The organism is Pigmentiphaga aceris (genome assembly GCF_008119665.1).
Lineage (GTDB): Bacteria > Pseudomonadota > Gammaproteobacteria > Burkholderiales > Burkholderiaceae_B > Pigmentiphaga > Pigmentiphaga aceris.
On the sequence record NZ_CP043046.1, the window covers coordinates 862,526 to 1,093,211 of the forward strand.

The following is a 230,686-nucleotide window of genomic DNA, read 5'->3' on the forward strand; positions in this document are numbered from 1 at the left end:
GGCAACTCGTATCGAACCACTCGACCGCCTGGCAACGCGCCACAAGCAGCGTCCGCCAGAACCAAGCCCCCAGATTCGGAGAATCCATGAGCGAAGCCCTCGTCCTGATTGAAACCCGCGGCCGTGTCGGCCTGCTGACCCTCAATCGCCCCAAGGCGCTCAACGCGCTGAACGACGCACTGATGGACGAACTCGGCGCAGCCTTGCTGGCCTTCGACGCCAATGCCGATATCGGCGCAATCGTTATCACCGGATCGGAAAAGGCCTTCGCAGCAGGTGCCGACATCTCGGCCATGAAGGACTGGTCCTACATGGAAGTCCACACCACCGACTTCATCAGCCGCAACTGGGAAACTCTGAAGCGCATCCGCAAACCGGTGATCGCCGCCGTATCGGGTTACGCACTGGGCGGCGGATGTGAACTGGCCATGATGTGCGACCTGGTCATCGCCGCCGACAATGCCAAGTTCGGTCAGCCTGAAATCAAGCTCGGTGTCATCCCCGGTGCTGGCGGTACACAGCGTCTGACCCGCGCAGTGGGCAAGGCCAAGTCCATGGACCTGGTGCTGACTGGCCGAATGATGAATGCCGATGAAGCAGAGCGCGCTGGCCTGCTGTCGCGCGTGGTGCCTGCCGAACGCCTGATGGAAGAAGCGCTGGATGCCGCCACGATCATCGCGTCGATGTCGCTGCCGTCGGTATTGGTGGCGAAAGAGGCGGTGAACCGTTCGTTCGAGTCTTCGTTGAATGAAGGCCTGCTGTTTGAACGCCGTGTCTTCCACGCGCTGTTCGCAACGGAAGACCAGAAGGAAGGCATGAACGCCTTCGCCGAGAAGCGGAAGCCGAATTTCCAACACCGTTGAAGATTAATCGGCGTGACTTGCGCACGCCGATTTTTCCGTGCTATATTCATTGGCTCGACGAAGCAAACGCGACGTCGGGCAGAAACAGCGAGTCAGTGTGGTGGCGAAAGCCGCAATTCTGATGAGCAAGCAGCGTGAAGTTTTTTTAGTTCGAAAGTTTGAGCAAAGAAAATTTCACGTAGGCGAAACAAGCCTGGATTTATCGTGCTATAGTTTCTGGCTCGGCGCTGCAAAAGCGGCGGTGAGCAAACAGCGAAGCGGTTCAGAATAAAAATTCTGAATTGGCCAAGCGACACCCGATCTGCTGGAGGTTCAGTGGATCAGCTGAAAAGACATTTCAGCTTGCGGTGTGAAGTTTTCGTGTTATAGTTTTGGGCTTGGCGGTGCAAAAACAAGTCGGCGGTTAGCGAGCAAGGTTGGCGAAAGTTGATCTAGTTGGCGAAACAAGTTGATGAGTTAGAAACTTTGCAACGACGAGTTGAAAGCGGTAACGAAAACAGTGTAGAATGCACGACTCGCTGATCGCGACGCAGTAAATAGCGAAGCGGTTAGCAAGTAAGTAAGAATTAGCAAGAAACGGCAGCGATGCCGGGTGCGATCGAGTCGATGGCTTGATTGGCCGAACGCTCTTTAACAACTAAACAGCCGATAAGTGTGGGCGCTTGAATGATGGCGCTGCCGGCAGATCGATCTTCGGATTGGTTTGCTGGCTAGCGAACAGAAATTAAGTGCTCACTTGAGAAATAAAGAGTAAGACCAGAGACGCAAGTCTCGATCCCAATCTTCATTTCCTTTGAGCAAGCGACCTACTGGGAAGCTGTCGTAATCTTCGGATTGCTGCAGTCCCCTTAAGTAGGAAAAAAACTAGAGATTAAACTGAAGAGTTTGATCCTGGCTCAGATTGAACGCTAGCGGAATGCCTTACACATGCAAGTCGAACGGCAGCACGGACTTCGGTCTGGTGGCGAGTGGCGAACGGGTGAGTAATGTATCGGAACGTACCCAGTAGCGGGGGATAACTACTCGAAAGAGTAGCTAATACCGCATACGCCCTGAGGGGGAAAGCGGGGGATCTTCGGACCTCGCACTATTGGAGCGGCTGATATCGGATTAGCTAGTTGGTGAGGTAAAGGCTCACCAAGGCGACGATCCGTAGCTGGTTTGAGAGGACGACCAGCCACACTGGAACTGAGACACGGTCCAGACTCCTACGGGAGGCAGCAGTGGGGAATTTTGGACAATGGGGGAAACCCTGATCCAGCCATTCCGCGTGTGTGAAGAAGGCCTTCGGGTTGTAAAGCACTTTTGGCGGGAAAGAAACGGCGTCGATTAATACTCGGCGTAACTGACGGTACCCGCAGAATAAGCACCGGCTAACTACGTGCCAGCAGCCGCGGTAATACGTAGGGTGCAAGCGTTAATCGGAATTACTGGGCGTAAAGCGTGCGCAGGCGGTTCGGAAAGAAAGATGTGAAATCCCAGGGCTCAACCTTGGAACTGCATTTTTAACTACCGGACTAGAGTATGTCAGAGGGGGGTGGAATTCCACGTGTAGCAGTGAAATGCGTAGATATGTGGAGGAACACCGATGGCGAAGGCAACCCCCTGGGATAATACTGACGCTCATGCACGAAAGCGTGGGGAGCAAACAGGATTAGATACCCTGGTAGTCCACGCCCTAAACGATGTCAACTAGCTGTCGGGACCTTCGGGTTTTGGTAGCGCAGCTAACGCGTGAAGTTGACCGCCTGGGGAGTACGGTCGCAAGATTAAAACTCAAAGGAATTGACGGGGACCCGCACAAGCGGTGGATGATGTGGATTAATTCGATGCAACGCGAAAAACCTTACCTACGCTTGACATGTCTAGAATCCCGAAGAGATTTGGGAGTGCTCGAAAGAGAACTGGAACACAGGTGCTGCATGGCCGTCGTCAGCTCGTGTCGTGAGATGTTGGGTTAAGTCCCGCAACGAGCGCAACCCTTGTCATTAGTTGCTACGAAAGGGCACTCTAATGAGACTGCCGGTGACAAACCGGAGGAAGGTGGGGATGACGTCAGGTCCTCATGGCCCTTATGCGTAGGGCTTCACACGTCATACAATGGTCGGGACAGAGGGCTGCCAACCCGCGAGGGGGAGCCAATCCCAGAAACCCGATCGTAGTCCGGATTGTAGTCTGCAACTCGACTGCATGAAGTCGGAATCGCTAGTAATCGCGGATCAGCATGTCGCGGTGAATACGTTCCCGGGTCTTGTACACACCGCCCGTCACACCATGGGAGTGGGTTCTACCAGAAGTAGGTAGCCTAACCGTAAGGAGGGCGCTTACCACGGTAGGATTCATGACTGGGGTGAAGTCGTAACAAGGTAGCCGTATCGGAAGGTGCGGCTGGATCACCTCCTTTCAGAGCGAAATGCGCCTGAAGCAAGCGTCCACGCTTATCGGCTGTTGCAGTAAATCAAGTTGAAGTCTGAGGGTCTGTAGCTCAGTTGGTTAGAGCACCGTCTTGATAAGGCGGGGGTCGTTGGTTCGAATCCAACCAGACCCACCAGTTCTTTAGACGAAATTTGATTGAAATACTGCGCGGCAATTACGCAAGACCCTGGGGGGTTTAGCTCAGCTGGGAGAGCACCTGCTTTGCAAGCAGGGGGTCGTCGGTTCGATCCCGTCAACCTCCACCAGTCTTACTGATCTTCACGATCGCAGCATCATCGGATGTGTGATCGAAGTCTTGTGTACTTATCTGCATAGAGTTCAGGCTTGAACGATGACGGCAAATTATTTGCTGACTGCGTTGAAGGCTGAATTTTGTTCAGCGGCTGTTATGTTCTTTAACAATTTGGAAGAAGCACAACAATAAAGTGTGTTTCGTGAATCTCGAACCTCTAGGTTAACTCCTTGAGTGTGACAGATCTTGCGAACATAACGGGTTGTGATTGCATATATAAATCCGGCTGCGGTCGCGATGTCTAACCTACATCGTGACCACGCAAGCGGCCGGAGCACAAACGCTGTAAGACCAAGGTTCTATAACCCCTGGCGCTGGAAGTCAGCCAGCCGCTACGGTTATAGGATCAAGCGACTAAGTGCACGTGGTGGATGCCTTGGCGATTACAGGCGATGAAGGACGTTGTAGCCTGCGATAAGCTGCGGGGAGCTGGCAAACAAGCTTTGATCCGCAGATTTCCGAATGGGGAAACCCACTCCGCAAGGAGTATCTCTAGCTGAATACATAGGCTATTGAAGCGAACCGGGTGAACTGAAACATCTCAGTAGCTCGAGGAAAAGAAATCAACCGAGATTCCGAAAGTAGTGGCGAGCGAAATCGGATGAGCCTGTACGTTTTAGCGTTAGTCATAGTCGAACAGTCTGGAAAGTCTGGCCATAGCAGGTGATAGCCCTGTAGACGAAATGTCTTTCGTGGAACTAAGCGTACGACAAGTAGGGCGGGACACGTGAAATCCTGTCTGAATATGGGGGGACCATCCTCCAAGGCTAAATACTCGTAATCGACCGATAGTGAACCAGTACCGTGAGGGAAAGGCGAAAAGAACCCCGGAAGGGGAGTGAAATAGATCCTGAAACCGCGTGCATACAAACAGTAGGAGCCTCCTTGTGGGGTGACTGCGTACCTTTTGTATAATGGGTCAGCGACTTACATTCAGTGGCAAGCTTAACCGATTAGGGAAGGCGTAGCGAAAGCGAGTCCGAATAGGGCGTCCAGTCGCTGGGTGTAGACCCGAAACCAGATGATCTATCCATGGCCAGGTTGAAGGCACGGTAACACGTGCTGGAGGACCGAACCCACTAATGTTGAAAAATTAGGGGATGAGCTGTGGATAGGGGTGAAAGGCTAAACAAATCTGGAAATAGCTGGTTCTCCCCGAAAACTATTTAGGTAGTGCCTCAAGTATTACTCCAGGGGGTAGAGCACTGTTATGGCTAGGGGGTCATGGCGACTTACCAAACCATTGCAAACTCCGAATACCTGGAAGTACAGCTTGGGAGACAGAGCACCGGGTGCTAACGTCCGGACTCAAGAGGGAAACAACCCAGACCGCCAGCTAAGGTCCCCAAATATAGCTAAGTGGGAAACGAAGTGGGAAGGCATAGACAGTCAGGAAGTTGGCTTAGAAGCAGCCATCCTTTAAAGAAAGCGTAATAGCTCACTGATCGAGTCGTCCTGCGCGGAAGATGTAACGGGGCTAAGCTATATACCGAAGCTGCGGATGCGTGGATCATATCCATGCGTGGTAGGGGAGCGTTCTGTAAGCCTGCGAAGGTGACTTGTAAAGGTTGCTGGAGGTATCAGAAGTGCGAATGCTGACATGAGTAGCGATAAAGAGGGTGAAAAGCCCTCTCGCCGTAAGTCCAAGGTTTCCTACGCAACGTTCATCGGCGTAGGGTGAGTCGGCCCCTAAGGCGAGGCAGAGATGCGTAGCTGATGGGAAGCAGGTTAATATTCCTGCACCATTGTTTAATGCGATGGGGGGACGGATCGCGGAACGTCATCGGGGTGTTGGAAGTCCCCGTTGCTGCATCGAAGATGGTACTTAGGCAAATCCGGGTACGTAAATCAAGGGTGTGGCACGAGCAGCTTTTAAGCAGCGAAGTGATCGGAAGTGGTTCCAAGAAAAGCCTCTAAGCTTCAGTTAAACAAGACCGTACCGCAATCCGACACAGGTGGACGGGATGAATATTCTAAGGCGCTTGAGAGAACTCGGGATAAGGAACTCGGCAAATTGATACCGTAACTTCGGGAGAAGGTATGCCCTGGTAGCGTGAAGCACTTGCGTGCCTAGCGTGAAAGGGTCGCAGAGAATCGGTGGCTGCGACTGTTTAATAAAAACACAGCACTCTGCAAACACGAAAGTGGACGTATAGGGTGTGACGCCTGCCCGGTGCCGGAAGGTTAAGTGATGGGGTGCAAGCTCTTGATCGAAGCCCCGGTAAACGGCGGCCGTAACTATAACGGTCCTAAGGTAGCGAAATTCCTTGTCGGGTAAGTTCCGACCTGCACGAATGGCGTAACGATGGCCACACTGTCTCATCCCGAGACTCAGCGAAGTTGAAGTGTTTGTGATGATGCAATCTACCCGCGGCTAGACGGAAAGACCCCATGAACCTTTACTGTAGCTTTGCATTGGACTGTGAATCGGTCTGTGTAGGATAGGTGGGAGGCGCTGAAGCGATGTCGCTAGATGTCGTGGAGCCAACCTTGAAATACCACCCTGATTTATTTGCGGTTCTAACCTTGGTCCGTTATCCGGATCGGGGACAGTGCATGGTGGGCAGTTTGACTGGGGCGGTCTCCTCCTAAAGGGTAACGGAGGAGTTCGAAGGTACGCTAGGTACGGTCGGAAATCGTGCTGATAGTGCAATGGCATAAGCGTGCTTAACTGTGAGACTGACAAGTCGAACAGGTGCGAAAGCAGGACATAGTGATCCGGTGGTTCTGAATGGAAGGGCCATCGCTCAACGGATAAAAGGTACTCTGGGGATAACAGGCTGATACCGCCCAAGAGTTCATATCGACGGCGGTGTTTGGCACCTCGATGTCGGCTCATCTCATCCTGGGGCTGTAGCCGGTCCCAAGGGTATGGCTGTTCGCCATTTAAAGAGGTACGTGAGCTGGGTTTAAAACGTCGTGAGACAGTTTGGTCCCTATCTGCCGTGGGCGCTGGAAATTTGACGGAGCCTGTTCCTAGTACGAGAGGACCGGAATGGACGTACCTCTGGTGTACCGGTTGTCATGCCAATGGCATTGCCGGGTAGCTATGTACGGAAGAGATAACCGCTGAAGGCATCTAAGCGGGAAACTCGTCTGAAGATAAGATTTCCCAGAGACTTGATCTCTCTGAAGGGTCGTTCGAGACCAGGACGTTGATAGGCTGGGTGTGGAAGCGCAGTAATGCGTTAAGCTAACCAGTACTAATTGCCCGTGAGGCTTGATCCTATAACCCTGGCGGTTGTAGCGTTCGTGTCTTTATATGGTCACAACCCGAACACCTGCAAGACGCTCTGTATATAACGATATACACAGCCTCGAAACACACGTATAATTATGCTTCTCTCCAAATTGGGCAGGTTGCTCATAGTTGTCGGCTAATCGAAAGATCAAGCCGACACGAACAACCCGCCAACCAGTTATGCCTGACGACCATAGCAAGGTGGAACCACTCCTTCCCATCCCGAACAGGACAGTGAAACGCCTTTGCGCCGATGATAGTGGACGGACGTCTGTGAAAGTAGGTCATTGTCAGGCTAGTTATACGCAAAACCCCATCTGTGAAAACAGGTGGGGTTTTGTCATTGGGCGACGGGAAAACAGATTACATGCAGAGCAACGCGGTACAGAAAACCGCGTCTCATCCTCCATCCTCTGCAAATCACGACCGCGCCGAGCCCGAAAATAGGCTGACATACCCCGTCGCATTGAATGTCCGTTGAATGTTTCATGCATTAAGCCCCTCATCGGAGGGGTTTTTGTTCGTCTAAATCCTGATGCGCGTGTTGCAATGCAGCGTTTCTTCACACATTTCACAAGCATTCGGCACCAATTCTGATTGGAAGCTGAAACCTTCCTTTCTTTTCCACGGTCCTATTGGCAATCCATCCCAGGAATTGCCATGCCCGTATCCACCCAACTTCCTCAAGCTCGACTGCTTCGTTCAGCACTGGCTGCCGTGCTGGCAGTGTCCTTCAGTGCTGCCTCTGGCTTGGCCTATGCCCAAGCAAAGCGACCTGGCAGTGAAATATCCCCAACCAAGGCTGCGTTGCCTGCGGGCGTGCAGTCGGTGGTGTGGGCCAAAGGCTTGGTCAATCCGTGGGCTGTTGCGTTGCTGCCTGACGGCAGGGCATTGGTGACTGAAAAGCCGGGGCGCATGCGAGTCATTGCGGTCGACGGCAGTTTGTCTGCACCGATTCAAGGCTTGCCGCCGATCGCGGCGGGTGGGCAAGGCGGCTTGCTGGACGTGGTCCTCGATCCCGACTACGAAAACAACCGTCGGATCTTCTTCAGTTACTCCGAGCCGGGGCAGAACCGTGGTGAAAACAGTACAGCGGTGGCCAGTGCCGAGCTGACGTCGGAGGGCTCGAACTGGGCGCTGAAAGACGTGAAGGTCATCTTCAGCCAGGAACCAAAAGTTTCAAGTACTGCACATTTCGGCTCGCGATTGGTCTTCGGCCGTGATGGCAGCTTGTTCATCACCTTGGGTGATCGCTTCTCGCGTCGTGATGATGCGCAGTTGTTGAACCAACATCACGGCAAGATCGTGCGTGTTCGCGCAGATGGGGGCGTACCCAGCGACAATCCGTTTGCACGACAGAAAGATGCCAAGCCTGAAATCTGGTCGCTGGGTCATCGCAACGTTCAGGGGGCAGCGATTCAGCCGCAAACCGGCGAGCTGTGGATCAACGAACACGGCCCGCAAGGCGGTGACGAGATCAATGTGATCGAACGCGGTGCCAATTACGGTTGGCCCAAGTTCACCTATGGCGAAAACTATGGTGGTGGCAAGATCGGCGAGGAAAGCTCTGCGCCTGGCTTTACGCCGCCTGAGTATTCCTGGGTGCCGTCGGTCGGGACAAGTGGCATGGCCTTCTACACCAGCGATCGCATCCCCTCATGGAAGGGCAGTCTGTTCGTCGGTGGCTTGAGGGAACAGGCTTTGATCCGCTTGACGGTGCGCGAGCGCAAGGTAGTGGCTGAAGAACGCTTGCTGAGCGGCGAGGGCATGCGGATTCGGGATGTACGTGCGGGGGCCGATGGCGCGCTGTATGTGGTTACCGATGCGGCGGATGGCAAGGTCTTGCGTATCTCGGCACGCTGATACGTGACCGCTGAGTCGTAGCCACCAAAAACAAACCCCTGCCGCGTTTTGCGCGACAGGGGTTTTGCACACCACTCGTGGCCTTTCGACGTCAGGCCTGCTTGAATTACGCAGGCCCGTTGTTTACTTCAGATGGCCGCTGACGATCTTGGTCAGTTCGAACATCGTGACCTGATCCTTGCCGAAGAGTACTTTCAGCTTGGCGTCGGCGTTGATGTTGCGGCGGTTTGCTGCGTCTTGCAGGTTGTGCTTTTTGATGTAGTCCCAGATCTGACGTGTCACTTCGGTACGCGGCAGCGGGGCTGCGCCGATGACTGCGGCCAGTTCGGCGCTCGGGGTCAACGGCTTCAGGAATGCGGCGTTGGCTTTGCGCGGGGCTTTCGCCGGTGCGGCGGCTTTCTTTGCGGGTGCTGCAGCTTTCGTTGCAGGAGCGGCTTTTTTCGCCGGCACCTTCTTAGCAGTGGCCATGCTCTTCTCCAGGATTGGAAGTGATGTTGTAGCGCAGGGTCACACCGCAGTCCCGCTTGACGTCTGTCAGCACTGCGGAATAACCCCGCGAGCGCAGCATACTGGCTCGCCTCACGCCCCACAACTAAATTTCGTGGCTGTTACTGGCCATGTGACTTCGCGCAAAGCCCTGCTGCGATGCGGCTTGCGCGCTTTCGTCGTTAAAAAACATCCTGTTGCCCGACTTCACTGTTACCGGGCTCTGCCTTGGTGGCATCATTGTTGGGTCCTGGCGTTTTCCTCTGCTCGATCACTGGCGTAGTCGGCCAGTGTCGATGCAGGCGCGCAGGACGTGTTTGCAACCCCGGAGATTTGCATGGAAGGCGCTGTTGCGCTGCGTTCGCCACTCGAGGCGATCCGACAGTTTCACGATGAACTCACCCTGCTGCGTCGCGACCTGCACGCGCATCCCGAACTTGGCTTCGAAGAGGTTCGCACCTCGGGCATCGTTGCCCGCCAGTTGGAGTCCATGGGCATCGAGGTACATCGCGGCATCGGCAAGACAGGTGTGGTTGGCGTGATTCGTGGCCGACGCAGCGACAGTGGTCGCATGGTTGGACTGCGCGCCGACATGGATGCGCTGCCCATGCTGGAAGAGAATGATTTTTCACATCGTTCGACCAAGCCTGGCCTGATGCACGGCTGTGGCCACGATGGCCACACGACCATGTTGCTGGGCGCGGCGCGTTATCTGGCTGCCACGCGTAATTTCGACGGCACTGCGGTGTTGATCTTCCAGCCGGCCGAAGAAGGGCGCGGCGGCGCGCGTGCCATGATCGAAGATGGTCTGTTCGATACCTTCAAGTGCGACGCGATCTTCGCGCTGCACAACTGGCCTGGCCTGCCAGCGGGCCACATCGGCATCAATCCTGGTCCGATGATGGCCGCTGCCGATCGCTTTGAAATCACCATCGAAGGGCGTGGTGGTCACGGTGCGCATGCTTACCAGACGATCGATCCGGTGGTGATTGCAGGCCACTTGATCACCGCCATCCAGTCCATCGTGTCGCGCAACGTCAACCCGCTGGATTCAGCGGTGGTGTCGGTCTGTTCGCTGCAAGCCGGGCATCCGGGTGCGATGAGCGTGATCCCGCGCGAAGCTACCTTGGTGGGCACGGTGCGCAGCTTCCGCAAGACGGTGCAGGACATGGTCGAGACGCGCTTGCGTGATCTGTCGGCCGGTATTGCGCTGTCCTTCGGTGCTACGGCTACGCTGAAGTACGACCGCCTGTTCCCGGCCACCATCAACACGCCGAACGAGGCAAATTTCCTGGCCGATGTCGCGACTTCCGTGGTCGGCAAGGAAAACGTCACGCGTGACCTGACGCCGTCGATGGGGTCGGAAGACTTTTCTGTCATGCTGCAAGGCCGCCAGGGCGCGTATTTCCGCGTTGGTCAGGGCGGTGCGGAAAGTGGTTGCGTGCTCCACAGCTCGGGCTACGACTTCAACGACGCGATCATTCCGGTTGGTGCAGCAGTCATGGCCAGCGCGGTTGAGCGCGGTATGCCGGTCATCGACTGATCGACAGGTCGTAGATTCGCCACACTGGCTGCGCCTCGTGCAGCCGCCTCTGTAATGGAGGCGGCTCGCACCGTAAAATGAGGCATGGAAACCAGCTCCCCCTCTGCTGCCGCCGATACGCCGGCACGCCTCTATATCCTCCGCCCCGACGACTGGCATCTGCACCTGCGTGATGGTGATGCGCTGGAAGCCGTGGTCGGCCATACCGCCCGTCAGTTTGCGCGCGCCATCGTGATGCCGAATCTGCGTCCGCCGGTCACCACGACCGAGCAGGCACTGGCCTATCGCGCTCGCATCATGGCTGCACTGGCCAAGACCGGCATTGCGGCCGATCGCTTCACGCCATTGATGACGCTTTACCTGACCGACAACACGCCGGCTGACGAGATCGTTCGTGCGCATGCGTCGGGCATGGTGCACGCGGTCAAGCTGTATCCGGCCGGTGCCACCACCAATTCGGATGCAGGCGTGACCGACTTGCTCGGCCGTTGCGCGCCAGCGTTGCAAGCGATGGAAAAGGTCGGCATGCCTTTGTTGGTGCACGGTGAAGTCACCGACTCCGACATCGATCTGTTCGATCGCGAAAAAGTCTTTATCGACCGCGTGATGATCCCGCTGCGCAAGGCCTTCCCGGGCCTGAAAGTGGTGTTCGAACACATCACGACTGCCGACGCTGCCCATTACGTGCGCGATGCCGAAGGCCCGATCGGTGCCACTATCACCGCCCATCACTTGCTGTACAACCGCAATGCGCTGTTCATTGGCGGCGTGCGCCCGCACTGGTACTGCCTGCCGGTGCTCAAGCGCGAAACCCATCGCCAGGCGCTGGTGGAAGCGGCTGTCAGCGGCAGCCCGCGTTTCTTCCTGGGCACCGACAGCGCACCGCACGCCCGTGGTCTGAAAGAGCACGCTTGCGGCTGCGCCGGTTGCTACACCGCGCTGCACGCCATCGAGCTGTACGCCCAGGCCTTCGACTTGGCCGGCAAGCTGGACAAGCTGGAAGGGTTTGCCAGCCTGTTCGGTGCTGACTTCTACGGTCTGCCACGCAGCACGGAGAAGGTCACGCTGGTTCGCGAGGACTGGACGATCCCGGCTGAATTGCCTTACGGCGCGACGACGGTGGTGCCGCTTGCCGCCGGCGAGAGCCTGCCATGGCGATTGGAGGCCTGATCAAGCCCGATTGGCGGCAAGCCTGGTTTGCGCCGGTGGCGGAAACCGGGCGGGCTGCCCTGGCCGATGACCATGAAGCACCGGTACATCGGCGGCTTGATCGATTGCTGACCCAATCCCGCCCGTCGGCCTTGTTGACCGCCGGGCGGATGCAGCGCCCGGAACTCGGGCAAGGCTGCCGCTTGCGCTTCGTGCCGCAAGAGGACTTGCCGCCCGGCGTCGCCTACGAGACGCATATCTGGGAAACGGGGTGCGTGCCCACGCGTGACAATCCCCACGATTTCTTCAATGGCCTGGCCTGGCTGAGTTTTCCGCGCATCAAGACGGCGCTGAACCGCCTGCAGGCAGGTGCGCTGGCCGCCGCTGACGTCGGTGCGCCGGTACGCGGGGCCTTGCGCGACGCAGCAACCTTGTTCGACGAGAATGGTTTGGTGTTTGCCTGCGCCAACGACACGCTGGCTGCAGCCCTGCGCCGTTTCGACTGGCAAACGCTGTTTGTCAGCCAGCGCACTGCGACCTTGATGCAGACCGAAGCTTGCGTGGTTGGTCACGCATTGATGGAAAAACTGTGCGCGCCGTACAAAGCGATCACGGCGCATGCCTTGATCGTGCCGGTCGACAGTCATTACTTCAGGGCACCGCTGGCCGAGCGTGTCGACACGCTGGATCGGCGTGCCAGCGAATGGCTGGAAAACTGGCCCTTGTTCACGCCGCGTGATCTGGCACCCTTGCCAGTGCTTGGCTTGCCTGGATGGTGGCCGGACAATGCCGATGCCGGCTTCTATCAGGACACCAAGGTCTTCCGCCCCGGGCGCATGCACCGTCCGGCGGATTCGGGCGACGAATGACGTATCGGGCAGCAAGCCCGGTGCATTCAGGCCGTTACTGGTCATCCCTCTGTTATAGTGCGCCCCGCAAGGCAGATCAGGCAGTCGCGAGGCGCGCAAGCGTTTCGAGGAAGGTCCGGACTCCATAGAGCAGGATGGCGGCTAACGACCGCCCGGCGAGTCAGGTGGGCGCAAGCCTGTCGGCGAAGCCGAGGAATAGGGCCACAGAGACGAGACTGCGTCGCGGGCGGGTCGCAAGATCCGCACTGGCACGGCCACTCCGTGCTGTGCATCGCGCAAGCGGTGCGGCGAAGCAGGGTGAAACGCGGCAACCTCCATCCGGAGCAACACCAAATAGGCATACGTACGGCTTCGGCCGCCCAGGGTGGTTCGCCCAAGTATGCGGGTAGGTGGCTTGAGCATGTGGGTAACCACATGCCTAGAGGAATGATTGCCCGCCCGGGTCAGCGAGAGCGCCCGAGTGTACAGAATCCGGCCTATCGATCTGCCTTGCATTACTGCTTCGTCCTACGATCGACGCCTGGATGAGCATCAAACTCCCCCTAGTTCGCCGCTAAATTCGCCTAAAAATAGCCATATGTCCTCTGTAACAGGACGTGACCTTTTCTGGGCAGGATGCGCTTGGACGCTTCTTCATACGCCACATTCACAAAGCCATACAAGACGCTGATTTATTGAAGAATTTCTACATCAAGCAACTTTAGAAAGTGCGCGTAAGTCCTTGTTACTACGGGATAAATCTGGATTCGGCGGCTTGACCGGTCTTGGGGGTTCCCGTAGAGTGGGAAAAAGTAGGGTTTTGTGTAAAAACGTGGGGATCAGCCATCGTGTTTCAGGGGAGCAGCGCACTCACGCTGGATGCGAAGGGACGGGTTTCCGTGCCTACGCGTCATCGTGACGCACTGACCTCGCAGGCTGACGGACGCCTGACACTGACCCGACACCCCGACGGTTGCCTTTTGCTCTACCCCCGCCCGGTGTGGGAACAGAAGCGCGATCAAATTGCCGCCTTTCCGATGCAGGCGCGCGCGTTGCAACGTTTGCTCCTCGGTAACGCGCAAGACCTTGAACTCGACTCTGCAGGCCGTATTTTGATTGCCCCTGAACTGCGCACTGCTGCTGGCCTGACTCGGGATGTGATGCTGCTCGGCATGGGCGCGCACTTCGAGTTGTGGGATGCAGCCACCTATACCCGTCAAGAGCAGGAAGCGCTCGAGCAGGGTATGCCTGACGTTCTCAGCCAATTCTCGTTTTGACAGTGCAAACCGAATTCACTCATCGGCCAGTGCTGCTGACGCCGACGCTGGATGCGTTGTCCGAAGTTGCCGGCGACCTGGCGCAAGACGGCGTCTGGGTCGATTGCACCTTCGGTCGTGGCGGTCATTCGCGCGGCCTGTTGGCGCGCCTGGGCCCGACCGCTCGTCTGGTGGTCTTCGACAAAGACCCGCAGGCGATTGCAACCGCAGAAGCGCTGGCACGTGAGGACGCCCGGGTAACGGTCGTCCACGAAGGCTTCGAAACGCTGCAGTCTGAATTGGCTGCACGTGGAATTACCAAGATCAATGGCGTGATGCTGGACCTCGGCATCTCGTCACCGCAGATCGATGACGCGTCGCGTGGCTTTTCCTTCATGCGCGACGGTCCGCTCGATATGCGGATGGACACGACGCGCGGCCTGACGGTCGCGCAATGGCTTGCTGATGCAAGCATCGACGATATGCGGGAGGTCATAGCACGCTATGGGGAAGAACGGTTTGCTCTCCAGATTGCAAAGGCGATTGATGCTCGCCGCGCGGAACGGCCTATATCCACCACGGGCGAGCTCGCCGAACTCGTTGCTGGTGCAGTCCGCACGCGGGAGAAAGGCCAGCATCCGGCCACCCGGACCTTTCAAGCTCTACGGATTTTCATCAATCGGGAACTCGAAGAGTTGCCGCACGCGCTCGCGGCTGCTCTGAACTTACTCACGGTTGGGGGGAGGCTGGCGGTGATCAGCTTTCATTCGCTTGAAGATCGCATGGTGAAGCAGTTTATTGCTGCTGGTGCCAACCCGGGGGCGGCCATGGCACGCTTGCCCCTGCGCGAGTCCGAATTGCCGCAGCCTGTCGTCAAGGCAGTACGCCGTGTACTGCCCGATGATGAAGAAGTCTCCGCTAACCCGCGCGCACGCTCTGCCGTGCTGCGCGTGGCTGAACGCACCGCCACACCTTTGTCGGACGCCGGTGGTGAAGCGTTCCTGAGCGACATTGCACTGGTTGTGCTGGGCAATAGCCCGACGTCAGCCTCCGCCCACGCTCGTCGGCCTGCACCCCGTGGTGCAAAGTCGGCACGTACCAGCCGTCGTTGAGACAGCAGCATGGGCCGCCTGTCTTTTCTTCTCGCCGTTGCTCTGATGGTGAGCGCCATGGCACTGGTTACCAGCCAGTACCAGGCGCGTCGCCTGTTCGTGCAAATGGAACGCGGCAAGAACGAGGCACGCGAACTGGACGTTCAGTGGCGTCAGCTTCAGCTCGATCAGACTGCCAACGCCAAGCATTCGCTGATTGATGAGGTCAGCCGAAACCAGTTGAAGATGGAAGCGGTGACTCCCGGTCATACCGTCTACCTGGCTCGTCCTCGTGAAGCCAATGGCGCACCGATAGTGTCTGGCGCACCCCTGGCCGGAGCCGTGCAATGAAACGCGTTGCTTTCAGCACCAATCCGATGCTCAGGCTGGGCTTGCCCGCCTGGCGTTCGCGTTTTGTCCTCTTCCTGTTGTTCGCAGGTTTCCTGGCACTTGGCGCGCGCGCCATGTACTTGCAGGGCTTGTTTACCGATTTCCTTCAAAAGCAAGGCGAGTCGCGCTACGCCCGCACGCTTGAATTGCCGCCGACGCGTGGAAAGATCAGTGATCGCAACGGTGTGGTTCTAGCATCAAGTGTGCCTGCACGTGCGATCTGGGCAATTCCAGAAGACGTGAAGGCGACACCGGCCAAACAGGCCGAGTTGGCAAATCTGCTTGGTCAGCCGCTGCGCGATGTGCAGCGGCGTTTGTCCAATGAAGACCGCACTTTTGTCTATCTGAAGCGGCAGGTGCCGCTCGACATTGCGGAAAAAATTGCAGCGCTTGGTATTGAAGGGGTTCACCAGCAACGGGAAACCCTGCGTACCTATCCGGAAGGTGAAGTCGTTGCCCACCTGCTGGGCTTCACCAATATCGAAAGCCACGGTCAGGAAGGCATGGAGCTTGAGTACGACTCGCAGCTTGCCGGCCAGCCGGGCAGTCGCCGAGTGATCAAGGACCGGATCGGCCGCGTGGTGGAAGATGTGCAGGCAGTGCGTGAGCCTGTGCACGGTCATGACATCACCCTGTCGATCGACAGCCGTATTCAATACCTGGCGTTTTCGCAGTTGAAGGCCGCTGTCGAGGAACACAACGCCAAGGGGGGCGCGGCCATTGTGGCCGATGCGCGCACGGGCGAAATCCTGGCGCTGGTCAATCTGCCCACCTACGATCCGAATCAGCGTGCCGGCCTGACTGGCGCGCAACTGCGCAATCGTGCGCTGACCGACACCTTCGAGCCCGGCTCGACCATGAAGCCGTTCACGGTGGCGCTTGCGCTGGAACTTGGCCGCATCAAGGCCAATTCCACCTTCGATACCGGCAACGGCCGCATGAGCTTTGCCGGTGCCACGATTACCGACGTGAGCCGCAATGGCGTGCTCGACACCACGGGTGTGCTGCGCAAGTCCAGCAACATCGGCATGACCCTGATCCAGCAGAACCTGGAAGCCACGGAAATGTGGCACAAATTCAATGCGCTGGGCATCGGCCAGGCTCCGCGTCTGGGCTTCCCGGGCGCAGTCGCTGGCCGTCTGCGACCCTTCGAGCGCTGGCGCACCATCGAGAAGGCCACCATGGCCTATGGCTACGGCCTGTCGGTGTCGCTGGTGCAACTGGTCCATGCCTATACGGCGTTTGCACGCAATGGCGATACGGTGCCACTGACATTCATGAAGCAATTGTTGCCGCCGGCATCTACCCAGGTATACCGGCCCGAGATCGCGCGTCTGGTGCGCGGCATGCTTGAAGAGGCGGCGGGTGTCGATGGCTCGACGCTGGCCCAGGTGACGGGTTATCGCGTGGCGGGCAAGAGCGGTACGGCGCGCAAGATCGTCAACGGTGCTTACAGCACATCCAAGTATGTCGGCTCCTTCGTTGGCCTGGCACCTGTATCGAATCCGCGCATCATCGTCGCCGTCATGCTCGACGAGCCCAGCTCGGGTGGTTACTACGGCGGCCGGGTGGCTGCGCCGGTGTTCTCTTCGATCACCAGTGGTGCGCTGCGCCTGCTGGCTGTCGAACCCGATGCGCCCTTCAAGTCGCTGGTGGTGCCCGAGGCCCCGCTGACCACGATTTCCACGCCTCCGCCACGTGCGCCGGCCAAACCGGCAGGGCGGACATGAGCCGTCAGCTTGCCGCAATGAACTCCGTGCACGAGCAGATCCTCGGCTGGTTGCGTGCGTGCGTGTCGCCCACCGCGCACTTGAGCCAGGATTCGCGCGCGATCCAGCCCGGTGATGTATTCCTGGCCTGCGCCGGGCAGCGCAGCGACGGCCGTCTGCATATTCGTCAGGCGATCGAGCAAGGCGCGGTTGCCGTCATCTATGAAGCCGATGCCGGCGAAGCTGTCAACGCTGACGATGTGCAGGCCTTGCTTGCTGCCAAGCAGGTTCCCGGCCTGGCGGTCAGCGGCCTGAAGGCTGCCTTGGGCATGTTGGCCTCGGCCTGGTACGGACACCCCTCGCAGGAAATGGCGGTGATCGCGGTCACCGGTACCAACGGCAAGACTTCGTGCACCCAATGGCTGGCCACGGCATTGACCGCTGGCGGCATTCGTTGCGGCGTGATCGGCACGCTTGGCACCCGCATGAGCGGTGGTGTTCATCTGGCGACCGGACTCACCACCCCAGACGCCGTGCTGCTGCATCGCACGCTGGCCGACATGCACGCGCAGGGCGCTGCCGCCGTGGCCATCGAAGCTTCGTCGATCGGCATCGTCGAAGGGCGGATGGACGGACTGAAGCTGCGCGCTGCCGCGTTCACCAACCTGAGCCGCGATCATCTGGACTACCACGGCGACATGGAGGCCTATGCCGCCGCCAAGCGTCGCCTGTTCGCCTGGCCCGGTATCGACACCGTGGTGATCAACCAGGACGACGTGGTCGGTGAACAGATTCTGCGTGGTTTGCATGACACTGATCCGAGCGTGGTGGCAGTCGGGTTTTCGCTGCGTGAAGCGCAAGCCGATGCGGCCGCGACGACCTATGCCAGCCTGCGCGCCATCGACCTGAATGCGTCCAGCCAGGGCATGGTCTTCACCTTGGTGGCACCCGAAGGGTCGGCACAGGTTGCCACCCATCTGCTGGGTGAGCACAACGTGGCCAACCTGCTGCTGGTAGCTGGCGTGTTGCGCGCTTTCGGCTGGACCTTGCAACGTGTCGCCAGCTCGCTCAATGCGGCGCAGGCTGCGCCGGGCAGGCTGGAGCCTGTCTCTACCGACACGGCACTGCCGATGGTCGTGATCGATTACGCACACACGCCCGATGCCTTGCAGCGTGCGCTGGAAGCGCTGGCACCGTTGGCGCGTGCGCGCCAAGGTCGCCGGGTGTGTCTGTTCGGATGTGGTGGTGACCGTGATCCGGGCAAGCGTCCGATCATGGCGCGTATCGCGCAGGACAACGCCGATCGCCTGGTCATCACCAGCGACAACCCGCGCAGTGAATCACCGCAGCGCATTATTGAAGAAGTGTTGGCAGGTCTGACTGCTGCGACGCCGGCCGTGACGGTCGAGGCCGATCGCGCACAGGCAATTCGTACCGCGATTCTGTCTGCCGCGCCTGGCGATGTGATTCTGATCGCTGGCAAGGGTCACGAGACCTATCAGGAAATTGCGGGCGAACGTCATCCGTTCTCGGACCTGTCGGAAGCGCGCCGCGTGCTGGCCGCTTATCCGCGTCCTGCCCCTCACAAGGAAGTCATGGTTTCGCTCGCCGAAGCCGCTCGCATCATGGGCGGCGTCTTGCATCAGGCCGATGATGTCTATAAAAACCGCGGATTCAGCGGCGTCAACACCGATACGCGCAGCACCCGGGCAGATGATTTGTTCTTTGCCTTGTTGGGCGAACAGTTCGACGGTCACGACTATGTAGCTGCGGCTGCCAAGGCAGGTGCCGTTGCTGCGGTGGTCAAGCATCCGGTGGCTGACGCTCCTGGTCTGTTGCAGATCGTGGTGAAGGACACCCGGCGCGCGCTTGGCCGTCTGGCTGCCGACCATCGTTCGCGTTTTGCCGTGCCGCTGATTGCTGTTGCCGGCAGCAATGGCAAGACCACGACCAAGGAAATGATCGCGTCCATCCTGGCTGCCTGGCATGGTGAGCCAGGACGCCTGGCCACGGCCGGCAACCTGAACAACGACATCGGTGTGCCGCTGACCTTGCTGCGCTTGAGCGCGGCGCATCGCAGCGGTGTGATCGAACTGGGCATGAACCATCCCGGCGAGATCGATGGCCTGGCGGCAATGACGGGTGCGCAGGTCGCGCTGGTCACCAACGCCCAGCGCGAACACCAGGAGTTCATGCACTCGGTCGAAGCTGTCGCACTTGAAAACGGTGCGGTCATCTCGCGTTTGCCGGTCGATGGCGTGGCGGTGTATCCGGCCGATGATGAATACACCCCGGTATGGGATGCGCTGGCCGATACGCGCCGCCGCCTGCGCTTCGGCCTGGATGACACCGCCGACGTCTACGCGACCGATCTGGTGCGTGACGCATTCAACGCCCGCTTCACGCTTAACAGCCCGGCCGGTTCGATTGCGATCGAGTTGCCCGCTGCCGGTTTGCACAATGTGCGCAACGCCTTGGCCGCCGCCGCGTGTGCGCTTGCCATCGATGCGCCGTTGGCTGTGATCGCCGCTGGCCTGGCGCACTTCGCACCGGTCAAGGGCCGCATGCAACGGCAGACCCTGCCGACCGGCGAGCTGCTGATCGACGATACCTATAACGCCAATCCCGACTCGGTTCGCGCTGCGATCGATGTGCTGGCCGCCTTGCCTGCGCCGCGTGCGCTGGTGCTGGGCGACATGGCCGAGGTTGGCGATCAGGGTCCGGCCATGCACCGCGAAGTGGGCGACTACGCCCGCGTGCACGGTATTGAATCTCTGTTTGCTTTCGGGCCGGCTACCGCCGACTCGGTTGCGGCCTTCGGCCCGGCCGGTCGTCATGCCGATTCGATTGACGCCGTGGTGGACGCCCTGCGCGTTGCCCGGCCTGCTTCTATTCTCGTCAAAGGCTCGCGCTCCATGAAAATGGAACGCGTGATCGCTGCATTGCGTGTTGCCACCGACCCGTCTTCCCCTGTTATCGGTGGCCCCAATGCTGCTTGAACTGACTCAATGGCTGGCCAAGGACTACCGGTTCTTTGCCGTTTTCAACTACATCACGCTGCGTGCCGTGCTGGCGTGCGCCACCGCATTGCTGATCGGCCTGGTGGCCGGACCGCGCGTGATTCGCAAACTGACCGCGCTGAAGATCGGTCAGGCCGTGCGCACCTACGGTCCTGAAACGCATCTGGTGAAAAACGGCACGCCCACCATGGGTGGCTGTCTGATCCTGATCGCCATCGCAATCTCGACCTTGCTGTGGGCCGATCTGACCAACCGTTTTGTGTGGGTGGTGCTGCTGGTCACGCTGGGCTTTGGCTGGATCGGCTGGGTCGATGACTACCGCAAGGTGGTGCATCGCAACCCTGAAGGCATGCGCTCGCGTGAGAAGTTCTTCTGGCAGGCGCTGATCGGCATCGTGGCGTCCGTGTATCTGGCTTTCTCGGTGTCCGCACCTGACAGCCTGGGCGTCTGGCACCTGTTCATGGAATGGGTCATGAGCGGCTTCACGCTGGAGCTGCCCGGCCGTTCGGACTTGATCGTGCCCTTCTTCAAGAGCGTGAGCTATCCGCTGGGCGTGACCGGTTTCATCGCACTGACCTGGTTCGTGATTGTCGGCACCAGCAACGCGGTCAACCTGACCGACGGTCTGGATGGCCTGGCGATCATGCCGACCGTGCTGGTCGGTTCGGCACTCGGCGTGTTCGCCTACGTGGTGGGCCGCGTCGACTATTCCAAGTATCTGCTGTTCCCCTACATTCCCGGCGCGTCCGAAATGATGGTGATCTGCGCGGCGCTGGCCGGGGCCGGCCTGGCGTTCCTGTGGTTCAACGCCTACCCGGCGCAGGTGTTCATGGGTGACGTCGGTGCCTTGGCGCTGGGTGGCCTGCTGGGCACCATCGCCGTCATCGTGCGCCAGGAAATTCTGCTGTTCATCATGGGGGGCGTGTTTGTGGTCGAAACGCTGTCGGTGATGTTGCAGGTCAGCTGGTTCAAATACACCAAGAAGCGTTATGGCGAAGGCCGGCGCATCTTCCGCATGGCTCCTTTGCATCACCACTTTGAAGTCAGCGGCTGGAAGGAAACGCAGGTTGTCGTGCGTTTCTGGATCATCACGATGATGTTGGTGCTGATTGGCCTGTCTACCCTCAAGCTGCGATGACTGAAGCACTCGAATCCATCGTGCCGGCTCCGCTTACCCTGATCGTCGGTCTGGGTGAGACGGGGCTTGCGTCCGCCCGCTGGTGCCTGCGCCAGGGTGATCGGCTGCGCGTGGTCGACACGCGCGCCGAGCCGGGTGGCCTGGACGCACTGCGTGCCGATGGTGCCGCGATTGAATTCGTGTTGGGCGACAGCGCCTTGGTGCCCGGTGCGGCCGAGCCGATGCTGGACCCGCGTCTGCTGGATGGCGTGGCGCGTCTGGTGATCAGCCCGGGCCTGGCACCGCAACGCGCACCGGCCAAGGCACTGGTCGACGCCGCCAACGCTGCGGGTATCCCGGTCGTGGGCGAGATCGAATTGTTCGCGCAGGCGCTGGCCGCGCTGCGTACTGACAACGCTTATGCACCGCGCATGCTGGCGGTGACCGGCACCAATGGCAAGACCACGGTCACGGCCATGGCCGCGCAGTTGGTCGAGGCATCTGGCTTGTCGGTGCGTGCTGCTGGCAACATCAGCCCGGCCGCCTTGACCGCGTTGATGGACGCGCAAGACGCCGAAGCGCTGCCGCAAGTGTGGGTGCTGGAACTGTCCAGCTTCCAGCTGGAAACCACGCGCACGCTGGCGGTAGATGCAGCAGTGGTGCTGAACCTGACGCAAGACCATCTGGACTGGCACGACAGCATGGCGGACTACGCGGCTGCCAAGGCCCGTCTGCTGACCGCTGCGCGCGTGGCCATCGTCAATCGCGACGATCCGGCCGTGGTGCGCATGGTCGAGAAGCTGGAAGACCTGGGTGTGCGCAGCTTCGGTCACGACCTGCCAGTGCTGGAAGGCGACATGGGCGTGGACCACGGCCATGGTGTGGCCTGGTTGGCTGAATCTGCCGACCGGGGCTTTGATGCCGAGCCGGTCAAGCGCAAGAAGAATGAAGTGATCCCGCGCGCCGCAGGTCGACTCAATCGCCTGATGCCCTCGGATGCCTTGCAGGTTCGTGGTGCGCACAATGTGTTGAACGCCCAGGCGGCGCTGATGCTGGCGCGCGCCATCGACCTGTCGTGGCCGTCTTTGCTGCGTGCGCTGCGCGCGTATCGCGGCGAACCGCATCGCGTGGAATTCCTGCGCAATATTCTTGGCGTCGATTTCATCGACGACAGCAAGGGCACCAACGTGGGTGCCACCGTGGCCGCGCTCGAAGGTCTGGGCCAGCGCGTGGTGCTGATCGCTGGTGGCGTAGGCAAGGGCCAGGATTTCTCGCCGCTGGTGCGACCGGTTGCCTTGCACGCTCGCGCCGTGTTGCTGATTGGCCGTGATGGCCCGGTGATCGGCGAGGCCCTGGCAGATACCGGTGTGCCGTGCATCACCGCCGACAGCCTGCCGGCAGCAGTCATTGCCTCACTGGACTACGCTCAGGAAGGCGACGCCGTGCTCTTGTCGCCGGCCTGCGCCAGCTTCGACATGTTCCGCAGTTACGCCCATCGCGCGCAGGTATTTGCTGACGCGGTGACCGAGCTTGCCAACGACAAGGGTCAGGTCTGAGCCAATGAGCCTGTTTGCCGAACTCACCAGCAGCGTCAATGCGGTCCGCCCGGGCCGCACGCGCATGCTCGACTACGACGCGCAATTGGTCGTTGCCGTGCTCGGCCTGCTGATGTTCGGCCTGGTGATGGTGTACTCGGCGTCGGTTGCGCTGCCTGATTCACCGAAGTTCTCCAGCTATTCGCCTTTCCATTTCGTGGCGCGCCACGCGATCTTCATCACCATCGGCATGTTGTGCGCGGTGATGGCGTTCTCGGTCAGCATGGAGCGCTGGCAGCGCTTTGCGATGCCGCTGTTCCTGGTGGCGGCGTTCTTGTTGATCGTGGTGTTGGTGCCGGGCATCGGTCGTCAGGTCAATGGTGCAAGCCGCTGGATTCCGCTTGGCTTCTTCAACGTGCAGCCATCCGAGATCATGAAGTTGGCCGTGGTGATCTACGCCGCCGACTACACCGTGCGCAAGCAGGAATACATGCACGAGTTCTTCCGGGGCTTTGTGCCGATGGCGTTTGCCATGGGCGCAACCGGCATCTTGCTGCTGCTTGAACCCGACATGGGTGCGTTCGTGGTGGTCGTGATGATCGCGATGGGCACCTTGTTCCTGGGCGGCATCAACGGCAAGTTGTTCGGTGGCCTGGCGGCAGTGGTGATCGGCACCTTCGGGCTGCTGATCTGGCTGGCCCCGTGGCGTCGTGAGCGCTTGTTCGCTTATCTCGACCCGTGGACCGAGGTCAACGCGCTGGGCAAGGGCTACCAGTTGTCGCACTCGCTGATCGCCTTCGGTCGTGGCGAATGGTTTGGCGTGGGCCTGGGTGCCAGCATCGAAAAGTTGTACTACCTGCCCGAAGCGCATACCGACTTCTTGATGGCCGTGGTGGGTGAAGAACTGGGCTTCGTCGGCGTGATCGCCGTGATCGCCACCTTCTATTTCATTGTTCGCCGGGGCTTCGAGATCGGCCGCCAGGCCATTGCCATGGACCGCACCTTCAGCGGCCTGGTCGCCAAGGGCGTGGCCGTGTGGTTCGGCGGACAGACTTTCATCAACATGGGCGTGAACCTCGGTTTGCTGCCGACCAAAGGACTGACCTTGCCGCTGATGAGTTACGGCGGCTCGGGTGTGATCATGAATATTGTGGCGCTCGCCATCTTGCTGCGTGTGGACTACGAAAACCGCGTGTTGATGCGTGGAGGACGGCCATGAGCCAAGTCCAGGCAAATCACACCAGGCAGCGCACGCTGATGGTGATGGCCGGCGGCACGGGCGGACACATCATGCCGGGCCTCGCGGTTGCCGGGGTGCTGCGCGATCGTGGCTGGAAGGTTGTCTGGATGGGCAACCCCGAGGGCATGGAAGCCCGACTGGTGCCTACGCATGGTTACCCGCTTGCGCCGGTGCGCTTTGCCGGCCTGCGCGGCAAGGGCCTGGCTACCGTGTTGCGCCTGCCCTTTGTAATGGCACGCGGTTTTGCGCAAGCCTGGGGCCAGTTGCGCACCCATCGTCCCGATGTGGTCTTGGGCATGGGCGGCTACGTGGCATTCCCGGGCGGCGTGATGGCTGCCTTGCGCGGTGTGCCGGTGGTGTTGCACGAACAGAATTCGGTCGCCGGGTTGACCAACCGTGTGCTGGCGCGTCTTGCGCGCCGCGTGCTCACGGGTTTCCCGGGAGCCTTGAAAGGCGAACATACCGGCAATCCGGTGCGTGCTGAGCTGACCGTCTTGCCGACACCGGCTGCCCGGTTTGCCGGTCGCAGCGGTCCGCTGAAAATTCTGGTGGTGGGCGGCAGTCTGGGCGCGCAGGCGCTTAATATTGCGGTCCCGCAGGCCTTGGGTCGCATGCCTGCTGCAGCGCGTCCCATCGTCATTCATCAGGCGGGCGAAAAGCATCTGCCTGCATTGAAGACGGCTTACGGCGTGGCAGGGGTAGACGCGGATTGCCGCGCCTTCATCACTGATATGGCGCAGGCCTATGCCGATGCCGATCTGGTGATCTGCCGGTCGGGGGCCATGACGGTTGCCGAGCTGGCAGCCGTGGGGGCTGCTGCGCTGATGGTGCCGTTCCCGCATGCGGTTGACGATCACCAGACCACGAACGCGGCTTTCCTGGTGAACGCACAGGCTGGCTGGATCAAACCACAATCGGTGTTGACCGCCGAGTGGCTGGCCGAATGGCTGGCCGGACTCGACCGCGACACCTTGACTGGGGTGGCGACACGCGCACATGCGCTGGCGCGCCCCGACGCGACGACGCGCATCGCCGACATCTGCGAAGCCGCCGCCGGCACGGAAAAAGCATGAGACATCGGATTCGGAACATTCATTTCGTTGGCATCGGCGGCGCGGGCATGAGCGGCATCGCCGAGATCATGCATAACCTCGGTTATGCGATCAGCGGTTCCGACCTGGCCGACAACGCGACCACACAGCGCCTGGCGCGGCTGGGCATGCGCATCGTGCAAGGCCATCAGGCCGAGAACATCGAGGGCGTGGACGCGATCGTCACGTCGACTGCCGTTGCCAGCAACAACCCGGAAGTGATCGCGGCGCGTGCGCGACGTATTCCCGTGGTGCCGCGTGCGGTGATGCTGGCTGAATTGATGCGCCTGAAGCGCGGCATTGCCGTGGCCGGCACGCATGGCAAGACCACCACCACCAGTCTGGTGGCCAGTGTGCTGGCTGCCGGTGGCCTGGACCCGACCTTCGTGATCGGTGGACGACTGAATTCGGCCGGCGCGAACGCGCAGCTGGGGCAGGGCGAATACATCGTGGTCGAAGCCGACGAGTCGGACGCATCGTTCCTGAATCTGTTGCCGGTGATGGCAGTGATCACCAACATCGACGCCGATCATATGGATACCTATGGTCATGACTTCGCGCGTTTGAAGAGCGCTTTCGTCGAATTCACGCAGCGCATGCCCTTCTATGGCACTGCAGTAATCTGTTTGGATGATGCGAATGTCCGCGAGATTATGCCTTTCATCTCGCGTCCCGTCACGACTTACGGTTTCCATGCCGATGCACAGGTTCGTGCCGTCAATGTGCGCGCCGATGGCACCACGATGTGCTTTGACGTCTTGCGCCGTGATCGCGAGGTCGAACTTGCACCGATCAGCATCACTTTGAACCTGCCTGGTCTGCACAATGTATTGAACGCATTGGCGGCCATCGCGGTGGCAACCGAGCTGGGTGTCGACGACGCCGCCATCGCAGAAGCGCTGGCCGCTTTCCGTGGCGTGGGTCGTCGCTTCACGCAACTGGGTGACTTCCCGGTGGCTGCCGGTGGCAAGTTCACCCTGATCGACGACTACGGTCATCACCCGGTCGAGATGGCGGCAACGCTGTCGGCGGCACGCGGTGCCTATCCGGAACGTCGCATTGTGCTGGTGTTCCAGCCGCATCGCTTCACGCGTACCCGTGACTGCTTCGAAGACTTCGTGAAGGTGCTTGGCACGGTCGACGCCGTGCTGCTGGCCGAAGTCTATTCCGCGGGCGAGACGCCGATCGTGGCCGCAGATGGCCGTGCCCTGACACGCGCCGTGCGCGTGGCGGGCCGCACCGAGCCCGTGTTTGTGGAAGAAATCGGCGACATGCCCCAGGCCATCCTCGACTTCGTGCAGGACGGCGACGTGGTGATCGTGATGGGTGCCGGGTCTGTCGGTGCCGTGCCTTACAAGCTGGCAGAGCGCTTCAACTCGGCAGAGGTATCGGCATGAATGCAAAGACGGCCAAGCAAGCTGAAAAGCATGACTTCGGCAAGGTCGGCGTGCTGTACGGCGGTCGTTCGGCCGAGCGCGATGTGTCCTTGATGTCGGGTACGGGCGTGCACAAGGCCTTGCGCAGCCAGGGCATCGATGCGCACCTGTTCGATACCGGCGAGCGCTCGCTTGCAGAGCTTGCCGACGAAGGATTTGCGCGCGTGTTCATTGCGCTGCATGGTCGTTATGGCGAAGACGGCACGATTCAGGGTGCGCTGGAATTGCTGGGTATTCCTTATACCGGCAGCGGCGTGCTGGCCTCGTCACTGGCAATGGACAAGGTGGCAACCAAACGCGTGTGGATCTCGCAAGGCATCCCCACGCCGGACTTCGTGCTGCTCGATGCCGACAGCGATTTCCTGCCGGTTGCCGGCACGCTTGGCCTGCCGCTGATCATGAAGCCGCCGCATGAAGGCTCGACGCTGGGCGTGGTCAAGGTCATTGCCGCCGAAGACGTGCGCGCCGGTTTCGCGCAGGCTGCCCAGTTCGAAGATGTGGTGCTGGCCGAGTCCTTCATCACCGGTCGTGAACTGACGGTCGCCATTCTGGGTACCGGCCGCAGCGCACATGCGCTGCCGGTGATCGAGATCGTGGCACCCGAAGGCAACTACGACTACCAGAACAAGTACTTCACCGACGACACGCAGTACATCTGCCCGGCCGAGTTGCCTGCAGACCTGACCGAGCGCATTCAAGCAGTGTGCGTGCAGGCCTACCGCGCGCTTGGCTGCGAAGGCTGGGGCCGCGCAGACGTGATGCTCGACGCCGACAATCAACCCTATCTGTTGGAAATCAATACCTCGCCCGGCATGACCGGGCATTCGCTGGTCCCGATGGCTGCACGCGCCGCCGGCATGAGTTACGAAGCGGTCTGCGTCGAGATCCTGCGCGGCGCGCGCTGCAAGGTGTCGGCGGCGCACCCGCTGCAAGCCTGAACCGGAGCTTATGTGTGGAACGACTCGCGCGCCCTGAACCTGCTGGCCAACACGATCTACGTGTTGGTGGTGTCTGCGTTCGGGCTGTCGACCGTGTACTGGCTGGTGCAACGGCCAGTATTCGCATTGCAGAGCATCGAACTGGATGGCGTGCAGACGCGCCTGCAGCACGTCACGCCCGCCGCCGTGCGGGCAGCCGTGGCCGGTCGGCTGGAAGGCAACTTCTTCACGGTCGATCTGGATCAGGCACGGCAAGTATTCGAATCGGTGCCCTGGGTTCGCCGGGCATCGGTGCGTCGCCAGTGGCCCAACGGGCTGGTGGTGCAAGTGGAAGAACAGCAGGCCATGAGCCTGTGGAACGAAAATCGGTTGCTCAATATCTATGGCGAGCCGTTCACGGCCAACCTGGGCGAAGCCGAGGACGGCGGCGATCTGCCGGCCTTGGCGGGGCCGGACGGCGCGGAACGGCTGGTTGCGCAGCGCTATGCAGAGCTGCGCAAATGGTTCGAGCCGCTCAAGGCCGAGCCGACGGTCGTGACCTTGAGCAATCGTTATGCATGGCAGGTCGAATTGTCGAACGGATTGACCGTCGACCTGGGGCGCGAGCCGAGCGCTCAGTTCGGAACCGATTCACTGCCGCTCGACGCGCGTGTGACGCGTCTGGTGCAGTCGCTGCCTGTGCTCGAAGCCAGGCTGGGACGCGGCATCGAACACGCCGACCTGCGCTATCCCAACGGCTTTGCCGTTCGCGCTGTGCCGCCACCTGCTCCGCCGCCTCGCGCGGGTGCACGGCCGCAGTCTTCAAATCAGCAAGCTCCTAAGAAACCACAATGACACGAGAAACCAAGGACCTGATCGTCGCGCTGGACATCGGCACCAGCAAGGTGGTCGCCGTCGTCGCCGAGATGCTGCCCGAAGGCCGGTTTGAAGTGCTCGGTCTGGGCCAGCACGAATCACGCGGCATGCGCAAAGGGGTGGTGGTCAACATCGAGACCACCGTCAATTCCATTCAGCGTGCGCTTGAAGAAGCCGAACTGATGGCCGACTGCAAGATCCGCGATGTCTTCACCGGCATTGCGGGCAGTCACATCCGCAGCTTCAACTCCAGCGGCATGGTCGCGATCAAGGACAAGGAAGTCACGGCGACCGATGTCGCGCGGGTGATCGAGACGGCCAAGGCGGTCAACATTCCGACCGACCAGCAAGTGCTGCACGTGCTGACGCAAGAGTTCATCGTCGACGGCCAGGAAGATATCCGCGAGCCGATCGGCATGAGCGGCATTCGCCTGGAAGTGCGTGTGCACATCGTCACCGGTGCGGTCAGCGCGGCGCAGAACATCGTCAAGTGCGTGCGTCGTTGCGGCCTGGAAGTGCAGGATCTGATCCTGCAACCGCTGGCCTCCAGTCTGGCCTGCCTGACTGCCGACGAAAAAGAATTGGGCGTGGCGCTGGTCGATATCGGTGGCGGTACTACGGATATTGCCATTTTCACCGGTGGTGCAATCCGCCACACTGCAGTCATCCCGATCGCTGGCGATCAGATCACGGGCGACGTGGCGGCGGCACTGCGCACACCGACTCCCGATGCGGAAGAAATCAAGCTGCGATATGGCGTGGCCAAGCAAGTGTTGGCAAGCCCTGATGAACGCATTGAAGTGCCGGGTCTGGGTGACCGTGGTCCGCGTCAGTTGTCGCGTCAGGCACTGGGTGCCGTGATCGAGCCGCGCGTTGAAGAACTGCTGACTTTTGTGCAGCAGGTGATTCGCGAATCGGGCTACGACGAACTGTTGTCATCGGGCATCGTGCTGACCGGCGGGACCTCGCAGATGCCCGGCATTGTCGAGCTGGCGGAAGACATCTTTTTGAAGCCGGTTCGCCTTGGCGGACCGGAGTACGACGGCAGCCTGGCGGACGTGGTGCGCAGCCCGCGCTTCTCGACCGTGATGGGCTTGTTGGCAGAAGCGCGCATGCAACGCATGCGTGGTCGTAGAGTTGCTCAGCAGACCGGCAATTTCAAGAGCGTGTTCGCACGCATGAAAGAGTGGTTCCTGGGGAATTTCTAACACTTTATTTATGACAAGAACCCGCCTTGAACGCGCAGTAATTGGCAGTATTGCTGTCCACTGTAATTAGTCGTGCGTCTGGCAGTTGCCCAGTACCAAAAAACGATCGTCACCTATTAAAATTTATCGCTGGCGGAGACCAGAGTGAAGCAGAGAAGATGAAACGTGAAGCGTGAACCTGCTGGCAGGTATCACGGCCGGCCCACCCCGGATCACTTTTCACCTTTCACGTTTTCTGCGCACCCACTCTCCGCCCGCAACCCAGGAGGCACAACATGAACTTTGAAATGCTAGAAACCGACACCAAGAGCACGGTCATCAAGGTCGTGGGCGTGGGCGGCGCGGGTGGCAATGCAGTTGCACACATGATCGGTCGTGGCGTGCAAGGCGTGGATTTCATCTGCGCCAACACTGATGCACAAGCGCTGTCGCGCACCGGCGCGCCGGTCCAGATCCAGCTCGGCAAGTCGGGCTTGGGCGCGGGTGCCAAGCCGGCTCAGGGCCAAGCCGCTGCTGAAAGCGCACGCGATCAACTCCGTGAAGCGCTGCAAGGCGCCAACATGGTCTTCATCACTGCCGGCATGGGCGGTGGTACCGGCACCGGCGCAGGCCCGGTCGTCGCTGAAATCGCCAAGGAACTCGGCATCCTCACGGTTGCTGTGGTCACCAAGCCTTTCGGCTTCGAAGGCAGCAAGCGCATGCGCATGGCCGAAGAAGGTATCGAGGCGCTGTCGCAGCACGTGCACTCGCTGATCGTCGTGCTGAACGAAAAGCTGTATGACGTGATGGGCGAAGACGCGACGCAAGACGAGTGCTTCAAGAACGCCGATGACGTGCTCAACAACGCTTGCGCAGGTATTGCCGAAATCATCAACGTCGACGGCAACGTCAACGTCGACTTCGAAGACGTCAAGACCATCATGAGCGAGCAAGGCAAGGCGATGATGGGCACCGCGCTCGCATCCGGCGTCGACCGTGCACGTGTGGCGGCCGAAGAAGCCATCGCCTGCCCGCTGCTGGAAGGCATCGATCTGAACGGCGCGCGCGGCGTGCTGGTCAACATCACTGCCAGCCGTTCGCTGAAGATGCGCGAAACGCGCGAGATCATGGACACCATCCGCGGTTATGCAGCGGAAGAAGCAACCGTGATCTTCGGCGTGGCCTACGACGAAGCCATGGGTGAAAACCTGCGCGTGACCGTCGTGGCAACCGGCCTGGGCCGTGCCAAGGCCAAACCGCAACTGGTGCAAAGCGCCATGCCGCAACTGCGCACGGGTACCGACAACATGTCGGTTCACCTGGGCGGTGGCGGCGGTGGTGGTGGCAACGTTGGCGGTTCGCCCAACTACCACGACTACGACACGCCGACGGTGTTCCGCAATCCGCGCGACGCTGTGCAACGTGTCCAGGCGCTGGAAAGCTCGGGCATGGAACACCTCGACATCCCGGCCTTCCTGCGCAAGCAAGCCGACTGATTCTTGGTCAAGGCCACGACCTGGCAGCCCGTTGATCTTGACGGGCTGTTTCCGCCACGGCGGACAGGCATCGATTGTCTGAGGTACTCATTTTTTTCAACGCGCGCCTGACACCAGTCTGGCGCGCGTTGTCATTTTCAGGAGCAGATGCATGACGATCAAGATTGGCGACAACGTTCCCGACGCAACCCTCACCGAATTCATTCCGGTCGAGACCGAAGGCTGCGCGCTCGGCCCCAACGCCTTCCAGGTGGCAGACCTGGTGCGCGGCAAAAAGATCGCCGTGTTTGCCGTGCCGGGTGCCTTCACGCCGACCTGCTCGGCCAAGCACTTGCCGGGTTACGTGCAGCAGATCGATGCATTCCGCGCCAAGGGCGTGGACGAAGTCTGGTGCGTGTCGGTCAACGACGCATTCGTGATGGGTGCCTGGGCCAAGGAACAGGGCGCACAGGGCAAGGTCCGTCTGTTGGCAGACGGTTCGGGCATCTGGACGCGCGCACTGGGTCTGGAACTGGACTTGAACGCACGTGGCATGGGCACCCGTTCGCAGCGTTATTCGATGGTGCTGGAAGATGGCAAGGTGACCCAGCTGAACGTGGAAGCAGCAGGCAAGTTCGAAGTCAGCGACGCCGATACGTTGTTGGCGCAGGTCTGAGCTTGCATGGGTCTGGTCAGGGGATGACCGGACCTGGCAGGACTTGGGTCAAGACCATCGCAAGTCACACGGGCCTGGATCGATCAGGCCCGTGTTGTCCTGGTGACACGATGCAGGGTCAAGCATGACGCGGCATCGACCGCGCCTATCGGTGCCATCGCGTAAAACCATTGGCCCGACTGTGACAGCGACGCTACAATGCTTGATTGCTGCTCAGGCAACCATTGTTTGGCGCAAGCTCGGTATTCCCGAAGCCTGTCGCCGGTTTTCGCGGCGCTTTGTCGGTCGCGATCACCCGATCTAACAATTGCCTAACATCTTGTGGCTAAGCTCACGAGACCACGTGCAGCATCAGCGGTAAAAACAAAGGTCAGCGTCGAGATGCGTTCGCACTAGCGTTTGCATCACGGCCAGCACCAAAGCAGGCGGCAAGTCCTGCAAAAAAATACGCTTCCTTGAACTACGCTTGTCTTCAAGCGCTCTGTGACGACGATACATGCTGCGCCAACGCACGATTAAAAGCATCACCCGTACGACCGGTGTCGGACTGCATTCAGGACGACGGGTCGAGCTTACGCTGCGCCCGGCGGCACCCAATACGGGCATCGTGTTTCATCGTGTCGATCTTGAGCAGCCCGTGGACATTCCGGCAGATGCGCTTGAGATCGGCGACACCCGTCTGGCGTCGGTCTTGCAGCGTGGCAAGGTGCGCGTATCGACCGTCGAACATCTGATGTCTGCGTGCGCGGGGTTGGGCATCGACAATCTGCATGTCGACCTGACGGCCGAAGAAGTGCCGATCATGGACGGCAGTGCCAGCACCTTCGTGTTCCTGATCCAATCGGCAGGCATTGAAGAACAGCCGGTCGCCAAGCGTTTCATCAAGGTCTTGAAGACCGTTGAAGTCCGTGAAGGCGAGGGCGCAGCTGCCAAGTGGGCGCGTCTTGAGCCGCATGACGGCTTTGCCTTGGCGTTCTCCATCGATTTCCGTCACCCGGCCATCGATGCCACCGCCAACTTTGCCGAGATCGATTTCGCTCAGCATTCCTATTCGCGTGAAATTGCACGTGCGCGCACCTTCGGCTTCGTGCAAGACGTCGAAACCTTGCGTGCTGCGGGTCTGGCGCGCGGCGGCAGCTATGACAACGCCATCGTGCTGGATGAATACCGGGTGCTGAACGCGGAAGGTCTGCGCTACGACGACGAGTTCGTCAAACACAAGATTCTGGATGCCATCGGTGACCTGTACCTGATCGGCAGCCCGCTGATCTCGCGTTATGTGGCGCACAAGTCTGGGCACGGCATGAACAACCAACTGGTGCGCGCCTTGTTGGCCCGCCAGGATGCCTGGGAATACGTCACCTTCGATTCGGAGGCCGCCGCACCGCGTGCCTTCCATCAGGAATGGGCGCTCGCTTGAGCGTCGGCTTCCACCCCTTGTGTGTTCATCGTCTGTGCGCTGATCGCGGGCACAGACACTGCGCGCGCCTGGGCTGCTGAACGATGGTCGTTGCTCGCCTGATCGTCGTATTGCTTGCACTGGCCATCGCGCTTTGTGTGGGCCTGGGTTTCATCACCGGCAACCGGGCGCACTACGACCGCGCCTGGCGCTTCGCCAAGTTTGGCTTGGCCGCGCTTGTCATCTTCTTCGCGGTGCTGATCGTCAGTGAGTTGATGCGCTAGGGCGTATCGGCATTGGCAACGGCCGCCAGCAGCGGTTCAAATCAGTCGCAGTTCAAATCAGCCACCACCTAAGGTCGGCAACAAGCCTGTCTGGCATGCCCTGGACGCTGATTCGCCGTCCTTGATCTATGGGCGTGCCAATTGAAAACGCGCTTACCGTCGAGCGTTTACCACCCTGTTTTACGCCGCTCGTCGTTCACGTTTCACGCCTGCGTGCCACCAAACGGGCCACGGCCTGCGCCAGCGGACCATCGCTGATCTTGTCCTGCAGATCCGCGAAAGCCTGTATGCCAGGAGAGCCGATCTGGTTTGGCCGGCCTACCGGATTGGGGGCTACGACCCCGCCCAATGGGCGCGATAACGTTGCTTGGACACGTACCGCGATCCCATTAACCTGCCATCCACGCTTTTCCAGACTGCTTGCGATGCGCGGGGCCAATTGTCTGAGTTTTGCCGAATGCGCGGCAGCCGGCACACCGATGGTCAATTGCCCGTCTTCGAAACGCAGGACGTGACACGACGACTGCAGCGCGGCAGGCAATGCCGCGCGCAGATGTTGTTCCAGGTCCATGTGCTGGTGGGCAGTGGCCAGCAAACCGGCAGTACGACCGTCATGACGCAGCCATGCTAATGCGGCAGTCTTGGTGGCAGGATCCTGCGGTGCCTTTTGGCCTTTCCGTGGGTGTTTGTACAGCGGACGCATTGTCTGTCTGGTTCCAGAGCTTCGGTGGAGCACCTCTGTCTTGCAGATAATCATAGTGCACGCGCGTGATGCGCTCAGGCCAGGCCCCGCAATCGGTACGGTTGCCGGGCACGGCTGTGCAATCCGCCGGGCCGTCCGGGCTGGCTTGCGTCGGGCCGTGTGCTTGATGCTCTCGGTCAGTGCGCTATCAATCGGCGCGCTATCAGTTGGTGCGCTATCAATCAGCACCCCTGCATTGGCTGGCCCTCCCGCGGTGGGCGGGCCGATGATGACGGCTGCACAACTCAGTTATGAACGCGAACGGCTGGAGGGCCTGGCCCGCCGAAATGCGCCCGTGCGGGTGTTGGACATCAAGCAAGGTTTCGAGGCGGCTGCGCGCCCTGCTCTTGGTGCCAGCCCAGGACCGGTAATAACCGTGATGCCGATCGCCTTCGGGTTCATCACCTCGACCTTTGGCATGCGCACCGATCCGATCACGCGTTCACAGGCCATGCACGAAGGGCAGGATTTTGCCGCGCCGATGGGTACGCCGATTCTGGCTGCGGCCAGCGGCATCGTGATCGATGCGCGAATGCACTCGGAATACGGGCAGATGGTGGAGATCGATCATGGCAACGACCTGGTCACGCGTTATGCGCACGCATCGGTGTTGCTGGTGAAACGCGGTGACCTGGTGCGGCGCGGGCAGCAGATCGCGCTGGTGGGCAGCACCGGGCGGTCCACCGGGCCGCATCTGCATTTCGAGGTCAGGACGGTTGGTGTGGCGGTCGATCCCGTGCGTTTTCTGGGGGATCAGGCGCGTCCGGCCACCTTGGCGAGCATGAGTGCCGGGGCAGGCGGCAGGCCCTGATTCAGCGCGGTTTCAGCGACAGGATGAGGGCCGGAGCGGGGTCCGAATCACCTTGGTACAGGGCTTGAATATCAAGGGATTGACCCGATGCTAAACTGGTTAATCAGCCCTTTAACAGAACGCGATGGTTTCCTCTCTGCTCAAGAAGATTTTCGGTAGCCGAAATGACCGGCTCCTGAAGCAATATCGCAAGACGATCGAGCGCATCAATGAGCTCGAACCTCAAACGGCCGCGCTCACGGACGAGCAGCTTGCTGCGAAAACCGTCGAATTCCGCCAGCGTTTCCAACAGGGTGCCACCCTGGACGATCTGCTGCCAGAAGCCTTTGCGGTTGTTCGCGAAGGTGGCAAGCGCGCCCTCGGCATGCGTCACTTCGACGTGCAGTTGCTGGGCGGCATCGTGTTGCACAGCGGCCGTATCGCGGAAATGCGTACCGGCGAAGGCAAGACCCTGGTCGCCACGCTGCCCGCCTACCTGAACGCGATCGCCAGCAAGGGCGTTCACGTGGTCACGGTCAACGACTACCTCGCGTCGCGCGATGCCGAATGGATGGGGCGTCTGTATCGCTTCCTGGGCATGAGCGTTGGCGTGATCGTGTCGCAGCAGCCCAACGAACAGAAGAAAGAAGCCTACGCTGCCGACATCACCTACGGCACCAACAACGAATACGGCTTCGACTATCTGCGCGACAACATGGAGTATCAGCTCGGCGATCGGCGTCAGCGCCCGCTGTTCTTTGCCATCGTTGACGAGGTGGACTCGATCCTGATCGACGAGGCGCGTACCCCGCTGATCATCTCCGGCCAGGCCGAGGATCACACCGAGCTGTACATCCGCATGAACGCCGTGCCGCCGCTGCTGACCCGCATGGCCACGGAACCCAAGCCGACCGAACCCGAGCCGCCTGGCGACTTCTGGGTCGACGAGAAAGGCAATCAGCTGTTCCTGTCGGAAGCCGGCCACGAAAACGCGGAAGCGATTCTGGGTCGTCTGGGCATGTTGCCGGAAGGTGAGTCGCTGTACGACCCGCGTCACATCTCGCTGATGCACCACCTGATGGTGGCGCTGCGCGGCCACAACCTGTTCTTCCGCGACCAGCACTATGTCGTGCAGGACGGCGAAGTCGTCATCGTCGACGAGTTCACCGGTCGCCTGATGACCGGTCGCCGCTGGTCCGACGGCCTGCACCAGGCGGTGGAAGCCAAGGAAGGCGTGAAGATTCAGAACGAGAACCAGACGCTTGCGTCGATCACGTTCCAGAACTACTTCCGCATGTACGAAAAGCTGGCTGGCATGACCGGTACGGCCGACACCGAAGCCTTTGAATTCCAGGAAATCTACGGTCTGGAAACCATCATCATGCCGACCAATCGGCCGATGGCGCGTAACGACCAGAATGACCAGGTGTTCAAGACCGACCACGAAAAGCATGGTGCGATCATCGCGGATATCCGCGAGTGCCATGGACGTGGACAGCCGGTGTTGGTGGGTACCACCAGCATTGAAAATTCGGAACTGCTGTCCGATCTGCTGACCAAGGCCAAGATCAAGCACGAAGTGCTCAACGCCAAGCAGCACGCCCGTGAGGCCGAGATCGTGGCCGAAGCCGGCAAGGCGGGTCACATCACGATCGCCACCAACATGGCCGGTCGCGGTACCGACATCGTGCTGGGCGGCAGCCTGGAAAAGCAGATCGACCTGATCCGCCACGACGAATCGCTGACGGAAGCCGACAAGAACGCGCGCATCGACACCATCCGTCAGGAATGGAAGCCGGCGAACGAGGCGGTCAAGGCGGCGGGTGGTCTGCGCATCATCGGCACCGAGCGTCACGAATCGCGTCGTATCGACAATCAGCTGCGTGGCCGTGCCGGTCGCCAGGGTGACCCGGGTTCGTCGCGCTTCTACCTGTCGCTGGAAGATCCGCTGATGCGCATCTTCGCGGGTGACCGCGTGCGCGGCATCATGGAACGCCTGAAGCTGCCCGAAGGCGAGCCGATCGAGGCAGGCATGGTGTCGCGTTCGATCGAGACCGCCCAGCGCAAGGTCGAAAGCCGCAACTTCGACATCCGCAAGCAATTGCTGGAATACGACGACGTCGCCAACGACCAGCGCAAGGTGATCTACGCTCAGCGTAACGACGTGCTGGAAGCGTCGAGCATTGCCGACACCGTCAGCAACCTGCGCGAAGCTGCCTTCACCGCACTGGTGCGTGAATACGTGCCGGCCGATTCGGTCGAAGAGCAGTGGGACATTGCCCGCCTGGAAAACGTGCTGGCATCGGAATGGCAACTGGAAGTGCCGCTGGTGAAAATGCTGGAAACCGAAACCACGCTCAGCGACGAAGATGTCGTGGAACGTGTGGTGGCGGCCGCCAATGCAGCCTACAACGCCAAGGTCGAGCAAGTCGGTGCCGAGATGTGGGGCCAGTTCGAACGTTCGATCGTGTTGCAGTCGATCGATACGCACTGGCGCGAGCATCTGTCCTCGCTTGATCACCTGCGCCAAGGTATTCATCTGCGTGGTTACGCGCAGAAGAATCCGAAGCAGGAATACAAGCGCGAGGCATTTGAGCTGTTCTCGGGCATGCTCGATCGCATCCGCGACGATGTGGTCAAGGTCTTGATGACGGTGCGCGTGCAGTCGGCCGAGCAGATGGAGCAAGCCGAAGCGCAGGCTGCCCAGCCGGCGCAGGTGCAGTACCACCACGCCAATTACGACGAGGCGCTGGCTGCGGCTCCGGCCCCGGCAGATGCCGAGACGGTGCGCAATCTGCTGCCGAAGGTCGGCCGCAACGATCCGTGCCCGTGCGGTAGCGGCAAGAAGTACAAGGTGTGCCACGGCAAGCTGACCTGATTTTTCGGTCTGCTTGATGTGACAAAGCCCCGCGATCTTTGGATCGCGGGGCTTTTTTCATGGTGTGTTCGGAATGCGTCCGGGCTTGTCGGTGCGGGTATGTGGGCTACCCGCGACTGGCCATGGAAATCAACGGCAGGCTGCAAACAACAATCACGACTTCCAGACCGGTTTGCGCTTCTCCAGGAAGGCATCCACGCCTTCGCCAGCGTCCTCTTCCATCATGTTGCGCGCCATCACATCGCCTGCGTACGCATAGGCCTCGGCCAAGTCCATCTGACGCTGCCGATAGAACATCGCCTTGCCATAACGGATGGCTGCTGCGCTCTTGCCCAGGATGGCTGCCACCTTGTCGGCAATCGCATCATCCAGATCGGCATCCGGCACGGCATCATTGATCAGGCCCCAGTCGGCAGCGGTTGCCGCATCGATGAAGCGGCCGGTGACCAGCATGTCGAACGCCCGTTTGGTGGGTACGTTGCGGGTCAAGGCCACTGCGGGCGTGGCGCAGAACAGGCCGACATTGATGCCCGACACCGCAAAACGCGCGCTTTCGCTGGCGATGGCCAGGTCGCAACTGGCGACCAGCTGGCAGCCCGCTGCCGTGGCCACGCCGTGCACACGCGCGATCACCGGCACTGGCAATGCCTGCACGGCTTGCATTACCCCCGCGCAACGCGAGAACAGGTCCTGGTAGTAATCAAGACGGGGGCTGCCACGCATCTGGCGCAGGTCGTGCCCGGCGCAAAATGCCTTGCCGGCCGCCGACAGCACCACGCAACGCACGCTGGTGTCGCTGGCAATTGCCGCCAGTTCGCGCTGCAAGGCGTCCAGCATGGCCTCGGACAAGGCATTGAACTGCAGCGGGCGATTCAGGCAGAGTGTGGTCACGCCCTGCTTGTCCTCGCGCAGCAAGATGGGCTCTGCGCTGGCGTCGGTCGGTGCTGAACTGCTCGCGGTGTTGAGGGTGGCCTGCGCCATGTCGGGTGCGTTCATCTGAATCTCCCGGGGTTCTGTGACCCCATGTCGGTCATGTAGCGCGGCGTAGCGACATACCTCTTACAGCAGGAAGATCGTCGCCAGGCCGAGAAAGATCAGGAATCCTAACGTATCGGTGGCGAAGGTCAGCAGCACGGACGATCCCAGCGCCGGGTCTTTGCCGAAGCGGTCACGCAGCAGCGGCACCAGAATGCCCACGCCGGAACCGATCATCATGTTCAGGATCATCGCGGCCATCATCACCAGACCAAGCGTGAAGCGGCCCGAAATTGCCCATGCAAACGCTGCTGCCACCAGGCCGCCGCCCAGGCCTACCAACAGGGCGATCAGGAATTCGCGCTTGACCAGCCGGACCAGATTGGCCGACGACACCCGGCCGACGGCCAGCGCGCGGATGATCAAGGTCATGGTCTGATTGCCGGTGTTGCCGCCAATGCCGGCGACGATCGACATCAAAAATGCCAGTATCACGATCTGGCCCACGGTTTCTTCAAAGCGCGAAGCCACGAACGACGCAAAGCCCGCCGTACAGAGGTTCACCAGCAGCCAGGGCGTGCGGTTGCGGATGGCGCTTTTGACCGGCGCGAAGATGTCTTCTTCCTGCAGACCGGCTTTCGACAGGGTCTGTTCGTCCGAGGCCTCGCGGATGTAGTCCACCACCTCGTTGACGGTCAGCCGGCCGATCAGGCGGCCCAGGCCGTCGACCACCGCGGCCGACACCAGGTCGTAACGCTCGAAGGCCGCTGCGGCTTCGTCGGCTTCGTCCAGCGGTGCCAGTGACAGGATGCCGGTATCCATGGCGTCGGACACCTTCACATCCGGGTCGCTGATCAGCAGCTTGCCCAAGGACAGGCTGCCCTGCAGGCGGTCCTGGCGGTCAACGACAAAGATCTGGTCGGTATGGTCGGGCAGTTCCTGCAGGCGGCGCAGGTAGCGCAACACCACTTCCAGCGTGACGTCGTCACGCACGCGCACCATCTCGAAGTCCATCAGCGCGCCAACCGAGTCTTCCGGGTAGCTCATCACCGCGGACAGGCGCGCGCGCTCTTCGTCGGTCAGGCCTTTCTGGACCTCGGCCACGACTTCGGGCGGCAGGTCGGGGGCCAGATCGGCCAGCTCGTCTGCTTCCAGGTTTTCGGTCGCCGCGACCAGTTCTTCCTGGTCCATGGTGGCGATCAGCGACTCGCGCACCCAGTCGGCGACTTCCAGCAGAATTTCGCCGTCGTAATCGGCGCGCACCAGGCGCCAGATGGCCTGGCGTTCGTCGGTGGGCAGCGATTCCAGAATGAAGGCGATGTCGGCCGGGTCGAGCGCGTTCAGCAGCGTGCGCAGCTCGGCATCGTGCTGGCGATGCACCAGCGATTCGACGACATCGGCGCGTGCGTCGCCTTCTTCCTGGCGATGCACCAGGTCTTCGACCATGCGCTGCCGGCGCAGCAGTTCGTGGACGCGATCCAGGGCTTCCTGGGCGTCTTCTGGGTCTAGCCCGCGTTTGCGGACCGGGGTATCTGGAGAGGTATCGACCATCGCGCGAGAATGCAAAAACAGGCCCCGCGCGGGCCAGCGATCAGGCGGCCGACGAGGTCGGCGCGATCAGCGAGACACGTGCATGAGGCCGTGAGTTGACCAGACAGCTAGTGCAGCAATATGGAGTGGGTCGTGGCGGTAAGGCCATGACGATGGCGCGGAGGGCTAGCCCCGCTGAGTTCAGGATGCCGGGATTGTACGCGTCCGGCCCCTGGGCGTCATGGCCTTTGACCACCTTGCAACGTCCGTTTTCGACTGCGTGGTTCGCGGATGTAAGTGCGTGCATTCGTGTCTGCATTGCGTGCCTGCGTTCAGGCTTTGCCGGCAGCGCGATGCACCTGCGGATTGCGCGGCACATCCAGATAGGTCTCGACATCCAGCACCGGCTCGCCCGGCAGATGCAGATCGACATAGCGTCGGTACACGCCGCTGCGCAGGAACAGCGCAAACAGGTCTGCATCGATGTGGCCGGCGCGCACCATGCCCTGCATGGTCTCCAGGGTCTGGGCAAGCGAGTAGGGCGGCTTGTAAGGACGATCGTTGGCGGTCAGCGCTTCGAAAATGTCGGCGATCGCCAGAATGCGGTCAGGAATGCCAAGCGCATCGCCACGCAGGCGGCGCGGGTAGCCCGAGCCGTCAGGGCGCTCGTGGTGATTGGCAGCCAATGCGGGCAGCGCAGCGAAGTCGCCGGACAGCGGCAAGGTGCTGAGCATGGTCATGGTGTGCACCGCATGCGAGTGTGCGTGGAAGCGCTCGGCGTCATTCAGGGTGCCGCGCAGCACGCCCAGGTTGTGCAGTTCTCCGTGATGCGCCGCATGGGGCGGCAACTGCATGTCGAAGCCCCAGTGATTGCGCGGGTCGTCGCGGGTCACGGGTGGCGCGTCGTCCCCCCAGGGCACCACGTGTTCGGGGCGGTCGGCCAGCAGGCGTTCGCGCGCGGGCAAGGAGGCAATGCCACCTTCTGCCTGGCGCATCTGCTCTTCGCGTGACAGGCCCAGGCTGCGGTCGAAATAGGGCGTCCAGGTGCGGGCACCGATTGCGCGCAGTCGGGCATGGTCACCGGCGTGCAGCGGTTTGTTGCCGGTATTGACCCGGGCGATGAAGTCGAATTCTTCCTGCAGGGTCTGCTGGGCGTTGCGGCGTTTGGTGTCCAGGGCCTGCGCATCGCCACCGGCATGCAGTTCGCGCCAGTAGTCCAGTTCGATATCGCGCCACAGCACTTCGAAGCGGGTGCGGATCTCGTGGATGCGGTTCTGCACCGCTTCCAGTTTGGTGGCCTTGTCCAGAATCGGGTCGGCACACAGCAGCTTGCCGCAATCGTGCAACCAGGCGGCCAACCGGAAGGTTTCGCGTTCGCTGGCGGTCAGGGCGAAATCGGCAAACGGGCCGGTCTGGGTGGCGATGGTGGCGTCGAGCAAGGCCAGTGCAATTTCCGGCACCCGATCGCTGTGCCCACCGGTGTAGGCCGACCGGGTACGCGTGGCCTCGGCCAGCAGTTTTGCCAGCGCATCGAGAATGGGCAAGGACATGGGGGTGTCCGTGCCCGCCTGTAAATCTTCCTGCTGTTGCATTGCCTGATCCATTACTGACGCGTCCGACATCACGCATCCGACATCGCACGCGCGGGATTGTCATGGCATCCCGGGGGCATTGTAGCGAGCGTGTCACCGCGTACGCGCGCCCTTAGATTTTTATCGCATAAGGGTAAGGTTGAACTATCGGGGCAACCCGCTGCATGCTGCGCGTTTTCCGTCTTTCGTGGCGGCCGCGTCGCGGTCCCGGAGGCCGGGTCTTTCTTGGAATCGTCCGTGAGCGCTGCGCTGAACATTCTCTGGTTTCTTCCCACCCATGGCGATGGCCGATATCTCGGAACCAGCCATGGCGCTCGACCGGTGTCGCTGTCTTATCTCAGGCAGGTGGCGCAAGCCGCCGACAGCCTGGGGTATTACGGCGTGCTGATTCCCACTGGCCGGTCTTGCGAAGATTCCTGGGTGGTGGCGTCGGCGCTGGCACCGCTGACCGAACGGTTGCGTTACCTGGTGGCGATTCGCCCCGGCATCATTTCGCCCACGGTGTCGGCGCGCATGGCCGCCACGCTGGACCGCTTGTCGGGTGGGCGGCTGCTGATCAACGTGGTCACAGGCGGAGACCCGGATGAAAACCGGGGCGATGGCCTGCACCTGGATCACAGCGAACGCTATGAGGCTGCGTCTGAGTTCCTGAAAATCTGGCGTCGCGTGTTGCAGGGCGAAGCCGTGGACTTCGACGGCAAGCACCTGAAGGTGGAAAACGCCAAGGCGCTGTACCCGCCAGTGCAGAAACCTTACCCGCCCCTGTATTTCGGTGGGTCGTCCGACGAGGCGCATGCACTGGCTGCCGAGCAGGTCGATGTCTACCTGAGCTGGGGCGAGCCGCCTGAAGCAGTGGGCCGCAAGATTGCCGATGTGCGGGCGCGTGCCGCAGCGCTGGGGCGCACGGTGAAATTCGGTGTGCGCCTGCACGTGATCGTGCGCGACACCAATGAACAAGCCTGGGCTGCTGCTGCCGAGCTGATCGAGCATGTGTCGGACGACACCATTGCATCGGCACAGGCCTCGTTCGCCCGGTTCGATTCGGTCGGCCAGCGTCGCATGGCCGCCTTGCATGGCGGACGACGCGATCAGCTTGAGATCTATCCGAACCTGTGGGCAGGGGTAGGGCTGGTGCGTGGGGGCGCAGGCACGGCCCTGGTGGGTGATCCGCAGACGGTGGCCGCGCGTATTCGCGAGTATGCAGACCTGGGCATCGACAACTTCATTTTCTCCGGGTATCCGCACCTGGAAGAAGCCTATCGGTTTGCCGAACTGGTGTTCCCCTTGCTGCCCGAACCTTACGCAAGCCTGGCACGTGGCGGCACGACCAATATCACCGGGCCGTTTGGCGAGATGATCGCCAATGATGTGCTGCCGGGAAGTGGGGCGGCGCGCGCTGCTGGTTAAAGCTTGGCAGGGCTGCGGAGGCAGCCCGTTCTTGGGGCTGCTTGAAAGTCTGTTTTCAAGCCCGGTCTTAAGCCCGTTTTAAGCCTGGTTTCAAGCGCTTTCGTACGCTTCCCCTAAGCTCGCTCTCAAGCCCACCTGTAAGCCCTTGCAGCACTTTTCTTGATGCTGCCCGCCACGTGCGCCCACGCTACAGTGGATAATCGCCGACGGTGTGTGTCCCCATGGGCGTCTTCATGGCTGTCTCCATAATTCCTACGCATCCGATTGCTAGTCTTCGGAACTAGTCTCCACCACTAGTATTCAGAACCAGCCTTCGGATCTTCCAAACGGACCGCGTAGGGCTCGTCACACGCCTACCCCCTGTCTGCACAGTGCCCAGCCGCCCCCACACCGCCGCCGCCTGACTTTCGGCGTGCGCCCACTCGGAAGCCCGCTCGACTCATGCGTACTGCCAAGAAAATTCTGCTGCTCCTTCTCCTGGTTGCCATCGTCGGGGGCGGCATCGCATATGTGAGGCATAAAACAACACCGGTTGCCGCCACCGGGACGGGTGGCCCAGGCGGTCGCCCGGCAGGTGCGCCGGCCGCTGGCAGTCCCGCCGCAGGTGGGGCACCGCGCATGTCGCAGGTCACGGTAAAAGCAGCCACCACCGAAGTCGCCGACGTGCCGACTTTTCTGACGGGGCTAGGTACCGTCACCGCCATGAACACGGCAATCGTGCGTGCCCGGGTCAACGGGCAGTTGATGAAGCTGCACTTCACCGAAGGGCAAGAGGTCAAGGCCGGGCAACTGCTGGCTGAGCTCGACCCGCGCACTTTCCAGGTGGCCTTGGCGCAGGCCGAGGCCGAACTGGGCACCAGCCGCGCAACGCTGGCCAATGCCCGGGCCGACCTGGCGCGTTATCGCACGCTGCTGCAGCAGGAATCGGTGGCCAGCCAGCGTGTCGATACCCAGGCGTCGCTGGTGCAGCAACTGGAAGCCTCGGTGAAAGGGGGCGAAGCTGCGGTGGCGGCTGCGCGCCTGCAGCTGGAATTCAGCCGGGTGACCGCACCGATTTCGGGCCGGGTGGGCTTGAAGCAGGTGGACATCGGCAATCAGGTGAGCACATCGGACGCCAATGGCCTGGTGATCATCACCCAGGTGCAGCCGATCAATGTGGTGTTCCCGCTGCCCGAAACCCGCCTGCCTGAAATCGTCACGCCGTTCTATGCGGGCAACGCGCTGAAGGTCGAAGCCTGGAATCGCGAGAATTCCAAGGTGCTGGCCACGGGCAAGCTGGCCAGCATCGACAATCAGGTGGACACCACCACCGGTACCTTCCGTCTGAAAGCCGTGTTCGACAATGCCGACCACGGCCTGTTTCCGAATCAGTTCGTGAATGCGCGCATTCAGACCGGTGTGATTGCGCAAGCCGTGGTGGCACCGTCTGCGGCAGTGCAAATCGGTACCAAGGGTAGCTACGTGTGGGTGCTGGGCGACGACAACAAGGTGAAGATGCAGATCGTCAAGACCGGCCCGCGTGAAGGCGAGAAAATCGTCATCACCGAAGGGGTGGCGGGTGGCGTGCGGGTGGTCACCGACGGTGTGGATCGACTGACCGATGGCATTGCCGTGATGCTGGCCGAGGCCCCGCCGCCGGCCCGTACCGCACCGCCTCCGGGTGCCCCCCGCCGCGCACGTCCGGCGCAGTGAGCATGGCCATGCATGTCATGTACATCAGTTCCTGTTGTGTGATCGGACAAGCTTCATGAATCCGTCACGCATTTTCATCGAACGGCCGGTCGCCACCACCTTGCTGATGCTGGCGCTGCTGCTGGTCGGCATCATCGGGTATCGCGGGCTGTCGATCTCGGCCTTGCCCGAGGTCGATTACCCGACCATTCAAGTCGTCACCTTGTACCCGGGAGCAAGCCCCGAGGTAATGACATCTGCCGTGACGGCACCCCTGGAACGTCAGTTCGGCCAGATGCCCGGCCTGACCCAGATGTCTTCGCAAAGCTCGGGGGGCGCATCGGTCATCACCTTGCAGTTCGGCTTGGAACTTGAACTCGATGTGGCCGAGCAGGAAGTGCAGGCCGCGATCAACGCAGGCAGCAACTTGCTGCCTTCCGATCTGCCGGCCCCGCCGATCTACAGCAAGGTCAATCCCGCCGATCCGCCGATTCTGACGCTGGGTGTGACGTCTGTGACCACACCGCTTACGCGGGTGCAGGATTTGGTCGATACCCGCATGGCGCAGCGCATGTCGCAGGTGTCGGGAGTGGGCTTGGTCAGCCTGTCGGGCGGGCAGCGTCCTGCTGTGCGCATTGACTTGAACGTGCAGGCATTGGCCTCGTATGGCCTGACCAGCGAGGCGGTGCGGGTGGCCATCACCAACGCCAACGTCAACAGTGCCAAGGGCGGTTTCGACGGCCCGACGCGTTCTTCGTCGATCTCGGCCAACGACCAGCTGCGCTCGCCCGAGGAATACCGGCGCATCATCGTTGCCTACAAGAACGATGCGCCGGTGCGCCTGAGCGACGTGGCCAGCATTCGTGACGGCGCGGAAAATGCCAAGCTGTCGGCCTGGGCGAACCGCAATCCGGCCATCATCGTGAACGTGCAGCGCCAGCCGGGTGCCAACGTGATCAGCACGGTGGACACGCTGCGCGCCTTGCTGCCGCAGTTGCAGGAAGGCCTGCCGGCCGATGTGAAGGTCACCATGCTGACCGACCGCACGTCCACCATCCGCGCCTCCGTGAAAGACACGCAGCTGGAACTGCTGCTGGCCATCGGCCTGGTGGTGGCAGTGATCTTCGTGTTCCTGCGCAGTGCACGCGCCACCCTGATTCCGGCGGTGGCCGTGCCACTGTCGCTGGTCGGTACCTTTGCGGTCATGTACCTGGCAGGTTTTTCGATCAATAACCTGACGCTGATGGCGCTGACGATTGCCACCGGCTTTGTGGTCGACGATGCCATCGTGGTGGTCGAGAACATCTCGCGCTATATCGAGGAAGGCGAGTCGCCACTGGCTGCTGCCATCAAGGGCGCGGGCGAGATCGGGTTCACCATTATTTCGCTGACGTTCTCGCTGGTGGCAGTGTTGATTCCGCTGCTGTTCATGGGCGATGTGGTGGGACGGTTGTTCCGGGAATTTGCGATCACGCTGGCGGTAGCGATTCTGATATCTGCGGTGATTTCGCTTACGCTTACCCCCATGATGTGCGCCAAGCTGCTGCGTCACGAACCGGCAGAAAAGCAAAGCCGCTTCAGCCGCTGGAGCGAGCGTTTCTTCGACGGCGTCATTGCGCAATATGGCCGTCTGTTGACGGTGGTGCTGCGTCACCAAGTGCTGACCCTGCTGGTGGCCTTCGGTACGCTGGTGCTGACCGTGGTGCTGTTCATCGCGATTCCGAAAGGCTTCTTCCCGGTGCAGGACAACGGGGTGATCCAGGGCGTAACGGAAGCTTCGCAAAGCATTTCATTTGCGGCCATGTCGGCGCGTCAGCAGGAAGTGGCCGATGTCATTTTGCGTGACCCGGATGTGGAAAGTCTGTCGTCGTTCATCGGGGTCGATGGCAACAACGCCACGCTCAATGCCGGTCGCCTGCAGATCAATCTGAAACCGCTGGAAGACCGCAGTGCACGTGCGCCCGAAATCATGGCGCGTCTGCAACCCGAACTGGCCAAGGTGGCGGGCATCACCACCTACTTGCAGCCGGTGCAGGATCTGACCATCGAGACCAGTGTGTCGCGCACGCAGTATCAGTTCACCTTGCAGGCCAGCACGCTGGAGGCGCTGGGCGAGTGGGCACCGAAACTGGTGGCGCGCATGGGGCAGGAAGCGTCGCTGCGCGATGTCACCAGCAATCTGCAGAACCAGGGCCTGGTGGCCTATGTCGATATCGATCGCGATGCGGCAAGCCGTCTGGGTATTTCGGTGGCGGCGATTGGCAGCGCACTGTACGACTCGTTCGGTCAGCGCCTGATTTCCACGATCTTCACGCAAGCAGCGCAGTACCGTGTGGTGCTGGGCATTGCCAATGTGAACGAACGCGGCTTGAGCGCGCTCGATGGCATCTACCTGGCTTCTACCGGTGGCGGCATGGTGCCGCTCAGCAGCATTGCGAAAGTGTCTGAACGCAATGGCCCGCTGTCGATCAACCACATCGACCAATTCCCATCGACCACTGTGTCCTTCAATGTGGCCGATGGCGTGTCGCTGGGCGAAGCGGTGGAACTGGTGCGCCAGGCCGAATTGGATATCGGCTTGCCTACCGACATTCAGACGCGCTTCCAGGGCACTGCGCAGGCTTTCGAGTCGTCGCTGGGCAATGAAGTGTGGCTGATCCTGGCGGCCATCGTGGCCATGTATATCGTGCTGGGCGTGCTCTATGAAAGCTACATTCACCCGGTGACGATTCTGTCTACTTTGCCGACGGCAGGTGTGGGCGCATTGCTGGCCTTGATGTTCGCCGGCAAGGACCTGAGCGTGATCGCCATCATCGGCATCATCTTGCTGATCGGCATCGTGAAGAAGAACGCGATCATGATGATCGACTTCGCCCTCGCCGCCGAACGCGGGCAGGGCATGGCACCGCGCGAAGCCATCTACCAGGCTTGCCTGCTGCGCTTCCGCCCGATTCTGATGACGACCATGGCAGCATTGCTGGGTGCCTTGCCGCTGATGTTGAGCACGGGTGTAGGTGCCGAATTGCGTCAGCCGCTGGGCATTGCGATGGTGGGCGGGCTGATCCTGAGCCAGATCATTACGCTGTTCACCACGCCGGTGATCTACCTGGCCTTCGATGGGCTGTCGTCACGTCTGCGCCGTCGTATGCATGACGGCAAGGACGGCGACAAGCATGGTGGTCACCATGGCGACAAACCCCAGGACCTGCCCGCATGAGGGGCTTCTCCGACATTTTCATCCACCGGCCGATCGCCACCGTATTGCTGACGATCGCGGTGGTGTGTGCCGGGGTGCTGGGCTTCCGGCTGCTGCCGGTGTCGCCGCTGCCGCAGATCGACTTTCCGACCATCATGGTGTCCGCCACGCTGGCCGGTGCCAGCGCCGACACCATGGCATCAACCGTGGCCGCGCCCTTGGAACGGGCATTGGGGCGCATCGCCGGCATCAACGAAATGACCTCGTCCAGCTCGCTGGGTTCGACGCGGCTGATTCTGCAATTCGAACTTAAGCGCGACATCAATGGCGCGGCGCGTGATGTGCAGGCCGCGATCAACGCGGCGCGTCCGTTGCTGCCCAGTTCCTTGCGGCGCAATCCCACGTATCGCAAGGTCAACCCGTCGGATGCGCCGGTGATGGTGATCGCGCTGACGTCCGACGCATTGACGCAGGGCCAGATGTACGACGCCGCCAGCACGACGCTTGCGCAGCGGCTGTTGCAGATCGACGGCGTGGGCGATGTGAACATCGGCGGTAGTTCACTGCCCGCTGTGCGCGTGCAGCTGAACCCCGATGCATTGGCGCGCCAAGGCGTGTCGCTGACCGCCATCGGCACCGCCATTTCCAACGCCAACCGTTCACAACCCAAGGGCGCGGTGGAACAAGGCGATCATCGCTGGCAGATCGAGGCCAACGATCAGGCCAAGACGGCGGAAGACTATCAGCCCCTGATCATCAGCTACAAAAATGGCGCGGCGGTGCGGCTGTCGGACGTGGCCACGGTCTTCGACTCGGTCGAGAACCTGCGCAATGCCGGACGTGCCGGCGGCAAGCCGTCGGTGCTGGTGACCATTACCCGCGCGCCCAACGCCAACATCATCGAAACCGTGGACCGCGTCTACGCCACGCTGCCGGAAATGCGCGAGCTGATGCCGGCCAGCGTGGACCTGCAAGTCACCATGGATCGTTCGCCAACCATTCGTGCATCGCTGCATGAAGTCGAGCGGGCGCTGGTCATTGCGGTCGGGCTGGTGATCCTGGTGGTGTTCCTGTTCATCGGCCGTGTGCGTGCCACCCTGATTCCTGCAGTGGCCGTGCCGGTGTCGCTGATCGGCACTTTCGGGGTGATGTACCTGTGCGGCTTCAGCTTGAACAACCTGTCGTTGATGGCCTTGACGATTGCAACCGGCTTTGTGGTGGACGATGCCATCGTGGTGCTGGAAAACGCCGCGCGCCATGTTGAAGAAGGCTTGAGCCCGATGCAGGCGGCGCTGAAGGGCGCACGCGAGGTCGGCTTCACGGTCTTGTCGATGAGCTTGTCGCTGATCGCGGTGTTCATTCCTTTCCTGTTCCTGAGCGATCTGGTGGGCCGCTTGTTCCGCGAATTCGCCGTGACGCTGGCAGCATCGATTGCGATTTCGCTGCTGGTATCGCTGACCACCACGCCCATGATGTGCGCGCGTCTGCTGCGCGCCGAGCGTGACGAAAAGCGCCCGCCGATCTGGGTGGTGCGCAAGTTCAACGACGGCCTGGCAGCAGTGCAGCGCGGCTACGGCAACAGCCTGCGCTGGGCGCTGAACCACGGCGTGCTGATGATGTTGTCGCTGCTGGTGGCGGTGGTGCTGAACGTGTACCTGTTCGCGGCCTTGCCCAAGGGTTTCTTCCCGGAACAGGACACCGGCCGCATCCAGGGATTCATGCGCGGTGACCAGAGCGTGTCCTTCCAGTCCATGCGCGACAAGCTGGAGCAGTTGATGGGCATTGTGATGGCCGACCCGGCCGTGGCCACGGTGTCTGGTTCGACGGGCTCGTCCGGCTTTGGCAGCAGCAATAGCGGCAGCATGCAGATCACCTTGAAGCCGGTGGGTGAACGTGCCAAGGAAAGCTCGCAGCAGGTGATTGCACGCTTGCGTGCCGCATCGACCAAGGTTGCAGGTGTCAACCTGTTCATGAGCCCGGTGCAGGACTTGCGTGCAGGCGGGCGCTCGTCCAACGCCACCTATCAATACACGCTGCAATCCAACGATTTGCAGGCGCTGCGTACCTGGGAACCCAGGTTGCGCCAGGCGCTGATCAACGAGCCTTTGCTGACCGACGTGAATTCCGACCAGGAAGACAAAGGCCAGGAAATCGGTCTGATCTACGACCGCGATGCGATGACGCGTTACGGCATTACGCCCGGCATTGCCAACCAGACCTTGTATGCCGCACTGGGGCAGAACACGGTGTCGACGATCTACCAGGATCGCAACCAGTACAAAGTTGTGGTCGAAGCCGAACCGCAGTACACCCAGCAGCCCGACACGCTGCGCAAATTCACCGTGATCAACACCCGTGGCGAAGCCGTGCCCCTGTCGGCCTTCACCAGTTGGGCACCGACCAATGCGCCTTTGTCGGTGAATCACCAGGGGCAGTTTGCCGCTGCCACGATTTCCTTCAATTTGCCGGAAGGTGTGGCGCTGGCGCAGGCGCAGGAAGTGATCGACCGGGTGGTGGTGCAGATCAGCATGCCCAATACGGTGACCGGGAGTTTCCAGGGCACGGCGCGCAGCCTGCAGGACAGCCAGAAAAGCCAGGTGCTGCTGCTGGTGGCGGCCGTGCTGGCCGTCTACCTGGTACTGGGCGTGCTGTACGAAAGCTACATTCACCCGCTGACGATCTTGTCCACGCTGCCCTCGGCCGGGTTGGGGGCCTTGCTGGCACTGTGGACCGTGAACATGCAGTTCACGCTGATTGCGTTGATCGGCATCTTGCTGTTGATCGGCATCGTGAAAAAGAACGCCATCATGATGATCGACTTCGCCCTGGAGGCCGAGCGCAAGCGCGGCATGCTGCCGCGCGATGCCATTTATGAAGCATGTCTGTTACGCTTTCGGCCGATCATGATGACCACGCTCGCCGCGATGTTCGGCGCAGTGCCGCTGGCCCTGGGCAGCGGTGATGGCGCAGAGCTGCGTCAGCCCCTGGGCATCGCGATTGTCGGTGGCTTGGTCATGAGTCAGCTGCTGACGCTGTACACCACCCCGGTCGTCTATCTATACCTGGATCGCGCTGGCAAGCGGGTCGCGCGTTGGCGCGGCAAACGCGGGCCGGACACGCACGCGGTCCCCTCGGAGCCTGCATGAAATCGTCTCGTCTTGTCCTGTCCCTGCTGGCCGCCGCGATACTTTCCGGTTGTGCTGCAGTAGGCCCGGACTACCAACGGCCGGCGATGTCAGTACCCGCGCATTTCAAGGAAGCCGCTCCGGGGTGGAAGGTCGCCGCACCTGCCGATACGGTGCACAAAGGTGAATGGTGGCTGGTCTATGGCGATCAGGTGTTGAACGATCTGGTGACCCAGCTCAACGCCAACAACCAGAACGTGCAGGTATCGCTGGCCAACTACCGTCGCGCGCGCGCCGCAGTCGAAGGCGCACGGGCAGGCTATTACCCCACGGTGTCGGCGTCCGGCGGTGCCACCCGCAGCCGCACCAATCAGAACAGCGGTGTGAACAACCGCCAGACCTTGTCGCTGGACGCAAGCTGGGAACCCGATCTGTGGGGCCGGGTATCGCGCTCTGTCGAAGCGGGCGACGCCAGCACACAGGCAAGTGTGGCCAACCTGGTCAATGCGCGCCTGTCGGCCCAGGCCGAGCTGGTGCAGAACTACACCTTGCTGCGGGTTACCGACGAACAATCGCGGGTCACACGATCCACCATCGATGCCTATCAGCGCACCTTGCGCGTCACGCGCAACCAGTACGAAGCAGGCTTGGTGACGCGGGTAGATGTGGCCACAGCGGAATCACAGGTGCGTTCGGCTGAAGCCAACTTGCTGGGCTACGAGTTGACACGTCGCCAGTACGAGCACGCGATTGCCATTCTGGTGGGCCGTGCGCCTGCCGAGTTCGCGCTGGTGCCGAACGAGGTCATGCCGGTCTTGCCGACCACGCCCGAAGCTTTGCCTTCCACCTTGCTGGAACGTCGTCCGGACGTGGCCGCAGCCGAGCGTCTGGCGGCATCGGCCAATGCCAACATCGGCGTGGCGCAGGCGGCGTTCTATCCCTCGCTCACCTTGTCGGGGGCGATTGGTGGCAGCGCCAGCACCATCGGCAATCTGCTGAGTGCGCCCGCACGCACGTGGTCGCTGGGCGCGGCGCTGGCTGCGTCATTGTTCGATGGCGGCCTGCGGCAATCGCAGGTGGACCAGGCCGTGGCGTCTTATGACAGCGCTGCGGCGCAGTATCGCCAGACCGTGTTGCAGGGCTTCCAGGAAGTCGAAGACAACCTGTCGGCGCTGGACCTGCTGGCGCAGGAAGCAGAGAAACGCCAACAGGCCTTGGATGCCGCCCGCGACGCCGAACGTCTGGCCTTGAATCAGTACCAGGCGGGCCTGGTGGACTTCACCACGGTAGCCAATGCGCAGATCACGCGCTTCCAGGCCGAGATCGCCACCTTGCAGGTGGTGGGACGCCGTTATGCCGCCAGCGCCTTGCTGGTGAAGGCACTGGGCGGTGGCTGGGATGGTGCACTGGATGCAACGGCGGTGACGGCAGGGTCTTGATCTTCGGCGTGGCGTCGTGTGGATGACACCACGGATGACGCCACGATTGTGCTGACTGCGATGGTGCGATTAGCCCGCGCCCTTGATCGCCGGCAAGTCCAGCCTTGCACCTGTTCGTATCACCTCGAACGTTGCCGCATCCACGCCTTGATCGGCCATGGCGGCTGCCAGCGCTTCGGGCGGTGCGTCCAGCGCATCGTCGGCAAGCTCAAAAGCGCCCCAGTGGATGGCAAAGCTGTGACGGCAGCGTAGCTCTCGGTGAATCTGCACGGCTTGCGACGGGTCGATGTGCTGCGTCTGCATGAACCAGCGCGGCTCGTAGGCACCAATCGGAATAGCGGCCAGATCGAAGGGGCCAAGCCGATCCCCGATCTCTGTCAGATGCCGGGTGTAGCCGGTGTCGCCGGTAAAGTAAAAGCGGAAGTCCCCGCGCCTGACCACCCAGCCACCCCACAAGCTGCGGTTGCGGTCCCACAAGGTGCGCTGCGTCCAGTGTTGGGCGGGCACAAAGGTGAAGGTGCTGCCACCAATCTCTGTGTTGTCCCACCAGTCCAGTTCCTGCACGCGGCTAATGCCACGCGCGCGCATCCAGGCGGCCAGGCCAATCGGCACTAGATAGGTTGCGTCGGGAAAGCGCGCCAGCAGTTTGCGGATGCTGGGCTTGTCCAGGTGGTCGTAATGGCTATGCGAGATCAACACGATGTCGATGCGCGGCAAGGTCGCCACCGTGGCACCCGGTGGCAGCAGGCGGCGCGGCCCGGCGAAGCTGACGGGCGATACCCGATCCGACAGGGCAGGGTCGGTCAGGATGGTCTGGCCATCCAGCCGAAGCAGCAGACTGGCGTGGCCGAGCCACCACGCGGCATTGCCAGTGCCCGAGAAGTCTGCCGCCTGCCACCACTGCGCACGAAAGGCCTCGTAGCCCTGTGCGGGTGCCTTGGGCAGCTTGTTGGCGCGGCGCTCGCGCTGCCAACGCCGCACATCACCGAAGCGGCGTGCGTTTTCATCCAGATTCTGAAATCCACTGGGCGTGTGATGCGGTTTGTTGGGGTCGTAGTACGGATTTTTCCAGGGCATGCATGACTCGTGGAGATGCTGCTTCGCGAACCGCGAATGCTTCAGACAGCTTACCGTTTTGCCGATGCCGTTCGCGTAATAGGCCTGCTCGGAAAAAACGAACCCCAAGAAATCACAAAAAAATGTCAAGAACAGCTGACAAGTTTCTGACTGACACGTTCCTGAAACCTGCGCTTCTCATCATGTCGCATCTTCACGCAGCCGCGTGACGCCACTGCCATGGAAACCACGATGAGCGCGTTCGACCTGGATGACATCCCGACCAACCCCACTGCCAACCCGCATTTCAACGATGTCGTGAAGTCTGCGGTTTCGCGCCGTGGCTTCCTGAAGACCGGTCTTGGCCTGGGTGCCGTGAGCTTCTTCACGATCCCGCTGGCAGCCTGTGGTGGCGGCGACGGTGACGATACCCCCGCCGTCACGCCGCCGACCACGCCCGCACCCGTCAAGCCGCTGCTGGGCTTCAAGGCTGTTGCCACCAATTCGGGCGACGGCATCACCGTGCCCGAAGGCTATCAGTCACAAGTGTTCTGTCGCTGGGGTGACCCGCTGTTCTCGAACTCGCCCGCCTGGACTGGCCGCGCGACCGAGGACGCCGCCGCCCAAGCCCTGCAGTTCGGCGACAACAACGACGGCATGCATTACTTCCCGTTGACCGGCACCTCCAGCACCGAAGGTCTGCTGGTGATGAACCACGAGTACATCAACCCGGAATTCTTCTTCACCGCCGCGATTCAGGACGGCACGCAAGCCTGGTCGGCTGACAACGTCAGGAAGAGCCAGGCTGGTCACGGCATCTCAGTCGCTCACGTGAAGCTGGAAAACGGCCAGTGGAAGGTTGTGGTCCCGTCGAAGTACAACCGTCGCCTGACCGCCTACTCGCCCTTCACGCTGACCGGCCCGGCTGCTGGCCACCCGCTGTTGCAGACCTCGGCAGACACCAGCGGCACGCTGGCGCTGGGTACCTTCAACAACTGCGGCAACGGCTTCACGCCCTGGGGCACCTACCTGACCTGTGAAGAGAACTTCAACGGTTACTTCGGCACCTTGTCGGGCACCGACACCCGCAACGCCAGCCAGCGTCGCTACGGCCTGAGCGCCGGTGTCAGCGGCAACCGCTGGGAAGAGCACGATGCGCGCTTCGACTACGCAAAAGAGCGCAACGAGTCGTACCGCCACGGCTACATCGTTGAAATCGACCCGTTCGATCCCACCTCGGTGCCGAAGAAGCGCACTGCGCTGGGCCGTATCAAGCACGAGAACGTGGCACTGACTTTCTCGACCGACAAGCGTGTCGTGGCCTACATGGGCGACGACCAGGCCAACGACTACGTCTACAAGTTCGTGTCCGAAGGCAAGTACGATGCGGCTGCACCGAACGCCGATCGCAACCTGCTGGACAACGGTCGTCTGTACGTGGCGCAGTTCAACGCAGGTGCCGCCACGGGCGACGCCATGGGCACCGGCCGCTGGATTCTGCTGGATCGCGGTACGCCGATCAGCGGTGGTCGCAACCTGGGCGATCTGTTCGCCACGCAGGCTGAAATCCTGATCAACACCCGCCTGGCTGCTGACGCCGTGGGTGCCACCCCGATGGATCGCCCGGAGTGGGTCACGGTGCATCCGAAGACGGGTGAGGTCTACCTGACGCTGACCAATAACAGCAGCCGCGCTGCTGACAAGGTTGACGATGCGAACCCGCGTGCCGCCAACGTCTACGGCCAGATCGTGCGCTGGCGCGAAACCGGCAACGATGCGGCTGCGATCACTTTCGAGTGGGATCTGTTCGTGTTGGCCGGCAACCCGATCCGCACCCCGGATCGCGGCAACCTGGCTTCGGGTTCGGCGAACGTGACGGTCGACAATACCTTCAACAGCCCGGACGGTCTGGCGTTTGATGCGGATGGTCGTCTGTGGATTCAGACCGATGGCAGTTTTGCCAATACGGGTGTGTATCAGGGCCAGGGCAACAATCAGATGTTGTTGGCTGACCCGGTGACGAAGGAGATTCGTCGTTTCCTGGTGGGTCCGTCGGGTTGTGAGGTGACGGGTATTACCTGGACGCCGGATCAGAAGTATGTGTTTGTGAACATTCAGCATCCGGGTGAATATGGTAGCCACCCACGCCGTCCGGCGGCTGATCCGGCGGTTGATCCGCTGGCGTTTTCGAAGTGGCCGGAGGCGTCGGGCGGTCGTCCGCGCGCGGCTACGGTTGTGATCAGCCGTATCGACGGTGGTGTTGTGGGTACCTGATGTTTGCATGCGTTCAGCGCACGTTTTTTGTGCGCTGAAGCGTTGTGCTGAACCGCTGATCTTGTCGCGATTTTTTGCGATGGGGTTGGCGGTTTTTTGGTTTTTGGCTGTGGGTGTTCTTTTGCCAGTCGCGGGTGGTGGGGCCGGCTCGTCTGCCCCGCTGGACTTTGGCGTCGGGTCTCCCGCCCTCCACCTTGTCCAGAAGGGCAGCCAATCCGGCCCCACCACCCACGCCTTCACGCTTTCTTGATTAAAAACGTATGCCGCCTTTGGGCGGCTTCTGTTTTTTTGGCTGCTTGGTGCTGGAGTCGGTTCTCGGCATTCATTGGCCACCATGCTTGATCGCCACACGGCTGGCCTTGGGGATTAGCTGCCCAGGTCGCCACGAAGCGGTTTCTCCGGCTCGCGATTCGATAGATTCTTCAGCAGCCTTTTACCGCAGCGATACTCAAGAAAATTTGCGCGCCTGCTTGGTGGTGGGGTGACACCGAAGCGGGTGGCCGCACGGCAATAGCATGCGGAGAATGGCTGTCGGGGGCTGGCGGCTTTAAAGCGGCTACGCCATCGCTCGGTGCGTTGTGTGCGTCGTCAGATCAGGTGGCGTTCGAAAACCGCTTGTTCGTCGGCATAGTGGGATGACTGTCGAGACGCTCGATTCAATGCTACCTAGTTAGTTGCGCGTAAACGGCCTGCTGGAGAAGGGCCGGAAGGCTGGCGGCTTCAAGCTGCTATTCAGCGTACGGTGCGTGCGCGCTTTTAGTTCGCCAATGCGTTAAAAGACGCTCGATCCAACCCTATCTGGCCAGCGACCGTCAGCGCCTCAATCATTCTCCGCATGCCATTGCCGTGCGGCCACCCGCTTCGGTGTCACCCCACCCGTGGACGGATGGGTGACGTACCGAACTGCCGCAATGTAAAAGGCCCCTGAAAAACGGCCCGAGACGTGAGCCGTTGACTCGCTTCGTGGCGACCTGGTCAGCCGATCCCCAGGGCCAGCCGCATGGCGTTCAAGAATGGTGGCCGTCGAATGCCGAGAACCGCTTCCAGCACCTGGCAGCCAGCAAAACGGCAGACGCCCAAAGGCGGGATCTGCTTTTAACCAAATGACTTTGAAGGCGTGGGTGGTGGGGCCGTGGTGGCTGCCCTTCTGGGCGAGGTGGAGGGCGGGAGCCCCGACGCCTAGGTCCAGCGGGGCAGACGCCGCGGCCCCACTGCCCGCGACTGACTAAAGAACACCCAAACCGTCACAACAAAGACCCCATCAAGGAATCTCTGCACTCCCAATGCGTCGCGCCAACACATCCGTTCGCGACGCCAGATAAGCAGAATTGCGATTCTTGTCATAGAAGCGCGGCCGGGGAAGCATCGCCGCCAATTTTGCCGACTGATACGCCGACAACTTCGAAGCAGAGATACCGAAATAGTGCTGCGCCGCCGCCTCAGCACCGAACACCCCTTCCCCCCACTCAGCCACATTCAAATAGAGTTCCAGAATGCGCTGCTTGCTCATCACCAACTCGATCATGTAGGTAATGACCAACTCTTGCCCCTTGCGCACATAACTGCGCTCATTGGACAACAACAGATTTTTCGCCAACTGCTGCGTAATCGTCGAGCCACCCCGCATTGGACGCGAAGACGGCTTGCGGCCACGGGCAATCGCCGCCTCACGCGCCTCTGCCAATTCACGATTGTGCGCATACGCACTCTCGATCGCATCCCAGTCGACACCACCGTGCTCGACGAAATTACCGTCTTCCGCCGCCACCACCGCCTGCTTCAACCGAGTGCTGATCTGCGCGTAATCCACCCAACGGTAATCAATGCCAGCTTGCGGGTCCGTATCGCGCAAACGGCTGATCTCTTCGCGCATGACCGCACTGGACTGCGGCGGCTGCCAGGCGTACCAGCACACCCAGCCAAACAACCACAGTTGATACAGGAACACAGCGGCAATCAGCAGGCCGATGCCCTTCAGCATCCACACCGAAATCTGCCGCGCGCGCGATGCCATCTCAGGTCCGCAACGCGGCGCGCAGGGCCGTCAGTACGGGTTCGGTCTGGGGCAATACGCCATGCCAGATCTGGAAGCTCTCTGCGGCTTGTTCCACCAGCATGCCCAGGCCGTCGGCCTGCATCGCTGCGCCGTCGGCGCGGGCCTGTTCCATGAAGGCCGTGGGGCGAGCGCCGTAGACCATGTCGTAGGCAATGGCACCGTCGGCGTACAGGCCGCCGGGCAGGTCGGGCGCGGCGTCTTGCAGGCCGCTGGCCGTGGCGTTGATGACGATCTGCCAGCCACCTTCGCGCCACGCATCGGACAGGCTGCCGGCTTCGACGCGCACGTCGGTGGCGGCAACTTCCGACACCAGTTCCAGCGCACGCGCCTGCGTGCGATTGACCACCCGGATCTGCGCGGCACCGGCGCGGCGCAGGGCGTCTAGCGCACCACGTGCCGCACCACCTGCACCGACCAGCAGAATGTGGGCACCGGCAAGCTCGGCACCCAGGCGCGTCAGGTCGCGCACCAGGCCCACGCCGTCGGTATTGCAGCCGTGCAGTGCACCGTTGACGGTCCACAAGGTGTTGACGGCACCCGCCGCACGGGCGCGTTCGGTCAGGTTGTCACTGGCCAGGGCCAGTGCTTCCAGCTTGAACGGCACGGTCACGTTCAGGCCTTGTCCGCCCTCGGCGAAGAAGGTATTGACTGTGTCGGCAAAGCCATCGATTGGCGCTTGCAGACGGGTGTAGTCCAGGGCGATGCCGGTCTGCGCGCCGAAGCGCGCGTGGATGTCCGGCGAGCGGCTGTGTGCGATCGGGTTACCGACCACCGCAAAACGAGGAAGCATGTCGGTCAACCAGCAGTGGCCGTGAGTTTGTCGTTGGTGAAACGCCAGGTGCGCGTGATCGCCAGCACGTCGGTGTCTTTGGCAATCGACGGCGGGAAGGGCGCAAAGGGCGCGGCAAGCTGAACCGTGCGACGCGCGGCGTCGTTCAAGATGCTGTGTTCAGAACTCTTGTCGAATTCGATCCGCTCGACCGATCCGTCGCTGCGGATATACACGGTCATGCGCAGCGATCCGTAGACCTTGCCGCGCGCGGCCGCTGGGTAATTCAGGTTACCCACCGCCTCGATGCGCTGACGCCAATCTTCCACGTATTGCGCAAAGCGGTATTCAGATGTCGACGGCGCAAAGAAGTGTTTGCGCGGACGTTTGTTGTAGTCCTCGATGCGGCTGGCGATTTCGGCCAGTTGGCGTGCCATGGGCACCGAGGTATCGCGATTTGCGGCGGTAGGCGGCGCGTCAGGTTGTGGTTCTGTAACCGGCTTGGCCGGCGCGCTTTGTTCGGTCTTTTTCAGCTGCGCCATCAGTTCACGCTGGCGGGCTTCAAGTTCTGCCTGACGACGTTGCGCGGCAGTCACGGAATCGCCGTCGAGCGTTGCCGACGAGTTCGCCAGCGGCGATTTGGCACGTCCTTCCGCGTGGTCACCACCGCCGTCGATGTTGGCCTGCGCCAGCACTTTCTGTTCGACCGGGGCGGAATCCGTGCGCCCATTGACGAGAATCACTTCCAGCCCGGTGTCCTTCGCGGGCTGGCGCGGCGGGGTCGGGTGGGTGAAGTGGACCGCGGCCAGCACAGCGTGCAAGGCCAGTGACACCGCCAGCGCAATCAGCAGAAAGCGTTGCTGCGGATCGCTGAACCAGCTGTAGGCCGGGTCTTGGGGCGCTGCGGGCACCACATCGACCGGACGAGTGTCTTCCTCCGGGGCCGGCGCGGCGCGAGAAGCGGGCGGGGCTGCAGGAGGCGTGGCCCGGGCGGGCGAAGGGGGGGAGGGTTTGCGCGTCGACACCCGTCGATTGTAAGGGCTAACGCCCAGGCGTCGACCCTTCCGGCAGCAGGCTTTCTCCCGGGTAGACACACCAGATACACAGTCAGCCTAAAAAATGCGACTGATTCCCGTTTAGTTGCTTGTAAGCGACCCCCTGAAACAATAGCGACTGTCCAAATCAAGAGGTGATGTCGTCATGGGTATGTTGATTCGTTCGGCGCTGGTACTGGGATGCGCGGTCGCGCTGGCGGGTGCTGCCAACGCGGCGGAATATCCGATCGGCAAGCCGCAGATCGCGCATGGCGTCGAGGTGGGCGCGGTCTACCTGCAGCCCATCGAGATGGACCCGCCGGGCATGATGCGCGACGCCAAGACGTCCGATATCCACCTGGAAGCCGATATTCATGCCGTTGCCAACAATCCCAACGGCTTTGCCGAAGGCGAATGGGTGCCGGGTCTGTTGATCCACTACACGCTGGTGCACCAGGGCGGCAAGACCATCGAAGGCGACATGATGCCGATGGTGGCCAGCGACGGTCCGCATTACGGCGACAACGTCAAGCTCGACGGCGCAGGCAAGTACACGGTCAAGTTCACCGTGATTCCGCCCAGCGAAAACAAGCAGGGCCACTTCGGCCGTCACGTCGACAAGGAAACCGGCGTCGCGCCGTGGACCCCGCGTTTCGACCTGAACTACGAGTTCGTCTACGCCGGCACCGGCAAGAAAGGCGGGTACTGATTGAACGCCATGATTGCAGCGTTGATCCGGGGCGGTAACGGCCGGGCACGCGTTTTTGCGGCGGCATGCCGGGCCGCATGCACTGCTTCACGCAGCGCCACGCGCATGTTCGCGGCGCTGGCCGCAGCCTTGGTCCTGCTGGCGATGCCTGCGTATGCCGACGAGTTGCACACCGTGTCGCTGGAGATGAACGACGGCAAGTTTGTGCCGGCCCGGCTTGAGGTACCTGCCGGCGTCAAGTTCAAGATCGTCATCCGCAACGTGGGCAAGACGGCGGCTGAATTCGAAAGCCTGCCGCTGCGCAAGGAAAAGGTGCTGGCACCCGGCGCGGAGTCCTTTGTGGTCGTGCACCCGCTGCGCCCTGGTGAGTACGGTTTCTTTGATGACTTCCATCAGGAAGCCCAGGGCATCGTCGTCGCGAAGTAAGGATAGGGGACCGGCGCACACGATCGCTGCGCACCGGCCCCGTCACTGGAAGAGTCATGGGTCAGGTCTTGTTCGTCGTCTGGCGCGAAAGCGTCGAGGCTTTGCTGGTGATCGGGATTTTGTTCACCTGGATCGTCGGTCGTCCTGACAGCCGCCGCTGGCTGCCCTATCTGTGGGGGGGAGTCGGTCTGGGGCTGGCGGGTGCGGTGGCGCTGGGCATGCTGATCCTGTTCGCGGGCGAGGCCATGTCCGAATCGGCACAGACCTTGTTTCAGACCGTGCTGATGCTGCTTGCCTGCGCACTGATCGTGCAGATGGTGGTGTGGATGCGTCGCCACGGGCGCACGCTGAAACAGGAGATGCACACGGCGCTGGCCGACGAAGTAGGGCGCTCGCACGGCTGGGGCGTGTTGCTGCTGGCAGCGATTGCCGTCGCGCGTGAAGGCAGCGAAACCGTGGTGTTTCTGTATGGCATCGGTCAGCACCTGGTGCTGTTCGAGTTTGTGCTGGCCACGGTGGCTGGCTTGGCATTGGCTGGCGTTACTTTCGTGCTGCTGCAACTTGGCGGCAGGTACGTGTCCTGGCGCTGGTTCTTCCGCGTCACGGAAATTCTGTTGTTGCTGCTGGGCGCAGCCATGCTGATGTCTGCCGTCGACAACCTGCTGTCGCTGGACATCCTGCCGGCGATTGTCGATCCGCTGTGGGACAGCTCGGCCTTCATCAACGATGGCACGGCAATGGGTGGCCTGGTGGCGTCGTTCACGGGCTACCGCGCGTACCCGGCGCTGACCAGCTTGCTGATCTATCTGGCCTATTGGGTATTGGTGCTTGGCCTGTTGCGCATGCCGCGTGCCACGCGGACGCCGGTGGGCGCATGATCGAGCAGATTGCCGTGCGGGTGGTGCATAACGGGGCAGCGACGCTGCCGCCGACACCACGTTCGCGTGCGGCGCGGGTGCTGTCCCGCATCGGGGCGTTTCTGCATGCGCATGGTCGTGCCATCCGCACGACGCAGTGGATCATCGTCTTGGTGTACGTGGCCTTGATGGTGCTGCCGCTGATTGCGCCTTTGCCCGACCGGCACGCGCGCATCCTGAATCACATCACCTTGTTTGCGCAGTTCATGTTCTGGGGCATCTGGTGGCCCTTCGTGTTGCTCAGCATGGTCTTGTTCGGCCGCATCTGGTGCGGCGTGCTGTGCCCGGAAGGGGCGCTGTCGGAGTTCGTCAGCCGACATGGTCGGGGTGGTGCGATTCCGCGCTGGATACGCTGGGGAGGCTGGCCCTTCGTGGCCTTTGCGGGCACCACCATCTACGGGCAACTGGTCAGCGTCTATCAATACCCCGGTGCGGTGCTGGTGGTGCTGGGTGGGTCCACCGTGGCGGCCATGATCGTGGGTTATCTGTATGGCCGCGACAAGCGCGTGTGGTGCAAATATCTGTGCCCGGTCAATGGCGTGTTCAACCTGCTGTCGCGACTGGCACCCGTGCACATGAAAGTCGATGCGGCCGCCTATGTTGCCTCGCCCCGCACGCAAGGTGTGAACTGTGCGCCGCTGGTGCCGCTGCGCCATATGGTGGGCGCGTCGGACTGTCATGTCTGTGGCCGCTGCGAAGGTTATCGGGGCGCGATTGCGTTGAGCCCGCGTTCACCGACGGAAGAAGTGGTGATGTTTGGCGGGCCGGGGGAACAAGCGCTAAGTGGACAGGCGCATGGCGGCATACATCACAACAACAGTGGCTGGTATTCGGCGCTGATCGCGTTCGGCATGCTTGGCCTGGCTATGGGTGCCTTCCACTGGACAGCCAGCCCTTGGTTCGTCGCAGCCAAGATCGGCGCGGCGCAATGGCTGGCGGAACACGATATTGCCTGGATGTTCCGCGACGATATTCCGTGGTTCATTCTCACCCACTACCCAGACCAGAACGATGTCTTCAACTGGCTGGATGGTGCCTTGATCCTCGGCTACATCCTGGCAACCGCATTGGTAATGGGCGGCGCGATATCGCTGACCATTGGCGCAGGCAGCCGCTTGCTGGGCAAGGGCTGGACGGCCGCGCGTTACCACCACCTGATGCAGTCGCTGATCCCCATCGGCGGCTGTGGGTTGTTCATCGGCTTATCGGCCAGCACGGTGACCCTGCTGCGCAGCGAGGGCCTGCGCATGGCCTGGGTGCCTACCACCCGCATGGCGATGCTGGCGGGTGCAACAGCTTGGTCGTGTTGGCTCGCGTGGCGTATCAGTGGGCGATATGCGCATTCACTGTTCGCCCGAGTGGGTGCCCTCGCCGGCGTCGTCGCCGCGTTGGCGCTGGTGAACTACGCCTGGGCGTTGATGTTCTGGATCTGGTGAGGCCCGGGCGTCAGGGTAGATCAGTCGGCATTCAGCGCGACATCCGTGGTCACTGCAGGCTAGTCGGGGATGTAAAACAGCGTAGTGAAAAAAAGCAGTAAAAAAAACGGGGCACCCAAATGGATGCCCCGTTTTTAGTACCGATCAAACTATCGATCAAGCCGGTTTGTTCTGATCGTCAGGCAAAGGTGCGTCCGTCAAGTCTGGGCCGTCTGCCGCATCCGTTTCTGCAACCAGTACGGCATCTTCATTGGTCGGCACAGGCTCGCCTTCAGCTTGTGCCGCCTCTGCGCCTGCGCTGTCGACTTCTGCGGTTTCAGGTTCGACTTCGTCCTCGATGGCGTCCGGGGTGTCTGTCTGGATCACGTCGATGAACTTCGCTTCCAGGCGCAGTTCCAGATCGTCGATGTCGATGATCTCCAGCATGACGTGCTGGCCACGTTCCAAGGTCGGCAGACCACCGACGCGCGTGAAGAAGGGCGCATCTTTCAGGCGCACCAGGTCGTCACGCAAGACCACGGCTTCCAGGCGCGTGAGCTGCTCCTGCTGCAACCAGCGCAGGCACCAGTAGCGTTCCATGGTCTGCTGGAAGTCGCTGTAGGCCGAATACTTGCCCTCGAACGCGCCGATCACGCCGAACAGTTCCGCTTCGCGCGGCTTGTACGGAGCCACCAGGCGTGCCGACACACCGTGGTCGGCCACCGCGATCAATTGCCACTGATTCACCAGGTCAACATAGCGACGCAGCGGCGAGGTGTGCCATGCGTACTGCGGCACGCCCATGGCTTCGTGCGGCAGGGCGGCGGTGCTCATGCGCACCCGGCCAGCCTGTTGCGAACGATAGATGCCCGGCACGCCAGCGGCAGCCAGCTGGCCGCCCCACAGGCTGTTGGCCATGATCATGTATTCGGCAACCATGCGGTCCAGCGGCGCATTGCGCTTGCGCTGAACAATGCGCACCACGGCCTCAGAAGGCTCGTCCGGATTGCCGTCCACGTAGAAGCTGAACTCCACGCGGTTGTTCAGTTCGGGCTTGCCACGAACTTCCGCGCGCTTGTTGTTCAGCACCTGCGCAAACTGCCACAGCGGACGCAGCAGCTCGCCGTGCGGCATCTCGGCAGTCGGGTCGTCCAGCGCCACTTCCGTGACGTGTTCGTCCAGCAGGTTGTGGCGCAGGTTTTCCTTCACCACCACACGTTCGATACGCGTTTCGGTCTCGAAGATTTCACCGCTGACCAGGTCAGCCGTCACGTACAAGGACAGGGCAGGCACCGGTTTGCCGGCGTCCAGCGAGAAGGCGGCGATCACCTCGTCGGGCTGCATCGGGATCTTGTCGCCGGGCATGTACACCGTGGACATGCGGGCGCGCGCCAGCAGGTCGTAGGGTGAGTCACGCGTCACGGCCAGGCCAGGCGCAGCAATGTGGACACCGACGCGAATGCGCCCGTCGTCCAGCATGCGCACCGACAGCGCATCGTCGATTTCCGTCGTGGTGATGTCGTCGATCGAATAGGCTTCTGCGTCGGACAGCGGCAGCTCGCGTTCCACCGTCGGCAGCGTGCCGGCCGGGAACGCAATGCCACGCGGGAATTCTTCCGACAGGAAGCGGCGCTTGTGGATGGCGAGTGCATGCGGGAACGCGCCCAGGTCAAGCAGCAGACGTGCAGGCTGAGTGCGCAGTCGCTGGCAGGCCAGGTCCAGCGCCTTCCACTCCTGCGTGTTCTTGTCGGGTTTGCACAGCAAGGCATCGACATGGCTGCGCAGGGCGTCCGGCAGCACGCCGTTGGCCATTTCTTCCACCCAGATTTCAAGCTGTTCAGCCTGACGCTTCTTCTTTTCTACCGCAGCCAGTGCGGCGGCCAGAATGTCTGCAGGGGCAGGGCGATAGCGGCCCTTGCCACGACGATGGAAATACACCGGCGAGCCGTGCACGCGCAGCAGCAGGGTGGCCTGCTCGGTAGGCGAGGGCTTGTGGCCGAAATACTCTTCGGCCAATTGCGGCACGTCGAATTCTTCCTTCGGCGCGCATTCCCACAGGAATTCAAGGTCGATGTCATTGGCGGCCGTTTCGGCCTCGCGCATCAAGGCTTCGGGCGAGGGCTTCTCGAAACGGAACAACGCGCTGGTCTTCTTGACCTTGCTGCGTTTGCCGCTCGCGGCCTCGACTTGCAGGCTGGCATCGGTTTCGCTCAGGATCGACCCGGCCTTGAAGCCGCCGTCATCCTCGTAGAACACATACATGGATCAGCATCCTGACCACGAGCCAAGGCTCGCGGCATCATTCGTGGGGGGACGGACGCTCTTCAAGCGTCCGGCGAGCCGGGAAGGCCCATGAAGGCACGCAACTCAGGCAACCAGCGAGGATAGTCGCCCAGCCCGTGATCGCTGCCTTCGATAATGTGTTGGTGCGCACCCGCGTAGTAGTCGCGCATTTCGCGCCAGTCCAATACCTCGTCGCCGGTGGCCGCCACCAATAGATAGCGGTCGGGACGGGTCATGCCGGTGCGCATGGCCTGCAATTCGTCAACGTATTCGGGCAGGAACACAAACGGCGAACCGTCGTGCCATGCCGTGTGGGTACCTACCTGGGTGGCCAGGTCACGCGGTGCATACACGGCGGGATTGAGCATCGCCGCGCGGCAGCCCCAGCGCTCGGCCAGCCAGTTGGCATAGTAACCGCCGAGCGAGGAGCCAATCAGCACCAGTTCACTGGCAATGCGGTCTGCCGGCAGGTGTTTTTGCACCAGGGCTTCGGCAATCGCCACCGATTCACGCGGGCTGGCGGGCAACTGCGGGCAGAACCAGGAGCCGGCCAGTGCCGGGTCGCTGAATTGATCGGCCAGCAGCTTCGCCTTGAACGACGATGGCGAAGAACGGAAACCGTGCAGATACAGGATCATCAGACGCCGCCGTCTTGCAGTGCGGCCAGCAGCTTGTCGTGCACGCCGCCGAAACCGCCGTTGCTCATGACCAGCACATGGTCGCCATCCTGGGCCGCGGCACTGACTGCGGCGACCAGGGCGTTCAGGTCGCCGAAACTCTGCGCGCGATTGCCCAGCGATGCGAAGACCTCTGCCGGGTTCCAGCCCAGCGCGTGTTTGCCCTGCGTTTCACCGAAGATGAATACTTGATCGGCTTGGGCCAAGGCATCGGGCAGGCGTGCGCTCATGGCACCCAGCTTCATGGTGTTCGAGCGAGGTTCCAGTACTGCCAGAATGCGACCGCTGCGTTCACGTTTGCGCAGGCCATCGACTGTCGTGGCGATGGCGGTGGGGTGATGGGCGAAATCGTCGTACACCCGCACGCCGCGCACCGTGCCGCGCAATTCCATGCGGCGCTTCACGCCGACGAATCGATTCAATGCGGCCAGGCCATCAGCCGGGGCCACGCCCACGTGCTCGGCAGCGGCCAGGGCGGCCAGGGCGTTCATCTGGTTGTGGCGACCGCTCAGGCTCCAGGTCAGTGTGCCAAAGGGCACGCCATCCAGACTGAGCGTGGCATGGCCGTTCGCATCTTCTTCGCTTGCCTGCCAGCGGCCATCTTCGCCGAACGTGACGCTTTCCGACCAGCATCCGCGCGCCAACACCCGATCGATCGCAGGGGTATGCGTGGGAACAACCAGGCGTCCGCTTTTCGGCACGGTGCGGACAAGATGGTGAAACTGCGTCTCGATAGCCGCAAGATCCGGGAAGATGTCCGCGTGATCGTATTCAAGATTGTTCAGAATCGCCGTGCGTGGGCGGTAATGCACGAACTTCGAGCGCTTGTCGAAGAATGCCGTGTCGTATTCATCGGCTTCGATCACGAACAGATTGTCTTCGCGGTTTGGTGCCAGTGGCAGCAGTCGCGCCGACACGCCGAAATCCTGCGGCACGCCGCCCACCAGGAAGGACGGCTTGCGCCTGCATGCTTCCAGCACCCAGGCCAGCATGGCGCTGGTGGTGGTCTTGCCGTGGGTGCCGGCAACCGCCAGTACGTGGCGGCCCGTCAGGCCATGCTCGCCCAGCCACTGCGGGCCCGACACATAGGGCAACCCGGCTTCCAGAATCGCTTCCATCAGCGGGTTGCCGCGCGAAACCACGTTGCCGATCACGAACAAATCGGGTTTGAGCGCGACCTGAGACGGATCGAAACCTTCGATCAGGTCGATGCCTTGTTCGGCCAGCTGAGTGCTCATCGGCGGGTAGACACCCGCGTCGCAGCCGGTCACGCGGTGGCCGGCCGACCGGGCAATAAGTGCCAGGCCCGCCATGAAGGTGCCGCAGATGCCAAGAATGTGAAGATGCATGGACGCGCGCAAGAGGAAGAGTTCCTTATTGTAGAAGGCATGGCGATACGGCGCTGATGGCGATGTCGGTCACCGGCAGCCGGAAGGCCGGTTCCCTGTGGCCGCCCCAGGTATCATGTTCAGGTCTGTATTCAGGGAGGTGCACGTGTACCGATCTTTGCGCGAAGAAATCGCGGTGGCTGCGGCCCGCATGATCGCCGAGGATGGCATCGACTACAGCACAGCCAAGCGAAAGGCCGTCAAGCAGCTGCTTGGCACCAGCGCGTTGCCGCGTGGTGAATTGCTGCCCGACAACGGCGAGATCGAAGAAGAAGTGCGCGAATACCAGGCTTTGTTCATGGGCGAGACGCAGCCCGCCAGGCTGCGCCACCTGCGTGAACTGGCCGTCAAGGTCCTGGCGTGGCTGGCCCCGTTCGATCCTTACCTGACTGGCCCGGTATGGACAGGCACGGCAGGTGAGCACACCGATATCGCGATTCAATGTTTTACCGATTCGTCCAAGGATGTGGAAATCTTCCTGTTGAACGCGGGCGTTGAGTACGAAGTGGGCGAGCGTCCCGATTTCCGTGGTCGGGGCACGGTGGAAGCGCTGTACTTCATGCGAGACAAGGAAGGGGTGATGGTCTGCATCTACCCGCCCGAAGCCCTGCGCGGTGCGCTGCGGGCAAACAGCGATGGCCGTACCGATCGGGGTAATGCCCAGGCACTGAAACGTTTGTTGGCGGCAACCGAAGTGGCCGCGAATCAGAAAGGTGAGGAATGAAGCGACGCAGTCTGCTGATCTACGGGGCAACCGGTCTGGCGGCCGCAGGTGCGGGCGGCCTGATTGCGTGGCGACGTCAGGGCGGCGGTGGAGACCCCGCCGTGCGCCTGATGTTCGATCAGACCATGGCAGCCCCTGACGGCACGCCGGCGTCGATGGCAACCTGGCGCGGCAAGGTAATGGTGGTGAATTTCTGGGCGACCTGGTGTCCGCCCTGCGTGGACGAGATGCCTGACCTGGATCGTTTGCAGACCCAGTTCGGCACACGCGCCCAGATTGTCGGCATCGGCATCGATTCCGCCAAGAACATCAACGAATTCACAAAAAAAGTGCCGGTGTCGTATCCTCTGCTGGTGGCGGGGGTAACTGGCTCGGAATTGTCTCGTGAATTGGGCAACACCACGGGCGGACTGCCGTTTACCGTGCTGATCGACGCCAATGGACGAGTAATCGAGCGTATTTCCGGCCGGATCAAACCGGAAGCGATCTTGGCTTCGGTGAACGCCGTCACAGCTTGACGCAGCCTCGATCAGCGCGGCCTTCCGGAATCTGGGAAAATGGCGCGCTTTTCGACTTTTTTGTGTAACCGATAGACAACGTGCCGCGTTCTGCGTGAAAATCGCGGCCTTCGGCACTCGACCTGCAAGTATGGCTACACGCATCCTGGTTCTGCACGGCCCCAATCTCAATCTGCTCGGCACGCGCGAGCCCGCCATCTATGGCGCGCTCACTTTGGCCGACATTGAAGCCAGATTGGTCGAGCAAGCCCAGGCACGCGGCGCGACCCTGACCTCCTTCCAAAGCAATCATGAAGGGGTGCTGGTCGATCGTATCCAGCAGGCCCGCCTCGATGGCACTGAGTTCATCGTCATCAATCCTGCTGCGTTCACCCATACGAGCGTGGCAATTCGCGATGCATTCGCCGCAGTGGCGTTGCCCTTCATCGAAGTGCACCTGTCCAACGTACACAAGCGCGAGCCATTCCGGCACCACTCCTATTTGTCTGACCTGGCGGTCGGCGTGATTGCCGGACTGGGCGCCGACGGCTATGAAGCCGCGGTGCGTTTTGCGCTCGACCATTGAATTTGAATGTTGCTGGTGTGGCTTCGTGGCGCTATAAGCGGATGCGTGGCCCTGCCCAACGGTTTTTTTTGGGAATAAACCCATGGATCTCAGAAAGCTCAAGACCCTGATCGACCTCGTGGCCGAATCGGGCATCGCCGAACTGGAAATCACGGAAGGCGAAGGTAAGGTCCGTATCGTCAAGTTCCCGCAAGGTGGACAAGTCGGTGGTGTCGGCGCTGCTACGGCTGCACCGCTGCCCGTGGCACCCGTTGCCGAAGTCGCACCGGTTGCTGCTGCACCCGTCGCGCCTGCTGCCGTTCAAGGCCACGTCGTGAAGTCGCCGATGGTCGGTACCTTCTACCGCGCCCCGAACCCGGGCTCGCCGGCCTTCATCGAAGTCGGCCAGTCGGTCAAGGAAGGCGATCCGCTTTGCATCATTGAAGCGATGAAGCTGCTGAACGAGATCGAAGCCGACAAATCCGGCACGATCAAGGAAATCCTGGTCGAAAACGGCCAGCCGGTAGAGTACGGTCAGCCGTTGTTCGTGATCGGCTAAGACGCCAATACCGATTCCCATGGTCCGGGCAGGAGACACGCTCCCGCAGCCAGACGCCGATCCGGCGTCGCTCGGCGAAGCTGTGCCTGCGCCACCTTCAGGAAAGCCATTCATGTTCGAAAAGATCCTGATTGCCAATCGGGGCGAGATCGCGCTGCGTATTCAGCGCGCTTGCCGCGAGATGGGCATCAAGACCGTTGTCGTCTACTCCGAAGCCGACCGCGACGCCAAGTACGTCCGACTCGCTGACGAGGCGGTGTGTATCGGCCCCGCGCCTTCGCGCGACAGCTACCTCAATGTCCCCGCGATCATCTCGGCCGCTGAAGTCACCGATGCCGAGGCAATCCACCCCGGTTACGGTTTCCTGTCCGAGAACGCCGACTTTGCCGAACGTGTCGAGAAAAGCGGCTTCGTCTTCATCGGCCCGCGCCCGGAAACCATTCGCCTGATGGGCGACAAGGTCAGCGCCAAGCAGGCAATGATTGCCGCTGGTGTGCCGGTGGTGCCAGGTTCCGAAGGCGCGTTGCCGGAAGATCCGAAAGAAATCGTGCAGATTGCACGTCAGGTTGGCTATCCGGTCATCATCAAGGCAGCAGGCGGCGGCGGTGGCCGTGGCATGCGCGTGGTGCACACCGAAGCTGCACTGCTGAACGCCGTCACCATGACGCGCTCAGAGGCCGGGGCGGCGTTCAACAACCCCGAGGTCTACATGGAGAAGTTCCTCGAGAACCCTCGCCATGTGGAAATCCAGGTGTTGGCCGACGGCCTGCGCAGCGCCGTCTGGCTGGGCGAGCGCGATTGCTCGATGCAGCGTCGCCACCAGAAGATCATCGAAGAAGCACCGGCACCGCACATTCCGCGTCGCCTGATCGACCGTATCGGCGATCGTTGCGCGGAAGCCTGCCGCAAGATGGGTTATCGCGGCGCGGGTACCTTCGAATTCCTGTATGAAAACGGCGAGTTCTATTTCATTGAAATGAACACCCGCATTCAGGTTGAACACCCGGTCACCGAAGCCATCACTGGCATCGACCTGGTGCAGGAACAGATCCGTGTAGCCGCTGGCGAGAAATTCCGTCTGCGTCAGCGCGACATCCAGTTCAAGGGTCATGCGATCGAATGCCGGATCAACGCAGAAGATGCGTTCCGCTTCACGCCCAGCCCTGGCCGCATCACTAACTGGCATGTGCCGGGTGGTCCTGGCGTGCGTGTCGATTCGCACGTCTACAACGGCTACTTCGTGCCGCCGAATTACGACTCGATGATCGCCAAGATCATCACTTACGGCGACACCCGCGAGCAGGCCCTGGCCCGCATGCGCATCGCCTTGTCGGAAATGGTGGTGGAAGGCATTTCGACCAACGTGCCGCTGCATCGCGAGCTGATGGTCGACGCGCGTTTCGTTGAAGGCGGTACCACCATCCACTATCTTGAGCATCGTCTTGCTCAACGTCCGGCGTAAATCGTGCGCGAACTGGTTCTAGATTGTCCTGAAGCGCTCGCTGAGTCGCTATCCGATGCCTTGCTCGACGCCGGCGCGCTGTCGGTGTCGGTGGAAGACGCCGACGAAGGTACCCAGGCCGAACAGCCCTTGTTCGGTGAACCCGGCCTGGAGCCTGACGTGCAGGCGTGGTCACGCAATCGTGTGGTTGCGCTGATCGCCGACGGCGACGACCCGGCACAGCTGATGGATCAGGCCAGCGGCGCGTTGAGCCTTGACGCAGCGCCCGCCTGGACGCTGCGTGAGGTGCCGGACGCCGACTGGGTGCGCTTGACCCAGTCTCAGTTCGAACCCATTGCGGTAGACGGCCGGATCTGGATCGTGCCCACCTGGCACGATGTGCCGGGTGAAGCCCGCGTTGCCTCGCCTGCGGGCGTGGATGGCGTGGTGATCCGGCTTGATCCGGGCCTGGCCTTCGGTACCGGCAGCCATCCCACGACGCACCTGTGCCTGTCGTGGCTGGCCAGCAACCTGCAGGCCGGCCAGCGCGTGCTGGACTACGGTTGCGGGTCCGGCATTCTGGCGATTGCCGCGCGCAAGCTGGGCGCAGGTCCCACGGTAGGTATCGACATCGATCCGCAGGCCGTTCAGTCGGCGCATGACAATGCGCAGGCCAACGATGTGGAAATCGATGCTGGCTTGCCCGACACGCATGCCGGATGGCGTGCCGATGTCGTGGTGGCCAATATTCTGTCCAACCCTTTGAAGGTGTTGGCACCGATGTTGTGCGAACGTGTGCTGCCGGGTGGCCACTTGGTCTTGTCCGGCGTGCTCGAACGTCAGGCCGAAGAGGTCGCGGCCGTGTATGCAACGTGGTTGAATATCAGCGTCTGGCAAGCTCGCGACGGCTGGGTCTGCCTGCACGGGCAACGCCCCGCATAAGTGGTGCGGCCGACCGGCCGCACCACGTTTCTTTACAGAGTCCAGGTGACCATGGCTCTTGCTACCCGGTGTCCGCAGTGCGGCACCGCATTCCGTCTTGTTGCCGACCAGCTCCGCCTGCATGACGGGCTGGTGCGCTGTGGCGCGTGTTCGGCAATCTTCGACGGTCGGCAAAATCAGTTCGAAGTCGATCCGATGGCCTTGCCGGCCAGTGGCAGCACGCCCATCGTGCCGCCACCGATCGAACCGATGACCCCGACGTTTGTCGACGCGCCGCCGCCGACACCGATCGTGCCGCCGATTCCCGAACGTTTGCCGGAACCCGATCCCGAGCCTGTACCAGCGGCCCCGGTCGCTGAACCGGCCGCATCGCCCTCGCCGGAAACGCTGAGCGAACCGGTGGACCCGGCCTTGCTCGGACCGTCTACGCGCCTGGTCTTGCCGCAGACGCCACCCGCGTCAGAACCGCCCGCGCCTGCCGATACTGCACCGCCGAAGCCGGTTGTGGATACACCCGTCAAGTCGTCCAAGGATGGTTTGTCAGGGGCGTCGGCAGTTGGGGCTGCGTCTTCGGCCCTTGGTGGCGTGCCGAGCGCAGGCCCGGGTGCCGTGCCCGATGTGGCATCACCCAAGCCCGCGCCTGTCAACCCGCCGTTGGCAGACAGCAAACCCGCAGAAAGCAAACCCGCAGCGCCCGCGTCGTCCCCGACAGGCACGGTGCCGCCTGCGCCCGTCGCGCCCAAGCCGCCTGAGCCTCGGCCGAGCTTCCGTCCCTCACTGGCCCAGCCCGTGCGGCCGATTCCTGCGCGCTCTGCCGCTGCTGCGCCAGCACCTGCCCCCGCATCGAGCGCCGCGCGCGACCTTCCAGACGTGAAGGCTGACGATGCATCCGCCCACGGTGTCGGCGCACGCGAACCCAGTTTGCACGAACCGATTCCGCTTGCACCCAGTGGCGATGCGAACCTGTTGCATGCTCCGCAATCCTTCGGTGCACGCGATGTGCCAGAGGGTGTGGACCAGCGTCGCGAGCCGCGTTTTGTCGACAGCAGTGACACCTTGAATCCGGCCGCTGCGCCGGCTGTGATGCGCTCGCCCAGAGCCGCCGAATCGGGGCAGCCAACCGGTGCATCCAACGTGCGCGCCAGCATCATCGACAACGGATTGCCGGCTCCTCGTCTGCGTACCCGCGCCGATGGCAGCATTCCCGATCTGCAGGCCCGCCTGCGTGCCGATGCCGAAGCGGAAACCGCTGAGGACATGGCGGTGCCAGAATTGCGCCGCGAATCCGCCGACCCGACCGCCCCGGTGACGTCCGACGCCGATCGTGATGCGCCTGCCGAACCGATCTACGCCTGGGACCCGGCAACCGAGGATACCGCCGAGCTGGCGGCACCCCTCGTGGTCGATGCGCCCCCGCGTGGCCTGCTGGAAGAGCCTGCCGAAGCACCCACCCCCCGGCGCGTATGGCCTTGGGTCGTGGGCGTGCTGATGGCGGCGCTGGTGCTGGGGGCTCAGGCGATCTGGGTGTGGCGTGACGAGATCGCCACCGATCTGCCGATCACGCGCCCGGTGCTGACATCGCTGTGCGGGGCGCTGGGCTGTACCGTCGGTTATCCGCGCCACCCTGAATTGCTGTCGATCGAATCGTCGGCGCTCGAACCCTGGCACAGCGATACCAATGCTGCCACCGAGCCGGGCGCGGCCAACCGATTGGCCTTGCGCGTGGTGCTGCGCAACCGGCATTCGCTGCCCCAGCCCTGGCCGTCCATCGAACTGACGCTGACCGATCTGAGCGATGCAGCAGTGGTGCGCCGTGTGCTGTCACCGTCTGACTACCTTCCCGCCGATACCGTTTCCAAGCCCATGCCGGCGCGCAGCGAGCGCAGCTTGCGGGTTCCCGTGGACCCACCTGCCGAGCCGGTGTCCGGTTATCGCTTGTCCGTATTCTTCCCTTAAGGCTTTTCCATGTCTGCACCGGTAATCATCTGCGGCTCCATCGCTTTCGACTCGATCATGGTGTTCGAAGGCCAATTCCAGGAACACATTCTTCCTGAGCAGGTGCACAAGCTGAGCGTGTCGTTCCTGGTGCCGACCATGCGCAAGGAATTCGGTGGCTGCGCCGGCAACATCGCCTACAACCTCAAGTTGCTGGGCGGTCAGCCGATTCCGGTGGCTACGGTCGGCCAGGACGGCCTGGACTACCAGACGCGCCTGAAAGACCTGGGCATCGACACCCGCTGGGTGAAGGTGGCATCGGAGTCGTACACAGCCCAGTGTTTCATCACCACCGATCTGTCGGATAACCAGATCACCGCCTTCCACCCGGGCGCAATGGCCTTGTCTGCTGCCAACGACCTGCGCGACGCGCCGGGCGAGTGGGCAATCGTCGCCCCCGATGCCAAGGATGCGATGTTCGCGCACGCAGAACGCCTGCATGCGCGTGGTGTGCCCTTCATCTTCGATCTGGGTCAGGCCATGCCGCTGTTCGATGGTGAAGACCTGACCCGCATGCTGAAGATGGCACGTGCACTCACGGTCAACGACTACGAGGCATCGGTCGTGGTGCAACGCACGGGTCGCAGCCTGGCCGAACTGTCGCAGTCGCTGGACGCCGTGGTGGTCACGCATGGTGAAGAAGGTGCCACGGTGATCGTGAAGGGCGTGGAAACCACGGTTGCGCCCGTGGCCGCAGCGCAAGTGGTCGATCCGACTGGTTGCGGCGATGCACATCGTGCCGGCCTGCTGTTCGGTCTGATCTCGGGCTGGAACTGGGTTGACGCGTGCAGCCTGGGCAATCTGATGGGCTCGATCAAGATCGCCGAACGCGGTCCGCAGAACCACGCGCCTAGCCGCGAAGACATCGCGGGCCAGCTCAAGGCCGCCTATGGCCTGAGCCTGCCTGAAGCCGCTATCGCAGGCTGAAAAGCCAGCTGAAACATTCGGGCACGGTTCTCCATATTGCTGGAGAACCTGTTCGGAACAAAAGCGTCTAAATTATTTGGCATCAAGCCATGTCCTTGCTGCGCGCCACGCGTAGCGGGGTTTTCAGGACCAGATCATGACGATAGCTCGCATTTCCTCTTCTGCCTCGGGCGCTGCAACGCGTGCGCGCCGTTGGCTGGCGATCGGCGCTGCGGTGTCGGCGCTTGCGATCACAGCCGGCTGCGCGACCGGCAACAGCTCGAATTCCGGCTACTCGCGTAGCCAGGCACAGCGTGAACAGACCGTGCGTATTGCCACCGTTGAATCGGTGCGTGAAGTCACCATCGACGGCGGCCAGACTGGTGTGGGTACCGGTGCCGGTGCGATTGTTGGCGGCGTGGCCGGCAGCACCATGGGCGGTGGCCGCGGCCAGATTCTGACGACGGTGCTGGGTGCCGTGGTTGGCGGTATTGCCGGTCAGGCGGTTGAAGGCAGCGCCTCCAAGCGCCGTGGCCTGGAGATCACCGTGGAATATGCCAACGGTGACCTTCGTGCGATTACCCAAGATGCTGATGAGACCTTCCGTCCTGGCGATCGCGTGCGCGTGATGTCCGGTGGCGGCGTGACGCGCGTAACACACTGATTGGTGTCATGGGCTGATCGTCACGGATCAGCACCATGCCGGTCTTGGCTGATCTGAAGGCTAGCGACCGGCACAGACGATGAATCTTCGTTCGGTCCTTGTCAGATGCTGATCATGTCTTGATTTCAGCTTCGCCAGCCGCAGTCCAGGCAATAAAAAAGCGGTGCGTGATTGGATCACGCACCGCTTTTTTTGTTCTGCATTTCTTGGTTCTGCATGCGCACGAGCCGATCAGCCGATCGCGCCCGTACCCACGCCTTCCTCCATCCTTGCAGCGCTTACCACCCGAACCAGGTGGCGCTGAGTCGTGCCACGACCATCAGCAGCACCTGCACGATGACAAACAGCAGCAGCGGGGCCATGTCGAAGCCGCCCAGACGCGGCGTAACGCGACGCAGGGGGTTCAGGAAGGGGGCAGTCAGCTGGTACAGCAGCGGCATGGCTGGTGCGCTTGGATTGACCCAGGACAGCACGGCCATGATCAGCGTCATCCACAACAGCAGATTCAGCGCCCACTTCAGCACGGTCAGCAGCGCAATCGCAAAGCCCATCGGGAACAGCATCAGCGGGTTGCCGCCAATGACTGCCAAGGTCAGCACCAGGAACACCAGTGCCACCAGCCAGGCCGCGACGATCGACGCCCAGTCGATGCCACCCGCGCCTGGAATGACACGGCGCAGAGGTTTGACGATCCAGTCGGTTGCCTGAAACACGCCGCGAGCAACCGGATTGCCGGGCGCAAGGCGCACGTTCTGCATCCAGGCGCGCAACAACAGCACGGCACCAAACAGCGTGAAGAAGATGTCGATCAAAAAACGCGCGATGTCACTGAACATCCAAACTCCAAGAAGGCCGCGCGCTGCGGCCAGGCAAGCGATAGCGCGATTGTCGCACGCGCTTTATCGGCCGCGCCAATGAAAAAGCCCCCCGCCAGGACAGGTCCTGGTGGAGGGCTTTGCACCCATGCGCGCTGCGCATGGGTTACGGCTGCGGCATACACCGCATCCGTGTTCCCGCATCGATCAAAGTACGACGGGCAACATGCGCGAACGCGTATTGCCCAGCCGAACTCAGGGACGGCTGCCCGTCGGGAACGGCCATGCTGCGGCCGGGTTCAGTGCGGTCTTGGCACCGGGTGCGGCAGCGGTCGACGGCGGCGTTGCCGGAGCCGGCGCGGCCTTCTTCGGTGCAGCCTTGCGGGCCGGAGCCTTCTTGGCCGGTGCTTCCGGTGCGGCGGCCGGAGCTGCCTTGGCCGGTGCTGCGGTGGCTTCGGCCGGAGCCTGGGTCACGACAGTTGCCTTCTTGCCTGCCGGAGCCTTCTTGGCAGCGGGGGCCTTCTTGGCTGCAGGAGCGGCCTTTGCCGGTGCTGCTTTCTTGGCGGCCGGAGCTGCCTTGGTCGACGCTGCCTTGGCCGGAGCCTTGGCGGGCGTTGCCTTCTTGGCAGCGGCGGTGGTCTTGGCAGGCGTTGCCTTCTTGGCGGCCGGAGCTGCCTTGGCGGGTGCGGCCTTCTTCGCCGGTGCTGCCTTCTTGGCAACAGCCTTCACTGCAACCTTCTTGGCGGGCGCGGCTTTCTTGGCCGGTGCTGCCTTCTTGGCAGCAGCCTTCACGGCAACCTTCTTCGCAGGTGCGGCTTTCTTGGCCGGCGCTGCCTTCTTGGCTGCAGCCTTCACTGCAACTTTCTTGGCGGGCGCGGCTTTCTTGGCCGGTGCAGCCTTCTTGGCGGCAACAGCCTTCTTCGCCGGTGCGGCCTTCTTCGCTGCAACCGTCTTCACGGCTGCCGGCTTCTTCGCAGCGGTCGCCTTCTTGGCGGGTGCTGCTGCCTTCTTGGTTGCCGTGGTCTTCACGGCAGCCTTCTTGGCCGGCGTCTTGCTTGCTGCGGGCTTGGTTGCCGCTGCCTTGGTTGCTGCAGCCTTGGTGGCTACGGGCTTGCTTGCAGCCTTCTTGGCCGGTGCGGCCTTGGCCACGGGCTTCTTCGCCGGGGCTGCTGCCTTCACTGCAGTCTTCTTTGCTGCGGGTGCTGCAGCAGGCTTGGTGGCCGCAGCTTTCTTGGCCGGAGCTTTGGTCGCTGCGGGTTTTTTCGTTGCCGGTTTGGTAGCGGCTTTTTTGGCTGTCGCCATGGTCTGCTCCTTCACAATTCGATCAAGGACCAAGATCAAAAACCCGCACGGACCATCCGAGCGAGCTATTCATCGGTACAAGCCAGGTTGCTGGACGTCAAACGGCAACCGGTTTTGGGTTTGCACTAATGAATGGGGTACAGCCATTTGACATGCCTCGCGCGTCGGGCGGGACATGTCAAATGGCCAGGCAACCGGTTGTCTGCCGATTGCCCGATGGCACGTCGAACACCTGAACATTGCCCGCATCACACACCGTCATGAACGGGGCGGGAGGGCCGGATGAGGTGCGCTGCTGGGGAGGCTTCACCCGCGCGTCTGACGGCATCCGGTCGTGGTTCAGGTGCACGAGGCACCGTTAACTTTTCAGTCGTTCTGTCTGCTGTTGTTCCGTCTTTCTTTCTATCGTTCTGTCGTTCTGTTTGTTCAATCTTCCATCAGTCCCAACTCAGCGCGCCGCCGGTCTGGTACTCGATCACGCGTGTCTCGAAGAAGTTCCGCTCTTTCTTCAAGTCGATCATTTCAGCCATCCACGGGAAGGGATTTTCTTCCTGCGGGTAGAGCGCTTCGATGCCGATCTGCTGGCACCGACGGTTCGCAATGAAGCGCAGATAAGACTTGAACATCGATGCGTTCATGCCCAACACGCCGCGCGGCATTGTGTCTTCGGCGTAAGCGTATTCCAGCTCCACTGCCTTGCGGAACAATTCGCGAATTTCTTCACGGAATTCTGGTGTCCACAAGTGAGGATTTTCAAGCTTCACCGTGTTGATGAGATCGATGCCGAAGTTGCAATGCATGGACTCATCGCGAAGGATGTACATGTATTGCTCGGCAGCGCCCGTCATCTTGTTCTGTCGGCCAAGCGCAAGAATCTGCGTGAAGCCTACGTAAAAGAACAGTCCTTCCATCAAGCACGCGAAGACGATCAACGACTTCAGCAAGGTTTGGTCCGCAACCGGCGTGCCGGTCTTGAAATGCGGATCTGCAATCGCGTCGATGAATGGAATCAGGAACTCATCTTTCGCGCGGATGGATGGTACCTCGTTATACGCGTTGAAAATCTCTGCTTCGTCGAGATCGAGGCTTTCAACGATGTATTGATACGCATGTGTGTGAATTGCTTCCTCGAATGCCTGCCGTAAGAGGAACTGTCGGCACTCGGGCGCGGTGATGTGGCGATAGGTGCCCAACACGATGTTGTTCGCAGCCAGCGAGTCGGCCGTGACGAAGAAGCCGAGGTTGCGTTTGACGATGCGACGTTCATCCTCGGTCAACCCGTTCGGGTTCTTCCACAAGGCGATGTCGCGCGACATGTTTATTTCCTGCGGCATCCAATGATTGGCGCAGGTGGCCAGGTACTTTTCCCAGGCCCACTTGTACTTGAACGGGACCAGCTGATTGACGTCGGTCTGTCCGTTGATGATGCGCTTGTCGCTGGCGTTCACGCGGTGTGACGCGGCGCTGGTTGCGGCGGTGTCGGCGTCCATCTTGGCTCGCGTGTTCGCTTCGCCATCCGACGACGCGCGTGCGGCCGGGTTCACTGGGTGTGCAGATTGATCGTCCCAAGTCAGCATGATGATTCTTTCCGCGATTACTGGCAGGCTTCGCAATCATCGAAGCCGGCATCGCCGGGGCGCAGCGTGCAGGCAGCCCCAAGAATTTCCGGTTCGGGAAGCGAGGCCGCCGAGGCGGAAGACGCGTGCATGGATGCGTTCGATTGCGCAGCACCCGCCATCGACACCGCGTTGAGTTCACCACCACGGCCGGTGGATTTTTCCGCGCTGGTGGCACCGAGCGTGCGCAGGTAATAGGTGGTCTTCAGGCCACGCTGCCATGCAAGCTTGTAGGTGTCGTCGAGCTTCTTGCCCGATGCGCCGGCCATGTAGATGTTCAATGACTGAGATTGATCGATCCACTTCTGGCGGCGCGCGGCGGCTTCCACCAGCCAATGCGGTTCGACTTCGAATGCGGTGGCATAGAGTCGTCTGAGCTCGGCCGGCACACGATCGATGCGGGCCAGCGACCCATCGAAATACTTCAAGTCGGCGACCATGACTTCGTCCCAGAGGCCGAGCTTTTTGAGATCGCGAACCAGGTAGTCGTTGACGATGGTGAACTCACCGGAGAGGTTCGATTTGACGTACAAATTCTGATAGGTCGGTTCGATGCAGGCAGACACTCCGATGATATTGGAAATCGTTGCCGTCGGGGCAATCGCCACGCTGTTGGAATTGCGCATGCCATGCGTCTTGATGCGAGCACGCAACGCATCCCAATCGAGTGTGCTGCGCGCATCGACATCGACGTATCCACCGCGTGCTTCGCGCAGCAATGCGATGGAGTCCTGCGGCAGAATGCCGCGGTCCCACAGCGACCCCGCATACGACTCATAACGGCCGCGTTGCGCAGCCAGTTCGGTCGATGCCCAGTACGCGAAATAGCAGACGGCTTCCATCGAACGATCGGCAAATTCAACGGCTTCCTGCGACGCATAGGGCAAGCGTTTCACATGCAGGCAGTCCTGGAATCCCATGATGCCAAGACCCACCGGACGGTGACGCAGGTTGGCATTGCGCGCCTTGTCGACTGCGTAATAGTTGATGTCGATCACGTTGTCGAGCATGCGCATGGCAACGCTGATCGTGCGCTGAAGTTTGTCGTGATCGAGTTCGATGCTGCCATCTTCATGGTGCTTCAGATGCGCCACCAGATTCACCGATCCAAGATTGCAGACGGCGATCTCTGACGCGTTGGTGTTAAGGGTTATCTCGGTACACAGGTTGGAACTGTGCACCACACCAACGTGTTGTTGCGGTGAGCGAATGTTGCACGGGTCTTTGAATGTGATCCACGGATGGCCGGTCTCGAACAGCATCGACAACATCTTTCGCCACAGCGTCAGCGCCGGCATTTTCTTGAACAGCTTGAGCGTGCCGTTGGCAGCCTGCTGTTCGTAGCCAACATAGGCCGCTTCGAATTCACGACCGACTTTGTCGTGCAGGTCAGGCGTGTCGGATGGCGAGAACAAGGTCCAGTCACCGGCTTCCATCACGCGCTTCATGAACAGATCGGGAATCCAGTTCGCGGTGTTCATGTCGTGCGTGCGGCGACGCTCGTCACCGGTGTTTTTGCGCAGTTCCAGAAACTCTTCCAGATCCAGATGCCAGGTTTCCAGATAGGTACAGACCGCCCCTTTGCGTTTGCCTCCCTGATTGACCGCGACTGCGGTGTCGTTCACCACTTTCAGGAAAGGCACCACGCCCTGGCTTTCGCCATTGGTGCCTTTGATGTGGCTGCGCAGCGCACGCACCTGCGTCCAGTCGTTGCCCAGGCCACCCGCGTATTTGGCCAGCAGCGCGTTTTCCTTGATCGCGTCGTAGATGCCTTCCAGGTCGTCGGGCACGGTGGTCAGGTAGCAGGACGATAGTTGCGAATGCAGGGTGCCCGCATTGAACAGGGTGGGCGTCGAGCTCATGAAATCGAAGCGCGACAAGATGTCGTAGAACTCGATGGCGCGCGTTTCGCGGTCATCTTCACGCAGCGCCAGGCCCATGGCCACGCGCATGAAAAACGCCTGCGGCAATTCGATGCGCCGGTTCTCAATGTGCAGGAAATAGCGGTCGTACAAGGTCTGCAAGCCAAGGTAGCTGAACTGCAGATCGCGTGTGTGGTCCAGTGCAGCAGCCAGCCGCGCGACATCGAAATTGCGCAGCTCGGGGGACAGGCGACCAGCCGCAATGCCCAGATCGATATAACCCGCGAAGTAGTCTGCATAACGCGTTGCCATCTCGCCCTGGTTCACTTCGATGCCCAACACTTCCTTACGGATGGTGTGCAGCAACAGACGCGAGGTCACCAGGCTATAGGCCGGGTCACGTTCCAGCGCGGCGCGCGCCGACAGAATGGCCGACTTGAACACTTCGTCGACGGGGATGCCGTCGTACAGATTCTTCACGGTCTCTTTCAGGATCAGATCGACGTCTACCTGGTTGGTGGGGGCGGTCGCAAACCCGTTGGCAGGTTCAGCATTCAAGCTTTCATTCAAGCCCGCGGCCGCAGCCTCGATCACATCGCGCAAGTGATCCATGTCCAGCGGCACGCGCACACCCTGGTCGGTGACATGCAGTGCGTGCCGATTCAGCTCGGCGTTCTGTTGCCGTTTCTGCGCACGTTCCTGATTGCGCTTCTCTCTATAGAGCACGTATGCACGCGCCACGTCGTGCTCGCCTGATCGCATCAAGGCCAGTTCGACCTGATCCTGGATGTTTTCAATATGGAAGGTGCCGCCACTGGGCTGCCGACGAATCAGGGCCGACACCACCTGTGAGGTCAGCTGTTCGACCAGCTCACGGACCCGCGCCGATGCCGCACCCTGGCCGCCATTGACCGCCAGGAAGGCCTTGGTCATGGCGATCGATACCTTGGCCGGCTCAAATCCCACTACGCTGCCATTGCGGCGCAAGGTCTTGTAGTCGGTGTATGCCGACGCATCGATGGAAAGCCGGGCGGGCTGCGGGACAGGGGGTGGAGTCGTGTGCGTGCCGGTCGGTGTCGAAAGCTGCATGAAACCTCCAGATGGCGGTGGCTTGCGCGGTGCGACCGGGGCCGGCGTTTGCGGGCGGGTAGCAACGTCAAACACAAGATGTAGTGGATAAACCACTGGTTTGACACTGATTCTAGGTAGGTGAACTGTCTACTTCAATAGCGGCAAGCCCGCCGGCAAGCCCATATTGCAATGCATGAAAAAGCAGTCTGTGCAGGTATTGCCAGGCAAGGGCGGGCGCAAAGCCAAGTAGCTGCGCCACTTCACGCATCTGCATCACGCATCGCGCCGCTCTTGAACGCAAATGGCGTCGCAAGCCGCGCTATCCGGGCTTCTCATCTCGAAAACACGGCCACGCGTTGCGCAGTCGCACGCCATGCTGCGGATACATTCCGCATTACATCGGCGCGCTGTGTGTTGGTAAGCGTGCTGTCTTTGACGCGATGTCTTTCAGCGTGGTGTTTTTCAGTCGGGCAGGGCGTCGCGTGGCCATGCGCATTCATGGGCCATGCGTGTCCAATCGAAATGCGGTCCGGGATCGGTCTTGCGACCCGGTGCAATATGTTCGTGTCCGCGCACTGCGACGATGGGGTGTCGTGCACGCAGGGCAGCATCAAGCTGTGCCAGCCGCGTGTATTGCACGTCGGTGAAGGGCTCGGTGTCGGTGCCTTCCAGCTCGATGCCCACGGAGAAATCATTGCAGCGTTCGCGACCCGCGTGCTGCGACACACCTGCATGCCACGCACGCTGGGTACTGGCGACGAACTGCACGATCTGACCGTCGCGGCGCACGAAGAAATGCGCCGACACACGCAGTCCTTCCAGGCGCGCAAACCACGGGTGCGCGTTAAGGTCGAGCCGGTTCAGGAACAGGTCTGCAATATAAGGACCGCCGAATTCACCGGGGGGCAGGCTGATGTTGTGGATCACCAGCAAGGACACTGCCTCGCCTTCCGGGCGCGTGTCCACGTTGGGTGACGGCAGGCGCGTCACGCCGGGAGCAGGGGTCAGCCAGCCGTCGGCATCGAGCGACAGCGGCGGGGTGCATTGAGACATGGCGGACGGATCGAGGGCAAACGAATCGAGGGCAAACGGATCGGAAAAAGCGGGTAGGGCGCGTCAGTCGAGCTGGCGTGCACCCAGCTGCGCATGTTCTTCCGAACACCACGTGTTGCCTTTCAGCAGCAGGGCTTCGGCGCGCGGCAGGTGAATGCCGCAGTGCGCGCAGCGTGCCATGTGCGGCACGGCGTCGGACTTGCGCCCGGAGGCCGGCGGAGCCGTGGGTGGAACTGGCTTGGACTTGGGCTTGCCGGCATGGCGGGCAAGCATGCGCAGCGCAAACAGCACGCCGATGATGACGATGATCCAGAACAGCAACTTGCCCATTTCAACCCCGGTGCAAAACGACTTCAAGCATGAACCGGCTACCGACATAGGCAAGCAGCAGCAATGCAAATCCGGCCAGGGTCCAGCGCAATGCCAGACGACCTCGCCAACCACGAACCTGGCGACCAATCAGCAGCAAGCCGAACGTCAGCCACGACAACAAGGTGAATACCGTCTTGTGATCCATGCGCAGCGCTTTGCCGAACACTTCTTCGGAAAAGCCGATGCCAGTCAGCACAGTCAGCGTAAGCAGCACAAAGCCGATCCAGATCAGGCGGAACAGCAGGCGTTCCAGCACCAGCAGCGGCGGCATGGCATCGAACATGCGCCCCAGAGTCTGTCGGATACCGTGATCATCCTTGCTGACCGGCATGGCAAGATCGTGCAGCCGGCGGTCGGCAGCAGCCATCAGCAGCCCGTGCAGCGCGGCGATGGTCATCATGCTGTAGGCGGCCAGCGCAATGCTCAGGTGCAGGCGCAGCCAACCACTTTCCGGGTTGGCGATGATGCGGCTTTGCGGGAATACGATGGGCAGCAGCGCCACGATTGCAGCCAGTGGTAACAGCAGCAGCCGCAGACCGTCGACGCGAATCAGCAGGCTTTCCACCCAATAGACGATCATGCCCAGGAACATGGCGGCCGACAGCATCAGCGCAAAACCCAGGCGCAGGCTGCCATCGCTGAACATCCCGTCCAGCAGCGCAAGGGCCTGCAACAGCAACACGGCTGCCAGACCGATCTGTTCGTGACGCCCGGCGGGCGCCTCGGGGGCCAGCCGCAGCGCGCGCCAAGCCATGACGGCCAGCGCGACGTATCCGGCGGCAGCCAGTGCGTGCAATACAATTCCCATAACGAATAAGTGTAAGCCCAGAGCCCACCGGAAATCCTTAGTGAAACTCATCTATGTTTGACAATCTCACCAGTCGCATGTCGCGCGTCGTCAAGACGCTGCGAGGCGAAGCCCGCCTGACCGAAGCCAACACCCAGGAAATGCTGCGCGAAGTTCGCCTGGCGTTGCTGGAAGCCGACGTATCGCTGCCTGTGGTGCGCGAGTTCATCGGCCGCGTCAAGGACAAGGCGCTGGGCGAAGACGTGGTCGGCAGTCTCACCCCGGGCCAGGCTTTGGTCGGTGTGGTGAGCAAGGAACTCACCGCGCTGATGGGCGGCGATCTTGGCCCCAGCGCAGGTGAACTGTCGCTGGCGCAACAGCCGCCCGCCGTGATCCTGATGGCCGGCCTGCAAGGTTCCGGCAAGACCACCACCACCGGCAAGCTGGCACGTTGGCTGGCCGAGGGCGGCCACATGCAGAACGGCCGCCCCACCGGCAAGAAGAAAGTGCTGGTGGTCAGCGCCGACGTGTACCGTCCCGCCGCTATCGAACAGTTGAAGACGGTTGCCGGCCAGGCAGGTGTGGACTTCCTGCCGTCCAGCACCGACCAGAAGCCCGAAGACATCGCGCGCGGTGCGCTCGACCATGCGCGTCGTTATCACCACGATGTACTGATCGTCGACACGGCCGGTCGCCTGGGTATCGACGAAAAGTTGATGCTGGAAATTCAGGCGCTGCACAAAATCCTGAACCCGATTGAGACGCTGTTCGTCGTCGACTCGATGCTGGGCCAGGATGCCGTCAACGTCGCCAAGGCGTTCAACGACGCCCTGCCGCTGACCGGTGTGGTGCTGACCAAGCTCGATGGTGACTCACGCGGCGGCGCGGCTTTGTCCGTGCGCCACGTGACCGGCAAGCCGCTGAAGTTCATCGGTGTGTCGGAAAAGCTGGCCGGCCTGGAACCCTTCCACCCCGAGCGCATGGCGCAGCGGGTGCTGGGCATGGGCGACATCCTGTCGCTGGTCGAAGAGGCGCACAAAGCCATCGACATCAACGAGGCGCAGAAACTTGCCGCCAAGCTGAAGTCCGGCGATCGTTTCGATCTGAATGACTTCCAGGCCCAGCTTGCCCAGATGAAGAACCTGGGCGACATGGGCTCGATTCTGGAAAAACTGCCCGCGCAATTTGCGCAGGCTGCCGGTCAGGTCGACCCGAAGAAGGCCGAAGGCCAACTGCGTCGCATGGAAGGCATTCTGAATTCGATGACGCCTGCCGAACGCAGCAAGCCTGAATTGCTGAAGGCCTCGCGCAAGAAGCGCATTGCGCTGGGCTCGGGTGTGCCGGTGCAGGAAGTCAATCGCCTGCTGGCGCAGTTCGACCAGATGCAAGGCATGATGAAGCAGATGAAGAAGGGCGGCATGGCCAAGATGATGCGGGCCATGGGCGGCATGAAGGCCTTGAAGGGGATGAAGGGTTTCCCCGGCATGAAGTAAGCCCCGACGCTGCGGCCCGATGAAGGTCGCGGCGTTGGTAGAGGCGAGTTGATGCTGCTGGGTCGATGTAGCCGATTCGACATGGCTGCTCGCCCCACTGAATCAATGCGACTGAATCAACACAACTGAAATCTACGCACTGACTCGACGCAACTGAATCAACGCAACTGAATCAACGCAACTGAGTTGGCGCGATCGAGTCGAAGCAGCTGGATCAGCGCAACTGGACCGACCGATCATGGATCGTCGTCAATTCTTGCATGTCATATCGTGTTCGGTCGGTGCGGCGACGTTGCCGTTGACCGCAAGGGTCGTACTGGCCGAATCGCCTGCCGAGCTTTCCTGCTGTGGGCCGATATCAGAACAGGGCGAACGACTACGCACGATGCTCGACAACTGCGGGGTAGACCAGCGCTGGTTGCCCGGCTTCAAAGTGCGCTGGAAAACCGGTGAAGCGACTGCCGCCTGGCCTGCCGGGTCAGGGGCGCATACGCATTGTTCGGCATTTGTCGCAAGCATGGCCATGCAGTTGGGCATTTACCTGCTGCGGCCGCCCGAACACGGACAGACCCTGCTGGCGAACGCCCAGGTGGCATGGCTGCTGAGCCAGTCCGAGGCCCCAAGCAACTGGCGCAATCTGGGCACGGATGTCACCCAGGTGCAGGCCCAGGCCAATCAAGGGTTGCTGGTGTTGGCGGCGGTTGAAAACCCGAATCCCGCCAAGCCCGGTCACATTGCGATTGTTCGACCTGGCTCCATGGCGGCCAGTGAGCTGGCGAAAACTGGGCCGATGCTGACGCAGGCGGGGAATCGGAACGCGCTGTCCATTCCCCTTTCCCAAGGCTTCCGTGGGCACCGTGGGGCATGGGTGCCTGGTGGGGGCGGAAGCGTGCGGTTCTTTGCGCATGAGATTGACTGGGCGCAACTGGGCTGAGCGGGGGGCAGCTGGGAAGCTGACAGTTGGACGCGTCATGTTGAACGCTGCATAGACAAGGTCATATAGAGACGCCCACCTGTACGACCCAGTCGGATTCGCAGCGCACAAAAAAATGGCACCGATCGCTCGGTGCCATTTTCATTGCGCAAGATTTTTGTACTTATGCACCGACCACGGCGATCAACTTATCCACCGTGGCCCTGCACTGATTACATGCTTTCCAGCTTCGCCAGCGCCTTGTCCAGCGCTTCTGCCGCCGGCACCTTCTCGGCACCGTCGTCACGACGGCCTTGCACTTCGATCAGGCCATCCTTCAGACCACGGTCACCGATCGTCACGCGTACCGGCACGCCGATCAGTTCCCACTCGGCGAACATCACGCCCGGGCGCTCGTCGCGGTCGTCCAGGATCACGTCCACGCCCTTGGCCTTCAGTTCTTCGTAGAGCTTGGTGGCGGCGTCGCGCACCAGTTCGCTCTTGCCCCAGCCCACGCCGCAGATGACGACTTCGAAGGGGGCCAGCGCGCGCGGCCAGATGATGCCGCGGCCGTCGTGGTTCTGTTCGATGGCAGCACCCATCACGCGGGTCACGCCAATGCCGTAGCAACCCATTTGCAGGGGGGCGGGCTTGCCGGTCTGGTCCAGGAAGGTGGCTTTCATGGACGTGGAATACCCCGCGCCCAGGAAGAACACGTGGCCGACTTCGATGCCGCGCTGAATCGCCAGCGTGCCCTTGCCGTCCGGCGACGGATCGCCCACGACGACATTGCGCAAATCCGCAATCACCGTGGGCTCGGGCAGGTCACGGCCCCAGTTCACGCCGGTATGGTGGAAGTCGGCTTCGTTGGCACCGGCGACGAAGTCGCTCATGTTGGCCACGGTACGGTCGACCACCAGCTTCACCGGCTTGGCGGTGCCGATGGGGCCCAGGTAGCCGGGCAGGGTGCCGAAGTGTTCGACGATTTCAGCTTCCGTGGCGAAGCGGAAGCCTTTGTTCAGGCCTTCCACCTTGCCGGCCTTGATCTCGTTCAGTTCGTGGTCGCCACGGATCAGCAGCAGCCAGATCTGTGCGGGCTGGCCTTCTTTTTCCGGCTCGGTGGCCAGCACCAGCGACTTCACGGTGCGGGTCAGGTCGATCTTCAGCAGGGCGGCCACGTCTTCGCAGCGGGCAGCGCCCGGCGTGGGTGTCTTGGCCAGCGGTTCAGAAGCGGCACCGCGCGTCTCGATCAGCGACACAGCTTCGGCCAGCTCGATGTTGGCCGCGTAGTCCGACTGGGGGTTGTAGACCAGCAGGTCTTCGCCGGTGTCGGCGATCACCTGGAATTCGTGGCTGAGCGAACCGCCAATCGCACCCGTGTCGGCTTTCACCGCGCGGAAGGCCAGGCCCATGCGCGTGAAGATGCGGGTGTAGGCGGCGTACATGCCTTCGTAGCTCTTCTTTGCGCCTTCCTCGTCACGGTCGAAGGAATACGCATCCTTCATCGTGAATTCGCGGCCGCGCATGATGCCAAAGCGCGGACGGCGCTCGTCGCGGAACTTGGTCTGGATCTGGTAGAAATTCTTGGGCAGCTGGCGCCAGCTGTGAATTTCGTTGCGGGCGATGTCGGTGACGACTTCTTCCGAGGTCGGCTGCACCACGAAATCGCGGTTGTGGCGATCCTTGATGCGCATGAGTTCGGGACCGAACTTGTCCCAGCGACCGGTTTCCTGCCACAGCTCGGCGGGCTGGATCACCGGCATGCTGACTTCCATGCCGCCAGCAGCGTCCATTTCTTCGCGGATGATCTTCTCGACCTTGCGCACGACGCGCAGGCCCAGGGGCAGGTAACTGTAGATGCCACCAGCGTGTTTGCGGATCATGCCGGCACGCGTCATGAGTTTGTGGCTGGCGATTTCAGCGTCCGTAGGCGCTTCCTTCTGGGTACCGATGTGGAACTGCGTTGCGCGCATGGGGCTCACATATGAATAGGGACATATAATCGAAGCAATTGTATGAGAATCGCAGGGGTAGCCCATGTTGGACAGGGAAGGCTACCGCCCCAATGTCGGCATCATCCTCGTGAACCAGCGCAACGAAGTGTTCTGGGGCAAGCGGATCAATGAACACTCCTGGCAGTTTCCGCAGGGGGGCATCAAGCACGGCGAAAGCCCTGCCCAGGCCATGTTTCGCGAACTGCACGAGGAAGTGGGCTTGAAGCCCGAGCATGTCCGAATCCTGGGGCGAACACGCGACTGGTTGCGTTACAACGTACCGGATCGCTTCGTCAGGCGCGAGTGGCGAGGTCATTACAAAGGGCAGAAACAGATCTGGTTCCTGCTCCGCATGATCGGTCGTGACTGCGACGTATGTCTGCGCGCGACCACTCAGCCCGAGTTCGACGCCTGGCGTTGGAATGAATACTGGGTTCCGCTCGATTCCGTCATCGATTTCAAACGCGAGGTCTATACCCTGGCGCTGAATGAGTTGGCGAGCGTGCTGTTCCGTCGTCAGAACGAAACCCGCTTCCTGCGGCAGAGCGCTGGCAGTCGCCCGCCCCTGCCCGACACCCGGCAGCCCCTGGCGGCCGGTCCCCTCACGGAATCTGAATGAACAAGCATGTTGTGGCGTCGCGTGGCAGGGCTGCGCGTCTGGTGATCGCTGGAGCCGCGTTGGGGCTCCTGGCTGCTTGCAGCAATTTCGGCAATCAGGAAAAGGTCTTCGAAGAAGACCTGCCCGAATACCGGGCCGACCTGCCGGACGCGGATTGGACCGTCATCGCCACGCGTCTGCCTGCCGTGCCCGACCCGAAGAAGCTGGTCAAGGTCGACCCCGAAATGGTGCAGACGTCATTTACCTACGGCGTCGATCCTGATTCGCTTCGTATCGATCCGGGCCGCATTGTCCGTTACACCTTGGTCAGCCAAAGCGACATGGGTGCCACCAACATCAGCTACGAAGCCATGCGCTGCGGCATGCGTCAGGTCCGCAATATTGCGATTGCGCGGCCGGGCGAGGGCTGGCAGCGGGCGTACAACGACGCCTGGCGGCCGATTGAAGCCGTGAATCGGACTGCCGTGCAGAATGTGCTCTTCAAGGGTGTGCTGTGCGCCGGCGGCGGCCCTGCTTCGATGTCTTTGGACGTGTTGCGCAAACGCCTGACCTACTGGCGTCAGCACGCTTACGGCGTGGAAGCGCGCGACAATCAGTAAACCTGTCTGCCTGGCAGACGAGGGGCGTGCGCGCTTTTCGCGATGAATTGCTCGTATGCACCGTCGCTGGCTGATGGGGACGATGCCCTCGGCACGGTCCGGACCGCGCAGTGAGGATTGCGCAACCAGGGCTGTGCAGCCAAGGCTGCGCAATCAGCTCGCGCAGTCAGGCCTTGTCCGCCAGCAGCCGGCCGATTGCCATGCCCACCGTGGCCTGGCAGGGTTCAATCACGGGCAGGCCGCAAGCGTCTTCCAGCGGACGACGCATCTGCGCCATGCCGGCACATCCCATCACCAATACGTCTGCCCCATCTTCGTCACGCAGCTGTTTGCCGGTGGAAATCATCTTGGCCAAGGACAGCGCTGGGTCGGCCACTTCCGCCACGGTAAAGCCCACGGCGCGCTCGTTGGCCAGCCGCGCCGACAAGCCCATGGCACCGAAATAACGCAGATGGCGCGGAATGGAAGTGGCGGCGACTGCGATCACGCCGATGCGTTGCCCGCGCATGAAGGCCGCCAGCATGCCCGACTCGCCAATGCCCAGCACCGGTTTGCGCGTGCGTTCGCGTACGCTGTGCAGGCCGGGGTCGCTGAAGCATGCAATGACAAATCCCGCTGCGGAGTCTTCCAGGCGTTCCACCAGGGTGCCCAGCGGCGTGATGGTGCTGTCGGCATCACGCTGGGTCTGAATGCCCGGTGGGCCTTCCTTGAGCGTGAGGCATTCGATTGGCAGGCCAGGTAATGCTCGTAGCCCGTCGAGTGCGCGGTCGATGCCTTCGGTCACGCGTTCCAGCGAATTCGGGTTGATGACGTACAGCGTTTGGGTCATGGTGTAAGACGCACAGAAAAGGAATCGGAGTGAGCGCGCAGGACGACACCTTGAAGAAGCGCCGGTCGGCGGCCACCAACGTGGCAGATGGCGGTTCGGCAATGGCACGCCCGGAAACGACGGGCCTGGCGGGCATGAGCAGCGCAGCGGCGCGCGCGCCGGCCGCGCGCCCTGTGGCCGGAAAGTCGGTCGTGGCTGCCGTGAGCGGACGCGGCGGGCCGTTGAATCTGCGGCAGATCGAGGTATTTCGCGCCATCATGATCAGCGGCTCGCTGTCCGAGGCCGGACGCCTGCTGTTCGTGTCGCAACCTGCGATCAGCAGGGCGCTGGCCGCCTGCGAAAACCGCTTGGGCTTCCCGTTGTTCGACCGCGTGAAAGGGCGTCTGCACGCCACGCCCGAGGCCAAGCGGCTGTTCGAGGAAGTGGTGCAGGTCTATGACGGCATTCGCCGGGTCAACGACCTGGCGCAGAACCTGGCGGATGACCGCAGCGGCGTACTGCACGTGGTGTCCAGCCCCAGCTTTGGTGAATACCTGGTGCCGCGCGTGATCACGCGTTTTCGCATCAAGCACGCCAATGTGCAGATCAAGTATCGGCCGCTGACCATGGATGTGCTGGTGCCGCAGTTGCTGCTTGGGCACGCGGACGTGGGCATTTCCATGTTGCCGCCGCAGCACCCCAGCCTGGAAACGCGGGAGATCGGTGCGGGCAACATGATGTGCATCGTGCCGCGCTTCAGCCCGCTGGCAGAGTTGCGCTCGGTGCGTCCGCAAGACCTGCTTGGCCAGACGCTGATCGGCTACGGCGCGGACACGCCACTCGGCATGACGGTGTCCGGCTTTTTCGAGACGATTCCGCAGGCCCTGCCGCCCGCCATCGAGGTGCGATCGGCACTGACTGCCTGCGCCATGGTGCGGGAAGGGGCAGGCGTGGCGCTGATCGATTCCTACTGCGTCACGCCCGGCCTGCTGCGCGACGTGGTGGTGCGGCCGATTGCGCCCAGCATCGAACTGAAGATCCACGTCACCCATTCCCGGCTGGAGCCGCTGTCGGTGCTGGCCAACGCCTTCATGACCACCTTCCGTGCGGTGGTTCGCGAAACGCTGCCCTCGGTGCTGCCCAAGCGCGGCTGACACACAAGGGGCAGCGCCTCGGGCCGCAACAGGCATCAGAACGAGGCACCCATGCGCAGGCGCTGGCGCTTTTCCAGCCGCCCGAGCAGGATCACGAAGGGCCACAGCAGCGCCAGATAGACCCCAGCCGCGAACACAATGGGCGTGGGGTTGTACAGCATGGACTGCGCCGTGCGCGCGGCGTACAGCATCTCGGGCAAGGCCACCACGCTGGCAATCGTCGTGAGCTTCACGACCTCGATCATGTTGCTGACCAGGTCAGGGGCCACGTTGCGCACGGCCTGCGGAATGGCGATGTGCACCAGCGTTTGCCAGGCAGACAGCCCGGTTGACCGCGCGGCTTCGAACTGCCCGTGCGGCACGCTTTCCAGGCCGGCGCGGAAGATTTCTCCGAAGTAGCTGGAATTGTTCAGCATGAAACCCAGCGCCACGGCTTGCAGCGGCGTCAGCTCAATTCCCAGGTAGGGGAAACCGGTGTAGATGAACATCAGCAGCACCAGCGGCGGGAAGGCGCGGAAGAAGTCGATGTAGACGACCAGCAGCGCACGCAGCACACGGTTGTGGGCCACGAAGCCCAGCAGCGCCAACAGCAGGCCGCTTGCCAGGCCCAGCGGGATCACCAGCGCAGACAGCTTCAGCGTGGTCAGCAGCCCGGTCAGGATGTAGGGGCCGACTTCCTTGATGATGTCGAGGTTGAAGAAGGTTTGCAGGAAAGTGGGTTCCATCGTGTGTCCTTTCCCTTACACGCGCTTGCGCGCGTTGCCGTAACGTTTTTCAACCATGCGGCCGGCGACCACCACGGGAATGAAGATGATCAGGTAGCCAATCGCACCCAGGGTCAGCGGCGTCGGGTTGCCCGCAAAACTGGTGGCGGACGTGGCCTGATTCAGAATTTCGTTGAGTGCAGCCACCGATCCGTAGGCCGTGCCCTTGACGGTGGCGATCACCCGATTGGTCAGCGGCGCAATCATCATCTTGCAGGCTTGCGGCAGCACGACCCAGATCATGGTCTGGGTGTGGCTCATGCCGGTGGACCGCGAGGCTTCCACCTGGCCATAGGGCAGGGAGGCGATACCTGACCAGAAGATTTCTTCCGAAAACGCGGCCAGCACCAGGGCCAGCGCCAGCCAGGTGGCGGCAAATGCCGACAGCGATACGCCGATGGATGGCAGCGCGTAATAGAACAGAATGATCAGCACCAGCGGCGGCAGCGCGCGCATGATGTCGACGAAGCCGACGATGAAGAAATTCAGCGCGCGCAGGCGGAAGCTGCGCAGAAAGGCCAGCAGCAGTCCACCGGCCAGGCCAGCCACGATGACAGCCAGGCCAAGCAGAATGGTGACCCAGGCACCTTCCAGCACCTGGGGCAGATACTGCTTGGCAACCTCGGCGTTGAAGAAGGTGAATATCAGGCGGTCGAGATCCATGGGTTCAATGCGCCTCGCTGCCCAGGCGCGACAGGAAGGCTGTCGTGCGTGCATGCTTGGGGGCACCGAACAGCTCGTCTGGTGTGCCCGCTTCCACCACCACGCCGCCGTCCATGAACACCACAGAGTCCGATGCCGCACGCGCAAAGGCCATTTCGTGTGTCACCACCACCATCGTGATGCCGGTCTCGCGCAGTTCACGCATTACCTGCAACACGCCATCGACCATCTCCGGGTCCAGCGCGCTGGTGGGTTCGTCAAACAGAATGATGGCCGGTTCCAGCGCAATTGATCGGGCAATGCCCACGCGCTGCTGTTGTCCGCCCGACAGTTGGCCGGGATAGGCGTCGGCCTTGTGCGCCATGCCGACACGGGTCAGTGCGCGTTCGGCGATCTCGTTGGCTTGGGCACGGGGAATTTTCTTGACCTTGCGCAGCGCCAGCGTCACGTTGTCGCGCACACTTAAGTGCGGGTACAGATTGAAGGCCTGAAACACCATGCCGATGCGCTGGCGCAGCTTGTCCAGCTTGGCGTCGGCAGCATTGATGTCTTGGCCTTCGACCAGAATTTGGCCGCTGCTCGCGTGTTCCATGCGGTTGCAGCAGCGCAGCAAGGTGCTCTTGCCCGAGCCGGACGGGCCGATGATGGAAACCAGTTCACCTTTGCGCACGGAAAGGCTCACGCCCTTCAGAACGTGATTGTCGCCATAGGTCTTGTGCAGGTCGTTGATGTCTAGGATGAAGGGCTGAGGCATCGGCGAGCTTGTCCGGTAGATGATGGGCAGCGGCCAACGCTGAAGCCGGCCGCGCGTCTTGCGTGAAGCGTGTTTTCAGTGACAGATACCTGCTGCCCGCACTGGTTTGGCCGGTGCGGGCAGCAGCGATTCATCACTTGCAGGCGAGTGTGACCGGTGTGGCGTCGTAGCCGTTGAAGCCCGGTACGCCTTGGCCAGCCGGGATCACCACGGTTGCCGAATCGGCTTGCGGTGCGTAGCCGAACCACTTCTCGTGCAGTGCCTTCAGCGAGCCATCTTTCTTCATGCACTTGATGACCATGCCGACTTCATTGCGCGCGGCGATATCGTCGATGCGGAACGGAATCGCCCAGACCGAGCCGGTCTTGATTTCCAGCACGGTCTTGATCTGCGGGTTGGTCTTGGCGGCCCAGGCCGACGGCGTGATGCCAGCCAGGTTGGCCACCACCCGGCCGCTTGCCACGGCCTGCACCGCATCGGCGTTGGTGCCGTAGGCATTGACCTTGAAGCCGTATTTATCGGCATTGGCGCGTGCCCATTCTTCCGGGCCCGATCCCTTATTCACCGCAATGTCCTTGCCCTTCAGGTCTTCCAGGCTCTTGATGCGGTCTTCGATCTTGCGCACCACCAGCGTGAAGTTGTTCTCCAGATAACCCTCGGTGAACAGCACGGTCTTGGCGCGTTCCTGCGACACGGTGGTCGGGGCCAGCAGGAAGTCGTACTTGCCAGCGTTCAGGGCCGGGATCAGCGCGGAATACTGCGCGCCCTCGATTTCGATGGGGCGGCCCAGGCGCTTGGCAATTTCTTCGCCCAGTTCCACGTTGAAGCCTTGGTAGCCGCCCGACATCTTGGCAAAGGCGTGGGGCGGGAAGGTGGCATCGACGCCAGCGCGGATCGGCTTGCCTTGGGCGTAAGCGCCACCGGCGGCAGCCAGCAACAGGACGGACAGCAAGGCGCGGGTAGTGTGGGTAGTGCGGGTAGATCGGGTCATTGGGGTGTCTCCTCGAAGGAATGTTGGTGTGAGCGCAGGCGCGGCCTGCGCTCGGGTACTCGGTCGTCGTTGTTTTTATTGATCGCGCGGTACGTGTGTAGGGGTCAGGCGATCGGGTCGCCGGCACCGGTGCGTTCGACGATCAGGCCGTAGTGTTCCGGCCGACGGTGTTTGGCAAAGTTGAAGACGTGGTTGCGGAAGTTCTCGCACCAGGTCAGGTCGGCGCTGGCCACGATCACTTCGTCTTCTTCGCTGATGGCACGTGCGACGATTTCACCGGTGGGGGCCACGATGACCGAGCTGCCGATCATGTGATGGCCGTCTTCCGAGCCACACTTGGCGGCTGCCGCCACCCAGATCGCGTTCTGGTAGGCATTGGCCTGCAGTGAGATCAGGTGGGTGGACGTGCGCAGATGCATCGGCTCGTTCCAGTGGATGTTCCACGACGGCGTGTTGTAGCCAAGCACCACCACTTCGGCGCTTTGCAGCGCCATCACGCGGTAGGTTTCGGGCCAGCGACGGTCATTGCACAAGGCCATGCCGATCTTGGTGTTCAGCGTGTCGAACACGCGGAAGCCCAGGTCGCCCACTTCGAAGAACTTCTTTTCCAGATGCTGGAAAGGCGCTTCCGGCTTGTGGTCCGAATGGCCAGGCAGGTGGATCTTGCGGTACTTACCGATGATCGCGCCGGTTTGATCGACCATGATCGCGGTGTTGAAACGGCGGCCTTCCGGGGTCAGCTCGGCATAACCCAGGTAGAAGCCGACGCCCAGCTTCTTGGCTTCGTCGAACAGCGGCTGCGTGGCCGGGCCAGGCATCTGCTTCTCGAAATATTTCTCGTTGGCTTCTTCGTCGCTGATCCAATAACGCGGGAAGAAGGTCGTCAGCGCCAGTTCCGGGAACACCACGAATTCGGCACCACGGCCCTTGGCTTCGCGCATCATCTCGACCAGACGTGCCACCACGGTTTCGCGCGTGTCCGCCAGGTGAACCGGGCCCATCTGCGCCACGGCCAGGCCGAGCTTGCGGGGGGTACTCATGATCATTGCTCCGTCTTGTCCAGGGAAAACAGCGAGCGCAGGAAGTGCGTCTCGGGGGAATGCTTGCGTTGTTCGCGCAGCGGGGCGGGCAGGCCACGGGCGATGAATTCGCCGCTGCCAGCGGCCACTTGCAAGGTGTCGCCGTCGACCACCACGCGGCCACGGCTGATGACGGTCTGCGGCCAGCCGGTCACGCTGCGGCCTTCGTAGGGGGTGTAGCCCACAGCGTCGTGCAGGCCGGCGTGGGTCACGGTGCGGGTGCACTCGGCATCCCAGATCACCAGGTCGGCGTCCGCGCCCGGGGCGATGCAACCCTTGCGCGGGTGCATGCCGTACATCTTTGCGTGGTTGGTGGAGGTCAGCGCCACGAACTCGTTCAAGCTGATGCGACCCTTCAGCACGCCTTCCGAGAACAGCAGCGGCATGCGCACTTCCAGGCCCGGCAGGCCGTTGGCGACTTGCTTGAAGGTGGTGGCGTCGCCGGCGGGAATCTTGCCGGACTCGTCGTAGCGGTAGGGCGCGTGGTCAGACGAGAACAGTTGCAGCACACCGTTCTTCAGCGCTTTCCACAGAGCTTCCTGCGAGGCTTCATCACGCGGCGGCGGGCTGCAGCAGAACTTCGCGCCTTCGGTGCCGGGCAGGTCCAGGTCTTCAGCGGTCAACAGCAGATAGTGCGGGCAGGTTTCGCCGTGCACGGATGCGCCCAGCGCCTTGGCCGAATGGATGGCTTGCGCGCCACCCAGCGTGGACACGTGCACGATCAGAATCGGCACATCCAACACCGAAGCCAATTGAATGGCGCGGTTGGTGGCTTCGTTCTCGGCTGCCGGCGCGTGGCTGGTCGCGTGGTACTTCGGCGCGGTATAGCCCTTGGCGATCAGGTGACGCGCGATCCACAGGATCACGTCGTTGTTCTCGGCGTGGATCATCGGCAGCGCGCCTTCGCGGGCTGCCACCGCAAACACATCCAGCAGCTGCGTGTCGTTCAGCTTCAGCTTGTCGTAGGTCATGAAGACCTTGAACGACGTGATGCCTTCGCGGATCAGCTCGGGCAGATCGCGCTCGATGGTCTGTTCCGTCGGGTCCGAGATGATCAGGTGATAGCTGTAGTCGATGACCGACTTGGCAGCGGCCGACGCAGCGTAGTTGGTGGCTACCTCGCGCAGCGAATCGCCCTTGTGCTGGGCCGCAAACGGCACGATGGTGGTGTTGCCGCCAAAGGCCGCCGACACGCTGGCCGAGTGCCAGTCATCGGCGCACATCACACCCATGCTCGACAGTTGCTCGATGTGGCAGTGGCTGTCGATGCCGCCCGGGAAGACCAGCTTGCCGCCTGCGTCGATGTCGCGGGTGCCTGCCGGCAGGTCTTGCGCAACGGTGACGATGCGGCCGTCACGAATACCGATGTCGCCGTGGAAGTCATCGGTGGCGGTGACGATGCGCGCATTGCGCACGGTCAGGTCGAAGGAGGCGTGGCTGCCGGGGGTCGAATTCGTATCGCTCATGGGCTGTCTTCTGCAGAAGCCGGCCGGCGTGTGCGCCAGGCTGGGCAATTGAGGGGCTGGACGAAGCCTGCCCAATCACCGGCCTGCGGTAAATCTGCTGAAATTCGCGCGCACCGATTCAGTGCATGCGCTGGATGCACGCAAGCGATTGATTCCGCTGACTAAATTTTTTGCTTGGTGGTCACATGCACCACATAGCTATGCCGCCAGGTTATGACTTGGCGACAAATGGTGATGGCAGACATAGGTGAAACCCTGTCGTGAAAATGCCTCAAGCCGCGTGAGCGGCTTGAGGCATTGAGGGGTATAGCGGGGGATGTGCCGCGCGAGTGCGCGGGCAGGGGGGCAGATTAGGTCGAGCGAGAGGGGCGTGGAGTCAGGCGGCGTGAATACTGGCGTGTGGGATGTCACGCCGGCATTCAGGTTGGTCGATTCACGTTTCGATCTACGTGTTTTGATCCAAACTTTGCGATCCGAGCGTTTCGATCCGAGCGTTTCGATCCAAGCATTTCGACCCAAGCTTGGCCCATGCATAGCGGGCCAAGCCTGCCGAATCGATACCGGTCAAAGAATGACCAGATTGTCCCGATGCATCAATTCCGCTTCGTCCATGCTGCCCAGAATGTCGGCAATCTGGGTAGACGGTTTGCCCAGAATGCGGCGCGATTCCGAGGACGAATAATTGATCAGGCCACGGGCTAATTCACGACCGCTAGCGTCTTGGCAGGCCACCACGTCACCGCGTTCGAAGTCGCCGCTGACGGCGGTCACGCCAATTGGCAGCAGACTTTTGCCGTCTTGCGTCAGCGCGCGCACCGCCCCTGCATCCAGCGTGACCCGGCCACGCAGTTGCAGGTGGTCGGCCAGCCATTGCTTGCGCGCAGGCAGGCGAGCGATCGGCGCACGCAGTTCGGTGCCGATGCAGATGCCTTGCGCCAGACGCGTCAGCACATCGGGTTCGCGGCCCGATGCAATCACGGTATGGGTGCCGCTGCCGGCTGCGCGACGCGCTGCCAGTACCTTGGTAAGCATGCCGCCACGGCCGATGGAACTGCCTGCGCCACCCGCCATGCCTTCCAGCAAAGGGTCGCCCGCATTGGCATGCGAGATGAATTCAGCGTCGGGATTCTTGCGCGGATCGGCCGAGTACAGGCCGCTCTGGTCGGTCAGGATGACCAGCGCGTCGGCATCGATCAGGTTGGCCACCAGTGCGCCAAGCGTGTCGTTGTCGCCGAACTTGATCTCATCGGTAACGACGGTGTCGTTCTCGTTGATGATCGGCACCACGCCCAGACGCAGCAACATGAACAGCGCGGAACGCGCGTTCAGATAACGCTGGCGGTCGGCCAGGTCGGCGTGGGTCAGCAACACCTGCGCGGTGCGCAGCTGGTGTTCGGTGAAGCAGGTTTCATACGCCTGCACCAAACCCATCTGCCCCACGGCGGCAGCCGCCTGCAAGGAATGGATGTCGGTGGGGCGCTTGTTCCAGCCCAGGCGCAGCATGCCTTCGGCAATCGCACCGCTGGACACCAGCACCACTTCCTTGTCCAGCGCACGCAAGGACGCGATCTGGGTGGCCCAGCGGGCCAGGGCGACGCGGTCCAGGCCGCGTCCTTCGTCAGTGACCAGTGACGAACCTACCTTGACCACCAGGCGGCGGGCATCGGCAATTACGGATACGGCATTCATGGGAGTTGGGTGCTCGCCTTGTTGAGTGCTCAGCGGGTTTGATGGGTCCTGCTCAGCGCGCGTCGTCGCCTTCTTCATCATCTTCGTCGTCTTCGGCCTGCGCCTTGGACATGTCGTAGGCCTGGTTGCCCAAGCCCACGGCGCTGCCGCTGGACAAGGCCGCTGCCAGCGCGGGCGCATGGCCTGCGGCAATGGCGGCTTCTTCGACTTCGTGCTCGATCTTGCGCTGGGCATCCAGCCAGTCTTGCAGCGCGAACACCAGCTCACGCGTGCCCAGGCCAGCAAGTGCCGAGATCGTGAAGACCGGACCGGTCCAGCCGTATTCTTCGCAGAACTTCTTCTGCATGGCTTCCGGGTCTTCGACCATGTCGAGCTTGTTCAGCACCAGCCAACGCGGCTTGTTGTACAGCGTCTCGTCATACAGACGCAGTTCTTCAACGATGGCGCGGGCGTCGGCCACCGGGTCGGCGGTTGGGTCCGGCGGGGCCACGTCGACCAGGTGCAGCAGCACACGGGTGCGCGCCAGGTGACGCAGGAACTGGTGACCCAGGCCCGCACCTTCAGAAGCACCTTCGATCAGGCCCGGAATGTCCGCGATCACGAAGCTGCGCTGCGTGTCGGTACGCACCACACCCAGGTTGGGGTGCAAGGTGGTGAACGGATAGTCGGCAATCTTCGGACGTGCGTTCGACACCTGGCTGATCAGCGTGGACTTGCCGGCGTTCGGCAGACCCAGCAAGCCGACATCGGCCAGCACCTTCAATTCCAGGCGCAGCTTCTTCTGCTCGCCCGGGTCACCCAGCGTGAACTGGCGCGGTGCGCGGTTCGTGCTGGACTTGAAGTGCAGGTTGCCCATGCCGCCCAGGCCGCCTTGGGCCAGGGTGACCTGCTGGCCGTGATAGGCCAGGTCGAACAGCAGTTCGTCGGTCTCGGCGTCGAACACCATGGTGCCGACGGGGACGCGCAAGAACATGTCTTCGCCCGCTGCGCCGAAGCGATCGGAACCGCTGCCGTACTCGCCTTGGCGAGCGCGGTGCAGTCGCGCGTAACGGTAGTCGATCAGCGTGTTGATGTTGCGGTCAGCGACCGCATAGATCGAACCGCCGCGCCCGCCGTCACCGCCGTCCGGGCCGCCCTTGGGAATGAATTTCTCGCGCCGGAAACTGGCTACGCCATTGCCGCCCTTGCCGGCAACCACTTCAATCGTGGCTTCATCGACGAATTTCATGAGATTCCTTGGGTGGCCTGAACGCGCTCTGCTGTCGAGCAAAGTGCAAAGACCACAAAAAATGAAAAAGGCCCTGCCGCGAACGACAGGGCCTCGGTTCGCATGACCGTCGCGAAGACGGTGCGATGCGGTCCCGTAAGTTCAGGAAATCCAGGGTGCCGGGCACCACGAGGGATTTCCTGTCAGCGAACCAGACCGAGGCCTGGTGCGCCGTGGCAAATTACTCTGCCGTGAACGGGACGATCGAGACGTACTGCTTGTGCAGCGCGCCTTTGAAGCCGAACTGAACCGTGCCGTCCGTCAGGGCGAACAAGGTGTGATCCTTGCCGATGCCGACGTTCGTGCCCGGGTGGAAACGAGTACCGCGCTGACGCACGATGATCGAACCAGCGGGGATCAGTTCACCACCGTAGGCTTTGACGCCCAGGCGCTTTGATTCTGAGTCGCGGCCGTTCCGTGTTGAACCGCCGCCCTTTTTCTGTGCCATTTTTTATTCCTTGCCTGTCAGACAGGCCGTGATGCCGGTTTCAGTCCAGTTTTTGCTGGGCGTTAGCGCAGCATTTGCCTGGTCTTAAGCCGAATTAGGCCGGGATGACGTCGATGACGATTTGGGTATAGTTTTGGCGATGGCCTTGACGCTTTTGGTAGTGCTTGCGACGACGCATCTTGAAAATCTTTACCTTGTCATGACGACCATGAGCAAGCACCGTAGCCTTGACCACTGCGCCAGCAATGAACGGCGAGCCGATGCGCAGTGCATCACCTTCACCAATTGCCAACACCTGATCCAGCTCAATCACTTGCCCAACGTCTGCCGGTATCTGTTCGATTTTAAGTTTTTCGCCGGTGGCAACACGATACTGCTTGCCGCCGGTTTTTATGACCGCGTAGGACATGGGGATGAAACCTCGAGTAGATTATGCTCTTGAGAGAGCACAACCCATGATTCTAGCGGGGTGTTGTCCCGCTGGTCAAATCCTGCTACGACAAACGGCGCGACCCGTATAATCTCCGCCACAGCTTTGCCCCTGCTGTCTCGTGCTGGCCCCGTGCCGCTTCATCGCACGCGTACCGTTGGGGCGATTCCTCTCAGCACAGCCAGTCGCGGATCCATCTTGAGCCTGCCCAATCTGCTAGCCCCCATTGCCGAAGACATGAACGCGCTGGATCGCGTGATTCGTACCCGGCTCGATTCCGACGTCCCCCTGATCCGCACGGTGGGCGAGTACATCATTGGCGGTGGCGGAAAGCGGATGCGACCTGCCTTGTTGCTGCTGGTGGCGCGTGCGCTCGGCTACGCCGGCACGCATCACCACTTGCTGGCAGCGGTGGTGGAATTCATCCATACCTCTACCTTGCTGCACGACGACGTGGTGGACGAATCCAGTCTGCGTCGCGGTCGCGGCACGGCCAACGCCGTGTTCGGCAACGCAGCCAGCGTGCTGGTCGGCGACTTCCTGTATTCGCGTGCCTTCCAGATGATGGTCGAAACCGACTCGCTGTCGGTCATGCGCATCCTGGCCGATGCCACCAACGTGATCGCCGAAGGCGAGGTCTTGCAGCTGTTGAACGTGCACGACCCGGACGTGACCGAGGAACGTTACTTCCAAGTGGTGCGCTACAAGACGGGCAAGCTCTTTGAGGCGTCTGCGCAATTGGGTGCGGTGCTGGCGAATGTGGGTGCTGAACAAGAAGCGGCTGCCGCCGAATACGGCCGTCGCGTGGGTACTGCCTTCCAGCTTATCGATGACGCGCTGGACTACAGTGGCGACGCTGAAGCACTGGGCAAGAACGTGGGCGACGATCTGCGCGAAGGCAAACCGACCTTGCCGCTGATCCGTGTGTTGCAAGTGGGCAGCCCGGCGCAGCAGGCGCTGATTCGCAATGCCATCGAAACCGGCGAAGCTGATTTTGCTGCCGTGGCCGCCGCGATTCGCGATACGGATGCCTTGCAATACACCCGCGCAGCGGCGGTAGCCGAGGCAGACGCCGCCCAAAAAGCCGTGTCCGGCTTCCCCGTTTCCGAGTTTTCGAAATCTCTGATAGAATTCTGCGCTTTCGCGGTAACAAGAGACCGCTGATTGAGCTTAAGACCATTCTATTTGCCGAGCTTCTTCTGGAAGTTGGTGGTGGAAAAGTTGAGAGCTCAGGGGTTGGGCGGTGAAGTTCGAAAAACAAATCGAAATTCATTTGGCTCAGTCACCAAATCGGTCCTGAAACTGTGAGAGAATTCCCGCTCTGCGAAATTGCCTGAATAAATACGCGGGCCAAGGAGAAATCCTTAGCTGCCATTTAGCCAGGATATTCCGATGCAGAGAGCAAGACAGTAGTAATTCGGGGCGTAGCTCAGCCTGGTAGAGTACTGCGTTCGGGACGCAGGAGTCGGAGGTTCGAATCCTCTCGCCCCGACCAATTCGTTGGTCAGATCGCGTAGTTGTTCATACGCTGGTCAGATGCCCTTGTACCGACAAGAGCGACAGAAAGCACCGCATAACATGCGGTGCTTTTTTGTTTTGGGCGACGGTTTTTTGGGGGTGCTGATTCAAGATCATGTCCCTGACGTCGCTGTGATGAAGGTTGGCTGAATGTTCTTTCAGTCCCATGAGCGCTTTGCGTGGTGCTCGCCGGTTTCAATCGTCGTTGCGATTGCGAAGCCACAGATTTGAATCGCCCTCCAGGCTTGCTTACGCCGGACTGCGTTGTGGCGGGGATCAGGGCCGGCGACGTGAATGCCCTGGTGCAGCCGATTCTGATTACCGTCCTCGGCTCTAGCCTCGGGCGCGCTCCTGCCTCTGCGCTCAGCTCCCCGCCTCTTGGTTTTGTCTTGATTCTGGTCTTGCTTTAGTCCTTGCTACAGCCATGGCACTGTCATGCTCACGGTCAGGTCACAGGCACATTCCAGGCACAGGTACGGCGACAGCAACGGTCTCCGCTACAGCAGTTGACGATCCTTGCGTGCCCGTTCAGGCGTTCCACTCGACCGCAATTTTCTTGCTCGCAGCATGCTGCAAAGCCCGTCTGTGTATGTTGCGGAGCCTGCATCATCTGTTGGGAAAAAATAGATGATGTTCGACTTTTATTTATTAAATGTTGGTTGTCATCTATTATTCCTGCTTCGATCATCGAAGCAGGAGCCAACATGCCCCGCGTATCCAAAGTCCAGGCCGCCCAGAATCGGGACACCATCCTCGACGCGTCCGCACGGCTGTTCCGTGAGCGCGGGATCGGCGGCGTCAGTGTGGCGGACCTGATGGCCGACGCCGGTCTGACGCACGGCGGCTTCTATGGTCACTTCGCGTCCAAGGAAGCCTTGGCTGCCGAGGCCTGCGCCCGTGCGTTTTCTCAAAGCGCCGAGCGACGTCACGCCCGCATCGAGGCCTTGCCGGCACACACCGATGTGCCCAGCGCGTATGCCGCCATGTTTCTGGCCGAGAAAAACGTCTGTGTGCCCGGCGAAGGTTGCCCCGCTGTTGGCCTGGCCAGCGACATCGCACGGCTGCCCAGCGATGCGCCTGCGCGTAATGCCTATGCCGAGGGCGTCGAGGGCATGTTGCAAGACCTGATGGCGATGGACCCCAAGGCAAGCCGTGACGACATGCTGCTTCGTCTGGTCACGCTTGTCGGTACGCTCACGCTGGCACGCGCGACCGTCGGTCAGCCGATTTCCGACGAGTTGCTTGCCGCCGTGCGCAAAGCGCTGGCTACACCGCCTGATGCGAGTGGGTGAGGTGGGTCTGGGCTGATGAGTCAGCAGCTGAGGGCTTGTGTGCGAATAGCCAGCGGCGATATGTCAGTGCCAGAAGTTCAGTGCCAGAAGTTCAGCGGCGAAAGGTCAGTGGCTAAAAGTCAGTGGCTAAAAGTCAGTGGCTAAAAGTCAGTGGCGAAAAAGCCAGTGACCAGAGTCAGTGACCAAGATCAGCAGCTAAGGGTCAGTCACCGAACGTCAGCAGATAGCACCAGCCGCCGCGTGTCAGGCGACTGCATAAGCACGTGTCATGCGGCTTCCGGCATGGCGCTTCCAACCTTCCCGGCGCATGTCGATGCGCCTTGCTCATCACCATCCAGCGGAACCCTCCCATCATGTTCGCCCAACAGTTATCGGTCTGGCTCGGCAGCCGGAAGATCCATTACGCCTGGATCATCGCCGCCACCACCTTCCTGACCATGCTCGTCACCTCTGCTGCGCTCGGCTTGCCCGGTGCGCTGCTGCAGCCGCTGCACCAGGAATTTGGATGGACCACAGAGAGCATCTCATCCGCACTGGCCTTGCGATTCGTGTTGTTTGGCTTGCTCGGTCCCTTTGCCGCAATCTTCATGTCCCGCTTCGGGGTAAGGGCGGTGGTGGTCACTGCGCTGGCCATGGTGGCGTCCGGCCTGGCGCTGGCTACGCTTGCCACGGAACTATGGCAATTGTTCGTGTTGTGGGGCGTGGTGCTGGGCGTAGGTTCAGGCCTGACTGCACTGGTGTTGGGGGCGGTCGTGGCCAGTCGCTGGTTCAGTGCGCGCCGTGGACTGGTCATCGGCCTGCTGACCGCCAGCTCGGCCACTGGCCAGCTGGTCTTTCTGCCCTTTGCTGCGTGGTTGATCGAGCATGCAGGCTGGCGCATGGCGGTCATTCCGGTGTTTGTGGCGTGCTCGGTGGTGGGGGTGCTGGCATGGTGCTTCCTGCGCAACCATCCGCAAGATGTCGGGCTCGTCTCCTTCGGTGAGCCAGTGCCCGACGTCATCGCGCCACCTCCTGCGCCGGCACCGATGAGCCTGGCCATGCCATTTGCGATTCTTCGCGAAGCAGGCCGCAGTCGCACCTTCTGGGTATTGTTCGGCACGTTTTTCGTCTGTGGCCTGAGCACCAATGGCTTGGTGCAGACGCACTTCATTTCGCTGTGCGGTGACTACGGCATGGGGCCGGTGCCCGCTGCCTCCGTGCTCGCCATGATTGGTGCCTTCGACCTGGTTGGCACCATCTTGTCTGGCTGGCTGTCCGACCGCTATGACAATCGCAAGCTGCTGTTCTGGTATTACGGCCTGCGTGGCCTGTCATTGTTCTGGCTGCCGCATTCCGACTTCACCTTCTATGGCCTGTCCTTGTTTGCCATGTTCTACGGCCTGGACTGGATCGCCACCGTTCCGCCTACCGTCAGGTTGGTGGGCACGACCTTCGGTAAAGAGCGTGCGGGCTTGGTGTTCGGCTGGATCTTTGCCGCCCATCAGCTGGGCGCTGCGGTTGCTGCCTACGGTGCGGGGTTGTCGCGCACGGTGCTGCTCAGCTACACGCCGGCCTTGTATGCGGCAGGCGGCGCATGCCTGTTGGCAGCAATCGCGATCATTGCTATTCGTCCTCGTGCCGTGACTTCAGCGGCCGGTGCCGTGAAATCTGCCTGATGTCATTGGGGCAGCATGCTGATGCTGCCCCAATGACAGGGAATCCTCTGTCGATCTGTCTGTCTCGATCCGCTGCCGAAGCTTGCTTTGTCAGCGGATCATCGTGCCTCCCTTCCCCCTTCTCTGATTGGCCGCTTTGCGCGTGTGTCATGGATCGAGGCATGCGCATCCATGCTGTGCTGCCGGCACTCAGAATGGCGACCAAGCTGCCTTAGGCTTGCGCGGGAACAAAGGAGGGCGGAAGGACTGGTGATTAGGAACCAGGAACCAGGAACCAGTACGTGAGCAAAGCGCATGCGTTTCACAATCCCGGAACGACAAAAAGCCACCCCGAAGGGTGGCTTTTTGTTTGCTCTTAATCCGGCCATGCCGAAGCATGGCCCTAGACAACAGGCTTACGCCTGTCGTGGATTAGAACTTGTGGCGCAGACCGACGCCGAATTGCTTCGTGGTCACGTCGCCGCCGACGACGTTGCCGCGGCTGACTGCCAGGGTGTTGGCGCCAGTAGCGTTGACGTTGTCAACAACCGATGCGTACGTGTACAGGTTGGTACGCTTGCTCAGGTCGTAGGTGTAGCCGACAGACCAGCCGTCCACATCCCAGTCGCTAGCACGCTTGTACGAACCGAACAGCGAGCCATTGCCAACCGGCACGGTCACGCCGAGCATGTAGGCCTTGGTGTTTTCGAAGCCTGCACCAGCGATGCCAGCCGGAACGCCGGTGGTCAGCAGAGCTGCGCCAACGTTCTTTTGGTCTGCGAAGGCAGCGTGGATCTTGGCGACGCCGAAGTCATACACTGCGCCCAATTGCCAGATCTTGGCGCTGTCCACGCCAGGTGCGCCGTAGTTGACGGTGTCATACGAACCGGCAATCAGCAGCGGGCCGTTCGAGTAACGCACTGCTGCGCCAGCCAGACGGTTGTTGGCGGTGCTGACAACGCTTTCCGAGCCGTTGTTTTGCGCGCTGTAGTTGATACCAGCTTGGAAGCCGCCGAAGTTCGGCGAGATGTACTTCAGGGTGTTGTCGGTGCGGACGGTGTCCGAAGCGACGAAGACGTTGCCCAGGTTGGCGACGTTGAAGCCGGCGCCGAAGGGGTCAACTGCACCGAAGAATTCCGAGGTGATGGTCACTTGACGACCGAAACGGACGTCACCGAAGCCGCCGCTCAGGCCAGCCCAGGATTGACGACCGAACAGGCGGCCACCTTGCAGCGAGGTGCCGGTGCCTTGGTCGAAGCCGCTTTCCAGCAGGAAGGTAGCCTTCAGACCGCCGCCCAGGTCCTCGGCGCCTTGCAGGCCCCAACGCGAACCCGATTGGTTGCCGCTAGCCAGTTCGTTCAGCGAATTCAGGCCGTCGGTCTTGGTGTACACGTAGCCGACGTCGACGAGACCGTACAGGGTAACGCTGCTCTGAGCTTGGGCAGCGCTGGCGAAGCCAGCCAACAGGGCTGCAGCAAGGAGGGTCTTTTTCATTCAGGTTTCTCCGATGATTGTGAGAAGACTTGGCGCACCAAAAACAGTGGGTCTTGCGAAACGGACACCGCTACACAGCAGCGTCGAACCGTTCTTAGGGGCTGTCCCCGAACTTCCGTTTCGGGAAGCTTGGGCTATTGCATCAAAAATCCGGGCCGGGTGCCAAGCTTCTATTCGGTAAAGTGCGAGAAACACGATTTCTGTGTCTGTTCCGAACAACACTTCAGGCTTAGGCCCCGCTGCCGTTAATACGCTCATCTAGTCGAATGAGCGCGTGTTTCCCAGGGAAAATTGCTATGAACCCCAGTACTGACATCACGCCCCCCTTGCGCCGTACCGGTCTGCTCGACGCCTTGATCAACGAGGTTGATCGTGGCCTTCAGGTATTGAGCGGAGCGGTCCGGGCCAGTCGTCCCAACCCTGCGGGTCGGGCCGAGGTCGGCATGGATGCGTCACTGAGTGCAGAAGAGCGTCGCCATGCCGCCGGGTTAATGAGAGTGAACCATGTCGGTGAGGTCTGCGCCCAGGCTTTGTATCGCGGTCAGGCTGCAATGACGCGAAATCCCAACACTCGCGCCTTGCTTGAGCAGGCTGCCGCTGAAGAGGTGGACCACCTTGGCTGGCTGTCCGAACGCCTGGACGAACTGGGTGCGCGACCGAGTCTGCTCAATCCGCTCTGGTACGCCGGTGCGTTTTCGCTGGGCCTGCTGGCCGGGCGGGTCGGGGATTCGGTCAGTCTGGGTTTCATGGCCGAAACCGAACGACAGGTCGAAGCGCATCTTGATACGCATCTGGATGAGCTGCCCGCCAACGATCTGCGTTCGCGCCGCATCGTCGAACAGATGTGCGAAGACGAGCGCGAGCATCGTCTGACGGCACAAAAGCATGGCGGGATCGCGCTGCCGGCACCGGTTCGTGCAGGCATGAAGGCCAGTGCCAAGGTGATGACGACAACGGCGTATCACTTATAAGTAACGCTATTAAGTAAAGCCATTGGTATCGGGGCGAAGCAGCTCGACCAGAATGACAAAAGGACGCCGCCTGGCGTCCTTTTTCGATCGGCGGCGCAGCGTGCCGCGATCTGCGTTCCGCCAACTGTACTCAGGCCTCGACGATTTCCACCGACAAGGTCTGTTCGGCCGTGTGGGCAAGCATGGCCGATGCCGAGCAATATTTCTCGTGCGAGAGTTTGACGGCGCGTTCTACCGCTTCGCGGGGCAAGGATTTGCCGGTGACGGTGAATGCGTAGTGGATCTTGGTGAACACCTTGGGATCGGTCTCTGCGCGATCTGCCACCAATTTGACGCTGCATCCCTGCACCGCATGGCGGCCGCGCTTGAGGATCAGCACCACGTCGTAGGCAGTGCAGGCACCTGCACCGGACAGCAGCATTTCCATCGGGCGCGGAGCGAGGTTGTGGCCGCCTCCCTCGGGCGCACCATCCATCACGGCCACATGTCCGCTACCGGTTCGTGCCGTGAACAGCATGCCTTGTGGGCCACCCCAGTCGATCGTGGTTTCCATGCGCCAATCCCGCTCTATATAAAGGAAGAGCGGAAATGATAGCGCTGTGACCCATGGTCGCGCTGCATCGCATCAGCGATAAGCAGGGTATTGGGAGTTGTGTCCAAGTGTTGCACCATCAAGGTGCATTTTTTGGATAAAAACCCAAAATTGGCGTGTTCGGTGGGGCTGCTTCATGACTAAATCGATGATTCTTATGGGGTTTTCCACGGGTAGACAGTAATGCAACATTTCCGTGCGTTCATGCACCGAAATCTTGCGTCGCACAAAAACAATCCCTATACTTCGTTCATCGAATGTCGCTTCAGTGGTGACGCGATGAGCAGCTGGCTCGGTTTCAGACCTCCAGCAGTGTTCAGCGCGATGGCTGGTTTGCCCGGCTCCCAATTTGGCGAGTTTGTACTGAGTCTCCTCCACCCTCCTTTTTTGGTGGATTTAGCCCGAAGCGATTGCTCCGGGCTTTTTTTTGTCCAAAATCTGGCGGTGTCGCGGCATGTTCGCCACACCCACGCTGCATCGTCGTGACTTCCTGCCTCCTTTGTCGGCCGCGCCTTGCTATTGGTTGCCCAGCGGGCTATATTCGAAGGCTTGACCGGATCTACACTCGCTGGGCAATGTTCGCGCCGGGAGGCAATGTTCTGTCTGATGGAATACATCGGGCGGATTTGTTTTCCAGCTGGGGATTGCCACTCCAATAAAGCGCAGGTGGGTCTGGACGGGTAAGCAATCCCGGAAGGGTTGGGCTTAAGACCAGGCTTGTTGTCTGGGCTTGGAACCTCGGTGTTTTCATCTTGGCTTTTTAACAGGCAAGGGTGGCGTGCCAGGTTCGCAGTGGGTCCGATCCTTTACCGTCAGGCCGCCGAAGGGTGGGCCGGGTTCATTTCGTGTCAGGGCAGTACGCCAACGCGTGTTGTCGGGCACGGTACCAACAGTTCGTCGTCCAGAGATTCATATGAAAACCTTCGTTGCGAAGCCGCAAGAAGTGACGCGTGACTGGTACGTGATTGACGCCAAGGGCAAAGTCCTCGGTCGTGTGGCCAGCGAAGTCGCACACCGTCTGCGCGGAAAACACAAGCCGGAGTTCACGCCTCACGTTGATACGGGTGACTACATCGTCATCATCAACGCAGCCGATATCGCCGTCACCGGTAACAAGGCTAAAGACAAGCGTTACTACCGTCACTCCGGCTATCCGGGCGGTATCACTGAGACCACCTTCCAGAAAATGCAAGAGCGTTTTCCGGGTCGTGCGATCCAGAAGGCCGTCAAGGGCATGCTGCCCAAGGGTCCGCTGGGTTACGCCATGATCAAGAAGTTGAAGATCTACGCCGGGTCTGAACACCCGCACAGCGCGCAGCAGCCCCAGCTGCTCGACATCTGAGGAGCCGCGCATGATCGGTAACTGGAATTACGGAACCGGCCGCCGCAAGACTTCGGTGGCGCGTGTTTTCATGAAGAAGGGCTCGGGCCAGATCATCGTCAACGGCAAGCCCGTCGACGAGTACTTCGCTCGTGAAACCGGCCGCATGGTTGTTCGCCAGCCGCTGGACCTGACCTCGCACCTCGAATCGTTTGATTTCAAGATCAACGTTCACGGTGGCGGCGAGAGCGGCCAGGCAGGTGCAGTGCGCCACGGTATCACCCGTGCACTGATCGACTACGATGCGTCGCTCAAGTCGCAACTGTCGAACGCCGGCTTCGTGACTCGCGATGCCCGTGAAGTCGAACGTAAGAAGGTCGGCTTCCACAAGGCACGTCGTCGCAAGCAGTTCAGCAAGCGCTGATCGGCTCGGCGGTCTGGGGCGGTTCACACCGTTCCCAGACACAAAACAAAAGGCCGCATTCGATGCGGCCTTTTGTTTTGCTGTCACAGCTTGGTGGTAAGGTCTTATCCCACCCAACGCGCACAGGATTGCCTGGGGCGCTTCTTTCAGACGGAGATCGCGGTGAGCAAGGAAAACGGACAGGGCAAGGTACGCGTCGGCATCGTCGGCGGCACGGGTTATACGGGCGTGGAATTGTTGCGCCTGTTGTCCCAACACCCCAACGCTGAACTCGTGGCCATCACTTCCCGCAAGGAAGACGGTCTGCCTGTCGCCGATATGTACCCGAGCCTGCGCGGCCACGTGGACATTGCGTTTTCCTCGCCCGACAAGGCTGAACTGACCAAGTGCGACGTGGTGTTCTTCGCCACCCCGCACGGCGTGGCCATGGCCCAGGCCAAGGAACTGCTGGACGCCGGTGTGAAGATCATCGATCTGGCTGCCGACTTCCGCCTGCAGGACATCGCCACGTTCGAGAAGTGGTACAAAATTCCGCATAACTGCCCCGACCTGCTGAAAGAAGCGGTCTACGGCTTGCCGGAAATCCGTCGCGACGCTATCCGCAATGCGCGCATCGTGGGTAACCCGGGCTGCTATCCGACTACGGTGCAATTGGGCTTGTTGCCCTTGCTCGAAGGCGGCAAGAATCTGGTCGATGCGTCGAGCCTGATCGCCAGCTGCGCATCGGGTGTCAGCGGTGCCGGTCGCAAGGCTGAAATCAGCCTGCTGTTCTCGGAAGCCAGCGACAACTTCAAGGCCTACGGCGTGGCCGGTCACCGTCACCACCCCGAAATCGTGGCGCAGTTGCAGGACCTGACCGACCAGACCATCGGCCTGACCTTCGTGCCGCACCTGGTGCCCATGATCCGCGGCATGCATTCCACGCTGTTTGCCCGCATCTTGCCGGAAGCACGTGACACCGATTTCCAGAAGCTGTTCGAAGAACGTTTTGCCAACGAGCCTTTCGTTGATGTGATGCCCGCAGGCAGCCTGCCGGAAACGCGTTCGGTGCGCGCATCCAACACTTTGCGGATTGCCGTGCATCGCCCGGATGGCGGCGACCAGCTTGTGATTCTGGTGGTTCAGGACAATCTGGTGAAGGGTGCGTCGGGTCAGGCCGTGCAGTGCATGAACCTGATGTTCGGTCTGTCGGAAGACGCCGGTCTGCGCCACATCGCCGTTCTGCCCTGAGCTTGCCCATCGGTCTGTGGGGCACTTGTTGAACGTTTTTCGATACGTTTTCCGAGCGTTTCGTGGCGGTTTTCGATAAGTCTGCCTGCATGACCTGCTGGCATACCCCTTGGGCGAGCAGGGTTGAATTTGCTGGTCAATAGCGGTTGAATGGAACTCTCGATCCATCGATCGCGTCCAATTTGATTGCGCGACGGTAGCCGGGCAGGGGTGATATCCACCGCTGCCCACCGTTCGCCAGGAGTGCCAAATGAATGCAGCAGTAGAAAGTGTGAACTTCGACGCCCCCCCGATCCCGCTGGTCTTCACCGACTCGGCTGCCGGCAAGGTCAAGCAACTGATCGAAGAAGAAGGCAACCCGGAACTGAAGCTGCGCGTGTTCGTGCAAGGCGGCGGCTGTTCGGGCTTCCAGTACGGCTTCACCTTCGACGAAGTGGTCAATGACGACGACACCACGCTCGACAAGGATGGCGTACAGCTGTTGATCGATCCGATGAGCTTCCAGTACCTGGCAGGCGCGGAAATCGACTACAAGGAAGACCTGGAAGGTGCACAGTTCGTGATCAAGAATCCGAACGCATCGTCTACCTGCGGCTGTGGTTCGTCGTTCTCGGTCTGATGTCCAGACCCGGGGTTTCGGCCTCGGGGTTTGATTCAAGGTCCGACCAGTTTTTGACCTGACGTTTTCGTTTCGCGTCATCTGCGATCCTGTTTGCTTGGGATCGCCAGCCCTATCTGGCCTTGTGCATCCTGATCGATGTGCATGGCTGACCCAGGCGCCCTGGTGAGAACCAGGGCGCCTGCTTGTTTTTAAAAAAGGTTTTGCACCATGGCGCTCATCGCCCTGACTGAGATTCAACTCGCCTTCGGCCATGTGCCGCTGCTCAATCGCGCTGACGTGTCGATTGAGCCTGGCGAGCGTATCGGGCTGATCGGCCGCAACGGCACGGGTAAGTCATCGCTGTTGCAGTTGATCGACGGACGCAATGTCCCGGACGATGGGTTGATCGCGCGCCAGAACAATCTGCGTGTGACCACTGTCGAGCAAGAGCCGAAGTTCGACGAAGGCGACACCGTGTTCGACGCCGTGTGCGGTGGCCTGGCGCAAGGCCGGGATCTGCTGCGCAGCTATCACCAGGTCACGCATGACCTGGCCGAAGCGCAGGGCGACGAATACGACGCCTTGATGGACAAGCTGATGTCGCTGCAGGGCGAGCTGGAAGCGGTCGATGGCTGGACGGTGCAGGCGCGTGTGGAAGCCACGATTTCCCGCCTGAACCTGCCGCCGGACGCGCTGATTTCCGGTTTGTCGGGCGGTACCCGCAAGCGTGTGGCGCTGGGCCGCGCGCTGCTGGGCGAACCCGATCTGCTGCTGCTGGACGAGCCGACCAACCACCTGGACTTCGAAGCCATCACCTGGCTGGAAGAACTGCTGCGCGGTTTCCTGGGCTCGGTGCTGTTCGTGACCCACGATCGCCACTTCCTGGATTCCGTGGCCACCCGCATCATCGAACTGGATCGCGGCAAGCTGGTCAGTTTCCCGGGCAACTTCACGGCCTATCAGGCGCGTAAAGCCGAACTGCTGGAAGCCGAACGCCTGGAAAACGCGCGTTTCGACAAGCTGCTGGCGCAGGAAGAGGTCTGGATTCGCAAGGGCGTGGAAGCACGCCGTACGCGTAGCGTGGCCCGCATCAAGCGCCTGGAAGACATGCGTGGCGAACGCCGCGAGCGTCGCAACCAGATGGGCAAGGTGTCTATCGATGTGGCAGAAGGCGTGCGTTCGGGCAAGCTGGTGGCCGAACTCGAAAACGTGTCCAAGCACTTTGGCGAGCGCACGGTCATTCGCGATTACTCGACGACCGTGATGCGTGGCGACCGTATCGGCCTGATCGGCCCCAACGGCGCAGGCAAGACCACGCTGCTGAAGCTGATCCTGGGTCAGCTGGAACCGGACACCGGCACCGTGCGCCTGGGTACCAACCAGTCGATTGCCTACTTCGATCAGATGCGTTCGCAGCTGGATCCGGAATCGACCCTGGCCGACATCATCAGCCCGGGAAGCGAGTGGGTGGAAATCAACGGCCAGAAAAAGCACATCATGAGCTACCTGGGCGACTTCCTGTTCGCCCCGGAACGTGCACGGTCGCCGGTGCGTACGCTGTCTGGTGGCGAACGTGCCCGCCTGCTGCTGGCGCGTCTGTTTGCCCGTCCCGCCAACGTGCTGGTGCTGGACGAGCCGACCAACGACCTGGACATCGAGACGCTGGAACTGCTGGAAGAGTTGCTGCAGGACTATCCGGGCACCGTGTTCCTGGTCAGCCACGATCGCGCCTTCCTGGACAACGTCGTGACGCAGACCATTGCCTACGAAGGCGATGCACGCTGGCGTGATTACATCGGCGGCTACGAGGATTGGTTGACGCAGCGTGGTCGGAGCGCGGACAAGAGCATTCCCGCGCGTCCGCTGACGGCATCGCCTTCTGCTGCTGCCACGGCTGCAGTCAAGACCGAGGCAGCACCGGCACCTGTCGCGGCTCCCGCGCCTGCCCCGGCACCTGCGCCCGCAAAAAGCCGCCTCAGCTCCTGGGATGCCAAGGAACTGGCTGCCTTGCCGGACGACATCGCCAAGCTGGAAGCCGAGCAAGGCGCATTGAACGAAAAACTGGCCGACGGCGAGCTGTATCGCAGCAATCCGCCCGAAGTCGAGCGCATTCAGACGCGTCTGGCCGAAATCGACAACATCTTGCTGACCAAGATGGAGCGCTGGGAAGTGCTTGAGGCGAAACAGGCGGGCTGAAGTCGAGCTGACCTGATCGATGGGCCTTGCTCCTCAAGGCCCATCCTGGCGCTTCATGACTGGCGCTTCATAAAACCCTCGCGTGCCGATGCATGCGAGGGTTTTTTGTTGTGGGGCCAGACTGAAATTCTCGCGCTGTGTTCAAACCGCAGACTGTCATGTCTGAGGCCGATACTTCATCACAAGGCAGACACCCGACAGCACTCGAGCGAACCAATTCGTCCACGCTTCAGTCTGACACCAAGATCGCCTGATGGCCGCAATGCGCACGCCTTTCCGGGGTTCCCTTATCGACACCATCCGAATCCCACTCTGCCAGAAGCCCAGCTAGATGATTTCCGCACTTGCCTTGCTTGCTCCGATACTTGCCTTCTGGTTGTGGTGGCCCGTCAAAACCCTCTCTGTACGCGTGCGCTGCATTGCCGTGACGCTGACCGCATTGCTGGGGGCCTCCCCGATGGTGATGATCAGACTGATGCGGTCTGGTGCGGTGGACTATGCAACGATCGCGCCGCTGCAGGTGGCGGGCGGCGTGGTGCTGGTCAGCCTGATGTTCTTGTTGCTGTTCATGCTGGCGCGCGACGCCTCATGGCTTGCGGCACGCGGGATTCGCCGTGCCACATGGGCTAATCGTTTGCATGGGACGCCGCTGACCGGTGGTGTGGTCGTGCTCGCCATGGCAGTGGCCTCGGTGGCGGCCTACAACGGGCTGGTGCCACCCCAGGTCCGCGAAACAGCGCTTGCCTTGCCTGGCTTGCCTACGTCCTTGAACGGCTTGCGTGTGGCGGTGGTGGCCGACATTCACGCCAGCCCGGTCAACGATGTGGACTATGTGCAGACCATCGTGACACGCACGAATGCGGCGCGACCTGATCTGATCGTCCTGCCGGGTGATCTGGTGGACGGCGACCTGAGCGTGACCGGTCCACATACGGTGCCGCTTTCGCAGCTGAGCGCTCCGCATGGCGTGTGGATCGCGCCGGGCAATCACGAGTATTACAGCGGCTACGACGCCTGGATGGGCCACTTCCGGCGTCTTGGTCTGCAAGTGCTTGCCAATCAGACGCAGATTTTGCATGTCAGGGGCGAGCGCCTGGCACTGTCCGGCATTGGTGACCCGGCGTATGGCCGCACCTCGCAAGGCAACACCGACCCGAACGTGCCCGAGGGCGTGCCGCCCGACGTGGCAGCGGTATCAGCACAGGCACGGGGTGCCGATTTTCATATGTTGCTGGCGCACCAGCCGAAGTTTGCCCGCGACAACGCAAGGTATGGCGTAGACCTGCAGATTTCCGGCCATACGCACGGTGGTCACATGCTCGGCATGGATCGCTGGCTGGTGGCACCGTTCAACAATGGTTTTGTGCGTGGCCTGTACAACGTGGACGACATGCGGTTGTTCGTCAGCAGCGGTGCAGGCCTGTGGGCAGGATTCACGGCGCGACTGGGCATTGCGCCCGCCATCGAGCTTCTGGTTCTGCAACGCAGCAGTTCTTGATGCTGCGTGTCGCTGTTGTGGCGGCTCGCAACCCTGAGCGCCCGGTTCAAGCCGGGTGATACGCACCCAGTATGCGCAGGCCGCGTGCGCCCGTAACCGCGGGCAGATTGCCCGGGCGACCTGCCACGTGCATGGCAGCCAGCCATGCAAAAGCCAGCGCTTCCATTTCGTTGGCCGGCACGCCCACCGCATCGGTGGCCTGCACCGGGATGCCCAGGCGGGCAGCCAGGTCGGCGACCAAGGCGCGGTTGTAGGCACCGCCCCCGCACACCAGCATTTCTTCAACACCTGGCGCATGCAGGCGCACGGCATCTGCCACCGTGCGGGCTGTCAGGCTGCGCAGCGTTGCCTGTATATCAGCGACTGACAGCGTTTCGTGGTTCTTTTGCCAGTCCTGCAAGCGCTGATCCATCCATGCCGCGTGGAAGCGATCGCGGCCGGTGGACTTGGGTGGCGCAAGCGAGAACCAGGGTTCACTGTCGATCAGGTAGTCGAGCAAGCCCTCGCTGACTTGCCCTTGCGACGCGAGTGCACCATCGGCATCAAAGGCGGCACCGGTATGGCGTTCGCACCACATGTCCATGAACAGGTTGGCAGGGCCGGTGTCGAAGCCCGTCACGGGCTTGCCAGGGATCAGCAGGCTGACATTGGCAATGCCACCCAGATTCAGGATGGCACGCGATCGCGTTCCGCCAAACAAGGCGTGGTGGAAGGCTGGCACCAGCGGCGCACCATGCCCCCCGGCTGCCACATCGCGGCTGCGGAAATCGGCAATGACGGCAATCCCGGTCAGTTCGGCAAGCTCTGCCGGCGCATTCAGCTGGATGGTGAAACCCGCTTCCGGGCGGTGACGCACGGTCTGGCCGTGTGCGCCAATCGCACGCACCTGGCTGGCATCGACCTGCCCACGCACCACCAGCATCGCCACGACCTTGGCGTACACGGCAACCAGCCCACGTGCCGCCAGGGCCGCGCGTTCCAGTTCGTTGTCACCTGCGCGATTCAGCGCGGCAAGTTCGGTGCGCAGGGCGGCATCGAAGCCCTGGCTGGCCGACGCAAGCAATTGGGGCGGACCGTTGTCCGGAAAGCTGGCCAGCACGCCATCCACACCATCCATGCTGGTGCCTGACATCAGGCCGATATAAAGCGGAGGAGTCGGTGCAATGGGCATGTGACGAAGCGGGATGAAGAAGCAGGAAGGGGAAGGCAGGCGCAGCAGAGCAGGGCAGCAAAAGCAACACAAACGCCAGCACAACAAAACGCCAATACAACAAACGCAGCAAAAACCAGACGCAGATAGCAAAACGCCCATCCGGAGATGGGCGTTCTGAATTTCCTTGCGATCAGCGCGCTGCGGTAGCGACTGACATGCCGTTCTGATCGAACTGGCGCATCAGGCTGAGCTGATGCTCGAAGTTCGCAGTGCCTTTGCGGAACGCCGCCAGACCACGTGCATCGAGCGTCGGCGCTTCGGGCAGGGCTACCTTCATCGGGTCGACCTGTTCGCCGGCAATGCGGAATTCGTAGTGCAGGTGCGGGCCGGTGGCGTAGCCGGTGGAACCGACATAACCAATGGTCTGTGCCTGGGTGACCTTGTCGCCCTTCTTCAGGCCTTCGCCGAAGCGGCTCATGTGCGCGTAGGCGGTGGTGTATTGGCCGAAGTGCTTCACCACCACCAGATTGCCGTAACCGTTCTGCACGCCGATGAAATCGATCACGCCGTCTGCGGTGGTACGGATCGGGGTGCCGGTGGGGGCACCGAAGTCCACGCCCTTGTGCGCGCGCCAGGTTTTCAGAATGGGGTGGAAGCGCAGCGAGAAGCCCGAGGTGACCCGGGTGAATTCCAGCGGATTGCGCAGGAAGCCCTTGCGCATGCTCTTGCCCGACAGGTCGTAGTAACCGCCTGCCTGACCCGCTTCGCCGTCATACCAGACTGCTTCGTAAGGCTTGCCGGCATTGATGAACTCAAGTGCCAGCACCTTGCCCGAACGCACGTAGGTGCCTTCGTGGGTAAAGGTTTCATAGACCACGCGGAAGCGGTCGCCCCGGCGCAGGTCCTTGTGGAAATCGATGTCGCTGGAAAGAATTTCCGCCATCTGCGTCGCAATCGAATCCGGAATGCCGGCGGCATCGGTCGCGCCGAACAGCGAACTGCGGATTTCGGCGGTAGATGCTTGCTCGTGGCGCTCGGTATCGATAGCCATGTCGCGCGCCACCAGACCTTCGGGGGTGCGTTCGACGTGCAGCAGTTGGGTAACGACCTTGCCCTTGTCTTCCGCACCCGGGGTGTGGATATAACGCAACCAACGGATCTTGCCTTCCGCGTCGGTCGATGCCTGGAAGAGACGGCCGGGGTAGAGCTGGAAAATGCTGCGTGCGCTGGGCGTGGCGCGCAGGAATTGCTGCAATTCGTTGTCATCCACACCCATGCGGGTCAGGATGGTGGCAACGGAATCACCGCGCTGAACCCGCTCTTCACGAATGAATTCGGGGGCTGCGTCTTCCTGGATCGCTACTTGCTGAGTGAAGTCAGGTAGAGTCAGAGACTCAACGATCTGTCGGGTGGGCAATGTGCTGACATCCGGCGCCATCGGTACCGTACCGATGGCAACAGTCGCACCAAAAACGCCGAGAGCACCGGCGGAGATGAGTGCGCGCTTGCGGAATGTGGCGCTGCGTAGAAGTTGGCTTGCTGTTTGGCGCATCGCGGCTGCGATGCGTGTCATGCGTTGGCTCATGCGTCCCGGCCCCGAATTTTGGTTGGGCTAGAATTTGGACCTCGCAGCCACGACATGTCTGTCGATCCGGTCAGGAACTTCGTCCTGAGCGCGATCTGCATGTTCCCCGTGTGGCCGGGCGATCCAAAGAAAAACTCCCCGTAATCGGACGAGTATAGCAAAGCCACTATTCCCAACATGACCTCATCTCTGCCAGATTCCGCTTCCCTCCCGACCAATGATGCCGGCACGCCCGCGCGCGCTGCCAGCGAGCCCGTGCTGTATCCGGTTACTGCCGAGGTCGAACGCGATCTGGCGGTGGTCAAACGCGGTTGTGACGAATTGTTAGTCGAAGCCGATATGCTTCGAAAATTGGCCCGTAGCCGCGCGACCGGCGTGCCGCTTCGCATCAAATTGGGCCTGGATCCGACCGCGCCCGATATCCATCTTGGCCACACGGTGGTGCTCAACAAGCTGCGTCAGCTGCAGGACTTGGGCCATACGGTCATTTTCCTGATTGGCGATTTCACCTCGATGATCGGTGATCCCAGCGGTCGCAATGCCACCCGCCCGCCGCTTACGCCTGAACAGATCGCGATCAACGCGGAGACCTATTACGCCCAGGCCAGCCTGGTGCTGGATCCGGCGCGCACCGAAGTTCGATACAACTCCGAATGGTGCGATCCGCTAGGCGCGCGCGGGATGATCCAGCTGGCCTCGCGTTACACCGTGGCGCGCATGTTGGAACGTGACGATTTCACCAAGCGTTATCGCGGCGGCATCCCGATCTCGGTGCACGAATTCCTGTACCCGCTGATGCAGGGTTACGACTCGGTCGCGCTGAAGTCCGACGTGGAACTGGGCGGCACGGACCAGAAGTTCAACCTGCTGGTCGGGCGTGAACTGCAAAAGGAATACGGACAAGAGCCGCAGTGTGTGCTGACCATGCCGCTGCTGGTGGGGCTGGATGGCGTCGAAAAGATGTCGAAGTCCAAGCACAACTACATCGGTATCTCTGAAGCGCCGGGCGACATGTTCGGCAAGCTGATGTCGATTTCCGACGACCTGATGTGGAAGTATTTCGAGCTGCTGTCGTTCCGTTCGCTGGAAGACATCGCCGGCCTGCGTGCCGAAACCGAGGCCGGTCGCAACCCGCGTGACATCAAGGTCATGCTGGCGCAGGAAATCGTCACGCGTTTCCATTCGACGCAGGCAGCCGAGCAGGCACTGGCCGATTTCGACGCCCGCAGCAAGGGCGCGATCCCCGACGACATCCCGGAACACACGCTGCCCGGTGCGCCGCTGGGCATTCTGGCGGTACTGCGCAGCGCCGGTCTGTGTGCCTCGGGTGCCGAAGCCCAGCGCAACATCGAACAAGGTGGTGTGCGGGTCGAGGGTGCCAAGGTCGAAGACAAGAGCTTGAAGCTGGATGTGGGCACTTACGTGATTCAGGTCGGCAAGCGCAAGTTTGCCCGGGTGACGGTCACCGGATGACCGAGGCATGATCGCCTTGATCCAGCGGGTTGCCGAGGCCAGTGTCATCGTGGACGGCGAGCGGGTAGGTGAGATCGGCGCAGGCCTGCTTGCGCTGGTCTGCGCCGAACGCGATGACACCCCGCGCGATGCCGACGCCTTGTTGGAAAAGATGCTGGCCTACCGCATCTTTGCCGATGAGCGCGGCCGCATGAACAAGTCGCTGCGTGACGTGGCTGGCAATTTGCTGCTGGTGCCGCAGTTCACGCTGGCCGCAGATACGCGTTCAGGCACGCGTCCCAGTTTCACGCCGGCCGCCGCCCCGGATGATGCCCGTCGACTGTTTGACCATACGGTCGTGCAGGCGAGGGCGCAAAACGGGTTAGGCTTGATACAAACGGGTATTTTCGGCGCGCACATGAAGGTGGCGCTGGTAAACGACGGCCCGGTAACCTTTTGGTTGAGTACACGCGGTCGCCAGGTCTCTTGAACGTATTCAAGCGGCCTTGAGCGTCCATGACGTAACCCGATATGGCACAGGAGCGCAGCAATGAAACTCTGGAGCGAATCTTTTTCGGATGGACAACCGATCCCGGCGCGTTACGCGTTTGGTCGGATTGACGAAAAGAACCATGTCGGCCTGGCCGATAACTTGAACCCGCAGCTGATCTGGGATGAGGTGCCAGCGGGCACACGTTCGTTTGTCGTACTGGTTCATGACTTCGATGTGCCCACCAAGGGTGACGACGTCAACCATGAAGACCGTGAAGTGCCGGCAGACCTGCCGCGCACCGACTTCTTCCATTGGGTGCTGGTCGACCTGCCCGCCGATGCGCGTGAGATCGAAGAGGGTGAATTCAGCAATGAAGTGACCCCGCGCGGCAAGGGTGGCCCGATGGCACCCCGCGATGCCCGCCAGGGTCTGAACGATTACACCGGCTGGTTCTCTGGCGATCACGACATGAGCGGCCAGTATTTCGGCTACGACGGCCCGTGCCCCCCGTGGAACGATTCGCTGATCCACCACTACGTGTTCACGCTGTACGCGCTGGATGTCGATCGCGTACCGCTCGACGGTGTCTTCAGCGGCACCGATGTCCGTCGTGCCATCGACAAGCATGTCTTGGCCCAGGCGGCATTCACCGGCACCTATACCCTTAATCCAAGGCTGGCTCCTACCCAGATCGCCAGCGATGAGTGAGCGTTGAATGAGTGAACTTTGGTTGATCCGTCATGGCGAGACGGACTGGAATCGCACCCGTCGCATGCAGGGCTCGCTGAACGTGGGCCTGAATGCGCTGGGGCGCAGCCAGGCCGATCAGGTGGCGGCGCGCCTGGGCACGCTGGCGGCAAGCGAAACTTTCCATGCGATCTACAGCAGTGACCTGGACCGGGCGCACACCACCGCCAAGCCGGCGGCGGCTGCGCTGGGCCTGGAGATCACGCTGGACCCCGGTCTGCGCGAACGCAATTACGGGGTAATGCAGGGGCTGGATCGGCAGGAAATCGATCTGCTGCTGCCGGAAGCCGCTGCGGCCTGGAAAAGCCGCGACCCGGATCGTGAGATCCCGGGAGGCGAAACCCTGCGTGCTTTCCACGACCGGGTGGTCGGTACACTGGCCCGCATCGGGGTCGCGCACCGTGGTCAGCGGGTGCTGATCTTCACGCACGGTGGGGTGCTGGATATCGCTTACCGCCACGCCACCGGCGTGGGGTTTGCAGCCGAGCGCAATCACTTGCTGCTGAACGCCAGCATCAACCGCATCGTGCTCGACAGCGATACCTGGCAGGTCGTGGAATGGGCCAATGACAGTCATTTGACCGAAGCTGCTGACGAAGTATCGCCGTATTGAGCGAGTGCTTGGCACAGTGCTAGAATCACGTGATTGCCTTTACCCTGCGTAACTGGCGAAAAGGGGGCGTGGCCATGGTGGCTGACGGTTGACTGTCAGACCAAGCATCGGCTGCAAGCCTTTTGTGGATCACCACAAGGAAGCGCAGGGATAGACGAGGTTAGGCTTAAGACCGGGCTTTTTTCAGGCTGGTTGTACGCGGAATCTTGTCACGCCGTTCGCCTGGGCAGCCGTAGGCAGCTTCACATGCGCGATGGCGCATGTGGAAATTGCGGCTGGCCGGCACCATCAGGAACACCGGCCCGCCCTCCTCGCACAGGAAGGAACCGTTATGTTCGATCGCAAGCGCACTATCTCCATCGTTGACCCGGAACTGTGGTCCGCCATCCAGAAAGAAGACGTGCGCCAAGAGCAGCACATCGAGCTGATCGCGTCCGAGAACTACACCAGCCCCGCCGTGATGGAAGCGCAGGGCACGCAACTCACCAACAAGTACGCCGAAGGCTACCCGGGCAAGCGCTATTACGGTGGCTGCGAGTTTGTCGACATCGTCGAACAACTGGCCATCGATCGCCTGAAGAAGCTGTTCGGCGCTGAAGCCGCCAACGTGCAACCCAACTCGGGTTCGCAAGCCAACCAGGGCGTGTACCTGGCTGTGCTGAAGCCGGGCGACACCGTCTTGGGCATGAGCCTGGCCGAAGGCGGTCACCTGACCCACGGTTCCTCGGTCAACGCGTCTGGCAAGCTGTACAACTTCGTGTCCTACGGCCTGAACGCCGACGAAGCCATCGATTATGACCAGGTCGCCGCATTGGCTGCCGAGCACAAGCCGAAGCTGATCGTCGCAGGCGCATCGGCCTACGCGCTGCGTATCGACTTCGAGCGCTTCGCCAAGATCGCCAAGGATGTCGGCGCCTACTTCATGGTCGACATCGCCCACTACGCAGGCCTGGTTGCCGGTGGTGCCTACCCGAACCCGGTGCCGCACGCCGACTTCGTCACGTCCACCACGCACAAGTCGCTGCGCGGTCCGCGCGGTGGCGTGATCATGATGAAGGCCGAGCACGAGAAGATGATCAACTCGGCAATCTTCCCCGGCTTGCAAGGCGGCCCGCTGGAACACGTCATCGCCGGTAAGGCCGTGGCCTTCCTGGAAGCGCTTGACCCGTCGTGGAAGGACTACGCCGAGCAAGTCGTGAAGAACGCCAAGGTGATGGCCGACACGCTGACCAAGCGCGGTCTGCGCATTGTGTCGGGCCGCACGGAAAGCCACGTCATGCTGGTTGACCTGCGTGCCAAGGGCATCACCGGCAAGGAAGCGGAAGCCGTGCTGGGCCAGGCGCACATCACGACCAACAAGAACGCCATCCCGAACGACCCGGAAAAGCCTTTCGTCACCAGCGGCATCCGTCTGGGCACGCCGGCCATCACCACGCGTGGTTTCAAGGAAGCCGAAACCGAGCTGACCGCAAACCTGATCGCCGATGTGCTGGACAACCCGCGCGACGAAGCCAACATCCTGGCCGTGCGTGCAAAGGTTGAAGCCCTGACCGGCAAGTTCCCGGTCTACGGCGGCTGATCCAGGCTCACACGTATGAAGTGTCCTTTCTGCGGGAACGATGAAACCCAGGTGGTCGACAGCCGGCCCCTGGAGGAAGGCGATGCCATCCGCAGACGCAGGCGCTGTGCCGCCTGCGACCGGCGCTTCACGACGTTCGAGCGGGCCGAACTCGTCATGCCTTGGGTGGTCAAGCGCAATGGCAACCGGACTGAGTTCGACCCCTCGAAGCTGCGCAGCAGCATGTCGCTTGCCTTGCGCAAGCGGCCGGTTTCTGCCGATCAGCTGGAAGCGGCGCTGGCGCGCATCGAAGAGGCGCTTCGCACCTCTGGTGTACGCGAGCTGCCGTCCGAGAAGGTCGGCGAACTGGTCATGAAAGAACTGCAAGGACTCGACAAGATCGCCTACGTGCGCTTTGCGTCGGTCTACCGGAATTTTGAACACATCGACGCCTTTGCCGATGTGGTGCGCGAGATGCAGGGTCCCCCCAATCCGTCGGGGCACTGACATGCGCTACCTCTCCACGTCCGCAAGGTTCGCAAGCCCTCTGAACAGGCTGCCGGCCCGTGCGGGGGCGGAGTGATCTCCCTATGAGCAATACCGTGCTTGCGTCCCCGCAAGATCAAGCCTGGATGCGCCACGCGCTGGCGCTGGCTGAAAAGGTCATGTTCACCACCACGCCGAATCCGCGCGTGGGCTGCGTGATCGTGAAAGACGAACGGGTGATCGGTGAGGGCGCAACCCAACCGCCCGGCGGCCCGCATGCCGAAGTGGTCGCCCTGCGCGATGCCGAATCGCGCGGCGAGTCGGTGGCCGGGGCCACGGTCTATGTCACGCTGGAACCCTGCAATCACTTTGGTCGCACGCCGCCTTGCGTCAATGCCTTGCTGGCCGCGATGCCGGCACGTGTTGTGGTTGCCATGGGCGATCCGAATCCCCTGGTCAACGGACATGGCCTGGCCCGCTTGCGTGCTGCCGGCATCACGGTCGATACCGGCGTCTGCCTGGATGAAGCGCTGGCACTGAACGTCGGTTTTGTCGCCCGCATGCATCGTGGTTCACCCTGGGTGTGGATGAAACTGGCGTCGTCGCTGGACGGCCGCAGTGCCTTGCACAACGGCAAGTCGCAATGGATCACCGGTGAGGCCGCGCGCGCCGATGGTCATGTCTGGCGGGCGCGCAGCTGCGCGGTGCTGACCGGCATCGGCACCGTGCTGGCCGATGACCCGCAAATGAATGTGCGCCACGTGGCCACGCCACGCCAGCCGCGCAAGATCGTGGTTGATGCGCAATTGCTGCTCCCCGAAACCGCGCGCCTGCTGGATGACACCCCCACCTGGATCTTCACGGCGCGCACCGATGCCGCGAAAGCCGCGCGTCTGGCCGATCGCAATGTGCAGGTCATCGAACTGCCCGATGGTCGTGGCAAAGTGGACTTGCCCGCCATGTTCCGCTGGCTGGGTGAAAACGACATCAACGAAGTCCACGTGGAAGCGGGCGAAAAGCTTAATGGCTCGCTGCTGCGCGAGGATTGCATCGACGAACTGCTGAGTTATCTGGCACCGGTGCTGCTGGGCGATGCCGCAGGCGTGGCGCGTCTGCCGGTGCTGGAATCTTTGGACGACGTCCGGCGTTTTGCATTCACCGACGTAATGGCGGTGGGGCAGGACGTAAGGCTGCGCGCGCGCGTGGACGAAAACTGGCTGGCGCTGCGCGAGGCGGTGTCGCTGCTGGGTTGAGCGAGACGTCGTTGCGGTGTGATCGGACTTCTCACCACGCTGTCCCGCACGAGCAGTCGCACGCTTGGTCGAATTCGTGTGCAGGGTCGCACTTGCTTCATGGGTGAACGTCCGCATCTGAATACCCGCAGCTGAATTTCGCAATTGAACATTCGCAACTGAACATCCGCAACTATCTACCCGCATCTGAACGCCTGCATCAGCAGGTGTTCTGCCGCCAATGCGTCATCGGCCTCGTGTCTTGACGACATCCTGGCAATGCCCATCACGCTTGCGCCCCGAGGCGCTTGAAAGGACTACATCGTGTTTACCGGAATCGTCGCGGCTGTGGGCCGTATCAAGCAGATCGACGCCCTGGGCGACTCGCCCGATGCCGGCGTGCGACTGGTGGTGGATGCTGGCGGGCTGGACTTGTCCGACGTGCAACTGGGCGACTCAATCGCGATCCAGGGCGCGTGCATGACGGTCGTATCGCAAGACGCCTCCGGTTTCACCGTGGACGTGTCGCGCGAAAGCCTTAGCCTGACGGCCGGACTGGATGCGGTCGGCGACGTGAACTTGGAAAAAGCGCTGCGCCTGAATGATCGCCTGGGCGGTCACCTGGTGTCGGGCCACGTGGATGGCCTGGGCACGGTGCAGCGCTTTGAGCCGGTGGGTGAATCGCATGAATTGGTAGTGCGCGCGCCGAAGGACCTTGGCCGGTTCCTGGCTTACAAAGGGTCCATCGTCATCAATGGCGTGAGCCTGACGGTGAATTCCGTGGAAGACGGCCCGGAAGGTTGCGATGTCAGCATCAACCTGATCCCGCACACCATTGAAGTGACGACCCTGCGCCACTTGAAGGCAGGCAACCGGGTAAACCTGGAGATCGATTTGATTGCCCGGTATGTCGAACGGATGCTGAACGCGCCGAAATGATATTGGCGTGGCGGGAATGTTGAGTATGAGCTGAATAAAAAATGTCTGGTTTGAATAACCCGCATTGATGAATTCAGATGCCAATAAAAACGCCCTTCGAATTTCGAAGGGCGTTTCAGCAATCAGGCTGCTTATTTAGCTTTGTGCGGTGCTGGGTCCAGACCAGTACGCTTGATCTGATCCACCACGTCCGGCGAGGACAGATAATCCACCAGCGCCTTGGCCGCTGCTGGCTGTGCGGTGTTGCTCACGACGCCCGCAGAAAATGCGGTGATTTGCTGGGCGGCGTCGGGCAGCGGGCCGACAATATCGATACCCGTCACCGGTTTAAGCTCGGACATTTGCTGGAAACCGATTTCGGCGTCACCGCGGGCAACGATATGGCCCACCGGATCGCCTGGAATCATGCGCGCCTTGCCCTTCAGTTGTTCCTCGATGCCCAGGCGCTTGAACAGCACGGTAGACAGGTAAACGCCGCTGGCGCTGTCGGAATACGCAATGGATTTGGCGTTCAGCAACGTCGTCTTCAGCGCATCAACGCTAGAGATATCAGGCTGTGGGGCACCTGCCTTGACCGCCATGCCGATGCGCGACAGCGCAAGCACTTCGTGATCGGTTTTCGATACCTTGCCTTGGTCGATCAGGCGCTGAAGCGAGTCACCCACCATGATGACGACGTCGATGGTTTCACCTCGGTTCAGTCGGTTTGGAATGGCTTCTTTGGTATCGCCCATTGATGGGCCCCAACCCGAAATCAGTTTGTGCCCGGTCTTTTGTTCAAACCCAGGTGCAAGCTGTTTGTAAGCTGCGGCGAATCCGCCTGAACTGACGACATATAAATCGGCGGCAAAGCTTGTGCTGCTGGCCACGCAGATTGCGACGGCCAGTACGGTCTGCTTGACCCGTTTTCCCAGGGTGATGGCATTGATTGTCATTTTTGTAGCCTGAAGGTAGGTTCTTGCCATGGTGCGCAAAAAAGTTTAAAAGGTGAAATGCAATTAATCTAACGATTGATAATTTATGCGCATCAATATTGAAACTGGCGAATTACTGGCTTTTATCGCGGTAGCCAAGCAATCCAGTTTCAAGGCCGCTGCTGAAGGTTTGTTTATCTCTCAGCCAGCCTTAAGCCGGCGTATTGAAAATCTTGAAAACTCGCTTCAGGAACGGCTTTTCGAACGGACCACCCGCAGGGTGTCGCTGACGGCGGCTGGCAAGCTGTTCCTGGTCCACGCACAGGCCGTGATCGAAGAGCTTGAACTGGGCATTCGAAGCATTGAGCTTGGCACCGCGCAACGCCGTGAACACGTCACGGTGGCCTGCGTGCCCTCGGTTGCCAACCACCTGCTGCCGCAGGTATTGAAGCGTTATGCCACCGAGCACCCGAACGTCAGGGTGAAGATCATCGATGAAAGCGCAACCGATGTGCTGGAGAGCGTGCGAAGCGGCGAGGCCGACTTCGGCATCAATTTCATTGGGGCGCAGGAAGCCGAAATAGATTTCGAAGAAATCATGCAAGAGCATTATCTGGTGGTCATGCCGGATAAGCACCCGCTGGCAAATGAGCGGGTTATTTCATTGCAGGCCCTGGCAGGCGAAAAGATGGTGTCTGTGTCGTCTTCCAGTGGGAATCGCGGGCTGATCGATAATGCCTTCGCGCGGGTTCCCCACCGGCCGGTCATTCAGTATGAAATCAATCACGTGGCGGGTGCGATCAGTCTGGTGGCAGCCGGTATCGGCGTGGCTTTGCTGCCGGAACTGTCGATAAAAAACGCGCCATTCACGGGCATCGTGGCGCGTCCGTTATCGGGTGCAGGCATCGTCCGATCATTGGGGCTGATCGTGCGCAAAGGGAATGTGCTGCGGCCGCTATCCGCCAAGCTGGCATCGGCGCTCAGGGAAGCCGTGTCCAGTCGGCAGGAATGACTGCACGCGTGTCACCCACCAGCCGAAAAAATGCGCGTGCGTCAGCGCGTCAAGCGTCGGCCAGCAGGGCGGTATCTTGCCTATTGTCTGACTGAAGCTGCTTCAACAGCTGCGACACCGCTGCCGCAATCGGGGCAATGATCGGAATATCGAAATGGGGGGCCAAGCCCACGGCAGCCCGGCCCAGGGGGCCGCCACCGATGATGACGGCCTGCGCGCCGTCTTCGATGCATGCCAGCACGGCACTGTGCAACGCGGCTTCCAATGCGAGCGCATCACCGGCAAGCGCGCGGGGGTCTCCGGGTGTCAATCGGGCACCCGTGTACTGGGCGCTCAACCCCAACGCCTTGGCATCTGCATGAATTGCCGTCAGCAAGTCCGGTGTGACGGTTGCAATGCCAAAGCGTCTGCCGTTTGCACCGGCCTCGCGCATGGACGCCTCGCAGATGCCAACGACAGGCACCTGGCTTGATGTCCTGACGCGTTCAATGCCCGGGTCACCAAACGCGCTGATGATGACTCCGGCCCAGTGACTGCCTGCATTTTTCCAGACCTGTTCCACCTGCTGACCGGCTGCGGACAATTCTGCTGGGTTGACGATCATGCTTGGGCCGGACATAGCGGTCATGCCCGTGATGCGAAAGCCGGATGGCAGGTGTGCGGAAGCAATCGCGACCATCATGTCGGTGGTGGCCTGCGAGGTGTTCGGGTTGATCAGAAGAATGTCTGGCATGCCCTGTGGCTTAAAACTCATCCGTGTCTTCATGAATTGCCTCGATTGCGGTCATGCGTTTTCGTCCCGCAGCGCCCGAGGCTTCGATCACCATGGTGGCAAGCAGGTCACACCAGGCCATCACTGCAACGTGATTGTCCAGTGATCCCGGGCCACGGCAATCACATTGAATGGACCAGGTAGCCGCTTGAAAATCCGGCGACATCTGGTCGCTGACATACACAATCTTCGTCCGCGTTTTCACGGCAGCCGTCAGCACGGCATCCATCTGCCTGGTCTGTCTGCGCATGCCGAAGACGATGATGCAATCGCGCTCGGTCAACCCGGCCATGTGCTCGGCCGTGGTTTCACCGGCCCCCGGAATAACGGTGACGCGGGGCAGCACCTGAATGATCTGCCAGCGCAGATACACCGCGAAAGCCTGGCTGCTGCGGCTGCCGAATATCACGACTTGCGGCGCGTCGATCATCGCCTTCACCACCTTGGTCATCACGGCATCGGACAAGCGGTCGAAGGTGCTGGCCAGATTGGCCTGGGATTGCTGGAAATGCGTGGCGACCAAGGCACCGCGTTTTGCCGCTGCGGTGCCCGACTGCAACAGGGGTGATCCGCTTTCCTGTTCCTTGCGCACCCGACGCCGCGCTTCCTCATAGTTCTCGTATCCCAGTCGACGCACGAAGCGGCTGACCGTCGACGGAGATACCTGCGCCAGATTGGCCAGCTCGTTGCCCGCGTAGCCAGCCAGTTCGCCGGGGAATTCCAGCAGAAAATCCGCAAGCTGCCTTTCCGCAACAGACAGGTCGCCCAGCATGTTGCGCACGCGGCGAACAAAGGAATCAGGAGCATTTCTCATGAGGAATCACGGCGGGATTGGGGCAAGCGAGAGGGTACTCTTTCAGCCCACCGCGCAGTGTCACAAAGGCAGATCACCAGTAGAACGATTCAGCCACTTCTGGGCCAGTTTTTCGAGGTCGCCGTTTTTCTTGCCGTCCAGAATGATCTGATCGAGCTTGTTCTTGAGCGCGACTTCGCCTTTGTTGACGCCCATGAAATTGGGGCTGTCCTTCAACAGCAGTTTGTATTCGACCTGCGGGTTCTTCTCCATCATCTGTGCCCCTTCGGTCACGCTGGTGGCGATCACCTGAACCTGGCCGGACATGAATGCTGATACGGTTCCCACGTGGTCGTCGAAGCGTTTGACCGTGGTTCCCTTGGGCATGACTTTTTCCAGTTCCGTCTCTGCCATCGCGCCTCGGGTGACGGACACGGTTTTGCCTGCCAAGTCATCCCAGCCAGCGACCTTGGTCGATTTGGCGGCAAAGACTGCTTGATAGAACGGTGAGTAGGCGTGGGTGAAGTCCACCACTTTTTCGCGTTCGGCGGTCTTGCCGAGCGTGGAGATGATCACGTCCACCTTCTTGCTCAGCAGGTAGGGAACTCGGTTGGCACTGTTCACCGATACCAGTTCAACCGTGGATGCACCCAGCTTGGCCGCCACGTAATTGGCCATGTCGATATCCAGGCCGCGTGGTTTCAGATCAGGGCCGACGAAGCCATAGGGCGGGTAATCAACGGGAATGGCAATGCGGATCTTCTTGGTCTTCTCGATGGTGCTCAAGGCATCCTGGGCATGCACTGCGCCCGACATCAACAGGGAAGCGGCCAGCAAAGCAACGTGCATCAGGCGGGCAGGGATAGGCATCTGGAATTCCTTCAGCGGTGAGAGACAAGGGGCCAAAAATTGAATTTCACGGATGTGGTTATGTGAAATTCAAATTTCAATGTCTCGGTTTTATGCAAGGTGTGTGCCAGCGACTTCTGCCCTGGTTCGATTGACTGAAAACGCCTGACTCTCACGTCTGGCGCAGAGGGAGTCACCACCCGGACCACAGACCGTGCGTGACCGCTTTGCATTGCCGGCAAGCCGCGACATGCACCAAATGGCGACAGCTTCCGTGCCACCTTGCACCACTTGAGGGATCTACGCGCCCCATCGACAACTGCCTGTCCGCATCGGAGAAATCTTCCCGTCAACGGCTTGCTGGTTGCCCCACCGCGATCGCAGCCACCAGGTCATCCAGATACCCTGGCCGTGGTGCCTCCCGCACCACGACATAACGCGGTCGCGCGGCCCATGCATCGGCAAGCGGCACGATGGCGATCTGCATGCCTGCGCCATACCGCTGCGCCACCGACGCGGGAACAATCGCCACGCCCACATCGGCTTCCACCATCAGGCACACCGCTTCAAACCCATTGACCTGAGCCCGGGGCCGGGTCTGTGCGCGTCCCATGGCTGCGATGCGACCGCGCAGAAACGCCTGCAGGGTGCTGTCGGCATGCAGGCCCACGGTGGGCAGGTCGACCACGTCGGCATAACGAATCTGTGCGTGGTCGGCAAGATGATGACCGCGTGCCGTCACCAGCACCAGCTGGTCGGTGGCGAAGTGGGTCCAGCACAGTCCATCCAGGTCTACCTCGCCCGCGACGACGCCGAGGTCGGCGCGGCCTTCGCGCACTGCCCGCGCAATCTCGTGGTTGGCCTGTTCCTCCAGGCTGACGCTGACATCGGGATGCGAGGCCAGGAACCGCGCCAGCACGGCCGGCATCAGCTCAGTAACCGCCGTGGTGTTGGCCAGCACCGTGACGTGTCCTTGCAGGCCGCCGGCAAAGGCGTCCAGCGTGGCTCCCAGGGCATCGGATTCCAGCAGCATGACCCGCGCATGGCGCGCGAAGGCTTCGCCGGCCGCAGTCATTCGTACACCGCGTGCTTCGCGTTCCAGCAGCCGGCAGCCCGCCTGCTGTTCCATGGCACGAACACGCTGGCTGACTGCCGGCAGGGACAAGTGGCAGCGTGCGGCGGCGCGGGTCAGGTTGGCCAGTTCGGCCACGGCCACGAACAGGCGCAAGTCGGTCAGGCTCAGTTGCATGGCAAAGCTTCATGAACGATGAGCCTTCACTTTAACGAAAGCCTTGCTTCCGAACTTGCCGATGGTGCCGCGGCATGCGCGCAGACAGAATCGCTGCACAGCCATACGACTGCGCGATCCACGCGCAGCATGCTCAGGAGATTCCCCATGCCATCCATCGCTACGCGCATCGTGGCCGCGTCACTTGTTCTTGGCGGCGCTGCCGCGCAGGCAGCCGACTATCCCGACCGTCCGATCACCTTCATCGTGCCGCAGAACGCGGGCGGCTCGAACGACATCGTTGGCCGCATCGTTGCGCAGAAACTGGCCGAGACACTGGGGGGCACGATTGTGGTCGAGAACCGTACGGGGGCAGGCGGCAACATCGGCACCCAGGCAGCAGCGAAGTCGACCAAGGATGGCTATACGCTGCTGATGACGATCAGCAGTTCGCAGGCGATCAATCCGGCGCTGTATCGCGCGCCAGGCTTTGATCCGGTGAAAGACTTCATCCCCGTCGCGCTGGTTGGCACGGTACCCAACGTCCTGGTCGTCAATCCCGATTTTCCGGCACGCAATCTGGCGGATTTCCTGAAGCTGGTGAAGGCCGAGCCTGGTAAGCATCACTATGCGTCGGCCGGCAACGGCACGCTCAATCATCTGCTGGGTGCGATGTTGAACACCACTGCCGGGCTGGACATGCCGCACGTGCCGTACAAAGGCGTCGCTCCCGCCATGATCGATGTCGTGGGCGGACGTGTGCCGATTGCGTTTGCCAGTTTGCCGTCGGTGTTGAGCAACCTGAAGTCAGGCAAGCTGATCGCGCTCGGGGTCAGTTCACCGCAGCGTTCACCGGCCTTGCCTGATGTGCCTGCCATTGCCGAGCAGGTGCCTGGCTACAGCGGCACGCTGTGGGTGGGATTGTTCGCGCCGCGCGGCATCCCTGCCGAGGTGGAAACCAAGCTCAAGCAGAACATGGTCAAGGTGCTGGCTGACGCCGCCACGCGCAAGGCGCTGGAGACGCAAGGTGTCGAGCTGGCGAACGCCACGCCCGAACAATTTGCCACGCTGCTCGACGAGGACATCGCCCGCTGGGCGAAGATCGTCCAGGCGGCTGGCGCAAAGGTGGACTGACATGAATCAAGCTGCTCTGCGTCCGCTTGACGGCATCACCGTGGTGTCGCTGGAACATGCGATTGCTGCGCCGTTCTGCACCCGCCAACTGGCCGATCTGGGCGCGCGTGTCATCAAGGTCGAACGGCCCGAAGGTGACTTCGCGCGACGCTATGACACGCGCGTGGATGGCCTGTCGTCTCACTTCGTGTGGGTCAACCGGTCGAAGGAAAGTCTGGCGCTGGACTTGAAGAGCGAAGCCGCCCGCGAGGTGATGGACCGCTTGCTGGCGAGCGCCGATGTGTTTGTGCAAAACCTGGCACCGGGTGCTGCTGCGCGCCTGGGTCTGTCGGCAAGCGAGCTGCAGGCGCGCTTTCCGCGCCTGATCGTCTGCGACATCTCCGGTTATGGCAACGACGGGCCGTACCGCGACCGCAAGGCCTACGACTTGTTGATCCAGAGCGAGGCAGGGTTTGTGTCGGTCACCGGCACACCTGACGAGGTGGTGAAGGCGGGCGCGTCGGTGGCCGACATTGCGGCGGGCATGTATGCGTACAGCAATATCCTGTCGGCGCTGTTGCTGCGCGCACGCACCGGCAAGGGTTCGCACATCGATGTGTCGATGCTGGAGGCGCTGACCGAATGGATGGGATATCCGCTGTACTACAGCTACGAGGGTGCCGCGCCACCGCCACGCATGGGCGCGTCGCACTCCACGATCTATCCCTATGGTCCGTTCACCGCCAGCGACGGTCGGGTGGTGATGCTGGGCCTGCAGAACGAGCGCGAATGGGCGGCGTTCTGCACGCACGTGATGGACGATGCCGCACTTGCCACCGATGCGCGCTTTTGCACCAATGCGTATCGCAGCGATAACCGTGCGCAACTGGCCGAGCTGATCAACGCGCGGCTGGGTGCGCTGACGGGCGCGCAACTGCGTGAGCGGCTGGACCGAGCACAGATTGCCAATGGCGACGTGAACGACATGCGTGACGTCTGGCAGCATCCGCAGTTGGCAGCACGTGGCCGTTGGGTTGACGTTGATTCACCGGTGGGCCCGCTGCCGGCGCTGAAACCACCTGGTATCAACGACAGTTTCGCCTATCGGATGGGACCGATTCCGGCAGTGGGGGAGCACACTCAGGCGATCTTGCAGGAGCTTGGGCTGGTGCTTGGCGATGATGGGGGGATTGCATGAGTGCGCGTGATAACAGGCTTGATCACAGCCTTGATTGCAGCCATGCTCGCACCCTGCTGTTCGTGCCCGGCAATCGTCCGGAACGCTTCGCCAAGGCCGTGGCCAGCGGTGCCGACGCGGTAGTGCTGGACCTGGAAGATGCCGTGCCAATCGCAGCAAAAGCCGCCGCTCGGGAAGCGGTGCTGGCCGCTTGGGCCAGCTTGCACGCGATAGGTGTGCCGCTGGTGGTGCGCAGCAATGCCTGGGGCAGCGCCGAGTGGGCAGCCGATCTGGCTTGCCTGCGAAATCTTGCTGGCATCGCCGCGCTGATGCTGCCTAAAGCAGAGTCCGCCGACGCGGTGCAGGGCGCACACGAGGCAACGGGTGGGGTGCCCATTCTGCCGTTGATCGAAAGCGCGGCGGGTTACGACGCAGTAAAGGCGATCGCCGCCGCACCCGGTTGTCAGCGCCTGGTCGTCGGGCATATCGATTTCATGGCCGACACCGGCATTGCGTGTGGAAACGATCAGGCAGAACTCGATCCGCTGCGGTTTGCGGTGGCCATGGCCACGCGTCTGGCAGGGTTGGCACCGGCCATCGATGGCGTGACGGTGCAGATTGACGATGAGGCCGTGCTGCGCAGCGATACCTTGCGGGCCAGGCGTTTCGGCTTCAGCGGCAAACTATGCATCCACCCCCGGCAAATAGCGGGTGTGCATGCGGCCTTTGCCCCCTCTGACGAAGACATGGCTTGGGCCAGGCGCGTAATTGCTGCGGATGCTGCATCGTATGGTGGTGCGGTGCAATTGGATGGCCGCATGGTCGACGTGCCCGTGGTGCTGCGCGCACGGCAGCTGCTTGCGCAGCAGGCCAGGGCATGACCGATCGCTGATCAGCCGGTATGCCCCACCAGCCGCGACAATTCTGCGGCTGCTTTGCCCACCATGTCCCGCACGTCTTGTTGGTCCGGTGCCACCTTGCGATCGATGCGCTCGATGAACGGCACGTTGATCGCACCCACCGCATAACCACGGCTGCCCAGTACCGGGAACGCAATGTTCGTCACGCCACGCGTCTGTCGGCTGGGCATGCGTTCGTGGCCGCGTTTGCGGATGTCGGCCAAGGCGGTATTCAGCTGCGCCAGATCGATCTCCAGTTCACCTTCCACCAGGCTGTGTGCCGCGAGCATGCGGGCGCGTTCTTCGTCGTCGCGGAAGGCCAGCAGCACGTGGCCAGAAGACGTGTCGGTCAGGCCCATGACTGCGCCCACTTTCATGCCGAAGGACCAGCGCTCGGGACTGTCCACCTGGGCAATGATGACAACGCGACCACTTTCATAGACCGATAGATGACAGGACTGCAGCGCCTGATTGGCAAGCTCGCGCAGCAGGGGTTGGGCGAGGGTGGTCAGCGACTGGATCGGTGCCTGGCGGTTGCCGAGTTCGAACAGTTTCAGCGTCAGGGTATAGCGGTCGTTCTGATCGACCTGCACGTAGCCCCGGCGTTGCAGGGTCACGGCCATGCGGAAGATTTCGCTGACTGAGCGATCGAGGCGTTGCGCCAGTTCGTTCAGTGTGTAGCCGACGGAAGATTCGGTCAGCACTTCCAGGATATCCAGACCCTTTTCCAATGCGGGCGCGTTGTAGCGCTGCGGCGCGTCTTCGTCGGTCGCCTTCTGGCGTCGTGGGCGATCGCTGGTGTCGGTCATTGGGGTCCGGTTCTGGCCTGAAAAAAACAGGGGCGAGCATAGCAAGGTCGTGCAAGGTGCATCAGGCAATGCCTTGCACGACCCTTAGTCTGCTTACAGATTGCGTGCCCAGGCGCGCGTGACCTGAGTCTGTTCACCCAGTCCGGCGATGCCCAGCGTCATGGTGTCGCCCGCCTTCAGGTAGACCGGCGGCTTCTGGCCCAGACCCACGCCCGGCGGCGTGCCGGTGCTGATGATGTCGCCGGGTTCCAGCGTCATGAATTCGCTGATGTAGCTGACCAGTTCCGCCACGCCGAACACCATGGTGCGGGTGTTGCCGTTCTGGAAGCGCTTGCCGTTCACATCCAGCCACAGGTCGAGTGCCTGCGGGTCGATGATCTCGTCGCGCGTGACCATCCACGGGCCGATGGGCGAGAAGGTATCGCAGCCCTTGCCCTTGTCCCAGGTGCCGCCACGCTCGATCTGGTATTCGCGTTCCGACACGTCGTTGATGACGGTGTAGCCGGCCACGTAGTCCAGTGCGTCAGCCTTTTCGACGTAGGACGCACGCTTGCCGATCACCACGCCAAGCTCGACTTCCCAGTCGGTCTTGACCGAGCCGCGCGGGATCGTCACCGGGTCATTCGGGCCAGTCAGGGACGTAGTGGCTTTCAGGAACAGCACGGGTTCTTTCGGCACATCCAGGCCAGATTCTGCGGCGTGGTCGGCGTAGTTCAGGCCCACGCAGACGATCTTGCCGATACGGGTCACCGGCACACCAAAACGCAGGCCGGCGTCGAGCTTGGGCAGGCTGGCGGTATCGATGGCGGCGATCTTGGCCAGGCTGGCATCCGACAGCGCTGCGCCATCGAAGTCGCTTACGTGAGCAGACAGGTCACGCAGGACGCCGTCGGCATCGATCAGAGCGGGCTTTTCGGCACCAGCGGCACCAACACGTACGAGTTTCATCTGGAATTCCTGTTCAAGAAAACATTGCAGACCGGCATGACGGCCCGCAGGGACTGCGTTGGGTCACCGTGTTGATTTCACCGCCTTGGATCAAGGTCGTGGAATCAACACGCCTGATTCAGTTCGACCAGCCGCCGTCGATGATCTGCACGGTGCCGGTGGTGAAGGCCGATTCGTCGGACGAAAGATAAACCACCAAGGCGGCTACTTCTTCGGCCCGGCCGATGCGGCCGACGGGCTGGCGGGCCACGAAGGCGGCACGCACGGCTTCTTCGCTGCTGTTGGACGCGCGTGCTTGCTCGGCGATGCGACCGCGCAGCGACGGCGATTCGATGGTGCCTGGGGCAATCGCATTGACCCGGATGCCGCGGGTGACGAAGTCTGCTGCCACCGAGCGCGTCAGACCGACCACGGCGGCCTTGGACGCACCATAGGCAAAGCGGTTGGGCACGCCTTTGACGCTGGAGGCCGCCGACGCCATGTTGATGATGGATGCGCCACGACCGCTTGCCAGCATGCCGGGCAGGAAGGCGCGGATGGTGCGGTACATGGCCTTGGCGTTCAGGTCGAAGGCGAAGTCCCAGTCCTTTTCGCTGCATTCCAGGATGTTGCCCGGGTGGACCACGCCTGCGCAGTTGAACAGGCCGTCGAGCGCGCCGTGTTCGGCTTCCAGTTTCTGGGCGAAGGCGGTGACGGCGGCGGTGTCGAGCACGTCCAGACGTGCCGTGTGCAGCGTGATCGCCGGGCTGTGCGCAGCGACTTCTGCAGCGAGTTCCGCCAGGCCGGCATCGTTCACGTCGGTGGCCCAGACTTCGGCACCGTTTTGCGCAAGCATCAACGCGGCAGCGCGGCCGATGCCGTTGGCGGCGGCGGTGACCAGGATGCGCTTGCCTTGCGTGCGTTGACCCATCGGTTGACTCATTGTTGTGTCCTTACGTGCAGGTTGGCGACGGTCCGCCGCGATTGCTTTGATTTTTACATGAGAAAGAGCTTTTTATTGGTGAAATAGGCTGGTGGAATCCCTGGGAATTTCCCGTAGGCCGTGCGCAAGGGCCGGCCCACCAACCCGATCCCTGTGATTCTTAATGAGAATTATTTCACTAAGGGATTACCCGATATCAGCACCATTTTTGTGCATTGCGGATTAATGTGACGGCGCACAAAAATAATTCGCACGTAAATGGTGCGTTTCGTGCGCATGCGGCCGCCTGGGCCGCATGTTTTTCTGCCGCCCGCTTTCTTCGGAGAACCGTCTTTGTCCTACGCCACTGCCTCCCAGTTCATCGCGCATGTCAGCCAGCGCAACGCCGATCAGCCTGAATTCCTGCAGGCGGTCAGTGAGGTGGTCCATAGCCTGTGGCCCTTCCTTGAGGCCAATCCCCGTTACCGCGATCCGGGTCTGCTTGAAACCCTGGTCGAACCCGATCGCGTGATCTCGTTCCGGGTGAACTGGGAAGATGACGAAGGCCGCATCCGCGTGAACCGTGGCTACCGCGTGCAGCACAGCTCGGCCATTGGTCCGTACAAGGGCGGCATGCGTTTCCACCCGTCGGTGAACCTGTCGATTCTGAAATTCCTGGCCTTCGAGCAGACCTTCAAGAATGCGCTGACGACCCTGCCCATGGGCGGCGGCAAGGGCGGCTCAGACTTCGATCCCAAGGGCAAGTCGGACAACGAAGTGCGCCGCTTCTGCCAGGCGCTGATGCTGGAACTGTCGCGCCACCTGGGCCCGGACACCGACGTGCCGGCAGGCGACATCGGCGTGGGCGGGCGTGAAGTCGGCTTCATGGCGGGCACCTACAAACGTCTGCAAAACGATGCTGCGTGCGTGTTTACCGGCAAGGGCCGCACCTTCGGCGGCAGCCTGATCCGCCCGGAATCGACCGGTTATGGCCTGGTCTATTTTGTGGCCCACATGCTCGCGTCCAAGGGCGAATCGCTGGAAGGCAAACGCATTGCGGTGTCTGGCTCGGGCAACGTGGCGCAGTACGCGATTGAAAAGGCGTTGGCCCTGGGCGGTCGTGTGGTCACCGCATCCGATTCCGATGGCACGGTGGTCGATCCCGACGGTTTCGACGCCGACAAGCTGGCCTTGCTGATGGACATTCGCAACGAGCGTCGCGGCCGCGTGTCAGACTACGCACGCGAACGCGGTCTGGAATACCTGCCGGGCGCGCGTCCGTGGCGCGTGCCAGTGGACGTGGCCCTGCCGTGCGCCACGCAGAACGAACTGGACGAGCACGATGCCCGCGAACTGATCGCCCACGGCGTTCGTTGCGTGGCCGAAGGTGCCAACATGCCCACCACCCTGGCCGCCACGGAAGCGCTGATCAACGCCGGCGTGCTGTTCGGACCGGGCAAGGCCAGCAACGCCGGTGGCGTGGCAACCTCGGGCTTCGAGATGTCGCAGAACGCTGCCCGCCTGAGCTGGCGACGCGAGGAAGTGGACGCCCGTCTGCAGGAAGTCATGCGCGATATCCACGCCGCGTGCGAACGCTACGGCAAGCGCCCGGACGGCAGCATCAACTATGTCGACGGTGCCAACATCGCCGGCTTCGTGAAGGTGGCCGATGCGTTGATGGGGCAGGGCTACTGCTGAGCTAGGCCTCGGGGATTCCCCAGGGAAACATCAGCTTTTTGTGCAACCGCAGGCACAGCGCTTGCGGAATTTTCCCGGTATCCATGATGAATATCGAGGAGAAGCACATGAATGTCTTTCCCAATGGAATTCCCAGCCCCACGGCTGTTGATGCAGACCTCGCAGAACAAGCCCGGCCGGGTCATGGCGTGCCTTCACAAGACCCGGACCCGGCTGCGCAGCAGCTGTTGTCGCCGGAAGAGTCAGCACGTGAAGCCAAGTCGGCCTATCTGGGCGGCGGCGTGGCGGTAGGTGCTGCAGCAGGGGCGGCTATTGGCGTGGCGGTGGCCGGGCCGATTGGTGCCGTCGTTGGTGGCACGGTGGGCGCGGTGACGGGCCTGGGTGGCGGTGCGGCGGTCGGAGCAGCAGTCAGTCCTGAAGACACGCGCGACATTGGCGAGATGCCAATTGAGCCGACTGACCGTGATCCGCGTGCGCTGAACCCGACGGCGGTTCACCCGGGTGCGGTGCATCCCACTGCGGAAACGGCGATAGCGGACACCATCATCGATCCGGCCTTGCCGCGTGCAGGGGATACTCGTCCATAAGCAGATGAGTACGGATCGGCCTTGGCAGAAACCTGGGCAAGTTCCTGAGCACCAAAGAAAAAGCCTGCACTGTTGCGAGTGCAGGCTTTGTTTTTTCGTGCGGAGTTCAGCGATCAAGCAAGTTCATCATCTGCAGCTACCAACAGCGCACATCCAGTGTCAGCAACCGCAGTGATGATGCTCGATCAAGGCATCGCAGCCACGTCAGCCGGTTCGTTCACGAACGGTGCTTCCGTGTCTTCGTCTTCCGTCACCGACGAGCGGATCAGGTGGTCAAAGGCACCCAGCGCAGCCTTTGCACCGTCACCGGCAGCAATGATGATCTGCTTGAACGGCACCGTGGTCACGTCACCAGCAGCGAACACGCCCGGCAGCGAGGTCTGACCACGTGCATCGACTTCGATCTCACCGTGCTTGGACAAGGCGATGGTGCCCTTGAGCCACTCGGTATTCGGCACCAGACCGATCTGCACGAACACGCCTTCCAGCTCAACGCTGTGGATCGCACCCGATGCACGGTCTTGATAGACCAGGCCATTGACCTTCTTGCCGTCGCCCGTAATTTCGGTCGTCTGGGCATTGGTGATCACGGTCACGTTCGGCAGGCTGCGCAGCTTCTTCTGCAACACAGCGTCTGCACGCAATTCATGGCCGAATTCGATCAGCGTGACATGAGCCACGATACCGGCCAGGTCGATCGCTGCTTCGACACCAGAGTTACCGCCGCCGACCACGGCCGTGCGCTTGCCCTTGAACAGCGGACCGTCGCAGTGCGGGCAGTAGGCCACGCCATGATTGCGGTACTTCTGTTCGCCGGGCACGTTGATTTCGCGCCAGCGGGCACCGGTGGACAAGACCACGCTGCGGCTGCGCAGGGTTGCGCCGCTGGCCAACTTGATCTCGACCAGGCCCTTGTTCAAAGCCAGCGATTCAGCGCGTTGCAGGTTGATGATATCCACGTCGTAGGCACGCACATGCTGTTCCAGTGCGGCAGCGAATTTCGGGCCTTCGGTTTCTTGCACCGAGATGAAGTTCTCGATGGCCATGGTGTCCAGCACCTGGCCGCCGAAGCGTTCGGCTACCACACCAGTACGAATGCCCTTGCGAGCGGCGTACACGGCGGCGGCTGCGCCAGCCGGGCCACCGCCGACGACCAGCATGTCGAAGGTGGGCAGGTTGTCCAGCTTGGCAGCGGCGCGCTTGACGGCACCGGTGTCCAGCTTGGCCAGGATTTCTTCGACGCTGCTGCGGCCTTGGCCGAAAACTTCGCCGTTCAGATACATGGTCGGCACAGCCTGAATGTGGCGTGCTTCGACTTCGTCCTGGAACAGACCGCCGTCAATCGTCACGACCTTGATGCGCGGGTTGATCACCGACATCACGTTCAAGGCCTGTACGACGTCCGGGCAGTTCTGGCAGGTCAGCGAGACGTAGGCCTCAAAGCTGAAATCGCCATCCAGATTGCGGATCTGCTCGATCACATCGGCATCGAGCTTGAGTGTGTGGCCGCCGACCTGGAGCAATGCCAGGACCAGCGACGTGAATTCGTGTCCGAGCGGAATTGCGGCGAAGCGCACGCCGATGTCCGAACCGGTACGGTTGATACTGAAGGAGGGCTTGCGTTCGTTGTCGTCGCGGCTTTCGATCACCGTGATCTTGCTCGACAGCGTGGCGATTTCCTGCAGCAGCCCGAGCATTTCGCGGGACTTGTCGCCGTCGTCCAGCGACGCGACGATCTCGATCGGCTGCGTGACCTTTTCCAGGTAGCTTTTCAACTGGGTCTTGAGCGAGGCGTCCAACATGAATGGCTCCGGTGCGTGTATTGCGGGGATTCTTTAGAGGGGACAGCGTGGGGTCAGCTTCCAGGCGGCCGTACCGCCTGGAAGTGAGGCAGCCGATTCACGGGTGTTCTGGTGAATCAGGCTGCGCGGGTAACACTTAGATCTTGCCGACCAGGTCCAGCGACGGGGTCAGCGTGGCCGAGCCTTCGTTCCACTTGGCGGGGCAGACTTCGCCCGGGTGCGAGGCGACGTACTGAGCTGCCTTGACCTTGCGCAGCAGTTCGGTTGCGTCACGGCCGATGCCGTTGTCATGGATTTCGTACAGCTTGATCTGGCCTTCGGGGTTGATCACGAAGGTACCGCGCAGGGCCATGCCTTCTTCTTCGATCAGCACTTCGAAGTTGCGCGACAGCACGGTGGTCGGGTCGCCGATCAGCGGATACTTGACCTTGCCGATAGCGTCCGAGGTGTCGTGCCATGCCTTGTGTGCGAAGTGGCTGTCGGTCGACACGCCGTAGACTTCCACGCCCAGCTTCTGGAATTCGGCGTAGTTGTCGGCCAAGTCTTCCAGTTCGGTCGGGCACACGAAGGTGAAATCGGCGGGGTAGAACACCACGACAGACCACTTGCCCTTCAGGTCGTCAGCGGTGACCGGCACGAATTTGCCATTGTGATAAGCGGTGGCCGAGAACGGCTTGACTTGGGTATTGATCAGGGACATTGCTGTTTCCTTGTCTGTTGGCGGTGGCGAAGACCAAATATTAGGGGGATCCCCAATATTTGTGAAATTGATTAATCGAATATTTTCGATTGATAAATACTATCGACCGGGTATGGGTTCGCCCGATCGATGCAGACCATATCGTAGCCACATGACACTAATCAAGTGCGCATCCGCAACCAAATTCCGAACGGCAGGGGGCAGGGCGTTAAAATTCCCTTTTTTGCCGTTCCAGGATCTGCCGTGACCGCCGTTTCGTCCTCCGTTGTCGCTCCCTCAGTCGTCAACATTGCGGCCTATCGCTTCGTCCCGCTGGATGACCTGCCGGCATTGCGTGAAGCGGTGCTGGCGCAGGCCGGCGACTGCGGGCTGCGTGGCACCGTGCTGCTTGCGCCGGAAGGGATCAACCTTTTCTTCGCGGGCTCGCGCGAGGGCATCGATGCTTTCATGACCTGGCTGCGCGCCGATCCGCGTTTCACTGACTTGGAAACCAAGGAAAGCCTGTCGGCCGATATTCCCTTCGGCAAGCTGCTGGTGAAGATCAAGAACGAAATCATCCGCATGAACCATCCGGCGATCCGGCCTGTCGAGGGCCGCGCCCCGGCGGTGGATGCCGCCACGCTGCATCGCTGGTTGCAGACGGGCGTGGATGACAACGGCCGTGAAGTGGCGCTGCTCGACACTCGCAATGCATTCGAAGTCGACTGCGGCACCTTCGATGGTGCGATCGACTGGCGCATCGACCGCTTCACGCAATTCCCCGATGCCGTGCTGGCGCACCGCGAAGAACTGGCGGGCAAGACCATCGTCAGCTTCTGCACCGGGGGCATCCGCTGCGAGAAGGCCGCTATATATATGGCGGAAGCGGGCGTGGAAAACGTCTACCAGCTGGAAGGCGGCATTCTGAAGTACCTGGAAGTCACCGACGGGCGCGGTTACCACGGCACCTGCTTCGTGTTCGACGACCGCCGCAGCGTCGATGCGGACCTGGCACCGGCCGGCGTGGCCTGAAGCCGACGCTTCCGGGCCTTTCCCGACGTTTTTCCAAGGTTTCTTGCACGGATCGCGGCTTATTTCCCCGCCGATCCGCAGGCTTTACCCGCCCACGGCGGGTCGGGCGCTAAAATGCCCGCTTTCCACCGCCACGCCTGACGTCCGGGACAACCGGGCGCCTATCAGCCATGTCTGCTTTGCAAGCCGCGTCAGACGCGTCTCCCGACGCCTCCTCCATTGCTTCCGTCCCCGAGATGATTGCCGAACTGCGTGCAGGTCGCATGGTCATCCTGGTTGACGAAGAAGATCGCGAGAACGAAGGTGACCTGGTCATCGCCGCCGAATTCGCCACGCCTGAAGTCATCAACTTCATGGCGCGCTACGGTCGCGGCCTGATCTGTCTGACCTTGACCGAAGCCCGCTGCAAGCAGCTTGGCCTTCAGCGCATGGTCACCAACAACGGTGCCCGTCACGGCACCAACTTCACGGCCTCGATCGAAGCCGCCGAAGGCATCAGCACCGGCATCTCGGCTGCCGACCGGTCGCACACTGTGCTGACGGCCGTCGCCCGCGAAGCCAAGCCGTCTGATCTGGTGCAGCCCGGCCACATCTTCCCGCTGAGCGCAGCGCCGGGTGGTGTGCTGGCACGCGCCGGTCACACCGAAGCCGGTTGCGATCTGACCGCGCTGGCAGGCCTGACGCCGGCATCGGTCATCTGCGAAGTGCTGAAAGACGACGGCACCATGGCGCGTCTGCCCGACCTGATCGAGTTCGGCAAACAGCACAACATCAAGATCGGTACCATTGCCGACCTGATCCAGTACCGCAGCGAACATGAATCGCTGGTGCAGCGCGTGGCCGAACGTGTGGTCCAGACCTCCAGCGGTCCGTTCCACACCATCGCCTATCGCGACACGCCCAGCGGCGCCGCCCACCTGGCGCTGGTGCACGGCAAGATCGACGCGGCCCGCGAAACCCTGGTGCGCGTGCACGAACCCACGTCCATCCTCGACATTCTGGAAGTCGACAAGAGCCTGCACAGCTGGAGCGTGCCGGCCGCGCTGGACGCCTTGTCGCGTGCCGAAGCGGGCGTGCTCGTGTTGCTGAACTGTCATGGTGACGCCGCACAATTGTTCGAAGAATTCCAGGCATTGGCCGGTTTCGATGCAACGGGCGTCTGCCCGGATGCACAGGCCAACAGCCGCGACCGACTCAACCTGCGCACCTATGGCATTGGTGCGCAGATTCTCAAGGACCTCGGCGTGGGGCAGATGAAGCTCCTGGCACGTCCGCGCAAGATGCCCAGCATGACGGGCTTTGCATTGACCGTGACCGGCTATGACGCCGGTGGCGATGCTGCGTCTTCCCCCGCCTCTTCCTCATTGGATACCCCCAGCAAATGAATCCCTACACCCTGACTCCCGACCTCGACGGCGAAGGCCTGCACATCTGCATCGTGCGCGCGCGTTTCAATGAAGAAATCGGCGTGGCCGAACTCGAATCCTGCCTGACCGAACTGGGTGCACTCGGCGTCGACGAACGCGACATCATGGTCATCACCGTGCCTGGCGCGCTGGAAATGGGCATCACCCTGCAACGTCTGGCCGAAACCGGCGAGTTCGATGCACTGATCGCACTGGGCGCAGTCGTGCGCGGCGAAACCTACCACTTCGAAGTGGTCAGCAACGAAAGCGCATCTGCCATCACCCGTGTGGCCATGGAAACCGGTATTCCGATCGCCAACGGCATTCTGACCGTCGACACCGACGAACAAGCCATGGCACGCACGGCAGACAAGGGCCGTGATTGCGCCCGTGCTGCGGTCGAGCTGGCCAATCTGTTGTCCGCACTCGAACCCGAGTCCGACGAAGACGACGAGGAAGAAGAGGATGAGTGATACCAACAACCCGGGTACCACCCCGGCCAGCGTCCCGGCCTCGGGCGGTGCGCGCCAGAACGCGCGCAGTGCGCGTCGGCGTGCGCGTGAAGTTGCGCTGCAAGGCCTGTACGAATGGCTGGTCAAAGGCGGCAACGGCCTGGAAGACCTGGGCGACGTCGATGCACATATGCGCGATGCCGACGGTTTCTCGGAAGCCGACTTCGAGCACTACAACTCGCTCCTGAGCGGCTCGGTGCGTGATGCCGCCGCCCTGCGTGAACGTTTCGCACCGTTTGTCGATCGTCCGATCGCCGAACTGTCGCCGGTCGAACACGGCATCTTGCTGCTGGCTACCTACGAACTGCTGCACCACGTCGACATTCCCTACAAGGTGGTGATCAACGAGGCAGTGGAACTGGCCAAGTCCTTTGGCGGTACCGACGGCTTCAAGTTCGTCAACGGCGTGCTCGACAAGCTGGCGATCGATGTGCGCGGTGCCGAGGTTCAGGCCCGTCGCTGATCGCGACAGGCTGACCGCTATTCAATTGAATCCGTTCAATTGATCTTCGCCAGAATGATCTTCGCCAAGATCCCTTGCGACGGATCGATCTTCACCAGATCGATCGTCGCCAGGCTGGCGTGCGTTGAGTCAAGCTGCGTTGGGTCAAGCTGTATTCAGCCAAGCCTCGCCAGGTCGCCTCATGGCCGATAGCGAGTTCGCGCTGATCCGTCGCTATTTCGCCCGCCCGGCCCCCGATGGGGTGCTGGGCGTGGGTGACGACTGCGCCTTGCTGCCACCTACTGCCGGCCACCTGGCAATCAGCACCGACCTGCTGATCGAGGGCATTCATTTCTTCCCCGATGTCGACCCGGTGGCCTTGGGCCACAAGGCGCTCGCCGTCAATCTGTCCGACCTTGCCGCCATGGGGGCCACGCCCCGTGCCTTTGTGCTCGCCTTGGCGCTGCCGAAGGTCGATCACGTCTGGCTGGAAGGTTTTTCGCGTGGCCTGCTGGCCTTGGCCGATGCGCACGGCTGCGCGCTGATCGGCGGTGATACCACCCGCAATCCGCAAGGCATTGCCATCGACGTCACCATCTTCGGTGAGGTGCCCGCGCAGCTTGCCTTGCGTCGCGATGGCGCAAAGGTGGGCGACGACATCTGGGTATCGGGCACGCTGGGCGATGCCGATGTGGCGCTGCGCCTGCTGCTCGCCGATGGTTCCGTATCAGATCCGAATGGCAGCGTGCTGGCCGCGACCCGCACCGCCCTGGAATGGCCGCAGCCGCAGGTAGCGCTGGGCCTGGCCTTGCGTGGTGTTGCCAGCGCCGCCCTGGATATCTCGGACGGCTTGGCACAAGACCTGGGCCATATATTGCGTGCAAGCGGTGTGGGTGCCGAGCTTCGGGTGGCCGATCTGCCCCTGTCACCGACGCTGGCTGCGTTGCCCTCAGCACTGGCCCGCCGCAGCGCGCTGACCGGTGGGGATGTCTACCAGCTGTGCTTCTGCGCCCCCGCGTCGGCTCGTGGCGAGCTGGCGGCGATTGCGCAGCGGCTTGCGTTGCCGCTTACGCGCGTCGGGCAGATCGTGGCGGGCAGCGGTCTGCGGGTGATGGACGAGCATGGCCAGGTATTGCCGCCCGTGGCGGGCGGATTCGATCATTTCGGCAGCGGGCAGGGCGGCGACTGAGCTGACCGTGAACGTCGGCCCGGTGCACGTGGCAGCGCGTGCTTGCCGCTGTCATGTTGCCCTCGTGTTGTTGTCCATCTTCATTTTTCGATTCGCCTCATGAGCCAATTTCCCAATCCCTTTCCTGACAAGCAGGCGTCCACCGATGCGGTCAAGCCGACATGGGCATGGACCCGCCAGAAAGCGTCGCGCCTGATCGCGTTCGGCTTCGGCAGCGGACTGATTCGGCCCGCTCCCGGCACCTGGGGCACCTTGGCCGCGTGGTTCATATGGAACCTGCTGGTGCCAAATGGCCTGTCGCCCTGGACGGTTGGCATCGGCCTGGTGCTGGCCTTCCTGCTGGGCATCTGGGCCTGTGAGCGGGCGGGTGCCGATCTGGGCGTGCCAGATCACGGTGGCATGGTGTGGGATGAGATGGTGGCGTTCTGGCTGGTGCTGTGGCTGATCCCGGATTCACTCATGGCACAGGCATTCGGTTTCCTGCTGTTCCGCATCTTCGACATTGCCAAGCCCGCACCCATTCGCCATTTCGACCGCCACTTGAAAGGTGGCCTGGGTGTCATGTGGGACGACATTCTGGCTGCGGGCTACGTCTTGCTGATCTTTGCTGCCTACACCTACATCTTCGACTGAGGAATCGTTCATGAACCCCGAAATGCTTGCGCTTGCACAGTCGCTGGGTGCCGACCTGCTGGCTCGGCGCGCTACGCTTGCCACCGCAGAGTCTTGCACCGGGGGCCTGGCGGCGGCGGCAATGACCGCCATTGCCGGCTCAAGCCAGTGGTTCGACCGTGGGTTCGTGACCTACACCAATCAGGCCAAGATAGACGACCTGGGCGTAGACGAAGCAACGCTTGTGCAATATGGCGCGGTCAGTGAGCCGACGGCACGCGAAATGGCGCTGGGGGCCTTGCTTGCCAGCGGGGCCACGCACGCGTTGGCCACGACCGGTATTGCCGGGCCTGGTGGTGCAACTTCTGGCAAACCGGTGGGCATGGTCTGCTTCGGCTGGGCCTGGCGCGAGGCAGACGCCGCGCACGTGCGCAGTGCCACGCATTATTTCGATGGCGATCGGACGACGATTCGAGATGCTGCGGTGTGCGCAGCGCTGCGCGGTGTGTTTGACGACAAGCCGGAAGAATAAGGTGCCGGGCTGAACCGCAGCTAATATGATTTGGCGCGACTTGGTAAAGGCATCTCGTCAGGCAGAAAATGCATCCAGAAAACTGACAGACTGGATGATCGACCAGATACTGAAAATGATCAGGCTGAGCGTGACGGTGACAATGGCTGCGTAGTAGGCAAGCTTGGCCTTCCACTGCGCTGTCGCGCCAAACTGGAAATTTTCTGCTTCTTCATTTGGCAGGCCTTGTTGGCGATCGCTGTCGGCCTGACCGTATTGGCGCGCTTTCCGATGCCCTTTCCGGAGTGATTTCAACAGTACCGACCGGCTATCGACAAACCATCCTGCACATAAAAGACATAGCAGGATCGTTGTATAGATTAAAAAATCCATAGATATAAATCCGTAGATAAAAATCTGAAATCGAATGCCGAAAAGGTCAGGGCACGATAGTAAAAGCGCTCAATACAAAGAGTTACGTATTATGGTGCGTCGCGAAAGCCAATGTCAGAAAATGTCAGAACGGGCTGGTTTAAAGCGATAAGCACATTAAAAAGAAGCCGGGTTTACGCGTGCAATGCGCGTATGACACGATTTGTGTCCGTAAATATTTGGCCAATAATTAGTTCGGAAATAGCGCGCATTTCTGCTTAGCGCTATTCAAACTTTCAGGCCTTGCATCGATCAGCAAGGGCCTGCTCCTACCCAGGCACCGTTCATGGTGCAGAACCCGGCCGGTTCACCAGAACAGTGCGAGTGCCCAGGTTGCGATGGTCGATCTCGGGGCGCTGGTGCCTATGGATATCCCTCGACCATGGAATAGTCTGGCTTTTGCGAGCATCCGCACGAAAACAGCATTAGCCGTTATTTTGCTGGTAAAGCGTGCGTGTTGGCATCTTTTAATGGATTTTCCTTGATCCTGCGCAAATCCTGGCTCGGGTTTTTCCTCTTGCTTGCGTGAAATGGCCCGGGTATTGCTATTAGCTCATGACTACTGTCGACAGAAGACAGCCCCGTCATCGGCCACCAGTGATGCGCGTGCAGCGCCCTGGTTTTGAGCAAAGGGAGCAACATGAACGTGCAATCGTTAAGCAGCCGCAAGGCTCCAATGTCGGACGCGGAAGCGCAGGTCCGTCGCGATTTGGCAGCCGCCTATCGGCTGGTGGCGTCTTACGGGATGGATGACAGCATCTATACACACATCTCGGCGCGTGTTCCCGGGACGGAAGACCAGTTCCTGATCAATCCCTTTGGCATGCTGTTTCGCGACATCACGGCATCTTCGCTGGTGAAGATCGATCTGGAAGGCCGGATCATCGAGCCCTCGCCCTACGACGTGAACCCTGCGGGTTTCACGATCCATAGCGCCATTCATTCCACCCGTCACGACGCGGTGTGCGTGGCCCACACCCACACGTTGGCCGGGGTGGCGGTGTCGTCGCTGGAAGAAGGTCTGCAGCCCTGCAACCAGTGGGCGCTGCAATTCCACAACCGCGTGGTCTATCACGAGTTCGAAGGCATTGCGCTGGATCACAGCGAGCGCGAGCGCCTGATCGCTGATCTGGGCCCAACCTCCCGCGCCATGATCCTGCGCAACCACGGCCTGCTGACCGTGGGCCGCACCGTAGCCGAAGCCTTCCTGCTGATGCTGAACCTGAATCGTGCCTGCGAAGTGCAGATTGCCATTCAGAGCACCGGCAAGAAAATCCACATGGTGCCGGACGCCGTGTGTGAGTTGACCGCACAGCAGTACGAAGGCGGTGACTCCAATCGCCTGCCTGGCAGCGCTGACCCCGATGCGCGTGAATGGGCCGCCATGTTGCGCCGTCTCGGCCCGCCGGACGCCACCACCTACCTCGATTGATGGGCCCGGCGGCCTCTGCGCCGCCGGCATGCAGTCCTCCTTCCAACCGATCCCCCACGACCCGGAGACTCTTTCCATGAAACGCCGCAATTTCATTCAGTTGAGCGCCGCAGCAGCCGGCATTTCCATCGCAGGCGTGCCCATGCACCTGCTGGCTGCGGGGAAGAAGGGGGGCGACCTGAACGTCATCGTTCAGCCGGAACCGCCCGGTCTGATGCTGGGCATCGTGCAGAACGGACCTGCCCAACTGGTGTCCGGCAACATCTACGAAGGGCTGCTGCGCTACGACGAGAAGCTCAACCCGTCGCCGCTGCTGGCCGAGTCCTGGACCAAGAGCGACGATTCGCTCACCTACACCTTCAAGCTCAAGCCCAACGTCACCTGGCACGATGGCAAGCCCTTCACCTCGGCTGACGTGGTGTTCTCGGCCGATGTCTTCCTGCGCAAGACCCACGCCCGCCTGCGCGCCAGTCTGGCCGCCATCGAAAGCATTACCGCGCCCGACGCATCCACCGTGGTGTTCAAGCTCAAGCATCCGTTCGGTCCCTTCATGGGCCTGTTCGAAACCGGCACCATGCCGATGGTGCCCAAGCACATCTACGAAAATACCGACTTCCTGACCAACCCGGCCAACAACACGCCGATCGGCACCGGTCCGCTGAAGTTCAAGCAATGGGTCAAGGGTTCGTACATCCAGCTGGAAGCCAACAAGGCCTATCACCAGCCCGATGTACCAATGGTCGACAACGTGTACTTCCACGTGATCCCGGATGCCGCTGCGCGTGCTGCGGCGTTCGAGTCGGGCAAGGTCGATGTGGTGCCCGGTGGCGCAGTCGAATTCTTCGATGTCGAACGTCTGGGCAAGCTGCCGGGCGTATCGATCTCGACCAAGGGCTGGGAGTTCTTTGCGCCGCAGTCCTGGCTGTGGCTGAACAACCGCAAGAAGCCGATGGACGATGTGAAATTCCGTCAGGCCGTGATGTATGCAATCGACCGCGAAGCCATGGCGCGCGTGGCCTGGTTCGGTTCGGCCAAAGTGGCCACCGGCCCCTTCAACAGCAACATCAAATTCTTCAGCGACAAGGTGAAGAAGTATCCGCGTGACATTGCCAAGGCCAAGGCCCTGCTGGCGGAATCCGGCTACAAGAAAGAACCGCTGCGTCTGCTGGCCTTGCCTTACGGCGAGACCTGGCAGCGTCAGGCCGAAATGGTGCGCCAGAATCTGAGCCAGGTCGGCATCAACGTGCAGATGGTCCCGACGGATGTTGCCGGTTGGAACCAGCGCCTGAACGAGTGGGACTACGACATGGCCTTCACCTACGTGTATCAGTACGGTGATCCGGCTCTGGGCGTGTCGCGCAACTACACCAGCGACAACATTGCCAAGGGCTCGCCGTTCAACAACGTCGAGGGCTACAGCAACCCCAAGGTCGATGCCCTGTTTGCCGCCGGCGTGAAGGAACCGGACCCGGTCAAACGCGGCCAGATCTACCTGGAAGTACAGCAGATCTTGCTGGAAGAAGTGCCGGTCGCCTGGCTGCATGAAATCAACTTCCCGACCCTGTATCGCACCAAGGTCAACAACCTGATCAGTTCCGGCATTGGCTTGAACGACAGCCTGGGGCGTGCATGGATCGCCTGACCTCGACGGGCCGGAGACACGCCTGATGAAACGCCTCCAATTCATGTCCATCCGTGTGCTGCAGGGGATTGCAGCACTCCTGGTGATCGCCACGATCAACTTCATGTTGATCCGGGCCGCACCGGGCGATCCGGTGTCGGTGATGGCCGGCGAAGCGGGGGCGTCCGATCCCCAGTTCGTGGCACAGCTGCGCGCCCAGTTCGGTCTTGACCAGCCGCTGAGCACACAACTGTTCAACTACCTGGGACACGTGGTCCAGCTCGACCTGGGGTTCTCGTATCGCCAGCAGCAGCCGGTCCTGGATCTGATTCTGGATCGTCTGCCCGCCACCTTGCTGCTGACCGGCTCGGCGTTCGCCTTGTCGATTCTGCTGGGAGTGGTGCTGGGTGCCTACGCCGCACGCCGGGCGGGTACCTGGATCGACAGCCTCACCACGGTCGTGGCCTTGGTGTTCTACGCCACGCCGCTGTATTGGCTGGCGCTGATGGCGGTGCTGCTGTTCTCGATCAAGCTGGGGTGGCTGCCTGCCTTCGGCTACATCACCGTCGGTTCCGGCATGACGGGCTTTGCGCTGGCGATGGATATCGCCGCCCACCTGGTATTGCCGGCCGTGACCTTGGCGCTGTTCTACATGGCGGTCTACGCACGGATGACACGTGCATCCATGCTGGAAGTCGCGCAGATGGACTTCGTGAAAACGGCACGCGCCAAGGGTGTGCGGCCGGGGCGAATTCAGCGTGCGCACATTCTGCGCAATGCGCTGTTGCCGGTGATCACGCTTGCCGGTATCCAGGCTGGCGGCATGATCGGCGGCGCGGTGCTGACCGAGACCGTATTCGCGTGGCCAGGTATTGGCCGCCTGATGTTCGATGCCTTGCTGCAGCGTGATTACAACCTGCTGCTGGGCTGTTTCCTGGTGACGGCGGCCATGGCCGTGCTGTTCAACCTGATCACCGACTTGGCGTACACGCTGGTCGATCCGCGTATCGAACTATGACGATAAAAAACGGATTCTGGCGGCGTTTCTGTCGCAACAAGGGCGCGGTGATCGGGCTTGCCGTGCTGGTGATCGCGACGCTGGTCGCATTGATCGGACCGTGGCTGGCCCCGAACGATCCGTGGGACATGGTTGAGCGTCCCTTCCTGTCACCGATGGGCGGGCCTGGCATGTTGTTGGGGACCGATACGCTGGGTCGCGACATCCTGTCTGGCGTGATTCACGGCACGCGGGTGTCGCTGCTGATCGGTCTGGTGTCCACAGTGGTGTCGCTGTTGATCGGCGTATCGCTCGGTGCCATGTCCGGCTACTTCGGTGGCTGGATAGATGCTGCGCTGATGCGCTTCACGGAACTGTTCCAGGCCATTCCCAGCTTCGCGTTGGCAATCGTGTTGGTGGCGGTTTTCGAGCCCAGCCTGGGTTCGATCATTGCGGCGATCTCGCTGGTGTCGTGGCCACCGGTGGCGCGCTTGGTACGCGGCGAATTTCTGACCTTGCGACAGCGTGACTTCGTGGCGGCGGCGCTGCTGGCCGGGCAATCGACACCACGCATCATCCTGACGCAGATTCTGCCCAACGCCATCTCGCCAATCATCGTGATGGGCTCGCTGATGATCGCCAGCGCCATCTTGCTGGAGTCCAGCCTGAGCTTCCTCGGCCTGGGGGACCCCAACGCCATGAGCTGGGGCTACATGGTGGGCTCGGCGCGCACGGTGTTGTTGCAAGCCTGGTGGATGGCCGTGTTCCCAGGGCTGGCGATTGTGCTGACGGTGCTGGCATTCAACCTGGTGGGCGAGGGCTTGAACGACGGCCTGAATGCACGTGCCGACGGGAGAACCAAATGAGCGACAAAGACAAGGCCGTCGACCATCACGGTCCCGTTCTGGATATCCAGGGCTTGAGCATCCGCCTGCCGCCCGGCGGTGACCGCGAGCTGGCTGTCACCAATGCATCGATGACCTTGATGCCCGGCCAGACCTTGTGTGTGGTGGGTGAATCGGGTTCGGGCAAATCGATGATCGCCAACGCCGTGATGGGCTTGCTGCCTGTACCCAAGGTGGCACCGGTGGCGGGCCGGATCATGTTCGACGGGCAGGATCTGCTGACTATGAACGAGGAGCAGATGCGCACGCTGCGCGGACGCCGCATCGGCATGGTGTTCCAGGAACCGATGACTGCGCTGAACCCGTTGATGCGCATTGGCGACCAGCTGGGGGAAGTGATTGATGCCCACGGCGACGTGGCGGCAGACGACAAGCGCAAACGCATCATCGCGGCACTGACGGACGTGGGCCTGCCCGACCCGGAATTGTTGATCGAGGCCTACCCGTTCCGCTTGTCGGGTGGCCAGCGTCAGCGGGTCATGATTGCGTGCGCCTTGCTGCTGGAACCGCGTCTGCTGATTGCTGATGAGCCAACCACTGCGCTGGACGTGACCACCCAAGCGCAGATTCTGTTGTTGATCAAGGAACTGCAGCAGCGTCGCGGCACCGCAGTGCTGTTCATCACCCACGACTTTGGGGTGGTGTCGGAAATTGCCGACCATGTGGTGGTGATGCAGATGGGCGTGGCGGTCGAGTTCGGCCCCGCTGCTGGAGTCCTGCAAAACCCCCAGCACGCATACACCCGCAAGCTGATCGCGGCGATTCCTGGTGGGGTGTTGCGCAAGCCGAATCCGTCACCCGATTCGCACTTCGTGTTGCAGGTGCAAGACCTGTGCAAGACCTATCGATCGGGCGGCACGCTGTTCCGTCGCGGCCGTGAAGTGCAGGCGGCGCGCAATGTCAGCTTCGAGCTGCGTCGTGGCGAAACGCTGGGGGTAGTTGGTGAGTCTGGGTCGGGCAAGACCAGTGTCGGTCGTTGCCTGGTGGGACTGGCACCGTTCGATAGCGGTCGCATCGTGTTCAACGGCCGCAATCTGGCGCAAGGCGAACAATTCCGTCGTGCCGCAGCCGGCAAGATTCAGATGGTGTTTCAGGACCCTTATGCGTCCTTGAATCCGCGTCATCGCATCGGGTCTGCAATTGCTGCCGGCCCGATTGCGCAAGGGGTATCGCGCGAGATTGCAATGGCGCGCACCCTGGAATTGCTGAGTCTGGTTGGTCTGGGGGCGGACGCGGCCGATCGTTTCCCGCACGAATTTTCGGGCGGCCAGCGACAGCGGATTGCGATTGCGCGTGCCTTGGCGATGGAACCCGAACTGCTGGTGGCTGACGAGCCGGTATCGGCATTGGACGTATCCGTGCAGGCGCAGGTGCTGGAACTGTTTGGCGACGTGCGCAAGCGCTTTGGCCTGGCGATGGTATTCATCACCCACGACCTGCGCGTGGCGGGCGAGATGTGCGACTACATCGCCGTCATGCAGCGAGGCACCGTGGTCGAATACGGGCCTACCCACGACGTGCTGACCAATCCGCAGAACCCATACACGCGTCAGTTGATCGATGCGGTTCCGCGTCTGGACCGCCAGCCCGATGTGGCGCTGACGGCTTGATGGGAAGCCTGACCTTCACCGCCACACATGCATCCGCACCGCACAACGCATGAGCACCATGAACACTACCGACGCGACCGATACTCTTGACTCCAGCGCCACCAAGGACACCAGCGTTTCACCGCGCAAACCCTGCGTGGCATTCCTGAGTGCCGTGCTCGACATGCATTACCTGGTGCCTGCATTCAAGGCTGCATGCCCGGGCATCGATCTGCGCCTGGGCTCCGACCTGGGCAAGCTCGACGAGATCGATGCTGCACTGTGCTGGTATCCGCCTGCCGGGGTGATGTCGCAGATGCCGAATTTGCGTCTGGTGCAGTCGGTAGGTGCCGGCGTCGATCACATTCTGGCGGTCCCCGATCTGCCTGCATCGGCCTCGCTGTGCCGCATTGTCGACCCCGACATGGCGCGTGGCATGGTCGCCTATGTCACGTGGGCGGTCATCCACCGCCATCGGCACATGGACGACTACATTGAAAGCGCGCGCAGTCATTCATGGGTCGAACAACCCGTGGTCGCACCGCGTAAACACCGCGTCGGCATTGCCGGGCTGGGCACGCTCGGCATGGCCTGCGCGCGTACCTTGCTCGGCATCGGGTACTCGGTCTGCGGCTGGAGCCGCAGTGCCAAGTCGGACCTGCCGGAAGGGCTTGCCGCCTACGCAGGCAATGACACGCTGGGCGAGTTTCTTGGCCAGTGCGACACCTTGATCTGCCTGTTGCCCCTGACCGACGAGACGCGCGGTTTCCTGAATGAAAAACTGTTCGCGCAGTTGCCCAAGGGTGCGCACCTGATCAACGTCGGCCGGGGTGACCACCTTGTTGAAGCCGACTTGCTGACCGCGCTTGCCAGCGGGCAGGTCGGTGCCGCTACGCTGGATGCGCTAACGCAGGAACCTCTGCCGGCCGAGCACCCGTTCTGGGCCGACCCACGCATTCTGATCACGCCGCACATTGCCACCCGCACCAGCCCCGACGTGATTGCTGCGCAGATGCTGAACAACCTGACGGTGCTCGATGCCGGTGGGCGGCCGCGTTGGCAGACCGATCCGGCCACGGGGTATTGAGGTATTTACCGAACCTGTCTTCTGAACCTGTTTTTGAGCTATTTTCCGAACCGCATATTTCCTGAACCGCCCACCCTCTGAACCGGGCGTTGCGCCCGGACCAGGACAAACCGTGCAAGCTTTTTTTAGTGAAGACCAGCTCGGCCACGACCCACAGCAATTCATGCGCTTGGGTCGCATTCACAAGCCCGCGGACCTGCCGACCCGGCCGCTGGCCCTGCGCAGCGCGTTGGCCGCGCGGGGAATCGACACCATCACGCCAAGTGATTACGGGCGGGCTCCGCTGGAAACCGTGCACAGCCCGGACTACCTGGATTTCCTGGAATCGGCCTACGAACGCTGGCACGCGCTGGCAGGTGGCGCGGTGCAACCCGGACCGGAAGTCCTGGCCAACATGAGCCCCTATGTGCTGGACCCGGCACAACGTAGCGAGGGTGTTCGCGGTGCCTGCCCGTCCCCAGCCGTGGTCGCGCAGGCCGGCTGGTATCTGGGTGACTTGTCGGTGCCGCTGGGGCCTTTGTCCTGGCGCTCGATGCTGCGTTCCGCGCACAGTGCGGTGGCTGCGGCCGAGGCGGTCATCGCGGCAGGCACTGCCAATCCCACTATCACCTACGCGCTGTGCCGGCCCTCTGGCCATCACGCACGTCGGGACCGGGCTTCGGGCTTTTGCTACATCAACAACAGCGCCATCGCAGCCGAGCTGCTGTGCCGGCAATTCGGTCGGGTGGCGGTGCTTGATGTCGATGCGCACCACGGCGACGGCACGCAGCAGATCTTCTACGAACGCGCCGATGTGATGACCATCTCGACCCACGCCGACCCGTCGAACTACTTTCCGTTCTATGTGGGTTACGCGCAAGAGCCGGGCAGCGGTGCAGGTGAAGGCTTCAACCTGAACCTGTCCTTGCCGCACGGCAGTGGCAACGAGGTGTTCTTCGACGCGCTTGATCGTGCGCTCGATGCCTTGCAGGCCTACGCGCCTAAAGCGCTGGTACTGCCGCTGGGTTTCGACACCTACAAGGACGATCCCATCAGCGTGCTGCGCTTCGACTTCGACGCGTATCGCAGGGTGGGCGAGCGTGTGCGCGAACTGGGTTTGCCAACCGTGGTGGTGCAGGAAGGTGGCTACATGGTCGATGCAATCGGCCCCGGGCTCGATGCCTTCCTGCAAGGCCTGGGAGTCTGATACCAGCGTGAACCATCCACAGCAGCGGTCGCCGGCGATTGCCGGCAAGCAGACGGCAGGGCAGGCAGCAGGACACGCAGCCGGACAAGCAGCCCGGCCGGGCGCAGGGCAGGGAACTGCACAGGCATCCGCCACCGTTGGCAACGCAACGACAGGTGCCCTGCCATCCACCCTCAGCAGCAATGCCGGTGGCGGCATTGCCTTGTTCATGTGTGCGCTGGTGGCCTTTGCCTGCTATGACGCGTTCGCCAAGGAAATGGTGGCCTTGTATCCGCCGCCAATGGTCAACCTGGCGCGTTACATCGCCGTGGGCATCATTGCGCTGGTGTGGTTGCTGCGGGCCGGTGAACTGCGCATCTGGCGTGCGCAGCACAAAGGCTTGCTGCTGTTGCGCAGCCTGTCGCTGGCGGTGGTGGCGACCTGCTTCATGGCGGCGCTGGTGACCATGCCGCTTGCCGAAGCCACTGCCATCTATTTCACGGCCCCATTGCTGATGGTGGCCTTGTCGCCGTGGATGCTGGGCGAGCGGGTGGGGCGGGTGCAGTGGGCAGCGGTGATCGTTGGTTTTGCCGGCATGTTGCTGATCGTGCGACCCGGCCACGACCTGCCTTTCATCGGCACCTTGCTGATGGCGATTTCGGCAATTTGTTATGCGCTGTTCCAGATGCTGACCCGGCGTCTGGCGGGCGTGGTGCATTCGTCGATCCTGTATGCGTGGATGGCACTGGTATGCCTGATCGTCACGCTGGTCGTGCTGGTGGTGGGCGGTGCGCCGGTATGGCCAAGCTGGCAGGGCTGGGCAATTCTGCTGGCGGGCGGCTTTTGCAGTGGTGCGGCGCAGTTGTTGCTGCTTGCAGCCTTCAGGCGTGTTGCCGCGTCCACGCTTGCGCCCTTGAATTATGTGCAGTTGCTGTTGGCGGTGTTGATCAGCACCTTCTGGTTTCAGCGTCCGCCCGATGGGCTGGCGCTGGGCGGAATTGCATTGATCACGGCGGCTGGTATCTATCTGGCCTGGCCGCGACGTGTGGCGCGGGTCGCTTGATGCAGAACACGGATGCCGGCTTCGGTTGCACAACAATCCGGCACACCCATTTTCCCGACGCTTTTTTTGCTTCCCACACCTGATGCGTGACGACGTTTCAACCACAGGAATTGCCATGGCCGATCCGACTTCCCCGGCTTTTTTGGCCAGCGACACCAAGCGCAATCCACCGTTTTCTTCCATCGAACTGCCCGACCTGGTGGCGGTGGTCGAAGCCCAGCTGATGCAGGCCATCGTGTCGGGACACATTGCCCCCGGCGAACGCATCGTCGAAGCTGAACTCGCGCGTCGCATGGGTGTCAGTCGCGCCCCCGTGCGCGAGGCTGCACGCCGTCTGGAAAGCCAGGGTTTGCTGGTGTCGCGGCCGCGTCATGGGTTCACGGTGCGCACCATGTCAGTCAAGGAAATCGATGATTTGTACGAAGTCCGGCTGGGCCAGGAAGTGATGGCAGCCTCGCTGGCTTGCCGACACGCCAGCGATGCGCAGTTGGCCCGTCTGCTGGGCATGGTCGACGAGATGTCCAGCATGGTTGACCGCATGCAGCAGTCGGAACGCACGGCGCTGGATCTTGCCTTCCATTCCTACATCTGCGAGATATCGGGCAATGCCTATCTGCATCGCCTGTTCGGCAATATTCAAGCGGAAGTGCGCATGATTCTGGCGCTGACTGATGGCAGTTTTGGTGCACCAAAGTTCATTGCCGAATCGCACCGCCCGATTGCCGACGCGATTGCCCGACGGGATGCTGTCGCCGCAGAAAGCGCCTTGCGCGTGCACCTGAAAGACGGCAACGATCACGTGCGTGCCTTGTTCCTTGCTTCAGGAAAAAGCAGCGATACCTGAGTCAGAAAACTGAGTCAGAAAACTGAGTCAGACACCCAAGTTCGCGATACCCACGTCAGCACAATCAAGCCACTGCCGCCTGCCACACAGAGTCCTCATCGCCATGAAAGTCATCTACACCGACCAGCACCAGGGCCACGATCCGCAGCAGTTCATCGTGCGTGGAAAACTCAAACGCAGCAACGAACAGCCAGAGCGCGGTTTCCGTTTGCTGGCGGCGGCGCAAGCCGCTGGCCACGACGTGCTGGCACCCGTGGACTACGGCCCGGGCCCGCGCGCTGCGATTCACACGCCGCAATACCTGCGTTTTCTGGAAACAGTCTGGGCACGCTGGCAGGAACTGGACGATGCCTCTGACGAGGTGATGCCCAATGTGCATCCCTTCCCCGGTCAACCCTATACCTACCCGGACAGCGTGGTGGGTCAGGCGGGGTATCACATGGGTGACAACGCTTGCGCCATTGGCCGCCACACCTGGCATGCGGCGACCTGGTCGGCGCACACAGCCACCCATGCTGCGCAACTGGTGGCCGATGGCGAACAGGTGGTCTACGCCTTGTGCCGTCCGCCCGGCCACCATGCCTACGCCGATCGCGCCAACGGTTTCACCTACCTGAACAATGCGGCGATTGCTGCTGAACACCTGCGCGCCCGCCATGCGCGCGTGGCAATTCTGGATGTCGATGTGCACCACGGCAACGGCACCCAAGGCATCTTCTGGCGACGCAAGGATGTGCTGACCATTTCGATGCATGGCGACCCGCATTTCTGCACGCCGTTTTTCACTGGCCATGCACATGAGGCAGGCGAGGGCGATGGCCTGGGCTACAACATCAACCTGCCGTTGCCGCGCGGCACCGATACGGCGAATTTCCTGATCGCGCTGCGTCGCGCCTGCGATGCCATCCGCGCTTTTGCACCCGGGGCCTTGGTGGTGGCGTTGGGTCTGGATGCGCACGAGCGCGATCCTTACAAAGCTTTTGCGGTCACCACCGAAGGCTTTGCGCAGATCACTGCCGAAATTGCCCGGCTTGGCTTGCCAACAGTGCTGGTGCAAGAAGGAGGGTATTTGTCGGATGATCTGGGGCCGAACCTGGCCAGCGCCTTGCGCGGCTTCGACGCGACGGTATGAGCATGGACAAAAATTCCGCAAGCACGATGCCTACAGATATGACCCGCCCTGACACTGCTACCAACACGACCAACCCCGATACCGAATTCCCCGAAGCCGCCGTGCTCAGCGCGGCCGCCGCCCCGGTACCTGCCGCCTGGGCAGCGGCCGTGGCATCGGAACGATACGGACTGACCGGCACCCTCAGCCCGCTGACCGGTGAGCGCGACGCGAACTTTCTGCTGCGTGTAGACGACCCGGCAGGCGAACGCCGCTTCATGCTGAAAATTTCGCACCCAGTCGAAACCCCGCTGGTGGCCGACTTCCAGACGCAGGCCTTGTTGCACCTGGCGCAGACCGATCCCGACTTGCCGGTACAACGATTGGTGCCCACCTTGTATGGTGCACCGTCTTTCACCGATCGTGCTCCCGATGGCAGCATTCGTGTGGTGCGATTGTTCACCTACCTGGCAGGCATGCCCATGCCACAGGCACCGCGATCGGAAGCACAGAGCAAAGCCGTAGCACGCGCGCTGGCACGGCTGGACATCGCCTTGTCAGGCATGCAGCACCCTGCCGGTTCGCTGGAATTGCCTTGGGATATTCAACGCGCCGACCGCGCACGCGGGCTGCTGGTGCATGTGGCTGACCCGGCACAGCGCGCAGTGGCCGAGCGGGCCTTCGATGACTTCACCAAGCGCGTCAAACCCGCCTTGGCAGAACTGCGACGCCAGCCCATCCACAACGACTTCAACATCTACAACCTGTTGGTCGACCCGAACGCGCCCGACCAGGTCAGCGGCATTCTGGACTTCGGTGACATGGTGGAAGCGCCGCTGATCAACGATGTGGCGGTGGCGGCGTCTTACCAGCTCGATGAAAAGGGCGATGTGCTGGCCAGCCTTTCAAGCTTCGTCAGTGCCTACGACCGGCTGAACCGGCTCAACACCGACGAGCTGAACGTGCTGTTCGACCTGATCCGCGCGCGTCTGGCCATGGTGGTGGCCATCAGCGGCTGGCGGGCGGCGCGGCACCCTGAAAATGCCGACTACCTGATGCGCAACAATGCGGTGTCGTGGGCACGCTTGAAGGCCTGCGATGCGATCCCGTTGCCGGTCGCACAACTGGCCCTCTACCGCGCCTGCAACTTCAGTTACGAGCTCAACGGGCCGCGTTGATCGCGTCGCGGGTGGCGCGGGCTGCTTCGGCCGCTGCCACCTTCCAATCCTCGCCGCCCGACGCATACAGAATGGCGCGCGACGAGCTGATCATCATGCCAGTGCCCGACGCATTGCGGCCAGCGGCAACCGTTGCCGGAATGTCGCCACCCTGGGCACCAATGCCGGGGATCAGCAGCGGCATCGAATCACCGACACGTTCGCGTACGGCCGCCAGTTCGGCTGGGAAGGTAGCACCCACCACCAATGCGCACTGACCATCTGCGTTCCATTTGTCGGCAGCCAGGCCAGCCACATGCAGATACAGCGGCACGCCGTCGGACTTCAGAAATTGCAGGTCCGAGCCACCGGGGTTTGACGTGCGGCACAGCAAAATCACACCCTTGCCACGCCAGGCCAGATACGGCTGCACCGAATCGAAGCCCATGTACGGGTTGACGGTGACAGCGTCGGCTTCGTAACGCTCGAAGGCTTCACGTGCGTATTGTTCAGCGGTCGAGCCGATGTCACCGCGTTTGGCATCCAGAATGATCGGATGGCCGGGGTGGTTTTCGCTGATGTAGTTGCACAGCGCTTCCAGCTGGTCTTCGGCGCGCGCAGCGGCGAAGTACGCAATCTGCGGCTTGAAGCTCGATGCGTAAGGCGCGGTGGCGTCGACGATGCCACGGCAGAAGTCGAAAATACGGTCGGCGCGCCCGGCCAGCTCAGCCGGAAAGCGGGTGGGATCGGGATCGAGGCCGACGGTCAGCAGCGATCCAGTGGTGGTCCACGATTGGGACAGTTGTTGCGTAAAACTCATAGGGATCACTTCGGCGGCGGACGGGGATAGGCGGAATTGTAGGGGATGCGCGCGTGGGTATCGGCAAGGCCGCCGCCGCTTGTCGTTATGATGGCTGTCTCTTGGTGTTGATCCGGCTCCCCACCGGCAGTCTCTCGTGTCCGCTTCTTCTGTATCTGCGGCCTCGGCCGCCCCGGCCGACCTTCCCACTGCGCCCGTTCCTGTCCGCACCATTGCGCTGTTGTCCTGCGCGGCGTTTGCCAGTGCCGCGTCGATGCGGGTCAGCGACGCCATGCTGCCGCGTCTGGCCAGTGAGTTCAGCCAAGGCATCTCGGCGGTGTCTGCGGTGGTGTCCTTGTTTGCGATCGCCTACGGCTTCATGCAGTTCGCCTACGGCCCCCTGGGCGACCGGCTGGGCAAGCTGCGTGTCATCGCAGTGGCGACCATGGCGGGCTTGATCGGCAATCTGATCTGCGCGTTGGCACCGGTCTTCCCGTTGCTGCTGGCCGGGCGCGTGCTGTCCGGGGCAACCGCAGCTGCCGTCATTCCGCTGTCCATGGCCTGGATTGGCGACCAGGTGCATTACTCGCAACGCCAGACCGTACTGGCGCGTTTCCTGACCGGCCAGATGATGGGTTTCATCGCCGGTCAGTTCGCCGGGGGCTGGTTCAGCGACACGCTGGGTTGGCGCGGCGCGTTCTTCACCTTGGCGGCCATTTTCCTGACCGTGGGGGTGGTGCTGTGGCAGCGTGCGCGCAACGAACCTCGCCCTGCTGCCAACCCGAATGGCGAACGCCGACGGCCGTTCAGCGGCGTGGCCAACGTCGTTGGTCGGCCCTGGGCGCGGGTGGTGTTGGCCACGGTATTGATCGAAGGTTTTGTGTTCTTTGGTGCTTACGCGTTTGTGCCGTTGTATCTGCACGAGCGTTTCACCCTGAGCCTGACAAATGCCGGCCTGATCGCCGCCACGCTGGGCCTGGGCGGTCTGGCTTTCTCGTTTTCCGTGCGTTTTCTGGTGCAACGTCTGGGTGAAACCGGGCTGGCGCTGGGCGGCGGTTCCTTGCTGGCAGCGGGCCTGGCGCTGATCGCCCTCGCACCTTCCGCCCCCTGGGTGGTTCCCGGCTGCCTGGCCTGCGGTCTTGGCTTCTACATGCTGCACAACACCCTGCAGCTCAATGCCACGCAGATGGCACCCGAACATCGCGGCACCGCCGTCAGCTTGTTTGCCAGCATGTTGTTCCTGGGGCAAGCCGGTGGCGTCACGGTGGCAGGTCTGCTGGTGCCGCTGATGGGCGTGCGAAGTCTGCTTGGCTGCGGTGTGCTGGCCGTGTTCCTGGTGGGTTTGGTGTTTTTCCTGCGCCTGCGCAACAAACAGAAGGTGGCTGCATGACATTGGCATGGGGCATTCAGCGCTTGCTGCGCGCAGTGGGCAAGAAAACCGGTTGGATGATCAATCTGGTCGTCGGTCTGCTGCTGGCGGGTACGACTGGTCTGGCGCACGCACATCCTCACGCCTTCATCGACGTGCAAAGCACGCTGCGCTTTTCCAGCGCCGGCATGGTGATGGCAATCGAGGAAGAATGGTTTTTCGACGAGCTGTACACCGGTTTTGTGATCGAGGACCTGGCTAACGGCAAGAAGGTCACGCCGCAGGTGGTCAATGGTTTCGGTGCCCGGGTGATTGAGAACCTGCAACCCTTCGACTACTTCACCACGCTGACGGCCGGGGGCAAGAAAGTGAAGCTGGGTACGGTCACGGAATACCGAAGCGAGATGGTCGGCAAACGGCTTCGCCTGCATTTCACGATTCCGCTGCCGAACCCCGTTGACCCAGTGGCGGCACCCACCACGCTGTCGGTCTACGACCCCACGTATTTCATCGAGATGCGCTACACCGACGCTAAGTCCATCCGACTGCGGGACGCGCCTGCGGTCTGCCAGGCGAAGCTGGAACGCGCGAAGCCTTCGGAGTCCACCATCGCCCAGGCGTTTGCGCTGGATCGCAACGCCACGCCTGACGAAACCCTGGGCCGCCTGTTCGCCGACAAGGTGGCGCTGGCTTGCAAATGAATCGAGTATCGGAAGCGGGGCCGCGTCGTCGCGGCCCGGGGGCGCTGCTGCTGGTGCTGGGTGTGGTGCTGGCGGGCGGGGTAATGCTGTGGTGGCTGTCGTCGCAGTGGGATGCCATGACCTGGTGGATTCAAAGCCAGCAGCGTGACCTGCATCGGCAACTGGCCGAGGCCCTGCGTGAAGTGCGCAACCAGGGTGCCCCTGCTGCCTGGGCCTTGCTGAGCCTGAGCTTTGTCTACGGCGTATTCCATGCAGCCGGCCCGGGCCACGGCAAGGCGGTCATTGCCACCTATCTGGGCACGCAGGAAAGCCGCCTGAAGCGCGGCATTGTGATGTCAGTGCTGGCCTCGCTGTTGCAGGCCGTGGTGGCAGTGACGGTGGTTGAAACGGCGCTTGGCCTGCTCGACCTGGGCCTGCGACGCACGCAGGCGGCGGGCCAGCAGGTCGAAACTTTCAGTTTTGCGGTGGTCGCATTGCTGGGGGCGATTTTTGTGCTGCGTGCCTTGCGTCGTCTGTGGCGACGTGTGCAGGCAGCACGTCAGCAGTCGGCGTCTGGCGCGGCACCCGCTACCGGCTTGTTCAGCAGCAAGCTGGCAGCCGCCGCAGCACGCGACGCGAAGGGTGACAGCGATGCAAGCGGGGAAGGCGATGCATCCGCAACCCTGGGCAGTCGCTGGCAGCAGTTCTGCGCCGACTGCGGGCGCATGCACGGTCCCAGCCGTCATCAGCTGGAAGCCCCGATGTCGTGGCGCGCGCTTGCAGGGATCGTGGTGTCCATCGGCATTCGCCCCTGTACCGGTGCCATTCTGGTGTTGCTGGTAGCCCACACGATGGATCTTCGCGCCGTTGGCATCGCCGCCGTGGTCGCCATGTCGATCGGCACCGCGCTGACAACCTCGGTACTTGCGGTGATCAGTGTGCTGGCCCGGCATGTGGCGTTGCGCCTGTTGAGCACCTCGTCACGCACGCCTGCAACAATTGGCATCATTGTCGAGATCGCTTCCCTGTGTGGCGGGCTGTTTATCTGCGCTCTGGGCCTCTCGCTGTTGCATACTGCGCTGCTGCTGCCCGCTCATCCGCTGTTTTGATGAGACTGGACGGTAGCCGTCTACCATACCCCGCATTCTTTTCTGTACCGGTTGGCCCGTGGCGCGGGCCGGCCGTTTTGCACGAATCTGCTTCCTGGAGAGCACATTGAGCAATCCCCATGCGGCCCTGGCTGCCATCATCGAGCACCACCAGGCAACCATCCTCAACAGCTGGCTGCAACAACAACTTGCCGTCACCTCGTTGCGTCGGGACCCGACTCGCGACAGCATTTTGCGCGACCAGTCGGCTCAATTCCTTGGCCTGTTCATCCAGGCCCTGAAAAGCCCGCACGGCGGCAACTTCGCCGACTCGGTCTGGGACGAAATCCGTGAACTGTTGAAGGCTGTGTCGCGTTCGCGCGTGCAACAGGGCTTCACGCCCAGCGAGACTGCAACCTTTGTGTTCTCGTTGAAAGAACTGCTGTTCACCTTGGTGCTGTCAAACCTGGATGGCGACTCGGACCAGCGCATTCCGCTGCTGATGCAAGTATCCAGCCTGCTGGATCAGTTGGGTCTGTACACCACCGAGGTCTATCAGCAAAGCCGCGAGCAGATCATTGGCAACCAGCAACAGGAATTGCTGGAACTGTCGACACCGGTGGTCAGCCTGTACGACGGCATTCTGGCCTTGCCCCTGATCGGCACGCTGGACAGCGAACGCACGCAGATCGTGATGGAAAACCTGCTGCAAGGCATCGTCAATACCGAAGCATCGATTGCCATCATCGACATCACCGGTGTGCCCACGGTCGATACGCTGGTGGCGCAACACTTGCTGAAGACGGTTGCTGCGGCTCGTTTGATGGGCGCAGAGTGCATCATCAGCGGTATTCGTCCGCAGATCGCGCAGACGATCGTGCATCTGGGTGTGGATCTTGGCGGTGTCGCAACCAAGGCAACGCTGGCAGACGCGTTCAAGCTTGCGCTCAAGCGCCGCAACCTCGGCATCTATGCCCTCACCAAGTAAATTGGCCTAGGACCAACAAGCGTGGAACGTATACCGATTCTGAAGCTGGGCAATTCGCTGTTGGTGACCGTGCAGGTCGAACTGCATGACCAGCTCGCGCTTACCCTGCAAGACGACTTGACGCAGGCTATTGCCAAGCACGGGGCGCGCGGGGTGTTGATCGACATCTCCTCGCTTGACGTGGTGGACTCCTTCATCGGCCGCACCCTGGCGCACATCGCGTCCATGGCGCGCGTGCTTGATGCGGCCACCGTGCTGGTCGGCATGCAGCCGGCCGTGGCGATCACCCTGGTTGAGCTGGGCTTGACGCTGCCCGGCATACGCACTGCCTTGAACGTGGACAGGGGCGTGGCATTGCTGCAGACGCTGATGGACGAGTCCGGCACCGATGACTGAAGTCGTGCCCTTGCGTGCGCCAGAAGATTTGGTATTGGCGCGCAAGCGCGTGCGCGAGTGGACCACTCGCCTTGCTTTCAGCACTATCGATCAGACTAAGGTTGTGACCGCTGCCAGCGAACTGGCGCGCAACACCCTGATCTATGGCCTGGGTGGCGACATGCATCTGGAAGAACTGGATGCCCAGGGTCGCAAGGGCCTGCGCCTGACCTTCATCGATCAGGGGCCAGGTATTCCAGACATTGAATTGGCGCTCACCGATGGCTACACCACAGGCGGTGGCATGGGCCTTGGCCTGAGCGGTGCGCGACGCCTGTGCAATGAGTTCGAGCTTGATTCCCGCGTGGGCGAAGGCACACGCATTACGGTTACCCAATGGAAACGAGCTTCGTCACGAATGTAGGACAGCGGTACGCCGTTGCAGATGCCACGCAGGTAGGTGCGGTGCGTCGCGAGGCGCAGACACTTGCCCAGGACGCCGGGTTTTCCGAGGTAACTACCGGTGAGTTGGCAATCATCGTCAACGAACTTGCCAGCAACCTGATCAAGCACGGCGGCGGTGGCGAATTGCTGCTGTCACGCGTGTTGGACGATGCCCGTGTGGGCATCGAGGTGGTGGCAGTAGACAAAGGGGTCGGCATCACAGACCTGGCCCGTTGCATGACCGATGGCTATTCCACCGCAGGCAGTCTGGGCGTTGGCATGGGTGCCATCTCGCGGCTGGCGGCGGACTTCGATATCTATTCGCGCCCGGGTGCCGGAACGGCCGTGTTGGCGCGCGTCTGGGCGACGCGTCCCAAAGCGGCGCTGTATGCGCCTGCGCCGCCTGCCCCGACTCGCTCGGTACGTGCCGGTGCCATTGCGCTTCCCAAGCTGGGCCAGGATGTCAGCGGTGATGGATGGGCGCTGCGCGAGATCAATGGCACCACGGTGGTACTGCTGGTCGATGGCCTGGGTTATGGGCCGCAAGCCGCACTGACCACGGCAACGGCCATGCGCTTTTTCGAGCGTTGTACCCAGGTGGCACCGGTCGATATCCTGAACGGTCTGCACGTGGCGCTCAAACCCACCCGGGGCGCGGTGGCGGCAGTGGCCGTGCTGCACCCAGAAACCAATACCTTGCGTTACGCCGGCGTCGGCAACATTGCGGGGGTGATGGTGGGCGGTGACGGTGCGCGTCGCCACCTGATGTCTTATGACGGTACGCTGGGTTACCAGCTTCGTACCGTGCGTGAAACGGTGTACGACTGGACGCCTGGCAGCTGGTTTGCCATGCACTCCGACGGCCTGAGCCCGCGTCTTGATCCCATGGCGTATCCGGGACTGTCGCAGTGCGATGCGGTCGTTGCCGCCAGCGTGTTGTATCGCGATTTTCACAGGACGCATGACGACGCCACCATCCTGGTCGTCAATCACTCATGATCTCGAATTTTCCGCTCGCCAGTTCGCGTATCCGCCACGAACAAGACCTGCCGGCGGCACGTCAGCGTGCGCGTCAGATCTGTGCCTTGTTCGGCATGGACGACCATCAGCAGACACGCCTGGCAACCGCAGTGTCGGAAATCGCCCGCAATGCCTTGCGTTACGCCACCTCCGGGTCAGTGGAATTCGCAGTCGAAGTGCAGGCCACCTGTTCGGTGCTGATTGCGCGCGTGCGCGATAGTGGCAATGGCATCGACAACCTCGATGCGCTGCTGAGCAGCGGTTCGCGGGGCGTGGACGCCACCGGTGGCATTGTCGGCAGCCGTCGCCTGGTCGATCAGTTCTCGATGCGCAGCGACGCAAACGGTACGGTGGTCGACCTGGGCATGATATTGCCGCGCCCGGTACATCCGGTCACTGCGGCTGCAGTCAATCAGGTGGTCGATCACCTGGCGCGCGCGCGTCCTGCCACGCCCCTGGAAGAACTGGAAAGGCAGAACCGCGAGGTGCTGAAAGCCGTGACGGAACTGCGCCGTCACGAAGAGGAATTGCGCAGCGCCGACCGGCGCAAGAACGAGTTTCTGGCCATGCTGGCGCACGAGTTGCGCAACCCGCTGGCTGCCTTGCAGAACGGCGTGGAATACCTGCGTACCCAGGGTGACCCGGGCAGCCCGTGGCGTCGTGTCGAAGACATGATGCTGCGCCAGACGCGTCAGTTGGCGCGCCTGGTCGATGACTTGCTCGACGTGTCCCGCATTACCCAAGGCACGGTGCGCATCAAGCGCGAGCCGATTGAAGCCGCCACCCTTGCCGAGATGGCGGCCGAAGCCAACCGGGGCTTGATGGAGCAGCGCGGCCACCACTTCCGTGTCGAGGTACCCGAGCAGCCCATATGGCTCGATGCCGATGCCACGCGCTTGACGCAAGCCCTCAGCAATCTGCTGAACAACGCCGCGCGTTACACGCCTACGGGAGGGATGATTTCGCTGAGCGTGTTTGCCATCGACCAGGAGGTTCGTTTTGTCGTGCGCGACAACGGCAGTGGTATCGATGCCGAAATGCTGCCACGCGTGTTCGAACTGTTCATGCGTGCAGAGCAGGCCGTGCAAAGCACCGAGGCGGGCCTGGGCATCGGCCTGACCATCGTGCAGCGCATGGTCGAACTGCATAACGGATCGATCCAGGCATACAGCGACGGGCCGGGGCAGGGCAGTACCTTCATCATGACGCTGCCTGCGCGTGAGCAGGCACCGGACCGCATCGACATCGCGCCGGTGCCGGCAACGCCGTCACAGCGTTCGGTACTTATCGTCGATGACAATGCAGACTCTGCCGAGAGCCTGTCCATGTTGCTGGAACTGTACGGCTATGCGACCTCGGTTGCGTCCGACGGCCAGGCGGCGCTGCTGCACTGTCGCCAGTCGCTGCCGCAGGTGGCCATTCTGGACATCGGCATGCCGGGCATGGACGGCTACGAGCTTGCGCAGCGGCTGCGTGAAGAGCATGCCGGCGCACCGCTGATGCTGGTGGCGCTGACCGGTTTTGGTGATGAAGCCGTGGCCAGAAAAGCCAAGCAGGCGGGCTTCGATCATCGACTGGTCAAGCCGCTGGATCTGAAGGCGCTTCAGGCCTTGCTGGCCTGAGAGGATCAGGCCAAGGGGATCAGGCTAAATGCGGGTGGCTTGGCCTATTGCAGCATCGGCAACAACCCCCGCAGCAACTGCGGTGGCGGTTCTTCACCATTGACCTGAACCGACGTGCCGTCGTAGACAAGCTGACTGCTCAGGTGCTCGCCCTTGAGCACCACCATCTTGTCCTGCATCAGACGCCGAGTTGCTGAGTCCAAGTGCGCCTTGGCCTGATCGTGGGCCTGCGCCAGCGTGATCGGGCGACCACCCGGCCCGGTCTTGGTGAAGCGGGCAATCGTATCGACAAGCGCCGGTTGCGACACCGACAGATCCATCGTGGCGCGCTCGATAGCCACCCCAGCGGCGGGTGAATCTTCACCCGCCGAGCCCGTCCGAGAGACCAGTGTTGTGTCGATTTTCAAACTGCTTTGACCAAGCGGCGTTGTCCAGATCAGCGAATCCAAGGCCAAGCCTGGCTTGCCGGCCAGCACCTCGTGGAAGGGGACTTTCAGCGTGTTCATCAGCGCACGAATGGACGCCGGGTCTGAGGTGAGCGGCTTGCTGGCAATCTGGTCACGATAGGCCGCAGCAAGCTTGGCGGTGGCCGCGCCATCCAGCCTGCGCGCCGCCATACGCAGATCGATATCGCCGATGTCGGTTCGGTTGACGGTCAGCTTGCCCAGACTGTAGGACAACTCGGCATTAAAGAATTTTTCTTCCTCTGCCAAATGCCACGCCACGCCGAATTCATCGCCGCTTAACGATAGCGGCGACTGGTCTGGTGCCACGCCGGTCACGCTGAAACCACCGACCCGAAACGCGCTGTCGCCAATCTGCATGCCAAGGCCTCCCATTCGACTATTCACCGCCAGTGTCAAGGCGCGCAAGTCGATTGACATCGGGCCAGGCAACGACGGATTGGCACGGACGGATGCCAGCGTGCCATTCAGAATCACCTGGTTGGTTGCCTTGCGCGAACTGCCCTCTATCTTCCCTGCACCGAATTCCATCGAACTGCCGTCTTGTGCGTAACGCATGGCGGGCGAGGTCAATTCAAACAGCACGTTGTCGCTGAAATCGACCACGGAATGCGCGCGGATGCTGGCGTTGGGGTCAGCGATCTGAAGCTGGCTGCCAAGTCCTTCGCTGCGCACCAATACCGATTCGCCAGTGACAGACACCGGCTTGAGTTCCGCGCGAGCCAGACGGTCCAGGGGCAGCGGCCCATGATTCAGCCGGTTGTCCACCACCACGACCATCGCATCCCCATCAGGGCGAGGGATGGTCATGCGATAACGCGAGGTCGACGAAAACACGCCGCGTTCATAAGACAGCCACTCGAACTTGATGCCCCAGGTATTGGCCGCCATCGCGTCGGCCACAGCCTTGCGCACGGTGTCTTCGATCTGCTTGCCGGTATGCCAGGTGCCGCCCACCCATCCCAGCCCCGCCAGGGTCACCACCGCCGCGCCGATCCCCGCCATTCTTTTCATTGTGTTGTCCGTAAAGAGATAACTGCACGATCCATGTCATGCGAACGGTGTGCGCATTGATGCTTCCAAGGCCATGAACAGGCAAACGCCCGCGTGATCGGCCTGGGTGGCAATTCGTCATGAAGGTCGGTGAGGATCAGTTCAGGCACAGTCGCAGACTCTGAGGACAACGTCTGCGATTTTAGCGTGATGAGGGGCGTTGCTTTGTTGGCCGCCTGCTTGGCCAACCGATTGGCCACTCGATTGGATGCCAGCCGGACCAGACCGGAATTTTCCCATTCAGCAGATGTCGCTGCGCTGCTTCGGTGCGTTGGCTGCTGAAGCAGGACTGCTGAATATTGATGTCTTCAGTTTGAAATTATTCGCGGCCAATTGCGCAATCATGATCTGAGATTTCATAGATCCGCTTCGCCATAATAAAAAATTAGTAATAAATGCGCGGCAGAAGAAATATCAGACATTAATCCCCTTTTTCCCGGCTTACTCGAATCCCTCTAATCCCTATCATCTTCCTCGCTTACATCAAAAGGGAAGGTGTCATGGATTTGCTGAACATCGGTGCAACCCGCGGGAATGAAAGTGCTATTCGTACACAAGGCAACAAGCAAGACAACAAGCAGGACAGCCAGACAGACGGCAAAGATGCGTTCGCCACGTCAATGGCAGCCGCGCAGTCAACTGCGTCCTCGACGCCTTCCGTGACCAAACCCGACGTTACGCCAAAGGCATCTTCCGGTGGTTTTAATCTGCAGACCATCGAAGCGGGCGTTGATGCCTGGATGGAAAAACGACGAAATACACAGGGAATCGGTGCCGACTTTCTGGCGCGTGTCGAGGGCACAGTGGATGCCTACCGCGATGTGCTGAAGAAGGCGGATGCGCAGGGTGGTTTCAGTAAACCCAAGGAATTTCTGCAAGGCTTGAATTCGCAGGAATTGCACGCCTTGCAGACCATGCACAGCCTGGCCGATCCGATCAATGTCAGCGCCTTGAGCGAAGAGGGCGCGCTGAATCTGCTGTTGCCCCAGACCATGGCACGCGATCTGGATGGCAATGGCTTGACGAGCGTCGGGGCTGCGCAGCTGCTGATCTTCCCGCCGGCGCATGCGCCGCAATCATTCAAGGATTCATGGGAGCAGGCCATGGCTGATGCCAAGCCCGGCATGCGCCTGAACATGGAGATGAAAATGTGGATGGCGGCGGGCGGCGGCCTGGATGTGCCGGGTGCGGCCGTTGATGGGCGGGTTGCGTATGACAAGCCGGGCTTCGACTACCTTGGCATTTTGCAGCAGGTCATCGACAGCACCCGAGAAAACCTGAAGTACCAGAGCACGGCCGCGCAGCGGGAATTCGGCCAGGACATGATCGACACGTTTCAGCGTGTGCGCGATCAGCTGATCGAAGCCAAGGAAACTGCGCAGGCTTGAGTGCTGACCTGATGCGCACGCAGCAGTGTGTGCGCATCAGGCTTGGTGGTCACGCATTGCACGTGACCACCCGGTGACTGCCAAGCCTGCTTATTCGAACATCGGCAGGATTTCGCGCAGCATTTCCGGCGGCACGTCCTGACCATTCACGTTGAGTGTCTTGCCGTCGTACTTGATGTGGCTTTCAACCTTGTCGCCCTGCGCGGTCAGGAAGCCCGACTGCGACACGCCACCCAGCAGCATCGCAACCACCATGGTGGCCTGTTCGCGTGCCTGTTCCTGGGTGATCTTCTGGCCGCCAGGGCCTGCTTTGGTCAAACGTGCGATCAGGTCGATGACTGCCGGTTGCGACACTGACAAGTCGAGCGTGGCGCGGTCGACGGCAACACCGGGTACGTTGACCTCGGCGCGTTCCACCGGCGTGTCGCGCGGCTTGAGCGTCACGTCGACTTTCAGGCTGCTCTGGCCCACCGGCGTGGTCCAGGTCAGGGCGTCCAGCGCAAACGCGGGCGAGTGGGTCAGCAGGTCTTTCAGCGGCGCTTGCAGGTTGGCGATGGCGGCACGTGCGGCTGCTTCGTCGGTTTCGCCCGGCTGGCGCGGCTTGCGGGCGAATTCCCGATAGCTTTCGCTCAGCTTTGCCGTGGTGGCACCGTCAAGCTTGCGGACCGCAAAGCGGGCGTCGATCGCACCGATGTCGGTATTGTTGAGCGCCAGCTTGCCGAAGTTGTACGACACGTGGCCGCTCATGAACTTCTCGTCTTCCTCGATGTGCGAGGCGACCACGAAGTCGCTGCCCGCCAACGCGAACGGACCCGCAGGGGTAGCCGCCGCAATCGTGAAGCTGCCCACACGCAGCGAACCGTCACCGATTTGCAGGCCGAAGCGGCCGACACGGTTGTCCGAGGAGATGGTGATGTTGCGAATGTCGACGGTGCCTTGCTGCGCGACGGGGGCCACGATGCGCACCGATTCCAGCGTGCCGTTCACGCGGATGTGCGTCATTTCTTTTTCGCTCAGGCCGGTGAACGCCCCGCCGGCCACTTCCAGCGTGCCGCCGTCTTGCGCGAAGCGCATGGCGGGCGTGTCGATACGGAAGTCGACGTTGCCTTGCGTATCGATCACAGAGCGTTCGCGGAAGCTGGCACCGGCATCTACCGTGGACAGGCGGCTGCCCAGCCCTTCATCGCGGGCAAGGGTGGACTCAGTCGTGGCCGAGACCGGCTTCAGCTGGAACTTGACCAGGCGGTCGAGCGGCAGCGGACCGTGATGCACCTTGCTGTCGATCGCAAGCAGCAGCTCGTCGCCGGTGGTGCCGGCCAGTCCGCTGATCCGATAACGCGCGGTCGAGTTCAGGATGCCGCGCTCGTAGGACACGATTTCGATCTTCGCACCCCAATCGTTCGCCTTGTTGGCGTCAGCCACCCCTTGGCGCACGGTTTCTTCAACCCGCTTTCCGGTGTACCAAGAGGCCCCTGCCCAACCTGCCCCCGCGACCGCTGCAACGGCAACGACAACCGCACCCGCTCTTTTCATTATTCGATCCATGGATTGACTTGGACACGTGGCCATCGTGGCGACGTGTGTCCGGCGATGCTCTCACGGGCATCGCGCCGCAGCATCTAGCTGCACGGGCAGAGTTGTAACATTCGCAGAAATACAGCGCTTCTACCGCATGGAAGGGTCGGCTGCTTACCACACTCGCACAGATTGCCTGTTGGTCCAGGACCAATCATGCCTCTAGAATGAGAATTGTTCTTATTCGTTCGGCGTGAAGACGCCACACCCAGCTGTCATGTCCGTCGCCGATTATTCCTTGCATCCCCACGTCAGCGCCCTGTATTGCGAGCATCACAGCTGGCTGCAGGGCTGGTTGCGCAAGAAGCTCGGCAATGCGTTCGACGCAGCCGATCTGGCGCAGGACACATTTGTGCGCATTCTCGGTGCGCCCGCAGACACCCCGGAAAAGGTGGACGACTGGCAACTTCAGGAGCCGCGTGCTTACCTGACGGTGGTCGCCAAGCGCTTGATGGCCAACCTGTATCGGCGGCGCTCGCTGGAGCAGGCCTATCTGGACGCACTGGCCGCCGTGCCCGAGCCGGTGGCCCCGTCGCCGGAGCAGCAGGCCATCATTCTGGAAACCTTGCAGCAGATCGACGCCATGCTCGACGGCCTGTCGCGGCCGGTGCGCACGGCCTTTCTGCTGTCGCAGCTGGAAGGGCTGGGTTACGCCGAGATCGCCACGCAGCTTGGCATAAGCGAACGCACCGTCAAGCGCTACATGACCGAGGCGATGGCGCGCTGCATTCTGCTGTGCGAATGAGCGCGGCTCATTCCAACATTCAAGGTTTGAACGAACGGGTCGCCTTGCAGGCGGCGCAGTGGTTCTTCTTGCTGAATTCCGGCGACGCCACGGCCACCGAACGGCATCGCTGCGCGCAGTGGCGCGCAGCCGATCCGGTGCATGAAATTGCATGGCAGCGGGCCGAGCGCATCAACCAGACTTTCCAGATGTTGCCCGGCGATCTGGCCATGCCGGCGCTGGGGCGGCAGGCCCGCACGGATCGGCGTGCGGTCATCAAAACGCTGGCGGTGCTGCTGGTGGCGGCGCCAGTGGGGTGGCAGGGGTGGCGTTTGGCCTCGGGGCATCCGTGGCTGGCCGACCATCGCACGCAGACCGGCGAACGCCGCGAACTGCGATTGCCCGACGGCACGCGTCTGACGCTGAATACCGCCAGTGCGGTCGATGTGGCCTACGACGGCACACGGCGATTGCTGCGCCTGCGCGCAGGCGAGATCCTGATCGACACTGCACCGGATAGCGTGGCCGCCAACCACCCCGCCTATCGTCCCTTCATGGTCGAGACGCCGGCCGGCATGCTGCGTGCCCTGGGGACACGTTTTGTGGTGCGCAGACTGGATGACGACGTGTCTGCAAAGCTGCCTGGCTTGAACGGCAGCGCAGCACACGCATACAGCGAAGTCGCGGTACTCGACGGTGCGGTGGAAATTCGGCCTGCGGCCAATGCGGATCGTGTGCTGGTCCTGCGTGCCGGTCAGCAGACTGCCTTTACCGACATCGCGGTGGAAGCTCCCGGTGTGCTCAGTCCGCAGGTGGATGATTGGGCGCGCGGCATCTTGCGCGCCACCGACATGCGGCTGGCTGATTTCCTGACTGAGCTTGGCCGTTATCGCCCTGGCGTGTTGCGCTGCGATCCTGCCGTGGCAGACCTGAAGATATCCGGCGTTTTCCAGCTGCGCGACACCGGGCCGGTGCTCGATAGCTTGCCGCAGGCACTGCCTGTGTCAGTGCACTACCGCACGCGGTATTGGGTGACCGTGGGCGCGCCCGAGGGCTGAAATTTTTTTGTCCCTTTTTCCGTTCTCGCGTGTGAAGCATTCAGGAACCGCAACTTCACACCTCTGCGAGAACGCTTTTCATGTCCCCACGCCGCACTGCCTTATTACCTCTTTCCCTTTCGCACAGGCCGTCCCGGTCCGTGCTGGAGCTTGCTGTGCACAGTGCGCTGCTGGCCATGATCTGCACGGTCGGCACCGCACAGGCGCAATCGGCATCCGCTGGCAATGCGGCGCGCGCCCCGGTGCTGGTCACCCAACACCATGCGATTGCTGCCGGGCCGCTGGATGCAGCCCTGGCCAACTTCGCGGCCTCCGCTGGGGTCAGCATCACCATGCCGCCCGCCTTGGTCCAGGGGAAGACCACACCAGGACTTCAGGGCACTTATTCCGTTGGTGAAGGCTTTGCCCGCCTGCTGGCCGGCTCGGGTCTGGAAGCCGCAGGTGGGGCCGGTGGCGCGTATGCGCTGCGGCCTGTAGCCGGCACCACGGGCAACGCGGCGGACGACAGCAGCAACGCCATGCGCGGTGCGGGTACCACGCTTGCACCGGTCACCGTGACCGCGCGTGCCGAGCAGGGCGCGACCACCGACGGGACCCGCGCCTACACCTCGCGCGCAGTCACGGTGGGCAAGGGTGAACAGGCGCTGAAGGACATTCCACAGTCGGTCAGCGTGCTGACCCGCCAGCGCATGGATGATCAGAACCTCACCAGCCTGGCCGATGCGGTAAACAACACGACTGGTCTGGTCGCCACCCAGGGCGTGGGCGCAGGCATTGCGGTAACGGCGCGCGGTTTCATGATTGACAGCATGCAGTACGACGGCGTGCCGGTACCGCGCAACACGTATTCGCTGGGTAACTGGGGCAGCGAGTCGCTGGTGTTCTACGACCGGGTGGAAGTGCTGCGCGGGGCGGCGGGCTTGCTGCAAGGGGGCGGCAGTCCGGGCGGCACGATCAACTTCGTGCGCAAGCGCGGCCAGGCCGAACCTACTGTGACCCTGACCGGCAAAGCCGGGTCATGGGATTCCTATGGCGCACAGCTCGACGCAGGTGGCCCGCTCAACAAGGAAGGGTCGCTGCGCGGTCGTGTGGTGGTGGATGAAGACCGTGGGCATTCACATATCGACTACGTGTGGCAGCGCTCGCGCACCTTGTATGCGGCGCTTGATTACGACATCGATGCCGACACCACCGTGGGCATCGGCATCAGCAACAAGCGCACGCGCTCGCGTCCATCCTTTGTCGGACTGCCCCGGTTCTCCGATGGCAGCGACATTGGCCTGCCGCGCTCGACCTACACCGGCGCCAGCTGGAATCGCGCCTTGAATGACCAGACGGCGGTCTACGCCGATGCCGAACATCGCTTCAACGATCGCTGGACGGTGAAGGCATCGGCCTTCGGCATGAACGAGCAGAACACCTCGGTGCATCAGCGCATGGCCGGCACCATATCGCGCAGCGGCGCGGGGGCCATGTACGGTGATTTTTCCACCGATCTGAACGGCCAGCACCGGGGATTGGACGTATACCTGCGCGGTCGTTTCGAGGCCCTGTCCATGTCGCACGAGGTCACCCTGGGTGCCAATGTGTCGCGCTACACCACCAACGATCGGTATGCCCGCGCGTGGACCACTGGCGCGAATATCTTCAACATCAACCACGACCGACCGTGGCAAGACCACGCCAGCATTGCTGCGCGCGGCGTGCAAGTCATCAGTCAGTACGACGTGCGCCAGGAAGGCATTTACGGTGCCTGGCGCGCCAAGCTTGCCGAACCGCTCACCATGATCCTGGGCGGTCGTGTCAGTTGGTACGACCAGGTGTATGCCGAGCCCACTTCCGAAAGTGCGCAACGCAAGTCTGCCCGTCCCACGCCGTATGCCGGACTGGTCTACGCATTGAGCCCGCAATGGTCGGCCTACACCAGCTACTCGGATGTGTTCGAACTGCAATCGGCACGCACGGCGAGCGGTGCGGTCATCAAACCGATCACCGGCACCAATCTTGAACTCGGCATCAAGGGTGAACTGGCCGACGGCCGCATCAATACCTCGCTGGCATTGTTCCGCTACGAGCACCGCGACCGTGCCGTCCCCGACTACGCGTCGGGCATGATCTGCAACAACGCGTATTGCTCGACGGCAGCCGGCAAGGTGCGCAGCCAGGGCGTGGAGGCTGAAGTCAGCGGCGAAGTGCTGCGCGGCCTGCAACTGTTCGCGGGCTACACCTACAACACCAGCAAGTTCCTGGACGACCCGGTCAACGAAGGCAGGGTGTTCAGTACCTGGACCCCGCGTCATCTGGTGAAATTGTGGGCCGACTATCGCTTGCCGGGTGCACTGGACAAGTTCAGTGTGGGCGGCGGTGTCAACGCGCAAAGCCACGCGCTCAGCTATGACCGGGTGTTCAAGGTGCCGGGCTTTTCAATCTGGAATGCGCGAGTGGCGTATCAGCTGAATGACGAAGTGGCGCTGGCGCTCAACGTGAACAACCTGTCGGACAAGCGTTACTACATCCCGTCCTATAACAGCGTGAGTGGCAACAACTACTACGGCACGCCACGCAGCGTGATGTTCACGGTGAAGTACACGCCGAAGCTGTGAGGGTGTAGCCCGAGCGTGTAAATTCGCGTCAGTATTACAGGGGAACAATGCGATCGATCCAACGCGCCAAGCTTATGCAAGGATCGTCGCTGTCCCTCTGTACGCGAGTTTTACTACTACACGCCTTTTCGGCATTAGCTGGACGACATTCATGGTCATCTTGTTTTTTGCGGCGCTCATCCTGGCTTTGCCAACAGCTGGGCTTTCGATCGTCGCGTACATCGCGGTGTTGATCGCGCGCAGTTATTTCCGAGCGCGCGGCCGGATGCACCATGCTAATGAAAAGCGGGCGGAACGGGCTGTCGTCAACGGTGAAAATCGCCTGCCTTCCTGGGTCGGTCAGGAGACTGAACAAGATGTCTTCCTGTATGCCGTCCGAAGCTTCACGTTACGCAAAGGTGTACCGGCGGACTTTGTGGACGCTGTCCTTCAGGACAAGAACTCATTTACTTCGCTCATGCACCTCGCGGGTGCGATGGAAGTAGAGGGTTCATCTTTCATGGACCAGCAACTGGCAGTATCAACCAAGCTGCTGCAATACTGGGATGCTCAGAAGCACGTGTATGAGGGTGCTCGCGCGATACAAACTGCCCAGCAGAAAGCTGAGAAGCGCGAGGTACAAGAAGATCGTCAAGTTCACGGTCAGGCAGAAGGTGCCCAACCAGGCGGCAGTTCTGGCGACGATCGCGTGTTGGACGTGTCGAGGTCACACACGCCCTCTCCATTAACTGCCAAGACACGCAATCCGATGTTCGATGCCGCTCGCACCAAGCTCACTGCGACCTTGAATAAGATGAACATCAATGTGCTGCTTATCATGCAGGCAGGACAAATCCTGATGACCTCCGACTCCCTCCAGCAGCAGCCTGCTGATTGGATGGGTGGTGACGTGTTGGAGGTCATGTTCAAGGTGGAGGGCCGCGAACCATATTTCGTGTACTACCAGAACTCCGATTACTACGTGGAGATGGTCAGGGGTCGCGCAAATTTTGATGAGGCGACCCGACACGAGCAGTACCGGTCTGAGGCTTCCCATGCGCTTGCTACTTATCTGGTACTGCAACTGTATGACCAAGGAATCGACATCAGCCACGATTCGCTTGTGTTCTCACACAACCGCATCCACACCAATGTGCTTGCGTATGTTGAGCGACACGACAACTGGTACCCAATCCAGCATTGCAATCAAGAAAGCGATTCGGCTACCGAGCAAAAAGTTGCCAGCGTCAATAATGGCCAGACCGAAATCACTGATCACATTGCTATGCGAGCACTGTCGCCTGCGTAATAGAAAAACGCAGCCATTCTCGCTACTGTTTACGTCGGCTGCATGCTGAGCCTCCGGCTATCTCAGATGGAGACGCAGGCTGGTACCAAGTCCACATCAATACGCGTGCCTTCGCCTGGTGCCGAATGCAAGCTGACGCGCCAGCCCTGATGCGTGCAGATGCGCTGCACCAGAGACAGCCCGATGCCCATGTTGTGCGGACCGCCCGTGGCTCCGCGAACAAAGGGCATGAACAGCGCGGGTTGTTGTGCCGGGTCGATGCCAGGGCCGTTATCAGCCACCGACAGATGCGTAGCCGACACCCGTACGGTGACCTGCACGCCTGGCCCGGCATGTTGCAGGGCGTTGCGGATCAGGTTCGACAGCACCCCGTGCAGCAATGGCGCGGCAAACTGAGGTGGGTCGATCGACGGGACGATGGCGGTGTCTTCCACAAGCCGCAACAGCATGCCCCGACGCGATGCACGCGGGATCCATTCTTCGACTTCCTTGCGCGCCATATCTGCCAAGCCCGTGCGCGGGAAGCGATCGGTATTGTCACGACCGCGCGCCAGCATCAGATAGATGTCGATGCGCTGGCGCATGTCGTTGACCGACGCGACGATGCGCTGCAACTGCGCTTGTTGCTCGGGTCGCAGGCCATCGTCGTCCAGCAACAGTTCACAACTGGTCAGCACCACCATCAAGGGCGTGCGCAGTTCGTGGCCAACGTCGGCGGTGAACAGTTGTTCACGTTGAAGTGCCTGTTCCAGCTGGTTGTAGGTGTCGTCAAAGGCGGCGGCCAGTTGCCCGATTTCGTTGCTTGGATAATCGTCGGCCAGGCGGGTCTGCGGCGGCTGTGCCCCGCGTGTGCCTACCTGATTGGCCAGGCGCAGAAGCGGGCGCACCACGCGGCGCGTGGCAAGCGAGCCCAGCACAAAGGCCATCACCATGCTGCACGCCAGCCCGAACACCGCCACCCAATGCGACACGCTCTGGTCGCGCTCGTAGTCGGTGTAGTCGCGCAGCAGCAGGTAACGCACGCCATCCAGGTCGTCTGCCATCACATGCCAGACGCGCCCGTCTCGTTCCAGCTTGTGGAAACCTTCGTCCAGCCCGCGTAGCCAGTCCGGGAATGCCTCGCTGTCCGGCGCGCCGTGGAAGAAACGATTGGGCCGCCCCGGGTCTTGCCCGGCAAGAAACTCGCCGCGCACCCGTTCTACCGCCATGCCCATGTCGATGCGCTGCAAGTGGGCTTCAAGCTGGTTCACGCTCCAGACCGAGACCAATGTCAACACGCTGCCGACCAGCAAGGTCAGCAGCACGTGGGTCCAGATCAAGTGCTGGCCCAGACCCGGTTCGGTGTTGACGGGCGTGGTGGTGGCTGGTGCCGATTGTTCACGGGTGAACCAGGTGCGCAACCTGGCCCGGCGCTCAGTCCACATCGGCCCGCAACTGATAGCCGATGCCGTGCACGGTGAACAGCATGGGGCGGTCGAAAGGTTTGTCGATCGCTTGGCGAAGCTGGTGAATGTGGGTGCGCAGACTGTCGCTGTCGGGCGGCGAATCCTGCCACAGCAGTTCTTCCAGGCGCGCTCGGTGCACCACGGCCGGGCTGGACTGCATCAGCATGGTCAGCAGTCGCAAAGGCGACGGCGACAGCTTCAAGGTCTGTCCGGCGCGACTGACGGATAAGGTCCCTACATCCAGACGCAGGTCGCCCACTTCCAGCACCTGGCTTTTGGTACCCGTGGAACGCAGCAGCAAGGCCTTGATCCGCGCCGTCAGTTCGGCCAGCGCAAACGGCTTGACCAGGTAATCGTCGGCACCTACGTCGAAGCCTTCCAGGCGTTGGTCCAAGGTGTCGCGCGCGGTTGCCATGATGACCGGCGTGCTGCAGCGCGCCTCTTCACGCAGGCGACGGCACAGCTCGTAGCCGTCGAGCCTGGGCAGCCCGAGGTCGAGCACGATCAGGTCGAAGTTGCCGTCGGCGGCCATGGCGTAACCGCGCAGGCCGTCTTCGGCGCAATCGACAATGTAGCCGCGCCGTTCAAGGTGGTTCGCGACGTTGGTCAGGATATCGGGGTCGTCTTCGATGACTAGGATGCGCATCGGCGCTTGCCTCCATCGTGGAGTTCGGAAATGACACGCATTTTTCATTGTAGGACGGGTAGGTGCACTCACTGCTGAGGCCCATGTCTTGTGCGCGGTCTTAACGATTTCTTGACGTTCGGATCCTGATTTTCTGGTGTCGCGGCCGGACTGTGACATCAGACGAAAAAAAGCCCCGCACGAAGCGGGGCTTTCATCTGGCAAGGCAGACCGGACTTGCGTCCGGTCGAGCGCAGAGACTTCTTAGAAGTCCATGCCGCCCATTCCGCCCATACCACCCATGCCGCCACCAGCCGGCATGGCGGGCTTGTCTTCCGACAGCTCGACCACAGCAGCTTCGGTCGTCAGCAGCAGCGAGGCAACCGACGCAGCGTTCTGCAGGGCGGTGCGGGTGACCTTGGTGGGGTCCAGCACGCCTTGTTCGACCAGATCGCCGTACTCGCCGCTTTGTGCGTTGTAGCCGAAGTTGCCCGAACCGGCCAACACAGCGTTCACAACCACGCTGGGCTCTTCGCCAGCGTTCGAGACGATGATGCGCAGGGGTTCTTCAACCGCACGCAGGATCAGCTTGATACCAGCGTCTTGGTCAGCGTTGTCGCCCTTCAGGTCAGCGATGGCTTGACGTGCACGCAGCAGCGCAACGCCGCCGCCAGGAACAATGCCTTCTTCCACTGCAGCGCGGGTAGCGTGCAGGGCGTCTTCGACACGTGCCTTCTTTTCTTTCAGTTCGACTTCGGTGGCTGCACCGACGCGGATCACAGCAACGCCGCCGGCCAGCTTGGCCACGCGCTCTTGCAGCTTTTCACGGTCGTAGTCCGAGGTGGCTTCTTCGATCTGCACGCGGATTTGCTTGACGCGGGCTTCGATCGACACGGAATCACCAGCACCGTCGATGACGATGGTGTTTTCCTTGCCCACTTCGATGCGCTTGGCTTGGCCGAGTTCAGCCAGGGTAGCCTTTTCCAGCGACAGGCCGGTCTCTTCCGAGATCACGGTACCGCCGGTCAGGATGGCGATGTCTTCCAGCAGTGCCTTGCGGCGGTCGCCGAAGCCCGGTGCCTTGACGGCGGTGGTCTTCAGGATGCCACGGATGTTGTTGACGACCAGCGTGGCCAGCGCCTCGCCTTCGACGTCTTCAGCGATGATCAGCAGCGGACGGCCAGCCTTGGCGACTTGTTCCAGGATCGGCAGCAGGTCACGGATCGACGAAACCTTCTTGTCGAAGATCAGGACATACGGATCATCCAACGCGGAAACTTGCTTTTCCGGGTTGTTGATGAAGTAGGGCGACAGGTAGCCGCGGTCGAACTGCATGCCTTCGACGACGTCGAGTTCGTCTTGCAGCGACTTGCCGTCTTCAACGGTGATGACGCCTTCCTTGCCCACCTTGTCGATCGCGTCGGCGATGATCTGGCCGATGGTCGCATCAGAGTTGGCGGAAATCGAAGCAACTTGTGCGATTTCCTTGCTGGTGGTGCTCGGGCGGCTGATCTTGCGCAGTTCTTCGACAGCGGCACCAACGGCCTTGTCGATACCGCGCTTCAGGTCGGCCGGGTTGATGCCGGCAGCGACGTACTTCAGGCCTTCGACCACGATGGCTTGTGCCAGCACGGTTGCGGTGGTGGTGCCGTCACCGGCGTTGTCGCTGGTCTTGGAAGCAACTTCCTTGACGAGCTGTGCGCCCAGGTTTTCGAACTTGTCCTTCAGTTCGATTTCCTTGGCAACGGACACGCCGTCCTTGGTCACGGTCGGGGCGCCGAACGAGCGCTCCAGCAGCACGTTGCGACCCTTGGGGCCCAGGGTGACCTTGACTGCGTTAGCCAGGACGTTGACGCCACGGACGACGCGCGAACGTGCGTCGTCAGCGAACAGAACTTGTTTGGAAGCCATGTGTATTCCTTGAGATAGTCAGAGGAGAAAAAAGCTGGGGATCGAAGAACAGTGAGCCGACAGGCTTACTGGATCACGGCCAGGATTTCTTCTTCGCGGATGACGAGCAGTTCTTCACCGTCGACCTTGACGGCCTGGCCGGCGTACTTGCCGAACAGCACCTTGTCGCCGACCTTGACGTCGACCGGCACGACAGTGCCGTCATCGCCGCGCTTGCCCGGGCCAACGGCCAGGATTTCACCTTGATCGGGCTTCTCGGCAGCGCTTTCGGGAATGACGATGCCCGAAGCGGTTTTGCGCTCGTTATCCAAGCGCTTGATGATCACACGGTCGTTCAACGGACGGAGGGCCATGAAAGCTCCTGTTAAGTTTGACGTTGGGTTTCGCAGATTCGTCGGACCGGCCGACGTAAGCCTGCGGACTTGGAAACTGCGCCGCGAAGGGTGCTGCCAGCTCGTGGCATGGCGTTGTTAGCACTCAACGTGGACGAGTGCTAAGTATAGGGGCGGGTAGTGACCGTTTCAAGGCGGGGTCCGGAAAAACTTATGTATCAGCCAAGACCTGGTTTGCACCGTTCGTCGGTTCACCTGCGACCTTGCCGGTATTTGCTCCTGGGAAGTTGGGGCAACTTTGTTTTGAACAATACGTATTTAGCCCTTTCCGCAACCGGGGTATACCCAGGGGTATCGGCACGATCCGAGTACACTCCGCGCCCGGCCGCTTTCTTCCCGGAAGTCAGGCGTCATTACAAATGTGGGTCTTTTTATGAATAAAGAGCGGGCACCTGTGTCCATCTCTGCGCGAATCTGGCTGGCCCTGCTTGGGTTGGTGCTGTTCGCGGCGGGGCTGTTTTTCGCCTTTTATGGTTTCCAGCTGGTCAGCCTGAAAGGTAGCTGGTACTTCCTGCTGGCAGGTATCGGACTGATCGCCGCCGCCGTGCAGATCGTCCGTGCCCGCCAGTCCGGCGGCCTGATTTTCGGCGTGGTCTTCCTGGCCTCCGTTGTCTGGGCATTGGCCGATGCCGGTCTGGACTTCTGGGCGCTGTTCTCGCGCCTGATGGTTTTGGCTGGCTTTGCTGTGCTGGTTGCCGCATCGTTCCCCTTGATGCGTCGTGCCAGCGGCCTGTCGTCGCTGTGCAAGCCGTCGGCAGTGGTGGCTGGTGTGTTGGCGCTGGCTTCAGCAGCTGCCTTGTGGGGCATGTTCCAGCCGCACCCGACCGTGGTTGCCAGCGGCAAGGCCCCGGCACGCACGCCGGTGGCAGCCGGCACCCCGCCGACGAACTGGGAACACTATGGCAATACGTCGGGTGGCTCGCGTTTCGTTGCGCTTGACCAGATCAATGTGGATACCGTGAAGGGCCTGCAACCGGCCTGGACCTATCGCACCGGCGACACGCCGATCAGCCCGGGCGGTGGTGGTGCCGAAGACCAGCTCACCCCGCTGCAGATCGGTGATCGCGTGTATGTCTGCACCCCGCACAACAATGTGATCGCACTGGAAGCTGCTACCGGCAAAGAGATCTGGAAGACCGAGATCAATGCCAAGCAGAACAAGTGGATGCGTTGCCGTGGCCTGGCGTACTTCGACGCTGCTCGCCCGCTGGAACAGCCCACGCTGCCCGACTCGTCGCCCGTGACGGCCGTCAATGTCGCAGCCGGTGCCTTGTGCCAGCAGCGCATTCTGATGAACAGCATCCAGTCGGAACTGATCGCGCTGGACGCCGCCACGGGTCAGTTCTGCCCGGACTTCGGCACCAACGGTCGCGTCGATCTGAAGACCGGCCTGGGCAAGGGTCCGGAAGCTGGCCAGTATTCGCTGACCTCGGCACCGACCCTGGCGGGTACGACCGTCGTGGTGGGCGGCCGTGTGGCTGACAACGTGGGCGTGGACATGCCCGGCGGTGTGGTGCGTGGTTATGACGCTGTGACCGGCGCACTGCGCTGGGCCTTCGATCCGGGCAACCCGGACGTGCATACCGCACCGGAAGCCGGCAAGACCTATGTTCGTTCGACCCCCAACGTCTGGGCACCGATGTCTTATGACGCCGCGTCCAACACGGTCTTTATGCCGGTTGGCAGCGCTGCCATCGACATGTGGGGCGTGAAGCACACCGATCTGGACCGCAAGTACGGCGCGTCGATGCTGGCAGTCGATGCCACCACCGGCCGCGAGAAGTGGGTCTACCAGACCGTGCACAACGATCTGTGGGACTTCGACATTCCGATGCAGCCGACGTTTGTCGACTTCCCGGTGGACGGCGGCGCAACCAAGCCTGCACTGGTGTTCGGTACCAAGTCTGGCCAGATCTTCGTGCTGGACCGTCAGACCGGCAAGCCGCTGACCAAGGTCGAAGAACGCGCGGTCAAGCCGGGCAACATGGAAGGCGAACGTTATTCGCCGACGCAACCCTTCTCGGTGGAAATGCCCGTCATCGGTGCCGACACCATGAAGGAGTCGGACATGTGGGGTGCCACGGCATTCGACCAACTGGTCTGCCGCATCAAGTTCAAGTCGATGCGTTATGACGGCCTGTTCACCGCTCCGGGTACCGATCCGTCGCTGAACCTGCCGGGCTCGCTGGGTGGCATGAACTGGGGTGGTCTGTCGGTTGATCCGACGGCGGGTTACCTGTTCGTCAACGACATGCGTGTCGGCCTGGAAGTGCAGCTGATCGAGCAAAAGCCCGGCGGCGCACGCAAGAACGATGGCAGCGAAGCGCCGAATATCACCAGCGCCGTGGCCCTGATCGGTACGCCGTATGCGATCAATGCCAAGGTGCGATTCACCTCGCCGCTGGACATCCCGTGCCAGAAGCCGCCGTTCGGCACGCTGACCGCCGTGGACATGAAGACCCGCCAGGTGGCATGGCAAGTGCCGGTGGGCACGGTGCAGGACACCGGCCCGTTCGGTATCAAGATGGGTCTGCCGGTGCCGATCGGCATGCCGACCATCGGTGGCACGCTGGCCACGCAAGGCGGCCTGGTGTTCATCGCTGCAACCCAGGACTACTACCTGCGCGCCTATGACAGCCGTACCGGCCAGGAAGTCTGGAAGGGTCGTCTGCCGGTGGGTAGCCAAGGCACCCCGATCAGCTACACCGCTGGTGGCAAGCAGTTCGTGCTGGTGTCGGCCGGTGGCGCACGCAATTCGCCGGATCGTGGCGATTACGTGGTGGCCTACGCGCTGAAGTAATGAGGATGTCGCGCGTGATGGAATGCGCGCGATGTACTTTGCACGATGCGCTTGCATGATGAATACGGCGGCCGGTTCAATGGCCGTCGCAGGGTTTGACTCAAAGACTTGAATCAAACCCGTGGAAAAAGAACGGCCCGACGCAGCAATGTGTCGGGCCGTTTTTCGTTGTGTGGTCTTGTCGAGGCCCTTGATCGCGTGACATGCACGCGATGCAAAAGCCGCAGCTTTATTGCGCAGCGCTGATCGGCTCCGGCGTGCTGCGATACCAGACCGGCCAGTCGTCCGGCAGGCCGGCGCAGCGTTTCTGTTCGCGGTAATCGACCAGCGAAAACGCATTGCCGTCAAAGCGCTGGGTGACCCGATAGCCGCAACGGCGATCCGCATCGGCAGGCGCATCGAAACGCAGCGTGCCGGTAGTCGGGTCCAGCTCGGGCGAGGCCCAACCCGGCGCGCTCAATGACCACGCGCCAGGGGGTGTGGTAGTGGTGGCCATCTCGGGCTCTGAACGTTGCGTGCGGTCCACCTTGAAGCCCATGAACCAGCTGCGATCACCACTGCGCTGGCATTCCAGCAAGACCAGCACGTGGGTGTCGGTCAGCGGATGGGCGCGGTCACGCGGGTCGGTCGGGCGCTTGCCTGCACAGGCACCGTTCACCCATTCCCCGCGCGCGGCTTGGGTGGCACTCAATAATCCCGCTTCCACGGGTTTGGTGGAAAGCGGCCAGGTGGGCACGCGCGGCATGGTTCGCGGTGCCGTGGCACGGGCTTCTGGCAGCGGTCCCTTGCGGATCAAGGCACCCTCGGTGTCGAGCCGACGTTGCTGGGCGTCCATCGACAGCAGCGCGGCGGTCATACCGGCGAGCGAAATCGTGGCGTCGCCCGCGCGTGGGCCAAGCGACAACTGGCTGGCGTTACGCAGCGCGTCCACCACGTACTGCCCGTATTGGCCGTCGAGCACAAACTGGCTGCCACCCTTGCGACTGGTGGGGTGACCCCAGTCGATGGCCTCGGAAAGCGGCGTTTCCTGACCGTCGACCCGGAAGTCTTCCACCCGTAGTTCCCCGGCGCTGCTGAGCTTGATCAGTGTGGGCGTGGACGGCCCGGCTTCACGTACCAGCCGCAACGCGGCTTTGCTGCCATCGACCAAGGCACTGGCTTCGCAGCGCCCCAGGTTGTCGCAGGTCAGCGTCCAGTCTTTGTACTCGGCGTAGTAGGGGTCGATGTCTTGCGCCAGGGCCAGGGCGGGCGAGGCGAGCGCGGTGGTCAGCAACAGGGCACGAAGACGATGCATGGGCGTGGCGACTCGAAAAGCGTGAGAGGTCATTATGGCCGGGTCAATCGCCGGTTTTTGTCTGGGCTTGTACGGAGTCGTGACAAGGCGGGATGTGACACGCCCGGGTTGATCCGACACGGCTAATTCAGACGATACCCAGGCGGTGAGCCAGATCGGAATCCAGACGGCAATGCGGTGCCGTTACGCGATTCATCGCTGATCCACATCAAGGTGGATAGGGACGGCGTGTCGCACGCCGCCAGCGTTCGTTATATATTTCGGAACATAACGCTTTTGATTTCAAAGCCTCGGCCCACCGTTGGCCGCAGCTTCTCTTTTCTTTTCTCAGGTCCTTCTCATGAAAACCCGTGTGATTCCGTTTGCGTTGTCCGTGCTTGCCGCCATTGCTTCGCCCGCCATGGCCGCCGAGGTGCACGTTGCCGTTGCCGCCAATTTCACGGCACCGGTGCAGGCCATCGCAGTTGAATTCGAGAAGGACACGGGCAACAAGGTCGTGGCATCGTTCGGGGCCACCGGCCAGTTCTATGCGCAGATCAAGAACGGCGCGCCGTTTGAAGTGTTCCTGGCCGCCGACGACACCACCCCCGCCAAGCTGGAAGCAGAGAAGGCCATCGTTCCGGGTAGCCGCTTCACCTATGCCACTGGCAAGCTGGCGCTGTGGTCGGCCAAGGCAGGCTACGTGGACGACAAGGGCGAGGTGCTGAAGAAAAACGATTTTTCTCACCTGTCCATTGCCAACCCCAAGACCGCTCCTTATGGCCTGGCTGCCACGCAAGTGCTGGCCAAGTTGAATCTGACGCAAGCGATCACGCCGAAGATCGTCGAGGGCCAGAATATTTCGCAGGCGCACCAGTTCATTTCCAGCGGCAACGCCGAATTGGGTTTTGTCGCGCTGTCGCAGATCTACAAAGACGGCAAGATCTCCAGCGGCTCGGCCTGGATCGTGCCCAGCGAATTGCATGAACCCATCAAGCAAGACGCCGTCATTCTGGAAAAAGGCAAGGACAACCCGGTGGCCAAGCAATTCGTCGACTATCTGAAAGGCCCGAAGGCTGCGGTGGTCATCAAGTCTTACGGCTACGAGCTTTGATGCAAGGGGCATAATGCGGGCACCATCCGATCCCGCATGGCCGCAATCTGCTGCGGCCTTTTTGCCCCTGGTCTGAGCGTCCGGCTACGGCCTGCTGCTCAAATGCCTGCCCGCAGCAAGCGTTTGCCGTTGATCTGACGGCTCCTTGCTGCCGCTACTTCCTGACCTGTTACCCCCATGCCCCTGAGTAGCGCCGACTTTGCCGCCATCTGGCTGACCTTGCAGCTTGCGTCACTGACTACCCTGATTCTGCTGCTGGTCGGCACGCCCATCGCGTGGTGGCTGTCGCACACACGCTCGCGCCTGAAAGGGCCGATCGGGGCGATTGTCGCGTTGCCATTGGTGTTGCCGCCCACCGTGATTGGCTTCTACTTGCTGGTCACGATGGGACCAAATGGGTTTGTCGGTCAGTTCACCAAAAGCATCGGCCTGGGCACCTTGCCTTTCACCTTTGCAGGCTTGGTGGTCGGCTCGGTATTCTATTCATTGCCCTTTGTCGTGCAGCCTTTGCAGAACGCGTTCGAGGCCATCGGCAAGCGGCCGCTGGAGGCAGCTGCCACGCTGCGTGCCAGCCCGTGGGATACCTTCGTGTCTGTTGTGCTGCCGCTGGCGCGGCCGGGCTTTGTGACGGCCGGCATTCTGGGATTTGCGCACACGGTGGGCGAGTTCGGCGTGGTGTTGATGATCGGTGGCAACATCCCCGACAAGACACGGGTGGTGTCGGTGCAGATTTTCGATCACGTCGAGGCCCTTGAGTACGCGCAGGCGCACTGGCTGGCCGGTGGCATGGTGGTGTTCTCGTTCCTGATTCTGCTGGGGCTGTATTCCAGCCGCCGCGCCGTTGCGCCCGCGCTTTGATCCGCGTGCACGACGACATGCTCCACGACATGCACGACCACACTCAAGACGTGATCCATAAAGACACCCACCACAACGCCGACAGCAATGCCAACCGCAATGTCGACAGCAACACTCGCATCGAAGCGCGCTTTCTGGTGCGCCATGCGGGCTTTTCGCTCGATGTGAACCTGGATTTACCAGGGCGTGGCGTAAGCGGTCTGTTCGGTCATTCCGGCTCTGGCAAGACCACCTGCCTGCGTTGCGTGGCTGGTCTGGAGAAACCTGATTCCGGTTATCTGCGGGTCAACGGCGAAGTGTGGCTGGACTCAGACGCCGGCATCTCGCTGCCCACGCACAAACGGCCCTTGGGTTATGTGTTCCAGGAACCCAGTCTGTTCCCGCATCTGAACGTGCTGCGCAATCTGCAATTCGGCCAGAAGCGTGTGCCTACCAGCCAGCATCAGGTGCAGCTTGAACAAGCCACTGCCTTGCTGGGCATTGACCACTTGCTGGAACGCATGCCTGCGGGCCTGTCGGGCGGCGAGCGTCAACGTGTGGGGATTGCCCGTGCGCTGCTGACCAGCCCGCGTCTGCTGCTGATGGATGAACCGCTGGCTGCACTCGACCTGAAGCGCAAGCGAGAGATACTGCCTTACCTGGAACGTCTGCACGACGAGCTGGATATCCCGGTGATCTACGTCAGCCACTCGCCTGAAGAAATGGCGCGGCTGGCCGATCATCTGGTGGTGCTGGATGGGGGCAAGGTGATCGCCAGTGGTCCCATTGCAGACACCTTGTCGCGGTTGGACTTGCCGGCTGCGCGCACAGACGATGCATCCGTCGTGGTCGAGGGAACGGCTGGCGATTTTGATACCGCGTACGGATTGCTGACGGTGCATCTGCCTGAGAGCAACAGCACCATGCGCCTGGTACATGCGCGGATTGCGACTGGCCAACGCGTACGACTTGCCGTGAAGGCAAGAGACGTCAGCTTGACGACCAGTGACCAAGAGGGCGGCAGCATTTTGAATCGCTTGCCGGTGACGGTGCTGGAAGTTGCGCCCGCCGAGAATCCAGACCATGTCATCGTGCGGCTAAACGCTGGCGGCACCTTGTTGCTGGCGCGTATTACCCGCTATTCCAGTGACCGCCTGGCCGTGGTGCCGGGTCAGGCCTTGTGGGCTCAGATCAAGGCCGTGTCGCTGTTGACCTGACTTGTCTCGCCATGCGCTGGCGGTCTACATTGCCTAGCTGTCGTGCCCCTGTCATGCCCTTGGCGTGCCCCGAGCGTGCTCTTGCGAGTGCGCCGACTCTATCGGAAATCTTGCCATGCGAACCCGCGCACGTAATCAATTCTTCGGTCAGGTCACCGCGCTTCAGATGGGTGCTGGAAAACGAAGTGGATAAGGCAACGCAACACGCAATGGAAAAAGAGCCTGGCTTGATCCCCGAGGTGCGTTTTCGCCTGCGCATTCGGCAGGGCGAGAGCATTGCGGTCGGCCCTGGCAAGATCGCGTTGCTGGAAGCCATTCAGGTGCACGGATCGATCTCGGCGGCAGCGCGCAGCCTGGGCATGTCCTACCGACGCGCCTGGTTGCTCATCGAAGAATTGAATAAGGCACTGAACTCACCCGCCACGTCTTCCGAGCAAGGTGGCCAGCGCGGCGGTGGCAGCTTGCTGACGCCGGTCGGTGCCGAGATCATTCGCCTGTACCGCGCCATTGAACGCGATGCCTATCAGGCCTGCGCAGACGACATCGGCACGCTGACGTCCTTGCTCAAAGGCGCGTGACATGGGGCCGACACACGGGGATGCCGCGCAGACACCCGTGAAACACAACGTCCTCGACCCCAGAAAGCATCCCTGGCGATTCATCGGGGTTGTGCTCGGCAGCATGGTGCTGGTCTTTGTCATTCTGATGGCGTGGATCGGGCTGACGGTGCTCATGAACCAGGACACGGCGCATCCCGTGGCCGCCGATGTGGTCTTCAACTATCTGCTGGTGTCGCTGCTGAGTTTCATCGGCTTGCCATTCTTTCACTGGGCCATGTTGCGTCGCCATTGGCAGCAAGAGCAACGCCGTCTGGCGGGCCTGCCCAATGACCCGAACGAGACGATTGCGGCGGCCATGCTGGCAGCAGAACCGCTGCCCAAGACCCGCAAAAGCTGGCAGCAGAAGGTGCTGTATGTCGGCCTGTATATCTACGGGATCGCGCTGCTGATGAGCGTGTTCGGTCCGCTGGACAACCAGCGTTGGCTGATCCGCATGATTGCGCGTTTCAGTGCTGGCAGCGCGTCCTTTGGCAGCTTGGCAAACCTGGTGATATTTGTGCCGGCCGGGCTGATGTTGCTACTGCTTTTCTTTGTTCTGGACCGCGAAACCGACGGGCTTGAACGCGGCCAGCTCGACCCGGCAGAAACGCTGCGGCTGCGCATGAAACAGCAATGGCTGTTCTCATTCGTGGCCGCACTGACCGCCGCTGCCTTCCTGTGCTTTTTTGTTGGCAGGATGACGGCGGCGTATTTGTCTTGAATCGGTATCTGTCTTGAACCTGCACCGCGTAAAACTCGCGATGCGGGTTCAGCGGACTGCCGATCTTCCTTCAAGCTTTTCTGCGATCAGGCCAATCCACCATTGGCACGCAGGATCTGCCCATTGACCCAGCCGGCGTCCGGACCGACCAGGAAGGACACCACGCCCGCAATGTCCTCGGGCTGACCCAGCCGTTCCAGCGGCGGCATCTTTGCAAAATTCGCGATCTGTTCCGCCGTCTTGCCGTTCGTGAACAGCTCGGTCGCAACCGGGCCGGGGGCGACCGCATTCACGGTGATCTGGCGACCGCGCAACTCTTTTGCGAACACATGGGTGAACGATTCCACCGCTGCCTTGGTGGCGTTGTAGATCGCGTAACCGGGCAGATTCATCGCCAGCGCGCTGCTGGAGAAATTCACGATGCGGCCACCGTCGTTCAGGCGCTTGGCCGCTTCGCGCAGCGTGTTGAAAGTGCCGCGCACATTGATGTCGAAAGTCTGGTCGTACAGCGCATCGCTGGTGTCGGCCAGCGGCGTGGTCTTCAGCACGCCGGCATTGTTCACCAGCACATCGACACGACCCAGTTGAGCCTCGGTGGTCTCGAACAAGGCACGCACCTCGTCGGGCTTGGCCACGTCCGCCTTCACTGCAATGGCGGACAGGCCTTGCGCTTTCAGCTCGTCAACCAGGGCATTGGCTTCCGCTGCGCTGGACGCGTAATTGATGGCAACGGCAAAGCCATCTTGTGCCAGGCGTTGGGCAACCGATGCGCCAATCCCCCGAGACGCGCCGGTGACGATGGCAACACGTGTGGATTGTGCAGGGGTGGCTTGTGTCTGAGTCATGAAATTCCTTGAGTCAAATAGGTGGTTCAGCGCGGAAGCGCCACCGGCAATGAAGTGTCCGGGAAATATATCCGCGACGACTTCCGATGCACAGCATCATGGATCATTCGAATGCAAAGATAATTATCGGTAAATTGCCAATACCATTCGATTCACTACAACAATGTGCAGGCGCTCAGTCATGGATCGGTTTCAGGAAATGCAGGTTTTCATCCGCATCGCCGAACGCTTGAGTTTTTCTCAGGCCGCTGACGACTTGCAGATTCCACGCGCTACCGTCACCAACCTGATGAAACGCATGGAAACGCGTCTGGGCACACGGCTGCTTGAGCGCACCACCCGAACCGTGCGGCTGACTCAGGATGGCGAAGCCCATTTGCGGCGCTGCGAACGGCTGATTGCAGACTTGGAAGAAGCCGAGGGTTCCTTCAACAATGCCGCCCCACAAGGCTTGCTGCGTGTGAACCTGCAAGGCACGCTGGCCAAGCATATTGTGGTCCCGGCCTTGCCGGCATTCCTGGCCATGTATCCGGCAATCGAGCTGCACATCGGCGAAGACGACCGACTGATCGACTTGGTGCGCGAAGGCGTGGATTGCGTGCTGCGCGTGGGCAATCTGCCGGACTCATCCATGGTTGGCAGACGTGTGGCAATGATGGAGCAAGTCACGGTTGCCAGCCCCGCTTACCTGCAGAAACATGGCGAACCGACCACCTTGGACGAACTGGCCGGGCATTACGCGGTCAACTATGTATCGAGTGCCAGCGGCCGTGCAATGCCGCTGGAATTTTTGACTGCCGGGCAGTCAGATGGTCATCAGAAAAGTCAGGCAAAAGATCAGGAGAAAGCCCGGCCAGACAGCCAGGTTATCGCTATCCACCTGCCCGGTATGGTGTCGGTTTCCGGTGCGGATCTGTATGCCGGCTCGGTCGTGGCGGGGCTTGGTCTGGCGCAGGTGCCGACGTATCGGATCGCCAGCGAATTGGCTGCCGGCCAGCTGAAGATCGTGTTGCCCGACTTTCCACCGCCAGCCATGCCGGTGACGGTGATGTACCCGCAGAATCGTCAACTGTCCTTGCGGGTGCGGGTGTTTGCGCAGTGGTTGTACACGCTGTTTCGCGACGCGCGGTGGCCGGTCCAGGACGGCACGTCCAAGAGCGCAAGTTCAGGAGCATCGAATTGAAAAACGTATTCCCGCAGATGGTTGCTGCAACGACGCTGGTCATGGCAAGCATGGCCCCGGCATGGAGCCAGGCCATTCCCACGCCTGCGTCGCCGTTCGCCATCGAACAGATCGTCGGCAATTGGCAGGTGGTGGGCGTGCTGGTGGCCGGTGGTCCGGTTCAGGCGCTGGTCACCAACGACCCCACCTACATGGGACGCCGCCTGTCGATTACGCCTACGCGCATCAGCTGGGCCGCCAAGGGCAGTGCGCGCGGTGAATCCTGCGAGACGCCATCGGTGCAGGCGCTGGGCAGCAGCCTGGACAATGCACTGGGTGACACGCCGCCCGCGGAAATGTCGCCCGCGCTGCGTGCTGCACCGGCCTACACCGTGGCGTGCCAGGAAAAGGACTGGGGACCGACCACCGGTGCCGTGCTCGCCTACCCCGAAGCGGGCAGGCTCGCGTTGACGTGGTATGACAATGCAGTGTTGCTGCTGCAACCGGTGGACGCGAAATAGTAATTTGTCGGTGAATGCTTGCAAGATCGTGTGGGCGCATGACCTTGCAGCTGCGTGCATGTCAGTAACTACGCCGTTTTCAACGGTGCCACCAACGCACCTTCAACACCGTGCCGTTGCAAGGCCTCGGCAACAAAGCCATTGGCCTTCATCTCTTCCACATAGTCACGCAGCATTTGCGCGGCAGCCTCGCCGCGCGACTTCGGCACGCCCATGGCTTGTTGAATCACCATGAAACGCCCAGGCAGCAAACGCATGCCACCTACCCGTGCGGCATCTGCTTCCAGCTGTTGCCGCACGCCCGCAGCAATGTCCAGGTCCTGAGCAATGAAGGTGTCCACCACGGCTGGCGACGTCGGTGCGCGGACCAGCTCCGCATACTTGATCGCGCGCGACAGGAACAGGTCGTAGGCACTGCCTTTGCCGACCGCAATCCGGTGTCCGGCCTGATCGGCTTCGTCAGGGTGCTGCAAGGGTGATGCGTCGCGCACCAGGTACCAGCCTTCGATCAGCACGTAGGCTTCCGTGAACGCAATCTTCTCGCCACGCAGCGGATCAATGGCAAAAAAGCCGATGTCAGCTTCATCCGCCGCCACCGCCTCGACAGACTTTCCGGCCGTGGGAAACACCACCAGGTCCAGCCCTACGCCCAGGTGCTTGGCCAGGTTGCGGGCCAGGTCCACCGAGATGCCGCAGGGCGCACCGGATGCCGGGTCGGTGTGGGCAAGAATCGGGTTGCCCAGGTTGATGGATGCACGCAGCACTCCGGTCGGCGCGAAAGCGGCCAGCATGGCTTGGTCGAGTCGGTCGTTGGTGATGCTCACGATGGATGATGCTCCGTCAGGGTTTGAGGATGTCGCGGATGTTGCTCAGATTGCGCAGGGTGCTGGACAGATGATGCCGCATCGCCTCGGCGGCATCTTCGTTGCGTTCCTGCTCCAGCAAGTCCAGCAGATGCAGGTGCTGCTTGCAGTGCTCGGTGTATCGCTTGCGATCCTGCATTGAACGGTAGGAAAGCAGTCGTCGCACACGGTTGACGCGACGAACGGTGTCGATGAAGAACGGATTGCCAGACCCTGCCACCAGGGATTCGTGAAAACGCACGCCGCGCTCGTGTAGTTGGTCAGGGCTGTCGGTGTCGATGCCGCCGTTCAGCAAATGTTGTTCCGCAGCGCGGCAGCGCGCCAGCACCTGCGGATCAAGCCGATAACCGGGTTCAAGCAAGGCGGCAGGTTCCAGCGCAAGGCGCAGCCGGTACGACTGCAACAAGCTGTCGGCGGTGGTCAGCATTGACGAAAACGTCCAGCCGTAACCCGGCTTTTTTTCTGCCCAGCCTTCGCTGGCCACCCGCGCCAGTACGGCATTGAGCTGTGTGGACGTCAGACCATATCGGGTCTTGATCAACGCTTCGGAAAAAGTCTCTGGCAGTGCGTCGCGCAAGCGGTCGTCGGCAATGCGGAAGTACGCCTGGCTGACCACATCCTGATCGCTGTCACGCAGTTGCCCCGCCAGCTGCGCAAGCTGATCGGCGCTCAACGCATTCACGAAATATCCCCGGTTGGGCTCACGCCGCAACACGCCCTTTGCTTGCAAGGTGGCCAGCGCCTCGTTCACTGGCGAGCGCGATACCCGCAGCCGGTCTGCCAGCATTTGCGCCGGCAGGTGACTGTCGGCGGGCAGTGGTTCGGCACGGATCAGTTCAAGTATCTGAAGGTCGATGGAGTGGTCGGACATGACAGAAGCACAAGGTGATCAGGGACTGGCGGGCAAGACCTGTGCGTTACGGGCAATGGTCTGCTGGAGGATGGACGGTATCACGCCGCCCGCACGCAGCAGCTCAAGCTCAAGCTGTGTCTCTACCGCTGCCGTGCACAGCAAGGATTCGATACTTTCGTCGATGCGCAGGATGCGCACGGGTATCTGGCCGCGCACGGTCAGGGGTGTGGTGTCTGCATCGATCTCGATACGATCGCCGGGGCGAATTGCCAAGGTGTCGGGGGTGACGCCTGCGGGTAGTCGCAATGGCAAGATGCCCATGCCGATCAGGTTGGACCGATGGATGCGTTCGATGCTGACGGCCAGCACGGCGCGAATGCCCAGCAGGCGCTGGCCCTTGGCTGCCCAGTCGCGCGAGGAACCGGTGCCGTAGCGCTCACCGGCCAGCAGCACCACGGCATCGCCGGCGTCGTGATAGGTCTGTGCCACTTTCCAGATCGGTGCCGTCGTGCCGGTGGGTGCATGCAGCGTGCAGCCGACCGGGGCGTCCGGCACCAGCAGGTTGCGCAGGCTTTTGCTGTAGAAGGCGGCGCGCATCATCACTTCCCAATTGCCGCGCCGCGACGCGAACACATTCAGGTCATGGCGGTTTTCGCCGCGCGACACCAGAAAGTCGGCCACCTCGCTGTCGGGCGGAATGGCACTGGCTGGCGAGATGTGGTCGGTGGTCACGTCGTCACCCAGCACCAGCAGCGGATAGGCGGTGTAGACCCCCAGCAGGCTGCCTTCCGTGGCGGCTGCAAAAGGCGGGCGGCGCAGGGCGGTGGACGCCGGATTCCACGGAAAACGCGGGCCGTCCGGGGCAGTCAGTGCATGCCATTGAGGATTGCGACTGGCAATCTCGAAATCGCGACGGAAGTCGGCGGGGTCCAGAGCTTGTGCCAATGCTGCGGCCACTTCCTCGCGGCTGGGCCACAGGTCTTGCAGGGTGACTGGCCGGCCCGCTGGCGTGAACTGTATCGGTTCGTCGCGCAATTGGCGTTCGGCGTCACCGGCCAGCGCATACGCCACCACCAGCGGGGGCGACATCAGGAATCCCAGGTCGAGTTCAGGGTGGATGCGACCTGGAAAATTCCGGTTGCCCGAGAGCATCGCCACGGGGTGAATGTGTCCCTGGCTCATGGCTTGGCGGATGACATCGGGCAGGGGGCCTGCGTTGCCGATACAGGTGGTGCAACCGTAGCCCACGATGTCGAAGCCGACTGCCGACAAGTCCTCGTCCAGCCCGGCGCGGTGCAGGTAGGACGCCGCTGCTGGCGAACCAGGGCCTAGTGATGTTTTGACCCAGGCAGGCACCTTCAAACCAAAGGCTCGTGCCTTGCGCGCGACCAAGCCCGCCGCGATCAGCAGGCCGGGGTCAGAGGTATTGGTGCAACTGGTGATGGCGGCGATGGCGATCGGGTGACGCGGCATGATGTCGCCCACGTCATCCTCGCCTGGAAGTGCGGCTGTGGGCACGAACCCCACGGCCGCCAGCGCCTGCGGCACATCGGCGTACCCGATCAAATCCTGCGGTCGTCGTGGCCCGGCCACGTGCATGCCTACCGTATTCAGGTCGATGTGAAGTTGACGGGTATAGACCGGTTCAGCCTGCGGGTCGAACCACAGGCCAACTCTGCGCATATACGCCTCGATCATGGCCAGCCGGGCAGGGCTGCGACCGGTGTCGTGCAGGTAGTCCAGCGTGCGCGAATCGACTGGGAAGAAGCCCGTGGTGGCCCCATACTCGGGGGCCATGTTGGCGACCACGGCACGTTCGCCTGCGCTCAGCGTGGTCACTCCCGGTCCATAGAACTCGACGAATTCCCCCGAGACCCCGATGGCGCGCAAGCGCTGTGTAACGGTCAGAGCCAAGTCGGTTGCCAGCGTGCCGGGTTGCATCGCACCCGTCAGGTACACGCCGATCACGTCGGGAATGCGTTGCTGCGTAGGCATGCCGAACATCACCGTCTGCGCTTCCAAGCCGCCTACGCCCCAGCCCAGCACGCCAATCCCGTTGATCATTGGGGTGTGGCTGTCGGTGCCGATCATCATGTCCGGCACCAGCCATGTTTCTCCCCCTCGCACCTGGGTAGTGACGACGGTGGCCAGCTGTTCCAGGTTGATGGTGTGCATGATCCCGGTGCCCGGCGGGTGGATGCGCACGCCGCGCAATTCCGTCGCGGCCCAGCGCAGGAAGGTGTAGCGCTCGGCGTTGCGACGGATCTCGTGCGCTAGGTTGAGCGCAGGCGCATCGGGCCGCGCGAATGCTTCTACCGCCAGGGAATGGTCGATCGATACATCGACGGGCAGGCCTGGGTTAAGGACGGTGGGGTCGACCCCCGCTTCGGCCAGCGCGTCGCGCATGGCTGCGATGTCGACCAGCGCCGGTGTGCTGGTGGTGTCGTGCATCAACACCCGGCCGGGCTGGAATGCGATTTCTGCTTCGCTGCTGCGCGTGTCCAACCAGGCGAACAAGGCTGCGATTGCTGTGTCCCGTTCCACGCCACGCATGTTGCGCGCTGCGTTTTCCATCAACAAGCGCAGCACGACCGGGAAGCGCGTCAGCGCATCACCACACAGCGCAGGCAGATCAATGACCCGATAAGGCGTGCCGACCAGTGCCAGCAGGTCGGTCGGGATGGGCAAGGGCGGCGAAGTCTTGGTGTTTTCCATGATTTATTTTGCATTTTTAATTACTAAAATGCAATCCAGTGCTTACCCGAAAACAACTTGAAAACAGCCATGCGGGACGACGATCCCGCTGCACAGTCATCAGGAGATCCCCATGCCCCGCTTGGTCGAACTTGCTCGCCGCCGCACCCTGGTATTGGCGCTCGCTGCGCTGGGTATGGGTAGCGTGTCTGCCTTTGCCGTCGCACAGGCACCCTTGCCACTGCCCTTGAAAATCACCGCGCCGGCCGGTCCGGGCGGTGGGTGGGACAGCGCCGCTCGGTCCTTGCAGCAGGTGCTGAACACCACCGGAATCGCCCGCAATGTGCAGGTGGTGAATGTGCCCGGCGCAGGCGGCACGGTTGGGCTGGCGCAATTCGCCAACAACACCAAGGGCGATGGCAATCAGTTGCTGGTCATGGGCATCACGATGGTGGGGGCCGTGCTGACCAACCAGGCACCGGTCGGCCTGGACGCCGTCACGCCGATTGCGCGCCTGACTGGTGATCCGCTGGTGGTGGTCGTGCCGGCCAACTCGCCCTATAAAACCCTGGCTGACTTGGCCGCTGCGCTGAAGGCCGACACGGCCAAGGTGGTCTGGGCAGGCGGGTCTGCAGGCGGTGCCGATCACATCCTGGCCGGGCTGATTGCCAAGGCTGCCGGTGGCGATGCGGCCAAGCTCAATTACGTGCCTTTCTCGGGCGGTGGCGAAGCCTTGGCCGAGATGCTGGGCGGGCGTGTGGCCGCCGGCGTGTCTGGCTACAACGAGTTCGAAAGCCAGATCAAGGCGGGCAAGCTGCGCGCGCTGGCAGTCTCGACACCCAAGCGCATCGAGGGCGTCAACGTACCCACGGTCCGCGAAGCCGGGCTGGATGTGGAATTGACCAACTGGCGCGGCGTGATGGGCGGCCCCGGCCTGAACGAAGGGCAAAAAGCAGCGCTGGTGTCGGCGGTGGAACGGGCGGTGAAATCGCCCGAATGGGAAAAGATCCGCAAAGCGCGCGGCTGGGATGATGCCTATCTGCCCGCCGACGAATTCGCGGCCTTCCTGAAGTCCGACCAGGCACGAGTGAAGGGTGCACTGACCTCTATCGGTCTGGTCAAGTGAGCACCGATATCAAGCTGCCGACGAAGGCACCGGCATGGCGTCCACCTGCCATCGTCGGCACCATTTTGCTGGTGTTGGCCATCGTGATCTGGCGCGATGTGGCGCGCCTGCCGGCGGCACAGGCGGTAGGCGTCGGGCCGGCAGCCGGCATGCGGCTGGTGGCGGGGCTGTTGCTGATCCTGGCGATTGCGCACGGGGTGGTGGTGGCCCGCGCATTGATCGCCGGGCGTGCGGGCGGCGCGCAGCCTGCTGCGTCGATAGACGGACAGCCACCCGCCGAGCGCAGCAACGTCGCTGCGCTTGCCTGGGCGCTGGGCGGGCTGATCGGCATGATCGTCGTGCTGCAAGTGGGCGGCGGGTTTGTGATCGGTGCGACCTTGCTGTTTGCGGCGACGGCCAAGGCATTCGGCAAACCGGTGGGCGTGCGTTCCATCGGCATCGGCCTGATTCTCGCCGTGGTGGTCTATGCCTTCTTCACGGAAGCCTTGTCCTTGTCACTGCCTGCCGGACCACTCGAACAGCTGTTCCAAGCTTGAACAACAGAGCTTGATCCACAGGGCTTAACAACAGGCCCTACCCACTAAGGCTTAACCGCCAGGGGCCGCGTGCAGGCCGAACGGACACCTCATGGAAACGATCTCTTTATTGGCGCAGGGGCTGTTGATTGCCCTGCAGCCAGGCAATCTGCTGTTCGCGGGCGTGGGTGTGCTGCTGGGCACTGTCGTCGGCATTCTGCCCGGCATTACGCCTTCGCTGACCGTGGCCTTGCTGCTGCCGGTCACCTTCAAGCTGGACCCGACCGGGTCGATCATCATGTTCGCCGGCATCTATTTTGGCGGCATGTACGGCAGCTCGACCACCGCGATTTTGCTCAACACACCCGGCGAGGCGGCGTCGATTGCCACGGCCATCGAAGGACACAAAATGGCGCGTGCAGGGCGGGGCGGTCCGGCTCTGGCCACTGCCGCCATCGGGTCGTTCGTGGCAGGCCTGCTGTCGACCATTGCGTTGGCCATGCTCGCGCCCTGGCTGGTCGAACTGGCCGTGCGCTTCGGTCCCTGGGACTACTTCGCGTTGATGGTGCTGGCCTTCATCACGGTGTCTGCCACCTTCGGTGATTCGGTGTTGCGCGGCATCACTAGTCTGGCACTCGGGCTGGTGTTGGGCCTGGTCGGCATCGACAAACTCACCGGCCAAGCGCGTCTGGATTTCGGCATTCCCGCTTTGCTGGATGGCGTGTCCATCACCACGCTGGCCGTGGGCCTGTTCGCCATGGGTGAGACCCTGTACCTGGCCTCCCGCTTCAAACTTGGCAAGGAATCCATCGAAGCCGTGCGCGGGTCGTTGTGGATGACGCTTGAAGATTGGAAGCGCTCGTGGAAGCCCTGGCTGCGCGGCATCGGCATGGGCTTTCCGATTGGTGCCTTGCCAGCGGGCGGGGCCGAGATTCCCACCTTGCTGTCCTACACCCTGGAACGCAAGCTGGCAGTCAAACCCGAGGAATTCGGGCAAGGTGCGATTGAAGGTGTTGCCGGTCCCGAAGCCGCCAACAATGCAGCCGCCACCGGCACGCTGGTGCCGCTGCTGGCGCTTGGCCTGCCTACCTCGGCCACCGCTGCGATGATGCTGGCAGGCTTCCAGCAGTACGGGCTGGTGCCCGGGCCGCTGCTGTTCGTCACCAACGCCGACCTGGTGTGGGGATTGATCGCCAGCTTCTTCGTCGGCAACCTGATGCTGCTGGTCTTGAATCTGCCGCTGGTGGGCCTGTGGGTCAAGCTGCTGAAGATTCCGCAGCCCTGGTTGTATGCCGGCATTCTGGTGTTTGCCGCGATGGGCACCCTGGCTGCCAACCCGTCACCGGTGGAATTGCTGATGCTGGTGGTCTTCGGCATCTGCGGGTACCTGATGCGCTGCTGGGACTATCCGGTCGCTCCGATGATCGTCGGGCTGATTCTCGGCCCGATGGCGGAAAGCCAGTTTCGCCGCGCCTTGCAGATCAGCCTGGGTGATTCATGGGTGTTCTTCAAGCATCCAGGCTCTGCCGTGCTGTTGGGCATTGCCGTGATTGCGCTGGTCGCCCCGCTGATGTTCCGGGGGCTGAGGAAGTTCAAGGGGGATGATGCTTGAGGGGTAATGCCTGAGGGGTGATGCCTAAGATCTGATACCTGCCACTTGGCATCTGAAGGTGGCAGACCACAGTACGGCAGTGATGCGGACACGTATCACTGCCGTAACGCGCTTCAGCGCAGCGTCATCGTCGCCGCCACCACGCGGAAGGTCGGCATCAACTGCCGCCACGCATCTTTCGACAAGGTATCGGGCCGGCGCGTGGCCCCATCGCCCAGGCTGTCGAAGCGGTCACCCTTGCAGGCAAACACGATGCTGTTGGTCAGGTCATCGTCCAGCACTTCGAACACGCTGCTGCCGAAACTTTCACGAATGCGGTTCACGAATTCGCCTTGCTGTGGATCGCTCAAATGCAGGTTCACCACCATGATGCCGCCCTCGCGCAGGTAGTCGTAGCAGGCATCGTAGAAGTCCTGTGAGCTCAGTTGCGCGGGCACGCCTTTGCGATCGAAGCCATCGACCAGCAACACGTCTGCATGGTCCTGGCGTTCGGTGACAAACTGCGCGCCGTCGGCTTCCAGAATCGCAAACCGCGCGTCGTCCTTCGGCACCTTGAATTCGTCGCGCAAGGCGATCACACCGGGGTTGATTTCCACCACCTCGATCTGCGCTTTCGGCAGATAGCGGTAGCAGAACTTCGGCAGCGATCCGCCACCCAGCCCGATCATCGCAATGCGTTCCGGCGTGGCGTTGAACATCAGGAAAGCCATCATCATCCTGGTGTATTCCAGGTCCAGCGCATCGGGTTGCAGCAGGTTCATCCGGCTTTGCATCTCGGGGGCAGAGAAATGCAGAATCCGGTTGCCCTGGATGTCCTCGACCACGGGAGGAACGAGCAGGGGCGGGGCGGACTTGGCGGGCATCGGCAACTTGGGAAGGGCAGGGAAAGGGCTATTCCAACAAACCCCGGGCGCTACGTCCACTGCTTTGGGCTTGCCTGCCGATATCCCCACCTTGATCACAACCGAATCAGTGCTTATCTGGTTACTGCCAACGCCCGCTGCCCGAGCTGTGCGTTGCTCGCTTTTTCACTGCAGCAACTGCGCCAGAAACGCGCGGCTGCGCTCGTGCTGCGGGGCGGCAAAGAACGCATCGGGGGTATTGATTTCCACGATGCTGCCCTGGTCCATGAACACCACGCGGTCGGCCACGCGGCGGGCAAAGCCCATTTCATGCGTGACGCACAACATGGTCATGCCGTCGTCGGCCAGGCTGGCCATGGTGTCCAGCACTTCCTTGACCATTTCCGGGTCAAGCGCAGACGTAGGTTCGTCGAACAACATCACTTTCGGGTTCATGCACAAAGACCGCGCAATCGCCACGCGCTGCTGTTGCCCGCCCGACAACTGCCCCGGATACTTGCCCGCCTGTTCGGGAATGCGCACGCGTTCCAGGTAATGCATGGCGGTAGCGGTGGCATCGCGGCGTGATTGTTTCTTCACCCACATCGGTGCCAGGATGCAGTTTTCCAGCACCGTCAGATGCGGGAACAAGTTGAAGTGCTGGAACACCATGCCCACTTCGCTGCGGATCTCGTCAATGCGGCGCAGGTCGTCATCCAGCGGTGTGCCGTTCATTTCAATGGTGCCTTCCTGATGTTCTTCCAGGCGGTTGATGCAGCGGATCATGGTGGACTTGCCCGAGCCTGACGGCCCGCAGATCACCACACGTTCGCCGGCGCGCACGCTCAGGTTGATGTCGCGCAGCGCGTGGTACTGGCCGTACCACTTGTGCATGCCCGCAATGCGGACGGCCAGGGTTTGATCTTGTGGATTCATGGTGGTGTCCATATCAGTGCGTGCGATGCCGGCTGTAGCGTGCTTCCAGCCACATCGAATAACGCGACAAGCTGAAGCAGATGACGAAGTAGATGGCGGCGATGAAGCAGTAGGTTTCAACGTAGGGTGTTGGCCAGCTGGGGTCGCTCAGCGCCGCGCGCCCGGAACTCAGCAGGTCGAACAGGCCCACGATCAGCACCAGGCTGGTGTTCTTGATCATCACGATGGCGGTGTTGGTCAGCGGTGCCAGCACGCTGCGCAGGGCCTGCGGCAGCACCACCAAACGGGTCATCATCCACCACGACAAACCCAGTGCGCGCGACGCCTCGCCCTGGCCGCGTGGCAGCGATTGCAGGCCGCCCCGCACCACTTCCGCCAGGTACGCGGCCGAAAACACGGTGAGTGCAGCACCCGCCCGCAGCAGGCCGTCGATGGACATGCCATCGGGCAGCATCAGCGGCAACAGAATCGATGCGACGAACAGCAGGCTGACCAGCGGCAATCCGCGAATGATCTCGATCACACCAATCGACAATAGGCGCGGCACTGGCATTTCGGCACGACGGCCCAGCGCCAGCAGAATGCCCAGCGGGAAACCTGCACCCAGCGCGAACACCGCCAGCAGCAAGGTCACGGGCAGGCCGCCCCAGGCAGCGGTGGGAACTTCGGCCAGACCAAACACGCCACCGCGCATCAACAACAGCACAGTGACGATGCCGACAGCCCACGCCACCAGCAGACGTTTGCCCCAGCACACGGGCGGCAGGCTGGCCGCGCCCAACACCAGCAGAATCACGCTTGTCAATGCCGGACGCCATTGCTCGTTGGGCGGATAGATGCCGAACATGATCTGTCGCAGTTTTTCCGACAGGAAGGCCCAGCACGCGCCACTGGCTGCACGACAGGCAGCCGCGTCACCATCGGGCCATACAGCGTTCAGCATGCCCCAGTTGATGGTCTTGCCGAGTGCGACGGCCAGCAGCGCCAGGGTGGCAACCGTGGCGATCGCGGTGATGGCGTCACCGAACAATCGATGCCACAGCGTGATGGTCTGGGCTGGCGGTGGCAGCGCCTGCGCGGGCTGGGTGGCAAGGTAAGCGTGGGTCATCGTTGCACCAGCGCCAGGCGGCGGTTGTAGAGGTTCATCAGCACGGATACGGTCAGGCTGATCGTCAGGAACACACCCATCAGAATCAGAATGCCTTCGATGGCCTGGCCGGTCTGATTGATGGTGGTGGCTACGACGAAGGACAGGTCTGGGTAACCCACGGCCAGTGCCAGGGTGGAGTTCTTGATGATCGACAGGTACTGGCTGGTCATCGGCGGCAAGATGATGCGCAGCGCTTGCGGAAACACGATCAGCCGCAAGGTGTGCCAACGACGGATGCCCAGCGACTGGCCGGCTTCCCATTGTCCACCCGGCACGGCGTCGATGCCGCCCCGAATGATCTCGCCGGAAAACGCGGTGGAATAGAACACCAGGCCGACCAGCAAGGCGGTGAATTCCGGGGTGTAGGTCGATCCACCGACAAAGTTCAACCCGCGCAGCACGGGCAGGTCCAGGCTTGCACCCACACCGCCCAGCCATGCGGCTGTGCCGATCAGCACTGCTGCTGATACCAGCGCAGCGCGCACCAGCGGAAAGCGGGTGCCATGTCGCAGCCGCAGAATCGGCCGCATCATCACGGCCGCCAGCACCAGCAGCACAGACACCGCCACTGCTACCCAGAACCACAGCACATCACCGCTCAGGGCAAGCTTCGGGAAGTACAGCCCGCGCACCGACAGGAACACGCCGGGCAGTGGCGACAGCGCCTGGCGGGCAGGTGGCAGCGCCACGGTCAGCATCGCGTACCAGAACAGCAACTGCACCACCAAGGGCGTGTTGCGGATGACTTCCAGGTAGACGGTGGCACTGCCCGACACCAGCGGATGCTTGCTGCGGCGTGCGATCGCCAGGCCCAGGCCCAGCACAGTCGAAAACAGGATCACCAGCGCCGACACAAACAAGGTGTTGGTGATGCCGACCACAAAGGCACGGCCAAAGCTGTTGCTGGTGTCATAAGACAGCAGGCTTTCCGAGATCGGGAAGCGCGCTGCCTGTTCCAGAAACCCGAAGCCGCTGGTGATGCCGCGCCTGGCCAGATTGGCCTGTGCGTTCCAGGCCAGCCAGCCCAGGCCGCCCACCACTGCTGCAATCAACAGGGCTTGCAGGCACCAGCTTCGCAGCCTGCGATCGAACCAGATCGTGCTGAACATAAGACTTCCCGGCTGCGCAAACGGCTTAGTTGAAAACGAAGGGGAACATCAGCCCGCCATTGCGATACAGGCGATTGCTGCCACGTTCCAGCTTCAGCGCGCTGCCCATGCCGACGTTGCGGTCGAACACCTCGGCGTAATTGCCCAGTTGCTTGACGATGTTGTAGGCCCACTTCTCATCCAGCCCCAGCGCCTTGCCGTTGCCCGGCTCCGTCCCCAGGAAGCGCGCAATGCGCGGGTCGTCGGACTTCAGCATGCTGTCGACATTGGCCTGCGTGATGCCCATGTCTTCGGCTGCGATCAGCACCTGGAAGGACCACTTCACGATGTCGAACCAGCGGTCGTCACCGTGGCGCACCGCAGGCGTCAGGGCCTCGCTGTTGCCGCTGGCCGGGAAGATAATGTAGTCGTCCGGGTTCTGCGCCTGGCTGGCGCGCACCGATGCCAAGGCCGATGCGTCGGTCATGATCGCGTCGCAACGGCCCGAGAAGAACGCCTGGCGCGAGGCAGGGTTGTTGTCGAACAGCACGGGCTTCAGGTTCAGCTTCAGCTTTCTCGACAGGTCGGCGACTGTCACTTCATTGGTCGATCCGGTCTGCACGCAGACGGATGCGCCGTTCATCTCGGCGGTGCTCTTGATGCCCAGGTCCTTGCGCACCAGGAAGGCGTCGTATTCGTAGTAGTTCGGCGTGGTGAAGTTCAGGCCGTTGGCATCGCGACGCAGGGTCCACGAAGTCGTGCGCGGCAGTACGTCGATCTGGCCGGTCTGCAGTGCGGTCAGGCGCTGCTGGCCGTTCAGCGGCACGAAGCGGGCCTTCTCCTTGTCACCGAAAATGGCCACAGCAATCGCGCGGCAGGTGTCCACGTCCAGGCCTTTCCAGTTGCCTTGTGCATCCGGCGAACTGAAGCCCACCGTGCCTTGGCTGGCCCCGCACAACACGTGGCCGCGAGCACGCACTTGTTCAAGCGTGTTGCTGGTAACGACGGGGTCGTTGGCATGCGCCGGTGCGGCCCAGGCCGCGCCGAGCAGAATCAGTGCGCAGAGTTTTTTCAGGTCGAACATGTGTGTCTCCTCGCTGCCCCGTTATGTGGTGTTCAGCGGTGTGGTTGGTGTGAATTGAGTGTCTGAGATCAGTCGATGCTGCGCGTGGCTTCCAGACGTGCAAACAGCGTCTGCACGTCTTCACGTAAGTCTTCCGGGTCTTCCAGGCCGATGCTGATGCGCAGCAAAATCGTGGATGCGTTCCAGGTGCTTAGCTGACGGTCGCCCGAGATTTCCATCGGCGCGATCAGGCTGTGCGTACCGCCCCAGGACGCGCCAATCGAGAACATCTTCATGGCCGTCAATGCATCCGACAGACCGGCCTCGAAACCGCTGCGCAACTGCACCGTGAACACGCCGCTGGCCCCCAGGAAGTCACGCTTCCACAGCGCATGGCCGGGGCACGAAGGCAGGGCAGGGTGCAACACGCGCTCGGCGGCTGCATGGCCCACCAGCGACTGCGCCATCTCCAGTGCCACGCGGCCTTGATGCTGCAGCCGCACGCCAAGGGTTTCCATGCCACGCAAGACCAGGAAACAATCGTCCGGCGACACACCCATGCCCAGCATGCGCATGGTGTCCTTCAGGCGACGATGCATCTCGACGGTGCTGACCGCGATGGACCCCATGAACACATCGGAGTGACCACCGATGTACTTGGTGATGGCCTCGATCGAAAAGTCGACGCCGTGGGTCAGCGGTTTGAACAACAGCGGCGTGGCCCAGGTGTTGTCGCAACCCACCAGCGCACCGCGTGCATGGGCCACTGCCACGATGGCGGGGATGTCCTGGATTTCCATGGTGGTGGAACCGGGTGATTCCACCCACACCAGCTTCACGCTGTCATCGATCAGGGATGCGATATCAGCACCCTGCGCCGGGTCGTACAGGCGATAGCCGATGCCGCGCGATTCCAGGTAATTGACGGCGAAACCACGCACGGGCGGGTAGGCATTGTCGGGAATCAGTACAGTGTCGCCGGGGCGCAGCACCGTCAGCAAGACCACGGCAATGGCCGCCTGCCCCGAGGGCACCAAGGCCGTGCGCACGCCTGCTTCCAATGCCGTCAACCGGGCTTCCAGCGCGCGCGTGGTGGGCGTGCCGTGCAGGCCGTAGGTGAACCCGTCAGGCCCGCGTTTTTTTCGTTCCGCGTAGGCCTGCGCGCTGGGAAAGACGATGGTCGATGCGCGGTGCGTGGCCGTCGACAGGCTGACAAATCCCTCGCTCGATACGGCGGGGTTGTTCACGCATTTGGATAAGTCTCGCATGGGTGCTCCGGAGATGATGGCCGAAGCATACGAAGACCAGGACTTGCAAAACAATGACGAAAACGTTCGAGTCTATGCATAATCCTGATAGGTTTGCGGTGCGCTGAAAGGGCGATGCAGTGGCTTGGTGAGCGCTGCCCACCAACGCTGCTCGCCTGGGAAACTCAACAACGCCCCTGATAACGTCATCATGAAAGTCGGGCGATGAACTCTGGAAGAAGGGCCTATACCCCATGAACTTCAAACAGCTCGATGCATTCCGTTCTGTGATGACCAGCGGCTCTGCTTCGCAGGCGGCAGATCTGTTGCAGGTGTCGCAACCCGCCATCAGCCGCAGCATTCAAGATTTGGAAACCGACCTGGGCTTTGCGCTGTTCGACCGGGTGCGCGGGCGGCTGGTCCCAACGGCGGAGGCGAAGCTGTTCTTCCGGGATGTCAGTGCATCCTTCATCGGCCTGGATCGCCTGCGGGCAAGTGCCGCGCGCATCCGTGATTTCGGGTCGGGCGAAATCCGCATCGCGTGTCTTTCTGCGCTGGGTCTGTCGCTGGTGCCGCATGCGCTGAAGCTGTTTCTGGACAGCCATCCGTCGATTGCGGTCACCTTGCAGATCATGACCTCGCAAGCGGTACGCAACGTGGTTGCTGAAGGCAAGTTCGACCTGGGCTTGGTGGCTGACGAGGTGGACCTGTCCGGCATCGATCACCAGACCTTCACCACCCCGCGTGCGGTGTGCGCGATTCCCGCAGGCCACCCGCTGGCGGCCCGCAGTGTCATCCGCGCAGAAGACCTGCACGGCCAGCGCTTCATTGCGCTGGCCCCGGAAGACACAGTGCGCCATCGGTTGGAAGAACTGTTCGTGGCAGCGGGCGTGCGCCCCACGACGGTAGTGGAGACGCCCAATTCGGCCACGGTATGCACGCTGGCGATGGAAGGTATCGGCGTGGGCATTGCCAACCCGTATGTCACCGAAGGCTTCACCGAGCGCGGCGTGGTCTTCCGCCCCTTCGCCCCCGCCATCCACTTCAAAAGCCTGCTGATCTTCCGCCCCGACATGCAGAAGTCCCGCATCGTGCGTGACTTGGTGGGGGCCTTGATGACGGCAAGAAACGTGAAGGCGGATTTGCATCCGCCGGTTGAGAAGGCGGCGCGGGTGAAGCGATCACGCGGTGCGTGAAGTGCTGGCATAGTCTGACGTCTTGTCAGCGCCCCCATTGGCACACCTGTCTTCGGCCCGCTTCTTGCGAACTGCAATTTCGTCCTAGCTTATCGATCCCGTCATGCCCACTTCATCTCATCCGCCCATCCCCGCTGCGCTGTCCCCTGACCCTGGCTTTGTCCGCGTGCGTGGTGCGCGGGAACACAACCTGAAGAATGTGGATGTCGACGTACCGCGCAATGCGCTGGTGGTGTTCACGGGGGTGTCGGGCTCGGGCAAATCGTCGTTGGCGTTTGGCACCTTGTACGCGGAGGCGCAGCGGCGGTATTTCGATTCGGTCGCACCGTATGCGCGGCGCTTGATCGATCAGGTGGGTGTGCCGGATGTGGACAGCATCGATGGCTTGCCGCCTGCGGTGGCTTTGCAGCAGCAGCGTGGGTCACCGACTGCGCGGTCATCTGTCGGTAGCGTGACTACCTTGTCGAATTCGCTGCGCATGTTGTATTCGCGGGCGGGTACGTATCCGCCCGGGCAGGGCAGGTTGGATTCGGATGCGTTTTCGCCCAATACCCCCACCGGTGCCTGCCCGGAATGTCACGGCCTGGGCCGCGTCTATCAGGTGACCGAACAATCAATGGTGCCGGACGACAGCCTGAGCATTCGCGAACGTGCCGTGGCGGCATGGCCGCCCGCTTGGCATGGGCAGAACCTGCGCGACATTTTGGTGACGCTGGGCTACGACGTCGACAAGCCCTGGAAGGATTTGCCCAAGAAGGACCGCGACTGGATTCTGTTCACTGAAGAACAGCCTACGGTGCCGGTGTACGCGGGCTTCGAGCCGGATGAGGTCAAGCGTGCGCTCAAGCGCAAGGACACGCCCAGCTACATGGGTACCTTCACCAGCGCCCGCCGCTTTGTGTTGCACACCTTTGCCAGCACGCAAAGCGAGATGATCAAGCGCCGTGTCTCGCAGTACCTGGTGGGTGATCTGTGCCCGCTGTGCGAGGGCAAGCGGCTGCGGCGCGAGGCCTTGTCGGTGACGTTTGCTGGCATGGATATTGGCGCACTCGCTGCTTTGCCGTTGTCGCGCGTGGCCGATGTGTTGCGCGAAGGAGCAGCGCATCGCAACGCGCCGGTTCGCAAGGGCAAGAAGTCCGCTGCATCGGAGAACAATGACCACACCGGTGACCACGCCACGGTCGCGGGTGAGGAGGTCGCGCAGCGCATCACCCAGGACTTGATCGCGCGCATTGGTGTCCTGACCGGCCTGGGCCTGGGGTATTTGTCACTGGACCGGGGCACGCCCACGCTGTCGCCAGGAGAGCTGCAACGCCTACGCCTGGCGACTCAGCTTCACGCCAATCTATTCGGTGTGGTCTACGTGATGGATGAACCCTCTGCCGGCTTGCATCCCGCTGATAGCGAGGCATTGATCGATGCGCTGGACCGACTCAAGGCCGCGGGCAATTCCTTGTTTGTGGTGGAACACGATCTGGACCTGATCCGCCGTGCAGACTGGATCGTGGACGTTGGTCCTGCAGCGGGCGAATTGGGTGGGCAAGTGTTGTACAGCGGTCCGCCAGAGGGCTTGGCCAAGATCAAGGATTCGCAGACCCGGCCGCATCTGTTCGAGGTGGAAACGCCCGCGTACACGCCGCGCACGCCCGCTGCGTGGTTGCAGCTGACCAAGGTCGATCGCAACAATCTGCGCAGCATCGATGTGGCGTTTCCGATCGGTGCGTTCACCACGGTGACGGGTGTGTCGGGGTCTGGGAAATCCAGCTTGGTCAGTCAGGTGCTGGTGGAACTGGTGGCCACGGAATTGGGCAGCGAGGTAGAGGCAGAAGACGAGGAAGTCGACTTGCTCGACCGCGTTGCACCCCCGGGCAAAGGCGGGCATATCAAGGGCGGATTGCAAGGCATCACGCGCATGGTGCGAGTGGACCAGAAGCCCATCGGCCGCACGCCGCGTTCCAACCTAGCGACCTACACCGGCTTGTTCGATCACGTGCGCAAACTGTTTGCGGCGACGCCTGCTGCACGGGCCAAGCGTTATGACGCTGGTCGCTTTTCCTTCAACGTCGCCAAAGGCCGTTGCGCCACCTGCGAGGGCGAAGGGTTTGTCAGCGTGGAACTGTTGTTCCTGCCCAGCGTGTACGCACCATGCCCGGCTTGCCACGGTGCGCGCTACAACGCCGATACCTTGAAGATCACCTATCGCGACAAGAGCATTGCCGATGTATTGGGCATGACTGTGGCAGCTGCCTGCGACTTCTTCGCCGAGGAACCTGCGGTGCTGCGCCCCTTGAATGTGCTGCGCGATGTGGGTCTGGGTTATCTGCGTCTGGGTCAGCCCGCAACGGAACTATCGGGCGGCGAAGCACAGCGCATCAAGCTGGCGACTGAGCTGCAACGCATTCAGCGGGGCACCAGTCTGTACGTGCTGGACGAGCCGACGACTGGCCTTCACCCCAGCGATGTAACTCGCCTGATGGCGCAGTTGAGCAAGCTGGTCGATGCCGGCAATACCGTGGTGGTGGTCGAGCATGAAATGCATGTGGTGGCCGCCAGCGACTGGGTGATCGACATCGGGCCGGGGGCAGGGGACGAGGGCGGCAAGGTGGTGGCCAGCGGCACGCCGGATCAGATTGCTGCGGCCAAGGACAGCAAGACTGCACCGTATCTGGCACAGGTGCTGCGGGGATCAAGTTCAGACCAGACATCATCCAAAACATCGCATTCCAGGAAGGCCTGAGCACCACGCCGATCCCCACCAAATCTCCCCGCCAATTCGCACTGCCGTGGTGCACACGCCTGGTCCGTGATGTGGCGCGGTGGATTCCCTACTGGCTCGATGATCGCGGCCTTTTCATACTCTGGGCCAGCATCAGCTGGCCCAATTCATTTCAGGGCCGCGTACACATCACCAGGGAGACATGATGGGCGTCATTGCCTTTTTCGATCGCGGGGCGAGCCTCTACCCGGATCGCGAATGCTTCATCGACGCGACCGGCGCGCGCACTTACCGCGAGGTTCGCACTCGCGTGCAGCGCATTGCCAACGCCTTGTACGCAAATGGCTTCCAGGCCGGGCAGAAAATCGGCTTGCTCAGCCCGAACAGCAGCTCGGGTTTCGAGTCCATGCTGGCTGCCTATCGTGCGGGTGGGGTCTTCGTGCCGTTGGGCGCACAGGCCCACATCGACGAGAACATTTTCAGCATGCACCGTGCGGAAGTGTCGGTGCTGTTTTTCCACAGTTCCAAAGCGGCTTATCTGGACGCGCTGCAAGCCGGTTGCCCGAGCCTGACGCTGCCCGTGTGCATCGACGCCAAGCTTCCCGGTGTTGCGTCGCTGGAAGAGTGGATCGCCACCGATTACCCCGCTGCGCCGCAGGTCGTCGAGACACCTGATCGCGTCGTGAGCATCTACCAGACGGGTGGCACCACCGGTCGGCCCAAAGGCTGCGTATTCACCACGCTGACCTGGGACACGCTGGCCGCCAATTTCCACGCGCACATCCCGGTCGAAACGCCGCCGGTTTTCCTGGCCGTGCCGCCGATCACGCACGGTGCCGGCTGCACGGCCATTCCGATGCTGTCCAAAGGCGGCACGACCATTCTGCAGCCCGGCTTCGAGGCCGAGGCCGTGCTGAAGGCCATCGAGACGCACCGCGTCACACACCTGTGGCTGCCGCCGACCGCGATCTACATGCTGTTGACGCATCCGTCGCTGCACAAGTATGACTACTCGTCGCTGAAGTACTTCATGTATTCCGCCGCGCCGATGTCGGTGGATAAGCTCAAAGAGTGCATCGCGGTCTTTGGCAACGTCATGGTGCAGGTCTACGGTCAGGCCGAGGCCCCCATGTTTGCGACCTGCCTGAACAGCGCCGAACATGCGATTGCTGAAGACGGCACTCACCGCCTGGCAAGCTGCGGCAGGCCCATGGTCTTCACCCCATTGGAGATCATGGATGAGGACGGCAAGCTGCTTGGCCCGAACGAGCGTGGCGAGGTGGTGCTGGGCGGAAACCTGGTGATGGCTGGGTATTACCAAGACCCGGACGCTACCAAAGAAGCCATGGCGCACGGCTGGCTGCACACCGGCGACATTGGCTACAAGGACGAGCAGGGCTACGTGTTCCTGATCGACCGCAAGAAGCGCCTGATCATCACCGGTGGCTTCAACGTCTACCCCGGCGAAGTCGAGCGTGTGTTGCTGGGCCATCCGGCCGTGCAGGATTGCGCGGTGGTCGGCGTGCCTGACGAGAAATGGGGCGAGGCAGTGAGGGCCGTGCTGGAACTCAAACCCGGCGCATCGGCCGATGCGGAAGAAGTCATCCGCTTCTGCAAGGACCAGCTGGGGCCGGTGAAGTCACCCAAGACCGTGGAGTTCCGCGACAGCCTGCCGCGCACCTCGGTCGGCAAGGTGGACGCCAAGGCGATTCGTGCGCCGTATTGGGAAAGTACGGGCCGCATGATTTAAGCGGGTCTGATCTAGGCGGGTCTGTCTTAAGCAGGTCTGTCTTAAGCAGGTCTGTTTTAAGCAGGCCTGTTGATACGTCCGGTGCGCAAGGTACCGGACGTTCACTGCACTTGCCGCCACGGCATGCACCGTGGACTCACGCCGCCCGGGCGTGGCGGGGCATCAATAACGCATCCGTTATATCAGCGACCCGGTTTCTTGAAATCGGCGTCTATCCACGAGGTGGCGCTGTTCACGTTCAGCTTGAACCCCGGCGACACACTGACCTGGGCCAGCTGTTCGTCGTAGGCGTCAAAGGCCGTCAGCAGCGCATAGGGTTCATATTCGTCGGGCACGATATCCAGCGTGACCCGAACGCGCCCGGCGTCGGTATTGATCACCACGTTCTTGTGCATGATCGCGTGCAGTTGCTGCTCGTGGCGGCGCAGCACTTCGGCGGCCGTCTTCACCAGCGTATTGAACGCAGCGGTGTCCAGCGGCTTGGGGTTCTTCTTGTCGCGGCCCATGGTCCACGGACCAACCAGCGCCGGTTCGGCTTCGCCGTCCTTGGTCATGGACACCGCCCAGCCATCATCGTCTTCATTCTTGATGACCTGCGCCGTCCAGCCCACATCGCGCCAGGTGCGCGGCGAGTGAATCACATCGGGTGTGGACGTGTCTTCGTCCTGGTCTGATGATGGGTCGATGGAAGAAAGGGCTGGGTCGGGATGCGAAGAAGTCACTGCGTGGCGGGCTCTCGGTCTGGTCGATGAAGATACGCGAAGAACCGATGATTTTACCCGCCATTCGATGCTAGAGCGACCCGCTGCGTCGCATCGGTCATAGTTTTGTCCGGATCATTGCGTTGGGCGGCAGGGCGTGGCGCGCAGATCTCGAACAGGGTGTCAGCGCAAGCGGCGTCATGTGCGTTATGGTCCACACCTCGTTGCCGATTTACGTTCTTTCTGGAGATGTCATGAGACGTGTTGCCACCGCATGTGGCTTGTTTTTGCTGCTGCTGAGCGTGGTGTTGCTGGTGACGGCAATCAATACGCCGCGCTACACCGATGCTGCGGCATTTCGTCAGGGTGTGGATGCGCTTGCTGCGATCGAGGCCAGGGAATCTACGGCCCATGCTGCGGCGATGCAGAAAGACCTGCAAAGCATGACAAAGGATGAGGACCAGAAGCTTCGGCTTCGCATGCAAGCCACCTATGACGACCTGGAAAAGAAATATCACGGCTTGCTCGACACCTACGAAAGCAATAAATCCAAGCTTCTGGATTACGGCGGTACCGCGCTGGTGATGGCGCTGGTGCTGCTGATGGCCGGTGTTTTCAGCCGAACACCATCGAGGCGCGTGCAGTTGCATCTGTGCCTGTTCGCCGCAGCCTTGCTGACGTTTGGCGCGTTCGTGTTCGGATTCTGGTTGTGGCTGGCACGCGAGCAAATTTCGCCCTGGGGGGCATTGCCTGCGCCTTACCTGGTGCTGGGCGTGCTTGGATTCGGGTTGGTGCCGGCCATCTGGGCCGCCGGGCACCTGTTGCTGGTGCCCGAGGTCTACTATCAACGCCAGCCCTTGTGGCTTGCCTTGTCGCGACGCGTCCACCCCTGGCTGGGGTTGATGAGCGTGCTGTTTGCACTCGCGACCGTGCTGAGCCTGTTCTTTGGTTTCTGGTGGTGGACGATCACCTTCCTGGTATGGACCTATGCCTACATGAGCATGGCAGCCAGCCATCGTGCCTGCCATCTGTTCGCCGATCAGGAACCCGAGTGGCCGCCGGCCTGGAACACATGATGATGAAACGTATCGCGCTGACGATTGCGGCGGTGCTGGCGGTAGTTGGTGCCGGGCTGTTGGCTTATGCCTCGATGCTGGCACCGTTCACGGATCAGCAGGAGTTCTACCGCCGTTACCTGCAATTGCAGACCGGCCAGAATGCCGAGTTTCATGGCCTGCTGCGTGAATTCCTGAGCGCCAAATACGAGCTTGTCGACTACGGGTGGACGCTGATCGTGCTGGCCGGTGTGGCGTGGCTGGTGGCGCGTTTCGGCAGCGGTGGCATCAAGTCGCCGCCCGTGCGTCGCAGCCTGGTGCGCCTTGCTTACCTGGCGGCGTTTGCGGTGTTCTTCGCGCTGGAGTTCACCGTTTTCCAGAACTACGACCGGGGCTATTACCCGCGCTGGGCCGATTCCATTGCCCCCTTGCTGGTGGGCGGCGTGCTGGTATTGCTGGTGATGCTCGGCTGGACCTTTGCCCACTTGCGCCTGCTGCCCCGCGACTATCCGGCATCGAAGCCTTTGCAACTTGCGGTGTCGGGCAAGGTCAATCCCTGGCTGATGTTGTTGTCACTGGCCGCAATTGGTCTGGCAGTGGCCGCTGCTTCGCAAGGCGCGTGGCCGTTCCTGATCGCCGGGCTGCTGTGGGCATATGTGTACGTATCGATTGCCGCCTCGCGCCGCGCAGTACAGCTTGGGCGCACGGCGGTGGTGCCGCACTGAACGCTTGACTGAGTAGGTCCGTTGTTCGGATCTGCTGTGTAATCCGCTTTCAGACCTATTCAACTTTTCCTATTCACGCGTAGTCCCGATCCATCCACGACCCTCCCATGCCCATCGCCTTTTGTCCGGACGCCCGCGCCGAGCGCATCGCCGTGCTCTACCAATCGATCTCGCCGCCCACCATCGGCGGCTTGCGCAAAGCGCCAAAACCGGGCGGTTATGCCGACAGCGGGGCAGACATTGCATATGCGCTGAAGCGCGCCGGTTATCAGGTCGTCACGCCCAAGGCCCAGCCCGACCCGGCGATGGATCTCGACTGGGTCTTTCCTGACGACGTGGCAGGCATCGTCGCGGCCCGTGCGGCGGGCGCCACGCTGCTGTGGGCCAATACCGTGCTGTTCGAGGGGCACCCGCTGGGTGCGGTCATGGGCAAGATGTGGATAGTCGGCCAGCCGCCCAAGGTCATGCATCGCATCGACGACAAGTTTGCGACCAACCTGCAATTGCGTGTGCACAGCTTGCCGGTGGCGGTATCGATTCTTGCGGCGCTGAGCGCCTCGCCCGGCGTGCAGGCGCTGGACAAGCTGGACGCGCAACGCCTGGCCACCCTGGGCCTGTTCTTCCCGATGATCGTCAAACCCGTGCGCGGGCGCGGCAGTCAGGGCGTAACCCGCGTCGACAGTTCAGCCGCGTTGCACGAGGCGGCCCAAGCGCTGCTGGAGGGTGCCGAATTCGGCGATCAACTGATCATCGAACAGTACCTGCCCGGCGAAGAACTCACCGTCACCGTGTTCCCGGCGCAAGGCGCACAGGGCGGCCGGGCCTTGCCGCCCGTGCGACGCTTCAACCATCAGGACGGCGTTGCGCCCTACAACGGCACGGTGGCCGTGGCGCACAACAGCGCGGCACTCAGCGCCGAGGCGCAACAGTCGCCTGCGGTGATGGTCGTGCTGGACGCGTGTGTGGATGCCGCGCGGGTGGTCGGGGCCCTGGCCCCGATTCGCATTGATTGCCGGCAAGACAGCCAGGGCTCTTATCGCCTGTTCGATCTGAACGCCAAACCGTACATGACAGGTGCTGGTCGCCCGGGGCGTGACGACCAGGACAGCCTGTCTGCGATTGCCGCGCGGGCGATGGGCTGGGACTACGCGGCGCTGCTGGGCGCAATGGCCAGCGGCGCGTGGCGGGTGGTGTCTTGAACGCTTAACCCGCCGCGACGGTCATGAGCTGTCGCGGCCACTCCGCTTGTCCCCACCCGCCGCCCCAGCCTGTGCGGCCGGGAAACCTGCCTTGCGATTCCCGAACATGCGCTTGAGCCCCAGCCAGTGCTGGCTGATCAAGCCACGTCCGTAGTCACGGCTGCCGTTTTCGGGCGTCTGATCATGAATGCCCGTGGGGCCGTAGTTGCCGTCATAACGCGCGGTGCCGAACAGCATGTCCCAGATCGGGAACAGCACCGCGAAGTTGTAGCCGCCCTTGAAGCCCGGTGCCGACGCGTCGTATTCGATCGAATGGTGTTTGCGGTGGAACTTCGGTCCCACCAGCAAGCGCTGCCCGATGCTGCCGAAGCTCATGCGGATGTTGGCGTGCGAGAACGATTCCACCAGCTGCGTGATGATCACGATGGCAATGAACTGACCCGGCGGAATCCCGATCAGCTGTGAAATCAGCACGATCAGCACGTCGCGGATGATGTCGTCCAGCAGGTGGTTGCGGTTGTCGCTCCACATGGTCATCTGCTGCTGGCTGTGGTGGACGGCATGCAGCTCCCACATCCATACGAAACGGTGCTGGGCCCGGTGGTAGAAGTAGTCGAACAGGTCGAACACCAGCAGATACATCAGCAGGCTGACCCATGCCAAGTCGGTCACACCGGGCCACAGGTGATCAAGCTGCCAGCCGGTCCAGCCCATGACGTGCAACTGGCCGAACACCATGTCCCACAAGGGGTCGATGGTCAGGAACAGCGCCACGCGGAAAACACCCAGACGGTGGAACAAGGTGTAGGCCACGTCTTGCCAGATGGCACGCCGGTCAGTCACGGCTTCGACCGGACGCCAGCGTTCCAGTGGCCCGATCAAGGCCAGCAGGATCAGGATCTGGATGACCCCGGCGATCAGCCACAGGGTGGCGTCGTAGCTGTCTTCGATCAGGTTGCTCAGACCCAGGTGGAACAGCGCAGGCTGCACCAGGGTTTCGAACAGCCATTCCTGAAGGGTCGAGATAAGGTTGCTGAAGAAGTCCATCGCTTGCAGATAAATTTACGGATGGCTGGCAAGCCAATCGCGATAGTCAGGATGTTGGGCCAGCGTGGCAAAGCAGAAACCTTTCTTCTGCAGCCCCACGATCAGCGGTTCCAGCACTGCCGGTGCCCAGGGGTCTTTGCGTGACCAGATGCCCAGGTGCATCAACAGAATGTCGTTCTTGCGGATCGCCGACAGCGAGCGTTCCAGCAGCTTGGCGTTGGGGTACTTCTCGCTGGGCAGTTCGTCACCCAGGAAGCCCGCATCGGTCCAGCCCACATGCGCGAACCCGCAGGCAGCAGCTGCTTTCAGCAGCGCGGGCGAGGTCTTGCCACCCGGCGCCCGGAACAAGGGCAACATGGTCTTGCCGGTCATTTCGCGGAAACGCGTGGCGGGCCTGCGAAGCTCTTCGCAGTACTGGGCTGTTGTCCATTCCGAACGCTTGCCGGTGTCTGGGCCGGCGCTGGGGCGCACACGGAATTTGCCGTCGGGCAGGTCGCCCTGCCAATACACGTGGTCGTAGGTGTGCGACGCAAAGGCATGGCCTTCGGCGGCGCGCGCTTTCCACCAGGGGGCCCAGACGTTGTCCAGGCTGCCGCCTTCGGTTTGCGTGCGTTCGTTGGCCAGGAAGAAGGTGGCGTGTACGCCGTGGCGCTTGAGGACGTCGGCAATCAGGTTGGCAACACCCATATGGCCGGTATCGATCGTCAGATACAGTGGCTTGTCACACGCCGGCGGTGCGGCGGGCGCAGCCGCTGCCAGGCCGCCTGCCAACGCCGCGCACAGCACGCTGGCACCCGCCAGCGTGGCCCGCAGTGCGCTGGTGTGCAGCACTTTGGGGTGCAGAAACTTAAAGCGTTGGCGCATGGTTCAAGGTCCACACGCCGTGCGGCGACTTGCCGACCGGGTAACGCTTGATGCTCTTGTCGGCCAGATTGATGACCGACAGCTTGCCCGCCCAGCGTGAGGTCACCAGCAAGGTCTTGCCGTCAGCCAGCACGTCCATGCAGTCCGGGCCGCCCGGTACCGGGAAGGTGTCCACGACCTTCAGCGCCTGCATGTCGATGCGGCTGATGGAATTCGCCGTGCGGTTGCTGACGAACAAGTGCTTGCCGTCGCCCTGACCCCGGAAGGCGTGGGCACCGGCAGCAGTCTTGATGCGGGTGATCAGCTTGGCCGGCGACACCGTGATGTCATAGGCTTCAACGTAGCTGTCGCCCGTCAGGGCCAGCAGCAGCACCTTGTCGTCAGGCGTGACCAGGATGTCGGCAGGGGTCTTGCCAACCGGAATCGTCCACTTCGGGGTCTGCGTGGCCAGGTCGATGGCCATCACCTGATCGCTGTCCTGCAGCGAGATGTAGGTGGTTTTGCTCTTGCTGTCGATGGCGATGTGGCTGGGCGTCTTGGGGGCCGGCACGCGCTTGACCAGCTTCAGGTCGAATCCGACCGCAGCGGGCGTCCACTGGTAAATGTCGATATGGTCGAGCCGGTTGGCAGCGGTCACGAACCATTTCATGTCCGGCGAGAAGCGCAGGTGGTACGGGTCTGAAATACCCGTGATGGTGCGCTGGATGTCACCGGTATTCGGGTCCATCAGCGTGATGCTGTCAGACAGCGCATTGGCCACCAGCAGCGATTTGCGGTCTGGCGACAGATAGATGTGATGCGGCTCTTTGCCCGTCGGTACGCGCTTGATTTCGGCGTAGGTGACCGGGTCCAGAATGCTGACGTTCGCATCGAGCGAGTTCAGCACGAAAACCGGGGGAGCAGCCAAGGCGGCGGCGCTGCAGACGAGGCTGGCAGCAAGCGCGGCAATGCGCGCAAAGGACGTAAATTTCAAGATCGATTCCAGGCAGGAAAAGCAGAACGTGCGGGTGCGCTGATTTTGGCACGCGCGGTCGCCTGCGACGAATCAAGAAACATGCGAAAACCTGACAGCCGGGCCTGCCGTTGCACCCAGGACACAGGGTATCTGACGCGGCCTGATTTTTTCCTGAACTTTCCGTTCAGCTCCGGCTGCGCAGGTACGGCACCAGGCCGACAAACAGCAGAAATGCCGAGGTAAAGAATAACCAACCGTAACCGGCGGCATCGGACAGCCCATAGTCCTGCGCTGCGCGAATGATCCAGCCAAAACCGGCTGAAATCAGCGCCGAGCCCAGGAACACAAAGGTGTTCAGCACACCAAGCCCGCGTCCGCGCACTTCCGGGCTGATCAGTTCCTTGCCTTGAGACATCACCAGCGGGTGGATGTTGGCGACCGAGAACAGCAGCGCAATCACAAAGATGCTCAGGCCCAGATTGGCGGCCGGCACGATGGCGTGGAAAGTGCCGCCCACCACGCCCGCAATCAACCAGCTGACCGCCACGTGTTTGGGTCGCCAGCGTTTGACCAGTGGTGCCAGTGAAAACGCCGCAATCAGGCCAAGCACGCTGACCACCGACATGGCCTGGCCACGCGCCACTGGGTCAAGTTCGTAGACCGCTGCCAGGTAAGGGCCGCCCCAGGCGTTGCGGAACGCACTGCCCGCCGCCATGGTGAAACACACGGGCACCAGCGGCCAGATGCCGGGCTGACGGAACAAGGTCACACACGACCATAGCGTGGTGCCCAAGGGCTGGCGCGGTGGCGGGGTGACCGGTCGGTCGTCCACCCAACGGTAGAGCGACAGCGCTGCGGCAAGCGCCAGCAGTGCCGACAGGCCCACCGAAATCCGCCAGCCAATGACCTCAGTCGCCCAGCCCAGCGGTGTGGCCGCCAGCAATGCGCCCACGCTGCCCACTGCACCGACCATTGAAATGACCTGCACATAACGATGGTCATGCAGATGCCGGGCCGCGTAATAGATCAGGCCCATGTACAAGGGCGCACAGGCGAATCCCAGGCCGGACTGCGCAATCATCGAGAAAGCAGGGTGGGGCGCTGCGGCAAACAGCAGGGCGCTGAAGATGCCGACGATCATCAGGATCATCGAGGGTCGTCCGACCCCGTAGCGATCGAACGCGATGCCCACCGGAATCTGCGCGACCGCAAAGCTCAGGAAGAACACCGAGGACAGCCAGCCGAAGCCGCTTGGACCGAGGTCCAGATCGCGACTGAGTTCTGGCGCGATCACGGCAATATAGCTGCGGAAAAACTGACTTAGCGTATAGGCCCCGGTGAGTGCCACCAGGGCCTTGGTAGTCGGAGTCATGCTCAGCCGATGAGTATCACCGCGACGATCAGTACGCCGATGACGAGGTTGACGGCGACCCAGCGCCGGATGGTGGCAAGCGCGGCACCACCGGCTGCCCAGTCCTTGGCGGCCACGGCCCGCGACATGCGCTTGTACAGCGCAAAGCGGATGTGGCCGAAGATCAGGATCATGAAGATGCCGAGCGTGGCCATGATGGTCCAGGACAGCGGCATGGCAAATTGTCCGCCGCTTTGCACCGTCTGTTTGGCGATGCGGCCCATCATCCAGCCGCCGCTGACCAGACTGAGCAGCGCGACGATGCCGACGATGTTGAAGAAGCGGCCCAGCACATCATGCATCAGGGCAAGTCGGACCGGCGGGGCATCGAGCTTGGCCACCGCCGGCCGCAAACAGAAATGGGCGAAGAACATGCCGCCGATCCAGATCACGATGGACAGCACATGGACGAACTTCAGAAGCTGGTAAAGCATGGCGATTGCCTGCTGGGCGGGAAAAACGATTATAGGCAGGGGTAGGTGAACGAATCATCCATTCACACCCCCTCTGACGATGATTTGTTGCGTGGATCAGGATTTGCGGCCGAGCGGCCCGCCCAAGGCGGCGCGCGCCTGCATGATGGCGACCAATCGCTTGTCGCGTTCACCTTCCAAAGCCGTGACGCTTTGCCCAGCTGCGACCTGATTCATTTCCTTGACCAGCTTGGCGCGCAGTTCCGGTGTCAGTTCCGGGGTGCGAAGGTCGCGCCATTGCGCCTCGAAAGCAGGCCCCAGGTGACCGATGAAGTTGTCGTAGCCGCCCGCGCCACCCGCCAGATGGAAAGAGAAGTGCGGGCCGGCTACCGCCCAGCGCAGGCCAAGCCCGTGGGTCAGCATGGCGTCCACGTCTTCCAGGCTGGCCAGGCCACTGTCGACCGCATCGATGGCTTCACGCCACAGGGCCGCTTGCAGGCGGTTGCCCAGGTGGCCCACCACTTCCTTGTGCAGACGCAGCGGCACACGGCCAAGCGACTGATAGAACGCAAATGCCTGTTCGGCTGCGGCATCGGAAGTGGCCTCGCCACGCACGATTTCCACGACCGGCATCAGGTGCGGCGGGTTGAACGGGTGGCCGACCAGCACACGGTCGGCAAAGGGCAGGCTCTCTTGCAGCAATGAGGGCGCGATGGACGACGTGGACGAGGCCAGGATCGCATCCGGTGCCAGATGCTTGCCGATCAGCGCGTACAGATCCCGCTTGAGCTCAAGCTTTTCCGGCGCGTTTTCCTGCACGAAACGGGCCCCGGTGATGGCCTCGGCCAAGTCTGTCGTGACCGTGACGGTGCCAGGGGTGGCAGCCAGTTGACCAAGCGCCTGCAAGGCTTCATGGGCGCGCGCCACATAAGGCAGCAGGGTATCGGCGACATCGGGGCGCACGTCCCAGACCCGCACCGGATGGCCGTAGCCGGAAAACAGCGCCGCCCAGCTCATGCCGATCAGGCCCGCGCCGATCACGGCAATCGGGGTCTCGGCAACAGTGGGGGTATTAGCGGGGGACATCGACTTATCTCCGAATGATAGGATTTGCGGGATGCTTTCTGCTACCGACCCGCCGCCTGCCGACCCCGCACCAGCTTTGGGCTGGTCGCTGCGGCGTCGGTTTGCCATCACGCCGCGCAGCTTCATGCAGGCCTATGCAATCCACGGGGTGATTTCCGGGGCGATTGCGATCTGCTTCGGGCTGATGCAGCTGTGGGTGATCGTGGCGTTCTGCATGTTGCAGGTCGGGGTGGTCAGCGCGTGCTACGTGCATTTTGCGCTACATGCCTTCGACGGCGAATCGATCCGCATGGCGGACGACGGCAATCTTGAAGTCGAGGTGGTGCGTGGGCGCGATATTTCGTTCCATCAGTTCAACCCGGCCTGGACGCGGGTGGAACGTGGCGGCAAGGACAGCGCCCGACTTTACCTGTGCAGCGGAAACCAGCGGGTGGAAGTTGGACATTTCCTGACCCCCGTCCGCCGGCATGCGCTTGAGCGGGAATTGCGCCGGGCGCTGCGGCAGTTTCGTTGATGGCTTGGCAACTGGACGCATGACTGGTCGCCTCATTAGGCGCAAGCTTGGAATCCACGGACGCAGAAAATTGCCTCAACGCAGCCAGCCCAGCACGGCATCGGCCACGATGCACGGTTGCTCGCGCTGCGGAAAATGTCCTGCCCGTGGCACCACCACCCGTTGGTAGGGGCCGCTGAAGAACGCTTCCTTGCCTGCTGAGGTTGCAGCCGGATTGCAGGTGTCGCCGTCGCCATGCAACACCAGGGTCGGCACGCTGATGATGCTGCGTGCGGCCAAGGCTTCATCCATGACTTGGTACGCAGGATCTGAAGGCGCAAGCCCCCAGCGATGACGGTAGTAGTGGATCACCACCTCGGCCCAGTCTGGATTGTCGAAGGCGGCTGCAGTGCGTTCGAAGGTGTCGTCGTCGAACTGCCAGTCGGGTGACCAGGTCTGCCAGATGAAACGGGTGAACCCGCGTCGGTCGTCGCGCAGGGCCTGCGCGCCGCGCTCGGTGGCCAGGTACCAGTGATACCAGAAGTTGCGCGCCTGATCGATGCCCAGCGGCTGATTGAAGTTACCGCCCGTCCAGCCGAACGACATGGCCACGCAGCGCTGCACCCGGTCTGGGGCGACCAGCGCGAGGTTGTAAGCAATGCGTCCGCCCCAGTCGTGTCCAACCACCGAGAAGCGCGACAGCTGCAAGCCGCTGGCGAAATCCAGAATGTCGGTGACCAGCGCGCTCATCTGCCCGCTGCGCGGCGTGTCGGTATTAAGAAATGTCGTATCGCCACAGCCGCGCAAGGCAGGCACGATGACCCGTTTGCCCTCGGCCAGCAGTTGCTGTCGCAGGTGGTCCCAGGTGTGTGGGTCATCAGGCCAACCATGCAGCAACAATACTGGCGGCGCATCCTTTGGGCCGTCGTCGGTATAGGCAATGCGTAGCTTGTCAGTGTCGAGGTGGGGCATGGCGTACTCCGAGAACGGGCAGCAGAGCGGAACAGGAAGTACAGGCGAAAAAGCAGCCAGGCGGGCGCGACGATAAGTGCTCAGAATCCGCCGCATGAAGCACATCGTCCAGCGTGCCCGATGCAGACGCTGAACGGGTCGATGCTAGTGCCACTTCCTGGCTTGTTGCGGTAAAGCGCGGGAAAACCATGTGTAACGTGTCTGGGCGATGCCCCGCACTACACTGCCTTGCCCCCCACACCACACAACATCCCGCGCAGCACCCATGTCCAGCTTTATCAAGCAAGAACGTCTTCTTCTGGTGGCGACTGTCGCGGCCGCCCTGGGCTATGGCTTCGAGCACGCCTTTCTGTCGCAGGGCCGGGTGGTGGCCCTGGTGGTGTCGCTGCTGCTGATTGCCGCCATCTTGCTGGCTTCGATGCGTGTTGCCCATCATGCCGAACTGCTGGCTGAAAAAGTTGGCGACCCATACGGCACCATGATCCTGACCTTGTCGGCGGTATTGGTCGAAGTGGTGGTGCTGGCGATCATGATGACGCACGAGCCATCGCCCACCCTGGTGCGCGACACGATCTACGCCGCCGTGATGCTCGACATCAACGGCATTCTGGGCCTGGCCGCGATCATCGGCGGGCTCAAACATGGCGAGCAACCGTACAACGATGATTCCGCGCGTACTTACAGCGTGATGATCCTGACTGCCATGGGCATCTCCATGGTGGTGCCGGAATTCATTCCCGAGGCCTCGTGGCACGCGTATTCGGCCTTCACGATTGGCGCGATGGTGGTCTTGTACGCAGTGTTCCTGCGCATGCAGACCACCGATCACAGCTACTTCTTCAGCTACAACTACCCCGAGAAGAAACGCAAGGAAGGCGCTGTCGACCATGCGCCTGTCAGCTTGTCCGGGTCGATTGGCGTGATGATCGGCGGCGTGGTGGTGGTGGGTGCGCTGGCGGAACTGATGTCCAAGTCACTTAGCCTGGGCTTGCAGGGCAGTGGCGCACCGCCCATGTTGATTGCGTTGGTCGTGGCAAGCATTTCGGCTGGCCCGGAGATATTGACCGCCTTGCGTGCCGCGCTGGCCAACCGCATGCAGTCGGTGGTGAACATTGCCATGGGTGCGTCGCTGTCCACGGTGATTCTGACGGTGCCGGTGATGGAAGCGATTGCGCTGTATTCCGGCGAACCCTTCCAGATGGCGATGACACCGGTACAGACCGTGATGGTGTTCATCACGCTGATTGTGGCCGCCATCAATCTGAACGACGGTGAGACCAACGCCATCGAGGGCATGACGCACTTTGTACTGTTTGCCACCTTCCTGATGTTGATGGCGCTTGGGCTTTGATTTTCCTTTTACACGCTGGTGAGAACGCATGAACGCTGACGGATTTTTCGAATGGCTGGGCAGCACCCTTGGGTCGGTGATCCGAACCATCGTTGACGCATTGCGGGCGGTGTTCGGTGGGCTGGGCGGCGCGATCCGCGATTTTTCCGATGGCATGGCGCGCGCCATCGGCATGGCACCGTCGACCTTCAATTTTGCGGTGCTGCTGATTGGTTTGTTGTTGCTGTACGCCGCGATTCGCGCCTTCATGAGCCGCTCGGTGATCGGCGGCCTGATCTGGCTGGTGTTGGCGGTGCTGGTGCTGGGCAGCTTGATCGGATGATGAATGCGGGCGACCCGCGTTGGTGCAATGACCGGGCGGAAAGCGTGTCAGCGGGTTCGCCGTTGGCCCGATAGTGAGTTGCAGACACTACCGGTGCTTAACGTTCACTCGCCATCCAACTCTGGGTAATGACGGAAAATGCCCTCGCCAAAGGGCAGATGGCGCGGGCTGGCAAAGTAGTTCTGCAACTCGGGCAGGTCTGCCACACCTTGGTAAAGCGCCATCACCTTCGGGTAGCCGGGCGCAAGCGTTTTCATCCGTTTGGGAAACGCGAAAAGCAAACCCTTGACCAGCTGATACAGCGACAGGTCTGCGTAAGTCCAGCGTGTTCCTGCCAGCCACGCACCGTCTGCCAGCGCATGTTCAAAGTAGTCCAGAAACTTCGGCATGCGCGCTGAGCGAAACACGTCTGCACGTTGCGCGGCTTCTGGCTTTTGCTCTTCGTAATAACGTGCAGCATCGATCGGGTGGTGCGTGTCGTGCGCTTCCGCCACCATGTCGGCAATGGTCAACTGCAATTGGTTGACCCACAGCCGCCCGGCGACATCGCGGGGAGCTAAATCGTGCCGTTCGCCCAGGAACAGCAGGATATTGGCAGTCTGGGCAATGGTGATGCCATCGGCCACCAGATAGGGCGGTGCGAAGGGCGGTTGTGCACGCTGGCCGGATTGCATGTGCTTGACCAGACCCTCGTCGCCGATGGCCGGATCGCGGGCGCATTCCTTGTACGCAATACCGCCAGCTTCCAAGGCCAAGCGAACGAATTCACCGCGGCCGGGAATGCCTGTCCAATACCAAAATTCGTACGGCATCATTACGCTCCGTGAAGGTTGATACGGTCAGGAAACTGGCCGCTGGTGTGTCAAGCTGTCGGTGAATCGATCTTGATGGTGACCAGGCCGCGCCAAGGTCAGACCGGGCCAGGACCATCCGGAATCAGCCGCTTGCCCAGGCTGACGGCATCGTCGCGCTTGTAGCCAAGCCGATCGTAAAAAGCCAGCACCTGTTCATTGCTGGTGCGAACCATCAGGTTGATCTTGGGGCAGCCCAGCGCTGTCAGCCGTTGCTCGGCAGCGTCCATCAGCGTGCGTCCGATCGCCAGCTTTCGATGTGCCTGTGCCACTGCCAGGTAATACACCCAGCCGCGATGCCCGTCATAGCCAACCATGGCGGTGGCCACCACTTGCTCGTCAATCGTGCCGACCAGGAACAATTCGGGTTGCTGAGTCAGCTTGCGCGCAATGTCTCGTTGCGGGTCGTTCCAGGGTCGGACCAGACCACATTCATGCCACAGGGCGATGACTGCGGACTCGTCATCGGGATGGAAACTGCGCAAGCTGAGCGTGGACATACGACAAGACCCAAAGCAGCCATGATAGCGGAGGGAGTGTTGCGTCATGGTTGCTTGCGGGGTTGCTTCATAGCTTGCTTCGGGCTTGCTTCAAGCAGGGCAGCATCAGGCGTTGAAACCTGTGCCAAACCCTGCTTGATCGTGCATTTAGCGCGTACCCGGTGCCGGTGGCATCGGAGCGGGCTGCATGCTCGGTGCCGGCATGCCGCCGTAGGGGACGGCACCACCCGGACGACCGTCATAGCTGCGCGGCGGGGGAGCCGGGGGCGGCATCTGGGGTTGCATCTGGGGCTGCATCTGCGACGGCATCGGCGGCTGAACCTGCTGCGGCATCGGCCGCGGCGGCACGGGCATTGGCGCGGCGGCAGGTTGCTGCGGCACGCCAACTTCGCGCTGCACGTATTCACGCAGAATGCCGCCACCTTCCACACTGCCACTCACACGGCCCGTACCATCCAGGCGTGCCACGCAGGCATCGCGGTCGCTCATGGGCAGCACGCGGCAGCGTTCCAGCGCGTTCTGGCGATACGAAGCTGCGCTCCGGTCATCCAGTCGCCCGGCCTTCGCTTCACCTTGCGCTGCACCCGCTTCGCGCAAGCAGGTCTGACGATCCTGATGCGATTGGCCAGACAGGCAAGCTTCGCGTTCCATGCGATAACGCGTGGCCGCGTCATCAGACGCGCGGGAAGTCTGGGCGTGTGC

The 230,686-nt window shown here is 61.7% G+C and carries 198 protein-coding genes, 3 tRNA genes, 3 rRNA genes, 1 other RNA gene and 1 riboswitch (1 of these 206 only partly in view); of the genes, 130 read left to right on the forward strand and 75 right to left on the reverse strand.

Annotated elements, in window-relative coordinates; genetic code table 11:
- The first annotated feature begins 86 nt into the window (after positions 1–86).
- From FXN63_RS03560 to FXN63_RS03590, 7 genes are all read left to right on the forward strand, one after another.
- Positions 87–863, forward strand: coding sequence for an enoyl-CoA hydratase (locus tag FXN63_RS03560; protein WP_148812916.1), 777 nt, complete (start codon positions 87–89; stop codon positions 861–863).
- A gap of 873 nt (positions 864–1,736) precedes the next feature.
- Positions 1,737–3,267, forward strand: a 16S ribosomal RNA gene (locus tag FXN63_RS03565).
- 70 nt (positions 3,268–3,337) lie between these two features.
- Positions 3,338–3,414 (forward strand) — tRNA-Ile (locus FXN63_RS03570).
- A 54-nt stretch (positions 3,415–3,468) separates the two neighbouring features.
- Positions 3,469–3,544, forward strand: a tRNA-Ala gene (locus tag FXN63_RS03575).
- A gap of 391 nt (positions 3,545–3,935) precedes the next feature.
- Positions 3,936–6,819: ribosomal RNA gene (locus FXN63_RS03580) — 23S ribosomal RNA — on the forward strand.
- 196 nt (positions 6,820–7,015) lie between these two features.
- Positions 7,016–7,128 (forward strand): 5S ribosomal RNA (gene rrf, locus FXN63_RS03585).
- The 16S, 23S and 5S rRNA genes sit together here with 2 tRNA genes alongside, the layout of an rRNA operon.
- A gap of 364 nt (positions 7,129–7,492) precedes the next feature.
- A complete protein-coding gene (locus FXN63_RS03590; protein ID WP_148812918.1) occupies positions 7,493–8,695 on the forward strand; it encodes a PQQ-dependent sugar dehydrogenase in 1,203 nt (400 codons plus the stop codon).
- A 123-nt stretch (positions 8,696–8,818) separates the two neighbouring features.
- Here FXN63_RS03590 and FXN63_RS03595 read toward each other — a convergent pair whose 3' ends face one another.
- Positions 8,819–9,163: an SWIB/MDM2 domain-containing protein gene (locus FXN63_RS03595; RefSeq protein ID WP_148812920.1), complete on the reverse strand. Its 345-nt coding sequence runs from the start codon at positions 9,161–9,163 to the stop codon at positions 8,819–8,821.
- Positions 9,164–9,518: 355 nt separating this feature from the next.
- Here FXN63_RS03595 and FXN63_RS03600 point away from each other — a divergent pair, with 355 nt between their 5' ends.
- The 21 genes from FXN63_RS03600 to FXN63_RS03700 all read left to right on the forward strand — a co-directional run bounded on the left by FXN63_RS03600 (position 9,519) and on the right by FXN63_RS03700 (position 33,420).
- Complete coding sequence (locus tag FXN63_RS03600; RefSeq protein WP_148812922.1) at positions 9,519–10,724, forward strand: M20 aminoacylase family protein; 1,206 nt, start codon at positions 9,519–9,521, stop codon at positions 10,722–10,724.
- 84 nt (positions 10,725–10,808) lie between these two features.
- Positions 10,809–11,894 carry a dihydroorotase gene (gene pyrC / locus FXN63_RS03605; protein WP_148812925.1) on the forward strand — a complete coding sequence of 362 codons (1,086 nt, stop codon included), beginning with the start codon at positions 10,809–10,811 and terminating at the stop codon, positions 11,892–11,894.
- The gene (locus FXN63_RS03610) at positions 11,876–12,742 is read left to right on the forward strand and encodes a DUF3025 domain-containing protein (RefSeq protein WP_148812927.1); all 867 of its coding nucleotides are present in this window, start codon (positions 11,876–11,878) and stop codon (positions 12,740–12,742) included. The genes pyrC and FXN63_RS03610 overlap by 19 nt, the downstream gene beginning before the upstream one ends.
- A 68-nt stretch (positions 12,743–12,810) precedes the next feature.
- An RNA gene (gene rnpB, locus FXN63_RS03615) (RNase P RNA component class A) lies at positions 12,811–13,237 on the forward strand.
- Between the two features lie 332 nt (positions 13,238–13,569).
- Positions 13,570–13,998, forward strand: coding sequence for a division/cell wall cluster transcriptional repressor MraZ (gene mraZ / locus FXN63_RS03620; RefSeq protein WP_187395203.1), 429 nt, complete (start codon positions 13,570–13,572; stop codon positions 13,996–13,998).
- A 2-nt stretch (positions 13,999–14,000) separates the two neighbouring features.
- Positions 14,001–15,089: a 16S rRNA (cytosine(1402)-N(4))-methyltransferase RsmH gene (rsmH, locus tag FXN63_RS03625; protein ID WP_148818891.1), complete on the forward strand. Its 1,089-nt coding sequence runs from the start codon at positions 14,001–14,003 to the stop codon at positions 15,087–15,089.
- A 9-nt stretch (positions 15,090–15,098) separates the two neighbouring features.
- The gene (gene ftsL / locus FXN63_RS03630) at positions 15,099–15,419 is read left to right on the forward strand and encodes a cell division protein FtsL (protein ID WP_148812931.1); all 321 of its coding nucleotides are present in this window, start codon (positions 15,099–15,101) and stop codon (positions 15,417–15,419) included.
- Positions 15,416–17,188: a peptidoglycan D,D-transpeptidase FtsI family protein gene (locus tag FXN63_RS03635; protein WP_148812933.1), complete on the forward strand. Its 1,773-nt coding sequence runs from the start codon at positions 15,416–15,418 to the stop codon at positions 17,186–17,188. Before ftsL ends, FXN63_RS03635 begins: the two co-directional genes overlap by 4 nt.
- Complete coding sequence (murF, locus tag FXN63_RS03640) at positions 17,185–20,166, forward strand: bifunctional UDP-N-acetylmuramoyl-L-alanyl-D-glutamate--2,6-diaminopimelate ligase MurE/UDP-N-acetylmuramoyl-tripeptide--D-alanyl-D-alanine ligase MurF (RefSeq protein WP_148812935.1); 2,982 nt, start codon at positions 17,185–17,187, stop codon at positions 20,164–20,166. Before FXN63_RS03635 ends, murF begins: the two co-directional genes overlap by 4 nt.
- Positions 20,156–21,325 carry a phospho-N-acetylmuramoyl-pentapeptide-transferase gene (gene mraY, locus FXN63_RS03645; protein WP_148812937.1) on the forward strand — a complete coding sequence of 390 codons (1,170 nt, stop codon included), beginning with the start codon at positions 20,156–20,158 and terminating at the stop codon, positions 21,323–21,325. Before murF ends, mraY begins: the two co-directional genes overlap by 11 nt.
- The gene (gene murD, locus FXN63_RS03650) at positions 21,322–22,860 is read left to right on the forward strand and encodes a UDP-N-acetylmuramoyl-L-alanine--D-glutamate ligase (RefSeq protein ID WP_148812938.1); all 1,539 of its coding nucleotides are present in this window, start codon (positions 21,322–21,324) and stop codon (positions 22,858–22,860) included. The genes mraY and murD overlap by 4 nt, the downstream gene beginning before the upstream one ends.
- Before the next feature lie 4 nt (positions 22,861–22,864).
- On the forward strand, positions 22,865–24,058 hold the full coding sequence (gene ftsW / locus FXN63_RS03655) for a putative lipid II flippase FtsW (RefSeq protein WP_148812940.1): 1,194 nt from the start codon (positions 22,865–22,867) through the stop codon (positions 24,056–24,058).
- Positions 24,055–25,152 (forward strand): undecaprenyldiphospho-muramoylpentapeptide beta-N-acetylglucosaminyltransferase, encoded by a 1,098-nt coding sequence (gene murG / locus FXN63_RS03660; RefSeq protein WP_222863996.1) that lies wholly within the window; start codon positions 24,055–24,057, stop codon positions 25,150–25,152. The genes ftsW and murG overlap by 4 nt, the downstream gene beginning before the upstream one ends.
- The gene (gene murC, locus FXN63_RS03665; protein ID WP_222863997.1) at positions 25,149–26,567 is read left to right on the forward strand and encodes a UDP-N-acetylmuramate--L-alanine ligase; all 1,419 of its coding nucleotides are present in this window, start codon (positions 25,149–25,151) and stop codon (positions 26,565–26,567) included. The genes murG and murC overlap by 4 nt, the downstream gene beginning before the upstream one ends.
- Positions 26,564–27,544 (forward strand): D-alanine--D-alanine ligase, encoded by a 981-nt coding sequence (locus tag FXN63_RS03670; RefSeq protein WP_148812944.1) that lies wholly within the window; start codon positions 26,564–26,566, stop codon positions 27,542–27,544. Before murC ends, FXN63_RS03670 begins: the two co-directional genes overlap by 4 nt.
- A 12-nt stretch (positions 27,545–27,556) precedes the next feature.
- Positions 27,557–28,378 (forward strand): cell division protein FtsQ/DivIB, encoded by an 822-nt coding sequence (locus FXN63_RS03675; RefSeq protein WP_148812946.1) that lies wholly within the window; start codon positions 27,557–27,559, stop codon positions 28,376–28,378.
- Positions 28,375–29,607, forward strand: a complete 1,233-nt coding sequence (gene ftsA, locus FXN63_RS03680; RefSeq protein WP_148812948.1) for a cell division protein FtsA — start codon at positions 28,375–28,377, stop codon at positions 29,605–29,607. The genes FXN63_RS03675 and ftsA overlap by 4 nt, the downstream gene beginning before the upstream one ends.
- Before the next feature lie 275 nt (positions 29,608–29,882).
- A complete protein-coding gene (gene ftsZ / locus FXN63_RS03685; protein WP_148812951.1) occupies positions 29,883–31,082 on the forward strand; it encodes a cell division protein FtsZ in 1,200 nt (399 codons plus the stop codon).
- A gap of 151 nt (positions 31,083–31,233) precedes the next feature.
- Positions 31,234–31,737 carry a peroxiredoxin gene (locus FXN63_RS03690; protein WP_148812953.1) on the forward strand — a complete coding sequence of 168 codons (504 nt, stop codon included), beginning with the start codon at positions 31,234–31,236 and terminating at the stop codon, positions 31,735–31,737.
- A gap of 496 nt (positions 31,738–32,233) precedes the next feature.
- Positions 32,234–33,157, forward strand: a complete 924-nt coding sequence (lpxC, locus tag FXN63_RS03695; RefSeq protein ID WP_148812955.1) for a UDP-3-O-acyl-N-acetylglucosamine deacetylase — start codon at positions 32,234–32,236, stop codon at positions 33,155–33,157.
- Between the two features lie 83 nt (positions 33,158–33,240).
- Complete coding sequence (locus FXN63_RS03700; RefSeq protein ID WP_148812957.1) at positions 33,241–33,420, forward strand: hypothetical protein; 180 nt, start codon at positions 33,241–33,243, stop codon at positions 33,418–33,420.
- 196 nt (positions 33,421–33,616) lie between these two features.
- Here the strand turns inward: FXN63_RS03700 and FXN63_RS03705 are convergent, their stop codons facing one another.
- On the reverse strand, positions 33,617–34,177 hold the full coding sequence (locus FXN63_RS03705; protein WP_148812959.1) for a DciA family protein: 561 nt from the start codon (positions 34,175–34,177) through the stop codon (positions 33,617–33,619).
- Between the two features lie 181 nt (positions 34,178–34,358).
- On the opposite strand from FXN63_RS03705, the gene FXN63_RS26990 reads away from it, so the two are divergent.
- Complete coding sequence (locus tag FXN63_RS26990; protein WP_425468656.1) at positions 34,359–34,973, forward strand: M23 family metallopeptidase; 615 nt, start codon at positions 34,359–34,361, stop codon at positions 34,971–34,973.
- Between the two features lie 124 nt (positions 34,974–35,097).
- Positions 35,098–37,830 (forward strand): preprotein translocase subunit SecA, encoded by a 2,733-nt coding sequence (gene secA / locus FXN63_RS03715; protein WP_148812963.1) that lies wholly within the window; start codon positions 35,098–35,100, stop codon positions 37,828–37,830.
- Positions 37,831–37,983: 153 nt separating this feature from the next.
- Here the strand turns inward: secA and FXN63_RS03720 are convergent, their stop codons facing one another.
- The 3 genes from FXN63_RS03720 to FXN63_RS03730 all read right to left on the reverse strand — a co-directional run bounded on the left by FXN63_RS03720 (position 37,984) and on the right by FXN63_RS03730 (position 41,885).
- Positions 37,984–38,811 (reverse strand): enoyl-CoA hydratase, encoded by an 828-nt coding sequence (locus FXN63_RS03720; protein ID WP_148818893.1) that lies wholly within the window; start codon positions 38,809–38,811, stop codon positions 37,984–37,986.
- Positions 38,812–38,889: 78 nt separating this feature from the next.
- Positions 38,890–40,371: a magnesium transporter gene (mgtE, locus tag FXN63_RS03725; RefSeq protein ID WP_425468657.1), complete on the reverse strand. Its 1,482-nt coding sequence runs from the start codon at positions 40,369–40,371 to the stop codon at positions 38,890–38,892.
- A 296-nt stretch (positions 40,372–40,667) separates the two neighbouring features.
- A complete protein-coding gene (locus FXN63_RS03730; protein ID WP_187395094.1) occupies positions 40,668–41,885 on the reverse strand; it encodes an HD-GYP domain-containing protein in 1,218 nt (405 codons plus the stop codon).
- 291 nt (positions 41,886–42,176) lie between these two features.
- Here FXN63_RS03730 and ssuD point away from each other — a divergent pair, with 291 nt between their 5' ends.
- From ssuD to FXN63_RS03755, 5 genes are all read left to right on the forward strand, one after another.
- Positions 42,177–43,334: an FMNH2-dependent alkanesulfonate monooxygenase gene (gene ssuD, locus FXN63_RS03735; protein WP_148818895.1), complete on the forward strand. Its 1,158-nt coding sequence runs from the start codon at positions 42,177–42,179 to the stop codon at positions 43,332–43,334.
- Between the two features lie 441 nt (positions 43,335–43,775).
- Positions 43,776–45,026, forward strand: coding sequence for an MdtA/MuxA family multidrug efflux RND transporter periplasmic adaptor subunit (locus FXN63_RS03740; protein WP_148812970.1), 1,251 nt, complete (start codon positions 43,776–43,778; stop codon positions 45,024–45,026).
- 55 nt (positions 45,027–45,081) lie between these two features.
- Positions 45,082–48,222: an MdtB/MuxB family multidrug efflux RND transporter permease subunit gene (locus FXN63_RS03745; protein ID WP_148812972.1), complete on the forward strand. Its 3,141-nt coding sequence runs from the start codon at positions 45,082–45,084 to the stop codon at positions 48,220–48,222.
- On the forward strand, positions 48,219–51,347 hold the full coding sequence (locus FXN63_RS03750; RefSeq protein ID WP_148812974.1) for a multidrug efflux RND transporter permease subunit: 3,129 nt from the start codon (positions 48,219–48,221) through the stop codon (positions 51,345–51,347). The genes FXN63_RS03745 and FXN63_RS03750 overlap by 4 nt, the downstream gene beginning before the upstream one ends.
- Complete coding sequence (locus tag FXN63_RS03755; protein WP_148812976.1) at positions 51,344–52,765, forward strand: efflux transporter outer membrane subunit; 1,422 nt, start codon at positions 51,344–51,346, stop codon at positions 52,763–52,765. Before FXN63_RS03750 ends, FXN63_RS03755 begins: the two co-directional genes overlap by 4 nt.
- Before the next feature lie 69 nt (positions 52,766–52,834).
- Here the strand turns inward: FXN63_RS03755 and FXN63_RS03760 are convergent, their stop codons facing one another.
- Positions 52,835–53,842, reverse strand: coding sequence for an MBL fold metallo-hydrolase (locus FXN63_RS03760; protein ID WP_148812978.1), 1,008 nt, complete (start codon positions 53,840–53,842; stop codon positions 52,835–52,837).
- A gap of 231 nt (positions 53,843–54,073) precedes the next feature.
- Here FXN63_RS03760 and FXN63_RS03765 point away from each other — a divergent pair, with 231 nt between their 5' ends.
- Positions 54,074–56,095: a PhoX family protein gene (locus tag FXN63_RS03765; protein WP_148812980.1), complete on the forward strand. Its 2,022-nt coding sequence runs from the start codon at positions 54,074–54,076 to the stop codon at positions 56,093–56,095.
- Between the two features lie 1,261 nt (positions 56,096–57,356).
- Here FXN63_RS03765 and mtgA read toward each other — a convergent pair.
- Genes mtgA through FXN63_RS03780 form a run of 3 tightly spaced genes read right to left on the reverse strand, consistent with a single transcriptional unit; the run spans position 57,357 to position 59,831 of the window.
- Complete coding sequence (gene mtgA / locus FXN63_RS03770; RefSeq protein WP_148812982.1) at positions 57,357–58,109, reverse strand: monofunctional biosynthetic peptidoglycan transglycosylase; 753 nt, start codon at positions 58,107–58,109, stop codon at positions 57,357–57,359.
- A gap of 1 nt (position 58,110) precedes the next feature.
- Positions 58,111–58,941, reverse strand: coding sequence for a shikimate dehydrogenase (gene aroE / locus FXN63_RS03775; RefSeq protein ID WP_148812984.1), 831 nt, complete (start codon positions 58,939–58,941; stop codon positions 58,111–58,113).
- A gap of 5 nt (positions 58,942–58,946) precedes the next feature.
- Positions 58,947–59,831 (reverse strand): energy transducer TonB family protein, encoded by an 885-nt coding sequence (locus FXN63_RS03780; RefSeq protein ID WP_148812986.1) that lies wholly within the window; start codon positions 59,829–59,831, stop codon positions 58,947–58,949.
- 298 nt (positions 59,832–60,129) lie between these two features.
- On the opposite strand from FXN63_RS03780, the gene FXN63_RS03785 reads away from it, so the two are divergent.
- From FXN63_RS03785 to FXN63_RS03800, 4 genes are all read left to right on the forward strand, one after another.
- Positions 60,130–60,663: an iron transporter gene (locus FXN63_RS03785; protein WP_148818897.1), complete on the forward strand. Its 534-nt coding sequence runs from the start codon at positions 60,130–60,132 to the stop codon at positions 60,661–60,663.
- Between the two features lie 105 nt (positions 60,664–60,768).
- Positions 60,769–61,089, forward strand: a complete 321-nt coding sequence (locus tag FXN63_RS03790) for a cupredoxin domain-containing protein (RefSeq protein WP_148818900.1) — start codon at positions 60,769–60,771, stop codon at positions 61,087–61,089.
- A gap of 56 nt (positions 61,090–61,145) precedes the next feature.
- Positions 61,146–61,967 carry an FTR1 family iron permease gene (locus tag FXN63_RS03795; protein WP_148812988.1) on the forward strand — a complete coding sequence of 274 codons (822 nt, stop codon included), beginning with the start codon at positions 61,146–61,148 and terminating at the stop codon, positions 61,965–61,967.
- 101 nt (positions 61,968–62,068) lie between these two features.
- The gene (locus FXN63_RS03800; RefSeq protein WP_148818902.1) at positions 62,069–63,442 is read left to right on the forward strand and encodes a 4Fe-4S binding protein; all 1,374 of its coding nucleotides are present in this window, start codon (positions 62,069–62,071) and stop codon (positions 63,440–63,442) included.
- A gap of 156 nt (positions 63,443–63,598) precedes the next feature.
- Here FXN63_RS03800 and FXN63_RS03805 read toward each other — a convergent pair whose 3' ends face one another.
- The 3 genes from FXN63_RS03805 to mpl form a co-directional block, all read right to left on the reverse strand.
- Positions 63,599–65,683, reverse strand: a complete 2,085-nt coding sequence (locus FXN63_RS03805; RefSeq protein ID WP_148812990.1) for a ribonuclease catalytic domain-containing protein — start codon at positions 65,681–65,683, stop codon at positions 63,599–63,601.
- A 62-nt stretch (positions 65,684–65,745) separates the two neighbouring features.
- On the reverse strand, positions 65,746–66,345 hold the full coding sequence (locus tag FXN63_RS03810; RefSeq protein WP_148812992.1) for a YqiA/YcfP family alpha/beta fold hydrolase: 600 nt from the start codon (positions 66,343–66,345) through the stop codon (positions 65,746–65,748).
- The gene (mpl, locus tag FXN63_RS03815; protein ID WP_148812994.1) at positions 66,342–67,730 is read right to left on the reverse strand and encodes a UDP-N-acetylmuramate:L-alanyl-gamma-D-glutamyl-meso-diaminopimelate ligase; all 1,389 of its coding nucleotides are present in this window, start codon (positions 67,728–67,730) and stop codon (positions 66,342–66,344) included. The genes FXN63_RS03810 and mpl overlap by 4 nt, the downstream gene beginning before the upstream one ends.
- A gap of 115 nt (positions 67,731–67,845) precedes the next feature.
- Here mpl and FXN63_RS03820 point away from each other — a divergent pair, with 115 nt between their 5' ends.
- The 9 genes from FXN63_RS03820 to FXN63_RS03860 all read left to right on the forward strand — a co-directional run bounded on the left by FXN63_RS03820 (position 67,846) and on the right by FXN63_RS03860 (position 76,062).
- Positions 67,846–68,493 carry a UDP-N-acetylmuramate--alanine ligase gene (locus FXN63_RS03820; protein ID WP_148812996.1) on the forward strand — a complete coding sequence of 216 codons (648 nt, stop codon included), beginning with the start codon at positions 67,846–67,848 and terminating at the stop codon, positions 68,491–68,493.
- Positions 68,490–69,011, forward strand: a complete 522-nt coding sequence (locus tag FXN63_RS03825; RefSeq protein WP_148812998.1) for a TlpA family protein disulfide reductase — start codon at positions 68,490–68,492, stop codon at positions 69,009–69,011. Before FXN63_RS03820 ends, FXN63_RS03825 begins: the two co-directional genes overlap by 4 nt.
- 130 nt (positions 69,012–69,141) lie before the next feature.
- The gene (gene aroQ, locus FXN63_RS03830) at positions 69,142–69,576 is read left to right on the forward strand and encodes a type II 3-dehydroquinate dehydratase (RefSeq protein WP_148813000.1); all 435 of its coding nucleotides are present in this window, start codon (positions 69,142–69,144) and stop codon (positions 69,574–69,576) included.
- A gap of 82 nt (positions 69,577–69,658) precedes the next feature.
- Positions 69,659–70,114, forward strand: a complete 456-nt coding sequence (gene accB / locus FXN63_RS03835) for an acetyl-CoA carboxylase biotin carboxyl carrier protein (RefSeq protein ID WP_148813002.1) — start codon at positions 69,659–69,661, stop codon at positions 70,112–70,114.
- Positions 70,115–70,226: 112 nt separating this feature from the next.
- Positions 70,227–71,576 carry an acetyl-CoA carboxylase biotin carboxylase subunit gene (gene accC, locus FXN63_RS03840; protein WP_148813003.1) on the forward strand — a complete coding sequence of 450 codons (1,350 nt, stop codon included), beginning with the start codon at positions 70,227–70,229 and terminating at the stop codon, positions 71,574–71,576.
- A 3-nt stretch (positions 71,577–71,579) separates the two neighbouring features.
- Positions 71,580–72,497, forward strand: a complete 918-nt coding sequence (gene prmA / locus FXN63_RS03845; RefSeq protein WP_148813005.1) for a 50S ribosomal protein L11 methyltransferase — start codon at positions 71,580–71,582, stop codon at positions 72,495–72,497.
- Between the two features lie 51 nt (positions 72,498–72,548).
- Positions 72,549–74,453, forward strand: coding sequence for a zinc-ribbon and DUF3426 domain-containing protein (locus FXN63_RS03850; RefSeq protein ID WP_148818904.1), 1,905 nt, complete (start codon positions 72,549–72,551; stop codon positions 74,451–74,453).
- A gap of 9 nt (positions 74,454–74,462) precedes the next feature.
- Complete coding sequence (locus FXN63_RS03855; protein ID WP_148813007.1) at positions 74,463–75,419, forward strand: carbohydrate kinase family protein; 957 nt, start codon at positions 74,463–74,465, stop codon at positions 75,417–75,419.
- Positions 75,420–75,555: 136 nt separating this feature from the next.
- Complete coding sequence (locus tag FXN63_RS03860; protein WP_148813009.1) at positions 75,556–76,062, forward strand: outer membrane lipoprotein; 507 nt, start codon at positions 75,556–75,558, stop codon at positions 76,060–76,062.
- A gap of 278 nt (positions 76,063–76,340) precedes the next feature.
- Here the strand turns inward: FXN63_RS03860 and FXN63_RS03865 are convergent, their stop codons facing one another.
- The 7 genes from FXN63_RS03865 to FXN63_RS03895 form a co-directional block, all read right to left on the reverse strand.
- Complete coding sequence (locus tag FXN63_RS03865; protein ID WP_148813011.1) at positions 76,341–76,898, reverse strand: YggT family protein; 558 nt, start codon at positions 76,896–76,898, stop codon at positions 76,341–76,343.
- Between the two features lie 234 nt (positions 76,899–77,132).
- A complete protein-coding gene (locus FXN63_RS03870) occupies positions 77,133–77,834 on the reverse strand; it encodes a histone H1 (protein ID WP_425468718.1) in 702 nt (233 codons plus the stop codon).
- A gap of 782 nt (positions 77,835–78,616) precedes the next feature.
- Positions 78,617–79,756, reverse strand: a complete 1,140-nt coding sequence (locus FXN63_RS03875; RefSeq protein WP_148813014.1) for a ribonucleotide-diphosphate reductase subunit beta — start codon at positions 79,754–79,756, stop codon at positions 78,617–78,619.
- A gap of 17 nt (positions 79,757–79,773) precedes the next feature.
- On the reverse strand, positions 79,774–82,746 hold the full coding sequence (locus tag FXN63_RS03880) for a ribonucleoside-diphosphate reductase subunit alpha (RefSeq protein ID WP_148813016.1): 2,973 nt from the start codon (positions 82,744–82,746) through the stop codon (positions 79,774–79,776).
- A gap of 444 nt (positions 82,747–83,190) precedes the next feature.
- On the reverse strand, positions 83,191–83,781 hold the full coding sequence (gene ampD / locus FXN63_RS03885; RefSeq protein WP_148813018.1) for a 1,6-anhydro-N-acetylmuramyl-L-alanine amidase AmpD: 591 nt from the start codon (positions 83,779–83,781) through the stop codon (positions 83,191–83,193).
- A 63-nt stretch (positions 83,782–83,844) separates the two neighbouring features.
- Positions 83,845–84,111: a PP0621 family protein gene (locus FXN63_RS03890; RefSeq protein ID WP_148813021.1), complete on the reverse strand. Its 267-nt coding sequence runs from the start codon at positions 84,109–84,111 to the stop codon at positions 83,845–83,847.
- Position 84,112: 1 nt separating this feature from the next.
- Complete coding sequence (locus FXN63_RS03895; protein ID WP_148813023.1) at positions 84,113–84,961, reverse strand: cytochrome C assembly family protein; 849 nt, start codon at positions 84,959–84,961, stop codon at positions 84,113–84,115.
- A 53-nt stretch (positions 84,962–85,014) separates the two neighbouring features.
- On the opposite strand from FXN63_RS03895, the gene ffh reads away from it, so the two are divergent.
- Positions 85,015–86,433, forward strand: a complete 1,419-nt coding sequence (gene ffh, locus FXN63_RS03900) for a signal recognition particle protein (protein ID WP_148813025.1) — start codon at positions 85,015–85,017, stop codon at positions 86,431–86,433.
- 385 nt (positions 86,434–86,818) lie between these two features.
- Entirely contained in the window at positions 86,819–87,367 is a 549-nt protein-coding gene (locus FXN63_RS03905) for a hypothetical protein (RefSeq protein ID WP_148813027.1), read from the forward strand.
- Positions 87,368–87,579: 212 nt separating this feature from the next.
- On the opposite strand, the gene FXN63_RS03910 is transcribed toward FXN63_RS03905, so the two are convergent.
- Positions 87,580–89,319 carry a proline--tRNA ligase gene (locus tag FXN63_RS03910; RefSeq protein WP_148813029.1) on the reverse strand — a complete coding sequence of 580 codons (1,740 nt, stop codon included), beginning with the start codon at positions 89,317–89,319 and terminating at the stop codon, positions 87,580–87,582.
- Between the two features lie 64 nt (positions 89,320–89,383).
- On the opposite strand from FXN63_RS03910, the gene FXN63_RS03915 reads away from it, so the two are divergent.
- Together FXN63_RS03915 and FXN63_RS03920 are read left to right on the forward strand one after the other, a co-directional pair.
- Positions 89,384–89,959 carry an RNA pyrophosphohydrolase gene (locus tag FXN63_RS03915; protein WP_148813031.1) on the forward strand — a complete coding sequence of 192 codons (576 nt, stop codon included), beginning with the start codon at positions 89,384–89,386 and terminating at the stop codon, positions 89,957–89,959.
- Positions 89,956–90,558, forward strand: a complete 603-nt coding sequence (locus tag FXN63_RS03920) for a CNP1-like family protein (protein WP_148813033.1) — start codon at positions 89,956–89,958, stop codon at positions 90,556–90,558. Before FXN63_RS03915 ends, FXN63_RS03920 begins: the two co-directional genes overlap by 4 nt.
- Before the next feature lie 166 nt (positions 90,559–90,724).
- Here the strand turns inward: FXN63_RS03920 and FXN63_RS03925 are convergent, their stop codons facing one another.
- The gene (locus tag FXN63_RS03925; protein ID WP_148813036.1) at positions 90,725–91,387 is read right to left on the reverse strand and encodes an aspartate/glutamate racemase family protein; all 663 of its coding nucleotides are present in this window, start codon (positions 91,385–91,387) and stop codon (positions 90,725–90,727) included.
- A gap of 29 nt (positions 91,388–91,416) precedes the next feature.
- Between FXN63_RS03925 and FXN63_RS03930 the strand changes: the two genes are divergently transcribed.
- Positions 91,417–92,520 carry a LysR family transcriptional regulator gene (locus tag FXN63_RS03930; protein WP_246165023.1) on the forward strand — a complete coding sequence of 368 codons (1,104 nt, stop codon included), beginning with the start codon at positions 91,417–91,419 and terminating at the stop codon, positions 92,518–92,520.
- A gap of 35 nt (positions 92,521–92,555) precedes the next feature.
- On the opposite strand, the gene FXN63_RS03935 is transcribed toward FXN63_RS03930, so the two are convergent.
- The 10 genes from FXN63_RS03935 to rplU all read right to left on the reverse strand — a co-directional run bounded on the left by FXN63_RS03935 (position 92,556) and on the right by rplU (position 102,050).
- Positions 92,556–93,245 carry an amino acid ABC transporter permease gene (locus FXN63_RS03935; RefSeq protein ID WP_148813038.1) on the reverse strand — a complete coding sequence of 230 codons (690 nt, stop codon included), beginning with the start codon at positions 93,243–93,245 and terminating at the stop codon, positions 92,556–92,558.
- 15 nt (positions 93,246–93,260) lie between these two features.
- Complete coding sequence (locus FXN63_RS03940; protein ID WP_148813040.1) at positions 93,261–93,947, reverse strand: amino acid ABC transporter permease; 687 nt, start codon at positions 93,945–93,947, stop codon at positions 93,261–93,263.
- A gap of 4 nt (positions 93,948–93,951) precedes the next feature.
- Entirely contained in the window at positions 93,952–94,701 is a 750-nt protein-coding gene (locus FXN63_RS03945; RefSeq protein ID WP_222863998.1) for an amino acid ABC transporter ATP-binding protein, read from the reverse strand.
- Positions 94,702–94,834: 133 nt separating this feature from the next.
- Complete coding sequence (locus tag FXN63_RS03950; protein ID WP_148813042.1) at positions 94,835–95,692, reverse strand: transporter substrate-binding domain-containing protein; 858 nt, start codon at positions 95,690–95,692, stop codon at positions 94,835–94,837.
- A gap of 104 nt (positions 95,693–95,796) precedes the next feature.
- Positions 95,797–96,732: an N-carbamoyl-D-amino-acid hydrolase gene (locus FXN63_RS03955; protein ID WP_246165024.1), complete on the reverse strand. Its 936-nt coding sequence runs from the start codon at positions 96,730–96,732 to the stop codon at positions 95,797–95,799.
- Between the two features lie 2 nt (positions 96,733–96,734).
- Positions 96,735–98,237 carry a dihydropyrimidinase gene (hydA, locus tag FXN63_RS03960; protein ID WP_148813046.1) on the reverse strand — a complete coding sequence of 501 codons (1,503 nt, stop codon included), beginning with the start codon at positions 98,235–98,237 and terminating at the stop codon, positions 96,735–96,737.
- 564 nt (positions 98,238–98,801) lie between these two features.
- Positions 98,802–99,926 carry a glutamate 5-kinase gene (gene proB, locus FXN63_RS03965; protein WP_148813049.1) on the reverse strand — a complete coding sequence of 375 codons (1,125 nt, stop codon included), beginning with the start codon at positions 99,924–99,926 and terminating at the stop codon, positions 98,802–98,804.
- Between the two features lie 52 nt (positions 99,927–99,978).
- Complete coding sequence (gene obgE, locus FXN63_RS03970) at positions 99,979–101,154, reverse strand: GTPase ObgE (protein ID WP_148813051.1); 1,176 nt, start codon at positions 101,152–101,154, stop codon at positions 99,979–99,981.
- A 220-nt stretch (positions 101,155–101,374) separates the two neighbouring features.
- A complete protein-coding gene (rpmA, locus tag FXN63_RS03975) occupies positions 101,375–101,641 on the reverse strand; it encodes a 50S ribosomal protein L27 (RefSeq protein ID WP_148813053.1) in 267 nt (88 codons plus the stop codon).
- Between the two features lie 94 nt (positions 101,642–101,735).
- The gene (rplU, locus tag FXN63_RS03980; RefSeq protein WP_148813055.1) at positions 101,736–102,050 is read right to left on the reverse strand and encodes a 50S ribosomal protein L21; all 315 of its coding nucleotides are present in this window, start codon (positions 102,048–102,050) and stop codon (positions 101,736–101,738) included.
- Positions 102,051–102,269: 219 nt separating this feature from the next.
- On the opposite strand from rplU, the gene FXN63_RS03985 reads away from it, so the two are divergent.
- The 4 genes from FXN63_RS03985 (at position 102,270) to FXN63_RS04000 (ending at position 106,536) form a co-directional block, all read left to right on the forward strand.
- The gene (locus FXN63_RS03985) at positions 102,270–103,235 is read left to right on the forward strand and encodes a polyprenyl synthetase family protein (RefSeq protein WP_148813057.1); all 966 of its coding nucleotides are present in this window, start codon (positions 102,270–102,272) and stop codon (positions 103,233–103,235) included.
- 254 nt (positions 103,236–103,489) lie between these two features.
- Positions 103,490–103,566, forward strand: a tRNA-Pro gene (locus tag FXN63_RS03990).
- Between the two features lie 727 nt (positions 103,567–104,293).
- A complete protein-coding gene (locus FXN63_RS03995; RefSeq protein ID WP_148813059.1) occupies positions 104,294–104,881 on the forward strand; it encodes a TetR/AcrR family transcriptional regulator in 588 nt (195 codons plus the stop codon).
- Positions 104,882–105,234: 353 nt separating this feature from the next.
- Entirely contained in the window at positions 105,235–106,536 is a 1,302-nt protein-coding gene (locus tag FXN63_RS04000; RefSeq protein ID WP_148813062.1) for an MFS transporter, read from the forward strand.
- Positions 106,537–106,947: 411 nt separating this feature from the next.
- Here FXN63_RS04000 and FXN63_RS04005 read toward each other — a convergent pair whose 3' ends face one another.
- Positions 106,948–108,009: a porin gene (locus FXN63_RS04005; protein WP_148813064.1), complete on the reverse strand. Its 1,062-nt coding sequence runs from the start codon at positions 108,007–108,009 to the stop codon at positions 106,948–106,950.
- 296 nt (positions 108,010–108,305) lie between these two features.
- Between FXN63_RS04005 and coq7 the strand changes: the two genes are divergently transcribed.
- The gene (gene coq7, locus FXN63_RS04010; protein WP_148813066.1) at positions 108,306–108,980 is read left to right on the forward strand and encodes a 2-polyprenyl-3-methyl-6-methoxy-1,4-benzoquinone monooxygenase; all 675 of its coding nucleotides are present in this window, start codon (positions 108,306–108,308) and stop codon (positions 108,978–108,980) included.
- 130 nt (positions 108,981–109,110) lie between these two features.
- Here coq7 and FXN63_RS04015 read toward each other — a convergent pair whose 3' ends face one another.
- Positions 109,111–109,533 (reverse strand): OsmC family protein, encoded by a 423-nt coding sequence (locus FXN63_RS04015; protein ID WP_148813068.1) that lies wholly within the window; start codon positions 109,531–109,533, stop codon positions 109,111–109,113.
- Between the two features lie 952 nt (positions 109,534–110,485).
- Here FXN63_RS04015 and rplM point away from each other — a divergent pair.
- The 6 genes from rplM to FXN63_RS04045 all read left to right on the forward strand — a co-directional run bounded on the left by rplM (position 110,486) and on the right by FXN63_RS04045 (position 116,842).
- A complete protein-coding gene (gene rplM, locus FXN63_RS04020; RefSeq protein ID WP_148813070.1) occupies positions 110,486–110,914 on the forward strand; it encodes a 50S ribosomal protein L13 in 429 nt (142 codons plus the stop codon).
- Positions 110,915–110,924: 10 nt separating this feature from the next.
- Positions 110,925–111,317, forward strand: a complete 393-nt coding sequence (rpsI, locus tag FXN63_RS04025; RefSeq protein WP_148813072.1) for a 30S ribosomal protein S9 — start codon at positions 110,925–110,927, stop codon at positions 111,315–111,317.
- 162 nt (positions 111,318–111,479) lie between these two features.
- On the forward strand, positions 111,480–112,547 hold the full coding sequence (argC, locus tag FXN63_RS04030; RefSeq protein WP_148813074.1) for an N-acetyl-gamma-glutamyl-phosphate reductase: 1,068 nt from the start codon (positions 111,480–111,482) through the stop codon (positions 112,545–112,547).
- 250 nt (positions 112,548–112,797) lie between these two features.
- The gene (gene erpA / locus FXN63_RS04035) at positions 112,798–113,166 is read left to right on the forward strand and encodes an iron-sulfur cluster insertion protein ErpA (protein WP_148813076.1); all 369 of its coding nucleotides are present in this window, start codon (positions 112,798–112,800) and stop codon (positions 113,164–113,166) included.
- A gap of 210 nt (positions 113,167–113,376) precedes the next feature.
- Complete coding sequence (locus tag FXN63_RS04040) at positions 113,377–115,344, forward strand: ATP-binding cassette domain-containing protein (protein ID WP_148813077.1); 1,968 nt, start codon at positions 113,377–113,379, stop codon at positions 115,342–115,344.
- A 331-nt stretch (positions 115,345–115,675) separates the two neighbouring features.
- Positions 115,676–116,842 (forward strand): metallophosphoesterase, encoded by a 1,167-nt coding sequence (locus tag FXN63_RS04045; protein ID WP_148813078.1) that lies wholly within the window; start codon positions 115,676–115,678, stop codon positions 116,840–116,842.
- A gap of 46 nt (positions 116,843–116,888) precedes the next feature.
- Here FXN63_RS04045 and FXN63_RS04050 read toward each other — a convergent pair whose 3' ends face one another.
- A complete protein-coding gene (locus tag FXN63_RS04050) occupies positions 116,889–118,013 on the reverse strand; it encodes an anhydro-N-acetylmuramic acid kinase (RefSeq protein ID WP_222863999.1) in 1,125 nt (374 codons plus the stop codon).
- A gap of 172 nt (positions 118,014–118,185) precedes the next feature.
- Positions 118,186–119,568, reverse strand: coding sequence for a M23 family metallopeptidase (locus tag FXN63_RS04055; protein ID WP_246165025.1), 1,383 nt, complete (start codon positions 119,566–119,568; stop codon positions 118,186–118,188).
- A 189-nt stretch (positions 119,569–119,757) separates the two neighbouring features.
- Between FXN63_RS04055 and tyrS the strand changes: the two genes are divergently transcribed.
- From tyrS to FXN63_RS04095, 8 genes are all read left to right on the forward strand, one after another.
- Entirely contained in the window at positions 119,758–121,053 is a 1,296-nt protein-coding gene (tyrS, locus tag FXN63_RS04060; RefSeq protein ID WP_148813083.1) for a tyrosine--tRNA ligase, read from the forward strand.
- Between the two features lie 7 nt (positions 121,054–121,060).
- The gene (gene dtd / locus FXN63_RS04065; RefSeq protein WP_148813085.1) at positions 121,061–121,522 is read left to right on the forward strand and encodes a D-aminoacyl-tRNA deacylase; all 462 of its coding nucleotides are present in this window, start codon (positions 121,061–121,063) and stop codon (positions 121,520–121,522) included.
- A 60-nt stretch (positions 121,523–121,582) separates the two neighbouring features.
- Positions 121,583–122,233: a YbhB/YbcL family Raf kinase inhibitor-like protein gene (locus FXN63_RS04070; protein WP_148813087.1), complete on the forward strand. Its 651-nt coding sequence runs from the start codon at positions 121,583–121,585 to the stop codon at positions 122,231–122,233.
- A 7-nt stretch (positions 122,234–122,240) separates the two neighbouring features.
- Complete coding sequence (locus FXN63_RS04075) at positions 122,241–122,885, forward strand: histidine phosphatase family protein (RefSeq protein WP_148813089.1); 645 nt, start codon at positions 122,241–122,243, stop codon at positions 122,883–122,885.
- 38 nt (positions 122,886–122,923) lie between these two features.
- A riboswitch (ZMP/ZTP riboswitch) is annotated at positions 122,924–123,120 on the forward strand.
- 96 nt (positions 123,121–123,216) lie between these two features.
- Positions 123,217–124,464: a serine hydroxymethyltransferase gene (gene glyA, locus FXN63_RS04080; RefSeq protein WP_148813091.1), complete on the forward strand. Its 1,248-nt coding sequence runs from the start codon at positions 123,217–123,219 to the stop codon at positions 124,462–124,464.
- Between the two features lie 15 nt (positions 124,465–124,479).
- The gene (gene nrdR, locus FXN63_RS04085; protein ID WP_148813093.1) at positions 124,480–124,950 is read left to right on the forward strand and encodes a transcriptional regulator NrdR; all 471 of its coding nucleotides are present in this window, start codon (positions 124,480–124,482) and stop codon (positions 124,948–124,950) included.
- An 83-nt stretch (positions 124,951–125,033) separates the two neighbouring features.
- A complete protein-coding gene (ribD, locus tag FXN63_RS04090; RefSeq protein ID WP_281290858.1) occupies positions 125,034–126,182 on the forward strand; it encodes a bifunctional diaminohydroxyphosphoribosylaminopyrimidine deaminase/5-amino-6-(5-phosphoribosylamino)uracil reductase RibD in 1,149 nt (382 codons plus the stop codon).
- 303 nt (positions 126,183–126,485) lie between these two features.
- The gene (locus FXN63_RS04095) at positions 126,486–127,100 is read left to right on the forward strand and encodes a riboflavin synthase (RefSeq protein WP_148813095.1); all 615 of its coding nucleotides are present in this window, start codon (positions 126,486–126,488) and stop codon (positions 127,098–127,100) included.
- Positions 127,101–127,231: 131 nt separating this feature from the next.
- Here the strand turns inward: FXN63_RS04095 and FXN63_RS04100 are convergent, their stop codons facing one another.
- Entirely contained in the window at positions 127,232–128,035 is an 804-nt protein-coding gene (locus FXN63_RS04100; protein WP_148813097.1) for a substrate-binding domain-containing protein, read from the reverse strand.
- An 85-nt stretch (positions 128,036–128,120) separates the two neighbouring features.
- Here FXN63_RS04100 and FXN63_RS04105 point away from each other — a divergent pair, with 85 nt between their 5' ends.
- Complete coding sequence (locus tag FXN63_RS04105; protein WP_148813099.1) at positions 128,121–129,026, forward strand: LysR family transcriptional regulator; 906 nt, start codon at positions 128,121–128,123, stop codon at positions 129,024–129,026.
- A gap of 49 nt (positions 129,027–129,075) precedes the next feature.
- Here FXN63_RS04105 and FXN63_RS04110 read toward each other — a convergent pair whose 3' ends face one another.
- The 4 genes from FXN63_RS04110 to FXN63_RS04125 all read right to left on the reverse strand — a co-directional run bounded on the left by FXN63_RS04110 (position 129,076) and on the right by FXN63_RS04125 (position 132,689).
- Entirely contained in the window at positions 129,076–129,759 is a 684-nt protein-coding gene (locus FXN63_RS04110; RefSeq protein ID WP_148813101.1) for an aspartate/glutamate racemase family protein, read from the reverse strand.
- Positions 129,760–129,769: 10 nt separating this feature from the next.
- Positions 129,770–130,612 (reverse strand): MurR/RpiR family transcriptional regulator, encoded by an 843-nt coding sequence (locus FXN63_RS04115; protein ID WP_148813103.1) that lies wholly within the window; start codon positions 130,610–130,612, stop codon positions 129,770–129,772.
- Between the two features lie 60 nt (positions 130,613–130,672).
- On the reverse strand, positions 130,673–131,461 hold the full coding sequence (locus tag FXN63_RS04120) for a transporter substrate-binding domain-containing protein (protein ID WP_148813105.1): 789 nt from the start codon (positions 131,459–131,461) through the stop codon (positions 130,673–130,675).
- Between the two features lie 328 nt (positions 131,462–131,789).
- Positions 131,790–132,689 carry a LysR family transcriptional regulator gene (locus FXN63_RS04125; RefSeq protein WP_148813107.1) on the reverse strand — a complete coding sequence of 300 codons (900 nt, stop codon included), beginning with the start codon at positions 132,687–132,689 and terminating at the stop codon, positions 131,790–131,792.
- A 147-nt stretch (positions 132,690–132,836) separates the two neighbouring features.
- On the opposite strand from FXN63_RS04125, the gene FXN63_RS04130 reads away from it, so the two are divergent.
- From FXN63_RS04130 to FXN63_RS04140, 3 genes are read left to right on the forward strand one after another with little or no spacing between them, the layout of a single operon-like run.
- Positions 132,837–133,802, forward strand: coding sequence for a Bug family tripartite tricarboxylate transporter substrate binding protein (locus FXN63_RS04130; protein WP_148813109.1), 966 nt, complete (start codon positions 132,837–132,839; stop codon positions 133,800–133,802).
- A 1-nt stretch (position 133,803) separates the two neighbouring features.
- The gene (locus tag FXN63_RS04135; protein WP_148813111.1) at positions 133,804–134,979 is read left to right on the forward strand and encodes a CaiB/BaiF CoA transferase family protein; all 1,176 of its coding nucleotides are present in this window, start codon (positions 133,804–133,806) and stop codon (positions 134,977–134,979) included.
- Positions 134,976–135,839 (forward strand): HpcH/HpaI aldolase/citrate lyase family protein, encoded by an 864-nt coding sequence (locus tag FXN63_RS04140; protein WP_148813114.1) that lies wholly within the window; start codon positions 134,976–134,978, stop codon positions 135,837–135,839. Before FXN63_RS04135 ends, FXN63_RS04140 begins: the two co-directional genes overlap by 4 nt.
- A gap of 11 nt (positions 135,840–135,850) precedes the next feature.
- Here FXN63_RS04140 and FXN63_RS04145 read toward each other — a convergent pair whose 3' ends face one another.
- From FXN63_RS04145 to FXN63_RS04155, 3 genes are all read right to left on the reverse strand, one after another.
- Positions 135,851–136,666, reverse strand: coding sequence for an IclR family transcriptional regulator (locus FXN63_RS04145; protein ID WP_148813116.1), 816 nt, complete (start codon positions 136,664–136,666; stop codon positions 135,851–135,853).
- A gap of 93 nt (positions 136,667–136,759) precedes the next feature.
- Positions 136,760–137,614 carry a fumarylacetoacetate hydrolase family protein gene (locus tag FXN63_RS04150; RefSeq protein ID WP_148813118.1) on the reverse strand — a complete coding sequence of 285 codons (855 nt, stop codon included), beginning with the start codon at positions 137,612–137,614 and terminating at the stop codon, positions 136,760–136,762.
- Positions 137,615–137,732: 118 nt separating this feature from the next.
- Positions 137,733–138,524, reverse strand: coding sequence for an SDR family oxidoreductase (locus FXN63_RS04155; RefSeq protein ID WP_148818919.1), 792 nt, complete (start codon positions 138,522–138,524; stop codon positions 137,733–137,735).
- Positions 138,525–138,869: 345 nt separating this feature from the next.
- Between FXN63_RS04155 and gdhA the strand changes: the two genes are divergently transcribed.
- Complete coding sequence (gdhA, locus tag FXN63_RS04160) at positions 138,870–140,213, forward strand: NADP-specific glutamate dehydrogenase (RefSeq protein ID WP_246165026.1); 1,344 nt, start codon at positions 138,870–138,872, stop codon at positions 140,211–140,213.
- A gap of 107 nt (positions 140,214–140,320) precedes the next feature.
- A complete protein-coding gene (locus FXN63_RS04165; protein ID WP_246165027.1) occupies positions 140,321–140,800 on the forward strand; it encodes a hypothetical protein in 480 nt (159 codons plus the stop codon).
- 185 nt (positions 140,801–140,985) lie between these two features.
- Here the strand turns inward: FXN63_RS04165 and ahpF are convergent, their stop codons facing one another.
- Both ahpF and ahpC read right to left on the reverse strand, forming a co-directional pair.
- On the reverse strand, positions 140,986–142,602 hold the full coding sequence (gene ahpF, locus FXN63_RS04170) for an alkyl hydroperoxide reductase subunit F (protein WP_148813119.1): 1,617 nt from the start codon (positions 142,600–142,602) through the stop codon (positions 140,986–140,988).
- Positions 142,603–142,738: 136 nt separating this feature from the next.
- A complete protein-coding gene (gene ahpC, locus FXN63_RS04175; protein ID WP_148813121.1) occupies positions 142,739–143,302 on the reverse strand; it encodes an alkyl hydroperoxide reductase subunit C in 564 nt (187 codons plus the stop codon).
- Between the two features lie 243 nt (positions 143,303–143,545).
- Between ahpC and FXN63_RS04180 the strand changes: the two genes are divergently transcribed.
- The 7 genes from FXN63_RS04180 (at position 143,546) to FXN63_RS04210 (ending at position 149,006) form a co-directional block, all read left to right on the forward strand.
- On the forward strand, positions 143,546–144,313 hold the full coding sequence (locus FXN63_RS04180; protein WP_148813123.1) for a sulfurtransferase: 768 nt from the start codon (positions 143,546–143,548) through the stop codon (positions 144,311–144,313).
- A 170-nt stretch (positions 144,314–144,483) separates the two neighbouring features.
- Positions 144,484–145,698 (forward strand): bifunctional 3,4-dihydroxy-2-butanone-4-phosphate synthase/GTP cyclohydrolase II, encoded by a 1,215-nt coding sequence (gene ribBA / locus FXN63_RS04185; protein ID WP_148813124.1) that lies wholly within the window; start codon positions 144,484–144,486, stop codon positions 145,696–145,698.
- On the forward strand, positions 145,695–146,192 hold the full coding sequence (gene ribH / locus FXN63_RS04190; RefSeq protein WP_148813125.1) for a 6,7-dimethyl-8-ribityllumazine synthase: 498 nt from the start codon (positions 145,695–145,697) through the stop codon (positions 146,190–146,192). Before ribBA ends, ribH begins: the two co-directional genes overlap by 4 nt.
- A complete protein-coding gene (nusB, locus tag FXN63_RS04195) occupies positions 146,185–146,694 on the forward strand; it encodes a transcription antitermination factor NusB (protein WP_148813126.1) in 510 nt (169 codons plus the stop codon). Before ribH ends, nusB begins: the two co-directional genes overlap by 8 nt.
- A gap of 181 nt (positions 146,695–146,875) precedes the next feature.
- Positions 146,876–147,862 carry a thiamine-phosphate kinase gene (thiL, locus tag FXN63_RS04200; RefSeq protein WP_148813127.1) on the forward strand — a complete coding sequence of 329 codons (987 nt, stop codon included), beginning with the start codon at positions 146,876–146,878 and terminating at the stop codon, positions 147,860–147,862.
- Between the two features lie 99 nt (positions 147,863–147,961).
- Complete coding sequence (locus FXN63_RS04205; RefSeq protein ID WP_148813129.1) at positions 147,962–148,495, forward strand: phosphatidylglycerophosphatase A family protein; 534 nt, start codon at positions 147,962–147,964, stop codon at positions 148,493–148,495.
- 10 nt (positions 148,496–148,505) lie between these two features.
- Positions 148,506–149,006, forward strand: a complete 501-nt coding sequence (locus FXN63_RS04210; RefSeq protein WP_148813131.1) for a CinA family protein — start codon at positions 148,506–148,508, stop codon at positions 149,004–149,006.
- 57 nt (positions 149,007–149,063) lie between these two features.
- Here FXN63_RS04210 and FXN63_RS04215 read toward each other — a convergent pair whose 3' ends face one another.
- Entirely contained in the window at positions 149,064–149,378 is a 315-nt protein-coding gene (locus FXN63_RS04215; protein ID WP_148813133.1) for a hypothetical protein, read from the reverse strand.
- Positions 149,379–150,057: 679 nt separating this feature from the next.
- On the opposite strand from FXN63_RS04215, the gene FXN63_RS04220 reads away from it, so the two are divergent.
- The 11 genes from FXN63_RS04220 (at position 150,058) to FXN63_RS04270 (ending at position 162,409) form a co-directional block, all read left to right on the forward strand.
- A complete protein-coding gene (locus tag FXN63_RS04220; RefSeq protein WP_148813135.1) occupies positions 150,058–150,849 on the forward strand; it encodes a class II aldolase/adducin family protein in 792 nt (263 codons plus the stop codon).
- Between the two features lie 76 nt (positions 150,850–150,925).
- A complete protein-coding gene (locus tag FXN63_RS04225; protein ID WP_148813137.1) occupies positions 150,926–152,491 on the forward strand; it encodes an ABC transporter substrate-binding protein in 1,566 nt (521 codons plus the stop codon).
- 25 nt (positions 152,492–152,516) lie between these two features.
- Positions 152,517–153,488 (forward strand): ABC transporter permease, encoded by a 972-nt coding sequence (locus FXN63_RS04230; RefSeq protein ID WP_148813139.1) that lies wholly within the window; start codon positions 152,517–152,519, stop codon positions 153,486–153,488.
- Positions 153,485–154,333: an ABC transporter permease gene (locus FXN63_RS04235; RefSeq protein ID WP_148813141.1), complete on the forward strand. Its 849-nt coding sequence runs from the start codon at positions 153,485–153,487 to the stop codon at positions 154,331–154,333. Before FXN63_RS04230 ends, FXN63_RS04235 begins: the two co-directional genes overlap by 4 nt.
- Entirely contained in the window at positions 154,330–155,982 is a 1,653-nt protein-coding gene (locus tag FXN63_RS04240) for an ABC transporter ATP-binding protein (protein ID WP_148813143.1), read from the forward strand. The genes FXN63_RS04235 and FXN63_RS04240 overlap by 4 nt, the downstream gene beginning before the upstream one ends.
- Positions 155,983–156,031: 49 nt before the next feature.
- Positions 156,032–157,048, forward strand: coding sequence for a 2-hydroxyacid dehydrogenase (locus FXN63_RS04245; RefSeq protein ID WP_342791227.1), 1,017 nt, complete (start codon positions 156,032–156,034; stop codon positions 157,046–157,048).
- A 112-nt stretch (positions 157,049–157,160) separates the two neighbouring features.
- The gene (locus tag FXN63_RS04250) at positions 157,161–158,234 is read left to right on the forward strand and encodes a histone deacetylase family protein (RefSeq protein ID WP_148813145.1); all 1,074 of its coding nucleotides are present in this window, start codon (positions 157,161–157,163) and stop codon (positions 158,232–158,234) included.
- 208 nt (positions 158,235–158,442) lie between these two features.
- On the forward strand, positions 158,443–159,276 hold the full coding sequence (locus FXN63_RS04255; protein WP_148818925.1) for a DMT family transporter: 834 nt from the start codon (positions 158,443–158,445) through the stop codon (positions 159,274–159,276).
- A 115-nt stretch (positions 159,277–159,391) separates the two neighbouring features.
- Positions 159,392–160,120, forward strand: coding sequence for a GntR family transcriptional regulator (locus tag FXN63_RS04260; RefSeq protein ID WP_187395095.1), 729 nt, complete (start codon positions 159,392–159,394; stop codon positions 160,118–160,120).
- A gap of 103 nt (positions 160,121–160,223) precedes the next feature.
- Complete coding sequence (locus FXN63_RS04265) at positions 160,224–161,252, forward strand: histone deacetylase family protein (RefSeq protein WP_148813149.1); 1,029 nt, start codon at positions 160,224–160,226, stop codon at positions 161,250–161,252.
- Positions 161,253–161,290: 38 nt separating this feature from the next.
- Entirely contained in the window at positions 161,291–162,409 is a 1,119-nt protein-coding gene (locus tag FXN63_RS04270; RefSeq protein WP_148818927.1) for a phosphotransferase, read from the forward strand.
- On the opposite strand, the gene pyrF is transcribed toward FXN63_RS04270, so the two are convergent.
- Complete coding sequence (gene pyrF, locus FXN63_RS04275) at positions 162,393–163,208, reverse strand: orotidine-5'-phosphate decarboxylase (protein ID WP_148813151.1); 816 nt, start codon at positions 163,206–163,208, stop codon at positions 162,393–162,395. The two genes, FXN63_RS04270 and pyrF, sit on opposite strands and share 17 nt — an antisense overlap.
- A 136-nt stretch (positions 163,209–163,344) precedes the next feature.
- Here pyrF and FXN63_RS04280 point away from each other — a divergent pair, with 136 nt between their 5' ends.
- From FXN63_RS04280 to FXN63_RS04315, 8 genes are all read left to right on the forward strand, one after another.
- Positions 163,345–164,577, forward strand: a complete 1,233-nt coding sequence (locus FXN63_RS04280; protein ID WP_246165028.1) for an MFS transporter — start codon at positions 163,345–163,347, stop codon at positions 164,575–164,577.
- On the forward strand, positions 164,574–165,257 hold the full coding sequence (locus FXN63_RS04285; protein WP_148813154.1) for a DUF1007 family protein: 684 nt from the start codon (positions 164,574–164,576) through the stop codon (positions 165,255–165,257). The genes FXN63_RS04280 and FXN63_RS04285 overlap by 4 nt, the downstream gene beginning before the upstream one ends.
- Positions 165,254–166,345 (forward strand): nickel/cobalt transporter, encoded by a 1,092-nt coding sequence (locus FXN63_RS04290; RefSeq protein ID WP_148813156.1) that lies wholly within the window; start codon positions 165,254–165,256, stop codon positions 166,343–166,345. Before FXN63_RS04285 ends, FXN63_RS04290 begins: the two co-directional genes overlap by 4 nt.
- A gap of 106 nt (positions 166,346–166,451) precedes the next feature.
- Complete coding sequence (locus FXN63_RS04295) at positions 166,452–167,312, forward strand: STAS domain-containing protein (RefSeq protein WP_148813158.1); 861 nt, start codon at positions 166,452–166,454, stop codon at positions 167,310–167,312.
- A gap of 21 nt (positions 167,313–167,333) precedes the next feature.
- Positions 167,334–167,708: an STAS domain-containing protein gene (locus tag FXN63_RS04300; RefSeq protein WP_148813160.1), complete on the forward strand. Its 375-nt coding sequence runs from the start codon at positions 167,334–167,336 to the stop codon at positions 167,706–167,708.
- Positions 167,701–168,111: an ATP-binding protein gene (locus tag FXN63_RS04305; protein WP_148813162.1), complete on the forward strand. Its 411-nt coding sequence runs from the start codon at positions 167,701–167,703 to the stop codon at positions 168,109–168,111. The genes FXN63_RS04300 and FXN63_RS04305 overlap by 8 nt, the downstream gene beginning before the upstream one ends.
- On the forward strand, positions 168,084–169,130 hold the full coding sequence (locus FXN63_RS04310) for an ATP-binding SpoIIE family protein phosphatase (protein ID WP_148813164.1): 1,047 nt from the start codon (positions 168,084–168,086) through the stop codon (positions 169,128–169,130). Before FXN63_RS04305 ends, FXN63_RS04310 begins: the two co-directional genes overlap by 28 nt.
- On the forward strand, positions 169,127–170,773 hold the full coding sequence (locus tag FXN63_RS04315; protein ID WP_148813166.1) for an ATP-binding protein: 1,647 nt from the start codon (positions 169,127–169,129) through the stop codon (positions 170,771–170,773). Before FXN63_RS04310 ends, FXN63_RS04315 begins: the two co-directional genes overlap by 4 nt.
- Positions 170,774–170,817: 44 nt before the next feature.
- Here FXN63_RS04315 and FXN63_RS04320 read toward each other — a convergent pair whose 3' ends face one another.
- Positions 170,818–172,251, reverse strand: a complete 1,434-nt coding sequence (locus FXN63_RS04320) for a YdgA family protein (RefSeq protein ID WP_148813168.1) — start codon at positions 172,249–172,251, stop codon at positions 170,818–170,820.
- 539 nt (positions 172,252–172,790) lie between these two features.
- Between FXN63_RS04320 and FXN63_RS04325 the strand changes: the two genes are divergently transcribed.
- The gene (locus FXN63_RS04325; RefSeq protein ID WP_148813170.1) at positions 172,791–173,678 is read left to right on the forward strand and encodes a hypothetical protein; all 888 of its coding nucleotides are present in this window, start codon (positions 172,791–172,793) and stop codon (positions 173,676–173,678) included.
- Between the two features lie 90 nt (positions 173,679–173,768).
- Here the strand turns inward: FXN63_RS04325 and FXN63_RS04330 are convergent, their stop codons facing one another.
- The gene (locus FXN63_RS04330; RefSeq protein WP_187395096.1) at positions 173,769–175,211 is read right to left on the reverse strand and encodes a YdgA family protein; all 1,443 of its coding nucleotides are present in this window, start codon (positions 175,209–175,211) and stop codon (positions 173,769–173,771) included.
- Positions 175,212–175,470: 259 nt separating this feature from the next.
- Here FXN63_RS04330 and FXN63_RS04335 point away from each other — a divergent pair, with 259 nt between their 5' ends.
- The 4 genes from FXN63_RS04335 to FXN63_RS04350 all read left to right on the forward strand — a co-directional run bounded on the left by FXN63_RS04335 (position 175,471) and on the right by FXN63_RS04350 (position 180,926).
- Positions 175,471–175,998 carry a sigma-70 family RNA polymerase sigma factor gene (locus FXN63_RS04335; protein WP_148813174.1) on the forward strand — a complete coding sequence of 176 codons (528 nt, stop codon included), beginning with the start codon at positions 175,471–175,473 and terminating at the stop codon, positions 175,996–175,998.
- On the forward strand, positions 175,995–177,035 hold the full coding sequence (locus FXN63_RS04340) for a FecR domain-containing protein (protein WP_148813176.1): 1,041 nt from the start codon (positions 175,995–175,997) through the stop codon (positions 177,033–177,035). Before FXN63_RS04335 ends, FXN63_RS04340 begins: the two co-directional genes overlap by 4 nt.
- A 155-nt stretch (positions 177,036–177,190) precedes the next feature.
- Positions 177,191–179,638 (forward strand): TonB-dependent siderophore receptor, encoded by a 2,448-nt coding sequence (locus FXN63_RS04345; RefSeq protein ID WP_246165029.1) that lies wholly within the window; start codon positions 177,191–177,193, stop codon positions 179,636–179,638.
- A 151-nt stretch (positions 179,639–179,789) separates the two neighbouring features.
- On the forward strand, positions 179,790–180,926 hold the full coding sequence (locus FXN63_RS04350; protein WP_148813181.1) for a hypothetical protein: 1,137 nt from the start codon (positions 179,790–179,792) through the stop codon (positions 180,924–180,926).
- 62 nt (positions 180,927–180,988) lie between these two features.
- Here the strand turns inward: FXN63_RS04350 and FXN63_RS04355 are convergent, their stop codons facing one another.
- The 4 genes from FXN63_RS04355 to FXN63_RS04370 form a co-directional block, all read right to left on the reverse strand.
- Positions 180,989–182,350: a sensor histidine kinase gene (locus FXN63_RS04355; protein ID WP_148813182.1), complete on the reverse strand. Its 1,362-nt coding sequence runs from the start codon at positions 182,348–182,350 to the stop codon at positions 180,989–180,991.
- Positions 182,340–183,017: a response regulator transcription factor gene (locus tag FXN63_RS04360; protein WP_148813184.1), complete on the reverse strand. Its 678-nt coding sequence runs from the start codon at positions 183,015–183,017 to the stop codon at positions 182,340–182,342. Before FXN63_RS04360 ends, FXN63_RS04355 begins: the two co-directional genes overlap by 11 nt.
- Positions 183,018–183,260: 243 nt before the next feature.
- On the reverse strand, positions 183,261–184,907 hold the full coding sequence (gene groL, locus FXN63_RS04365) for a chaperonin GroEL (protein ID WP_148813186.1): 1,647 nt from the start codon (positions 184,905–184,907) through the stop codon (positions 183,261–183,263).
- 65 nt (positions 184,908–184,972) lie between these two features.
- Positions 184,973–185,260, reverse strand: coding sequence for a co-chaperone GroES (locus tag FXN63_RS04370; protein WP_148813188.1), 288 nt, complete (start codon positions 185,258–185,260; stop codon positions 184,973–184,975).
- A gap of 412 nt (positions 185,261–185,672) precedes the next feature.
- On the opposite strand from FXN63_RS04370, the gene FXN63_RS04375 reads away from it, so the two are divergent.
- Positions 185,673–188,099, forward strand: coding sequence for a membrane-bound PQQ-dependent dehydrogenase, glucose/quinate/shikimate family (locus tag FXN63_RS04375; RefSeq protein ID WP_148813190.1), 2,427 nt, complete (start codon positions 185,673–185,675; stop codon positions 188,097–188,099).
- Between the two features lie 229 nt (positions 188,100–188,328).
- Here FXN63_RS04375 and FXN63_RS04380 read toward each other — a convergent pair whose 3' ends face one another.
- A complete protein-coding gene (locus tag FXN63_RS04380; RefSeq protein ID WP_187395097.1) occupies positions 188,329–189,393 on the reverse strand; it encodes a DUF1176 domain-containing protein in 1,065 nt (354 codons plus the stop codon).
- Between the two features lie 340 nt (positions 189,394–189,733).
- On the opposite strand from FXN63_RS04380, the gene modA reads away from it, so the two are divergent.
- The 5 genes from modA (at position 189,734) to FXN63_RS04405 (ending at position 193,860) form a co-directional block, all read left to right on the forward strand.
- Positions 189,734–190,486 carry a molybdate ABC transporter substrate-binding protein gene (modA, locus tag FXN63_RS04385; RefSeq protein WP_148813194.1) on the forward strand — a complete coding sequence of 251 codons (753 nt, stop codon included), beginning with the start codon at positions 189,734–189,736 and terminating at the stop codon, positions 190,484–190,486.
- Between the two features lie 177 nt (positions 190,487–190,663).
- Positions 190,664–191,344, forward strand: coding sequence for a molybdate ABC transporter permease subunit (gene modB / locus FXN63_RS04390; protein ID WP_148813196.1), 681 nt, complete (start codon positions 190,664–190,666; stop codon positions 191,342–191,344).
- 29 nt (positions 191,345–191,373) lie between these two features.
- Complete coding sequence (gene modC, locus FXN63_RS04395; RefSeq protein WP_148813198.1) at positions 191,374–192,540, forward strand: molybdenum ABC transporter ATP-binding protein; 1,167 nt, start codon at positions 191,374–191,376, stop codon at positions 192,538–192,540.
- Positions 192,541–192,749: 209 nt separating this feature from the next.
- Entirely contained in the window at positions 192,750–193,118 is a 369-nt protein-coding gene (locus FXN63_RS04400; RefSeq protein WP_187395098.1) for a winged helix-turn-helix domain-containing protein, read from the forward strand.
- Between the two features lie 37 nt (positions 193,119–193,155).
- Positions 193,156–193,860, forward strand: a complete 705-nt coding sequence (locus FXN63_RS04405) for a hypothetical protein (protein WP_148813200.1) — start codon at positions 193,156–193,158, stop codon at positions 193,858–193,860.
- An 86-nt stretch (positions 193,861–193,946) separates the two neighbouring features.
- Here FXN63_RS04405 and FXN63_RS04410 read toward each other — a convergent pair whose 3' ends face one another.
- Positions 193,947–194,705 (reverse strand): SDR family oxidoreductase, encoded by a 759-nt coding sequence (locus FXN63_RS04410; protein WP_148813202.1) that lies wholly within the window; start codon positions 194,703–194,705, stop codon positions 193,947–193,949.
- Between the two features lie 181 nt (positions 194,706–194,886).
- On the opposite strand from FXN63_RS04410, the gene FXN63_RS04415 reads away from it, so the two are divergent.
- Both FXN63_RS04415 and FXN63_RS04420 read left to right on the forward strand, forming a co-directional pair.
- Positions 194,887–195,888: a LysR family transcriptional regulator gene (locus tag FXN63_RS04415; RefSeq protein WP_148813204.1), complete on the forward strand. Its 1,002-nt coding sequence runs from the start codon at positions 194,887–194,889 to the stop codon at positions 195,886–195,888.
- On the forward strand, positions 195,885–196,388 hold the full coding sequence (locus FXN63_RS04420) for a hypothetical protein (protein ID WP_148813206.1): 504 nt from the start codon (positions 195,885–195,887) through the stop codon (positions 196,386–196,388). The genes FXN63_RS04415 and FXN63_RS04420 overlap by 4 nt, the downstream gene beginning before the upstream one ends.
- A gap of 68 nt (positions 196,389–196,456) precedes the next feature.
- On the opposite strand, the gene FXN63_RS04425 is transcribed toward FXN63_RS04420, so the two are convergent.
- Genes FXN63_RS04425 through FXN63_RS04435 form a run of 3 tightly spaced genes read right to left on the reverse strand, consistent with a single transcriptional unit; the run spans position 196,457 to position 200,819 of the window.
- Positions 196,457–197,179 carry an ABC transporter substrate-binding protein gene (locus FXN63_RS04425; RefSeq protein ID WP_148818933.1) on the reverse strand — a complete coding sequence of 241 codons (723 nt, stop codon included), beginning with the start codon at positions 197,177–197,179 and terminating at the stop codon, positions 196,457–196,459.
- A gap of 49 nt (positions 197,180–197,228) precedes the next feature.
- Entirely contained in the window at positions 197,229–198,122 is an 894-nt protein-coding gene (locus FXN63_RS04430) for a GntR family transcriptional regulator (RefSeq protein ID WP_148813208.1), read from the reverse strand.
- Positions 198,123–198,140: 18 nt separating this feature from the next.
- Positions 198,141–200,819 carry an aconitate hydratase AcnA gene (locus FXN63_RS04435; RefSeq protein WP_148813210.1) on the reverse strand — a complete coding sequence of 893 codons (2,679 nt, stop codon included), beginning with the start codon at positions 200,817–200,819 and terminating at the stop codon, positions 198,141–198,143.
- Between the two features lie 112 nt (positions 200,820–200,931).
- Between FXN63_RS04435 and FXN63_RS04440 the strand changes: the two genes are divergently transcribed.
- The 3 genes from FXN63_RS04440 to FXN63_RS04450 all read left to right on the forward strand — a co-directional run bounded on the left by FXN63_RS04440 (position 200,932) and on the right by FXN63_RS04450 (position 204,051).
- A complete protein-coding gene (locus FXN63_RS04440; RefSeq protein ID WP_148813212.1) occupies positions 200,932–201,924 on the forward strand; it encodes a Bug family tripartite tricarboxylate transporter substrate binding protein in 993 nt (330 codons plus the stop codon).
- Positions 201,921–202,460, forward strand: a complete 540-nt coding sequence (locus tag FXN63_RS04445; RefSeq protein ID WP_187395099.1) for a tripartite tricarboxylate transporter TctB family protein — start codon at positions 201,921–201,923, stop codon at positions 202,458–202,460. Before FXN63_RS04440 ends, FXN63_RS04445 begins: the two co-directional genes overlap by 4 nt.
- A gap of 91 nt (positions 202,461–202,551) precedes the next feature.
- Positions 202,552–204,051, forward strand: coding sequence for a tripartite tricarboxylate transporter permease (locus tag FXN63_RS04450; RefSeq protein ID WP_148813216.1), 1,500 nt, complete (start codon positions 202,552–202,554; stop codon positions 204,049–204,051).
- A 113-nt stretch (positions 204,052–204,164) separates the two neighbouring features.
- On the opposite strand, the gene FXN63_RS04455 is transcribed toward FXN63_RS04450, so the two are convergent.
- From FXN63_RS04455 to metC, 6 genes are all read right to left on the reverse strand, one after another.
- Positions 204,165–204,914, reverse strand: a complete 750-nt coding sequence (locus FXN63_RS04455; RefSeq protein WP_148813218.1) for a fused MFS/spermidine synthase — start codon at positions 204,912–204,914, stop codon at positions 204,165–204,167.
- A gap of 165 nt (positions 204,915–205,079) precedes the next feature.
- On the reverse strand, positions 205,080–205,829 hold the full coding sequence (locus FXN63_RS04460; protein WP_222864000.1) for an amino acid ABC transporter ATP-binding protein: 750 nt from the start codon (positions 205,827–205,829) through the stop codon (positions 205,080–205,082).
- Positions 205,830–205,842: 13 nt separating this feature from the next.
- Complete coding sequence (locus tag FXN63_RS04465) at positions 205,843–206,937, reverse strand: amino acid ABC transporter permease (RefSeq protein ID WP_148813222.1); 1,095 nt, start codon at positions 206,935–206,937, stop codon at positions 205,843–205,845.
- Positions 206,934–208,088, reverse strand: coding sequence for an amino acid ABC transporter permease (locus tag FXN63_RS04470; RefSeq protein ID WP_148813223.1), 1,155 nt, complete (start codon positions 208,086–208,088; stop codon positions 206,934–206,936). The genes FXN63_RS04465 and FXN63_RS04470 overlap by 4 nt, the downstream gene beginning before the upstream one ends.
- Positions 208,089–208,113: 25 nt before the next feature.
- Positions 208,114–209,151 carry an amino acid ABC transporter substrate-binding protein gene (locus tag FXN63_RS04475; protein ID WP_148813225.1) on the reverse strand — a complete coding sequence of 346 codons (1,038 nt, stop codon included), beginning with the start codon at positions 209,149–209,151 and terminating at the stop codon, positions 208,114–208,116.
- A gap of 68 nt (positions 209,152–209,219) precedes the next feature.
- Entirely contained in the window at positions 209,220–210,398 is a 1,179-nt protein-coding gene (gene metC / locus FXN63_RS04480) for a cystathionine beta-lyase (protein WP_148813227.1), read from the reverse strand.
- Positions 210,399–210,631: 233 nt separating this feature from the next.
- Here metC and FXN63_RS04485 point away from each other — a divergent pair, with 233 nt between their 5' ends.
- The 3 genes from FXN63_RS04485 (at position 210,632) to FXN63_RS04495 (ending at position 216,039) form a co-directional block, all read left to right on the forward strand.
- Positions 210,632–211,573 (forward strand): LysR substrate-binding domain-containing protein, encoded by a 942-nt coding sequence (locus FXN63_RS04485; RefSeq protein WP_148813229.1) that lies wholly within the window; start codon positions 210,632–210,634, stop codon positions 211,571–211,573.
- 103 nt (positions 211,574–211,676) lie between these two features.
- Positions 211,677–214,310, forward strand: a complete 2,634-nt coding sequence (locus FXN63_RS04490) for an excinuclease ABC subunit UvrA (protein ID WP_148813231.1) — start codon at positions 211,677–211,679, stop codon at positions 214,308–214,310.
- 181 nt (positions 214,311–214,491) lie between these two features.
- Positions 214,492–216,039, forward strand: coding sequence for an AMP-binding protein (locus tag FXN63_RS04495; protein ID WP_222864001.1), 1,548 nt, complete (start codon positions 214,492–214,494; stop codon positions 216,037–216,039).
- Positions 216,040–216,221: 182 nt separating this feature from the next.
- On the opposite strand, the gene FXN63_RS04500 is transcribed toward FXN63_RS04495, so the two are convergent.
- The gene (locus FXN63_RS04500) at positions 216,222–216,725 is read right to left on the reverse strand and encodes a hypothetical protein (RefSeq protein ID WP_148818937.1); all 504 of its coding nucleotides are present in this window, start codon (positions 216,723–216,725) and stop codon (positions 216,222–216,224) included.
- A 269-nt stretch (positions 216,726–216,994) separates the two neighbouring features.
- On the opposite strand from FXN63_RS04500, the gene FXN63_RS04505 reads away from it, so the two are divergent.
- From FXN63_RS04505 to FXN63_RS04515, 3 genes are all read left to right on the forward strand, one after another.
- Positions 216,995–217,816 carry a hypothetical protein gene (locus FXN63_RS04505; protein ID WP_148813233.1) on the forward strand — a complete coding sequence of 274 codons (822 nt, stop codon included), beginning with the start codon at positions 216,995–216,997 and terminating at the stop codon, positions 217,814–217,816.
- A complete protein-coding gene (locus tag FXN63_RS04510; RefSeq protein ID WP_148813236.1) occupies positions 217,813–218,520 on the forward strand; it encodes a hypothetical protein in 708 nt (235 codons plus the stop codon). Before FXN63_RS04505 ends, FXN63_RS04510 begins: the two co-directional genes overlap by 4 nt.
- Positions 218,521–218,627: 107 nt before the next feature.
- On the forward strand, positions 218,628–219,719 hold the full coding sequence (locus FXN63_RS04515) for an ATP-grasp domain-containing protein (protein WP_148813238.1): 1,092 nt from the start codon (positions 218,628–218,630) through the stop codon (positions 219,717–219,719).
- A 21-nt stretch (positions 219,720–219,740) separates the two neighbouring features.
- Here the strand turns inward: FXN63_RS04515 and FXN63_RS04520 are convergent, their stop codons facing one another.
- From FXN63_RS04520 to FXN63_RS04545, 6 genes are all read right to left on the reverse strand, one after another.
- A complete protein-coding gene (locus FXN63_RS04520) occupies positions 219,741–220,766 on the reverse strand; it encodes a sterol desaturase family protein (RefSeq protein ID WP_148813240.1) in 1,026 nt (341 codons plus the stop codon).
- Between the two features lie 15 nt (positions 220,767–220,781).
- Complete coding sequence (locus FXN63_RS04525) at positions 220,782–221,549, reverse strand: polysaccharide deacetylase family protein (RefSeq protein ID WP_425468719.1); 768 nt, start codon at positions 221,547–221,549, stop codon at positions 220,782–220,784.
- A gap of 64 nt (positions 221,550–221,613) precedes the next feature.
- Complete coding sequence (locus tag FXN63_RS04530) at positions 221,614–222,603, reverse strand: YncE family protein (RefSeq protein WP_246165030.1); 990 nt, start codon at positions 222,601–222,603, stop codon at positions 221,614–221,616.
- 166 nt (positions 222,604–222,769) lie between these two features.
- Positions 222,770–223,957, reverse strand: coding sequence for an MFS transporter (locus FXN63_RS04535; protein ID WP_148813245.1), 1,188 nt, complete (start codon positions 223,955–223,957; stop codon positions 222,770–222,772).
- 2 nt (positions 223,958–223,959) lie between these two features.
- The gene (locus FXN63_RS04540; protein WP_148813247.1) at positions 223,960–224,430 is read right to left on the reverse strand and encodes a CopD family protein; all 471 of its coding nucleotides are present in this window, start codon (positions 224,428–224,430) and stop codon (positions 223,960–223,962) included.
- 96 nt (positions 224,431–224,526) lie between these two features.
- Complete coding sequence (locus FXN63_RS04545) at positions 224,527–225,495, reverse strand: 3-hydroxyacyl-CoA dehydrogenase NAD-binding domain-containing protein (protein WP_187395100.1); 969 nt, start codon at positions 225,493–225,495, stop codon at positions 224,527–224,529.
- A gap of 31 nt (positions 225,496–225,526) precedes the next feature.
- Here FXN63_RS04545 and FXN63_RS04550 point away from each other — a divergent pair, with 31 nt between their 5' ends.
- The gene (locus tag FXN63_RS04550) at positions 225,527–226,009 is read left to right on the forward strand and encodes a DUF2244 domain-containing protein (RefSeq protein ID WP_187395101.1); all 483 of its coding nucleotides are present in this window, start codon (positions 225,527–225,529) and stop codon (positions 226,007–226,009) included.
- Between the two features lie 75 nt (positions 226,010–226,084).
- On the opposite strand, the gene FXN63_RS04555 is transcribed toward FXN63_RS04550, so the two are convergent.
- A complete protein-coding gene (locus FXN63_RS04555; protein ID WP_148813252.1) occupies positions 226,085–226,960 on the reverse strand; it encodes an alpha/beta fold hydrolase in 876 nt (291 codons plus the stop codon).
- 265 nt (positions 226,961–227,225) lie between these two features.
- Here FXN63_RS04555 and FXN63_RS04560 point away from each other — a divergent pair, with 265 nt between their 5' ends.
- Positions 227,226–228,311 carry a calcium:cation antiporter gene (locus tag FXN63_RS04560; RefSeq protein ID WP_148813254.1) on the forward strand — a complete coding sequence of 362 codons (1,086 nt, stop codon included), beginning with the start codon at positions 227,226–227,228 and terminating at the stop codon, positions 228,309–228,311.
- A 28-nt stretch (positions 228,312–228,339) separates the two neighbouring features.
- Positions 228,340–228,633, forward strand: a complete 294-nt coding sequence (locus tag FXN63_RS04565; RefSeq protein ID WP_148813256.1) for a hypothetical protein — start codon at positions 228,340–228,342, stop codon at positions 228,631–228,633.
- A 104-nt stretch (positions 228,634–228,737) separates the two neighbouring features.
- Here FXN63_RS04565 and FXN63_RS04570 read toward each other — a convergent pair whose 3' ends face one another.
- The 3 genes from FXN63_RS04570 to FXN63_RS04580 all read right to left on the reverse strand — a co-directional run.
- Entirely contained in the window at positions 228,738–229,445 is a 708-nt protein-coding gene (locus FXN63_RS04570) for a glutathione S-transferase (protein ID WP_148818941.1), read from the reverse strand.
- A 98-nt stretch (positions 229,446–229,543) separates the two neighbouring features.
- Complete coding sequence (locus FXN63_RS04575; protein WP_148813258.1) at positions 229,544–229,984, reverse strand: GNAT family acetyltransferase; 441 nt, start codon at positions 229,982–229,984, stop codon at positions 229,544–229,546.
- A gap of 147 nt (positions 229,985–230,131) precedes the next feature.
- Positions 230,132–230,686: the 3' portion of a hypothetical protein gene (locus FXN63_RS04580; RefSeq protein WP_148813260.1), read on the reverse strand. Its footprint extends 66 nt past the window's final position; 555 of the gene's 621 nt are visible here — the last part of the coding sequence; the start codon falls outside the window, past its right edge; it ends in the stop codon at positions 230,132–230,134.

Excerpts from the sequence above, each read along its gene's own strand:
- erpA (WP_148813076.1), top strand. The coding sequence starts at position 112,798 with ATGAATGCAGCAGTAGAAAGTGTGAACTTCGACGCCCCCCCGATCCCG.
- FXN63_RS04235 (WP_148813141.1), top strand. The coding sequence starts at position 153,485 with ATGACGATAAAAAACGGATTCTGGCGGCGTTTCTGTCGCAACAAGGGC.
- mpl (WP_148812994.1), bottom strand. The coding sequence starts at position 67,730 with ATGCATCTTCACATTCTTGGCATCTGCGGCACCTTCATGGCGGGCCTG.
- FXN63_RS03690 (WP_148812953.1), top strand. The coding sequence starts at position 31,234 with ATGACGATCAAGATTGGCGACAACGTTCCCGACGCAACCCTCACCGAA.
- rpmA (WP_148813053.1), bottom strand. The coding sequence starts at position 101,641 with ATGGCACAGAAAAAGGGCGGCGGTTCAACACGGAACGGCCGCGACTCA.
- FXN63_RS04335 (WP_148813174.1), top strand. The coding sequence starts at position 175,471 with ATGTCCGTCGCCGATTATTCCTTGCATCCCCACGTCAGCGCCCTGTAT.
- FXN63_RS03790 (WP_148818900.1), top strand. The coding sequence starts at position 60,769 with ATGTTCGCGGCGCTGGCCGCAGCCTTGGTCCTGCTGGCGATGCCTGCG.
- FXN63_RS04325 (WP_148813170.1), top strand. The coding sequence starts at position 172,791 with ATGGATTTGCTGAACATCGGTGCAACCCGCGGGAATGAAAGTGCTATT.
- FXN63_RS03760 (WP_148812978.1), bottom strand. The coding sequence starts at position 53,842 with ATGCCCTGGAAAAATCCGTACTACGACCCCAACAAACCGCATCACACG.
- FXN63_RS04270 (WP_148818927.1), top strand. The coding sequence starts at position 161,291 with ATGACCCGCCCTGACACTGCTACCAACACGACCAACCCCGATACCGAA.
- FXN63_RS04505 (WP_148813233.1), top strand. The coding sequence starts at position 216,995 with ATGAGACGTGTTGCCACCGCATGTGGCTTGTTTTTGCTGCTGCTGAGC.
- FXN63_RS04205 (WP_148813129.1), top strand. The coding sequence starts at position 147,962 with ATGAGCCAATTTCCCAATCCCTTTCCTGACAAGCAGGCGTCCACCGAT.
- FXN63_RS04075 (WP_148813089.1), top strand. The coding sequence starts at position 122,241 with ATGAGTGAACTTTGGTTGATCCGTCATGGCGAGACGGACTGGAATCGC.
- coq7 (WP_148813066.1), top strand. The coding sequence starts at position 108,306 with ATGAACCCCAGTACTGACATCACGCCCCCCTTGCGCCGTACCGGTCTG.
- murC (WP_222863997.1), top strand. The coding sequence starts at position 25,149 with ATGAGACATCGGATTCGGAACATTCATTTCGTTGGCATCGGCGGCGCG.
- accB (WP_148813002.1), top strand. The coding sequence starts at position 69,659 with ATGGATCTCAGAAAGCTCAAGACCCTGATCGACCTCGTGGCCGAATCG.
- FXN63_RS03955 (WP_246165024.1), bottom strand. The coding sequence starts at position 96,732 with ATGAGTACCCCCCGCAAGCTCGGCCTGGCCGTGGCGCAGATGGGCCCG.
- ftsZ (WP_148812951.1), top strand. The coding sequence starts at position 29,883 with ATGAACTTTGAAATGCTAGAAACCGACACCAAGAGCACGGTCATCAAG.
- FXN63_RS03865 (WP_148813011.1), bottom strand. The coding sequence starts at position 76,898 with ATGTTCAGTGACATCGCGCGTTTTTTGATCGACATCTTCTTCACGCTG.
- FXN63_RS04215 (WP_148813133.1), bottom strand. The coding sequence starts at position 149,378 with ATGGATTTTTTAATCTATACAACGATCCTGCTATGTCTTTTATGTGCA.
- FXN63_RS04225 (WP_148813137.1), top strand. The coding sequence starts at position 150,926 with ATGAAACGCCGCAATTTCATTCAGTTGAGCGCCGCAGCAGCCGGCATT.
- accC (WP_148813003.1), top strand. The coding sequence starts at position 70,227 with ATGTTCGAAAAGATCCTGATTGCCAATCGGGGCGAGATCGCGCTGCGT.
- aroQ (WP_148813000.1), top strand. The coding sequence starts at position 69,142 with ATGGCTACACGCATCCTGGTTCTGCACGGCCCCAATCTCAATCTGCTC.
- FXN63_RS04515 (WP_148813238.1), top strand. The coding sequence starts at position 218,628 with ATGCCCATCGCCTTTTGTCCGGACGCCCGCGCCGAGCGCATCGCCGTG.
- FXN63_RS04575 (WP_148813258.1), bottom strand. The coding sequence starts at position 229,984 with ATGTCCACGCTCAGCTTGCGCAGTTTCCATCCCGATGACGAGTCCGCA.
- FXN63_RS03935 (WP_148813038.1), bottom strand. The coding sequence starts at position 93,245 with ATGGAACCCACTTTCCTGCAAACCTTCTTCAACCTCGACATCATCAAG.
- FXN63_RS03875 (WP_148813014.1), bottom strand. The coding sequence starts at position 79,756 with ATGCTGACTTGGGACGATCAATCTGCACACCCAGTGAACCCGGCCGCA.
- FXN63_RS04370 (WP_148813188.1), bottom strand. The coding sequence starts at position 185,260 with ATGGCCCTCCGTCCGTTGAACGACCGTGTGATCATCAAGCGCTTGGAT.
- FXN63_RS04450 (WP_148813216.1), top strand. The coding sequence starts at position 202,552 with ATGGAAACGATCTCTTTATTGGCGCAGGGGCTGTTGATTGCCCTGCAG.
- lpxC (WP_148812955.1), top strand. The coding sequence starts at position 32,234 with ATGCTGCGCCAACGCACGATTAAAAGCATCACCCGTACGACCGGTGTC.
- metC (WP_148813227.1), bottom strand. The coding sequence starts at position 210,398 with ATGCGAGACTTATCCAAATGCGTGAACAACCCCGCCGTATCGAGCGAG.
- FXN63_RS04260 (WP_187395095.1), top strand. The coding sequence starts at position 159,392 with ATGGCCGATCCGACTTCCCCGGCTTTTTTGGCCAGCGACACCAAGCGC.
- ahpF (WP_148813119.1), bottom strand. The coding sequence starts at position 142,602 with ATGTTGGACGCCTCGCTCAAGACCCAGTTGAAAAGCTACCTGGAAAAG.
- FXN63_RS04230 (WP_148813139.1), top strand. The coding sequence starts at position 152,517 with ATGAAACGCCTCCAATTCATGTCCATCCGTGTGCTGCAGGGGATTGCA.
- FXN63_RS03855 (WP_148813007.1), top strand. The coding sequence starts at position 74,463 with ATGTCTGCACCGGTAATCATCTGCGGCTCCATCGCTTTCGACTCGATC.
- FXN63_RS04050 (WP_222863999.1), bottom strand. The coding sequence starts at position 118,013 with ATGCCCATTGCACCGACTCCTCCGCTTTATATCGGCCTGATGTCAGGC.
- FXN63_RS03590 (WP_148812918.1), top strand. The coding sequence starts at position 7,493 with ATGCCCGTATCCACCCAACTTCCTCAAGCTCGACTGCTTCGTTCAGCA.
- FXN63_RS04460 (WP_222864000.1), bottom strand. The coding sequence starts at position 205,829 with ATGAATCCACAAGATCAAACCCTGGCCGTCCGCATTGCGGGCATGCAC.
- FXN63_RS04315 (WP_148813166.1), top strand. The coding sequence starts at position 169,127 with ATGATCTCGAATTTTCCGCTCGCCAGTTCGCGTATCCGCCACGAACAA.
- mtgA (WP_148812982.1), bottom strand. The coding sequence starts at position 58,109 with ATGGCATCGCGCGCGCGGCAGATTTCGGTGTGGATGCTGAAGGGCATC.
- ftsL (WP_148812931.1), top strand. The coding sequence starts at position 15,099 with ATGGGCCGCCTGTCTTTTCTTCTCGCCGTTGCTCTGATGGTGAGCGCC.
- FXN63_RS04560 (WP_148813254.1), top strand. The coding sequence starts at position 227,226 with ATGTCCAGCTTTATCAAGCAAGAACGTCTTCTTCTGGTGGCGACTGTC.
- FXN63_RS03610 (WP_148812927.1), top strand. The coding sequence starts at position 11,876 with ATGGCGATTGGAGGCCTGATCAAGCCCGATTGGCGGCAAGCCTGGTTT.
- modC (WP_148813198.1), top strand. The coding sequence starts at position 191,374 with ATGCACGACCACACTCAAGACGTGATCCATAAAGACACCCACCACAAC.
- FXN63_RS04320 (WP_148813168.1), bottom strand. The coding sequence starts at position 172,251 with ATGAAAAGAATGGCGGGGATCGGCGCGGCGGTGGTGACCCTGGCGGGG.
- FXN63_RS03895 (WP_148813023.1), bottom strand. The coding sequence starts at position 84,961 with ATGGGAATTGTATTGCACGCACTGGCTGCCGCCGGATACGTCGCGCTG.
- FXN63_RS04125 (WP_148813107.1), bottom strand. The coding sequence starts at position 132,689 with ATGCAACTGAGCCTGACCGACTTGCGCCTGTTCGTGGCCGTGGCCGAA.
- ribD (WP_281290858.1), top strand. The coding sequence starts at position 125,034 with ATGAGCAATACCGTGCTTGCGTCCCCGCAAGATCAAGCCTGGATGCGC.
- nrdR (WP_148813093.1), top strand. The coding sequence starts at position 124,480 with ATGAAGTGTCCTTTCTGCGGGAACGATGAAACCCAGGTGGTCGACAGC.
- tyrS (WP_148813083.1), top strand. The coding sequence starts at position 119,758 with ATGACCTCATCTCTGCCAGATTCCGCTTCCCTCCCGACCAATGATGCC.
- FXN63_RS04255 (WP_148818925.1), top strand. The coding sequence starts at position 158,443 with ATGTGTGCGCTGGTGGCCTTTGCCTGCTATGACGCGTTCGCCAAGGAA.
- FXN63_RS04005 (WP_148813064.1), bottom strand. The coding sequence starts at position 108,009 with ATGAAAAAGACCCTCCTTGCTGCAGCCCTGTTGGCTGGCTTCGCCAGC.
- FXN63_RS04380 (WP_187395097.1), bottom strand. The coding sequence starts at position 189,393 with ATGCATCGTCTTCGTGCCCTGTTGCTGACCACCGCGCTCGCCTCGCCC.
- FXN63_RS03805 (WP_148812990.1), bottom strand. The coding sequence starts at position 65,683 with ATGTATGTGTTCTACGAGGATGACGGCGGCTTCAAGGCCGGGTCGATC.
- modA (WP_148813194.1), top strand. The coding sequence starts at position 189,734 with ATGAAAACCCGTGTGATTCCGTTTGCGTTGTCCGTGCTTGCCGCCATT.
- thiL (WP_148813127.1), top strand. The coding sequence starts at position 146,876 with ATGGCCGATAGCGAGTTCGCGCTGATCCGTCGCTATTTCGCCCGCCCG.
- FXN63_RS04120 (WP_148813105.1), bottom strand. The coding sequence starts at position 131,461 with ATGCCTATCCCTGCCCGCCTGATGCACGTTGCTTTGCTGGCCGCTTCC.
- FXN63_RS04360 (WP_148813184.1), bottom strand. The coding sequence starts at position 183,017 with ATGCGCATCCTAGTCATCGAAGACGACCCCGATATCCTGACCAACGTC.
- FXN63_RS03600 (WP_148812922.1), top strand. The coding sequence starts at position 9,519 with ATGGAAGGCGCTGTTGCGCTGCGTTCGCCACTCGAGGCGATCCGACAG.
- FXN63_RS04310 (WP_148813164.1), top strand. The coding sequence starts at position 168,084 with ATGGAAACGAGCTTCGTCACGAATGTAGGACAGCGGTACGCCGTTGCA.
- FXN63_RS04045 (WP_148813078.1), top strand. The coding sequence starts at position 115,676 with ATGATTTCCGCACTTGCCTTGCTTGCTCCGATACTTGCCTTCTGGTTG.
- FXN63_RS03940 (WP_148813040.1), bottom strand. The coding sequence starts at position 93,947 with ATGGATCTCGACCGCCTGATATTCACCTTCTTCAACGCCGAGGTTGCC.
- FXN63_RS04430 (WP_148813208.1), bottom strand. The coding sequence starts at position 198,122 with ATGTCCGACCACTCCATCGACCTTCAGATACTTGAACTGATCCGTGCC.
- FXN63_RS04340 (WP_148813176.1), top strand. The coding sequence starts at position 175,995 with ATGAGCGCGGCTCATTCCAACATTCAAGGTTTGAACGAACGGGTCGCC.
- FXN63_RS04485 (WP_148813229.1), top strand. The coding sequence starts at position 210,632 with ATGAACTTCAAACAGCTCGATGCATTCCGTTCTGTGATGACCAGCGGC.
- FXN63_RS03820 (WP_148812996.1), top strand. The coding sequence starts at position 67,846 with ATGTTCAGGTCTGTATTCAGGGAGGTGCACGTGTACCGATCTTTGCGC.
- FXN63_RS03905 (WP_148813027.1), top strand. The coding sequence starts at position 86,819 with ATGCTCGACAACTGCGGGGTAGACCAGCGCTGGTTGCCCGGCTTCAAA.
- FXN63_RS04100 (WP_148813097.1), bottom strand. The coding sequence starts at position 128,035 with ATGACAATCAATGCCATCACCCTGGGAAAACGGGTCAAGCAGACCGTA.
- FXN63_RS04355 (WP_148813182.1), bottom strand. The coding sequence starts at position 182,350 with ATGTGGACTGAGCGCCGGGCCAGGTTGCGCACCTGGTTCACCCGTGAA.
- FXN63_RS04400 (WP_187395098.1), top strand. The coding sequence starts at position 192,750 with ATGGAAAAAGAGCCTGGCTTGATCCCCGAGGTGCGTTTTCGCCTGCGC.
- secA (WP_148812963.1), top strand. The coding sequence starts at position 35,098 with ATGGTTTCCTCTCTGCTCAAGAAGATTTTCGGTAGCCGAAATGACCGG.
- FXN63_RS04555 (WP_148813252.1), bottom strand. The coding sequence starts at position 226,960 with ATGCCCCACCTCGACACTGACAAGCTACGCATTGCCTATACCGACGAC.
- FXN63_RS04425 (WP_148818933.1), bottom strand. The coding sequence starts at position 197,179 with ATGCTGGCCGCTTTCGCGCCGACCGGAGTGCTGCGTGCATCCATCAAC.
- FXN63_RS03910 (WP_148813029.1), bottom strand. The coding sequence starts at position 89,319 with ATGCGCGCAACGCAGTTCCACATCGGTACCCAGAAGGAAGCGCCTACG.
- FXN63_RS04470 (WP_148813223.1), bottom strand. The coding sequence starts at position 208,088 with ATGTTCAGCACGATCTGGTTCGATCGCAGGCTGCGAAGCTGGTGCCTG.
- hydA (WP_148813046.1), bottom strand. The coding sequence starts at position 98,237 with ATGAGCGATACGAATTCGACCCCCGGCAGCCACGCCTCCTTCGACCTG.
- FXN63_RS04220 (WP_148813135.1), top strand. The coding sequence starts at position 150,058 with ATGAACGTGCAATCGTTAAGCAGCCGCAAGGCTCCAATGTCGGACGCG.
- murG (WP_222863996.1), top strand. The coding sequence starts at position 24,055 with ATGAGCCAAGTCCAGGCAAATCACACCAGGCAGCGCACGCTGATGGTG.
- FXN63_RS03705 (WP_148812959.1), bottom strand. The coding sequence starts at position 34,177 with ATGATTATCTGCAAGACAGAGGTGCTCCACCGAAGCTCTGGAACCAGA.
- ampD (WP_148813018.1), bottom strand. The coding sequence starts at position 83,781 with ATGTCTCAATGCACCCCGCCGCTGTCGCTCGATGCCGACGGCTGGCTG.
- ribBA (WP_148813124.1), top strand. The coding sequence starts at position 144,484 with ATGTCTGCTTTGCAAGCCGCGTCAGACGCGTCTCCCGACGCCTCCTCC.
- FXN63_RS04265 (WP_148813149.1), top strand. The coding sequence starts at position 160,224 with ATGAAAGTCATCTACACCGACCAGCACCAGGGCCACGATCCGCAGCAG.
- pyrC (WP_148812925.1), top strand. The coding sequence starts at position 10,809 with ATGGAAACCAGCTCCCCCTCTGCTGCCGCCGATACGCCGGCACGCCTC.
- glyA (WP_148813091.1), top strand. The coding sequence starts at position 123,217 with ATGTTCGATCGCAAGCGCACTATCTCCATCGTTGACCCGGAACTGTGG.
- FXN63_RS04520 (WP_148813240.1), bottom strand. The coding sequence starts at position 220,766 with ATGGACTTCTTCAGCAACCTTATCTCGACCCTTCAGGAATGGCTGTTC.
- proB (WP_148813049.1), bottom strand. The coding sequence starts at position 99,926 with ATGAATGCCGTATCCGTAATTGCCGATGCCCGCCGCCTGGTGGTCAAG.
- FXN63_RS04130 (WP_148813109.1), top strand. The coding sequence starts at position 132,837 with ATGCCATCCATCGCTACGCGCATCGTGGCCGCGTCACTTGTTCTTGGC.
- FXN63_RS04330 (WP_187395096.1), bottom strand. The coding sequence starts at position 175,211 with ATGAAAAGAGCGGGTGCGGTTGTCGTTGCCGTTGCAGCGGTCGCGGGG.
- FXN63_RS04465 (WP_148813222.1), bottom strand. The coding sequence starts at position 206,937 with ATGACCCACGCTTACCTTGCCACCCAGCCCGCGCAGGCGCTGCCACCG.
- nusB (WP_148813126.1), top strand. The coding sequence starts at position 146,185 with ATGAGTGATACCAACAACCCGGGTACCACCCCGGCCAGCGTCCCGGCC.
- FXN63_RS04110 (WP_148813101.1), bottom strand. The coding sequence starts at position 129,759 with ATGCCAGACATTCTTCTGATCAACCCGAACACCTCGCAGGCCACCACC.
- FXN63_RS04495 (WP_222864001.1), top strand. The coding sequence starts at position 214,492 with ATGATGGGCGTCATTGCCTTTTTCGATCGCGGGGCGAGCCTCTACCCG.
- murD (WP_148812938.1), top strand. The coding sequence starts at position 21,322 with ATGACTGAAGCACTCGAATCCATCGTGCCGGCTCCGCTTACCCTGATC.
- FXN63_RS03915 (WP_148813031.1), top strand. The coding sequence starts at position 89,384 with ATGTTGGACAGGGAAGGCTACCGCCCCAATGTCGGCATCATCCTCGTG.
- FXN63_RS04165 (WP_246165027.1), top strand. The coding sequence starts at position 140,321 with ATGAATGTCTTTCCCAATGGAATTCCCAGCCCCACGGCTGTTGATGCA.
- FXN63_RS04155 (WP_148818919.1), bottom strand. The coding sequence starts at position 138,524 with ATGGGTCAACGCACGCAAGGCAAGCGCATCCTGGTCACCGCCGCCGCC.
- FXN63_RS04535 (WP_148813245.1), bottom strand. The coding sequence starts at position 223,957 with ATGACTCCGACTACCAAGGCCCTGGTGGCACTCACCGGGGCCTATACG.
- FXN63_RS03920 (WP_148813033.1), top strand. The coding sequence starts at position 89,956 with ATGAACAAGCATGTTGTGGCGTCGCGTGGCAGGGCTGCGCGTCTGGTG.
- FXN63_RS04210 (WP_148813131.1), top strand. The coding sequence starts at position 148,506 with ATGAACCCCGAAATGCTTGCGCTTGCACAGTCGCTGGGTGCCGACCTG.
- FXN63_RS04245 (WP_342791227.1), top strand. The coding sequence starts at position 156,032 with ATGAGCACCATGAACACTACCGACGCGACCGATACTCTTGACTCCAGC.
- FXN63_RS04415 (WP_148813204.1), top strand. The coding sequence starts at position 194,887 with ATGGATCGGTTTCAGGAAATGCAGGTTTTCATCCGCATCGCCGAACGC.
- dtd (WP_148813085.1), top strand. The coding sequence starts at position 121,061 with ATGATCGCCTTGATCCAGCGGGTTGCCGAGGCCAGTGTCATCGTGGAC.
- rpsI (WP_148813072.1), top strand. The coding sequence starts at position 110,925 with ATGATCGGTAACTGGAATTACGGAACCGGCCGCCGCAAGACTTCGGTG.
- aroE (WP_148812984.1), bottom strand. The coding sequence starts at position 58,941 with ATGCTTCCTCGTTTTGCGGTGGTCGGTAACCCGATCGCACACAGCCGC.
- FXN63_RS04510 (WP_148813236.1), top strand. The coding sequence starts at position 217,813 with ATGATGATGAAACGTATCGCGCTGACGATTGCGGCGGTGCTGGCGGTA.
- FXN63_RS04570 (WP_148818941.1), bottom strand. The coding sequence starts at position 229,445 with ATGCCGTACGAATTTTGGTATTGGACAGGCATTCCCGGCCGCGGTGAA.
- FXN63_RS04115 (WP_148813103.1), bottom strand. The coding sequence starts at position 130,612 with ATGAGAAATGCTCCTGATTCCTTTGTTCGCCGCGTGCGCAACATGCTG.
- ftsA (WP_148812948.1), top strand. The coding sequence starts at position 28,375 with ATGACACGAGAAACCAAGGACCTGATCGTCGCGCTGGACATCGGCACC.
- FXN63_RS04410 (WP_148813202.1), bottom strand. The coding sequence starts at position 194,705 with ATGACTCAGACACAAGCCACCCCTGCACAATCCACACGTGTTGCCATC.
- FXN63_RS03730 (WP_187395094.1), bottom strand. The coding sequence starts at position 41,885 with ATGTCCTTGCCCATTCTCGATGCGCTGGCAAAACTGCTGGCCGAGGCC.
- FXN63_RS03560 (WP_148812916.1), top strand. The coding sequence starts at position 87 with ATGAGCGAAGCCCTCGTCCTGATTGAAACCCGCGGCCGTGTCGGCCTG.
- FXN63_RS04435 (WP_148813210.1), bottom strand. The coding sequence starts at position 200,819 with ATGGAAAACACCAAGACTTCGCCGCCCTTGCCCATCCCGACCGACCTG.
- FXN63_RS03950 (WP_148813042.1), bottom strand. The coding sequence starts at position 95,692 with ATGACCCGATCTACCCGCACTACCCACACTACCCGCGCCTTGCTGTCC.
- FXN63_RS04375 (WP_148813190.1), top strand. The coding sequence starts at position 185,673 with ATGAATAAAGAGCGGGCACCTGTGTCCATCTCTGCGCGAATCTGGCTG.
- FXN63_RS04055 (WP_246165025.1), bottom strand. The coding sequence starts at position 119,568 with ATGACACGCATCGCAGCCGCGATGCGCCAAACAGCAAGCCAACTTCTA.
- FXN63_RS03670 (WP_148812944.1), top strand. The coding sequence starts at position 26,564 with ATGAATGCAAAGACGGCCAAGCAAGCTGAAAAGCATGACTTCGGCAAG.
- FXN63_RS04440 (WP_148813212.1), top strand. The coding sequence starts at position 200,932 with ATGCCCCGCTTGGTCGAACTTGCTCGCCGCCGCACCCTGGTATTGGCG.
- FXN63_RS03635 (WP_148812933.1), top strand. The coding sequence starts at position 15,416 with ATGAAACGCGTTGCTTTCAGCACCAATCCGATGCTCAGGCTGGGCTTG.
- FXN63_RS03755 (WP_148812976.1), top strand. The coding sequence starts at position 51,344 with ATGAAATCGTCTCGTCTTGTCCTGTCCCTGCTGGCCGCCGCGATACTT.
- FXN63_RS03595 (WP_148812920.1), bottom strand. The coding sequence starts at position 9,163 with ATGGCCACTGCTAAGAAGGTGCCGGCGAAAAAAGCCGCTCCTGCAACG.
- FXN63_RS04490 (WP_148813231.1), top strand. The coding sequence starts at position 211,677 with ATGCCCACTTCATCTCATCCGCCCATCCCCGCTGCGCTGTCCCCTGAC.
- FXN63_RS03720 (WP_148818893.1), bottom strand. The coding sequence starts at position 38,811 with ATGGCGCAGGCCACCCTCAACACCGCGAGCAGTTCAGCACCGACCGAC.
- rplU (WP_148813055.1), bottom strand. The coding sequence starts at position 102,050 with ATGTCCTACGCGGTCATAAAAACCGGCGGCAAGCAGTATCGTGTTGCC.
- FXN63_RS03925 (WP_148813036.1), bottom strand. The coding sequence starts at position 91,387 with ATGACCCAAACGCTGTACGTCATCAACCCGAATTCGCTGGAACGCGTG.
- FXN63_RS03745 (WP_148812972.1), top strand. The coding sequence starts at position 45,082 with ATGAATCCGTCACGCATTTTCATCGAACGGCCGGTCGCCACCACCTTG.
- FXN63_RS03850 (WP_148818904.1), top strand. The coding sequence starts at position 72,549 with ATGGCTCTTGCTACCCGGTGTCCGCAGTGCGGCACCGCATTCCGTCTT.
- FXN63_RS04305 (WP_148813162.1), top strand. The coding sequence starts at position 167,701 with ATGACTGAAGTCGTGCCCTTGCGTGCGCCAGAAGATTTGGTATTGGCG.
- FXN63_RS03740 (WP_148812970.1), top strand. The coding sequence starts at position 43,776 with ATGCGTACTGCCAAGAAAATTCTGCTGCTCCTTCTCCTGGTTGCCATC.
- FXN63_RS04285 (WP_148813154.1), top strand. The coding sequence starts at position 164,574 with ATGACATTGGCATGGGGCATTCAGCGCTTGCTGCGCGCAGTGGGCAAG.
- FXN63_RS04540 (WP_148813247.1), bottom strand. The coding sequence starts at position 224,430 with ATGCTTTACCAGCTTCTGAAGTTCGTCCATGTGCTGTCCATCGTGATC.
- FXN63_RS04550 (WP_187395101.1), top strand. The coding sequence starts at position 225,527 with ATGCTTTCTGCTACCGACCCGCCGCCTGCCGACCCCGCACCAGCTTTG.
- FXN63_RS04150 (WP_148813118.1), bottom strand. The coding sequence starts at position 137,614 with ATGAAACTCGTACGTGTTGGTGCCGCTGGTGCCGAAAAGCCCGCTCTG.
- ahpC (WP_148813121.1), bottom strand. The coding sequence starts at position 143,302 with ATGTCCCTGATCAATACCCAAGTCAAGCCGTTCTCGGCCACCGCTTAT.
- FXN63_RS04105 (WP_148813099.1), top strand. The coding sequence starts at position 128,121 with ATGCGCATCAATATTGAAACTGGCGAATTACTGGCTTTTATCGCGGTA.
- modB (WP_148813196.1), top strand. The coding sequence starts at position 190,664 with ATGCCCCTGAGTAGCGCCGACTTTGCCGCCATCTGGCTGACCTTGCAG.
- FXN63_RS04475 (WP_148813225.1), bottom strand. The coding sequence starts at position 209,151 with ATGTTCGACCTGAAAAAACTCTGCGCACTGATTCTGCTCGGCGCGGCC.
- FXN63_RS04350 (WP_148813181.1), top strand. The coding sequence starts at position 179,790 with ATGGTCATCTTGTTTTTTGCGGCGCTCATCCTGGCTTTGCCAACAGCT.
- ftsW (WP_148812940.1), top strand. The coding sequence starts at position 22,865 with ATGAGCCTGTTTGCCGAACTCACCAGCAGCGTCAATGCGGTCCGCCCG.
- FXN63_RS03945 (WP_222863998.1), bottom strand. The coding sequence starts at position 94,701 with ATGCCTCAGCCCTTCATCCTAGACATCAACGACCTGCACAAGACCTAT.
- FXN63_RS04140 (WP_148813114.1), top strand. The coding sequence starts at position 134,976 with ATGAGTGCGCGTGATAACAGGCTTGATCACAGCCTTGATTGCAGCCAT.
- ffh (WP_148813025.1), top strand. The coding sequence starts at position 85,015 with ATGTTTGACAATCTCACCAGTCGCATGTCGCGCGTCGTCAAGACGCTG.
- FXN63_RS04015 (WP_148813068.1), bottom strand. The coding sequence starts at position 109,533 with ATGGAAACCACGATCGACTGGGGTGGCCCACAAGGCATGCTGTTCACG.
- murF (WP_148812935.1), top strand. The coding sequence starts at position 17,185 with ATGAGCCGTCAGCTTGCCGCAATGAACTCCGTGCACGAGCAGATCCTC.
- mraY (WP_148812937.1), top strand. The coding sequence starts at position 20,156 with ATGCTGCTTGAACTGACTCAATGGCTGGCCAAGGACTACCGGTTCTTT.
- groL (WP_148813186.1), bottom strand. The coding sequence starts at position 184,907 with ATGGCTTCCAAACAAGTTCTGTTCGCTGACGACGCACGTTCGCGCGTC.
- FXN63_RS03890 (WP_148813021.1), bottom strand. The coding sequence starts at position 84,111 with ATGGGCAAGTTGCTGTTCTGGATCATCGTCATCATCGGCGTGCTGTTT.
- FXN63_RS04145 (WP_148813116.1), bottom strand. The coding sequence starts at position 136,666 with ATGACCGACACCAGCGATCGCCCACGACGCCAGAAGGCGACCGACGAA.
- FXN63_RS04455 (WP_148813218.1), bottom strand. The coding sequence starts at position 204,914 with ATGCCCGCCAAGTCCGCCCCGCCCCTGCTCGTTCCTCCCGTGGTCGAG.
- ribH (WP_148813125.1), top strand. The coding sequence starts at position 145,695 with ATGAATCCCTACACCCTGACTCCCGACCTCGACGGCGAAGGCCTGCAC.
- FXN63_RS03765 (WP_148812980.1), top strand. The coding sequence starts at position 54,074 with ATGAGCGCGTTCGACCTGGATGACATCCCGACCAACCCCACTGCCAAC.
- FXN63_RS04290 (WP_148813156.1), top strand. The coding sequence starts at position 165,254 with ATGAATCGAGTATCGGAAGCGGGGCCGCGTCGTCGCGGCCCGGGGGCG.
- FXN63_RS03795 (WP_148812988.1), top strand. The coding sequence starts at position 61,146 with ATGGGTCAGGTCTTGTTCGTCGTCTGGCGCGAAAGCGTCGAGGCTTTG.
- FXN63_RS03860 (WP_148813009.1), top strand. The coding sequence starts at position 75,556 with ATGACGATAGCTCGCATTTCCTCTTCTGCCTCGGGCGCTGCAACGCGT.
- FXN63_RS03750 (WP_148812974.1), top strand. The coding sequence starts at position 48,219 with ATGAGGGGCTTCTCCGACATTTTCATCCACCGGCCGATCGCCACCGTA.
- FXN63_RS03995 (WP_148813059.1), top strand. The coding sequence starts at position 104,294 with ATGCCCCGCGTATCCAAAGTCCAGGCCGCCCAGAATCGGGACACCATC.
- FXN63_RS04565 (WP_148813256.1), top strand. The coding sequence starts at position 228,340 with ATGAACGCTGACGGATTTTTCGAATGGCTGGGCAGCACCCTTGGGTCG.
- FXN63_RS04240 (WP_148813143.1), top strand. The coding sequence starts at position 154,330 with ATGAGCGACAAAGACAAGGCCGTCGACCATCACGGTCCCGTTCTGGAT.
- FXN63_RS04070 (WP_148813087.1), top strand. The coding sequence starts at position 121,583 with ATGAAACTCTGGAGCGAATCTTTTTCGGATGGACAACCGATCCCGGCG.
- FXN63_RS04545 (WP_187395100.1), bottom strand. The coding sequence starts at position 225,495 with ATGTCCCCCGCTAATACCCCCACTGTTGCCGAGACCCCGATTGCCGTG.
- FXN63_RS04135 (WP_148813111.1), top strand. The coding sequence starts at position 133,804 with ATGAATCAAGCTGCTCTGCGTCCGCTTGACGGCATCACCGTGGTGTCG.
- FXN63_RS03880 (WP_148813016.1), bottom strand. The coding sequence starts at position 82,746 with ATGCAGCTTTCGACACCGACCGGCACGCACACGACTCCACCCCCTGTC.
- pyrF (WP_148813151.1), bottom strand. The coding sequence starts at position 163,208 with ATGAGTTTTACGCAACAACTGTCCCAATCGTGGACCACCACTGGATCG.
- FXN63_RS04040 (WP_148813077.1), top strand. The coding sequence starts at position 113,377 with ATGGCGCTCATCGCCCTGACTGAGATTCAACTCGCCTTCGGCCATGTG.
- rplM (WP_148813070.1), top strand. The coding sequence starts at position 110,486 with ATGAAAACCTTCGTTGCGAAGCCGCAAGAAGTGACGCGTGACTGGTAC.
- FXN63_RS03700 (WP_148812957.1), top strand. The coding sequence starts at position 33,241 with ATGGTCGTTGCTCGCCTGATCGTCGTATTGCTTGCACTGGCCATCGCG.
- FXN63_RS04000 (WP_148813062.1), top strand. The coding sequence starts at position 105,235 with ATGTTCGCCCAACAGTTATCGGTCTGGCTCGGCAGCCGGAAGATCCAT.
- obgE (WP_148813051.1), bottom strand. The coding sequence starts at position 101,154 with ATGAAATTCGTCGATGAAGCCACGATTGAAGTGGTTGCCGGCAAGGGC.
- FXN63_RS03825 (WP_148812998.1), top strand. The coding sequence starts at position 68,490 with ATGAAGCGACGCAGTCTGCTGATCTACGGGGCAACCGGTCTGGCGGCC.